This window comes from Halalkalicoccus jeotgali B3 (assembly GCF_000196895.1).
Taxonomy (GTDB): domain Archaea; phylum Halobacteriota; class Halobacteria; order Halobacteriales; family Halalkalicoccaceae; genus Halalkalicoccus; species Halalkalicoccus jeotgali.
On record NC_014297.1, the window covers coordinates 1,859,206 to 2,077,520 of the forward strand.

Consider the following 218,315-nt stretch of genomic DNA (forward strand, 5'->3'; position numbering starts at 1 on the left):
TTCGCGGCTGTTGACGATCTCGACGCTGTCGTCGGCGGCGTCGTAGTACAGCATGAACCCGCCGCCGCCGATCCCCGAGGAATGGGGCTGAGTGACGTTGAGCGCGAACTGGACCGCGACCGCGGCGTCGACGGCGTTCCCGCCCTCCCTGAGGACCTGTGCGCCGACCTCGCTTGCGGCCGGGCTGACCGAGACGACCATCCCGTCGCTTCCGGTGGCTACCGCTCCACAGTCGACGCCCGCCGACCCGCAGACCTCCTCCTGTGCGCTCGCAGCGCCGGAGACGAGCGGGAGGGCCGTACTCGCCGCGATACCCCCGAGGAACCCCCGGCGGCTCAGATTCCGTGCTCTGTTCTGATTGGTATTATCTGCCATTCGTCTTCGACTCTCGCGGCATCGTCCTATCTCTAACGTTTCGATTCCTAGAATAGTATTCCGATAAAATGTCGGTAGCCAGCAGATTGAAGCCGTCGGCAGCCGTCTCGCATCCATGAGCAGCGATCCGTCCTTCGAGATCCCAGTCCACCCCGAGTCCGAATACTCGCGGGACGGGATCACCCGGACCGGCGGGACGGTCTTCTCGCTGTTTCCCGCGGACGGCGTCGTCGAGGACCGTCTCGGTCGGGTGCTCGCACGCGAGCGCTATACGGCCGGCGACTGGTTCGACCTGCCCTCGCCGGTCTACCTGGTCCACGACCGCGAACTCGGGACCGTCTTCCGGGTCGTCGGCTACGACGACCGGGTCGAGTTACACGTCACGACCACCACCGAGTCGAACGGATTGCGCGCCTTCTACGAGGCGCTCGACGAGGCGAGTCCGGTTGCCTGGACCGTCGAGTGCGAGGCCGTCGAGAACTGAGTCGCCGACCTACGGCTCTTCGAGATCGCGTTCGATCGGCCTGATCCCGGTCAGCGAGAGGACGGCGACGATCGACAGGACACAGAGCACGAGGAGGGCACCCACGCCGACGGGCGCCGACAGGATCGAGGCGGTTCGCTCGTCCAAGAGGAGTCGGGCCGAACCCCGGATCACGAACGTGAGAACGACGAGGCCGAACGCGATCAGTCCCCATCTCACGAACGTCGACTGCTTCACGGCGGGGATGGGTGCGCCCGGCGTCTGAGTCTTTCGGTCGGTTTATCCCTCGGTCGGGGGTATACCGACCCATGCAGCCGACGACCAGCGGGACCTACCGGGTGCTCGACGACCCCCGCGGGGAGTGGTTGCTCGTCGACCGCGAGACGACCGAGACGATCGCCGCGACCGGCGGGGACCTCGCGGCGGGCAACCTGATCGATGCGACCGTCGAGTGGGACGACGGTGACGCCCGCCTCCACGACTTCGAGGTCATCGCGGGGACCCGACTGCACTTCCGTCGGGAGGTGACGGACCTCTTCGAGGTCGCACGCGAACTCTGTCGGAGCGCCCGGGCCCAGGACGAGGGCGTGATCGGGGAGACGACCTACGACACCGACAACCGACCGAACGGGGCGGTCTACGTCTTCGCTGAGCAGTCGGGCGCGCGCGACGTTTGGGACGAACTACGGACCGGGGCGATCCCGCTGGAACCGCTGATCGACCGGCTGGGCGACTTCTCGCCCGAGCCCTACGAGATATTCGTCCTCGACCCCGTCGACGAGCCGTTCGTCGTCGTCTACCTCGTTCCCGATCCCGAGTCGGTGCTCGCCGAGACCGTTCGGGAGACCTACCTGTGAGGAACCGACCGCAAGCGGTTTTCCCCGCCCGGGAGTAAGGCAAGTATGCTCGAACCCGGTACCGATGCGCCCGACTTTACACTCGACAACCAGCACGGCGAACCCGTGACCCTCTCCGATATCGACGGTCCGACCGTCGTTTACTTCTACCCGCGGGCGGACACGCCCGGCTGTACCACCGAAGCCTGCGGGTTTCGCGATTCGTGGGACGACTTCGAGGAGCGCGGGGTCGCGGTGGTGGGGATCAGCGACGACCCCGTCTCGGACCTCGCGGACTTCGCCGCGGAGTACGACCTGCCCTTCGACTTGCTTTCCGATCCCGACGGCGAGGTCGCGGCGGCCTACGACTCGTACGGCGAGAAGAACATGTTCGGTAAGACCTTCGACGGCACCTTCAGGAACACCTACGTCGTCGAAGACGGCGAGATCGTCGCGGCCTACGAGGGCGTCTCGCCCGACGATCACGCCGAGGAGCTGCTTTCGGATCTAGAATGACTACCAGAGCGGGTCGGGGAAGTCGGTGATCAGCCCGTCGACGCCCGCCGCGGCCAGCTGGTTTGCCGGGTACCACGACTGGATCGTGTAAACGTTGATCTCCTTGCCCCGATCGTGGCTCCACTCGATCAAGTCCACGTCGGACTCGTACGGTCCGGGAGCGGTGTAGTCGTCGCCGTAAAAGGGCGTTCCCTTGACGAGGTTCCACGGCGGGTGAAGCGCCTCGCAGTCGTAGGTCTCGGTGATCTCGAGACCCGGTTCGATGGCGTCCCAGAACAGGAACGCGACCGACACGTCCGGGTCGATCTCGCGGGTGACCGCGAGGGCCGCCTCCGCGAACGAGGAGACGAGGATCTCGTTGTCGACGGCCGTCGCGAGGTCGAGGGCCCGCTCGGCCATCGGCCGCCAGAGGTCCTTCTGGACCGCAAGGTCCGACGCACAGAGTTTCTCGCCCGTCCGGATCTCGGTCGTCCCGGGGTTCTTGAACTCGATATTGACGCCGATTTCGGGAGGGATCGCCTCCAGAACCGCCTCGAGCGACGGGACCGTCTCGCCGCTTTCGAGGACCTCCGCCTCGCGAACGACCTCCCACGGCCGCTCCCAGACGTAGCCCTCGGCGTCGGTAAGCCCCTTCGCACCGCCGTCGCGCCCGTCGAGCCGATCGTCGTGAAAGACCACGACCGTCCCGTCTGCGGTGGGCACGATGTCGATCTCGATCATGTCCGCAGTGTCGGTCGCGGCCTCGACCGCCCCGAGGGTGTTCTCGGGAGCCATCCCCGCGTAGGCCCGGTGGGCGATCGTCGCCGGCGTCCCGGAATCGGAGTCGTCCGTTCCGTCGGTCGTCTCGTCCGAGGCACTGACGCCGGTGCTGGCGATCGCGGAGATCCCCAGTGCCGCCCCCGCCCCTTTGATGACCGTCCGTCGATCCACGCCGCTCGATGTCGTATCCTTCATCGCACGTGAATCGATCGACCGTCGGACAATACAATTAACTAATAGAACATATTGAAATAATATCTCTATAGTCGAGTATATTCGGCGGTCCGAGGCTGCCCGACGGGATCTCCGATACCGCGGTCCGAAAGCGAGACATCCATCTAGGTCGGTCAGCTCCGGGGCTCTTCGAGCGTCTCGAGGACCTGCCCTGAGAACTCGACCTCTGAGAGGTCGCCCGATTCGAGTTCGTAGAGCCACTCCTCGTTCATGTGCCACGTTCCCCTGAGGGTACCGTCCTCGGAATCGTGGACCCGCGCCTCGATCGTGGTCGGCTCCCAGCCCTCCTCGATGGCGTCGCGAAAGACGGTGATCACGCGCCCGATCTGGCGGTGCGGGACGCCCTCACCGGGTGCGACCGTCTCGTAGTCGATCTCGATACGGTCCGTGGAGTGTTCGACCGACTCGAAGTACACGCCCTGACCCATCAGTCGGTAGCCGACCTGTTCGAGGACTGCGTCGTCCGTTTCGAAGGACATGGCCTTCGTAGGGGTCGCGGTGCATAATCAGTGGCGCTTCCAGAACCGTTCGAGACCGAACCCGAGCATGTCCGAACTCACCGGCTGGAACTCCTCGCGCTCGCTGTCGGGGAAGTGCTTTCGCACACCGTCCCACGATTCACGGGCATAGCGGGCGTCGAGCAACACGCGCACGCCGACCTCCTCCGGCCCGCGGATCACCCGCCCGATCGCCTGGCGGGCCTTGCGCACCGCCGGGACCGTCAGTGCGTATTCGAAGCCGTCGCCGAACGCGCGGTTGTAGGCTGTTCTGACGGCTTTGGTGCGCGGGCTCGCGGTGTTGATGATCGGGACGCCACAGATCACGGCCGCCGAGAGGCGATCCCCGCTGTAATCGACCCCCTCGGTAAGGGTACCCCGAAGGCTCGTCACGAGCACTTTGTCCTCGCCGGCGAAAAAGGCGTGCTTGAGCTCCTCGGTTTCGCCGTCGCCCGAACTCTCGTCGAGCAAGACGGGCTTTTCGACCCGTGATTCGAGTTCTCCGGCGGCCCACGTCGCCTCCGCGTAGTTGGGCATCCCGACGAGCACGTTGCCCGGACTCGCCGCGACCTCCACGAGGAGGTCGCCGTAGAGCCGACGCGTCGAGCCCCCCTCCGTGGGACTCCCGCGGTTCCCATAGGTGAACTTCGGGGCGTCCACCGCGAAACTCGCGCGGTTCTCCGTGGGGAACTCCAACGGAAACGTGCGCTCGACGACCGGGCGGCCCTCCTCGGCGAGCGTGTCTAATCCGGTGACCTCGCGGAAAACGTCGAGGGGTTCGAGGGTCGCGCTCATCAACACCCCGCCGCCGAACTCCGCGAGGCGCTCGCCGATGGCGTCGCTGGGCACACAGTTGAAGAGCGACAGTCTAGCGGAGTAGGCCCGTTTCCAGGAGTCCTCGGGTTCGAGTTCGTTCCACGTCCGCTCCAGTTCGATCTCACGGAAGTACCGCTCGTGGTCGGCCCGGTACCAGCTCCCGAGCAGTCTGCCGACCGCCGGGGCCGCTCGCGTTCGCTCCTCGTCCTCCGCAGTGTCGAGGATCCGCTCGACGATCGCGCCAACTGACTGGGCGCGCACCCACGTCCCGCCGTCGTAGCCCGCCTCCTCGGCCCACTCGGTGATCGCGTCGGGACCCGGTGTCTCGGGGTCACGAAGCGGGAGTTCGTCGTCCGAGAGAGCGGTGAGGGCGGCCTTCCATCCCGGCTGTTCGCGATCGAGGTGCGCCTCGACCCGTCGGTCGAGCTCCTCGCGAAGGTCGGCGAGAAACGCCCGTAGTTCCTTGCACTCGGCGAGCGTAACGTCGCTGTCTTCGAGCTCCTCGCGGACGAGCCGGGTGTCGGCCGTCGCATCGCCGTCCGCTGGGGCTCGCTCTCCCATTTCCGCGGCCTGAATCACGCGCGTGAGCTCGTTCTCGGCGTCCCGAAGGGTCGTGTCGGCCACCCCATCGCTGACCAGATCCCGAACGCGCGGTTCGAGCATATGGGCCTCGTCGCAGATCAAAAAGGTAGCGTCGTCGAGCAACGCCCCGGTGAACGATCCCGTGGTGAGTGGGTCGAACGCGTGGTAGTAGTTGCCCACGACGACGTCGACCTCGGGGATGAGCGCACCCATGATCGAGTGCGGACAGGTGCCGGAGGAAGCCGCCAGCCCCACCAGCTCCTCGGGTGTCAGGTGTCCCTGTTCGGTGAGGTCGAAGGGAACCGCCTCGATCGCGTCGCCGTCGTCAGGGAGGTCGTCGAGGTACTGCGCGTAGAAGGGACAGAACTCGGTCTCACCACCGTCTTCGTACTCGGGAAGCGACGAGGGATACGGCGTCGGCTCGCCCGCGGTTTCGAGGAACTCCCCGCCCCCGGGCTCGCTTGTGCTGTCGGCGAGTCCGATCTGCTGGCTTCGCGCTTGGGCGGTGAGCGCGCTCGCGCTCGTGGCTCCGCCGTCGCCGACGAGCGTGCGGGTTTTCTCGCGTAGGGTTTCACACCGGTCGTAGACGTTCTCGCGATCGATGCCGCCCGCGTTCTCGCGGCTATAGGGACAGACGTCGGCCTTCCCGACCAAGGTGAGCCCCGAGATCGGATTCCAGTCGGCGGGCAGGTTCGCGTTGATCGTCTCCAGATCCGTCTCGAACTGACGCAGTTGCTGTTTGACGCTCGTGAGAACGACGACCCGCTCGTAGTCGCTGTCGGGATCGCGAACCCGGTCGATCCCGGCGGTGAGCGCGAGCATCGTCTTGCCCGTTCCGCAGGCCCCTTCGAGAACGGTAAACCCCTGCTGTTCGGCGGTTTCGACCGCGGTTTCGATACCCTCCGCTTGGCTCTCGTAGGGCTCGTCGTGACCGAAGATCTCCTGCCAAGCGGGCATGTGAGATACTCCCCGTGGGCGTTGCATAGACCTGTCGAACGATGGGCCCGCGATCGTATTTGAACGTTCGCGGGTGAGACGTAAGCACCCACAGCGCGTGGAGGTGGTATGGACCGACTCGTCCGAACGGCCCTGACCGGCCCCCCGCCCATCGATATCGACCGGAAGATCGACGCCCCCGCCGAGGACGTCTGGGAACTGCTCGTCGACACGCGTCGCTGGCCCGACTGGGGCCCCTCGATCACGGACGTCGAGTGTCGCGAGCGCAGGGTCCGAACCGGTTCGAGGGGGCGTGTGCGGCTGATCGGTGACACCTGGATCCCCTTCGAGATCACCTACTGTGAGGCGTACCGCTGGACCTGGGAGGTCGCGGGGATCCCGGCGACAGGGCATCGCGTCGAACCGCACAACGGGTGCTGTCGGGCGGTCTTCGAGGTCCCTCTACTGGCGGCGGGCTATGCGCCGGTCTGTTGGCTCGCGCTCTCGCGGATCGCCGCGGCCGTCGAGTAGCTACCAGCGAAACCCGTCGTGTTCCGCGGGCGGCGAGAGCGGGCTCGTCGGGAGCCCGTCGGGGATTTCGGGATCGTTGTACGCGCCGGGCGCGACGTCGTTCGCCGAATCGGGATAGAACAGCGAGGCGATCGCCTGGATCTGGCCCCGACCCACGTCGAGTTCGAACTGGCCACCGCCGTACATCGTGATGTCGTGCTCGTCACAGAACTCGATCGTCTCGAACAGCGACTCGATCGAGCCGAATCGTGAGGGCTTGATGTTGAGCCAGTTGGGCTCCCAGGGAAGCGATTCGACGTCCGTGAGCCCGTGAATCGTCGCATCCCACGAGACGCGCTCCTCGTGACCCTCCAGTACGGGACGGGTGTCACTGGTGAGGGCAGGGTCTTCGATCACGGCCTCGGAAAGCCCCTCGATAACTCGCTCGTAGAGGTCGGGATCGGGCGCCTGGTCGACCTCCGTTCCCTCGTACTGGCCCTTCAGATCGACCACCCGAACCGCCCCTGTCTCCGCGAGGCGCTCGATCAACGCCTCGTCCCACTCGCTCGTGGGATCGAGTTTGAACGCCAGATCGGGGTCGTTTTCGAGGAAGCGCTCGATACGGTCGAACGTCGGCGGCTCACCCAAGCGCGTGCTGGCGATGAAACGGACGGGCTCGTACTCCCGGTCGAGTTCGCTCGCGAGATCAGTGTCGGCCTGCCGGAGCGCGATGTCGAGTGCGGCGCTCTCGAACCCCCACCGACGGTACTGGACGAAATCCGGTCGGCTCGGGCCCTCCGGGAAGAGCTCCAGATCGTCGAGGCGTTCGGAGAACTCCGCGATGGTGTACTCGCCCGCGAGGTCGGGCGGGCCAGCCTCCAGCAACGCGTCGTGATCCGCGGCCTCGTAGGTCACGTCCTCGCCCCGCCCTTCCTCGCTCGCACCCGACAGCGAGATCACGGTGCTCACGCGGGTGAAGCCACTCGACGTGTCGCGTTCGCGCCGGGCGAGCGAGACGTCCTCGATTTCGAGCGAGAGGTCCGAGACGGCGTCGTACAGAGCCATGCCATGTCTTCGTGCGTTGGGCGCATAGTACTGCCTCTCCCGAGGGGAGTCGCTTGCGCAGACAACGTTTTACTATTGTCTTGCTAACGGTTCACTATGACCGACGCAGTGATCGTTCTGGACATGCTCAACGATTTCGTCACCGGCGAGATCGCCGCCGAGCGCGCCGAACGAATCATTCCCGTTCTGCGCGACGACCTGCTTCCTGCGGCCCGCGAAAACGGCGTGCGCGTGATCTACGCGAACGACGCCCACCGGTCCGAGGACACCGAACTCGAGATCTGGGGCGAGCACGCGATGCGGGGGACCGAGGGCGCGGCGGTGATCGCCGACCTCACACCTGAAGAGGGCGACGACGTCTTCGGGAAGCGCTTCTACGACGCCTTTCACGGAACGGGGCTCGACGAGCACCTCCGGAGCCTCGGGGTCGATCGCGTGGTCGTGACCGGCCTGCATACGAACATGTGTGCGCGCCACACCTCCGCGAGCGCCTTCTTTAGAGGGTACGACATCGCGGCCCCCGCCGATTGCCTCGACGCCTTCAGCGCCGAGGCTCACGAGAATGGTATGGAATACCTCGAGGAAGTCTACGGGGCAGAGGTCACCGACGCGGAAACGCTCGTCGGGGAGTGGGAAGAAGGAAACGCCGGCGGGTGAGGACGGATCAGGGCGGGCGTTCCATCGTGAAGCGATCGCGCGTGCTCGCATAGTAGCTGCCCGAGAGCCGGCCGACGGCGTCGAGTTTCGTCACGTCGACCTTGCCGTCGGTGGTCGCGTCCTCGGCGACGTGCGCGTAGACGACCTCGCCGAGCACCATCGACGAGCGCCCGATCTCGACGAAATCATAGAGTTCACACTCGAAGGCGACCTTCGCCTCCGCCACGCGAGGCGCGTCGACCCGAACCCCTTCGGCGCGCTCCAATCCGGCGTGCTCGAACTCGCTTTCCTCGACCGTGGCGCTCGTGGCGTTCATCGCCTCGGCCAGTTCCATCGTCACGACGTTGACGACGAACTCCTCGGTGTCGAGGATGTTCCGGGGCGTGTCCTTCAGGTCCTCGCCGGTCCCGACGGGCGCGAACATCACCACGGGAGGCGCCACCGAGACGACGTTGAAGAAACTGTAGGGCGCGAGGTTCTCGCCCTCGTTGCCGTCTGTGCTCACCCAGGCGATCGGCCGGGGAATCACGGAACCGGCGAGCAGACGATAGGCCGAGTCGAGTTCCTCGATATCGATCTCCATCTCAGCCGCCCTCTGCGGGCCCGAGTCCGTCGTGTCCCTGTCCGTGTCCGACCGTCGAGGACGGAATCATCGGTCGTAGCCCGCGCCGGTCGGGGCCTCGGGCAGGTCGTAGGGATCGACGTCGAGACCCAGTTCCTCCAGTGCAGCTTCCATGTGCTCGTCGTCGACGTAGTCGGCGCCCGCCTCCACCCGAACCCGCTGGGCGGTCGCGAGCACCTCCGCGCGCCGATCGTCCGGGATGTGGAACTTGTCGGTCGCGAACTCGAGGACCAATCCGTTGTGATCGCGGGTGTAGATCGAGTGAAACGCCCCCCGATCGAACTCGTTGTAGTGGTGGTCCGCCTCGTCGAACGCCGCCTTGGTTTCGACGAAGCGCTCGGGCTCGACGCTAAATGCGAGGTGGTGAACCGCGCCCAGTCCCGTTCGCTGCGGGCGCGGGTCCGACTCGCGGTCGTCGCTCACGAAGAAGGTGAGTATCCGCCCGTCGCCGGTGTCGAAAAAGAGGTGCGTGACCTCGGGCTGGTCGAGGTTGGGCTGGCGAAGGACGAGCGCCATTCCGAGCAGATCGCGGTAGAAGGCGACCGTGTCGGCCTCGTTGCTGCCGATGAGCGTGATGTGGTCGGTCCCGGAGAGTCGGATCGGGCTGTCGGGCAGGTCGGCGCTGACGGGGGTGGGTTCGTCGGGCATGTGGTTTCCTCGTGTTACCAAGTACGTATCCGAACTCATATATCGGTTTCCGGACGGTACTGTAACCAGGTAACACCGATGTCATCGGGGACACGCTACGGGGACTCCGCCTGTACGGTGATCGACTCGCTCGAACGGATCGGCTCGCAGTGGCGACTGATCGTGCTGCACGACCTCCAGGGGGGCGAAAAGCGGTTCAACGAGCTCAAGCGCTCGACGGGCGCGTCCTCCCGGACCCTCTCGCGGGTGCTCGACGATCTCGGGGAGTTGGGGTTCGTCCACCGCCGGGTCGAAGAGGACGCACCGATCGCGACCTACTACAGCCTCACCGAGAAGGGCGAATCCCTCGAACCGGTGTTCGATGAGATCGAACGCTGGGCCGAGGAGTGGCTCTGAATCGGGTGATCAAAACGACGGCACATAGGGCCACGGGACCCCGCTCAACGCGAGCAGGACGAGCGCCGCCCCGAGCATGGTGGCGTTCTTCGTAAAGTGGATCACCTCCCGATCCCGTCGGACGTTCGGGACCGCCCAGAAGTCGTGCATGACCGGCGTCGCCACGAGCAGGAACGTCGCGAGCGCACCGACCGAGAACGTCCGGAACAGACCCAGAACGGTCCCGACACCGCCGACCACCAACATCCCGCCGGTGAGGACGACCGCACCCATCGGCTTTGGAACCCCCTTCGACTCGGCGTACTCGGTCATCGCCTCGACGTCGAGGAAGTGGTTCAACCCGTTGAACGCGAGCACGCTACCGAAGAGGACCCGGCCGAGGAAAAACAGTTCGGCGGCCAGCGGCGCGTCGAACGGGGTGTTCTGAAGGACGAGCGCAGAGACGACACTCGCGGGGACGACCGGATCTGAGACCATGTGGTGGCGGTCCTATGGAGAGGGCCGTTATATTCTTCCCGAACGCGCCCGACCGGGCCAACTCCCAGCGACTACTCGAACTCGCCTTTCTCGATGTCGGGTTCGGGCTGGCGGGTCATTCGGATCGCGTTCTTCGGGACGAGCCGCGCCAGATCGGTCGTCGTGACGATTCCGATCGCTTCGCCGTTTCGCGCGACGGGGAGTTTCTTGACGTTGTTTCGACCCATTCGTTCGCCGGCGACCCGGACCGACGCCGTCGGGTCGATCGTGACCACCGGGTCGCTCATCAGTGCCGAGACGGGCGTCTCCGCGAGGGCGACCCCCTCCGCGACCCCGGCGACGACGTCCGATTCGGTGACGATCCCCTCGATCCGTTCCTCGCCCACGACAAGCGATCCGATCCCGTGGTCGGTGAGCACCCTCGCGGCCTCCGTGACCGGCGTCTCGGGGCTGGTCGTCCGAACCGGCGACGTCATCAGGTCGGTGACTGGCGAATCCATCATGATTAATCGGCCTATAGCCGACAGGACGTGGGGCATCATAAACGATGCGACCGTCCCCAAAAATCGCCGGTCGGGTCAGTCCTCCTGGTCGGGGTACGCCCGGGCGAGCAGGTCGGGTTCGGCCTCGAATCGCTCGCGGATCGGCGCGATGATCTCCGCGATCGCCTCGCCGGTGGCGCCCTTCAGGTCCTGTGGATGGAGTTCGCCTTCGAGGAAATCGGCCTCCAGATCGCCGTAGTTCTCGTAGACGACGTCCCCGCCGTACTGCTCGGGGCGTTCGATCACGAACGGTTCGCCGTCCTCCTCGAGGATCGGGAAGACGAGGTGGTCGAGGTACTCGAGGACGCCGTTTTCCTCGCGTTCGCCCTGTGGGCAGTAGGCCCCGTCGATCTTCTCACCTACTGTTTCGGGGTCGTCGGTGAGGTTGACCTTCGAGCCGGCCTCGCTCGCGCTCATCTTCCCGCCCGATAAGCCCGACAGGAGGGGGGCAAACAGACACAGCGGCTTCTCGTGCCCGTGTTCGGGCAGGATCTCGCGGGCGAGCATATAGATGCCCCGCTGGTCGATCCCACCGTAGGCGATGTCGGCGTCCAGCGCTGCGACGTCGAGACTCTGCATCAGCGTGTAGACCAAGCCACCGAGCTTCGGGTTCTCTGACTGACGGACGACTTCGCTGCCAGCGCGCTGCGCTCGGCGAAGGGTCGTGTCCGCGAGCAGGCGGTAGAGTTCGAGCGTGTACGGTTCCTCGAGTTCGAACTCGGTGCCGCGGACGAACTCGATGTCTCCGGGATCGGCCCCGCTGGCCTCGACCATCGCCTCGATGGCGGCCTCGTAGTACGCCGAGCGCGCTTCGAGCAACTCGAAGGGGCTCTTCTCGTCGTCGAGATGGGCGTGGAGGTCCGCGATCAGGACGGTCACGTCGATGCCCGCTTCGAGGAAGTCAGCGAGCTTCCGGATGGTGGTGAAGTGGCCGATATGCATCTCGCCGGTGGGGGCGTAGCCGATGTAGATACTGGGGTCGGGCTCCTCGAGGAGGGTCTCGAGTTCCTCCTCGGTGATCACCTCCTCGGTGTGGCGGGTGACGAGGCGTTTTCGCTCCGCGGTGTTCATACCGGGGAGAGCCAACCGATGGGGGTAAATGGTTCGATTCCGCGAGTTGCTCCAAACAACGGGGCTAAATAGCTCCGCGGGCGGATTGTACCTACGGAATGGCTCTGGATTCGAACGACCGATCGATCGCCGGCTTCACGATGGCGGGCCACTCGCTGGTCCACTGGTTCGAGACCTCGATCCCGATCTTTCTGGTGGTCTGGCTCTCGGAGTTCGACGTGTCGGTGGCACTGTTGGGGTTCATCGTCGCGCTCGGGTACGCCCCCTTCGGGATCGGGGCGCTTCCCGGCGGGATCCTCGCCGACAAATACGGCCCCAAGCGCCTGGTCTTGCTGTGTCTCACCGGCATGAGCCTTTCGTTTCTGCTTCTCGCGCTCGCAAACGGGATTTACCTCGTCGCCGCCGGCCTCGTCTGCTGGGGGGCCGCCGCGAGCGTCTATCATCCCGCGGGCCTCTCGCTGATCAGCACGGGCGTCGAGGAACGTGGAACGGTCTTCGCCTGGCACGGTATCGCCGGCAACGTCGGGATCGCACTCGGCCCGTTCGTCGCCGCCACCCTGCTGATCTTCTTCCCGTGGCAACTGGTCGCCGCCCTGCTCGCGATCCCCGGCCTGCTCGCGGTCGCCTACGGACTCTCCGCGGAGTTCGACCCGACGGGCGCAATCGAGGAGATGGACGCCGACCAGGCCAACAACAGAGCCCTCTCGGTCTCGGATCTCCTCACGAACTCCCGAACGCTCTTTGCGAGCGCCTTCGCGGTCGTCTTCGTGATCGTCACCTTCGAGGGGCTCTTCTACCGGGGGATGTTGACCTACCTGCCCGAGATCCTCCAAGGGCTGCCCGCACTCGAGGGCTTCGTCGTGGGTCCCGACCTGGAGGGGATCGAGCCCTCGCGCTACATCTACGTCGGCTTTCTCGTCGTCGGGATCGTCGGCCAGTACGCCGGCGGGAAACTGACCGACCGGATGGCCCCTGGTCGTGGTCTGCTCGGAATGTTCGGTGTCCTCGCGGTGCTCGCGCTGGCATTTATCCCCGTGACTGGATCGGGACTGGTCCCGCTGGTCGTCCTCTGTGGACTGCTCGGCTTTTTCCTGTTTGCCATCCAGCCGTTTTATCAGGACGCCGTGGCGGTCCACACGCCGGCGAACACCCGCGGGCTCTCGTATGGGTACACCTACCTCGGCGAGTTCGGCCTCGGGTCGGCCTCGATCGCCATCGGCGGGTTCCTGCTCGATTCGTTTTCACTTGCGACCTTCTTCGGGACTCTCGCGGCGTTCGCGCTGATCGGTGCGGCCCTCTCGGCGGGGCTGCTCGTCGTCATCGACCGGTTCGACTCGCCGCGGACCGCCGACGCCGGTACTGACGCCGACGACTGAACCACCCCAGAAAACCGACCACGGACGGGGATCGACCGCATCCGTCGGGCTTATATCTATGGGAACTAATACCGCAATTACGAAATGTCGACAGACGTAACGAAGGATGCGCCGGTGGTGCTCGTCGTCGACGACGAGCCCCAGCTCGCGGAGCTGTTCGCGACGTGGCTCGACGAAGAGTGGACGGTCCGGACCGCCAACGACGGTGAGGAGGCGTTGGCGCTGCTGGACGAGGGGGTGGCAGTTGCGTTGCTCGACCGACGGATGCCCGGGATGTCCGGCGACGAGGTCCTCGACGAGATCCACGGCACCGGATACGATTGTCGGACGATCATGGTCACGGCGGTCGATCCGGACTTCGATATCATCGAGATGGGATTCGACGACTACCTCGTCAAACCAGTCTCCAAGGAGGAACTCACCGACACCGTCGAGCACGTCCATCGTCGCAGCCAGTACGACGAGATCATGCGCGAGTACTACAGCCTCGCCTCGAAACGGGCGGTCCTCGAAACCGAGAAATCCGCCGAGGAACTCGACGGCAACGAGGAGTTCCGGGAACTCGAACGCCGACTGACGGAACTCAGAGACGCCGTCGACGAGACGGTCGAAGAACTCCGGACCCACGAGGACTTCGCCGCCGCGTTTCGCGATCTCGACAGTTAGGACTGGCGGTAGATCAGGTTGCGCTGAACCTCGTTTGCGCCCTCGTAGATGACCGGGATCCGGACGTCACGGTAGACACGGGCGATCCGGCGGTCGGTGAGGATCGACCGACCACCGTGGAACTGCATCCCCTGTTCTGCACACATCGTCGCCGTTTCGGTTGATTTGGTCTTTGCCATCGCCGCCCACAGTCCGGCGTTCTCTCCGTCTCTGACTTTCTTCGCCGCCCGGTAGTTGAGTGCGCGTGCCGCCTCGAATTCGAGGCGCATGTCCGCGAGGCCGTGTTGGACGGCCTGGAACTCGTTTACGCCCCGGCCGAACGCCTCCCGGTCGTGGACGAACTCCCAAGCCTCCTCGATGGCCGCGGCGGCCATTCCCAGTCCGTGCCCGCCGACGACGATCCGCCCGTGGTTGAAGAACTCCGCGAGCATGAGAAAGCCGCCGTTCTCGAACCCCACGAGGTTCTCCTCGGGGACCCGCACGTCCTCGAAGGTGATGTGGGCCTGCTTCGAGGCACGCATTCCCATCTTCTCGGGGATATGCTCGGCCTCGTAGCCCGCCGCGTCCGTGGGTACGATGATCATCGAATGGTTCGAGTAGCGGTCGTTCTCCTCGCTAGTCCGAACGAAGACGGTGACCCAATCGGCCTCGACGCCGTTGCCGATCCAGTACTTCTCGCCGTTGATAACGTACTCGTCGCCGTCCTTCTCGGCCGTCGTGGTCATCCCCGCCAGGTCGCTGCCGGTATCGGGTTCGGAAACCGCGAGTCCGGTGATCTGCTCGCCCGCCGCGACGGGTTCGATGTACTCTTCCTTCTGAGCCTCGTTACCGTACTCGTAGATCATCTCCGCACCGAAACTCGCCAGTTGGAGGGTCAGGGCGATGCCCGCGTCGGCCTTGTAGAACTCCTCGGCGATCGCGAGCATCTCGACGACGTCGAACCCGCGTCCGCCCAGTTCCTCGGGGATGTCCTGGGCGACCAGTCCCGCCTCCTGTCCGGCTTCGAGGATCTCCCACGGGTACTCTCCCTTGCGGAAGCACTCCTCTGCGTTCGGCGCGATGTGTTCGTCGGCGAACTCGCGGGCTTCCTCCTTCACCTCGCGGGCGTACTCGGGGACGACGTCCTCGGAAAGCAGTTCCATACTTCCCTATCGGTTCGGGGGATCAAATATCTCGTGGAACTGTGATAAACCGATCGAAAGTTGTGAATTTACACCCCTTGGAGTCACTTCCGGTCGTCGTCCGCGAAGTGACTGACCGCGATCCCTTCGCCCAGCGGGAGCACCATCGTCTCGAAGGCCGGATCGGAGCGAACGGTATCGAGGTAGTCAGCGATCCCGCGTGTCCCCTCGTTGGTCTCGGCCGATCGGCCCTCGAGGTGGGCCAGCAGGTCGTCGAACACCACCGCCCCGTCGGCGCTCATCGCGTTGTCCGCGATCACGACCGCACCGGGGGCCAGTTTCTCGCGGACGGCCTCCAGCGCGTCGGAATAGCGGTGTTTCTGGTGGTCGATCAGGACCACGTCGAACGGGCCATCGTAGCGTTCGATAGTGTCCATGGCGTCGCCGTGCTCGTAGCTCGCGAGGTCGTCGTACCCGCCGCGAGCGAGGTACTCGCGGGCCATCTCCAACTCCCCTTCGTCGACCTCGGTGAGGACGACCTCGCCGTCCTCCGGGAGGGCCTTTGCGAACCAGTACGCCGAGTAGCCGTAGCCCGAGCCGAACTCGAAGACCGACCGCGCGCCCGCGAGCCGGGCGGTCAGTCGGAGGAATCCCCCGACCTCCGGGCCGACGTGGGGAAAGCCCTCGTCCTCGGCGTAGGCGTCCATCTCCTCCAGAACGTCGTCTGGCTGTGGTCCGGCTGCGCGAACGAACCGGAGCACGTCGTCTGCGAGGTGTGCCATACGACCCCCTACAGGAACCGGGACCAAGAAATCAGCCCTCCAGCGTCGTCCCCGCGAGTCGCGCCATCGCGCCCGTGAGCACCTGCGTCGCGGTCGCACAGTCGGCCCAGTCGGTCCACTCGCGGGGGTTGTGCGAGATGCCGCCCCGCGAGGGCGCGAACAGCATCCCCGCGTCGGTGACTCGCGCGACCTGCATCGTGTCGTGGGCCGCCCCCGAGTGCATCGCCATCGTTTTGATCCCGGCGGCCTCGCCGGCCTCGCGGACAGCGCTTCGACAGCGCCCGGACATCGGGACGGGCTCGACGTCGAACGCCCTCGTTAGTTCGGTCTCGACTCCGCGCTCACTCTCGAGACGCGCGAGGCTCGAGCGGGCCCGCGAGACGATCTCGTTCATCGAGTCGTACTCGACATCGCGGATGTCGACGCCACAGTCGACCCGGCCGGGCACGACGTTCGTCGCGTTCGGCTCCACGGAGTGGCTGCCGACGGTCCCCACGGCACTCTCGCTCTCGCTTGCGACGACCTCATTTGCCGCGCGCTCGACGTCGAGGACGAACTCGCTCGCCGCCGCGAGCGCGTCGGTCCGGTCGTTCATGGGGGTAGCCCCCGCGTGGTTCGCCTCGCCGGTGATGGTTACGTCACAATGGGTGATCCCGGTGATGTCGGTGACGACTCCCACCGGGACGCCGACGGTCTCTAAGCGCTCGGACTGCTCGATGTGGAGTTCGAGCCACGCGTCCCAGCCCGCCGCGTTGACCCGCCCCTCGCCACGGAACCCGATCCCGTCGAGTGCCTCGGCGAGGCTCGTCCCCTCCTCGTCCTCCAGCGCGAGCGCCTCCTCGACGCTTCGCCCGCCCGCGGCGACCGAGGAGCCGAGCATCCCCGAGCCGAACCGGCCGCCCTCCTCCTCGGTGAACGAGACAACGGTGATCGGGCGTTCCGGGCGCGTGTCGGCCTCGCGCATCGTGCGGACGGCTTCGAGGGCCGCGTAGGTTCCGAGCGGGCCGTCGAAGATACCGCCCTCAGGCACCGAATCGAGGTGGCTGCCCGCCGCCACGGGCGGCAGGTCGGGGTCGGCGCTCGCGGGGACCCACCGACCGACGACGTTGCCCACGGCATCGACCCTGACGTCCAGCCCGGCGTCTTCCAGCCTCCCGACGAAGTACTCGCGGGCCTCGCCGTTTTCCTCGCTCGCGGCTCGAACCGTCCGGCCCCGTCCCTGTTCGCTTTCGATGCGTCCGAACTCGGCAGTACGCTCGATGTCCTCGCGGAGTCGCTCCCGGTCGACCTGCATACCGGGTCGAGCGCTCGGCCCACAATGGCGCTTGCGATCCGTTCTCAGTCGAGTTTCCGGGGCGGCAAAACGCCTCCCCGAGGTAGGGTTCGTGTTTCGCGCCGAAACCGATCCGGACGTCGTGTTCGACGAGGGCCTCCCGGGGACGTGCCGCTCGACACCGTCCGCGCCGTCGCGGACGATAAACGCGGTTGTTCGCCGCCGGTTATTAACCTCCTCCCCTCAGGGGACGATGACCGCCCGGCCCTCGATTTCGCCCTCTTCGAGCGCCGCCGCGACATCGTTGATCTCCTCGATGGGGTACTGTGTGGTCTCGAGGTGCATCTCCCCCTGCTCGACCAGCGAGACGAGCTCCTGGAGCTCGGTGTACTTCCCGACGATGTTCCCGACGAAGGAGAACTCCCCGTTGACCAGTGCCTGGGCGGGTTCATGGATGTGTCCGCCGTAGCCGATGATGTGGTGATCGCCCCCCGGTGCGACGATCTCAGGGGCCAGCGCCGTGGTCTGATCCGCGCCGACGAAGTCGAGCACCTGCTCTGCGCCCGCGCCGTCGGTGATCCCCGCAATCGCCTCGGCGACGTCCTCGTCGGCGGAGTTGATCGTGTGGTCCGCCCCGAGCCGATCCGCAAGCGAGAGGGCCTCGTCTTTGACGTCGACGGCGATGGTCGTGCTCGCACTCATCGCCTCCACCGCTTGGAGACCGATGTGGCCCAGCCCGCCGATCCCGATCACGACCGTGTAGCTCCCCGGAAACAGGTTCGGGGTCGCCTTCTTGACCGCGTGATACGCGGTGATCCCGGCGTCGGCGTGGGGCGCGATCTCGACGGGATCGACCGAATCGAGTTTGATCGCCGCGCGTTCGGAGGTCAGCAGGTACTCCGCGAACCCGCCGTCGACGTTCAGGCCGGGAAACGAGGCGTTCTCGCAGTGCATGTCCTCGCCGAGCCGACAGGCCCGACACTCCCCGCAGGTCACGTGGGGATGACAGATCACCTTATCGCCGACCTCCACGGTCGTCACCTCCTCGCCGATCTCCACTACTTCCCCGGCGTTCTCGTGGCCGAGCGTCATCGGCAGGTCCTGTTCGACGTAGTCGGTCCACATCCCCTCGATAATGTGGTTGTCCGTCTGGCACCACCCGGCCCCCTCGACCTCGATCACGACGTGATCCGAGCGGGTCGGCTCGGGCCGCTCTACCTCGTCGATCGAGAGCGCCTCGCCCATCTCCTCGGTGTAGTCGTGGAGTCTCGCGGCGTCCATAATACGGCTCGATACTCGACTGATACCGACAAAAAGATTGTGTACAAGGCAGTCCGGGCGGACCGCCGGTGTGCGAAATTATAATGATAGTGCGTCCGTAGTTGCTACTGGTATGTACACATATGACGGTGAAGACGTGTTCGTGCTCGACGGGCACGTCCACTGGTGGGACGCGAGCAAGGAGAACATCAAACACGAAGGTGGCGAGCAGTTCATCCGCTGTTTCTACGACTATCACACCGGTTTCACCCCCGAGGAGCGCCAGTGGAGTCTAGAGGAGTATCGCAAGTACGATAAAGACCGGATGGTCCGGGACATGTTCGGCGACGGCCACGCCGACATGGGGCTCCTTCAACCCACGTATCTCAACGAGTTCTATACGGAGGGCTTTAACACGATCGACCGGTGTGCGCAACTCGCCGAGGACCACCCCTCGCGGTTCATCGTCAACGGGCGATTCGATCCCCGCGAGGGCGAGGCGGGCCTGAAGGAACTCGAACGCCAGGCCGAGGAGTTCGACGTTCGGGGCGCGAAGGTCTACACCGCCGAGTGGCGCGGCGACTCGAAGGGGTGGCGACTCGATTCGGAGGAGAGCTTCGAGTACCTCGAGAAGTGTGCCGAACTCGGGATCAAGAACATCCACGCCCACAAGGGGCCGACCATCAGGCCGCTGAACCGCGACGCCTTCGACGTGGCCGACATCGACGACGCGGCGACCTCCTTTCCCGAACTCAACTTCGTCGTCGAACACATCGGGCTGCCCCGGCTGGACGACTTCTGCTGGATCGCCGCCCAGGAGCCAAACGTCTACGGTGGGCTGGCGGTCGCCGCCCCGCTCGCAGAGAGCCGCCCGCGGAAGTTCGGCGAGATCATGGGCGAGTTGCTCTTCTGGCTCGGGGAAGACCGCATCCTCTTCGGCAGCGACTACGCGATCTGGGAACCGGAGTGGCTGATCGAGGCGGTGATGGAAGCCGAGATGACGCCCGAACAGCGCGAGGAGTTCGGCGTCGAACTCGACCTCGAGGTCAAAAAGAAGATCATGGGCGAGAACGCCGCCCGGCTGTATGACATCGACATCGAGCGCCAGAAGGAGATCCTGCGCGGGGACGGCGTCAGCGAGGAGTTCGGACTCGAAGAGCAGTACGCCCGGACCGCGAGCGCGGACGACTGACCATGAGCGAGAGCCAGCGGATCAGCCCCGAAACGATCGAGGAGCGTCTCGAAGCGGTGACCGATCCCGAACTCGACCGCTCGATCGTCGAGCTGGACTATATAGTGGACATCGAGATCGAGGGCGGGTCGGTCGAGGTCGGGTTCGTCCTGCCGACCGCGTGGTGCTCGCCGGCGTTCGCGTGGATGATGATGGCCGACGCCCGCGAGGCCCTCGCCGACCATCCCGCGATTTCGGACGCGACCGTCCGCCTGGACGAGCACATGCACGCAGCGGAGATCAACGAGGGGGTAAACGGAGGGCTCGCCTTCGGGGAAGCCTTCGAGGACGCCGACGGCGAGGTCGAGGCCGTCCGCCGCGAACTCGACGGGAAGGCCCGCGTTGCACGCCAGTACCGAGCGACGGAGACCCTTCTGGAGGGCGGGCTGAAACCCGATCAGATCGCACGGCTTCGCCGCGAGGACCTCTCGATCGACGCCGAGGCGGGGCGGGCGACGGTGCGGGTGAACGCGACGCTGTCGGTCTGTGTCGACTCCCAGCCGCTCGAAGACTACCTCGAGAAAGCACTCACGACGGACGTCGCCGACGCACCGGAAAAACGGCTGTTCGCCACGCCGGAGGGCGAGGCCATCGCCCCCGAGGAGTTCGAGACGGTCCATCGGCGGGGCCGGCTGGCGACGACGAACATGAGCGGGCAGGGCCACGTCTGTGAGAGCCTCGGGGCGTCGCGGATCGGCTCGCAAAGCGACTGACCGGCTCAGGCCTTGCCGAGCCCGTAGCGACCCTCACTGACCCATGCGGATTTCTCCCAGCCACACTCGGGACAGGTGTCCTCGGTCCACTCGAATTCGGCACCACAGCGCTGACAGAGTGCGGTGTCGGGTTCGGTCCCGTGGGCCAGTCGTGGCTCGTCTTCGCCGGAAGTACTCTCGTCGCTCATGTAGTGGTGTTGGCAGGGGTCGGTAGTAAATGATGGGGTCCTCGTGGGGCCTAGAGATAGCCGAACAGCGCCATCCCGAGCCCCACCGCCCAGCCGGTGAGCCCGAGCGCGAGGAGTGCACGTCCCCGGGTGTCGCTGCGGGCCGCCCCTGCCGCGATCAGCCCGAGGGCGACGGTCAACCCGATCCGGTGGAGGAACAGCTCGATGGGAACCGCGGCGACTCCGAGCCCGGCGAAGTCCATCACGAACGCCGCCCCGAGACCGACGAGAGTGAAACCGAAGGCGGGCAGGGGTTCGAGCGACCGCCCGAGCAGGCCGACGATCCGCTGGAGGCCCACCAATCGGCCCGCGGCCTCGAACGGCCGGGCGAGGACGACCGCCACGATCGGCAGCCCGACGACCAGAACGGGATAGAGTACGGCGACGAACGTCTTCGGGGAAAGCAGGGGCACGGTCGCCTCCAGGAAGAGGCCGGCGCTTCGCACCCCGAGGTACAGCCCGCCGAGCGCCGCCGCAAGGACGAACCCCCGCGTGTTCGCGAGCGTCCACCCGAGCAGACGACGGGTCTCGCCGTACACCGCCCGGCGGGTCTCCCGGGTGAGGATGCCGATCAGTCCGAGAATCGCCACGCCGGTGCCCGAGGGAGCGCTCTCGAGTTCGATTACCGACAGCCAGCCGTCGCTGCCGCCCTCGTCGATCCCGTGGTGCTCACGGCGGACCTCCTCGACGTAGGGCTGGCCGATGAACTCCGATTCGAGGTCGTTTCGCGAGCTCTGCGTGCCGGTCACGGTGTGACGGAGGCGAAACCAGTCCCAGTACTCCTGATGGGTCTGGATCGCGGTCCAGTCGTCGCTCCGGGTCGTGTACGCGCGGATGTGGTGGCGGCTGCCGAGGTAGGTCCCCGCGTGGAGCTGATAGCCCTCGTCGATCCAGACGCCCCCGCCGCCGTGGGGCCCCGTGTCGACGTAGGTGTAGCGGGTCGAGCCGTGGGCGTCGTCCCAGTCGACCCCGCCGTCCTCGACGCTCACCTCGTAGGTTTCGGCTTCGACCGCCTCCTCGTCGGGGTCGGTCTCCTCCCATTCGAGTTCGGTTCGGTCGTCGAGCGCCTGCCGGACCCGGTCGTCCGAGCCGTGGACGATCATGTTGATCGCCAGCGTCCGCCCGTCGGCGCCCCGCTCGCGGCTGGTATACGGCCAGAGGTAACTGCCCCCTTCGGCGGGCTGGACGAGCCGCTCGCGCTCGAGCTTCTCCCGGTCGGTCGGCCCGCCCGTCAGGACCCCGAGCCCGCCGGCCACGAGGTAGCTGGCGACGAGCACGACCAGCCCGAGCAAAAGGAGCCGACGCCGGTTCATTGACGCTCCGTCGAATACCAGAGACGATGGATAAGCGTTGTGGTTCGTTTCGGTCGATCGCCGGACGGCTATCGGTCGCCGTGCTGAGGCAATCGCTGGGCGTCGGTGGCGTCGGTAGAAGGGTTGACCAGGAGGCTGGAGGGCCGAGGAACGGCCAGAGACCGGTCCCCATCGCCTGCCAGCTGCCGGCACTCGTGTCTCCGTCCGTGATAGTGGTGGTCCTTCCGGTAGATGATTCCGGTCAAAGAGACATGCGAGAAAAAGAGCGCTCGCCTCCGTTTCGCTCTGCCGTCCCGCCGGAGGGTGGTATCGCTGCCGCCCACTCTATCTATGGAACGATACGTTCTCCCGGGAGCGAATCGATCGGCGAGACGCCGCGGGTCGCGACCGGGAGTCAGTGATCGCTCTCGTGGGGGTTCGGTTCGACGCCGTAGTTCGCGGCGTGTTCGGTGTACTCGATAAACCGGGGCGCGTCGGGGTCGAACGGGCGTTCGAGCGACTCGAACGCCTGCTTCTTGTCCCAGCCCTGCAGTTTTCCGACTGCCGAGCGGTCCTCCAGGTCGTGATACTCGAGGTCCGGTTCCGTGAGTTCCCAGGCGTCCATCCCACGCTCGGTGCGGACGATCACGCTCGAGTACTCGTCGCTCGATCCCACAGAGCCGACGGTCAGATCCGCACAGTAGCCCGTGAAGTCCGCACACTCGTTGCAGCCCTTGAGGGTGGCGTCGTGGAACTCCGTGACGTCCTCGCGCAGGAGCAACTCGCCCTCGTGATCGTAGACGATCATGTCGCCGTGGAGTACGTCCATCTTCCCGATCTCGTCGGGGGAGATCCCACGCTTTTCTTCCAACTGCTCGCCGATGAGTCGGTGGTAGTTGAAGTTCTTCGTACACATCAGCGCGATCGTGTAGTCGATCGCGCGGACCCCTTCGTCCTGACCGCCGTACTCCCATTCGAACTCCTGTAGGGCGCGGATTCCCTCGATCTCACAGGGCGTGCCCACCATCGCGAGCGAGATGTCCTCCGGGTCCTTCTCGGGGAGTTTGTGCTCCCACTGGTCGAGGTCGAGGTTCCCGAGCGCCATCGTCTGGTTGTAGAAACTCCCCGCGTTGGCAATGACGTCCTCGGGAGTGGTCGCGAGGAAGCTTTCTGCCTTCCAGGGCTCCTCGTCTGACTCGGTCGCGATCAGCGCGCCGTCGATCTCACCCTTTTCCAGAAGCGTCGAGAGCACGCCCGTGACGACGCCGCCGTCCTGGGCGCCGTCGGTCCAGTCATCCTCGATGCGCGCGGAGAACTCCGTGATGGGGTCGCCCGCGCCCTTCACGTTGTCCTCGCCGCCCGTAACCACCCACTGGCGCTCGTAGCGCAGTCCCCCGCGGGGACAGAAGTCCCAGCACAGCGAACAGCCCGTACACATCTTGACGAGTTCGGGCAGGTCGTCGTCGCCGATCCCGATCGAATCGGAGGGACAGGCCGCAACGCAGGTCCCACACTGGATGCACCGCCCGTCGTCGATAACGGCCGTATCGAGCTCCATGAACCAGGTCTTCTCGTCGGGCGTCTCGATGTCGTTCATCTCCGAGCGGATCGAATCGGACGGGGTGTCGAGGTCGACACCCGCCGGGACGTTCACGCGCTCGGCCGGGTCGTCCTCTAGAGTCTGGCTCGTCCCCTCGCTCGGCGTCGTGAACTGCAGGTCCCCGAGGCGTCCATCAGGGCCGACGTTGACCGCGCCGCCACTACCGTCGGCGGCCACTTTCGAACCACCGCCACAGCTGCCATCCCCGCAGCCACAGTCGTCGACAGCGCGCTCCGTGGTCGTTTCGACCCCGCTCTCGTCGGCTCGCCGATAGCGGATCGGCTTCGCGTCGGGGTCGGTTCCCGTCGGGTTGCGTGGCCCGCTCGTCGGCGGGACGCTCGTTCCCGGGGTATCGGAATCGGGCACGCGGGGGAGCGGGCGCTCAGTCATCGGCGGCCACCCCCTTCGAGACGGGCGCATCCGCACCCTGCATCACCGCCCGCAGGCGGTCGTTCTCGACCTGCCGCGTCCACTCGTAGAAGCGCTCCCCGTCCTCGCGTTCCTCGGCGTACGCCGAAAAGAGCGTTTCGAGCGCGGGAATGACGGCATCGGCAGGAACGGCCGTCTCCACCCAATCGAGAAACGCGTTGTCGGTGCCGAGACTCCCCCCGAGGCCGAAGTCCATGCCCTCGACGATGTCGTCGGCATCTCCGTCGCCATCCGTGTCCAGTTGCACGGTCTCGCCGCGGAAGCCGATGTCCGCGATCTGGGGCTGGGCACACGAGGCCGAACAGCCGCTCATGTGCATTCGCACCACCTCGAGGTCCTCGGGCGTCTCGATGCGCTCGTCGAGTTCGCGTGCCCACCGCCTGACGCGGTTTTTCGTCTCGATGATGCCGTAGTTACAGAACTCGCTGCCGGTGCAGCCGACCGCCCCCCGCGAGAACGGGCCGGGATCGGGCTGGTAGTCGGCGGCGAAGGGTTCGTTGAGTAGGTCCTCGACGTTCTCCGCGGGGATATGGGTGATGAGGAAGTTCTGATCCGTAGCCAGCCGGACCGAACTCTCCTCGGTGCCGTACTCGCGGGCGGCGCGGGCGGCTGCGGCGAACTCCTCGCCGCCCATTCGTCCGGCGATCACGTTGAACCCGACGTAGTTCAATCCGGGCTCTCGCTGGTCGTGGACGCCGACGTGATCGCCCCGGTAGCCCTCGGTGAGGCCCTCGCCCCGTTCGCGCAAGTCGACCGAACACCGATCGCGGACGGCCGCCTCGAAGTTCTCGGGGCCGAGTTGCTGGACGAGATAGCGCATCCGACAGACCCCGCGGTTGTGCCGGTCGCCGAGCTCCTTGAACGTCTGGGCGACGGCACGACAGAACTCGACTGTGTCCTCCGGGCGCACGAAGACGTCGAGTTCCGAGGCCATGCGCGGGCCATCGGAGAGGCCGCCGCCGACGCGGGCGTGAAAGCCGTAGTGGGGTTCGCCGTCGATCCGTTTTCGGGCCGGCACCAGCCCGGCGTCGTTGATCTGCGATTGGGCACAGTCGTGTTTGCAGCCGGTGATCGTCATCTTGAACTTCCGGGGCAGGTTCGCGTATTCGCGATTGCCCGTGAAAAAGTCCGAGACTGCGTCGATAACGGGCTGGGCGTCGAAACACTCGTGATCGTCGAGACCGGCGGCCGGACAGCCGAGCACGTTTCGCGCGCCGTCGCCACAGCCCTGGATCGTCGTCAGCCCCACCTCGTCGTAGCGCTCCCAGATCTCGGGGATGTCCTCGATCTCGATCCAATGCGTTTGAACGTCCTGTCGGGTCGTGACGTCGAGGAAGGCGTCGCCCCACAGGTCGTTTTGCTCGCTGCCGCCGTATTCTTCGGGTGCGGTCGCGAACTCCGTGGCGACCTCGCCGATCACCTCGGCTTGCTCGGGGGTTAGTCGACCACCGGGGACCTTCGTGCGCATCATCAGATACCCCCGCTGGCGACCGTGGGTGTACATTCCGGTCCACTTCATGCGCTCCCAGACGCCCTCGCCCGCCCGCTCCTCGATCTCGTCGAACGACAGCCCCGCCGCGGCGTACTCGTGGACGTCCTCGACTGCGTCGAGGGGATGTTTCTCCCGTTTCCATTCCTCTACCGTGTTCACGTGAGGTCACCTCTGTGAGCGAACATGAGCCCGTCGGAGCAAACCCCGACGCTGATCATGCGAGCCACCTCCACCGAAGACGGGCAAGGGACGGCGTCGCCGCGACAGTGTTCATGTGCGCTCGCCCCGCCGCGAGCGCGGCGTCGATACTCGTCGGCGCGACCGTCGTCCCGACCCATCGAAGGATTGTGTCATGATCACAGCTCTCATGGATCTAGCAACCGTTACCGACGACATAGGTGTCCGCGTTGGGGCGAACCCTGTCACCGGTCGGCACTACCAGCGAAATTCACGGCTATCCGTGACAAGTGGCCTCATGGACCGAAGTAAGAGGATATATTTGCCTATTTCCGGGCGATCGTTCGCCGACGGCGAGCGGACCGGCTACCCGAGGAACCGCTTGAGGCGTGCGAACAGGCCCTTCGAGGGATCGCCGCCGAGCTGTTCTTGGCCTCTGGCGGGCTGTCGGTCGTCGGCCGCACTCTCCTCTGTGGTCTCGGTCTCGGTCTCGGTGCTTTCGGTGTCGGCTTCGATGGCGGCGGTCGACCCGCTCTCGGCCAGTTCGATGGCCTGCTCGATCAGCCCCTCGGCGTCGTTGACGCCGTCCTTGACCGTCCCGTTTACGAGGGGTTTGTCCTCGAACCGGTCGCGGTTGACCGACGTGTCGGCGGCGATGATCACCGCATCGGCGGCCGCGATCTCCTCGGTGGTGAGTTCGTCCTGAGTTCCCATGGCACCCTGCACCTCGACGGAGACGTCGTGGCCCAGGTCCTCCGCGGTGGTGCGGAGGTTCTCCGCAGCCATCTGGCTGTGGGCGATGCCTGTCGGACACGAGGTGATTGCGACGATCTTCATGGGTCGGTAAGTAGGTTCGTGACGTCCGCTCTTGTAGTTGTGGCCAGCGCGCGCTCGGCGAGGTCGTTCGCACGATCCGTCTCGACGGCCCCGACGTTCGCCTTGACCGCGGGGATCGTGACCGCGCTCATACTGAGTTCGTCGAGCCCCAGCCCGATCAGCAGCTCGGTCAGGTCGGGGTCGCCGGCCATCTCGCCGCACATACCGATCCACGCGTCGTTGTCGTGTGCGGCCTCGATACTCCGACGGATCGCTCGCAACACGGGCGGGTGAAGCGGATCGTGCAGATCCGCCACGCGCTCGTTTTCGCGCGCGGCGGCCATGACGTACTGTGCGAGGTCGTTCGTCCCGATGCTGAGGAAATCGACGCGGGAAGCGAGTTCCTCGGCCACGAAGACCGCCCCCGGCGTCTCGATCATGACCCCAAGTTCCGGTATCGCGTACTCCAGTCCCTCCGATGCCAGCGAGTCGGCGACGGCCTCGACCCTGTCGAGGGCACGGTCGAGCTCCTCGACGGTCGAGACCAGCGGGAACATGACGGCCAGATCGCCGCCCGCGACGGCTCCGGCCCGGAGCAGCGCCCGGAGCTGGGTCTCGAAGAGCTCTCTATCCGATCCCAGCGACCGGCGGATCCCCCGCTCGCCGAGGAAGGGGTTCTCCTCCGCGGGCAGGTCGAGGTACGGGATCTGCTTGTCGCCGCCGATGTCGAGGGTGCGGACGACGACCCGTCCCTCCGGGAAGGCTTCGAGCGCCTCGACGTAGCGCTCGTACTGTTCGTCCTCTGCGGGGGGCTCCTCGCGGTCGAGAAAGAGGAACTCCGTCCGGTAGAGGCCGATCCCGTCGGCGCCCTGCGAGACGGCCCCCTCCAGATCGGCGGCCCGGCCGACGTTCGCGGCGACCTCGATCTTCCGACCGTCGCTCGTCGCGACCCGCTCGCGGATGGCCGCCTCCTCCGGGCCGGCGCGAGCGTCCGCGACCCGCTCGTCGGTCGGATCGGCGGCGACGATACCCTCCTCACCGTCGACGACGATCCGCTCGCCCTCCTCGATCGACTCGAGGTCGGAGCCGACCCCGAGGACCGCCGGGATGGCGAGCGAGCGCGCGAAGATGGCCGCGTGTGAGGTCCGCCCGCCGGTGGCGGTCGCAAAGCCGGCCACGCGCTCGGGATCGAGCTGGGCGGTGTCGCTCGGGGTGAGCCGTTCGGCCAGCAGGATCGACCCTTCGGGGAGCTCCGCGAGATCGACCCGCTCGCCGCCGGTGAGCAGGCGGACGAGCCGGTCGCGCACGTCCCGCAGGTCGTCGGCGCGCTCGGCCGTCTGCCCGTCCATCCCCTCGAACTGGGCGATGGGGCCCTCGAAGGCCTCCCGGACGGCGCCCGCCGCGGGTGTCCCCCCCTCGATGGCCTCGGTGACCCCCGTCTCGATCTGGGGGTCGTCGAGGAACTGGCGGTGGGCGTCGAAGACTGCCGCCTCCTCCTCACCGACCCGTTCTGCAGTGCGCTCGCGCTCGGCGTCGAGCTCCTCGTGGGCACGCTCGCGGGCGGTTTCGAAGCGGTCTCGCTCGGCCTCGCGCTCGGCCTCCGGAACCGGTTCGCCGGATTCGTCGCCGGTCTCGGCCGGCCGGTACCAGACGACGCTCCCGACGCCGGTTCGGGGGGTCGCGCCGATTCCCTCGATGACGCGCTCGCTCATGACTCGCCTTCGGGCGTTGAGAGCACCCTCTCGAGGGCGTCGAGCGCCTCCTCGGCGTCCTCCCCTTCGGCGACGATCCGGAGGTGCTCGCCCTGTTTGACCCCGAGGCTCGTCACCGCGATCATGCTGCCGGCGTCGATGAGGTCCTCGTCCCCGTCCTCGGCGCTCCCGATCTTCACCGTCGCGTCGTGGTCGTTGGCTGTCTCGACGAACGTCGCGGCGGGGCGGGCGTGCAGTCCTGCTTCGGGGACGATCTCGACGGTCCGCTCGTGGGTTTCGCTCATGCGACTACCCCCAGAGTATAGCTCTGGTATAGTCGCATTCGCTCACTTCGTTCACTCATGCGACCACCTCCGGATCTTCGATCCGGCGTAGTCGCATTCGTTCGCTTACGCTCACTCATGCGACCGCCTCCTGAAGGACCGACTGGACGTCCGCGGGCGTCTCGGCGGCGTAGAGCCCATCCCGTACCTCCTCGTGCATCAGCGCCCGCGAGAGCGCGCTCAGGATCTCGAGGTGGTCCTCGCCACCGGACGCGGGGACGAGGATCAGGAACAGTAGCTTCGCGGGTTCGTCGTCCATCGACCCGAAGTCGACGCCGGACGACGAACGTGCGAAGGCAAGTGACGGGCGCTTGACGGCGTCGGTCTGGGCGTGGGGAATCCCGATTCCCATTCCGACGCCGGTCGTCGTCTGCTCTTCGCGTTCCAACAGCGCATCGAGCGCCCGCTCGCGATCGGAGACGCGCCCCGACTCGACGACCAGATCGAGCAGGTGCTCGATGCAGGCGTCCTTCTCTGCGGGCGGTTCCGAAAGCGAGATCTGTTCTTCGGGCAGCAGGTCGTCGATGTCCTCGTTGGTGATTGTCGAACTCATAGATGTGTATTAGTCGCTGGTTCGGGTTACGGTTTGTGTCTCCGTCTCGGTCGATCCGACGGTCTTCTCGAAGTCGTCTTTCAACAGCGTGGCGACCGTGGCGGTGATGACGGTTCCGAGTACGATACAGCCCAGGAACAACAGCACGCTGCTCGAGAGGAAGACGACGAAGATCCCGCCGTGGGGTGCGGGCATCGTCACGCCGAGCGAGAGCGCGGCCGCCCCGGCGACGGCGCTGCCCGCGACCGCGCTCGGGATCACGCGAAGCGGGTCGGCCGCGGCGTAGGGGATCGCCCCCTCGGTGATGAAGGCCAACCCGAGCGGAACGGCCGCCTTCGCGTTCTCGTACATCTCGGCGGTGTACTTCTGGGGGGCGATGAAGTTCGACAGCGCCAGCCCCAGCGGCGGGGTCATGCCGGCGATCATCACCGCCGCCATCGGCCCGTAGATCTGATCGGCGACCAGCACGGTCCCGAAGACGTATGCCACCTTGTTGATCGGCCCGCCCATGTCGGCGGCCATCATCGCCCCGAGGATCGCCCCGAGTAACAGCGCGTTCGTTCCTTCCAGTCCCGAAAGGAAGGACGTCAACGCGCTGTCAAGGAGCGCGATCGGAACGCCGAGGCCGACGATGACGACCGGCGCGAGCACGAGCGTCGTCACGACTGGGATGATCAATACCGGCATCATCGGCTCGATGAATCCCGGGACGCCGAGTCCCTTCAGCCACCGCGCGACGAAGCCCGCGAGCAATCCGGCGACGATCGCGCCCAAGAAGCCGGCGACTGCACCCTGTGCGTCGAACCCGACGAGCTGGCCCGCCGCGTCGATGATCGCCTCCTGTTGGATGACGTACGAGAGGACGAACCCCGGTGCGAGACCGGGCCGATCCGCCATCGCGTAGGCGATGTACCCGCCCAGAACGGGAATCATCAGCGTCAACCCGAACGAGCCGATCTGTGCGAAGAACCAGCCGACCGTTCCGGTCTGCTCGAACACCTGTTCGGTGTCCCCGAGCGCGAACCCCAACGCGAGGAAGATCCCGCCGATCGTTACGAACGGGATCATGAACGAGACCCCCGTCATGAGGTGTTCTTTCACGGCGGTGAGATACTGCCGTGCGCCCGCCTCCAGCGCCGCGTTATCCGGTGCCATATTCATCACCATCGTTCATCCTAATGTTCAAAAACGTTTTCGAATACGATTGTTTCTGATTGGATATTTGCGATCCAACGCAGGATGCGCAGTCCCAGTGGGAGGGGGAAACGATCAGACGACGTCGACGCCCGACCGATCGACGTCGGAGCGAACGCCCTCGAAGGGCGGGACGCCGGTTCCCGGGACGGAGACGACCCGGCTGGCGACCGCGACGCCAGTACGGAGGGCCGCCTCGTCCGACCGGCCGCGGTGGCGCTCGGAGAGCACCCCGGCCAGGAGCGCGTCGCCGGCGCCGACCGTATCAGCCACGTCGGCGTCGAGCGCCGGGACGTGAACGGCCCGATCCGGCGAGACCATGACCGCACCGTCCGATCCGAGGGAGGCGACGACGCGGTCGAACCCCCGATTTCGGAGGGAGCGAGCGGCCGCCACACACTCCTCGACGGTCGTCGTCGGCTCGCCCGTCGCCGCCGCGAGCTCCTCTCGGTTGGGTTTACAGAGCGCGTACGCCGCCTCGAGGCTCGATAGGAGCGGCCCGTCGACGTCGACGACGGTCTTCCACGGACCCGCCCGGGCGACGGCGTCGATCGCCCCGGCATCGAGCCCCGGCGGGAGGCTCCCCGCGACGAGGACCGTCTCCGGCTCGTAACGGCGGATCGTCTCGACGACGGCCTCGATCGCACCCGCCTCGACCGTCGGCCCGTCCTGATTGATCTTGTACTCCGCACCGGGCGTGAGGATCGTCGTGTTCAGTCGCGTTCCGTCGTCGATCTCGACGAAGTCGTTCGGGATCCCCCGCTCGTCCAGCGCCGTCGTCAGGAACCGGCCGAGGAAGCCGCCGACGTACCCGGACGCGAGGGTTTCTGCCTCCAGTTCAACGAGGTACTTCGAGACGTTGATCCCCTTCCCCCCGGGGTCGAACGTCGCGGCGTCGGTCCGGGCGACCGCGGCGGGTTCGAGCGCCTCGCCGAGTTCGAGCGTGTGATCGACGGCCGGGTTGAGCGTGACTGTGAGGATCATGGGTTGTCTCGTCCGGACACGAGGCGACGGGCGGGTTCGGCGAACGCCGCCGACCGCCATCGCCCCGCGACAGCATCGGTCGTATCTGTGCATCAGCGGCGACTAAACAGTTCCTGATATGATTTTTTCTGAATATATAGTTCAAAATTATCTGCGAACGGTTATCACTCGTGCCGAGAAAGGTCGAACTACCATGTTGCCCGCCGCCCGTCAGCGCCGTATCGTCGAGGTCGTCTCCGACCGCGGGGAATGTTCGGTCGCGGAACTCGCCGCCGAGATGGACTGCTCGAAGGCGACCATCCGTCGGGACCTACGCACGCTCGCGGACAAGCAGCTGATCGAACGCTCCCACGGTGGGGCCGTCCCCGCGAGCGCGATCGGGCGCGAGGAGACCTACGGCCAGAAGGAGGTCCAGCACCTCGAGGCCAAGGAGGCCATCGCGACGGCCGCCGTCGAGGAGATCCAGCCCGATCAGGTGGTCTTTTTCGATTCGGGCTCGACGACGATGGAGGTGATCACGCGCGCCCCGACCGACGAACCGTTCGTCGCGGTCACCAACTCCCCGCTGTTGGCCATCGAGGTCGGGACGGAGGACGTGCCGGTGAAGCTCACCGGCGGCTCGCTGCGTCGCCCGACCCGCGCGCTCGTCGGTCCCAGCGCCGAGCGGTTCATGGACCGGATGACGTTCGACCTCCTGTTTCTCGGGACGAACGCGATCGACCCCGAGGCGGGGCTGATGACGCCCAACGAGGAGGAGGCGCGGCTCAAGGAGCTGATGATCGAGAACTCCCGGCGCACCGTGCTGGTCGCGGACGGGTCGAAACTGGACGAGCGCAGTTTCATCCGCTTTGCCGACCTCGGGGATATCGACGCGTTCTACACCGACCGGCGGCTCTCGGCCGAGGCCCGCGAGGCGTTCGATACCGCCGACGTCGAGTTGATCGACGGCATCGACGAGTGAGGACGCCGTGGGTAAGCGCTCCATTACGGCCTTTCCAGGGTCGACCGCCCGGGCGCTCGCGTCGTGGCTCAGCATAACAATGTCCCGTCTGCCCGACCATAGGGTCGCTGGACGGTCGAACCAGCCCCACCACTCATGTACGAATGTGATCGCTGCGGCAAACGGTTCCTCACCGCCCGAGCGGAGCACGGCCACCGATCGATGTGTCCTGAGAACCCCGAACGGACCGTCAGCGAGCGGTGGGCCGGCCCCGTCCACGGGCGATGGGGGAGCGACGAACAGTGAGATCGATCGACGAACCCACACGGAGAGATGGTCGAGGCCGTCCTCGTTCCGACCGACGGTAGCGAGAGCGCCCGCCGATCCGAGGGGTACGCGGCCGACGTAGCACGCGCGTACGGCGCGAGCGTCCACGTCGTCCACGTCGTCGACCTCGTCGCGCTCGGATCGGTCGCGGAGATCGACCCGGCCAAGCGCGAGGGCCACGAACTCGTCGAGGCGGCCGCCGAGCGCGTCGCCGCACGCGGGGTTCGAGTCGTCCGGGCCGTCAGAACCGGCGTTCCTGCCCCCGTCATCCGGGAGTACGTCGCGGAGGCCTCGATCGACCTGATCGTCATGGGAACGCGGGGCCAAAGCGGACTCGAACGCCGCCTGCTCGGTGGCGTCACGAAGGGGGTCGTTCGCTCCGCCTCGGTCCCGGTGATGACGGTCGGTCCCGGGGCCGACCGCCCGGCCCACTACCCGTATCGACGGCTGTTGGTCGCGACCGACGGGAGCGACGCGGCGCTCGGCGCCGCCGAGGTCGGAATCGACTTCGCGCGGACGTACGAGGCGGGCCTCGACGTCCTCTCGGTCGTTCACGGCCGCCGGTCGAGCGGGGCCATCGAACGGATCGCGGCGGCGCGCGACGCGGTCACCGAGGTCGAGCGACTGGCCGCCGAGGCCGGCATCGAGGACGTCTCCCCGGTGATCGAGTACGGCATCCCCCATAGAACGATCACCGCCTCCGCCGACCGAAACGGGATCGATCTCGTCGTACTCGGTGCCTACGGTCGGACCGGCATCCGGCGCCACGTCCTCGGTAGCGTCGCCGAACGTGTCGTTCGTACCGCCCCGGTCCCGGTGCTCACCGTTCGTCCTCGTCAAGATAGCTAAAAATTTGTAGTGTTTTTGCCTCAAAATAAACCACCGGGAGATTTACAATAGTTTCACGCCTCGGGTGAGGTACCGGCAGCCGGTGTCGACCGGGCGATACCCGTTCGACGCAGTCAGCGGAGTCTATGGCCTCTCTGTGGACTCTCTGGACCCCCTGACCGTCGGCCTTTTGCGTCGATATCCGTCGAGTGGCGACGCCGACCGCCGCGTCGCTCGCCGTCGCCGTCGTTAATCACAACGTAAACCCGCCGACAGCGATCCGACTACCGGGAGTCGTCACATCGGATCGTCGAAGCGATCGAGCGAGAACAGATCGATCGGGTAGTCGGTGCGACCCTCGCTCGCCAGGTCGGCAAGCACCTCGCCGATCACGCTGGCGAACTTATAGCCGTGCCCGGTAAAGCCCGCCGCGAGGACGACCTGCGGGCACTCGGGGTGGCGGTCGATGACGAAGTGGCCGTCGGGGGTGTTCGTGAACAGACAGGTCGCGAGTCCCATCGTCGGGCCGGTCCCCGCCGGGAAGTACCGTTCTGCGAACTCCCGGAGCAGGCGTTCGTCCTCGGGTTCGGGCTCACGGTTCATCGAGTCGGGATTGACGTCCTCCTCGCGGTGCATGTAGCGGCCGAACTTGAACCCCGGGACCTTCACGATCGGCAGGCCGTAGAAGCGCCCCTCCTCGACCTGCAGGTTCCAGACCGGGAAGTTCTCGGGGGCGAACTGCGCGGGTTCGTCGGGTTGGAGCCACGCGAGGACCTGTCGTTGGGGGATCGCGATCCCGTCGAGGGCATCGACATGACGGGCGGCCCACGCGCCCGCGGTGATGACGAGGTTGTCGGCGGTGTACTCGCCCCGGTCGGTCCGTACGCGGACCCCGTCGCCCTCGGGTTCCCAGTCGGTGACGCGCTCGCGGGCCTGAATGCGCGCGCCCTCGCGTTGGGCCTCCATCGTGTGGGCGACGATCGCTCTCTCGGAGAGGACGTACCCCCCGTTTGGCTGGTAGACCGCCATGTGGTCGTCGGGGATGTCGTAGCCGGGATAGCGCTCGTTGACCGCTGCTCCAGTGAGGACCTCGTGGTCGATGTCGTACTCCTCACAGGAGCGACGCGAGCCCTCGAAGAGGGGGTCGTCGGCGGGCGCGGCGTCGATCGAGCCCGTCTCGAAGAGCAACTGCTCGCCGTGGCGGGTCCCGATCTCCTCCCAGAGTTCGTAAGCACGCCGGATCAGGGGGACGTACGCGGGGTCCTCGTAGTACGCGAGCCGGATGATCCGCGAGACGCCGTGTGAGGACCCCATCGCGTGGGGGACGTCGAAGCGTTCGAGTCCGAGGACGTCCCGGCCGCGCTCTGCGAGCCGGTAGCTCGTCGCACTGCCCATACCGCCGACGCCGATAACGATGTCGTCGTAGTGGTCCGTCATTCTGATCTCCGTGTCCGTCCTGATACAGCGCGAGGCCGACGATAAACGTTGGTGGGTCTCGACAGGTCCCCCGAGCGGGCCAGGACGTTATGACTGTCTGACCTGTCCCGTTCGAAACGACGTGACCGGGACCGTCGCTCCCCGGACGACCCGTTCGGTCGTCGTCCCCAGTATCCCGCCGAACCGGCCCCGATAGCCCGATACCATCACGATCAGGTCCAACGCTTCCCTGTCGGCGTAGTTGATGATCCCCTCGGGGATCGAGCCCTGTCTGATCGCGGTGACACACTCGACATCGGCCGCCGCCGCCATCTCACAGACCCCCTCGGTGACGTCCTCCCCGTATTTCCTGTACTCCGCTTTCATCTCGTCTTCGTCCCCGTAGATGTACGGCGTCCGGGGGGTCCCGGGCAGGTCCATGACGTACAGTGCGTGAACCGTCGCGTCGAGTGCAGCCGCGAGCTCGATCGCGTGCTCGGCCGCTCGCTTGGATTTCCGCCCACCGTCGGTTGGAACCAAAATATCGTTATACATCGGTACTGTTCCTGTTACACGATATCGTTCCGTGATCGGTAATAAGCGTTTCCCACCGGTGTGTCTCCCGGACGGCACCGACATCCCCGTCGACGACCAGTACATCCGTGACCGATTCGGGAGGATCGGTCCGCCGTTCTCACGGTTCGCACTGGGTAAGCTTTATAATTGTTAACCGAAACTACCACACATAGCGTGAGTGAGATATATGATAACACGCATAGATCCTACGCGAGTGTATTCATGGGGAACGAGTGGAAGATGAACGCCTCGATACGCGAGTCCACAGGGGGGACGACGGAACCGGGCGGAAGACGACGGCCAAGACCGATGGACGGACGGGCACAGACGGGCAAGACGTGTAACGAGGGGCGTGAGTGATCATGGCTGACAGCGATCCGAACTCGCTTCAACAGGACGTATTCTACGCCGATACCGATCACGAACCGGGCGATGACAACGTCCAAAAGTGGGGGTTCGACGTTCACCCGGTCGTGTTCGGCGTCTCAGCCGGGTTGATCCTGCTGTTCGTCGTACTGACCCTACTGTTCTAGGAACAGGCGGCGGCGGCGTTCGCACAGACCCAGGCCGGCATCGCCGAGTACATGGGCTGGTTCTACATCCTCTGTGCGAACGTGTTCATCGGGGTCGTGTTGTACTTCGGTCTCGGGAAGTACGGAAACATCCGGATCGGCGGCCCGACCCAGGAACCGGAGTTCAGCGATTTCTCCTGGCTGGCCATGCTCTTCAGCGCGGGCATGGGGATCGGACTCATGTTCTGGAGCGTCGGTGAGCCGATCTGGCACTACAGCGCACCGCCCTTCGGCGAGGCCGAAACGGCCGCGGCAGCCGAGACGTCAATGGTCGCGACGTATTATCACTGGGGAATTCACCCGTGGGCGATCTACGGGCTGGTGGCGCTCGGACTGGCGTTTTATGCCTACAATCGGGGGTTGCCCCTGACGTTTCGCTCGCTCTTTTGGCCCCTGCTCGGCGAGCGGATCTACGATTGGCCGGGCCACCTCGTCGACACCCTCGCCGTCTTCGCGACGGTGTTCGGCCTCGCGACGTCGCTTGGGTTGGGTGCCGGTCAGATCAACGCCGGCCTCAACATCGTCTCCGGGCAGTACCTCGGCACCGCCGTCCCCGTCGGGACGACCGTTCAAGTGGTTCTCATCGCGGTCATCACGTCCTTCGCGGTCGTGTCGGTCTGGGCCGGGTTGGACAAGGGGGTCCGCCGACTGAGCCAGCTGAACGTCTACCTCATGTTTACCTTGCTCGGGGTGATCGTGATCATCGGTCCGACGCTCTTTATCTTCGATACGTTCGTCCAGACGCTTGGCTCGTACCTCAATCGGCTCCCTGAACTGGCGTTCTGGACCGCGAGCTACGAGGGCGGGAGCGGCGGGTGGCAGGCCAGTTGGACCATCTTCTACTGGGGCTGGTGGATCGCGTGGTCGCCGTTCGTCGGGATGTTCATCGCCCGGATTTCGAAGGGACGGACCGTCCGCGAGTTCGTCCTCGCCGTCCTGTTGTTGCCGGCGCTGTTTTCGTTTATCTGGATGTCGGCGTTCGGCGGCACGGCCTTGCACTTCGAGCTGTTTACCCAGTCGTCGATCATCGAGGCTGTTCAGGCCGACGAGGCGGTCGCGATGTTCGAACTGTTCGCGCTGTTACCGCTGACGCTCGTGCTTTCTGCGGTCGCCATGGTCCTCGTCGTCTCCTTTTTCGTCACCTCCTCTGATTCGGGCTCGCTGGTGTTGGGCAGTATCACCGCCGGCGGACAGGACGACGCCACCCGGAACCTGCGGGTCTCGTGGGCCGTCTTCGAGGGGATTTTGGCCGCCGTGTTGCTCATCGGTGGCGGGTTGGGAGCGCTCCAGACCGCCTCGATCGCGACCGGACTTCCCTTTGCCTTCGTGTTGCTGTTCATCTGTTATACCCTCTGGGTCGGGCTCGCAAGCGAGTATCGCCTCCTGCAGTCTCGCGAGGTCGAACGGCGGATCCGCAGTATGGACGACGACGTGCTACCGGAATCGATGTCGGGGCCCTCACCGACCGACGATGACTGAGGCCGACTGCCGATCGGCCTTTAGCGAGCGTTGACGACCTCGACGGTGTATCCGTGGTCCTCGATCGTTTCCGTGATCGCTCGCGAGTGACTCGCCCCGCTTGTTTCGATCCGGAAGACGAGGTAGGCCTCGCCGACGTCCAGATCCTCGACCGCGCGCTCGTGGCGCACCGTTCGGATGTTGGCGTCGTGTTCGGAAAGCAGCGTCGAGATATCGGCCATCCGGCCCGGAACGTCGTCGATGCGCACCCGCAGGTGCACCAGCTGCCGGCGGTCGGTCAGCGCGTGGACGAGGACGGTCCGGAGCATCGTCATGTCGAGGTTCCCGCCACACAGAAGCGGCATGACGGTTTCGCCACGCACGTCGAGGTCCCCCGAGAGCATCGCCGCGACCCCGGCCGCACCCGCCCCTTCGACGAGCTGCTTGGCGCGTTCGAGCAACAACAGGACCGCGCGCGCGATCTGGCCGTCCGAGACCGTAACGATCTCGTCGACGTGTGTTTCGATGAGCCCCAGTGTGAGATCGGAGACCCCGCCGGTGGCGATCCCGTCGGCGATGGTGTCGACCGCCTCCAGCGTCTGAGGAGCCCCCTTATCGAGGCTCTCGGGGACGGTCGCGGCCTTCTGTGCTTGGACGCCGACGATCCGGACCTCGGGCGCGAGTTCCGAGAACGCAAGCGAGATCCCCGAAATCAGCCCGCCCCCGCCGATGGGGACGATCACGGTGTCGACGGCGGGGCAGTCCTCGACCATCTCCACTCCCAGCGTACCTTGCCCGGCGACGATGTCGGGGTCGTCATAGGCGTGGACGAACGTCGAATCGCCGCCGGCGGCGAGCTCCTGCGCGTGGGCCATCGCTGCCTGGAAGTCCTTTCCGTGGAGCTCGACCGTCGCGCCGTAGCCGCGGGTCGCGTCGATCTTCGTCTGGGGGGCGGTCTTCGGCATAACGATCGTCGAGTCTACTCCGAGAGTGCTCGCCGCCAGCGCGACCCCCTGGGCGTGATTGCCCGCGCTGGCGGCGACCGCGTGTTCGACCTCGTCCGCGGCGACCGCCTGCGAGAGCTTGTTGTACGCCCCGCGCGTCTTGAACGAGCCCGTCCATTGGAGGTGTTCCATCTTCAGGTGGACATCGGCGTCGACCATCCCCCCGAGGGAGGTGCTTCGTTCGACGGGCGTTCGCTTGACCACGCTCTCGTCGTCGAGGCGGTCCCCGGCGGCCTCGATGTCCGCGAAGCTGACACCCACCATCAGCGGATGATCTTCTCCCGGTCGGAATCGAACAGCGGCTCCTCGGCGACCGTCACGGGGTAGCGCTTGCCCTCGAACTCGGTTTCGAGGGCGACGCCAGCCTCCGCGTACTCGGGTGGGAGGTAGCCGTAGGCGATACCGGCGTCGATGCTGTAGCCGTAGTCTGCGGCCTTCACGTGGCCGAGGACCTCCTCGCCGTCGAGGATCGGCGTGCCGCCGTCGACGATCTCACCGTCCCTATCGAACGTCATCGGGACGATCTCGCGGTCGAGATCCGTCTCTCTCGCCTCGACGAGCGCATCCCGCCCGATGAAGTCGGTATCAGTATCGACCGCGAAGCCGATCCCCGCCTCGTCGGGGTCGTGTTCGGGCGTGAGGTCGGTCCCCCACAGCCGGTAGCCCTTCTCCAATCGAAGGGACCCGAGGAAGGCGCCGTTGCCGAGCGCGACCATGTCGTGTTCTCTTCCCTGTTCCCAGATGAGGTCCCAGAGCCGCCCGCCGTACTCGGTGGGCGCGTACAGCTCCCAGCCCAGTTCGCCGACATACGAGACCCGCAGTGCGAGGACGGGGATGGAATCGATGTAGAACTCCTTGGCGCGGAAGTAGCCGAAGGCGTCGTTCGAGAGATCCTCCTCGGTCAGCGGCTGGAGCACCTCCCGCGCGTTGGGTCCCCAGACGCCCAGTCCACACTGATCGGAGACGTGGGCGTCGATCCGCACGTCGTCGGGCGCGTGCTCGCGGATCCAGCGGGTGTGCTCGGTCGCCGACGCGCCGCCACCGGTCGTTGCCACGAAGCGGTTCTCGCCCAGCCGGGTGACCGCCATGTCCGCCAGCACCCCGCCGTCGTGATCGAGCATCGGGCTGTAGCGCACCTGGCCGACCGAGCTGTCGAGGTCGTTCGCGAACAGGTGCTGGACGCAATCGAGCGCCCCCTCGCCGGTGATCTCGATTCCCGTGTACCGCGAGAGGTCGTAGATCCCGACGCCGTCTCGAACGGCCTGGTGTTCGGCCCCCTGAATGGGCGACCAGCCCTGCGAGAGCCAACCCGACCGGTCGGGCACGTCGTACTCCTCGAGTAGGGACTCATTATCGCCGTACCACTGGGGGACCTCCCAGCCACCCGCCTCGAAGAACTCGGCCCCGAGTGCCTTCTGGCGTTCGTAGAAGGGGCTGCGGCGCAGGCCGCGCTGCTCGACGGGCTGTTCGTTCGGGTGGAGCAGCTGGTAGACCTCCTGGTACTGCTGGCCGCCGCGGGCGTACGAAAAGGCCCGGCTACCCGAATGGGGCTGGAACCGCTCGATGTGCGCCCCGCTGATGTCGACCTTCGTGCCATCCAATCGGGGAACGCCCTCGTCCATCAACGAGGCGACGACGCTGCCGACACCGCCCGATTGGGTCACCCAGACCGCAAGCGCCCACCACAGCCCGTCGATATCCTCCGTCTCGCCGAGGATCGGCATTCCGTCCGGCGTAAAGGAGAACATCCCGTTGAACGCGCGCTCGAACCCGACCTCGTCGAAGGCGGGGACGAGTTCGCGGGCGGCGTCGTAGGCGGATTTGTCGATGTCCGGGTGGGTCGGCTCGTAGAAGTGTTCCTCGGTGAACTCCCGGATCGAGGGCATCTCCTCGGCCTCCTCGGGCGCGCGGATGTCCTCGGGGTCCACCAGGAGAGGCTCGTGATCGTACGAGCCGATCCCGTACGAGTCGCCGTGCTGGCGGAAATAGAGGGAATAATCTTGGTGGCGCAGGATCGGCTGTTCGAGCTCCTCGCTCGCGCCCGCGAGTTTCTCCATGGGTTCGCTCACGAGGTACTGGTGGGCACAGGGGACCAGGGGAACGTCGACGCCGACCATCTCGCCGAACAGCGGCCCCCAGATGTTCGTCGCCACGAGCACCTCCTCCGCTTCGATGCGCCCGTTGTCGGTGACGACCGCTTCGACTCCGTCACTACCGGTCTCGACGTCGGTGACGGTGGTGTGGCCGTAGAACTCCGCGGCACCCCTATCCTCGGCCGCGTGGGCCATCGCCGCCGAGGCATCGACCGCGTGAGCCTTGCCGTCACTCGGAACGTAGTAGCCGCCGTGGATAACCGAGGAATCGATCTGCGGGATCTCCGCGGCGACCTCGTCGGGTGAGAGCAGCTCGCCACCCTCGACCCCCCACGAGCGGCCGTATTCGCGCTTTCGCTGCAGGTAGTCCCACCGTTCCTCGGTGTAGGCGACCTCGATACCGCCACAGTCGGCGAAGCTATCGAGGTCGCCGTAGAGGTCGACGGTGTACTGTGCGAGCCGGCTCATCAGTTCGTTCTCGGTCGTCTGAAAGACCAGTCCCGGGGCGTGGGAGGTCGATCCGCCCGTCTCGAAGAGGGGCCCCTGGTCGACGACGACGATTTCCTCGCGGCCCTGCTCGGCGAGGTGGTAGGCGGTGCTACAGCCGACGCAGCCGGCTCCGATGATGACGGTTTCGGCACTCCGTGGGAGCGTCTCGGCGCTCATATGCACTGTGGTCGTCCCACCAGCACATTAAGTGTCACGGTCACACGGCTCACGACCGTGGCTCGGTTCCGTTCCCGGCGAGTTCGCGTTCGAGGTCGCGGGCGGTCTCGACGACGAGTTCGGCGGCCGCCGTCTCGAGGCCCTCGCTCTCGCGCCGATAGGTCGGAACGGACATACCCAGTGCTCCCAGGGGCGACCCGTCGGGGTTCGCAACGACGACCCCGACCGCACACAAGCCGTCGACGTACTCCTCGTCCGCGACCGCGTACCCGCGCTCGCGCGTGCGGTCGAGATCGGCGGCGAGCGCCTCCCGGTCGGTGATCGTATTCGCCGTGCGCGCGGGCAGTCCCCAGCGATCGAGGACGGCTTCGATGCGCTCGTCGGGCAACGCCGCGAGCAGCGCCTTCCCGGCTGCCGTACAGTGCATGTGGTAGTACGTCCCCGAGTGCGAGAGGTCGCTGCTCGACGTGACGAGGTCCTCCCGATAGCTGTTCTGGGGATGGTACGACTCGTAGACCGTGATCGTCCGCCCGTCGTTTTCGACGACGAAATCGGCCTCCTCGTCGGTTCGCTCCGCGAGCTCCCGGACCGCGCGGCCGGCCAGCCGATAGCCCCGCTTTCGCAGGCGGGCGTACTCGCCGTGGTGATGGAACTTCAGCCCAATATGATATCGTTCGCCCTCCTTTTCGAGATAACCGTGCGAGGCGAGGGTTCTCAGGTGCTTGTAGACGGTGCTCTTCGCGAGGCCGAACTCCGCGACGAGTTCCGCAAGCGTCGCCCCATCCCGGCGTTGGATCGCCTCCACGATGGCGAACGACCGCTCGGTCGTCCGCACCCCGTCAGGCACGTGGTCCGTTGACATACGACTCGATGCACGCCCAGAGTATAAAATGGTTCGGGCGTGTCGAACCGGTTCCTCCGGACCGGCGTTCGGACCCCGAATCCGGACGCGTCGGTTGTCCCGCGTTTCGTTCGCCGGTTCGATATAGCCGAACGACTCGGGCGTTCCCGCCCCGACCGCCCCCGTCCCGCGTCCGTGACGGGCAGAAGATTACACCAGTACTGGTGTAATTATCCCTGTCGGCACCGGACGAGCGTCGACGAAGCGCCGCGAGACGGCGCGATTCGGTTCGGCTCAACGAAACCACGGTCGTTTCACGGAATCGTGAGGGTCGGTATCGTGCCACCAACTTTTTTATGCACCGCCGGTGTACTGAGGAGCACATGACGCGGTGGAACGACGGGACCGACGCGACCGCGTCGGTCAGCCCCGACATAACCGAGGAGACGAACGCACTACCGGCCAGATACTTCACCGACCCGGCGGTCCACGAGATGGAGAAGGAGAAAAATCTTCTCCAGATACTGGATGTACGCGGGCCACGCGACCACCATCGAGGAGCCCGGCGATTACTTCACCCGTACGATCGGTGGCAAGCAGATCGTCATCGTTCGCGATAAGGACCGCGAGATACGGGCCTTTTACAACGTCTGTGCTCACCGCGGGTCGAAGATGGTCGAGGACACGCCGATGACCGACCCGGGCAACACGAACGGGATCCGGTGTCCGTACCACCTCTGGACGTACGATCTCGACGGGCGGCTCCGGAGCACACCCCAGAGCTTCGAGACGGCAGGGATGAACCGCGACCTCGAGGACGAGGACGTCCCCGAACTCGACCCGAAGCGAAACGGGTTGATGGAGGTACACCTCGATTCGATCGGCCCGCTCGTGTTCGTCAACTTCGCGGACGATCCGGCCCCCCTCGCCGAACAGGCCGGCACGCTGAAAGAAGAACTCGAGTCGTTCCCGCTCGAGGAGTACGAACTGGCCCGCCGCTACGTCTCGGAGGTCGAGTGCAACTGGAAGACGTTCAGTGGAAATTATTCGGAGTGCGATCACTGTCAGGCCAACCATCAGGACTGGATCAAAGGGATCTCGCTCGCTGAATCCGAACTCGTCGTCGACGACCACTACTGGGTGTTGCATTACACTCACGACGAGGGCGTCGAGGCCGACGAGGCGCTGGTCGAGGGCGAGGCCCGGTTTTACTACTTCTGGCCGAACTTCACGCTTAACATGTACGGCAACGCCGACGGCTACGGCACTTACATCATCGATCCCATCGACGAGGGGCGCTTCCAGTTGATCGCGGACTACTACTTCAGGGACGAGGAGTTGAGCGACGAGGAAGCGGAGTTCGTCCAGTTGAGCCGCAAGCTCCAGGAGGAGGACTTCGAGCTCGTCGAACGGCAGTACGAGGGGCTGAAATCGGGTGCGCTCGCACAGGGGCAACTGGGGCCGAACGAACACACCGTCCACCGCCTCCACCGCCTCGCACAGGAGGCCTACGAGGCCTGAGGATGAGCGACCGGGACCGGGATCGGCAGTCGTTCGTCGTCTGCGAGGCGTGTGACGTCACGAAGGCGGTCGAGGACCCCAACGACGCGGTGTCCTTCTACCGGCGTCATCACTCGATCACCGCCCACGATGTCGAGTGGGGGTGGGCCGACTTCAAGGGGCTCGACGCCGGTAGATCGGACGAGGACCTCGTCTCGGTGATCGCCGGGCTCGAAGAGCGCTTCGCAGAGGGCGTGCCGCTGGGCCTCCTCAGCGCGGCGATGGCGGACCGGGGCCGAACCGTCGGCGAGACGCTGGCGGCGGTCCGGTCGCTCCGCCTGGAGGGCGAACTGTACGAACCGCGCGACGACCACGTCCGACTCACTCGATCGCCGACCCGAGCGTGACCGGTTCGAGGGGTATCTGTCGTTTAGATCGTAATACGCGTTGTCGAACTTCTACACGATCCTTTCCATGATCGGATAGGAAAATTGCCGGAAGGTTCGGGCGACCGTGCACGCGGGCGCTTGCGGCGGCGAAGGCAACGATCACGGGACGGGTAATTCAAAATCGGATCGAGGACGAACCGATTTCGGGCACCTGATACAGGGTCGGTGCGGGGGTATCAGTGACCGGAGCGATCGTCGAACCTATCGTTCGAATACACTATTCAAACTCTCGAACTGAGAGCGGATCGGTCCAAAATCAGAAACGCCTCGCGTTCGAACCGACTAAACCTGTTGATTGAGTAACTATTTGTCGGTGCGGGTCGGTATGGACGGTGGGAGGATCCATCGATGTACCAGACGATACTCGTTCCGATCGACGGCAGCGAACCGGCAAACCGGGCGGTCGAGCACGCCCTCGACCTCGCGGAGAACTACGGGGCGGCGATCCATACGCTGCACGTCGTCGATACGGCCCGCTACGGCGAACCGACGCTGAGCAGCGCCGAGATCGTCCTCAACGAACTCGAAGAGCGCGGCTACGGCCTCCTCGAGGAGGTCGCGGATCTGGCGGACGACCGGGCGGTGGTGGCCGGGACCCGGCTCTGTCGGGGGCGGCCACAACAGGAGATCCTCGAGTATGCCGACGAGATCGACGCCGACCTCATCGTCCTCGGGAGTCGGGGACAGTCCCACCAGCTCGGCGGTCACATAGGTAGCGTGGCCGAGCGTGTCGTTCGGAGCGCGGACCGTCCCGTCCTGACCACGTAGGTCGCCAGATAAGTTTCAATTCGCCGTCGCGACCGGGGGATTTTCTACGGGGGAGGACCTACGTGAACCATGGGTTCCCTGCGTTGGGTACGGATGGAAGGGGAGGAACTGGACGCGTTTCTCGGCCGGGGCGGGACGGGCGTGCTCTCGTTTTCGACCGAGGGCGAGCAGTCGCCGTTCTCGATCCCGGTATCCTACGGCTACACCGCCGACTCCGGGACGTTCTACTTCCGGCTGGCGTTCCCGCCGGGAAGCACCAAGGCGACAGTCATCGACAGGCCCGTCACGTTCGTCGTCCACGAGCACACCGACGAGGGGTGGCAGAGCGTGGTCGCGTCGGGACGGGTCGAGGGGATCGACGGCCAGCCCTACGAATCGACGGTCGTTCAGGAGCTATGGGCGGTCCGGATCCCGTCGGTCGACGTCTTCGACCGACCTCCCGAGGACGTCGCCTTCCGTCACTTCCGACTGGTCCCCGAGACGCTGCAGGGCCGAACTGAGTTTACCGACTGATCTGTGTACAGACGTACTCGGCGTTGCGGCGCTCGACGAGGCCGTTGCGCGCGAGCGTCCGGAGCAGCGGGTACAGGGTGACCTTCCGCATCCGGAGGCCCGTCTGGAGTTCGTCTATCGTCGCGCCGTTCTCGACGATCAGATAGAGGTAGACCAGTTTCGCGCCGGTCGATCCGACCTCGTCGGGAAGCGTCGCGACCGGTCCGAGACGGTCTGGCTGGGGGTCCATCGATGGACTAGTTGACCCGCTGTCACGTAAACGTACCGCCAGTGCCGCCAGCGTGAAAACGGCGTGCGATCGCGGGCGTCAGTCGTCCGCGTTCGATCCCGCGGGGTCACGCTCCGAGGCCTCGAACAGGCCGCCGACGGTCATCACGGCGCCGAGCAACACCCAATCTTTGATGATGTAGACGCCCTCGAACGACGGCCCGTACGGGAAGTACGAGAACGTCTGTTCCGGGAACACCGCCAGCGGCAGCATGACGACCGCCGCGTGGGACGCCAGCAGGACCGCCGCGAGCCGGAGGGTCCGCCGGGAGAGCAACGCGAGGCCGACCGCGACCTCCCAGCCACCAAGGGCCACCCGAAAGACCTCGATCGGCACGAACGGGAACATCTCGGCGACGAGTCCCGCGGTCGGGCTCGTTCCCGTCATCGTCAGCAGGCCGAACCAGACGTAGACGGCCACTAGCGCGTACCGCAGCATCGTGAGGCTGTGGTCCTCAACGAACGCGAGGAACGTCCGTTCGATCTCCGCGCCGAACTCGGCCATGCTCTGTCGTGTGGTTCGGTTCAGGGTGTCGTCGGATTTCAGGCTCATTGGTCGTCCTCCAGATCGACTTTGGCTAACACGACGAGACCGCTACTCAACAGCACCCAGTTCTTGATGATGTACGCCCCGATCGCCGTCGGAATGAACGGGAACTGCGAGAACGTCATCCCGGGTGCACTGAACAGCGGGATCATCGTCCCGAGCATCTGGAACACCATCAGGTACACCGCGAAGCGAAGGGTGCGGTTGAACAGCAGGCCGACGCCGACGAGGGCCTCCCACCACCCGAGAACGGGGAAGAAGATATCGAACGGGAGGAAGAAGATCCCGGTTTCGACGACTGGGTTGGCCGGACTCACGCCGAAGGGCTTGACGATCCCGAACCAGAAAAACACCATCGCGAGTGCGTATCTGAGAAACGAAACGCCGTGGGCGGCGAACCACGTCTCCAGTAAGCGATCCGCCCCACGGAGCTTTCTCTGTATCGACCCGACGAACGACAGTCCGGCGTCCGTCGGTTGGTCGCTGTTCACGTCTGCGCTCATGGTCGAGTAGGAATCGGTCGGTCGACGGATATAAACCCTCGCGCTGGATTTTTCGGCTCCATACCACCTAGTATAGGAAACCCGTTCTGTCGTAATCGCCCGACTGCATGGGGATCTTTGCGGAAGTATAATTGCATGTCCAGAACGGTATGTGACGGTTCGGGTAGAAGAACGCGTTTCAAAAGTCATCATTGAGACTGAATTGTTGGATCGTGTTCAGGTACGGCTCTCCACTGTGGTGACGAACATGCGTCGTGGCGCCGTTGCGGACCGAACCCCGTCCGAACGCCCGAAACCGTCGCTTGGAGGCCCGTAAGCCGATTCGACCGGCCACCGTGTGGATCGGTGGCTCGCCTCATCAGGAGGACGGCCCCGGTCCGACTGTCGTAGATGATACTCGATTGAACAGTCCGGCGTGGGCCTGCCGGGGAGCCGTCAGTTCCGGGTCGGGCTCCTCGAAACGACGCCGGACACACCGTGAGGCGGTCGGGCGGTATCGAGCGGCCTGGCGAGAGGGGGCGGCCGGTAGGCACGACCTGACGGTCGTCCGCCGAGGACCGGCGGCGCACGGACGCCAGTAAGTGGACGCTACGGACGGCTCGCGGGTCCGTTCTCGATAGGAGACCAATTACAATCGGGCTATCACGAGTGGAGGTGAGTGCTGGAAGCGGTCCAGTATCGGAGGATACAATGTCAGACAACTCAGACAGACTTACGGACAACGGATCCGAACCACAACCCGAATCACGAACCACCGACTCCTCGCGCCGGCGTGTACTACAGGCGCTAGGCGGGACGGCTGCAGCACTCACCTTCGCGGGCGGCGCCAGCGCTCAGGAGATGGACGACGGCGACGTCGAGTACAACCCGACCGAGAACCAGCGCCCCGAAGGCCCACTCGGCGACGGGGACGGACTTTCGTACAGTCGCTTCAGCGATCAGGTCACCGACGGGACGTACGTCATCGTCGACGAAGGTAACATCACCACCGAAGAGGGCGGGTTCATGTCGGTCCACATCGCCCGCCCGGAAGAGGACATCGCGGACGTCGGGTTCATCAACCCCGAGGACGGTAGCCCGCAGAACGCCGCGGCGACGATTATCGGCTACTCGGAGTACCTCGAACCCGGCGTTCACCAGAACATCAAAGTCCCGATCCTGCAGGACGAGGAGCTGCAGGCAGTCTCGGGCGAACTCGACCGGCTCCCGGAACCGGCCGTGTTGGTCTCGTTGCCACACGTCGACAGCAACGAGAACGAGGAGTGGGACTTCTTCGACGAGGGCGACCCGGACAGCGCCTACGGCTTCGAGGGGATCGGCGCGCCGACCGACGGCTCGTTCGGCCCGCCCGGCCCCGACCGCCCGACCGACATCGCGGCCGTCGTCCCGCTCGAAGAGAACGTCGAGGAGTTCCACATCGCCCGACCCGACGACGGGCTCCACAACGGTGAACTCGAGGACGACGACAACAAACACGACGACGACGACTGATTCCCGACCGACACCGCCCGCCATCGTTTTTCGACACTCGCGTGGTCGCGTCCGGCCACGCGGTCGCGATTTATCGCCGATTGATCCCGGAGTCGTGACGCCACTTCTCGCGCTGGTGTCAAGCGATCCGTAACAATGCGGCGTGGCCCGCTCTCGAAGACCGTGTCACACAGTTCACCGATCAGTCGTCGACGGATCCTCCGGTACGGCGCCACCGGGGGCGTACTGGCGCTCGCGGGCTGTCTCGCGGACGGCAGCCGGGAACCGGACGACCCGGACGACCACCGCGACGAGAATCGCCGGGACGACGGGTCGGACGGCGGGAGCGACGACGGGGCGAGCGGCGACGAGGACTCGACGCCCCCGGAGCCGCCGGACGGCGGGGCGGTGGTGTTCGTCTACGACGACGGCCCGATGGAGGATTACACCCAAGCGTTGCCGGCCCACCGGCGTTTCGACGCCCCGGCGACGGCCGGGATCGTCAGCGACTGGGTCGGGCGGGACGATTACCAGGACAACGGCTGTATGGACGTCGAGCATCTCGAAGAACTGGTCGATGCCGGCTGGGAGATCGCCTCCCACACGACCGAACACATCGCCGTCGGCACCTTTCCCCTCGTCGAGGACGCTCACCCCGACGACACGCGCATCTACCCCGAGGAGATCCGCCACGGCTATCACCGGGACAGGACCCTCGAACTTACCGACGGCGAACGGACGATCCACCGGACGGTCGCGGATTACGGAACCGACGACACCGGGCGGTATATCGATCTCGACCGGTCGCTCGGGGATACGTGTGCCGCCGGCGAGACCGTCATCAGATACCCCCAAGAGCAGGTCGACGCCGCCCTCCGCGAGTCGAAGCACACGCTTGAGGGACTTGGGTTCGATATCGGGACGTTGCTTGCGCCCTACGACAACTTCGACGAGTACTCGCGGGAGCTCGCCAGCGAGTACTATTCGGGGATTGCAAACGCCCGCCACGGCAAGCGGGTGAACGCCCGCGAAGGGTTCGACCCGTACCGGACGCGTCGGGATTACTTCATCGAGTACACGGACCGCGAGTCGGTCAAACGCGACTTGGACGAGATCGCCGAGACGGGGGCGCTCGGTGTAATGGGTGCGCACACGTACAAGGAGGAGGTGAGCGAGGAGCGCATCCGGGAGACGCTCTCGTGGGTCCACGAGCGCGAGATCACCGTCCTCACCCTGCGCGAGGCCATCGAACGCTACGCTTAATCGGCGCTGCGCGCGCGGTCGGGTGCGAGGTGGGCCCGGAGCTTCGCGTAGCCCTCACGGAGGACCGGCGCGCCGTCGAACAGCCAGAGGCAGACGGCGAGGGCGGCGATCCCGAGCTGGAAGACGGTGTACGCCGAGAACTCCATCGAGAGGAGTTCCCGACCGAGGTCCTGTGAATAGGGGCCGAACAGCTCGAGAACGCGGTCGAGAAACCCCTGACTGTGGTCCGTCGTCGAGCGCTCGCCAAGCGGCCAGATAACGGGGTACAGCGAGATCTCGCCCTCCTCGACGTAGATCGGGAGCAGGTCCCCGAGGAGATGCGAGAGGTAGCCGATCCCGAAGGCGAGGCCGATGTCGGGGCGATTTGAGGTCCACGCTAACAGGCCGACCAGCGCGACCAGCGGGACGGCGAAAAAGACCGAGTGGGCGATGGCGTACCCGCTCGAGAAGATCCCGAACTGCCACGCCAGCGGTTTGTCGATCAGGTCGGGGCCGCTGGAGGCGACGACCAGCACTAAGACGGGGAGCGCGGCGGGCGTTCGCCCCAACCAGAGTCGGCTGGCGATCGAGTACAGCAAGTAAGCGAAGAGTGCGTGTTCCCATGGCCACATACCGGAGCCCTCGCCGGGCACGGGGTTAGTTATCGAGCGCTTACTCCCCGGTCGGCTCGGTTCCGGGCTCGTAGACGTCGACCCAGAGGTGCAGTTCACGGTAGGGTTCTCCGATGGGCGAATCGCTGGTGTACAGGAGGTACGCCAGTCTGAGATCCTCCGCGACGATGTCGGGGGTCACCCCCTGTTCGATGTAGGCCGACTCGCCGGGCGCGACCGAGACGGTTCGCTCGGTACGGTCGCCGCGTTCGAGGAGTTGGGCCGAGTCGCCCTCCGTATCGACGCGCTGGAGTTCCGCGACGACGGTGTAGGTCGTGCGGGCGTGTTCGTAGTTCTCGATGCCGACGATCTGGGACTGGGGTTCCCCCGCCGTGAGGACCGTCCGGTAGTCGCCGGCGACGTACTCGCCGCTTTCGGTCCGCGAGAGCAGTTGGAACTCGGTGAAACGCTCGCCGTCGCCGGGGTCACTGATCGCGTACGCGAGGCTTCCGACGGCCGCCACGATTGCACCCCCCAACGCGAGATCGGCGAGAAAACCGCGCCGGTCGGTCCGTCGGTCGGCCACCTCGGGCACGACCGTTTCCCGCGGGGGCAGGTCGAAGCGACGCGGGGCCGACAGCTCGCGCCGCCGGAGGTATCCGAGAGCCATCGTGACGACGACGAAACCGTCGAGCACGCCGAGTAACATCAGCGTCGAGGGCGGGTTTAGCCGGCTGAACAGGTATCCGAGCAGGTACAGTACGGGCACCAGTGCGACGCTCACCCCGAACGAGAGGACGGCCCGCTCAAGCCGGTCGATCCCGCCGACCGTCGAGTGCTCCGCGTCGGGTCGGCCCGGGAACAGGACGGTCAAAAGGGCGTATCCCGGGGCGAACAACAGGAGCACCAACCCGGGGACGACCCGAAGGGATTGCCACGGTGCGAGAGCGATGATCCCGTTTGCGACGAGTAAGAACGCCGCGACGAGCGGTACGTCGGCCGGAACGCGCCGGTCGGGAGGTCGCCGCCTCGACCGTGTCATGGTCGGATCGGCCCGCGTCGCGCTCGGAGGTGTCGATCCATGCCGGGACCAGGCGACCGACGTGGTTCGTTATTGATCCCCTACCGGCGATATGCCCGTCGTACCTCCTGGGTCGTTCGATACGAACCGCCGGCGGCGAACCGCCGACCACCTCCTTGCTAGGGATGGGCAAACAGTAACGAGGAGGGCCACCGTATCAGGAGTGAGGAATCATGAGTTCGAACAGACCACACACGTCGAGTCTCGCGGAGGTACTCGATCGCATCCTCGATAAGGGCGTCGTCATCGACATCTGGATCCGCGTCTCGCTCGTCGGGATCGAGATCCTCACGATCGAGGCCCGCGTCGTGATCGCTTCGGTGGACACGTTCCTCCACTACGCGAGGGAGATCTCGAAGCTCGAACGAGCGGAGGAAGAGGGGACCCTCGAAGCCCTCGAAAGGGTCGAGATCACGCCCCGCGAGGAGCAGGTATAGCCGGATCCGACCGGCCGAGTCGGCCGGGTTCGCTCGGGATCAGACGTAACCGAGGGCCTCGAGGCGGTCTTCCATCACGTCTTCGCCGACGGTTCGACCCTCCGAGACGGGGTCCTCGGCGACGATCTCCTTTCGGCGCCCGGTCTCGTGGACGAGCCACGGCACTTTGATCAGGTTCTCGACGTGAATCCCTTTCGGGTGTCCCCAGACCCGCATGGGGATCGGAAAGGCGCGCTCGTCGAAGAGGTTACCGTGGTCGGAGGTGACGACCGTCCGGCCCTCGAAGGCGTCCATGAGGGATTCGGCGTACGGGAGGACCAGTTCGAGGTTGTCCGCGTAGGCGTCCCAGACGGTCTCGCGGGGAACGTCGAGTCGTCCGTCCGTGAGTCGGAGCCAGAAGACGTCTTGGCCCTGTTCGGGGTCCTGGACGTGGCCCTTATCGAACGTCGTCTCGGAGCCGACGAACGGGTAGTGGGGCTGGAGGTAGTGGACGAACAGTCGCTTGTTGGGGTAGCGCTCGGCAGCCTCCAGTGCGTACCGCGTCGTCGTCTCGGGCAGGACGGTCCCGTACTCCTCGTCCCAGCCGTCCTCCATCCAGACGTGGATCACGTCGTGGAACGTGGCGTCGAGTTCCTCGCGGTACCGATACAGCTGTGGGTTCGCCGTCACGTAGACGGTATCCAGGAGGTCGCGCCCGGCGACGTTGCCCCGGAGGAACTCGGCGGTGCCCGACCCGCGGGACTCGCGGGCTTCGAGATCGCCGGGCAGCCTCGAGTGGCGTTCGAAGAGGTCGTAGCGACACGCGTCCAGAAGGATCAGCGAGTCCCAGTCCTCGGCGAAGACGTCCACGCCCGAGGTGTTGTACGCCCGCCGATAGCCCCGCCGGTAGAACAGGCGGTTGCACTCGAGGCTGATCCGGACCGGGTTCGCGAGCGCCCGGCGGATCTCGAAGGCGGAGTACATCACCAGACCACCCCTATCAGGGCGATGGCTCCTCCGGCGGCAATCCGCTGAGTGGAGACGTATCGCAGGACGCATCCGCGTTCTCGGCCGGTCCGGTCGGTGCTGGCAGCCAGTACGATCACTCCGATCCCCATCGCGAGGAGGAGCTTCACTACTCGGTGATCCATCTCCCTGTCCGGGCGTACAACAGTTGGGATAATAACAGTTCCTAGGAGGAGTACGGAGAGAACTGAGCACTATAGAGTGCACTCGGATCGGAACCGACGGACGTCATCCGGTCAGCAGCGCCTCGAGGTCGCCGAGCGTAATGACGTCGATCTCGCCGGCGGCTTCCCGGTCGTGGATGTGGCGCATGATCGCGTCGAACTCCTCGATGGGCGTCTCGTCCGGGATCGCGTGCCAGAACAGCCCGCCGAACCCGCCCCACTCGACGAGGTGATCGAGGTACGCGCTTGCGCTCGCGAGGGTTCGCTCGGAGGATCGCCCGACGTGCGTGGCGTTGACCGGCAGGCCGTACCCGGGCTCGCCCCCGACCATCGCGACGGCGTGGTGGTCGGTTACCAGATCGTAGCTCGACTGGTCGTAATCGCCGTACGGGTACGCGAAGTACTCCGCCCCTTGTTCGAAGCCGTTGTCGAGCAGCCACTGCTTCGCGCCGGTGATCTGGCGTTCCTGCTCGGCGGGCTCGGTCTCGTCGAGGTAGACGTGGTCCATCAGGTGGCTCCCGAACTCCCAGCCCACCTCGCGCAGCTCGTGCATCTGCTCGACGTCGAGTCGGCCCTCGGCCCCGATGCTGTTGGTGTTGACGAACGAGGTCGCGGGGATCCCGTAGCGTGACTGGATCTCGAAGGCCTCGGTGTACTGGGACTCGTGGCCGTCGTCCCACTGGATCATCAGTTTGGGCGTCTCGGGGAGCGGGAGGGCCTCCAGTCGATCCAACCAGATCGTCGCCTCCGGTGCATTCTGGAACTGTGCCTGGATCCGGATACGCTCGATCGCACCGAGATCGGGGGCCTCCTCGGTGAGCAGGTCGTACGTCCCGGCGTGGAGCCTGATGAACTCGGCGTCGGCGCTCGTCTCGAAGACCCGCGTCCGAAATCGGAGGGCGTTCTCGGCCCCGTCCAGCACGATCAGGTCGACCGACTGGGAGGGGAGGTCCCCGGCGTGCACCCGGAAGGTGATCGCCGGCCGGTGGCTCGAGAGGTCGAGGTCGAGCGGACGCTCGATCCGGGCCCACTCCTCGGTGGGACCGGCGTCGATCCGCGCCGACTGTGAGCCGCTTTCGCTCCCGGCGTCGGCCGAGAGGTCGCCCGCCTGGCTCTCCCACGCGTCGAGGTCCTCGAACGAAAGCAGGGGCGTGACCCCCGCAGGTCGGTCCTCGGCGTCGGCTCCGGAGGATCCGTCGTCGGGGGCTGATTCCCCCGCGCTCTCGCTTCCGGTCTCGTTCTCGCCGTCGTCGCGCGTCCCGGCGAATTGGCCCGTACAGCCCGCGAATCCGGCGATCCCCGACGCGAGGAGGAACCGGCGGCGGTGCAGACTCATGGGTGTTGGTCCCCCTCGGGGGCCCCACGTCGGCGCGCCCCGGCGCGCTCGTCCCGGTCAGCCGATCGCGTTGTCCTCCGTCCGTCTCCTCGCCGTAGTGGTCGGAACACGGTCGGGCTTTCGACCCCATCAGTATCGGTATCCGTGCCTTGAGCGGTGAAATCGTCGCATTACTCGGCCGACCCCTCGGGTCCCGCCGTCTCGATCTCGAAGCGCATGTCCTTGCCGCTGAGGGCGATTTGGAGGGCGGATTCGTCGAGCAGGAGTTCGTCGAACGGGGTGACCGACCCGTCCGATTGAAGGCGCGCTTCGAGCCCGTTCTCGCCGAGATGAAGCGTGATCCGGTTGCACGCCGTCCGAAACCGACGCTGGCGCTTTTGGTCCTCGGTGAACGTAATGGACTCCTCGAGCAGGTCGAGCTCGACGAGCTCGTTGACCCGACGGTAGATGGTCGTTCGGGAGACCTCACAGACCTCGAGGAGGTCCTCGATAGTGACCGGTTCCCGGGCGCCCGCTCGGAGTATCGCCCGCGCGGAGGCGTCCCCGAGGGCGTCGAGGAGGTCCGAGCAGCCGGTCGTGACCGTGGTGTCCGTCGTCGATGCAGCCGGTTCGTGGATGAGGTCGTTCTGGATCATGGTGGTGTCGGTGGTGGCGTCGCTACTGTGTGTTCGTCTGTCCCCGCAACCGGCCCGCTGGCGGCGGGTCCTTGGACTCACGGACTGCTGAGGCCGACCGTGTCGGCCGGCCGTCCACATCCTTCCATGACTGGTTAGTTAATTAACTCTTTCCCCGACAGGGTCGAACACCGACGTTTACGGCGCGGCCGGACCGCCGACGGCGATTCCCTGTACACCGGCCATAACAATGCCCGCACGCCCCCCAGCGTCCGGGGAGTTGATTACAACGCATGAAGACGCTCGTCATCGGACTGGACGCCGCCTGCGAGCGGGTCCTCGACCCGCTGCTCGAGTCGGGGGTGCTGTCGAACCTCGCCTCGCTCGTCGAGGAGGGCGCAAGCGGCCCGCTCGAATCGCAGATCCCCCCCTGGACGCCGAGCGCGTGGCCCTCGCTGTACACCGGCGTCAACCCCGGCAAGCACGGCGTCTTCGACTTTCTGGCCTTCGAGGGCTACGACTGGGACGTGATCAACGCCACGCACGTCCGGTTTCCCGCCATCTGGGAGGTACTTTCCGAGCGTGGCCTGCGAAGCGTCGTCGTCAACGTACCAGTGACCCACCCGCCCGGCGGGATCGATGGGGCGGTAATCCCGGGTTACACCGCCCCCGAAGAGCCCGCCTGTCATCCCGAGGGGATACTGGAGGAGGTCCGCGAGGCCATTGGCGAGTACCGGGTCTACCCGCCTCACGGGAGCGACGTCGGGAGCGAAGAGGCGATCGCGAACTACCGCGACCTGATCGCCTCGCGGGGGGCCGCGTTCCGATATCTCTGCCGGGAGTTCGACCCCGAGTTCGGCTTCGTCGAGTTCCAGTCGACCGACACCGTCTTTCACGAACTCGCGGGCGATTCCCGCGGCGTGGAGGCGGTCTATCGCGCCGTCGACCGGGAGGTCGGCTCGATCCTGGGGGCCTGTGAGCCCGCGAGCGTCTTCATCGTCAGCGATCACGGGATGGGGCCCTACGAGGACTACGAGTTCCGGGTCAACGAGTTCCTTCGCCGGGAGGGCTACCTCGAGGCGGTCGCCGGACGCGAGGGCGGGATGCCCTCGTGGGGGACGATCCACGAGCGGGCCCAAAGGGACTCCTCGGGGGCCGGTGCGGCGCTCAAACGCGCCCTCTCGCGGGCCGCGCTGGCGGGCGCACGGGTCGGACTGACCAGCCAGCGCGCCCACGGGCTGCTCGACAGGGTCGGCCTCGCCGAGCCCGTCGCGCGGGTCGTCCCCACCGACCTCATCCGGGCGGCGACCGAGCAGGTCGACTTCGCCGCCTCACGGGCGTACATGCGCTCGCGGACGGAACTGGGCGTTCGGATCAACCTCGCGGGGCGCGAACCCGACGGCGTCGTCGCCTCCGAGGACTACGAGTCGGTTCGGGCGGACCTGATCGAGGCGCTCTCCGCGGTGTCCACCCCCGACGGCGACCCGGTCTTCGAGACGGTCGCCCCCCGCGAGGAGGTGTTCTCGGGACCCCATTTGGAAGACGCCGTCGACGTCGTGACGGTCCCGCACGACTACGAGCAGTTCCTCTCGGCGCGCCTGCTGGGCGAGCCCTTCGGCGAGCCCGAGGAACCCTGGAACCACAAGCGCGAGGGGATCATCGCCGCCGTGGGCAAGGGGGTCGACTCTAGCGCGGACCTCTCGGGTGCGCACCTGTTCGACGTCGCGCCGACGGTACTCGCCTCGCTTGGCGTTCCCCACGACGAGCGAAGCGACGGGCGGGTCCTCCCCGTGATCGAGGGCGTCGGCACCGAGCGCTACGACGGCGTCGAGGGCCATCGCCGTCGGACCGACTCACAGGCCGTCGAAGACCGCCTCTCGCAGCTCGGCTATCTGGAGTGATTCAGGGGCGACGCCCCTCGATTCCGGTGACGAAAACGGCCCCGTCGAGGATTGTCACCGTCCCGTCGACGGTCCGGGTCAGAAACGCCGCCAGCGCGCGGCGGAACGCCGGCGAGTTGCGCTCGGGGGCCGGTGCCGTCGCCGCGCGGTCCCGACTGTTGAGGTACGTGTACGCGAACGCCCGCCGGAGGCTGTCGGGACACTCGGACAGATACGCCGGCAGCGTCGTCAGCGTGTTTGGGTCCCCGACCGGCACGCCGAGGGTGGCGAGCACCCGCCCGAGCGCCGTCGCCGCCTCGCGGGGCTCCACACGATGGGGGGCTCCGCCACAGACCGGCTCGTACCCACAGCCGATACGCTCGAAAGCCCGGTCGAGGCGCTCGTAGTCGGTCCCGTGGCCCACCTCGAAGAAGGGGGTGTAGTCGGCCTCGACTCCGCCCGCCGAAAGGGCCCACGCGACCAGCTTGTTCAGTCCCGCGAACGCCGGCGAGTCGTACGAAACGTCGAGCCAGCCCCGGCGCGCGGCTCGCTGGATCTCCGCGACCATCGTCGCCGGGCTACAGCCGTCGGCCGTGGCGTCCGCGGGTAGCGCGACCATCGACGCGATCGCGTCGGGCTCGACCTCGGGGTGGGCCACGGCGAGTTCGATACCCCGCCGGTAGCCCTCGCTGTCGAGCCATGCGGCCGGACCCGTGTGGCTCGCGACGTCGAAGGCCGTCACGGCTCGTGGTGACACTCCACTCTCCCGAAGCATATCAGTCGGCAAGGCGACGTTGGACGAAGTAATTTCGGTCCATTCTCACGCGGCCGGACGGGTACGGCGAGCCTATTCGTTCTGGCGAACGGCCGGACGTATAATCACGCGATACCAATGCCTCCCGGACCGGAACCACCGACGTATCGACGATGAGATCCGCTACTACCCCACACGCGGCCGTCCCCTTCGGTTTCCGAACCGACCCTCGATCGAGCGGATCCCCGGGAGGTGAGTGCTGATGTGTGGCATCATCGCCCGGATCGGCACCGACGACGCCGTCCCGAGCCTCCTGTCCGGTCTCTCGAACCTCGAATACCGGGGCTACGACTCGGCCGGGATCGCGCTGTTGAACGGCCACGGACTCGAGGTATTGAAACGCGAGGGCGAGATCGACCGCCTCCTCGAGCGCGTTTCCCGCCGCGCACCGAGCGCCGAGACCGGTATCGGCCATACCCGCTGGAGCACCCACGGCCCGCCGACGGACGTCAACGCCCATCCGCACACGGACTGTACGGGGACCTTGGCGGTCGTCCACAACGGCATCATCGAGAACCACGACGCGCTGCGCGCGCGCCTGGAGGCGGCGGGCCACGGGTTCGAAAGCGACACCGACACCGAGGTCATCCCACACCTGATCGAGGAGCACCTCTCGGCGGGGCGTTCGACGGAGGAGGCCTTTCACGCCGCGATCGACGAGCTATCGGGCAGTTACGCCATCGCGATGGTCCACGAGGACGAGCAGGCGATCTACGCCGCCCGAAACGGCTCCCCGATGGTGCTCGGGATCGCCGAGGACGCGCTGTTCGTCGCCAGCGACGTGCCCGCGTTCCTCGAGTTCACCGACCGGGTCGTCTATCTGGAGGACGGCCACGCCGTGCGGGCCACCTCGGAGGAGTATACGATCACCGACGGCGACGGGGTGGTCCATCGTCCGGTCAGGACCGTCGACTGGACCGCCGAGGCCGCCGAGAAGGGCGGCTACGACCACTACATGAGAAAGGAGATCCACGAACAGCCAACCGCGCTCCGCCAGATCCTCGAGTGTCACTCTTCCGGCGAGGGACTTCCGGATCTCGATTCGGCGTTCCTCGATGGAATCCGGGAGGTCCAGTTCGTCGCGTGTGGGACCTCCTACCACGCCGCGCTCTACGGCGAGTACGTGGCCACCGAACGGGGGATCCCCGCCTCGACGCACCTCGCAAGCGAGTACGCCACCCACGCCCGGCCGGTGAGCGAGGGGACGCTGGTCGTCGCGGTCACCCAGAGCGGCGAGACCGCGGACACCCTCGGGGCCATCGAGACCGCACAGCGGGCGGACGCGCGCACCCTCGCGGTGACGAACGTCGTGGGCTCTTCGGCCGCGCGGGTCTGTGACGGGGCGCTGTACATCCGTGCGGGCCCCGAGATCGGCGTCGCCGCCACCAAGACCTTCTCCTCGCAGGTCGTCGCGCTCTCGCTGTTTGCGGACCAGCTCGCGGGCGAGGACTCGCCCAGCGGGCCGGTCGACTTCGGTTCGCTTCCCGGGGGCGTCGAGCGGGTCCTCGAGACCTCCCGGAGCCGCGATATCGCAGAGCGCTATCGGGGCCGGGACGCCTTCTTCTTCATCGGGCGCGGCGTGGGCTACCCCGTCGCGCTCGAAGGGGCCCTGAAGTTCAAGGAGATCTCCTACGAGCACGCCGAGGGCTTTGCGGCGGGCGAGCTCAAACACGGCCCGCTGGCGCTGGTCACTCCGGCGAGCGTCGTCTTCGCGATTTTTACCGGCCAGGACGACGAGAAACTGTTGGGCAACGTCCGGGAAGCCCAGACCCGCGGCGCGACGGTCGTCGCGGTCACGGACGGGACGAACGAGGAAGTCCTCCGGCAGGCCGACGACATCCTTTCGATCCCCGAGGCTCCGCCGACCGTCGCAGGGTTGCTTGCGAACGTCCAGCTCCAGCTCGTCTCCTATCACGCGGCGGCGCTACTGGGTCGCCCGATCGACAAGCCCCGTAACCTCGCAAAGAGCGTCACCGTCGAGTAGGCGGCTCCTTTTCGTCGCCTGCGGGCGGTAGGTGCCGGATAACAATACCCGGATCGGCGAACACTCGGACGATGAGGGCAGACCCACCCCCGCGCATCGACCGGAGCATTACCCGCCGTGAGTACCCCCTCCCGCGCCCGCCATGACCACGAGATCGGTCGGCGCGGTGTGTCTCGCTCTCGCGCTCGTCGCGACGGTCGTCCTCGCGGGCTCGGTCCCCGCGAGCCGGCCCGCCGCGGCCCAGCAGGGTTCGTACGTCGTCGAGCAGGGCACCCAGTGTGAGGTCATTACACCCCTCTCGGGCGAGGGAACTGCCGCGGAGCTATACGACTACCGGAGCCACGTCAGCCACGAAACCGACTACGCCTACGGCTCTCACGGCACGACCGACCTCCAGCGCAACGATGTGAGTTCGCTCTTCCTCTACGAGGGGGCCGACGGCCTGAGCCTCGTGATCGTCCACGACCGCCTTGACGGCGGGACGCCCGGCGGCGCGGCCGAGTTCGAGGTCGTCGGCCTGCCGGCGAGTGGAGAGTGGACCGTCCAGGACGACGACTACAGCGAACACGCAGACGACGTCTGGACCCACGGCGACGTCTGGAGCGAGGTCGCCTGGCTCTGGGGGGACGACCGGACCGACGGCGGGGCTTACACCGGCCTCGGCGGGGACTTCGAGGTGACGATCGATCCCGCGTTCAACGACCAGCAGTCGACCTTCTCGCCGGACGGCAACGTCAGCCGGATCGACGTCCTCTCGGGGGATCGCAGCCAGCCCGACCGGATCGCGTTGGGGAGCATCGACGCGCCGCTCGTGATCCGCTCTGGCACCTGCGGGGACCCGACGGTCAGCTACGACCGGATCGACGACGGGATCCTCGCGACCGTCGAGGACACCGGGGGCGAGACGGCCCGCCTGCGCCCGCCCGCCGAGGGCGGAAACGGCGTCCGGTACGACCGCCTCTCGCTTTCCGCCAGCGGGCAGAGCACGTTCAGCGGGACCGCCGACGTGGAGGTCGCGATGAATGCCGCCGAGGGCGGCCCCGAGGTCCCCGACGAGGACGGCGACGGGAGCGCAACGGCGCTCTCGACGCTGACGGTCGATGATAGCGCTTCGGAGGGAAGCGTGAGCGACCCGACCCTCTCCTTTAGCGTCGAGAAAGCGACCCTCGCGGGTCAGGACGCCACCGCCAGCAACGTCGCGGTCTACGAGCGCGCCAGCGGGAGCTGGGAGCGGACCGCGACCGAACCGGCCGGGGAGACCGATCGGTTCTACTCCTTCGAGAGCAGTCCCGGCGGTTCCGGGGAGTTCGCGGTCGTCCTGGCCGAGTCGCCGATCGAGGCGACCGAACTCTCGCTGGACCGCGAGCGGATCGACGCCGGCGAGACGGTCGAGGTGACCGCGACCGTCGAGAACACCGCCTCGGTCACCGAAACCCAGCCCGTCGAGTTGCTGGTCTTCGGCGCGGTGACCGGCACCGAGGAAGTGACACTCGAGCCCGGCGAGACTACGACCGTTAGTTTCTCCCAGCGCGTCGACGCGCCGGGCACACACACCGTCGAGGTCGCCGGCCAGACCCAGCAACTGACCGTCAAGGGCGAGGCGCCCGCCTCCGGCGATTCGGAATCGGCGGCGAGCTCCTCGAACGGTTTCCTCGCCATTGGAATCGGGCTGGTCGTGCTCGTCGCACTGGCGCTCTGGTGGCGCCGCTCACCGGAGTAACGAGTAGGCCGTTTTCGCGATCGTCATCGCGGGACCGTTCGATTCGATCACGTAGTAGGGCACGAGGTCCGCCGAGAACTTCGCCTTGTACCGACAGAGCCGCTCGGTGTTCGCGCCCATCAGGTCGTACTTATACACGTTTTCGAGTTCGGGGTCGGTCGCGAGGTCCTCGAGGATGCGCCAGTGGAGTGCGCTGTTGACGCTCGTCCCCTCGTAGGTCGCGCGGGCACCCCCCTGCCAGAAGTAGGCCATGTCGTTCGAGTACAGCACGGTAATTCCGCTCAGGAACCGGCCGTCGGGATCGCGGGCGACGTAGACCCGTGCGCGATCCCCGAGCGCTTCGAGGAGGTCCCGGACGTAGGGCCACTCGAGCGCGAACGGCTCGTCCTGCTCGGCGTAGCGCGCCCGGGTGTCCTCGAAGACCGCACGCGCCCCGTCGAGACCCTCCGTCTCGATCCCGACCGAAAGCTCCTCTGCGTCGCGGATCTCCCGGCGGAGGCTCTTGCTGAACGACGAGAGCAGCGCGTCGGTGTCCCCGTCGACCGCCAGCACGTAGGTGAAGGCGCTCTCCACGTCGAAGTCCGTCCACCGGTACGGTCGGGGATCGTCGTAGGCGGCGGGACACTCCATCCGGAACAGGGTTCGCGAGCCCTCCCCCACCAGATGCTTGACGACCGCCGCGGTGAACTCCCGGTTGAGCTTCTCGCGTTTCCGTCGTTTGGGGCTGGTCGGCATGAGAAGCGGGCCCAGTCGGGGGACGCCCATCCCGGGCGGCGGCGAGAACACCGCCGTTCCGACGGCACTTTGCCGGACGAAGGCAGGAACGAGCGCCAGCGGCTGCTCGCCCTTTTTCGCCCCCAGCAGGTGGAGTTCCCCCGCTGCGTGCTCGGCGAGGACGGAAAGCGCCTCGGGCGTATGAAAGACCTCACAACCGTCGGGTACCATCCGCTCCCACTCGGCGAGATCGATGCGTTCGACGTTCATCTTACCTGTACCACCGAGGAACGCGGGTTTGTTATCCGGGCCTTACCTTCGGACAGCGTGCTCGTTCCTGAAATCGACGGCCACGCATCCAGCACGGGATGGGTGTAGCCATGCCCGAGAAAACGGGTAGTTCAGTGAGTCAGTATATGCTTATGCTGTTTGCTGTCTTACTACATAGAGAGTTATGGAGCAGCGAGAAGCGATCGAACCCGAATACGTCTCGTTCATGAGCGAAGGAACGCGGTGTGCAGCCTCACTCTACCGCCCGTACGAGTCGTCGTCTACGAGCGCCATCGATCCGCCGATAGTGGTAATGGCAAACGGGTTCGGGTTACCACGCAACGCCGGGCTTCCGGCGTTTGCCGAGCACTTCGCCGGGCGCGGGATCGCTGTGTTGTTGTTCGACTACCGATCGTTGGGCGAAAGCGATGGCGAACCCAGGAACGTCGCAGTCCCCTTCGGCCAGATCGCCGACTGGCAGGCTGCCGTCCGATATGCCCGCATCATCGACGGCGTCGACGGGGGGCGACTCGGCGTCTATGGGTTCTCCTTGGGAGGTGGTGGCGCGTTGATCACCGCTGCTCGTGAGGACGTCGACGCCTACGTCGGACGAACCCCGATCCTCGACGGGGCCCGAACGATCGCGTATTTCGTTCGCCAGCTGGGGCCGGCCTACGGACTTCGAACGACGGTTGCAGGGCTACGGGACCTCGGGCGGAAGTACACCGGGCGGGAGCCGTACTACATTCCCATCTGGGGGGTGTATCCCGACGAACTCCCGGCGCTTGCCCCTCCGGGATCCAAAGAGGGCCACGAAGCCCTCGTCGGTACGGCCGCGAGCGACGAGGAGGTGAACCGGTGTGCCGCACGTGCGTTCCTCACGTTCGGTCTGTATCGTCCCATTACGAGTGCTCATCGGGTTAATTGCCCGGCACTCGTCATCGAGGGGGCAACCGACACGATCGCCCCCAAGAGCGCCATCGCTGCGACAGTCGCTCGCCTTCCAGATATGAGACATATAACGATCGAAGCTGATCACTTCGGAGCGTTCGACGAGTCGTTCGAAGAAGTCGTCGAGCGGGAGGGGACCTTTCTCGAACGGCACCTCCTTGGGGACACCCAGTAGTCGCTCGCCGTCCGGTCTCCTGTCCGGTGATCGCCGGACGCGATCGATTCCCGTTTGACGAATACCTATTTGTGAGTTCCCGTGGGACATTCCATAATGAAAGAGGACGTGCACCGGTACGTAGGCGAGGACGGAACCGTAACCTACGACGTGAACCGATGTATTCACGTCAAAGCGTGCGTCGAGTGGCTTTCGCAGGTGTTCGATCCCGACGAACGTCCCTGGATCCGGCCAGATAACGCCGACGCCGAGGAGGTCGCCGCCGTAATCCGGGACTGTCCGACGGGCGCGTTGCATTTCGAATCGAACGAGGGCATGGACGAGCCGATCCCGGAGGGAAACCGCATTACCGTCGTCCCTGACGGTCCACTCTACCTCCACGGCGACCTCGGGATCGAGACCCCCGAGGGCGAGGAGCTGCTTTCGGACACGCGGATCGCGCTGTGTCGCTGTGGAGCCTCCGAGAACAAGCCGCTCTGTGACAACAGCCACGCGGCCGTGGGGTTCGAGGATGGCGGGAGCCTCGACGGCGGGGAAGCGGTGACCGAAGAGGAACCGCCGGACGAGGCGCTTCGACTGACGCCGATCCCGGCCGGCCCGTGTATGGCCAGCGGGACGTTCGAGATCGAGGGAGCCGACGGGGAACAGTACAGGGGCACGGAAACCGCGCTGTGTCGGTGTGGGGCCTCGGGGACCAAGCCGTTCTGTGACGGCACACACCGGGAGGTCGAGTTCACTGGAGAGGACTCCGGCGAGGTGGGCCGAACCGGCGAGGAGCGACTGTAACGCTCAGTTCCTTCGGAGCGATTCGCCATCCCGGGCTGTGGCCCCGAGTCCGTGGTCGTGAGTGTCTCTCCCGTGACCGTCGCCATGAGAGCCGGTCAGAACTTCGACGAGGACCAGTAGCGCGCCGATCCACGCCCACCAGACGGGGACGAACAGCGCGCAGCGCGCCGGACCGGATCACCCCGCCCGACGAAACGTTGGCACCGAGCGTGTGTGCGAGTTCGGCGACGGCGACGACGAAGACGAGGTCGAAAAAGAGCTCCAACCACGTCGCGTGTCGGCCCTGTGACCCCTCGATTCGAAGCTCCGGCGGCCGAACGTTCGGCAGCTTCACGACGGACTGCAGGACAGCCGTCCCTAACCACTCATCGGGGGCTTGCTATACGAGAGATCGCCCGCTTACCGTACTGAAGCCATCTCGCCGAGGCGACCGGGGAGACGCGTCCCGAGCACCGCGACACAGAGGGCGAGCAGAACGATCCCGAAGACGCTGTACCCTTTCCCGAGCCCTACCTGCGTTACGACCGGTTGTGTCAGGAACGGCGAGAGGAACTGCCCGAGGAACACCGCGCTCGTGAGCCCGCCGAGAACGCGCCCGCGGGAGGCCTCCGGGGCGTGATCCGCGAGCCAACTGTTGAGGTTCGGAAAGAGCAGTCCCAGCCCGACACCGGTGATAGCGAGGCCAACAACCACCCGATAGTACCCGCTGCCCGTCCCGATGACGACGTAGCCGATCCCCATCAGCCCGAAGACGAGCGCCGCGATGGTGCGCGCCCCGAGGTGAGCCCTGAGGGCGTGAAACTGCGTCGAGACCACGCCGCTCGTGAGCGTCATGCCCGCGATCGCGAGGCCGACCGCCGAGGCGCTCACCGGCGCGAGCGTTTCGAGGTAGAAGGGGATCTGAACGGGGACCATGTAGAACGCCACCATCGTCACCAGCGCCGCCAGGTAGGCGATCGCGATCGCTCGAACGGGTACCCGGTCGGAGACTGACGTCCCCGGGCCGTCATCGGGATGGCTCACCGGGACCCCGGTGGCCGGATCGCAGGTGGTGGGGTCGGGTCGTGGGTCCGTCCCGTCGAGAGTCGGCTCGTAGACAGAGAGGACCATGAGCGGCACCAGCGCCGCGGCGGAGACGTAGATCAGGAAGGGGACACGCCATCCGATATCGGCGAGAAAGCCGCCGAGCGGGAGGAAAACGACACCCCCGAGCGACATGAACGCAGCCTGGAGTCCGAGCATCCCGTCCCGCCGATCCCCAGTGTAGTAATCGGCGATGAGTGTCGTCGCGCTGGTCATGACGCCCGCGACGGCGATCCCGAGAAGCGCCCGTCCGGCGAGGATCCCCGGAAGGGTGGCCAGTACGTAGCCCGACCCGCCGGCCACGACGTAGAGCACGGTCGAGCCGACCAACATCGGCTTGCGGCCCACCCGGTCGACCACGAGCCCGGCGAGTGGTGCGCCGAGGGCGATGAAGAGGGCGGGGATCGTCAGTACGAGGCGGACCAGGAGGTCGGCGTTCTCCACGCCGCTGAAGTGGGCGTGTATGGCCGGCAGCGCCGGCGCGATCGTCGCCCCGGACATGACCGTCAAGGAGCTCGCGAGCAGCAAGGTCGCGATCAGGAGTGAGGACTCCGAATCGGTATTTCCCGCCCGGATTCGCGTGCGTACTGGGGACCCCCGCACGATCAGGGGGCCTTGATGTAGCCAAAGCCGTCGTCCTGTAACCGGGCGAGCTCACCGGAGCCCGAGGGGACCCCCGAGACCCCGGGCAGCAGGTCGTCATCGGTGGCACCCATCCCGTAGAGCGCGTTCCGGCACGCTCTGAGCGCCACGCCTCGGTCAGCGAGCCGCTCGATCATCTCGGGATGGGCTGCCGTTGTGTCGACGAACATGCGAACCCCGGCCCCGTTTGCGAGGACGACGACATCGTCACCCTCCGAATAGACGGCCTCGTCGCCGATCAGGTTCAGCGTGTTCACCGCCGCGTGGTTCTGGTCGTCGGGGTGTGGACTCGAGACGTGAAGAACGGTTTTCATCACCGAGGGAACGACAGCAGCCGGTATAACCGTGCCGCCCGTAGTCATTTCGGGCATCCAGTCGTCTACTCGAAGGCCCCGCGAAGCGCCTCGCCCGCGCGCTGTCGGACGTCGGCTGCCGCCTCGACGTTCGGGAACGGGTCGGCGAGTCGCCGCATGTTCGCGAAGTCGTGGATCATGCCGTCGTAGTTCGTGTGCTCGACCGGGACGCCCGCATCCTCGAGCGCCTCGGCGTAGGCGAACTGCTCGTCGCGAAGCGGATCGTACCCACAGGAGAACAGCGTCACCGGCGGGAGTTCCGCGAGGAGCCGTTCGGGGGCGCGAAGCGGCGAGGCCCGGAGGTTCGCCCCGTCGATATCATCGCGGAGGTAGTGGTTCCAGAACCACACCATCGCCCGTCCGGTCAGGAAGAAGCCGTCGGCGTTTTCGGCGTACGAGTGCGTATCGAAGGCGTGGTCGGTCACCGGGTAGAACAGCACCTGGTGATCGATCTCCGGCGCACCGAGTTCCTTTTCGGCGGCCATCTGCGTGACGACGGTCGCGAGGGTCCCGCCCGCGCTCTCGCCGGCGACGGCCAGTCCCGCTCCGGCCCCGATCCCCGCGGCGTTGTCGGCCGTCCACCTCGTCGCGAGGTAGGCGTCCTCGACGGCGCCGGGAAACGGGTGTTCGGGGGCCTTCCGATAGTCGACGGAGACGACGACGCACTCGCCCTCTATTGCCAGCGAACGGGCGACGCCGTCGTGGGTGTCGAGGTTGCCGACGACCCAGCCCCCGCCGTGGAAGTAGACGACCGCGGGGAGCGTCTCGTCGGGGTCGGGGTCGTAGATCCGCACGCGGACGTCGCGGGCGTCCGCCCGGAGCTTTCGTTCCTCCACCGCGGCGATCGGTTCAGGATCGACGTCCGGGGTGAACAGGTCGCCCAGCAGCGTTCGCGCCTGTTCGGGCGAGAGCTGTTGCAGATCGGGTGGTCCGGCGTCGGCCAACGCGTGCAAAAGGGCGCTCGCGTCCGGGTCAAGCGTCGCTGCACGTCGCTCGGCATGGGTGGCGTGATTCATCGCAAACCGGTTACAACCGCCGACTCGATAAACGCGTACGCCCGTTTCCAATTACTGCATTTTCGCGTCGATGGACAGCCGATCGTAGCACTCGCCGGGCGGGCCGACCCACGCACCCATCTCCACGGCGCGCTCTACGAGACGCTCGTAGATCGCCCGGTAGCCCGGGAACTCCCGGTCGTTGAGATAGCGTGGGTGCCAGAGGACCGTCATCACGGCGTCGTTCTCGCGGGCTTCTTCGAGGAGGCGTTCGCACTCCTCCCACGCCCTCGTGGTGTCCGTGGGCAGGCCGACTTCCATGATCGTCAGCGGGAAGACCAGAAATCCGTCGTCGAAGGGCCGAATCGGGCGATATCCGTTGGAAAACCCACACTCGGTGCTCGAACCCAGACTCGTATCGTAGGACAGCCCCATCGCGGCGTGGATTCGCCACGTCTCCGGCGGATCGAGCCGGAGGTGGTGCTGGCGTACTCCCCGAACCTCGTGACCGAGTACGCCCTCCAAGACGCTCATCTCGTATCGCAACCGGCGCCCGTCGCGCGCCGAATCGTACGACCCGTGGAGGCCGACCTCCCAGCCGCCCCGATCGAGCCGATCGATTACCTCCCGCATTTCGGGGGCGGCGACGTCGTAGCGCCCGAGGTGCTCGATCCACCGGGCGGGGTCGGCCCACCGCCGGATCGACTTCCCGAACAGGGAGGGCTCGTTCAGGAAGTAAAACGCCGAGCGGACGCCGAGGCGTTCCTCGATGGCCATCAGCTCCTCGAAGCGCCAGTAGGGGTTCTCGCCCGAGAGCGCTCGTTGCAGGTGGCGCGGGTCGCGCTCGGCGAGCGCCTCGTAGAGCCACTGGTAGGTCTTATACGGGCGGTCGACGTCGTGAGTCAGACAGACGGCGAACTCAGGAGCCATCGTCGAGGGCGCCGACAATGCGTTCTGCGGCCCGGCCATCGCCGAAGGGATCGGGCCGTGGCGGGCGGTTTCCGTTCTCCCCGAGCGCCTCGCGGATCAGGTCGGGATCCGCGCCGACGAGGCGGTTCCAGCCACATTCGACGGTCTCGTCCCATTCGGTCTCCTCGCGGAGCGTCACGCAGGGGGTTTCGAGCATGAACGCCTCCTTCTGGGCGCCTCCCGAGTCCGTCGCGACCCGCTCGGCACCGTCGAGCAGGCGGACGAAATCGAGGTAACCGACGGGGTCGATGAGGTGAAAGTCCGCGCCGAGTTCGGCGTCGAGGTCCAGTTCCGCGATCCGGTTTCGCACTCGCGGGTGGGCCGGGAAGACGACGGGAAGCGGGTGCTCGTCCAGCACCGAGAGGATCGCCTGCAGGCGCTGTCCGTCGTCGGTGTTTCTGGGCCGGTGGACGGTCGCGAGGACGAACTCGCCGGGCTCGATCGGGAGGTCGTCGAGAACGCCCCGGTCCTCGCTCGTGGCGACGTACTCGCGGGCCCACAGGATCGCGTCGTACATCACGTCCCCCGTCAGCACGACGCCGTCGGTGAGGCCCTCGTGTGCGAGATTCTCGACGGCCCGTTCGGTCGGAGCGTACAGCACGTCCGAAACGTGGTCGGTCATCACCCGATTGAGCTCCTCGGGCATCGAGCGGTTGTAACTTCGCGTGCCGGACTCGACGTGCGTGAGTCGGGGCGGGAGCTTCGCGGTGGCGATTGCGGCCGCGAGCGTCGAGTTCGTATCGCCGTAAACGATCACCGCGTCAGGGTCCTCCTCCTCGACGATGTCCTCGATCTCCGCGAGCATCCGGCCCGTCTGCTCGCCGTGCGATCCCGAGCGCACGTCGAGGTCGTAATCGACGCTCGGGATGTCGAGTTCTTCGAGGAACACCTGCGAGAGGGTCTCGTCGTAGTGCTGGCCGGTGTCGACGATGACGTTCTCGTAGCCGTTTCCCGCCAGTTCCCGACAGACGGGAAAGAGTTTGATATACTGTGGCCGCGTGCCGATGACGTTGAGTACTTTCATTCGAATCGTAGGGAGTCGCGTCTCATTCGTGGATCTGTTCCTCTAAGTGTTCGTTTTCCCGCATGTCCGCGGTCATCGCGGCGACCAACAGCGCCGCGCTCCCGACGAGCAACATCGCCGAGGCGAGCAGCCGGTCGAAGGCGTTGTCCGCTCGACGAACACGCCGGGCCGAGCCCGCGAGCGCTGCGAACCCGAGGGCGCCCGAGAGCGCCCCGAGCGCGTACAGGAAGACGAAGGGGTGAAAGTCGAAGACGAGGTACTTGACCGTCAGTCGCCGGAGGAATCGCCCGAGGAGGAGTTTCGAGAGCCGAGGGACGAACCGCGAGTAGACGATGGTGCTCGTCTCCTCGCCGTAGCGCGCCGGCATCGCCACGTCCGCGACGCGCATATCGCGGACGTTGAGCGCGATCAGCATGTCGTTACAGAAGCCGTAGTCCTCGTAGAGGCGTTCGTACTCGATAGTTTCGAGCGCCGCCGCGGAGATGGCGGTATAGCCGTTCTGGGGATCCATCGTCTTCCAGTAGCCGCTCGCGACCTTCGTCAACAGCGTGAGAAGCGAGTTGCCGAAGAATCGCCACCGCGACATCCCCTCGCGAAACTCCCGGAAGAGCAGGCGATTGCCCTTCGCGAAGTCGGTTCGCCCCTCGACGACCGGGTCGACGATCCGGTCGAGGATCGCCGGGTCCATCTGACCGTCGCCGTTCATCACCGCGATCACGTCGATGTCGTCCCGGAGCGCCCGCGAGTAGCCGTGTTTGATGCTCCCGCCGACGCCGCGGTTTCGGTCGTTTCGCAACGGGACGACCGGCCGCTCGAAGACGGCTGTTCCGCCGCTCGTGAGCGTCCGCGCGTGGGCGTCGTTCTCCTGACGGGCGGCCTCGCGGATCTCCCGCCAGGTGTTGTCGGTCGACCCGTCGTCGACGACGTACACCCGGTCGACGAACGACGGCACCGTCTCGATCACCCCGCCGACGAACCCCTCCTCCTCGTAGGCCGGGACGACGACCCCGATCTTCTTTCCCTTGTACATTGTCACCTCGGACGAGGGGGCGCGGCCGGGCGCCCTCGTGGCCCCCGAACCGGCGATGCCCCCATCGCATGCGCTCCGTTGCCATCGCCCGACCGTTGTTATCCTCCCCTTGTCCGCGCGCCGGCGGCGTCGCTCGATACCGGCAGTGCTAGACCGTCGCTACCGCGCGCATATCGCCGGCATAACAAGGGATGAATCGGCTGTCGGGTACGCCGAGATGATCGGGAAACCGCTTTTTTCGGCCGGAGAGTCGGACGAACGGGCCGAGGGGGAGGGAAGCGTCACGGTACCGACGCCGCTGGCCCGGTTTCTGACCCCGTCGAAGCGCCTGAGCGACGAGGAGGCCTTCGAGATCCTCTACAACCCCCGGCGTCGCCACACGATGGCGTTCCTCCACCGACGGGGCCGGCCCTGTTCGATGGAGGAACTCGTCGAGCACATCTCGGCGACCGAAAACGGCGTCCCGATCGGGGAGTTGAGCAACCAGCAGCGCCGGCGGGTGTACGTCTCGCTGTACCAGACACACCTCCCACTGCTCGACGAGACGGGCGCGATCGAGTACGACCAGGAACGCCAGCGGATCGCGCCCGGGCCCGCCGCGCCGGAGCTGATACCGTACCTCGAAACGCCCACCGAACGACCGGTGCCGTGGCGGGCGTACTATCGGTGGCTGTTGCTGGCGTACGCCGTCGTCGGCGGGGCTGCCGTTGCGGGACTGGTCCCCGTCCCGTCGGTGTGGGCGCTGGCGCTCGGGGGGGTGCTCCTGTTTCTCGGACTCGCCGCGCTCCACGGGCTCGACCGCCGTCGGTAATCGCGATCGCGATCAGTCGTTGGCCGGATGTCGGGCCGCCTCCGGGACCGGGCTCGCCCGCGAGACCTGCCCCACTCGCTCGGGATCCCCGTCGTTTTCGGCTACCTCGACGATCACGTCGGTGAGGTTGACCTTCGTTTCGAGGAACGCGCGGCGGCGCTCGGCCAGTCGCTCGCGGGCGGCCGGGTCCGAGAGCAGTTCCTCGGCCCGTTCGAGGACCGCCCCGAACTCGGCGACGTTCTCGATCAGGCCGGCGCGTTCGAGTTCGACGAAGTTGCCCATATCGTTCTCGCCGACGAAGGAGTTCGACCGAATCGCGGGCGTCCCGAGCAGCCCGGCCTCCGTGACGATAGTCTGGGAGTCCGCGACGAGCAAGCGTGCCTCCGCGAGCGCGTCGTGGAGCAACGCGGGGTGGGCGTCGAAGGGTTCGCCCTCGGTTCGTTCCAGATCGAGGCGACCGCCCTCGTCGGAGACAAATACCCGCGCGTGTCTCGCGAGGCGGTCGATCAGACGGTAGCGCTCCCGCGGGGTAAACCCCGAGTGGCTCACATCGTGGTGCGAGCCGAAGGCGTTGAACCGCAGGATAGCGTAGGGCTCGTCTCCCCCCACGCCGAGTTCCTCCCGCACGGTCGGATCCGGTCTGAACACGTCGGGGTGGAGGTACGCACACTCCTTGTAGCCCGCGAAGCGATAGTGGTTCTCGCCCAGGTCCTTCCGGAAGGCGTCGGGGGTGAGGATCGCCTGCGCGAACGGCCGGGAGATGAGGTGATCGAGCGAGGTGGGTTCCGAATCGAGCAGGAGAACCGTCGGCGTTCGCGATATCGCCCCGCTGTGGGCCGCGTACGCACCCATCCCGAAGATCAGATCGGGATCGAACCGCCGGACGAACGGGACGATCCGCGCGTAGTGACCCGGCAAACGTCGCACGAGCGAGTACTTCGTCGTCCCGCAGGAGCCGTACACCCGATAGGGAAGTCCGTAGTACTCGAGCAGGTCGACCGTACAGCCGTAATCGCGCGCCAGCACGCGGACGCGGTGGCCCGCTTGGGCGAGGCGCTCGACGGCGTGTTTGTACAGGTGGACGTGGGCCGGCGTGTTGGTGAAGAAGACGTACTTCATACCGCTCGGAGGTTGGCGTCGAACCACCGTAATTAGCGTCCCCTTTCCCCGGTAGGACGGGCCCCACGGGCGGTAAGGACGGCATAACAAGCCCGTTCGTTCCCGATGTCCCGGCTATGCTACAGGACGGGACGCTGGAGCGCTCGCGCGCTCATGCCGACGGCGTCGGCCGACAGTTGCTCGAGGAGACGCTTCGCTACTCACGGGTTCGGGATTACCGGGGATGGGACTACTGCGACGGGATGAGCAGCCTCCTGTTGCGTGGACTGCCCGTCGAGAACAAGTGGCTCAACCTCGCGGTCCAAGAGAGCGCGAAACGCGCACCGATCAACATCCGACCGTACCTGCTGATCGAACAGCGGCGCAACTACAAGGGGACGGCGCTGTTCGCGATGGCCAACCGCAACGCCGCCCGCCTGTTCGGCGAGGAGCGCTACGAGGACGAGGCGATCGACCTGTACGAGTGGCTACTCGACGAGCAGATCGAGGGCTACAGCGGATTCTGTGGCGGCCATCGCCACTACATCCAGCACCTGGATCGGGTCGGCAGCCCCGAGGACCCCGACGTCGTCTCGACGAGCTACGCGGTCCAGGCGCTGCTCTCGGGGGCGGATCTCGACGAGCGATACCCCGAGGCCGTCCGGACGACCCCCGAGTGGGTCCGCAACGAACTCGCGTACACGCCCCGCGAGGACGGCACCGCCCGCATGAAGTACGTCCCGACCCACGGCGACGAGTACTACACGCTCAACGCGGTGGCGCTCGGCGCGCGGATGCTCACCGACATCGGCGATCACTTCGGGGACGAGGACCTCATCGAGATGGCGCGGCGACTCTTCGACTACGTCGCGGGCTGTCAGACGGAACTCGGCGGCTGGATGTACCGCGATCCCCCGGAGAGTTCGCACCTCTCGATGGACGGCCACCACAACGGGTTCATCGTCGAGTGCCTGCTCCGATACGGGGCGGCGACCGGCTCGGACCGGTACGCCGACTCCCTCGACCGGGCGAGCGAGTTCTACCGCGAGGTCCTGTTCAACCCCGACGGCTCGCCCAACTGGGACGAAACCCGGCGATACCCACAGGACATTCACGCCGTCTCGCAGGGGATCCTCGTGTTTACCGCGCTCGGGGACCTGGAGTTCGCCGGCCGGATCGTCGATTGGGCGCTCGGGAACCTCTACGCCGGGGGCGGGCGCTTTTACTACCGGAAACAGCGGTTTTACACCAGGCGGATCACCCTGATGCGGTGGTGTCAGGCGTGGATGGCCTACGCGATCTCCTCGTACCTTCTGAAACGCGCGGACCCCGACAGCTCGCCCGTTTGCGGGCTATGACCCGCGTCGAACTCGAAGGGATCACCGAGGGCCGCATCGACGCCACCGCGAACCGGACGCTCTTGCGCGAGAACGGGGAGGAGAATGGAAGGTTCGAACGGGTCGGTCGGCTCCCGAACCCGGCGGCCCGAACGGAACGACTCTGGCACGAACTGCTCAGTACGGAGCCGTGGAAGCCGCTGCTCGAACGGGTCGTCGGAGGTTTTTCGGCCGGCAACGTCTGGCGGGTCTCCGAGCGCGCGCTGATCGCAACGACAGGGCGGTGGCTACTCGCCTCCCGCGACGGCGGACGGACCTGGTCGGTCCGCCGGACCCTTCCCGAGTCCTCGGGGCCGAAGGGCGTCCTCCCGACGGGGGTGTGTCACCACGCGGGCGCGGTCTACCTCGGGGAGTACCCGCTGGATCACGCGACGGTCCCGAAGCTGTTGCGCTCGCGCGATGAGGGCTGGACGTGGGAGGTAGTGCGGGACTTTCCCGGCGTGCGCCACCTTCATTCCGTTCAGTCCGATCCCTACACCGACGAGCTGTGGATCACCACGGGGGATCGCGACGAGGGGTGTTGGATCGGTCGCCTTCGCGAGGGGGCCTTCGAGGTCGTCGGCGGCGGCAGCCAGCGCTGGCGCGCGGTCGAACTGGCCTTTAGCCCCGATGCCGTCCTCTGGGGGATGGACAGCGTCTACTCGCCGGAAAACCACGTCCTGAAGCTCGACAGGACCGAACTCGACCGACCGGAGCCGATCCCGGAGACGGTCCACGTCCTCGACGGGTCGGTGTTCTACGCCGCGTCACTCGACGTCGGCGGGGAACGCTGGGTCGTCCTCTCGACGAGCGTCGAACCCGGAACGGATTCGACGGCCCCGCCCGGCAGTCCGGAACACGACGCCACCGGGCGGGCGCGGGTCGTCGCCGCCTCCTCCGGGTCGGAGTTTACGGTGTGGCACGAACTCGCCGCCTACCGTCGCCGCCGAAACCTCGGCGAGTTCTGGAACCCCAAGGGACTCTTGCCCCGCTCCAGCGCGTACGTCCACCTCGCGGCCGATCCCGAGCGCGGGGTGGTGCTGAACCCGTACAACACGGCACGGCAGGACGGCTCGCTGATCGTGATCCCGCCCTCACGGTTCGCCGCGCTGTCGGACTCGGCGCTCGAATCCGTCCTCGGGGAGTGAGAAACCGGGAGTCGACGCCCCATGCGGGGTAAGTCGCCCATAACAATGCGCGAAACCGGTGATGGTGCGAGCGACCATGGCCGTCGACACTGCGGTGATCGGTGCGGGCGAAGTTTCGGACAGTCACCTCTCGGCGCTCGCGGGCAACCCCCGGACGAACCTCGTCGGGATCTGTGACATCGACGAATCGCGGGCGACCGCCGCCGCGAAGAAGTACGACACGGATCCGTACTTCGACCTCGATGACCTCCTCGAATCGGTCGATCTCGACTGGATCCACGTCTGTACGTCGGTCCAGACTCACCTCCCGCTGGCCGAGAAGGCGATCCGGGCCGGCGTGCCGGTATTGATCGAGAAACCGACCACCGAGACCGTCGCCGAGCTCGACGAACTCGCGGCGCTCTCGGAGGAACACGACGTGCCAGTCTCACCCGTCCACCAGCACCTCTTCGACCCCGCGATGCGCACCGCGCGAAAGCGGATCCGTTCCGGCGAGATCGGCCCCGTCCGGGGCGTCGACCTCGTCTATACGGGCCACACCCGACCGGACGAGGCCAACCGGGGCACGTGGGTGTTCGACCTGCCGGGCGGCGAGTTCGAGGAGGGCCTGCCCCATCCCCTGTACCTCACGCTCGGGGCCGGGGGCTACCCGCGCGGCGAGGACGACATCAGCGCACAGACGAGCCTCTACGGCGACTACGAGGGGCGGTTCGACTACGATTCGGCCCAGATCCAGTACGCCACCGAGGAGGGCGCACTCTGTAGTGCGACGATGCTCGCCGGGGGCGCACAGAACCGCACGATACAGATCCACGGCGAGGACGCCACGCTGATCGTCGACATGATCCTCCAGACGGTTCACCGGATCGAGGGCGACTACAAGGGCTCGACCGTCGGGAAGGTCAAACAGAGCCTGAAGTACGCCGGTGGCCACCTCGCGGGGCTGGCGAAGAACGCCAAACTCGTCGCTCACGCCAGCTACAGCGACGAGTGGGCACCCAAGACGAAGATCGATCCCCACAAGTACCAGATCGACCGCACGGCCTACGCCCTCCAGCACGACCTCTCGATGCCCGTCCCCCTCTCGGAGGCCCGGTGGACCATCCGACTGATGGAGGAACTGCGCGAGGCCGCCGAACGGCCCGCCGCGATCGCGATGACCGACTGAACGCGCCTGCCCGATCACCCGTCCGAACGGCTCCTCGTCCGACAGTCCGACAGAATGTCAATTCCAGAGAAGATAATCGGCGGCCTGAAAGCACAGCTCGTCTCCGAAGGGGTTCGCGTCGTCGCAAACGGACTCGTGATCGTCCTGCTGGCCCGGGAGTTCCTCGATCCCGATGAGTACGGTCTGCTCTTTCTGGCCATCTCGATCTTCGGGGTCGCCCTGCTGTTCAGCCAGTTCGGAATCGCCAAATCCGCCGCCCGCTACGTCGCCGAGTACCGGACGACCGACCCCGGACAGGTACCCCACATCGTCCGCATCTCGCTGTTCTACCTCGTCGTCTCGATCCTGCTGGTCGGCGGGACGATCACGGTGTTCAACGAGGAGATCGCCGGCCTGGTCGGCGAGCCCGCGCTCGCGTCGCTGCTCGTCTTCGGGTTGGTGTACGTCGCAAGCGAGACGCTTCGGTCCTACCTCTCGCACGTCCTGCAGGGCTTTAACCGCATCTCGCTGAGCGCGGCCGTCGGGATCGTCGGCAACGTCGGGCTGATCACGTTTATCCTGCTGTTTCTCGCGCTGGGGGGCGGGGCCGTCGGCGCGCTGCTCGGCTACGTCGTCGGCTACGGGCTGGCCTGCATCGCGGGGCTCGTAGTCGTCTTCCGACTCGTGGGCGGCTACGAGCGCGCGAGCGAGGTCGGCCACGACCTCCCGCGGCGCATCCTCGAGTACAGCGTCCCCCTCACAGCGACCGGCGGGGCGAACGTGCTCTATAAGCAAGCCGACACCATCCTGATCGGGGTCTTTCTCAGTCCCGTCGCCGTGGGCTACTACACGCTCGCGAAACAGATCGCGGACTTCGTCATCGCACCCGCGAGTTCGTTGGGGTTTACCGTCGCGCCGACCTACGGCGAGCACAAGGCGAGCGGCGACCTCTCGGCAGCGGCGCGCGTCTACGAGACCACCTTCGAGTACACCGTCCTCCTGTACGTGCCGGCGGCCGCGGGCCTCGTTATCGTCGCCGAGCCCACGATCCGCTTCATATTCGGGGCGGACTACCTCGGCGCCGTGCCCGTGATCCAGGTCCTGAGCGGGTTCGTCGTCCTGCAGGCGATCGATAAGATCACCAACGACGGGCTGGACTTCCTCGGCCGGGCGCGGGCGCGGGCGGTCTCGAAGGGCTCGACGGCCCTGCTGAACTTCCTGCTCAACTTGCTGTTGATCCCCGCCGTGGGCGTCGTCGGGGCGGCGATCTCGACGGTGATCGGGTTTACCATCATGGTGGCGGTCAACGTCTACATCGTCCACCGCGAACTCACGCTCTCGTTCGAGCGCCTCGCACGGAGCGTCGGGCTGGTCTGTCTGGTCACCGCCGGAATGTGTGGCGTCGTCCTGTTTTTCGCCCCCTACATCACCAACGTCTTCGTGTTGTTCGCCATCGTCGGCCTCGGGGGACTTGTCTGGCTGTCGCTGTCGGCGCTGTGCGGTCTTCTCGACGTCGGGGATGCGGTCTCGGCGCTTCGCTAGCGCGGTGTCGGGCCCGGTTCGGGGGCGACGCGCTCGCTTATCGCCCCCATGGTCTCGACCGTGAGCGACGAGTCCTCGCGGCGCGCGGCGAGATGCGAGAGAACGGCCCGCAGGCGTTCGACGTCGCGTTCGGCCAGCAGGTTGTTGGGATGCAACCAGAGGTGACAGACACCCTCGCCGTCGACCGCGCGGTCGATACCCGCTTTCGCCTGCCGGAGGACCGGGTCTCCGACGGCCGGTTCCAGGAGCGTGCGTGCGGCCCCCTCGAACCCGAACAGATCGAGCGAGGCGGGCAGGTTCACGAGGCCGTACTCGTCGACGGTTGGAGTGACCAGCGGCGGGTCGCTGCGAACGAGCGCCGCGTCGAGGAGTTTCCCTGCACGCCGGGCGGGCCACGCGTCGAACCACCGGTCGGGCCCGAGGCCGCGATAGCTCCGAAACCCATAGGCCGCAAGCACGTCCCGGTGTCCGACGTTGTTCCGCGGGAAGACGAACGACCGAAGCGCGAGTCCCATCCTGTCGGCCGCCTCGATGCTCGCCTCGATCTCGGCGATCGCCGTCCGACGAGTCGTCGCCGGATCCCCGAACTCGACGTGGGAAAAGCCGTGGCTGGCGATCTCGTGGTCCACCGCCGAGTCGTGGACCGCCCGGACGAGGTCGGGGCCGAACCACGCCTCGTGCTCGTCAGCGCTCCCGCCGGGGTCGCGGGCGAACCACTCGGGCGAACGGGGATGGTCGGCGTGGATGCCGTCACACTCCTCGAGGAGGAGGTGGCCGACGACCGCCCACGTCGCCGGGATCGAGAACTCATCGAGGGCCGCAAGCAGGCATGACCATGCGGGTCGGGCGGCCGCGATCCGGTCGCGTGGCGGGTCCGCGAGGTCGTGAAACCCCCAGGCGAGTTCGGCGTCAATAGAGAGCACGACTGTTCCCATGCTGGCCCCACATGAACGATGCGGGCTTTGTAATCCCGTCCTTACCCGTCTTCGATATTCGACGGTTGGACCTACAGTCGTCGTCGCCCGTCCTCGACGGGCTGCAAGGACCGACTACTGGCTAGGAAACGGATAACTACGCCTCGACAGTGTGTGTCGATCTCATGGCCAAAACAACTACGAGGGAACCGCAAGCGGACGAAHACVCCHHHCVACHCHHCGAACCCTCCGACGAGGAGGCGTTCGTCTCGCTGTACGACGCGACGTTCGGCGGGGGCAGCGCGGAGTGGTTCGAATGGAAGTACGTCGAGAACCCGGTGGCGAACTACGTTCCGATCGTCGTCGCTACCCGCGACGGCGAACTGGTCGGGGCGCGTCCGTGTGTCCCGTTTCGGATGCGCGTCGGCGACCGCACCGTCGAGGCGGTCCGGTTCGGGGATACGATGGTCCATCCCGACCACCGTCGCCGGGGGCTGTTCACCCGGATGACCCAGCGGACGGTCGAGTACTACGCCGCGCTCGATCCGGCCTTCGGGTTCAATCATCCCAACGAGAACTCGTTGCCGGGCTATCGCACGCTCGGCGGGCGCGTAGTCGGGCGGATGCCGGTCGCCTACCGGGTCCAGAACCCCGCCGCCCTCGCCGACGGGCGCCTCGACGGCCCGGCCGCGCTGGGCGCCTCGGCGGCGACGCCGCTGGCGCGGGCGTACCTCGACGGACTGACTCGCCTCACGCGTCCCGCGACTCCGGGGTTCACGATCACCCGCCACGACTCGACGCCCGCCGAGACGCTTGCGGACCTCTACGAGGCCGGGCCGCCCGAGGGGATCCACGCCGATCGAACCCCCGAGTTCTACGCGTGGCGCTTTCGCAATCCCCAGTGGGAGTATCGGACCTACGTCGCTCACGACGGGAAACCGGTCGCCGGGATCGTCACCGGCACCCAGCGGACCGACGGCGTGACGGTCACGACGCTCGCGGAGGCCGTCCCGGTGGCCGGAACCGACGACCGGCGGGACGCGTTCGTGGCGCTGGTGGGTCGGGTCGTCGAGGACGCCGGCGACGCCGACCTGCTTGCCTACAGCGGTCGGTCGATCCCCGAAGGCGTCCTCGCGGCCGCCGGCTTCCACTGGGACGACCGGCCGCCGTTGTCGTGGCTGGCGCGCCCGAACCTGCTGGTCACCACCGAACTCGGCGGAGAAGTGTACTCCGAATGGAAGGTCAACGGGGTGAACTTGCTCGAACTCTCGAACTGGTCGCTGTCGTTCTGCGAGCAGGACGCCCGCTAGTCGTCCCCGCTCTCGGCGACGACTCGCCGATAGATGCTACAGTAGCCCGCGTGATCGAAGCGATCGCGGTCGTTACAGACGTCGGCGCGCATCGGCGAGACGAACTCCTGGGAGGCCCCGCAGTACGCCCGCGGGTGGTCGAACTCGTGGGTCTCGTCGTGGGTTCGGTACTCGAGGTACGGACAGACCATGACCACCTCATCGGGTGCGGGACCGTTTGTTATAGCGAGGATACAGTCAGCCCATCCCGAGGATCTCCCGGGCCTCCGCGGGCGTGGCGATCTCGCGGCCGAGGCGCTCGATGATCTCGACGGAGCGCTCGACGAGCTGGGCGTTGCTCTCGGCGGGCCGCCCGCGGGCGAAATACAGGTTGTCTTCCATCCCGACCCGGACGTGGCCACCGAGGAGGACCGCCATCGTCGTCAGCGGGAGCTGGTGGCGTCCGGTCGCGAGCACGTTGAACTCCGAGTTCTCGGGGAGGTTATCGACGAGGTTCAGCAGGTTTCGCGGGCTGGGCATCGAGAAGGTCCCCCCGCCGAGGATCAGGTTGATGTAGTAGGGTTCTGTGAGCAGGCCCAGTTCGATCAGCCGGTGGGACTCGTTCAAGTGACCGTTGTTGAACGCCTCGAGTTCGGGTTTGATCCCTTTTTCGCGCATCTCGCGGGCCAGGGACTCGATGTTGTGTCGCGTGTGCTCGGTGATGATGTGCTGGCCGCGGTTGAACGGGCCCATATCTAGTGAGGCCATCTCCGGGGGCGGGTCGGTTCTGATCCCCAGAACGCGCGAGTCGTAGGCGCTCTGGCCGCCGGTCGTGTTCTGGATGACGATGTCCTCACACGCCTCGCGGATCGCGTCGTCGACGGCCTGGAGGTGCGCCGGGGAGTTCTCGCCGTACTCGTCGCGCCCGTGGACGTGGGCGACCGACGCGCCGAGTTTCTCGCACTCGCGGACGTCGCGGGCGATCTCCTCGGGCTGTTCGGGGAGGTTCGGATTGGCGTCCTTTCCGTGGACGCCGCCGGTCGTTGCGACCGTCAGGATGACTTTCTTGCCGGCGAGGTAGTCGTCATAGCTCATGATCGGATCCCGGAGGGCGGATCGTCAGCGGGTACGGTCCCATCGCATGGGGTCGCTATCGTTATCCGGGTCCTACGTCGAGCCCGGCGCTCGGGGCGGTGAGCGTCGCCCGTGGGGGCGGGTCGTCGGAGTCGCTATGGGGGTAATCGGAGCATAACTATCGCCCGCGGTCGCCGTGGCTACGACGACCCGATGATCCGTTCGTACATCCGACAGGGCCGAACTCGACTGGGAATCGAACGCCGCAGGCTGGCGTTCCGAACCGGCAGCGAGTCCCGCCCGGTCGATCCGGCGCGGATCCGGCGGGCGCTCGATCCCGACAGCCACCTGCTGTTTTGTTGTACGGGTAACATCTGCCGGAGCCCGCTGGCTGAACGATACCTCCGTGAACGAGCCGACAGCGGAGGACTGACAGCCGACTCGGCGGGCCTCCTCGACCGGGCGGGACGCCCCAGCCCCGACCTCGCGGTGGCCGCCGCCGCCGAGTACGGGGTCGACCTCTCGGAGCACCGCTCGCGGCCCGTCTCGCGCGAGCGCATCGACAGCAGCGACCTCGTGTTCGTCATGGACGCGCGCAACTACCACGCCTTCGCCGGGCGCTTCGAGGACGCGCTCTCGAAGACCTACCTCCTCAAGCCCGTCCTCGAACGCGACGACGAGCACGGCGACGTCGAGATCGAGGACCCCCACCGCACCGACGCCGAGACGTTCCGGCGGGTGTTCGGCGAGGTTGTCGACGCGGTCGAGGAACTGCTCCGGGTGGCCGGGTCGTGAGCGTCGTCGTCCCGGGCATCGACACCCCGAGCAGCACGGCGGTCGTACGCTCGCTGGGCCGTCGAGGGATCGGGGTCATCGTCGCCGAACACGGCGAGTCCCCGGCGGGCGCCTCGAAGTACTGCGACCTCCGGATCACCGTCCCGTCGCCCCACGAGGACTACGAGGGCTACGCCGAGGCGCTGCTCGCGCTCGCGAGGTGCCCCGAGACGGAGACGGTCGTCCCGCTCCGCGAGACCGACGTCTACGCGCTCTCGACCCGGCGCGGGGAGTTCTCCCCGCACGTCGCGACGCCGTGGCCCGACCGCACGACGGTCAAAATGGCCCAAGACCGCCTCCGGCTGTTCGAGGTCGCGCGGGCGGCCGGCCTCCGCGTCCCCCAAACCGACCGCATCGAGGAGTACGACGGGTGGGACGTCCCGACCGTGATCAAGCCTCGCTACTCGGTCCTCGAAACCGAGGGACGACTGGTCGAGCCGTCGGTGCGCCTCCTCTCCCGTGGCTCCGAACCCGACCGCGAGGCGCTGTGTACGGCGATGGGTCACGCCCCGCTCGTCCAGGCGTACGTCCCCGGCACCGAGGAGCTGGGTTTTTTCGCCCTGTTCGATCACGGACGGCCGCTCGCGACCTTCCAACACCGCCGCCGGCGCAGCTACCACTACACCGGCGGCGCGAGCGTCTACCGGGAGGCCATCGATGACCCCGCGGTCGAATCGGCAGGGTTGGCGCTGCTCCGTGCGCTCGGGTGGCACGGGCCCGCGATGGTCGAGTTCAAGCGCGACGCGCGCGACGGCGAGCTGGTTCTCATGGAGGTCAACCCCCGCTTTTGGGGCTCGCTCGCGCTTTCGATCCACGCCGGCGTCGATTTCCCGTACCACTACTACCGGCTCGCGACGGACGACCCGATCGAGCGCGCGCCAAGCTACGAGACCGGCGTCGCCTCCCACGTCCTGCACGGCGAGTTGGTCTACCTCATGAGCCTGCTCGGGCAGGTGGACTCGCCCGGCGAGCGCCCGCCATTGGGTTCCGAACTCGTGGCGGTGGCCCGATCGCTCGCGAGCCAACCGAACTTCGATTACTGCTCGCTCGACGACCCGCGACCGTTCCTCGTCGATCTGAACCACACGGCACGGACGATGCTCGAACGAGTACGACGATCCTAACGGGCGGGCCCGCGGATCGGGCGGACCGTCGCGCTTACCGCCGTCGATACGGTGTCAATAACAACCCTCTCATGGTGCGTGTGGACAACTGCCGTGGACGGTACGACGTCCCCACGGCAGAGCCCTGATCGTGACCGGGCCCCGTTTCCCGCACCCGCACGTGTGCGGGTGCTTGACCTTCCCGACGCATCGCTCTCGAACCCACATGGCCCGACGGACGACCCGGGCAGCCGCCCGGGATCGGCCGGCGTTTTTTTATCCAAAAGCCCGTCAGCGGGCGGCGGGTCGCTTGGCGACGAGTTTGTAGCCGCTCCGGTCGATCCCGAGGAGGTCCTCGATGCGCTCGACGCCGAGGCTGCCGTCGAACGGGCGGGCGGTGATCGACTCGCTGATCACGTCACAGGGCTCGAAGCCGGCGGCCTCGAGGGCCGTGACGAACTCGCGGTATTCGGCGTCGCTCAGCAGGTGGGGATGGAGTTCGACGAACAACACGAGCGGCCCGCTCGCGGCCAGCACCGACTCCATCCCCCGAAGGATCTCGGTCTCGTAGCCCTCGACGTCCATCCGGACGACGGCGATCGAGTCGGGGTCGATCCCGTTCTCGTCGAGGTAGTCGTCGACCGACCAGACGTCGACAGTGCGGGTCTCGCCGGTCAGCGAGAGCGCTTTCGCGTAGTTCCGGCCCCCGTCGGACGCCAGTCGGTTGCGATTCGAGTGCGAGGAGCGTTCGAGGACGGCTCGTCCGGTCGTCGGACCGATCGCGGCCGGATCAATGCGGATGCGATCGGAGTAGCCGTTGCGCGCGAGGTTCTCGCGGAGCAGCGGCAGGTTCCGCGAGTCGGGTTCGAAGGCGTGGATCTCCGCGCGTGGACCCAGCGCGCGGGCTTCTATCAGCGCGAAGTAGCCGATGTTGGCCCCGATCTCGAGGACACGAATCGGGCCGTCGATCTCGCCCCGAAGCGCCCGGAGTTCGCGCTCGAAACGCTCGACCGTGGTCTGTTCGCGGGTACCATAGAGGAACAGCTCCCGGGAGAGCCCGTCGTCGGTCAAATCGAGCGCCATCTCCAGGCCGTCGATCGAACACACCGACGTCCGGCCCGTCCGGGCCAAACGGCGCAGGTAGCGGTCGTAGGGGCTCCAGCCGGTCACACCGGCGACGGCGTAGCTCGCGAGCGCACCGAGACGCCGCCGGCGCGCGAGCAGCGCCGTCTCGCTGATCTTCGTCTTGGCGAAGCGCCCGATCAGCGAGGGGTTGCGAACCGCCCGCCGTAGCCGGTCGAGCAGGATCATAGTTCCTCGATCAGGGCCGCGGTGAGTCGCGCGACCTCGTCGCGCACGGCGACCGAGCGTTCGCGATCCGGCCGCGCGTCCCGGTCGTCGAGCGAGTCCATGTACTCGAGGATCGCGTCGGGCTCGCGCGAGTGATAGAGTCGCCCTTCCTCGCGGAGCTGACGATCGACGGAGAGCAACGGTCCCGGGAAAAAGGAGACCGCGGGCTTGTCCATGCAGGCGGCCTCTCGAGCCATCGTCCCCGAGCCCGTGAGCACGCAGCGGGCGTTCCACGCCAGTTCGCGCCCGTCGAGGGGCGCGTCGGGCACGTACACCCGGTCGTCGGGGTAGCCCCGCGCGAGGCGCTCGTCGCCCCGGCCCCGCGGGAGGTAGACCACGTCGTACCCGCGCGCGAGTGCCCCGTCGAGCAGGTCCAACACGAGCGTGCCCTCGCGTTCGTCGACGTAGGCCGCCGTCAGGGCCTCGGGCCTGATCAGGAGATACTCCGAGACGGGCAGACGCTCGGGGAACCGGGGATCGGGCTCGAAGCCCGCGACCGAGAGGTCCTCCTTGTAGCCGTCGTAGGTGTGGATCCGATCGGTGGTGATTCCCCAGCGGGTCAGCTCCTCGGTCCGGAAGGCGCTGGGGACGACGCTGTGGGTCGCGCTGGCTTCGATCCGGTTGTAGAGGCGTTCTGCGACCAGCCCGTCGGCGTAGGCCGTGATGTCGTTGTCGGTGAAATGGATCGAGGGCACCCCCCGACAGCGCGAGGCCAGTACGCACATCGCGTTGCGCGCCGACAACGAGACGTCACACGCGGGCGTCCCGAGCGCGAGCTGGGCCGTCCGAACGACGATCCCGGCCTTCCGGAGCCGCGGCGTCCCGGCGTCCCGGCCGATCACCCGGCCGTCGAAGCCGGCCGTCCGACCCAGCGCGACGGTCTCGGTCTTCTCCCGAAACGTCGGCTCGACCGAGAGTTCGGGGAGCCCCGAGAGTAGTCCCTCGAAGAAGAAGGGATGCGAGGGGCTCGCGAGGTCGACCCACGCGACGCGCTCGCCGTCGAGCGCTGCGGGGCGCGATTCCTTCGCTTTGGTGGTGGATGAAGTAATCACGCTTTCCACGTCGTCTGAGCCGGGCATTGTTATCCGCGCCTTACCGCCGCTCGACGGCCGGCTGCCACGATTTCGCCGTTCTCCGGAGGTACGACGCCAGCGCGAGACACATCCAGCCCTGGCTCCAGCGGATGTAGGGCGTCCGATCCGTCAGGAATCGACCCCGCTGTCGGTAGAAGTACCCCTCCGAGTCATACAGGTTCGACAGCGTCCACGCGAGGACGCGCTCGGCGATGGCCGTGCTCTCGGCGCGCGGGCGGGCGAACGTGATGACGGCCTGTGCGGCGGCGTGGACGTCCTGCGGGTAGGGTCGGTCGTGTTCGTATCGGGGCGCACCGTCGGGCTCGAACAGCGCCTCGCGGTAGAAATCCAGCCCCCGCTCGTAGGCCCGCTCGACACCCTCGGCCGGTTGGCGGGCCGCCATGTACCGGTCGAGCGATTCGACGACGAAGCCGGTGTGGAAGTTGTCGTGTGAGATGTGCGAGCGTTCGGGCGGGCTGGCGTAGTACCACGCTCCGTCCTCGACCTGCTGGTCGCAGACGAACTCGGCCAGTCGGTCCGCCCGGTGACCCAGCCCGCCGTCGTCGGTGTGGGCCGCCACCTCGGCGAAAAAGCCCGCCGCCAGCGCGTTGACGTTGACCACCACGAACGAGTCGTAGGGCGTGTAGGCGTAGACGCGATAGCCGTCGACGCGCTCCTGGCCGATCTCACACCGGACGAACCGACAGACGCCACTCGCCACCTCGAGGGCGCGGTCGTCGCCGGTGACCTCGTAGTACCTGAGAAACGCCCGCCCGCAGAAGACGCTCACGACGATCGAAGGGTGATACGCCGGCAGGAAGAACTCCCGACCGTTCTGCCAGTCGAAGTTGTACCCCCAACTGGGTTCGGTCGAAGCCGGCGAGGTGTTGCGAAGCAGCCAGTCGAGGAGCTCGGTCGCGGACGAGAGGTGCGTCTCCTCGCCGGTCACCTCGTAGAGGTCGAGATACGCAAGCGCGAACAGGGCGATCCCCTTCGGGTTCCGTTCCGTTGCGATCCCGGCGATCGGGCGGACGTTGAACGGTGCGATCCGCACGGCGTGAAGCGTACAGAGGCGAAACAGCCAGTTGCCGTCCGGCAGGACCGACGAACTGAGCCCGTCGTAGGGGTCCCAGCCCGCGTAATCGTTCTCCCGGGCCCACTCGAGGGCCGTCTCACACCGGTCGGTGATCGTCACCAGATCGATCTCCGGGTCGCTCATCCGTCCACCTCCGGCGTCGGGTCGCGGGCACCGAGGTCGGCGTCAGGACCGAAAGCGCTGAGGACGCGGGCGGACACGTGGAGGGGAGATCGGCGTTCGGGGCGGGTGTGAAACATGGTATCGGTGGTCAGCGGGGCGGTCCCGCGGAATACCGGTCCGATGGGTGTCCCCACCCCTTGTTATCCCTCGCTTACGGCACCAGCGCGGGAAAAACGCCGGACGGCGAGCGTCAGACGTTATTTTTGATTATAGAAATATTAGATATATAGTGAATAGTGTTCCCTAGTAGATACGAATGATTACAGACATACTATTGTTCTTGACACGGCCGTCATCGGGTGAAAGCCGACGGGAACGGGCGGTTCACCGTTCTCGCCTCCCTCCGACTCGCCGCCTATTGTTTATTCATCGACATCACTGTCGAGGCGAAATCGCCACGAAAGGTCGTATTTTCAACCAGTTCCGAGGAGTACGTCGAGGATACGTCGCCAGTCCTCGCGGGCGTTGGCGAGCGAGAACTCGGTGCGGACCGCCGTTGCACGCTCGCCGAGGCGGTCGGTTCGACGAGGATCCGCGCGCAGGTCCCGCAGCGTCGCGGCGACGGTCTCGGGGTCGCGTTCGGCGAGCAACACCGCGTTGTGGTCGTCCTCGACGACGTCGGGGATCGAGCCGACCGGCGGGGCGACGCAGGCGAGCCCCGTCGACATCGCCTCGATCAGCGTCAACGGCAGCGCGTCCCGGCGCGACGTCGAGACGAACACCCGCGAGCGATGGTAGTACTCCACCGGGGAGTCGACCCAGCCGGGCAGGTCGATCGACTCGGTGAGGCCGTCGGCCTCGATGCACTCGCGCAGTTCGTCTTCGAGGCGTCCGGACCCCAGCATGGCCGCACGGAACTCCTCGCCGGCCCGATCCAGCGCCGCGAGCGCCTCGACGAACAACAGCGGGTCCTTCTCGGGGCTGAATCGTCCGACCCAGATGTAGTCGTAGACCGACTCGTCGTCGGCCGGCGCGTACGTCTCGACGTCGACGGCGTTGGTCAACACGAAGACGCGCTCGCGGGCGTGCCCGAGCCCGAGGAGCTTTCCGACGTGGGTCGGCCCCGGTACCGAAAGCGTATCGAAGCGGTGAAACAGCCACCGGGGGAGCACCCCATACCACGCGTCGGCGTGGTGGTCGAGGTCGATCCCGATGATCCCGAGGTGGGCGGGATACCCATAGAGGGCCTTCAGCGCCAGCGCGAGACATCCGTACGGGAACAGCGAGACGGAGACGACGGCGTCGTACTCGCCGCGATGGCCCTCGTAGAGCGCCCGCAACGACAGCGCGAACAGGCCAAGCAGGTGGTGGCCGACCGTCGGGACGACGACGGTCCTCGCGTTTTCGACGTCGGCGTCGGCGTTCAGACACACGAGCGTCGTCTCGCCGGCGACGTCGGCTAACGGTCCGTAGTGGCGCTCGAACCGGCCTGCGTCCGAGTGGTTGGCGAGGACGAGCACCGAGTTATCAGCGGTCATGGCAATCGAGTCGGCGGGCGGAGAGAGCCGATCACGACCGTTGCTGGCGACGGGATCGCCATTGTTATGCCCGGATTATCGGAGTAGGGACACGGTACCACGAAACACGGATGTCGCCGGGTCGCCGGGACCGACGACCGACCGGCGAACGGATAGGTCATCCCTCGCCCTCGCCGCCTGCGATCGCCGGGGCCGACGGAGGAAGGGTGCACCATCGGTCGAACTGCGATCGGAGCGAAACCGCCGTCTGTGGCCGATAGACGGACTTTCGTCCGGATGCGCGGATCGAACCGATCGCGCAGGTCACTAGTTATCACCGTTTTCGTTCCGTGAAAAACACCGGTCGGATCCACAACGGATGGATATGACAGTCATAGTTTATTGACCCTCACGGAGAGTATACTTGACGAGGGAAGGTCACGACGACACCATCTCAAATGAGCTACGAAACCTCTACTGATAGGGACGACGAACAGACCCAGAACGGCCAGCCGGATCCGCCGGCAATGGTCGAAGGGATCAAACAGCTACCCGGATACGAATCGCTTCAGGCGCATCTCCGCCCGCCGCGGTCGGACCAGCGACCCACGAAGGACGACGTCTTCGACATCCTCCGGAACCGCCGCCGGCGGTACGTCCTCCAGTATCTGGACGACCACGACGGCGTCGTCGAACTGAGCGACCTCGCCGAGGCGCTTGCGAACTGGGAGTGCGACGACGACGACGCCTACATCACACACCGGGATCGAAAGCGCGCGTACGTCTCGTTGTACCAGACGCACCTCCCGAAACTCGACCGCTCGGGGATCGTCGAGTACAACCAACCCCGGGGAACGGTCACGCTCGGCCCGGACTACCGGTACATCAAGGAGTACCTCCATCACTCCCACGGCGGGGCGCTGTTGTGGCATCGACTGTATCTCTTCGGTGGGGTAAGTGGCGTGGGCGTTCTCGGGCTGAACCGACTGTCGGTGTTTCCCTTCGCGGCGGTCCCCGACGTCGTGTGGTTCCTGCTGGTGTTGGCCGTCTTCGGGACGATACTGGCGGCCCACTCGCTGGTTGCGCGCTCGAACGGGACCCCGGATTCGGGCCTTCTCGACTGATCGGGTCGGGGGTTCGGGGTGTCCTCCACGAGCCGGGTCGCCCGTCGGTCGATCGTCTCTCAGACGTCGAGTCGCCCGGACGCCTCATCGATCCGCTCGGATTCCCACTCGCGGCGGGCCTCGATCTCGCGCCACCCGCGTTTCGTAATCGCATAGAAGTTCGCCCGTCGGTCCTGTTCGCCCTTCTCGATGAGTCCCTTATCCGCGAGGGTGTCGAGGTTGGGATACAGCCGGCTGTGGTGAATCTCCTGTTCGTAGTACTCCTCGAGGTCCCGTTTGATCCCGAGCCCGTTGGGACTATCGTAACCGGCGACGACGTACAGCAGGTCCCGCTGGAATCCCGTCAGATCGTGCATGTGAGCGCTTTCACACGCCACTCACAGTAGTATGTGGACGTTAGTGCGGACTCGCGTCCCTACCCCGATGCCGGGGGCGTTACCGGGACCGTAAGCCGACGCTACGGGGTCAGTAGTAGTACAGCTCGAACTCGTTGCCACAGCCCCGACAGTCGACGTCGGTCCCCCGCAGTCGATTCGTCCGCTCGGTCGCCGTGTGTGACGTCTCACAGTCGACGACGGCCTGTGTCGTACAGTACGGACAGTAGATGGGGAGTTCGGTCGATCGCATATCCCACAGCTAAGGGCGGTATAGCGGATAGTTATTTGCGAGCTGTACCGACAGCTCTCGCCTTCCGGTCGCGTCGGTCCGGGTCGCACTACCCGACCAACGAGCGGTATTCTGCAAGCACCTTGTCGTGGAGGATCGAGTACGCGATCACGAGCAAGAGCAGTCCCACGAGCCCCATCCAGCCGCCCAGGAGGCTCTCGCCCGCGGTGGCGTTCAGGTAGCCGTTGTACTCGGCGAGCGTGCTTGCGGCGGTGAGGACGATCGTCAGACAGCCGTATCCGACGAGGAGGGCGCCGTGAACGATCGGTTCGAGCAGTTCCTCGTGCATGCTCGCAGCAGAATCCCTCCACCGATAGCCGTTTCGTTTCGTCGTTGCTGGCACCCGCCGGGACCGACAGGTCCCGGGTGAGATGCGACGCAGAAAGTGAGACGGGTGCTCAAGTCCGTCCCGAAGTTCATCCACGTAGGAGGATGCTGGTACACCAGCGTCAGAGGCACCTCCTACGTTCCCCACTGTAACGGCGACACATATAGTCTTTGTGACTGCTTGCACGACACGAAGACAGTGATACATCACGATCCGACCGTCCGGATCGTTCGGCCTCGGTGTCCGACCGATCAGGCGGCGAGTTCGGCCGGGAGGTACTGCGATTCCCACTCGCGACGCGCGTCGATCTCGCGTCGTCCGCGGTCGGTGAGCGCGTAGACGTTCGTTCGCTTGTCCGCGTGCCCCTTCTCGACGAGGCCCTTCTCGACGAGCGTATCCAGGTTGGGGTACAGCCGGCCGTGGTGGACCTCCGTGTCGTAGTACTTCTCCAGTTCGGACTTGAGCGCGAGCCCGTGTGGATCGTCGAGCCCTGCGATGATGTAGAGGAGGTCGCGCTGGAAGCCGGTCAGGTCGTACATGGCATTACCTCTACGGCCGCAACCGTTATCAATCTCTCTTCTTACGAATACATCAGGTTCGAAATCCCGTGACTGCAGACGGTCGACTATGGGGACTCGGCCGCGAAACCGTCGACGGGGCCACGTTGCCCCAGTGTGGGACTGATGCCCGGATCGACGTGGCCCGGACCAGCCCGCCCAATTACGTTGCCCGAGGATTCATGCTGGTCCATGATAGCATACAACTTGGAAGGTCATCAACGTATCGGTTTCGGCGACTCCGTTCGAGACGATCACTCTCCATCCGTGTCGAGATGGCGCGATTCCCACTCGCGGCGGGCCTCGATTTCGTCGCGGCCGCGATCGGTGAGCGTGTAGTGGTCCGTTCCGTCCCGTCGCATCGACTCAACGAGGTCCGTCTCGACGAGCGTATCCAGGTTGGAGGTCAGTCGATCGTGGCGGATCTCCGCGCCGTAGTACTCCGCTATCGCCCGGTCGAGGTCGGGTCGGGGCGTTCGCTCGCGTCCGGCGATCAGATACAGGAGGTCCCGCTGGAGTCCCGTCGAGACGTTCATACCGTCCTCGTCGGGGCGATCGCACCTTACTACGCGGGCGATAAGTCCTCTTGGGAACTGCCTATCGTCCGCGATGTGTCCTCTCTTCCCGCGTTCGGGAGTCGAGTCGGGCTTCTCGATATCGAGACGCGCTTCAGGCGGCTCCGTTCGCACTCGACTGGTTTTGGACCATGTAGAGGTCGAACTCCCCGTTGGACTGGACGTTGTGGACCCCCTCCTGGGCCTCGATGGCGACCAAGTCCTCCTCGGCGTACCGGAGCTCGCGGTACGCCTCGACCTCGCGCTGCTCGTCGATTTCGGTGACGATGACGTACCGATCGCCCTCGAAGTACGACGGCAGGCCGTCGTGCATGCGCTCGGCGGGAACCTGCTCGCTGTGTTCGCTGGTTCGACCGCCGCCTTCGATGGCGTCGACGTAGCGGTAGGGTCCCTGCCGGACCCCCGCAAAACGAGTGTCTCCCTCCTGATTCTCGAACGCCAGCGCGTGACCGTGCATCTGCTGGTGGGTGACGTGGGGCGATTGCTGGTAGACGTACGGGGAGGGAAACGCGGCCGCGAGTGCGAGGACGAGCAGGAGGACGAACACGCCGACCACGACCGGGTTTACCGAGCGCTCGGAGAAACGCTCGGCGAGCCCGCGCGTCAGAAGCGTGATCGCGACCGCCCCGAGGACCGTCACGAACAGCATCATCAGTCCGAACACCCGGAAGTACATCTCCGAGAGCGTCCCGATATAGTAGAAAACGAACACCGGAAAGAGCGCCCCGAGACCCGCCGAGAGGTATTGGATCTGCGTCGATGTGAACCCGGTGCGCCGACCCCACGAACTGAACGTCGCGAGGAAGACGCCCAGACTGAGAAAACAGAAGACCAGACTCACGAAAAAGAGTTTGAAGAAGACGAGGCCGATGCTCCCGCCGATGGCGAGCAGCGAGGACCCCTGGGAGGCGATCGACGCGCCGGCCTGTTGGGTTCCCTCCCCGAGCACGAACGCGATCGCCGAGGTGATCGCCTGCGTGGCGATCCCGGAAAAGAGGTCGTGGTTGGCCGACCAGAGGACGAACACGCCGAGCAAGAACACCGTGTGGCTGTAGACCGTCGGGTAGGTGTGCAGCGGCCGGTCGGAGGTGACGACCCGATAGAGAAACTGGAAGCTACAGATCCCAACGAGCGCGACCAGCAGGTGGATTGCCAGTTGCGGGTGAAACACGACGGTCACCGCCGCGACAAGCGCCAGCAGGATCGACAGCGGGCGAAGCGCCGGGCTGTCCCGCGGCGTCGCGAGAAACCGCACGAGCAAGAAGACTAGCAGTGTCGAAAAGAGGATCGCCTGTGACATGGTGTGTGCGTTCATATGGGTGCTCATCTGGGTGATCGGCAACAACAACAGCGCCGAGAACGCACCCACCGCGAGCGCCGGGCGTCCCGGAACGATCGCGCGCACGCACAGCGGAACGAACACGAAAAACACCGCGAGCATACAGACGACCATCAGCAACATCGCCGTCGACGTCTCGAACCCCGTGACCGTGGCGATGAACAGCGAGACGAGGTGGATCCCAGGATACATCAGCCCGGTCGGTTCGAGCGCGCCACTCGCGATGTCGTTGGCCCATCCGAGATGTGTTAGCGAGTCGTACAGTCCGTAGAAGAGATACCCCCGAATCACCGGCAGCGAAACGAAGACGACACCACTCAGTAAAGCGAGGGCGATCGCGAGCGAGCGAAGCCACGCCGCGCGAGCGAACAGCGCCACCGCCAGCGCGAGCATCAACGCGAGGCCCAGCCCGACCCAGACGCCGGTCGGGGTCGCCGCGTAGATCGACACCTCGTGGCCGGTCGCCGGGTTCCGACGCGCGAGGACGACCGCGACGGCCAGCGCGGCGTACCCGACCGCGAGCGTTATCTCGGTCTTTCGCTCCCGATCGCTCCGGGGGTCGGTCAGCGCCACGCGTCCCTCCGCTCTCTCCGAGGCCATCGTCGGGAAGTCGCCGAGAACCGGCCTTGTTATCCGTCGCTTATCGCGACTCGGGCCCGATACGGCGGATCGAATCCGGATCAGTCGAGCCCGTGAAGACACGCAAGCACCAGAAACAGCGCGGTCGCCGAGAGCGCCAGCGTCGCAAGCGGGAGCGAACTCGACGCGCCCACGAGGACGATCGCGCCAAAAACGGCGTAGCCCAGCAGCAGCCGTCGGTAGTACGTCCGCCAGGCACTTCGCGTCGCGTCGGCGACGTCGAGGTACGGCAGGAGTTCGGCCAGACACGCTCCCGGCGTGATCTCCGTTCGCTCCCGGTCGTACTCGATCGCGCCGACCTCGTCGAGCAACGGGAGGTGCGTCTGGTACAGCGAGACGTGAACGCGCCGGCGCTGTTGGCGCTCCAGTTTATCGACCGGGACGTCGTTTTCCGCCGCGGCGATCCGGTCGACGAGGTCCTCCATCGTGAGGGGACGACTGCGCTGAGCCACCAGTCGCAGCGTGGCGCGCCGACGCGGGTTGTAGAGGAGATCGAAGACCTCCTCTTTTTCCAGCCGGCGTTCGGAGCGGACGAACGCCGACAACCGTTCTCCGGCCCGGACGGGGAGTTCGTGTGTCTCGATCGATCGGTCCCGTGTGAGTGATTCGACTGACATCTCGTCGGACACGACAGCTCGTCTACCGCTTGTTATGTTGGCTGTACGACCAGTAGTGGAGAACTACCAGTCGGATAGGGTCGTGCTACCGGAACTGCTTGTAGATCCCGGCCATCATCCGCATCGGGCGACTCCCGCGTTCGGTGCTGTAGTAGGTACAGAGCCGCGGATTGAACTTCGCCTTGTACCCGTTCAGACGCGCCGTGTCGGCCCCGACGAGGTCGTACTCCCGGCGGCCGTCGGCGATCGCGTCGCGCATGATCCGCCAGTCGATCAGGTCGTTGACCGGCAGGTCGCCGGTCGATTTCGCGCCGCCCTGCCAGCGGTACACCCGCCGATCGTCCGCGAGTGCGATCATCCCGCCGACGAACTCGCCGCCGACCCGACAGACGTAGGGTTTGACGTGGTCGGTCCCGAGGCGCTCGTGGAGGTCGGTCACGACCGACGCTTCGAGGAGGTAGGACTCGTCTTGCTCGTCGTAGCGCCGATCGAGCTGGTCGACGATCCGCTCGATTTCCGTGCGCCCGCCGACCTCGATGTCGTAGGCGGCCTCGTCTGCGTTGCGGACGTTGCTCCGCGCGTCGCTGCTAAAGCGCATCAGCAGTTCCTCCTCGTCGTCGCCCAGTTCGACCGCGTAGGTGTGTTGGGGGGTGACGTCGAACCCGTTCCAGGCGAGTGGGCGTACGTCCGCGTAGTCACAGGCGGTCCGGACGTGGGTGTATCGAGGGGCGTAGCGGTCTTCGATCCACGAGAGACAGCCCTCGACGAAGCGATGGTGGCGTTTCTCGGCCTTGCGCTGTTTCAGGTTTCCGTTCGAGAGGAGCACCGGGCCGAGATACGGCACGAGGTAGCCCGGCGGCGGCGAGAACGCCGTCGTGATGCGGGCCTTCGACAGTACCGTCACCGGGAAGATCCCGACGGGTTCGTGGCCCTTGTAGCCGGCGAGCAGGTGCGCCCGGCCGCCGGCGTGATCGGCCAGCACCGAGAGACACTCCGCGCGGTGAAAGACCGTCCCCTGTGGCGAGCGCTCGACGTAGCCGTTCCACTCCGCCGGGTCAGCGACCTCCCGGATTTCGATGCTCATCCGATCACCCCCGAAACGGGGTTCTGCGGGTCGTTCCCGTCGCTGTCCGACCAATATTCCGACGTATCGTCCCCGCGCGGCCAGAGGTGCCGCCTGCGAGGCGTGGTGCATCCGACACTGAGTGTACTCATACGCTGTAATCAGAGCTCTGAACGGGTTCGGCACGGATCGACCATTGTTATAGGCGGGATTCCCGAACCGACGTCCACGACCGCAAAGGCGAACCGAGTAAACGGGCGGTTTATCGGGAGCCGGTCGCGCCCGATCCGGCCAGCCGGATGTTCACTCGAGTTGCCACGTCGAGTGCGTGAAACCGTCGGTTAGGCCGGTCAAACGGATCGGGTACGACCCTAGTTACCTCATTACTTCCCGGCAGGCCGATCATAGTCGTGTGTCGACGTGACATACCATCAACGGGACGGGGCGTCCGGACGCCCCGCCGACAGGGTAACGACCATGATCCGAAACGACGCCACAGACGACCCGGACGAATCGACGACGTACGCCGTGATCTCGACGGACTGCTCAGCGCTGCTCGATACGCTCGGCAACCCATCTGCACGCACGATCCTCACCGAAGCCAGCGACGAGCCGGTGGCCATCGAGGACCTCCTCGAGGTCTGTGAGGTCTCCCGAACGACGATCTACCGCCGGGTCAACGACCTCGTCGACCTCGGATTGCTCGAGGAGTCGGTGACGCTCGCGGAGGGAAACCAACAGCGACGGCGGTTCCGAACGACGGGCGGCGACATCGCGCTTCAGATCGGTCCCAACGGGTTCGAGGCCCGGATCCGCTCGGAGGATTCGGGGACGACCACCGACGACCTGCTGCTCGATGACGCCTCGCTCGAACGGTTCCGTATCGCACTCAGCGGCAAGGACCTACGATTCCGCATCGAAACCAACGGCGAGGAGACGACGGACGGGATCGACCCCGTACCGTGAGCGCTACCGGCCCGCAGCGGCGGTGACGTCGTACTCCGACCGTCAGTTCGTTTGTCGTTCCAACGGGGAGACACGATCGTAGCGAACGGCCGGAAGGTATCGGTCGACCCACTGGAAGTAGGTGGCGGTTATCACGCACCGAGGGACGGTACGGCTCGCTTACAGTCGTTTCCCTGTATGGAGACGTCCCACTATCCTCAAAAAAAGTGTTGATCTATAATACAGCGTACGCCGTCTAGAAACGGTTCCGTAGGCGATCTCGATATAGATATCGGATTAGTTATTATATGCTATTTTTTGTATTTGCGTGGTAGTCCTCGCCTTCGGAAAACCGTTTATCGGTCGAACGACATTTATATCTTATCATATGTGTTGTGTGTCTACCAGTACCGGACCCGTCACTACCGTGTCGTGTCGAACAGGAGTTACGACAGATCGACAGACCAAGGAGACGAGCACCGTGGGCGGGATTCCGACGAGTGCCAGCACAAGTCTACAGCTCCGAGGTCCACGGCAATCCGAACACGCCGATATTGGAGGCGTACACGGACGACCCGGTGACGCTGCGTGTGAGCCAGCCCGCCGACCGGGCCAACGGGATCGGCGACTACGTCTCCCAGGAGCGAAAGACCAACTACTACCTCGAAGGCGGCCTCTGGGGTATCATGCGCGTTCGGGACGCACTAGAGGGATTCGACGGGCGGGTCCGCCCGCTCCCCGACCGCAGGGACGAGGACGAGTTCGAAGGGGAACGGGACGAAACGGCAAAAAACGACGGGAGAAACGAGCGATTCGACCGACTCGAATCGCTCGAACGATAACCCGCGGGCCCTCGGACGGTCGACGACCCGCAGCACGCTTCGACGACCACACCGGTCACGGCCTCGGTGTTCGCCGTCCGGGACTGCGATACGTGAGACGATCTCGCGTGGGTGCCGACCACGGTATAGGTATAACTGGATCGACCGCGACAGTACAACGGCTATGATCCGGACGTTCGAATCGCCGGCGGCATATGTACAGGGGCGTAACGCGACCGACCAGCTCGGCGAACGGGTAGCGGCGCTCGCGGAGTCCGCACTAGTGATCGGCGATAGCGACGTCCTCGAGATCGTCGGGGACGACGCCGAAGCGAGCCTCGAAGGAAACGGCGTCGAGACGGCGATAGAGGAGTTCGGCCGGGAGAGCTCCGAGGTCGAGATCGACCGCATCACGGAGATGGCCGAGGATCTCGGTGCGGAGGCGATCATCGGCGCTGGCGGCGGGAAGGCCCTCGACACCGCAAAAGCCGTCCGGGAGAACGCGGGCGGGGCGATGATCTCGATGCCGACGATCGCCTCGACCGACGCGCCGACGTCGAGCCTGTCGGTGATCTACAGCGAAGACGGGGAGTTCGAACGCTACTGGTTCTACGACGATCACCCGGATCTCGTGCTCGCCGATACGTCGGTGATCGTCGGTGCCCCCGCCCGGTTCTTCCGGTCCGGGATCTCCGACGCGATGGCGACGTGGTTCGAAGCCGACGCCGTCCACAGAGCCAACGGGGAGAACTTCTTCGGTGACGGACCGACACACGCCGCCCATCGGCTCTCGAAGCTCTGTTATGAGCTACTGCGCGATCACGGCGCGTCGGCGGTCGAGGCGGTCGAGGCGGGGATCGTCACCGAAAGCGTCGAGGCCGTCACCGAGGCGAACACCCTTCTCAGTGGACTGGGCTTCGAAAACGGCGGGATCGCGGCGGCCCACTCCGTTCACAACGGTCTCACGCAACTGGAGGCGACCCATCACGCGACCCACGGTGAGAAGGTGAACTTCGGGATCATCACCCAGCTGGTGCTCGAAGGGCGTGACGATGCCTTCATCGACGACGTGATCGATTTCTCGGTCGAACTCGACCTTCCCGTCACCCTCGAAGAACTCGGCGTCGAGGAGCAATCGACGGGCGATCTCGACCGGGTTGCAGAGGCGGCGCTCGCCGACGAGGAGACGATTCACAACGCGTTCGACGTTACCGCGGATGACGTCCGCGACGCGATGGTCGCTGCGGACGACCTCGGTGGAAAACGGGTGTGATTACAGCCGGTCGATCACCGCGCTCGTGACGTCCTCGGTGCTCGCTTCGCCACCGAGGTCCGCTGTTCGCGGTCCGTCTTCGAGGACGCTCGTCACGGCCTCGTCGACTCGCGCGCTCTCTTCGGTGTACCCGAGATGGTCGAGCAACATCGCCGCCGAGAGGATCGCCGCCGTCGGGTTGGCGACCCCTTCGCCCGCGATGTCGGGAGCGGTCCCGTGGACCGGCTCGAACAGCGCGTTTTCCGTCCCGATGTTCGCGCTCGGCAGCAAGCCGAGCCCGCCGACAAGTCCGGCAGCGAGATCCGAAAGCACGTCGCCAGCGAGGTTCGGACAGACGACGACGTCGAACTTCTCGGGGTCGAGACAGACGTGGGTCGCAAAGGCGTCCATCAACACCTCGTCGGCCTCGACGCCGCGCTCGTCGGCGACCCCCAGTACGGTCTCGCGAAACCGGCCGTCGGTCTCGCGCATGACGTTGGCCTTGTGGGCGACGGTGAACTCGTCGTACTCGTCACCCTCGACGAACTCGCAGGCGAACTCCGCGAGCCGTTCGGACGCGGAACTCGTCACCACGCGGGTGAGCGTCGAGAGGTCGTCGCTCAATCTGCTCTCGTGGCCCGCGTAGACGCCCTCGGTGTTCTCCCGAAGGAAGACGATATCCGTCTCGGGGCGAAGCGCGTCGACACCGGGGTACGCGCGGGCGGGCCGGACGTTGACGAACGACCCGACCGCCTCGCGAAGCGGGATGATCACGTCCGCGGCGGTCTCGCCCGCCGCGCCGAAGAGGGTGGCGTCGGCCGAAGCCGCGAGCTCGTAGGTTGCCTCGGGCAGGGCCTCGCCGGTTTCGTCCTTCACGGCATCGCCCGCCTCGGCCTGGACGAACTCGAACTCGCCGACGGCTTCGAGCACCTCGACTGCGGCCGGCGTCACTTCCGTTCCGATGCCGTCGCCGGGAATGACGGCGATCTCCTCAGTCATCGCTTTGCATGTACGGCAGGGAGTCGGCCGTTTCGCGCACCGCGTTCGCGTTCGCCTTCATCAGCGCCGTGGTGTCCCAGACGCCCTCGACAAGCGCTTTGTGCTGGGCGGCGGCGACGTCGCCGTTGATGGCTGTCTCCTCGTCGCCGCTCCCGTACGTGACGAGTTCGCGATCGACGTCGACGCTGATCTCGGTATCGGGGTTCTCCTCGACGTACGCCTGCAACGCGCCGATCTCCTCGGTGCTCGCGGTAACGGTCGGAATGCCGAGCGCGAGGCAGTTGCCCGCGAAGATCTCCGCGAAGGACTCGCCGACGATGGCGTCGATCCCCCAGCGCTGGAGCGCCTGTGGGGCGTGCTCGCGCGAGGAGCCACAGCCGAAGTTCGAGTTCACGACGAGGACGTTTGCCCCCTGATACTGCCCTTCGTTGAAGGGGTGCTCCTTTTCGTTGTCCTCGCTATCGAAGCGCTGATCGAAGAAGGCGAACTCGCCCAGCCCGTCGAAGGTGACGACCTTCATGAAGCGCGCCGGGATGATCTGGTCGGTGTCGATGTCGTTGCCGCGAACGGGAATACCCGTCCCCGAGACGCTGTCGACGATCTCGGCGGGGCCGTCGTCGGCGCGGCTCACGGCGTCGCCGCTCGCGTCTTCCGAGGACTCCCTTCGGTCGTCCTCGCGGCTCATACGCGAGCCACCTCCTCCAGTTCCCGCACGTCCGTTACCTCGCCGGTGACGGCCGCCGCGGCGACCATCCGGGGGTTCATCAACACCGTGCGGCCGTCCTTGCTCCCTTGGCGGCCGACGAAGTTGCGGTTCGACGAGGACGCACACGCCTGATCGCCCTCCAACTGGTCCTCGTTCATGCCCAGACACATCGAACAGCCGGCGTTTCGCCACTCGAAGCCGGCGGCCTCGAAGACGTCCTTCAACCCCTCCTCCTCGGCGGTACGCTGGACGCGCTGGCTGCCGGGGACGACGAGCGCGCGGACGTCCGCGGGGACCTCGCGGCCCTCGACGAGTTCGGCCGCGCGGCGCAGGTCGGGCAGTCGGGCGTTCGTACACGAGCCCAAAAAGGCGACGTCGATGGGATATCCCTCCATCGTGTCGCCGGGCTCGACGCGCATGTGTTCCTGTGCCCGTCGTGCGGTGTCCTGCTTGTCTTCGGGAAGGTCGTCGGGGTGCGGGATTGGCTGGGTAATGCCAACGCCCTGTCCCGGCGTCGTTCCCCACGTGACGACCGGCTCCAACGAGGAGCCGTCGATGGTGACGACGTCGTCGTATTCGGCGTCCGGGTCCGACCGAACGGATTCCCAGTACGGTTTGAGCCGCTCGAACTTCTCGGGGTCGTTCTCGAAGGCGTCGGTCTCGGCGAGCCACTCGTAGGTGGTCTCGTCGGGGTTGACGTAGCCCGCACGCGCCCCGCCCTCGATCGACATGTTACAGATCGACATGCGACCCTCCATCCCCAGCGACTCGATGGCCTCGCCGGCGTACTCGTAGACGTAGCCGACGCCGCCCTCGGTCCCTAGTCTCCTGATTATCTCTAAGATTATGTCCTTGGCCTCGACGCCGTCGCCGAGTTCGCCGGTGACCTCGATCTTGCGCACCTTCTGTTTCTCCATTGCGACGGTGCCGGTCGCGAGCACGTCCCGGATCTGGGAGGTCCCGATGCCGAAGGCGAGCGCGCCGAAGGCTCCGTGCGTCGAGGTGTGTGAATCGCCACAGACGATCGTCATCCCCGGTTGGGTGATCCCCTGCTCGGGGCCGATGACGTGGACGATCCCCTGGTCGCCGGTATCGGGGTGGTCGAACTCGATGCCCGCCTCGCGGACGTTCTCCTCGAGTTCGCGCATCATCTCTTCTGCGGCGTCATCGCCGTAGGGCCGCGACTGGTCGGCGGTGGGAACGATGTGATCCACGGTCGCGTGCGTGCGCTCGGGGTACGCGACTTCGAGGTCGCGCTCGCGCAACATCCCGAAGGCCTGCGGGCTGGTTACCTCGTGGATGAGGTGCAGGCCCACGAACAGCTGGGTCTGGCCCGTGGGCAGTTCCGTGACAGCGTGGTTGTCCCAGACCTTGTCGTAGAGGGTTCCCTGACTCATTCTTCCTCTACTACGTCCCCGTCGTACTCCTCGCCGCGTTCGAAGACGCGTTTCGCGCCCTCGTCGTCGTGCGGCGGGGTGTGATCGACGTCCTTCATCCGGTCTTTACCCTCGGCATCCCTCCTCCCCCCGTCAGCCACCACGACCGGCCCGCGAGCGAACAGCGCGCCCGCGCTCGTGTCGTCGTAGGGGTGGGTGTGGTCGATGTCTTTCATCCACTGTGCGTTGGTGTCGGTGTCGTCAGTCATCCGCGGTCACTTTCTCCTGTTCGTCCTCGGTTTCCTCGTCGGCCCACGCGAACAGCGCTCGCAATTCCGCGCCGACCGCCTCGATCTCGTGGTTCTTCTCGGCCTGGCGAAGCTGGGTGTAGCTCGGCCGGCCGGCCTGGTTCTCCGCGATCCACTCGCGGGCGAACGTGCCGTCCTGAACGGCTTCGAGTACCTCCTCCATGTTCTCGCGGGCGTGCTCGTCGATGACCACGTCACCCTGCGTCAGGCCGCCGTACTCCGCCGTATCGGAGACGGAGTCCCACATCCCGCCGAGCCCGTCCTCGTACATCAGGTCGACGATCAGCTTCATCTCGTTGAGACACTCGAAGTAGGCCATCTGCGGGCTGTAGCCCGCGTCCACCAGCGTCTCGTAGCCCTGCTTGATCAGGCTCGCGATCCCGCCACAGAGTACCGCCTGCTCGCCGAAGAGGTCCGTCTCGGTTTCCTCCCTGAAGGTGGTCTCGACGACGCCCGCGCGGGTACAGCCGATCGCCTGGCCGTACGCGAGGGCCTCCTCTTTTGCCTCGCCGGTCGCGTCCTGGTAGATCGCGAGCAGGGCGGGCGTGCCCTGGTCGTTCTCGTAGTTCCTCCTGAGGAGATGCCCGGGCGTCTTGGGCGCGATCATCGTCACGTCGACGTCTTCTGGAGGATTAATCTGGTTGTAGTGGATGTTGAATCCGTGGGCGAACTGCAGGGTGTTGCCGGGTTCGAGTTCCTCCTCGATCTGCTCGTAGACCGTCGGCTGGATCGTATCGGGCACCAGCACGCTCACGATGTCGGCCCCGGCGGCGACTTCTTTGGGGGTTCCGACCTCCAGTCCGTCCTCGCGGGCGGCCTCCCGGGAGGCCGACCCCTCCTTCAGCCCGACCCGGACGTCGATCCCGCTGTCGGCGAGGTTCTGTGCGTGAGCGTGGCCCTGGCTGCCGTAGCCGAGTACCGCGACGGTCTTGTCCTCGATCTGGCTGCGCTGTGCGTCCTCGTCGTAGTAGATTGTGGCTTCCTCAGTCATTGTTTGTCGTTGTCTGCCAGCTTTCGTGCATTCGTTCGTACCGTTCCTCCTCGACGTCCGTCGTCCAGACGTCGCCCCGGGCGATCGCGGTCTGGCCCGTCCGGGCCAGCTCGCGGATCCCGAACTGCTGGAAGGCGTCGATTGCGTCGTCGATCTTGTTCTCGTCGCCGGTGATCTCGATCGAGATCGTTTTGGGTCCGGCGTCGAGCACGGTCCCGTCGTACATCTCCGTCACCGCCTGGACTTTATCGGGCTCGTCGCCGTGGACCTTCACGATCACCAGCTCGCGCTGGATCGCGTTCTCGCCGAGCTCCTGGACCGAGATCACGGGCAACAGCTTTTCGAGCTGTTTTTCGACCTGCCGGATCCCCGGTTCGGGCTCCTCGATAACGAGCGTGATCCGGGAGGTTTCGGGGTTGGTCGTCGTTCCCACCGTGAGACTCTCGATGTTGAACTGCCGGCGCGAAACCAGCCCCGAGGCTTTTGCGAGCACGCCGGGTTCGTTCTCGACCAGCGCCGAGATGACCGTTCGTCTCGGAACGGGTTCGGCCTCGACCTCCGGGTCGATCCGGATCCCCTGGCTGTTGCGCCGTCCCGACGGCCGGGGTCGGTCCTCGGGAGCGGGCCCCTGCAACCGGTTGACCTGTTGTGGCCCTTGCTCGCTCATAGCTGATCCTCCGAGAGGGCGAACTGCCCGTTGTCCCCGCCGCTCGGAACCATCGGGTAGACGTTCGCGCCGGGGTCAATGTGGAAGTCGATCACTGACGGGCCGTCGTACGCCAGCGCGGCCTCGACGGTGTCTGCGACCTCGTCGTACTCGTGGACCGCAAAGCCCTGCGCGCCGAAGGCCTCGGCGAGCTTATCGAACGCGGGCACCCACGGGTACTGCGAGGCCGAGTGGCGCCCCTCGAAGAAGGCGTCCTGCCACTGACGGACCATCCCGACCGCGGCGTTGTTCAACACCGCGACGGTGATGTCGAGGTTCTCCCGCACCGCGACGGCGAGTTCCTGACACGTCATCAAAAAGGAGCCGTCGCCCTCGAAACAGACGACCTGCTTGTCGGGTTCGGCCACCTTCGCGCCGATCGCGGCGGGCAGTCCGTAGCCCATCGTCCCCAGACCGTGCGAAGAGACCCACGTCCGCGGGTGGCGATAGGTCCAGTACTGACACGCCCACATCTGGTGTTGGCCCACGCCGGTCGTCACGATCGCGTCCTCGGGCGTGGCCTCGTCGAGCGCCTCGACGACGAACTCCGGTCGGATCGGCCGGTCCTCGGGTGCGGCGTAGTCCATCGGGTACTCGGCCTTCCACGTTTGACACTGCTCTTGCCACTCGGGGATGTCGGGTGTGCGATCCATCTCGCTGTCGAGCTGTTCGAGCACGGTCCCGGCGTCCCCGATCAGCGCGACGTCGGCCTCGATGTTCTTCGAGACCTCCGCGGGGTCGATGTCGGCGTGGAGGATCTCGGCGTCGGGTGCGAACGTCTCGACGCCACCCGTGAGGCGGTCGTCGAACCGACAGCCGACCGCGAGCATCACGTCACAGTGTGTGATCGCCATGTTCGCATAGCCGGTGCCGTGCATTCCGGCCATCTCCATCGCCAGTTCGTGGTCCTCGGGGAACGCACCCAGCGCGGGCATCGTCGTCACGACCGGGATGCCGTACTCGGTGGCAAAATCCCTGAGAGCGTCGCTCGCGTCGCCCTTGATCACGCCGCCACCCGCCAGGATGACGGGCTTTTCGGCGCGTTCGAGGGTTCGAGCTGCCCGCTCGACGGCCGCCTCGTCGGCTTCCGTCTGCGGGTCGTACGTGCTCGGCGTCCGGGGTGCGCCCGGTTGCCGCTCCGTCTGGCCGTTGGTCACGTCCTTCGGCAGGTCGACGACCGTGGGACCGGGTCGGCCGGTACCGGAGACCGCAAACGCCTCGCCGACGGTGTCGCCGACGCTGTCCGAATCGGTCGCGAAGTAGTTCGTCTTCGTGATGGGGGCGGTCAGACCAGTCGTGTCCGTCTCCTGGAAGGCGTCGTTGCCGACGAACGCGGTCGGGACCTGTCCCGTAAGCGCGATCACCGGGTCCGAGTCCATCGAGGCGTCGGCGAGTCCGGTCACGAGGTTGGTCGCGCCCGGGCCCGAGGTCGCGAGACACACGCCCGGATCGCCCGAAACGATCCCGTAGGCGTCGGCGGCGTGGGCCGCACCCTGTTCGTGGGCCATCGTGACGTGGCGGATCGATGAATCATAGAGCGCGTCGTAGACGGGCATGATCGCCCCGCCTTGGACCCCGAAACAGGTCTCGACGCCTGCGCCTTCGAGTGCGCGGATCACCGACGTCGCGCCGGTGGTCACTGGCGTCGATCCGGCCGTTTCGGCCCCGTCGGTCGCCTCTCGATCGAACGTGGCGGGTGGTTGTTCACTCATCGGCTCGATTGGCGCGATACGCGTGGGTGGTTCGTGGGCGATACGGCGGTCGACAGCGGCGGGTTGTTGAGTGCATTGGGTGGCGCGAGTGCTGGCTGGTTGTGTGGTGCGGTCGGGTCAAGGAAAGGGGTAGTGTAGGGGCTAGACCCCTACAATAATGAGCTCGCGCGCCACGACCGCGTCGCTGTCGGAAACTGCGGGTCCGAGAGCGGTGGTCGTCTGCATCTACCTGCCGAGTCGGCAGGCGGAGATAATAACCCTTGCGGGTCAGGCGAGCGTTGCCTCGGCGTTGCTCGCCGGCGGGCGAACTCCGTCCCATCTACGCCCTGACCTCCTCGTAGCGCGAGACGTCGATCTCGCGGGCGAAGCGCTCGACGTCCGAGCGTGTAACGCGGTTCTTCTCCGCGCCGTAGTCCTTCACCCGTCGGGTGATCTCGCGGACCTCGCTTTCGGTCGGGTCGAAGCCGGCCTCGGTCAGGAACTCCCGTACCGAGTGGGTCCCGGTGTGTTTGCCCAACACGAGTTCGCGCTTCGCGCCGACCATCTCGGGGGTCATGATCCCCGGCTCGAACGTATCGCTGTTCTCGATGACGCCAGCGGCGTGGATGCCGCTCTCGTGGCTGAAGGCGTTGGCTCCGACGATCGGCTTGTTTGCCGGGACCGGGACGTCGCTTTTGTCCTCGATCAGGCGCGACAGCTCGGTGATACGGGTCGTGTCGATGCCGGTGTCGACACCGTAGATGGATTCCGCGGCCATCACGACCTCCTCGTAGGCGGCGTTGCCCGCGCGCTCGCCGATCCCGTTGACGCTCACCTGGGCCTGCTCGGCACCGGCCTCGAAGCCGGCGATGGCGTTTGCACTCGCCATCCCGAAGTCGTCGTGGGCGTGAACGTCGACCCGCGCGTCGGTGTGCTCGCGGACCAGCTTCACCAGCGCACCCATCCGACTGGGGGTGGCGACCCCGCAGGTGTCGGGGATGTTGATCCAGTCGACGCCGACCTCGTCGACGGCCTCGAGGATCTCGGTCAGGAACTCGCTGTCCGTGCGCGTGGCGTCCATCGGCGAGAACATCACCTCGACGCCCGCGTCGTTCACTCGCTGGATGGACTCGACCGCCCGCTCCTTGACGTCCTCGCGGGTGGCGTGCATCGAGTCCTCGATCTGGACGTCGCTCGTCGAGACGAAGACGTGGATCATGCCCACGCCCGAGTCGATCGCACTCTCGACGTCCTTCTCGACGACCCGGGCCAGCCCACAGACCGTCGAGGTCGTCGAGGCGGCGATGTCGCTGACCGCCTCGAATTCGGCGTCGCTGTTGACCGGGAACCCCGCCTCGATGACGTGGGTCCCCATCTCGTCCAGCACCGCCGCTATTTCACGCTTGTCGTCGTAACTGAAGGACGTTCGCGGTGTCTGCTCGCCGTCACGCAGTGTAGTGTCGAAGATCCGAACCGTCTCGATCTCGTCACTGGAAGCTAACGTGCCCTGGAAGAACTCGACCCCCCCGACTGGTGTCGGAGGCGCCCATGGTGTTGTCGGACATGGTACTCGGGTCCAGGGTGCCACCAGTATATAAACCCACCGCTGGAGCGACGAGCCGCCGTCCTCGACACGGGTCGTTCGGTCGTCACGTTCGCCAAAATCGCAGGACGACAACGCCGTATAATGACCTTAATCCCATTAGTCATCTCGATACCGTATCGAGATCCGAACTCCGAGGACGGTCGACGACAGTCATATTTCCACGACTGTTCTGTGGAAACGTACTATCGCGGTCGTGGCGCGCGCCGAGAACTGGACGAGTGTGAGGACGGTCGGGCGGGCGCGGACACCGTACACACTGAAGGGACTGGCACTCGAAAGGCGAGCGTATGACGAGCGATCAGGTCATCGACCTCCTGCGGGAGGCGTACAACGACGAACTCGAAACGGTGATGAACTACCTGACGAACTCGATCGTCCTCGATGGCGTCCACGCCGAGGGGATCAAGGAGAGCCTCGATCTGGACGTCGACGAGGAGCTGAACCACGCCCGAATGCTCGGTCAGCGTCTCAAACAGCTCGACGCGCGCCCGCCGGCTTCCTTCGACTTCGAGGCGGCCCAAGAGGGCCTTCAGCCCCCGGAGAACAGCACGGACATCCTCAGCGTGATCGACGGCGTGATCGCGGCCGAGGACGACGCCATCTCGACGTATCGCTCGCTGATCAACGCCGCCGAGGAGGCAGACGACCCCGTGACCGAGGATCTGGCGGTCGAACTGCTCAGCGACGAGGAGGCCCACCGCGCGGAGTTCCGTGGGTTCCGCCGGGAGTACAAGGACTGAGACGGCCGACGACGCTAGGTTTTTTGCGGGCGGGGACGACTCCCGCGTATGGCCGATTTCAACCTCGACCTCCGCTCGGTCGAGGAGCACATCGACGAGGAGGACGGGGAGAACGACACGCGGATCACGCTCGGCGTCCTCGACGGGTCCACACCCCCCGAGGAGTGGATCGCCGCCACCGAACGCGGCGAAGTGCTCGTGCTCGCGGTCGAGGGCGAGTTGAACGAGCTCGCGAGTGGATTCGCTCGCGAGATCAGCGAGTCGGGTGGCGATCTCGTTCACTTCCGGGAGTTCCTCCTCGTCACCCCCGACGGGGTGAGCGTCGATACGGATCGCCTCTGAATCACGTTTTATCGCTCGGAAAACGTGTCTCCGAAGAACTCGTCAGGTCTGCAGCTATCGGTGAAGGGCCTCGGCGGTCGAATACGGGAACCCGAACGAACCGGGCACCTCTCTACCGGACGGTCAGATAGTGGCCATCGGGGTCGAGAATACGGACGCCGTTGGCGAGCGATTCGACCGCACAGACTCGGTCTCGGACGGGATCGACGGCCCTCTCGGGGTCCGCGGCGTCGAACCCCAGGTCGACGTGGGCGCCGCCGTGGGCATCCGCGAGACCGAGTTGGGGCTCCCAGAGTTCGAGATCCATCGGGCCCACCAGCCGGACTCGGCGGCGGTCGCTTCCCCGGTCGGTGAGTTCGAAGCCGAGGTCGGTGTAGAACGCCTCGGCGCGGTCGAGGTCCGCGACTTCGAGGACGACCTCGAAGATCCCCGTGAGACCCGTTCCCGAGTCATCGACCTCCCCGATCTCGACGCAGTGGTCGTCGGGGTCGTCGATGTACAGCGAGCGCGAGCTACCGAACGTGTGCTCGTCGGGATCGAGCTCTTCGAGTCGCGCCAACCAGTCGTCGTACTCCTCGGGTGATGTCGAAAACGCGTAGTGGGTGTGGAGTCCACCCCGTGGGACGCTCGTGGGCCGGCGCAGTATCAGATCGGTTCCGCCGACCCGGAAGACGAGTTCCCGCTCGTCCTCACGTTCGACTGGGAGGTCGAGATACGTCGTGTAGAAGTCGCAGGCGCGGTCGAGGTACTTGACTTCGAGCGCGAGGTGGGACAGAGAATCGAGCATGGACGGGAATACTCGCGGACCATCATAAGTCGTGAGGCGGCAAGCCCGAGGGGCGGCCGGGTACTCTTGAGGCTCGCGGCCCGCCTTCCTACCATGCCCGAACTACCGCGACTGGGCGGCGACGGGTGGGAATCGCTCTATCTGGACGGCGAGTGGAAAACGACGGCGGAGCGTTTCACAATCGAGGACCCCTACGAACGCGAGGGGATCGCGTCGGTGTCGAAGGCGACCGAGGACACCGTCGACGAGGCCTACGAAGTCGCAGCGAACGCCCAAAGAGAGTGGGAGCAGATTCAGCCACAGCGCCGCGCGGAGGTGATTCAGGAGGCGATCGGCGTCATCGAGGAGCGCCACGAGGAACTGGTCGAGCTGCTGGCCCGCGAGGCCGGCGGCACGCGCCTGAAAGCCGAGATCGAACTCGACATCGCCACGGGGATGATGGAGGTCGCAGCCGGCTTTCCCTTCGATTCGGCGGGCCAGCACGACCGCTCGACGATCCCCGGCAAGGAGAACGTCGTCAAGCGCGAACCGGTCGGCGTCGTCGGCGTGATCTCGCCCTGGAACTTCCCGTTCCACCTCTCGATGCGCGCGGTCGCGCCGGCGCTGGCGCTCGGTAACGCGGTCGTGCTCAAACCCGCTTCGGACACCCCGGTCACGGGCGGGCTGGCGCTCGCGCGGATCTTCGAGGAGGCCGGTCTTCCCGAGGGGCTACTCAACGTCGTTCCCGGCCGAGGGTCGGAGATCGGGGATCGCGTCGCGGGCCACGAGATCCCGCGGGTGATCGCCTTTACCGGTTCGACGCCGGTCGGGCGGGGCGTCGCGAGCCAGGCCGCAGAAGCCCTCTCGATGCCTGCGATGGAGCTCGGTGGTAACAACGCCCATATCGTCCTCGAGGACGCGGATCTCGATCAAGCCGTGAACGCCGGTGCCTTCGGCAGCTTCGTCCATCAGGGGCAGGTCTGCATCTCGATCAACCGCCATCTCGTCCACGAGTCGCTGTACGACGACTACGTCGCGGCGCTCGCGGACAAGGCACAGTCGCTTCCCGTCGGCGATCCCAAAGACGGGGACACCGTCGTCGGGCCGATCATCAACGAGAGTCAGCGCGACCAGATGATCGAGTACATCGAGGAGACAGTGAACGAGGGCGCGACCCTCGAAGCCGGCGGCGAGTTCGACGGACTGGTAGTGGAGCCGACGGTGCTCTCGGGGGTCGAAAACGACATGGCCGCCGCCTGCAACGAGCACTTCGGCCCCGTCGCGCCGGTGATCCCCTTCGCGGACGACGAGGAGGCGATTTCACTCGCGAACGCCACCGAGTACGGCCTGTCCGGATCGGTGCACTCGACGGATCGCGAGCGCGCAGAGCGGGTCGCAGATCGCGTGGACACGGGGATGATCCACATCAACGACCAGCCGATCAACGACGAGCCCCACATCCCCTTCGGCGGCGTGGGGGCGTCGGGGATCGGCCGGTACAACGGCGAGGCGATCAAGGAGGAACTGACGACGACCAAGTGGATCTCGATCCAGCGCGAGGAACGCGAGTACCCATTCTAGGCGTTTTATCGGGCTGGGGGCCCTACCCACGTCCATGCCGATGAAACAGGGCGGCGAGGCGAGGGACGCACGTCGAGTGGCCGAGTTCGACGGGGGCTTTAGCTGGATCGCCTACCCCGAAGAGGACATGCAGCGTGCGAGCCACGCGCTCGTTTCGGATGGGGCGGTCTGGCTGGTCGATCCGGTCGACGCGCCCGAGCTAGACGACTGGATAGGGGAGGCGGGCGAACTCGCAGGCGTCGTCGTGCTGCTGGATCGTCATACCCGCGACGCCGCCGCGATCGCGAACCGTCACGGGAGTTCGGTCTACCTTCCCGAGGCGTTCGCAAGCGCCCGCCACAAGATCGACGCGCCGGTCGAGACGTTCGACGGGACGCTCGCCGACAGCGGCTATCGCGCCTTCTCGATCCTCGATACGCCCGTTTGGACCGAGGTCGGCCTGTACGACGACGACGCCCGAACGCTGGTGGTCCCCGAGAGCGTCGGGACTGCCGAGTACTTCCGCGCGCCGGGCGAGCGCCTCGGGGTCCACCCCGCCCGGCGACTGTTCCCGCCGACGGCCCTGCGGGGATTCCTTCCCGAGCGGATCCTCGTCGGCCACGGCAACCCCCTCACCGAGGACGCGCCGGCGGCGCTGCGGGCGGCCCTGTCGGGTTCCCGACAGAACTCCCCGGGCCTCTACGCGAAGACGCTTCGGACCTTCCTTCCGCTATAATTGGCAGAATAGTTATGTTTGTGGGGCGAGTACGATGCGGTGTGGCGTACATCACCCGCGGATTGACGACGGCGCTGCTCGAGTTCGCCGAGGAGGCCGAACCCGAGTCGTTCAGCGCCGGCCTCGGGACCACCCCCGCACGCGAATTCGAGTCGCCCCTCAGGTGTCCGCCGGCAACACCGATTTTCACGCACTTCTATCATCCGGACGCAGGACGGTCGGTGAACGCGGTCTTCGGGATGGATTTCTCGACGCCGGCCGGCCGGACGGAGGGGCGGTTCGTCTCCCACCCGCAGGGCGAGTTGCGGGTCGAACTCACTGACGACCTGCACGCGACGATGTTCGTCGCGGTCCCCCCCTGGGAGCTCGACCAGCTTGCGGTCTTCGGGCGCCGCGGCGATCGCCAGCCACTCGAGATCATCGCGGCCGAGCCGCCCGTCGAGACGCTCTGATCACTTCAAGTAGCCCAGATCCCGCAACTGGTCGGTGATCTCCTCGAACTCCGCCTCGGTGAGTTCGCCCCGTTTCTGGTGTTGGATGACGATGCTCCGGAGGAGGAATCGCACGAGGTCGCTCGTGGACTGGAAACTCGTGCCTTCGATGGTCTCCTCGACGCGTTCGGCCAGTTCCTTCGGGATCGAGACGGTGGTGTACTCGGTCACGTTCCCCGGATCGGGACCGCGATTCAAAGCCGTTATCACTCCCGGTCGAACCGGCGCATCTGCTCGCGATGCAGCGTCACGATCAGGTCCGACAGGAGGCCGAACATCACGAGTTGCATTCCGAAGAGAAACGAGGAGGCCGCAAACAGGGCGAGCACCTCGTGGGGGACCGACCGGACGAACCACTCGTAAGCGACCCAACAGGCGACCGTCACGCCGACGAGCATCGACGCGATCCCGACGCTGCCGAAGTAGAACATCGGGTTGTGCATACGCGCAAGACGATACAACGTCAACAGGATGACCGCACCGTCGCGAACGGGCCGGAGGTTGGTTTCAGCGTCGGCCGCCCGTGGTTCGTAGCGGATCGGCACCACGGCCGTCGAGACGCCCCGGCGCATGCACTCGACCGCGAGTTCGGTCTCGATCCCGAAGCCGTCCTGGGCGAGCGCCATCCGTTCTGCGGACTCGCGGGTGAAGGCGCGATAGCCACTCAGTATGTCGCCGAGATCGCGGCCGTGGACGTACGCGAAGGTGTGGTTGATCAGCCCGTTTCCGGCGCGGTTCAGCCGACCCATCGCGCCCTCGGCCATGTTCGCAAAGCGATCCCCGATGACGTGTTCGGCCGCCCCCGAGCACAACGGTTCGAGCATCGCGTCGGCGTCCTCGGGTCGGTAGGTACCGTCGCCGTCGGCCATCAAGACGTAGGGTGCCTCGATATACGAGAGTGCTTCACGGACGGCCTGTCCTTTGCCCCGGCCCGTCTGGGTGATGACGCGCGCACCGGCCTCGGCGGCGGCCTCCCTGGTCCCGTCCGTCGAGGCGCCGTCGACCACGAGGACGTTCGAAAGCCCCTGCTCGCGAAAGCCCCGAACGACGTCGCCGATGGTTTCGGCTTCTTCCAGGGTCGGCAACAGCACACAGACGTCACCGTCGTCCATCGTCGAAAGTCACGGCGACCCCGAGTAAAAGCCTTTTTTTTACGGCCCGAGGCCTGACTCACGAACGACCCCCTCGATGGTTACCCGGAGCTTTCGGCTTCCTGCCAGGAGGACGGCCCCGTAGACGAGTGCTCCGGCGGCGACGACGGCAAGCAGGTGATACCATCGCTGAATCGGGACGACCTCCCGAAGGAGCAGTACGACGAGGACCATCACCGCCGCGGCACCGACCTGTTCGAGGAGGGTCCTCGGCAGGAGGGTGACCTCCGGGAGGATCCGACGGACGTACGCCGCGGAGACACCGTACCGGATCGACTCGGCGATCACGGTCGCGACGACGACCCCGATCCCGCCGAATTCGAGCGTGAGGACGATCCCGAGGACGACGTTCACTCCGAGCGCCAGCATCGAAAGGACGGTGTTGACGTCGGGTCGGTCGACGGCGTCGATCGTCCGCGAGAGCGGTCCCCGCTGGGTCGTGAGCAGTTGGTAGACGGCGAGTCCGACCACGAACGCGGCTGCGGGTGCGTACTCGGGCCCGTACAGCGTGACGACCAGCGGTTCGGACAGCACGAAAGCGCCGAAGACCATTGGAACAGCAAGCACACTCGAAAACGAGAGCGTGTTCGAGACGTCCTCGGCAAAGGGCTCGTTTCGACTGTGTTTGTTGCTCACACGGGCCATCAGCCCGCTTGCGGCGCTCATCATGACGAACGCCGCGGGGAGGGTGAGTTTGAACGCGACCTCGTAATAGCCGGCGACGGCAGGCGCCAGAAGAAAACCCAACAACAGGACGTCGAAGCGGTCGTAGGCCTGCCCGAGAAACGAGTTCGGAATGCTGTATCTGGCGTACGACCACAGACTCTGGAGGGTATCCCGAGAGGGAACTCTCGGTCGACAGTCGATGAATCGCCAGAGGACCGGGACCGCGAGCAACGTCGCGATCGCCAGCCCGTAGGCCATTCCGGCCGCCCCGAACCCCAGAAGGACGAACGCCAACTGAAGTGGGAAGGTGAGTGCCGACCGGAAGGCGTCGATCCAAGTCGCTGCACCGATGAGCCCGCGGGCCTGAACCACCTGCTCGGTCGGTTCGTACAGCGTGACTGCGACCAACAACACCGCGAACATGACCGGCGCCTCCGGCAGGCCCGTGTAACCGACCAGCCAGTTCGATCCGATCAGGAGGCCGATCCCCGAGAGGCCGACCCAGACGACGGTGAACGCGAGTTGGCCCCCGAGGATCTCGTCGCCGTCGGTCGTGGCCTCGGAATAGCGTTTTTTCGTCGCCGACCCCCATCCGGAGACGGCCCGGTCAACGAGTTTGACGAGCGAGAACAGGAGGTAGTACCCCCCAAAGCCTGTCGGGCCCAGAACGCGGGCGAAGACGATCGTTCCGACGAATCCGATGGCCGCCATCGTGAACTTCGCGAGCGTCGCCTTCACCGTTTCACCGCCGAGGCTGACGCTCGAGGCGTCGGTCCCGGTCATTCGAGATAGCCCAGCTCCCGCAGTCGCTCCGTCGGCATGTCGATACCCTCGCGCTCGATCCGCGCGTCGGTAGCCCGCGCCTCGATCCACTCGCGGACGTCGTAGACCGATTCGGGGTGATCGCCGGCCGTCGTGCTCGCGTAGGCTCGCCAGGAGTGACCCGCGGGGTCTTCGTCCTCGTCGCCCGGGTAGAAAGCCGTGCGCATCCCGTGATCGCTCAGGACCAGCAGGTCGTCGTCCGCGCCGAGAGCCGTTTCGATCCCCTTGACGAACTCCCCGACGCGCTCGTAGACACGCCGGAGGGCCGCCTCGTCGTCGGCGTAGGCGTGGCCCGCAGCGTCGAGCGTGTGGACGTGGACGCCAGCTAGCGAGACCGGGTGGTTGAGCATCTCGCGAGCCCAGGCGAACTGCCCGGCACAGAGTCCGAACAGGTCGCGCTCGAACTCGTGGCGGGCCATCCCCTCCGAGGCCGCGTTCATCAGGTCCCAGGCGCGCTGGAGGTCGGTTCCGTCGTGCACGCCCGGCCAGTTGTGGACGACGGCGCCCTCGCGGTCGAACACCGAGTCGGCGTCGGTCTCCCCGATCCGTTCGCGCTCGCCCGTATGCCGGCGAATGAGCCCACCGAGTGTCCCGCGAGTGGATTCACTGAACCGCCCGCTGACCCGCGAGAGCATCGACAAGACGGGGTTCTCCCACTCGCTGGTTCCCGGTCCGGTGACACCGTGGTCCTCGGGCGGGAGGCCGGTCGCGACGGTCGCCCAGACCTCGGGGGTGTAGGGGGTGTCCTGCGTGTGTGCGAACGTCTCCATCTGGCCCTCGGAGCCCAACCGGACGGCATCGACGTCGAAGTACTCGACCAGCCCGTAATCGAGCGCGTCGAGCGCGAGGACGACGAGCGTCATGCGTATCCTAGGTCCTCCAGGTCTTCCAAGAGCGCGTCCTCCTTGACGACGTACCCGGGATCGAACCGGTCGAGGGCGCGTTCCAACTCAGGATCGTTCGTCGATTCGCCATCGGTCAGTCGACACGTCTCGTCGGACGTGGCGATGCGTTCGACGTTCATCGCGGCCTTCCGGTCGCCGTAGGCCGCGAAAGCGACCTCCCGGTCGAGCGTTCCCAGCCCGTGGTCCTCACCACGGAGGACCGTTGGGACGTCGATCAACGAGACGACCTCACCGAGTTCGGGCGCGTTTCGCGTCCCGAACGGAACCCGGAGGAGTTCGGGGCGCATCTCGCCGGGATGCCCCCACAGGCCACCTTCGCCGAGCAGTTCCCCGTGGTCCGCACAGAAGACGACCCGGGTATCGTCGGGAATCGCCTCCCAGAGTGTCTCAAGGGTGTGGTCGAGTTCCCGGACCTCCCGCTCGTAGAGTTCGCAGACGAGCTCCTCGTCAGCCTTCGAACCGCGCCCCGCGAGAACGCGCCGAGTCATCCGCTGGGCTGCCTCCCGGCTCACGGGCGCGTCGTCGGGGTCGTACGGGTGGTGTGGTTCCATGAAGTGGAGCCAGCCGAACCACTCCTCGTGGGGCGCGGTTTCGGTCAGGAACTCCTCGATTACGTCCTCGGCCGGCCGGAACGATTTCTCGACCTCGCCGACGAGGCCCTTGAGTTGCTGGTAGCGATCCCATCCCCATCTCGCGATCTCGTAGGGGAGCGTCCCTCTCGTAAGGTGGATCGCACCCTTGTCCTTGAGCGTCTCGCCGTCGCCTTTGGGTGATGTGAACGAGTCGAACCCCGCGTCGTAGCCATAGGACGCCGAGAGCAGGTGGTTGGTCGTGATCCCGACGCTATAGTTCTCAAATGTATTGGCGACCGACTCGCCCTCGAGGCCTGTGCCCGTGGCGTACTCCCCACCGACGATGGCGGGAAAGCTCCCCATCGTCGCGGTGCAGGTCGCAAACGCCCGGTCGTGGGTTCGGTCGAGAAACGCCCGCGTCGCGGGCATCCGCTCGAAGTAGTCGTTCCGGAGGGAGTCGACGGTGAGCAACAGGGTGTTCATGGGTGGTCCCCCTCGGAAACGGTCGTTCGAAACTCGGTTTGGATGAGTGCGTTCATAGGTATCCCAAGTCATCTAGGCGGTTTCGAACGTCGATATCCGCCGTTCGGTCGGCCTTGATCGTCGGTTCGTACTCCCCCGTGTCGTGGGCTTCAGCATGGACCCACGGCACGCGTTTGAGAAGCGGAACGAGGGTGTCCCGTGGATGCGCATAGAGGCCGTACTCTCCGAAGAGTTCGCCATGGTCGGCCGTGATAACGACGGTCTCTGCATCGAGGTTCTCCAAAAGTACGTTTTCGATGTTCTCAAGTACGATTTCGAGATTCTCACGATACCACCGGCGGACCTCGGATTCCTCGATCTCCCCGCGCTTGAGCTTATCGAACGACGTATCGCCCGGGTTGCCCACGTCGTGAGGGTCGATCCCGTCACCAGTCACCGGATTTCCGAGGTAGGGCTGGTGGGGCTGCATATAGTGGACGACCATCCGGTCCGGTTTCGTCTCGCGCATGACCCGTATCGCTCGGTCGGTAAGGATCTCCGGACGCATCGTCCCGACCTCATCGTCCCACTCGTACTTCCACACCTCGTCAAGCAGGAGGAAGTCCTTCTCGTCGAGTTTCTCCTCGGAGAAGGCGTTGCCCGTAACGTAGGCGGTCCGGGTCATCTCCTCGCCGTATTGCTCGGGATCGAAGTTCTTCTCCAGCCACTCGGGCGAGGCGCTTCCTACTGAATAGGTCGATCCACCGCGTACGAGCGACGGGTAGTCGTCCAGTACCGTCTCCATGACGTCGGCCCGGCAGGCGTCAAGGACGACGAGAACGTCCCAGTCTTCCTCGTATATCGGCGTCCCGTAGTTCCAGATCCGGCCGAGTCGCCTGTGGAACCCGACGTAGAGTTCGCGGATCGATTCCCGTACACCAGCGATCCCTCGCTCGTCGACTCGTTGAATCGTCTCCTCTCTCCAGTCAGCGAATGTCATTGTTCAGCACCATCCTGTGTCGATTCGACGACGTCTCGGAGTGCCGTCTCGAAGTTCTCGTAGCTGTACTTCGCTCCCGCGCGTTGGATCTCGCGGGAATCGAAGTCCCTGGAATCGAACGCCCGAACCGTCTCCCGGAGAGATCCGACCGTCGACTCGAACCGCTCGCCAGTCACTCCGGGCTCGACCTGATACGCCGTAAACCCCTCGTTCACGCCCAGCAGGGGTTTACCCGCCATCATGGCTTCGGCCCCCACGAGCCCGAAGTCCTCCTGCTTGGGCGCGTAGACGACCGCCGTACAGCGCGCGACCAGCGACTCGATGTCCTCGACGTAGCCCCTCACCTCGATGTTGTCGTGACCCTCGGCGATGCGCTCGATCGCCTCGCGCTGCTGGCCGTCGCCCGCGATCACGAGCCGTTCGTCGAGTCCCGTGAAGGCCTCGGCGATCAGGTCGATCCGCTTTTCGGGGGCCAGACGCGACCACGTGAGGAAGTAGCCCTCATCGCCCTCGTTGCGCCAGTCGCCGGTCACCGGCGGATACACCACTGTGGCGTCCTCGTCGTAGTACCGCCGGATGCGATCCCGGACCAGTTCGCTGTTGGCGACGAACCGGTCGACGTAGTCGTTGGCCTCCTTATCGAGCGCGCGCCACAGTTTGGCATACCCTTTCACGAGCGCCTCGACGCCGGGGCGGCGAAACGACGCCAACCGGTCCCGGTAGAGGTCATACAACCATCGTGGCGGGCTGTGGGGGTAGTGGACGATCCGCTGGTCGACGTCCGGAACGTAGTACTTCGAGAGCGGGGCACTCTCGAGGATCACGTCGTACTCGCCCAGTTCCGGATGGGCGTCGGTCATGTCCAGCGCGACGTTGAGCGTTTCCAGGGGGTTCATGCCCTCGTTTTTCCATTCCAGGAACGGTCGCCACGGCAGGGTGGTGTACTTCGACTGGCGAAACGGGATCACGGTGACGTCCTCGGGGATCGCCGTCCCCGCTGCGACGTAGGTCGTATATATCGGGGCATCGAGGACGCGGGCGGCCTCGATCGCGAAGGCCTCTCCACCGCCGATCCCCGGAAACCGGTCGTGGAGGATCGCTACCCGGGGCGAACCGGGGGTCCTGTGCGTGCCCTCGTCTCGCTCAGTCATCGTAGACCTCCCTGAGTTCGAGGTCGACCTCCCACGTCCCGTCGCCCTCACCACCGAGGAGCCGGAGGCCCGCCCGGAACAGCGACACCTGCGTGTCGAAGACCGCGTAGAGCGGTTGGAGCGGGCCGAGCGCGTCCCGCGAGCCAAGCAGCACCGTCAGGAGGCCGCCGGCGAGGACGACAAGTCCCGGCAGGAGGCCGGCCAGCAGGCCGCCGACGAGGAGCAGACCACAGAGCGAAACGACGAGCCACGGCGAGACGACCATGAACCACCAGTTGAACGGCAAGACCGCCCGGCCGTAGGCGCCGTAGCCCCCGAGCATGTCCCGCTGGCGCCACAGCAGGCGCACCAACCCCATCGCGCGGCGGTCCTTCTGCTTGCGGCGCTTGGCGAATCCCGAGTGGGCGGCCTCCTTGTACTCGATTGCGGGGTCGAACACGGCCCGCTTGCCGCCCTTTCTGATCTTGAGTGCGAGTTCGGAGTCGTCGGCGATCGAGTCCTCGTCGATCGGGACGATGGCCTCGCGCTCGAACGCACAAAATGGCCCGTGGAAGATCAGCGTCGAGTCGAGGTGCGATTCGAGCGTCTGGACGAGCGCCTGGACGTCCCGGTAGCCCCGCTCGACGCCGCTGCCGCCAAGTACCTCGGCGTTGCGGCCGGTGACGGCCCCGACCGCCGGATCCGCGAGGTTCGCCGCCGCTTCGCGCAGCGCGTTCCCGTCGATCCGGGAGTCACAGTCGGTCTTGACGACCATCTCGCCGCTCGCCGCGGCGTACGCCTCGTTCAGCGCGGGCGCAAGCCCCCGGCGCTCGTCCTCGCAGATCAGCGTGAGCGTCGGCGCCTGCAGGTCGCGAAAGAACGCCTCGACGAGTTCGGGGGTGCGGTCGTCGCTCGAATCGACGACGACGACCTCGACCTTTTCGAGGGGGTACTCGAGGGCAACGATCTCTTCGAGCTTGCTCTCGACGATCCGCTGTTCGTTGTAGGTGGGAAGAACGACGCTGACGGTGGGCTCTGCGGGGCGCTTCGTGGCCGGCGAGCCGTGTGGGCGTTTCAGCGCGTAGGCCCCGAGGTAGGCGAGATACGGCAGCCCGGTCAGCGAGAGCAGTCCCACGGCGCCGGCGAGATACCCCCGTCGTCTCATGGCCCCTTCATCGCACTCACCTATCGAGCGCGGCGATAAGTCAGTTATGTTCGGACTCCGACAGTGGGAACACAAGGTTTATGCGCGCGTTGGGCGCTCCGTAGCACGATGGGAGAGCGCACGGAGCGGGTCCACGAGAACTCCGACGCGAGCGTGGCGATCGACGGACTGCGACGGTGGTATCACGTCCCCGTGCTGTGCGCTCTCGTGGCGTTCATGCTGTGGGTTCGGGTACGGGCCTACGGGACGTTTACGGGTCGCGGGATCGCCTTCAGCGCGGTCGACCCGTGGTATCACTGGCGGACGGTCGTCTACTCGGTCGAGAACTGGCCCTCGGCGCTGTCGTACGACGTCTGGACGGGCTACCCCTCTGGTGCGTCCGTCGGCCAGTTCGGCACGCTGTTCGACCAGCTCATCGCCACCGCCGCGCTGGTCGTCGGCCTGGGCGATCCATCGCAGGCGACGATCTACCGGGTGGCGTTGCTCTCGGTGCCGGTGATGGCCGCGCTGGTCGCGCTCCCGACCTACGCGATGGGCGCGCGGGTGGGCGGGCGTCTCGGCGGGCTTCTCGGGGTGGCGTTGCTCGCGCTGTTCCCGGGGACGTTCCTGCGGCGCAGCACCGTCGGCACGCTCGATCACCACGTCGCGGAGGCGTTGTTCATGGCGATCGCCGTTTTCGCGATGATGGCCGCGCTCCGGGTTGCCGAACGCGAGCGCCCGGTCTACGAACAGTTCGTCGATCGCGATCTCGCGGGGCTCAAGCGGCCGCTGGCCTACGGCGTGCTCGCGGGCGTCGCGCTCGCGCTATACGTCTGGACGTGGCCCCCCGGCGTCATCCTCATCGGGATCTTCGGCGTCTTCTTTGCGATCTCGCTGAGCGTCGATTACTGGCGGGGCGTGAGTCCGGACCACGCCGCGTTCGTCGGTGCCCTCGCGCTCGCGGTCGCGGGGGTCCTCACGGCGGCGGTCATCGATCAGTGGTCGGCAAGCGCGACGACGTTCGGCTACCTCCAGCCGGTGTTGGCCTTCGGGGTCGCCGCGGGCTGTCTGTTCATGGCGTGGCTCGCACGGTTCTGGGACGCCCGGGGCTTTCCGCGGGCGGGCTATCCGCTCGCGGTCCTCGGGCTGATCGCGCTTCTCACGGCGATTACGGCCCTCGTCCTCCCCGACCTGTTCGGGACGATCGCAAGCAACGTCCGCCAGCGCCTCCTGTTCGGCCAGACGAACACGACCCTGACCATCGTGGAGGCCCAGCCCCCCGAGAACCCCCTCGGGAAGGCCTTCTCGGAGTACCGGTTCGCCTTCTACACCGGCGCGGTGGGGCTGGTATCGTTGCTCGCCCGACCGCTGTTCGGCCGGCGCTATCGTTCGGAGTACCTGCTGGTTGCGGTCTGGGCGCTGTTCGTGACGAGCATGGCCTTCACGCAGATCCGTTTCAACTACTACCTCGCGGTCGCGGTGGCCGTCTGTAACGCGGCGCTGATCGGGACGCTCGTCGACTGGGGCACCACCGAGGCCGACCGCAGAGCCGGTGGTCTCCAGACCTACCAGACCCTAATCGTCGCGGCGGTGGCGCTGCTGGTGTTCGTTCCCCTCGTGGTCCCCGCAGTGGGCGCGACGGCCGTCGGCGTCGGTGCGAGCGCGGCTCCGAGCGACGATGCGCTCACGTGGGCGGGATCGAACCAGTGGCTCGCGAACAACACCCCCGAGGAGGGGCGCTACGGCGGCGCCGAGGGCTCGCTCGACTACTACGGTGCCTACGAGCGCCCTGCCGAGGGCGACTTCGCGTATCCCGAGGGCAGCTACGGGGTGCTGTCGTGGTGGGACTACGGCCACCTGATCACCGTCCAAGGCGAGCGGATCCCGCATGCCAATCCGTTCCAGCAGAACGCCCGCAGCGCGGCGGCGTTCCTGCTTGCGGACTCCGAAGAACGCGCCGAGGCGGTCGCGGGGGCGATCCCCGCCGCCCCCGACGGGCGACTCGACGACCGCTCGACGGCGGAGCTCGAAACGATCGCCGACGGATCCGACGGCGACGGTGCGGGGATCCGCTACGTGATGATCGACGACGAGATGGCCGGCGGGAAGTTCTCGGCGATCGCGACGTGGGCCGGACCGGGCTACGGCTCGTATCTCGAACCGGTGACGATCCAAGCCGAGAACGAAACGGCGACCGTCCAGCGCCTCGGTGGGAGTTACGACGAGACGGTCCTCTCGCGACTGTACTACGCCGATGCGGCCGAGATGGAACACTACCGGTTGGTCCACGAAAGCCCCGAGACCACCCAGTTCGTGAGCGCGGCCTACCGGGTCGATGACGGCCGATGGCAACCGCTCGTCGTGAACCAGGAGTACACCCCCTCCCTGCAGTTCCGGATGGCTCGCCTCCAGCAAAACCCCGCCGTCGACGTGCAGCTCTACGACCAGCGTGAAAGTCACGCTGTCAAGACCTACGAGCGCGTCGAGGGCGCGACGCTCACGGGCGAGGCCCAGCCGGGCGAGACCGTCACCGCCGAGGTCGAACTCACCGCCCAGTCCTCGGATCGAACGTTCACTTACACACAGGAGACGACCGCTTCCGAGGACGGCACCTTCTCGATGACGGTGCCGTACGCGACCACCGACGGTCCCGGACCCGAGGCGGGCTACACCGACAGTAGCGTGGTCGCCGAGGGCGAGTACGAGGTCACCGCCGGCGGGAACGCGACGAGCGTTCCGGTGCCCGAGGAGGCGATCTACGGTGGCGAGACGGTCGCGGTCGGTGCCGGCGAGGAGTGATCGGTGCGGTTTTGGCCCCCGACGGGGAACGGACGACAATGCGCGAGTGGCTCTCGATCTATCTGAAAGGCATCTGTATGGGCGCGGCTGACATCGTTCCCGGCGTGTCGGGAGGAACGATCGCGCTCATCGCGGGGATCTACGACCGGTTGATCGCCGCCATCGCCGCGCTCGATCCCCGAGTCCTCGCGACGATACCCGGGCTCACCAGCGCCGAGGGGCGCACCCGGTTTCGCGAGCGCCTCGTCGAGATGGACGTCCCCTTCCTGCTCGTTCTCGGGGCGGGGATCGGAACCGCCGTCGTCCTCATGGCACAGGTCATCGAGGCCGCCTTCGAGGCTTATCCGGCCGTCCTCAACGGGTTTTTCTTCGGGCTGATCGCCGCCTCCGCAGTCGTGATCTATCGGGTGACGGACGTGGATACGCCCGGACGGATCGGCGCGCTCACAGCGGGTGCGGTCATCGCCTTCGTGGTGACCGGTGTCGCCGAGACCGACGGTCAAACGAGTCTCGTCTTGCTGTTCGTCGCGGGTTCGATAGCCATCTCGGCGATGGTCCTCCCCGGCATCTCGGGGTCGGCGTTTCTCTACATTTTCGGGCTGTATCAGTACCTATTGGGGGTTTTAGGCGACTTCACCGATGCACTGCTCGGGCTTGCAGGAGGCGGTTCTGTCGATGCGGTCGTCGAGCCCGGCATTCCGGTCGTGGTCTTTCTCGCCGGAGCGACTGTCGGCCTGTTGACGATGGCCCGTCTCGTCAAGCGCGCGCTCGAACGCAACCGGATGGCGACGCTCGGCTTTCTCGTCGGGTTGATGATCGGGGCGCTTCGGATGCCCGTCGAGCAAGCCGCCGCCGCAACCGAGGTCTGGACGCCCGGCCTGATCGCCGCGGTCGTCGCCGCAACGCTCGTCGGGATCGTGGTCGTCCTCGGGTTCGATTACTACACCGACTCGCTCGACTACACCGAGGAAGCCCCGGCGTAATCACAGGAAACTACAGGAGCCTTCGGTCCGGTACCTGGTGTATGAGCGACGCCGAACCCACGGACCGGCAGAAACCGACGACGTGGCTCGACACCGCGGACTCGGTGATCGACCGGAACCTCGCGCGTGACGAGACGATCGAGTTAACCGCCGAGAATCTCGAAGTCGACGTTCCGACGGAGTTCGGCGAGAAACCGCCGGCGAGAGTCCGGTTCAACGGGACCGTCAGGATCAGCTCCGAGGGGCTTTCGGGCCCCCTGTTTGCGTGGCTCGACTGGTGGGACGATCGCGACTAACTGACGAGAGCGTCCTCGATCACCTGCAGCGGGTGACGGACCTCGTAGCCCGTCCCGTGTTCCATCTGCATCGCACAGGTCGGACATTCCGTCATCCCCGCGTCGGGTTCGGCCTCTTCCATGTGGTGGAACATCTCCGCGCCGATCTTCATCGAGGTGTCGTACTTCTCCTCCTTCCAGCCGTAGGTCCCCGAGATCCCCGAACACGAATCGCCGACGTCCTCGGCCTCGGCGCCCTCGACGCCGTCAAGCAGTTCGATCGCCTGGCCTGCGAGCCCTTGGTTGCGCGCGTGACACGGCGCGTGGTAGGCGTAGCGCTCGGGTTCGATCTCGCTCTCATCGAGCGCGCCCGAGAGGTCCTCGTGGATACGGAGGTACTCCAAGGCCTCGTAGGTGTGGGCCGAAACGTCTTCGATTCTCTCCAGGTCGAATAGCTCGGGGTACTCCTGGCGAAGCGAGAGCGAACAGGAGGTACACGAGGCGATGACGTCGGCCCCGTCCTCGATAGCTGCCGAAAGCTCCGCGACGTTGGTTTCTGCGGCGCGCCGCGCATCAGACAGCATCCCGTTCGCGAACATCGGGGTGCCGGAGCACTTCTGGGGGGGAACCATGACCTCGTAGCCGAAGGACTCGAAGACACGGACCATCGCCTTACCGACCTCAGGCGTGTTGTAGTTCGAGTAACAGCCATGGAAGTACGCGACGCGCTTCTCGTCGCTCTCGATCTCGGCCCCGCCCCGTTCCGACCACCACTCTCTGAACGTCTGCTGGGCGAACTCGGGGAACTCGCGCTCTGCGGTGATCCCCATGAACTTCTCGTTTACCGTCTGCACGACTGAACTACTCATCACGGCGTTGGCCAGCCGAGGGACCTTCGAGCCGAACCACGCGAGGGTGCCGTAGTTCGAGAGGATCCGGTTGCGGATGTACTCCCGGGAGAGTTTGTCCATCCCGTTCTCGACGAAACTGCCCCGTGCGGTGTTGTGCATCTGGCTCAGGGGAACCCCCGAGGGGCAGGCGGAATCACAGCGCATGCAGTTCGAACAGCTCATCACCGAATCGTCGATCTCGGTGTCCTCTTTCCGTTTGAGTCGCCACTGTTCGGGCCCTTGGAACTTCGGACCGGGGAAGTCGTCATCGACCGCGGCGACCGGACACTCGCTGTCACAGGTCGAGCATTTATAACAGTCGTCGGCCCCGCCACGGAGGTCCATCGACTCGGAGTCGGGGAACACTTCTACTGGTTTGAACTCGTCGGAAGTTTCTGCGTCACTCATTGTAGATCCTCGTTCGCACGCTGGCCGGCGACCAGCCCGGTCGAAAGCGAAACACCGCTTGCCGATTTCTCGCGCGCCATGTCGTACCCGCCCAGTACCGCGCCCGCCGCCCGCAGGTTCGAGAACTCCGGCTCTCCGCTCGAATCGAGCGGTCGGAGGCCGTCGTCGACGCTCACCCCGAATCGGGCGTACGGTTGGTCGTCGAAAACTCGGTCATGGAACCACTCGTAGCGCTCCTCTGGCTGGGGGACGTGACAGTCGAAAACGGGCTCGCTGACACCCTCGCGCGAGGAGTCGATCCCCTTGCCGACGAGGCCGCCCGTCGCCAACACGAACTGCTCGGCGTGGTACGGGACCTCCCGTCGGCCCCGATCGACCGAAACGGCCGTGATCCGCCCGTCATCCGCGGTGTAGCCGACAACCGGGTTGCCCGACTCGACGCGCACGCCCTCGGCGTCGAGCTCCTCGTACAGGCGGTCCTCGAGACGCATTCCGGGCAGGCTCGGCGGCCCCATCGGCACTTCGAAGACGGGCACGCCGAGTTCGGTTTCGAGGGCCTCGCGCACCGCCTGGTGCTCGTCGTCGCCGAGGAGGGCGGGAAACCCGACGCGTTCTGCGTCCCCGAGGTACTCCGCGACCCGCGCGGCAAGCGCCTCGCGGGTGCCGAGTCGTTGTTCGCGGTCGCGGAGTTCGTCGGCGTCGAGGGCCGTCGCCAGCCGGGTGATCCGGGCGTCGGCCCGGAACTCGCCGGGGAACCGGATCGTGACCCCCCGAACGTCGAACGGCACCGACGAATCGAGCCGTTCGGCCGCGAGCGGTGCGTCGAAGCTCGTGACGATCTCGAAGCCGACCAGAAGGGTGTCCTCGGTCCGGCTCGCGAGCCCCGCCGCCGCACTCTTCGGGTACCGACCGGTCGGTTTCACCCGCCCGCCGTAGGTCGGCGAGAGGGCGTTCGTCTCCGTGTGACCCCCCTCGTAGAGATCTCCCGCGATCTCGTCGAACAGCGCCAGTGACTCGCGGACCGCCTCGACACCCACTTTCCGATAGGGGTGTTCGTCGGGGAGATCGGCTATCGCCTCGAAGGGCTCGACGAGGGGCTCGTCGCCCCCGTTGTAACCGAGGACGTCGATCAGCCCGCTCGCGTTCCGCAGCGTGTTCTCCTTGTGGGCCACCAACCGAACGCTTGCCCCGCCGCGGGCGGCCTCGATGGCGGCGGTCGCGCCCGCGAGTCCGCCCCCGATCACGAGGACGTCCGACTCAATCGCCATCCCGACCTCTCTCAGTTCGCCCACCGTCGGATCGAGGACCCGACGAGGATCGTGAACCGGTGGTTCGCTCACCGCCGTCGGTTGCGGTCTCGACGCCCGAGTCGAACGCCCCGAAGTCCGCGATCTCGGGCGTTCGGTCGAGGCTCATCGTCGTGGCGTGCAGCTGGTAGTTGAGCGCCGCCTGCGAGAGCCCTTCCCCCCACAGTGCGTGGCGCTCGCCCTTCCAGCGCTCCTGTACCAACTCGTCCCAGGCTTCGCTGACGGTCGGCTCGTCGTATCTCGGGTGGAGTTCGTTCGCCATTCGGTGACAGCAAAAGCCACCCTGACAGTTGCCCATCGACGCACGCGTCCGGATCCGGACGGCGTTGAGATCCGAGCCCGAGCCGTCGATCGCGTCCTGAATTTCGGCGCGCGTGACCGCCTCGCAGTCACAGACCGTTGGGTTCGGGTCGGTCGTTTCGAGCACGTCGTCGGCCCGCGAGCCCAGTCGTTGGACCGAGCGCCGCCCGATCGGGGAGCGAAGCCCGAACTCGTCCATGTAATCGCGAAGCACCGAGAAGTCCTCGCTGCCGGGCAGGGGCTCCTCGGCGGTCCGGCACTCGGCCGAGACGCCGAGTTTCGCACAGACGTGATCGGAGATCTTCTCGGCCATCATCCGGTAGGTGGTGAACTTCCCGCCGACGATGCTGGTCATTCCCGGGAGCGAATCCCGGTCCTCGTGATCCAGCAGGAAAAAATCGCGCGTGATGTCGGTCGGGTCCGTCGTGCCGGTCCCCGGCGGCTCGTACAGCGGACGCACACCCCAAAAGGAGCGAATCGTTCGTGCGTCATCGAGGATCGGGACGAGCTCCGAGAGCGTCTCGATCATCATATCGACCTCCCAGCGTTCCTCGGGGTAGTCCTCGGGGTCCTCGACTTCGACATCGGTCGTTCCCAAAATCGCCGTCGTCTCGTGGGGGACGATGATGTCGGCGTCGCCCTTCTTCCGACAGCGATTCACGACGGTGTCGACCTGTCGGACGTTCATGATCACCATCACGCCCTTCGACGGGCGGACTTCGACGTCGACGCCTGCCATCTTGCCTACGCGTCCGGCCCACGCGCCGGTCGCGTTGATCACGTGGTCCGCGCGGATCTCCTCGGTCGTGCCCGGAAGCGAGTGGTTCCGTTTCCCGGGCCCCGACTCGTGTTCGACCTCCACGCCGGCGACCTCGCCGTCCTCGACAAGCACGTCCGTCACTTTCGCGTGCGTTTCGATGCGTGCACCGTGTTCGGCCGCGTCCGCGGCGTTCGCGACACAGAGCCGGAAGGGATCGACCGCGCCGTCTGGCACCGCGATCGCGCGTTTGACGTCGCCGGTGAGATACGGTTCGCGCTCGCGGGCTTCCTCCGCCGTCAGGACCTCCGCCGGGATGTCACACTCCCGACAGCCCGCCAGTTTCTCCTCGAAGTACTCGTCGGGGTCGTCCTCCAACTGGACGAACAGCCCGCCGGTCATCTCCACGCAATGGCTCGCGATCTCGCGTAACACCCGGTTTTCCTCGATACACTCGCGGGCGCTCGCCTGATCGGAGACGGCATACCGCCCGCCGCTGTGAAGCAGGCCGTGCATCCGGCCCGTCGTGCCGTGCGTGAGGTTGCCCTGCTCGACGAGCGCGACCGAGAGCCCGCGCATCGCCAGATCGCGAGCGATGCCACAGCCCGTCGAGCCGCCGCCGACGACGAGGGCGTCGACCCTGTCTGTCATCGTCTTCCCCTTGGCTCGCGCCCACTTTACTTTACCCCTCACCGCCGACCATGAGTAAACTATTTCTCACATGACTGATTGTTAGGTTTATAATGGACGTCACGGACCGGCTTTCGTGCGGGTCGAACAGTACGCACCTCGGTTCCCGAGGACGGGTCGAATCCACGGGTTTTATCGCCCGCGTTCGCAACCTGCGGTCGAACCTCCCCGCGACGACGACACGCGACCCGGTGTGGACGAACGCCTGACCGGATCGCTCTCAGAGATACAATGAACATCGAAGAACGCGTTGCGAGGCGCCGACGATCCGACGACGGCCCCCGACTGATCAGGAGCTACGACGCGCTGAGCCCGGCCGCCCACGTCCGGGACCCGGATGGCCGTGGCGCCGTCTTAGAGCAGTTGCTCGATTACCTCGAACCGGCGTTCGACGGCGAACTCCCGTCGAACGCCTACGTCTGGGGGCCGAAAGGGGCGGGAAAATCCGCCCTCGTCACGGCGCTGTTTTCCGAACTCGGACGGGTGAGCCGCGACGTCGAATCGAGCATCCACACCACCACGCGCGTCGACGACGCCTGGACGACGGGCTTTGCGTACGTCGATGCCCGGGGGACACGAAGCGAGTTCGGCCTGCGCCACGCGATCCTCGATTCGCTCCTCGAAGAGCGCGTCCCGAAACAGGGCGTCGGCGGCGATCATCTCCTCGAACTGTTGGACCAGCGGTTCGCGAGGACGGGCAGAACGGCGGTCGTCGCAGTCGATCACCTCGGCGAACCCGAGACGTTTCCGGTCGACGTCGTCGAGACGTTCCTCGATCGGGTGCCCGACTCGGTCGCGTGGCTTGCGATCGGGCGCGAATCGCCCGACGAGAGTGGGGTGTCTACTGGATTGACGATCCACCTGCCGGCCTACCGGGAGTACGTCCTTGTGGACGTCCTGACGGGTCGGGCCTCGCGGGGACTCGCCCACCAGGCGGTCTCCCACGAGGCGCTCCGTCGGGTCGCTACGTGGGCCGAGGGGGACGCCCACGACGCCCTGGCCGCGCTGTTCGGCGGGGCGGTACTGGCGAGCGAGGCCGGCGAACGGCGGATCGAATCCGAGCGTCTCGCGGCGGGGATGGAGGCGGTCCCCCGTCCGAGCGCGGCGATCGGGCGCGTGCTCGCGCTCCCGGAGAACAGACAGCGAGTGCTCAGACGGCTGCTCGAACTCGATACCGCCGATCAATCGATCGGGACGAGCGCCGAGTCGATCGCCGGCGAGGACTCGCTCGACCTCTCGACGGCGACGGTCAAACGCTTCCTCTACGAGCTCTCGGAGACGGGCGTGCTCCGCCGGACGCGGGCCGAACGCACCGATGGACTGGGACGACCTCCGAGTCGTGTCGAGCCGCGATTTCCCACCCTCGTCTTCCGCCGGGCGTTCGACGCCGCGTACGATCGGTAGGAAGGTTTATCATGAACGTCTGTATTGGTTATCGGTAGTACGGTACTGTTCGATAAAGAATGCGGTGCCGTCTGACCGGAGTTCCGGGAACGACACTAACCATGACAACCGAACACTTCGTCGGCGCGATCGATCAGGGAACGACAGGAACGCGATTCATGATGTTCGATCACGGCGGGCAGGTGATCGCGAACGCCTACGAGACCCACGAGCAGATCTATCCCGAACCGGGCTGGGTCGAACACGACCCCAACGAGATCTGGCGCAACACCCAGTCGGTGATGACCGACGCGCTCTCGAACGCGGGGCTTGAGGCCGAGCAACTGGCCGCCATCGGCGTCACCAACCAGCGCGAGACGACGCTGTTGTGGGATGCCGATACGGGCCAGCCGATCCACAACGCGCTGGTCTGGCAGGACCGCCGGACGACCGATAGGGTCGAGGAGCTTCAGGAGGCGGGGATGGCAGAAACCATCCGCGAGAAGACCGGACTGGAGGTCGACGCCTACTTCTCGGCGACGAAAGCCGAGTGGATCCTCGACAACGCCGATCCGATCAAGACCCAGCGCGCCCGGCCCGCGGACTTACGCGAGCGCGCCGCCGACGGGGAGATCAAGTTCGGCACGATCGACACCTGGCTCATCGAGAAACTGACGGGCAACCACATCACCGACGTCACGAACGCCTCGCGGACGATGCTCTATGACATCCACGAGGGCGACTGGGACGAGGAGTTGCTGGACGAGTTCGGCATCGCCCGGGAGATGCTCCCGGAAGTACGGCCCTCCAGCGACGAGAACCACTACGGGACGACCGATCCCGACGACTTCCTCGGCGCGGAGGTCCCCGTTGCGGGCGCACTCGGCGACCAGCAGGCCGCGCTGTTCGGCCAGACGTGTTTCGACCCCGGCGACGCGAAAAACACCTACGGAACGGGGTCGTTCTTCCTGATGAACACCGGCGAGGAGGCCGTCGAGAGCGAACACGGCCTCCTGACGACCGTCGGCTTCCAGCGCTCGGGCGAGCCGATCCAGTATGCGCTCGAAGGGTCGATCTTCATCACCGGCGCGGCCATCGAGTGGCTCGTCGACGTGGAGTTGATCGAGGACCCCGCCGAGACCGAGTCGCTGGCCCGTAGCGTCGACTCGACGGACGGCGTCTACCTCGTGCCCGCCTTCACCGGGTTGGGAGCGCCCCACTGGGACGGCCGGGCGCGCGGGACCATCGTCGGGATGACCCGCGGCACCACGAAAGAACACATCGTCCGTGCGACCCTCGAATCGATCGCCTACCAGACGCGGGACGTCGCCGAGGCGATGGAGGCCGACTCGGGCATCGAAATGAGCAGTCTGCGCGTTGACGGCGGCGCGGTCAAGAACAACTTCCTCTGTCAACTGCAGGCCGATAGCATCGGCTCGGAGATCGTCCGGCCCGTGGTCGACGAGACGACGGCACTCGGCTCGGCGTACGCCGCCGGACTCGCGGTGGGCTACTGGGAGACCGCCGACGAACTGCGGGACAACTGGCAGGTCGACCGGGAGTTCGCCCCGGAGATGGCGAGTACGGAGGCCGACCGCAAGTACGGACGCTGGCAGGAGGCCGTCGAACGATCGCTGAACTGGGCACAGGAGGAGTAAGATGTACGATCTCGTCCTTCAGGTGCCGATCCTCGGGCTCGAGTACGAGCGCTTCGGGGCGCTGCTCATCGCCGCGCTCGCGGGCGGGGCGTTCGGCGCGGCGCTCGGGGCGCTGCCGTCGTTCATCTTTACGGGTTTCGTCGTCCTCCTCGGAGAGGGCGTCGGGGCCTTGCAGGCCCAACTCGTCGAGGCGGGCGCGAGCGGGCTGGTCCTCGACATCAGCGGTACGATCGGCTTCGGGCCGGTCGTCGGTCCCCACATCGCCTTCGCGGGCGGGGTCGCAGCGACCGCCTACGCCGGGAAGCGATACCCGGAGATGGAGCCGGCGGGCTGGGACTATCACTTCGGCAAGGACATCCCCTACGCGTTCGGGACCAAACCGGACGTCCTGCTGGTAGGGGCGCTCTTCGGCGTCCTCGGGATGTTGCTGAATCAACTCGGCGCGGGGATTGGCCTGCCACTCGACACGATCGCGCTGTCGGTCTTCCTGACGGCGATCGTCGCACGCGTCGCCTTCGGATACCCGCTGATCGGGACGCCAGCGGGAAGTGGCCTGCTGGACATGACCCCCTTCGAGCGCGAGGAGACGCGCCCGGGGAGCGACCGACTGGCGACCGAACCCTGGCTTCCCCACCAGTACACGTGGGCCGGCGTCGGGACGATCGGTCTCGTCGGGGGCGTGCTGGGCGGGTGGACCTGGCTGTTGACCGGAAGCATGTTCATGGCCTACGGGATCTCCGCGGCGAGCCTGCTGTTTTTGAACCTCGGCGTCGAGAAGATCCCCGTCACCCACCACATGACGCTACTGGGATCGGCAGGCGCGATGATCGCGGCCGCCGCCGTGGGCAGCGAGCCGCTGATCCTGATCGTCGCTGCGCTCTTTGGCTGTCTCAGCGGGCTGTTCGGCGAGCTCACCCAGCGGGTGTTTTACGCCCACTCGGGGACCCACGTCGACCCGCCCGCGATGGCGATCACGATCATGACGCTGCTGATCGGTGTCCTCTACCTGCTCGGACTCCTGCCCAACGCGGCGTACCTCGGGCTCTGACCGCCCAGTTCACCATTTCGAGATCGCGCTGCAGGGCGTAGGTTGATGGGCGATGGAAGCCATACGATAGCTATGAGCACGCGAGACGACGACCTCCTTGTCGGCGATTCCGACGGGATCGGCGTCCGGAGTACCGAAAGCGAGGACGAACCGTTCGATTACTACCTCGTGGGGCCCGACCGCGGCGAGTTCGGGTTCGACGCCGCCGAGGTCCAGGAGATTCGTGAGTTGCTCGACAACACCCTCGGAAACGGCTGAGTCACTCCTCTAGGAGGTCCTTGCGTCTGATCTTTCCGGTCGTGGTCTGAGGGAGTTCCTCGCGGAACTCGATCTCGCGGGGATACTCGTACTTGGCGAGGCGATCGCGCACGAGGTCCCGAAGCTCCTCGCGCAGTTGGTCCGATCCGTCACCGACCGGCTGGACGACCGCCTTGACGATCTCGCCGCGGGTTTCGTCGGGGACGCCGATCACGCCGACTTGCGCGACCGCCTCGTGATCCAACAGCACCTCCTCGACCTCGCGGGGGCCCACGCGATACCCGCTGGTGATAATCAGGTCGTCGTCCCGCGATTTGAACCACAGATAGCCCTCCTCGTCGGCGTAGCCCAGATCACCCGTGCGATGCCACGGGCCGACGCAGGCCTCGTCGGTCCGTTTGGGCCGGTTCCAGTACTCGTGGAAGACGACTGGATCGCCCCCGCGGCGCACGGATATCTCGCCGACCTCTCCTGTAGGACGTTCCTCGCCCGTCCCCGGATCGATCACCCGCACGTCGTGGCCCGGCACCGGTTTGCCCATGCTGCCGGCCCGCGCGGGGAACCACTCCCGGCAGTTGGTCACCAGCAGGTTGGCCTCGGTCTGGCCGTAGAGTTCGTTGACCGGGACGCCGCCCAACTCCTCGTCGGCCCACTCCAGGATTTCGGGGGTCAGCGGTTCGCCGCCCGAGCAGATCGCCTCGATCGAGAGGTCATATCTGTTCGAGTCCACCTCCATCATCATGCGGATCGCGGTCGGCGGGAGGAACGCCCCGGTGACGTCGAACTCCTCCATGAGCGAAAACGCCTCCTCGGGGCTGAACTTCCCTAATGGGGAGCCCACGACCGGTTGGCCGTAGTGCCACGCCGGAAAGAGGAGATCTCCTAGCGCGCCGATCCACGCCCAGTCGGCGGGCGTCCAGTACGTTCCATCGACATCGAGTTCGAAGTACATCGAGAACGCGGGACAGTGGCCCACCCACACGCCATGAGAGTGGAGCACGCCCTTGGGCGGGCCCGTCGACCCACTCGTGTACATGATTATCGCGGGCGTTTCGGCGTCCGTGTCGGTGATGGCGTACTCGGCGGAGCGGTTCTCGATCATCGACTCGAACGAGTCGTCCCCGGAACCGTCGACGAAGACGGTGTGTTCGAGCGCCGAGTCGTCCTCGACCTCTTCGAGGGCCTCCCGGACCGAGGCGTCGGCGACGACCACCCGGGCGCCGCTGTCTGTCAGTCGGTGCGAGAGCGCATCGGGGCCGAACAGGGGCGAGAGCGGCAGGGAGATCGCGCCGATCTTCCAGCATGCCAGATGGGTCAGGGCGTTTTCGGGTTTCTGTGGGACGACCACGCCCACCCGGTCGCCGCGTCCGATCCCGCGGGCTTCGAGCGCGTTCGCGACGCGGTTCGAGAGCCGATCGAGGTCACCGAAGGTGTAGGTCTCACGGCGACCGTCAGGGGAGGCCTGATAGAGCGCCGGCCGGTCGGGATCGGCGTGTTTCCGGAGCAGGTCGTACGCGAGGTTGTAGTCCTCGGGTAAGCTCCACTCGAACTCCCGTCGAGCCTGCTCGTAACTGTCGGACGCGAGCGTGCAGTACCACGGATCGGTGTCGGTTCGTGTCATGATCTGTCGAAGAGGGAGGGGTCGGTGATTTCGATACTGGCGTCGATACGGGGGTCTTCGTCGAGCGATTCGAGGAGCGGTTCCTGAGGATCGCCGGCTTTCGTGTTGTACAACGCCAGTTCCCCGCCGTCCCATGCGAGTGTCAGGCGGGCGCGCCGAAAGCGCGTTCCCCGGACGAGGCTGATCGATTCGAGATCCGAGAGGGGTATCTCGACGTTGCGTTCGTTGTGAGCGAGGAGGTCCTCGGGGGCGAGATCGGCGAGTTCCTCGCGGGCGCGTTCGCCCATGTCAGCGCGCAACAGCGCCGAGGAGAAGGACTCGCCGGCGAAACAGCAGACGAGGCGCTCGGTCGTGAGAAAGGCCTCCCAGAACTCGATCGAGTTGGGGCGTTTCCGGGCCCACTCGGTGAGGTGTGCGAGGCGCGTCTCGCTCATCGCTCGATGAGCGCCCGGAGGTCGGCCGGGACGTAGCTACGCTCCTGGGTGGCGAGCGAGACGCCGACGAACAGGGCGATCGCGACGAGCATCGCGACCGTACCCACGGGGAACGCCTCGGGGAACGGGTAGGCCGCGTTGATGACGTCGGCCAGCTCCACGAGGCCGGCGACATCGGCGGCCATCGGGATCGCACTGTAGACGACGTTGATGACGAGGCCCGCGATCGTCGCGACGATCGCCCCCTCCGCGGTCGCACCCTTCCAGTTCATCCCCAGGACGACCATCGGGACGAACGCGGCGGCGAAAAAGCCCCAGCCGATCGTGCCCAGAATGCCCACCAGTGCGTCCGAGAAGTAGACCACGCCCGTCGAGAGAACCGTGAGACCGGCAAGCGCAGCCTGCGTGACCCGGAGTTCGGTTCGGTCGTCCTCGATGGGCCGCCCCAGTGCGCGGGGGATATCCCGGGAGACCGCCGCCGCGCCGATATTCAGGAAGGAATCGCTCGTGGACATGATCGCCGCCAGTAGTGCCGCGAGGATCAACCCGGCGACGACGCTCGGGGTGTACTGGAGGACGAAGACGGGCGCGACCTCGCTGGCGCTGAAGGTCTGTTCGATCGCGCCGGCCTCGACCTGCGCGCGCATCGAGAGGCCCGCCGAGAACGCGATCATACTGGAGATCGCATACGAGATCGCGGCGATCGGCGCGCCCCATTTGAGGATCTTCAGGCTCTTGCTCATGTAGAACTTCGTGACTAGATGAGGTTGGCCGGCCGCGCCGACCGAAAAGAGCACCCACCACGCGAGCGCGGCGAAGACCGCCGCCGTCTCCCCGCCGAGCGTGCCGAAGGGCGAGATCAGGTCGGGATCCGCGCTCGCGAGGTTCCGCGAGATCCCCTCCATGCCGCCGCCGAAGGACAGCGCATAGGCGAGGACGAACCCCGCGCCGATGATCATCGTAATGGCCTGGAGGAAGTCCGTCCAGACGCCCGCGATCATCCCGCCGAGCATGCTGTAGCCCAGCAGGATCGCCGCCCCGCCGAGCAACCCCCAGATGACGGGGATCCCGAAGATCGCCCGCATCACGTACTGGAGCGCGGCGAGGTTGGTCGCGAGATACGCGATCACGCCGACGGCCACCGCGAAACCGGCCAGCCCGCGGACGGCGTTGCTCTCGTAGCGGACGTACATCCCATCAGCGAGGGTGAGGACGTTCCGGATATCAGCAAGCAGGCGCATCCGTTTCGCGAGTAGCACCCACGTAATGAGAAAGCCGAGCGGCGCGCTGAAGAAGATCCACATGCCGGTCATGCCGAACTCGTAGACGAGTTCGGGCCCGCCGACGAAGCCAAAGCCCGACTGAATCACCGAGAAGGCGGTCATCGCGAGCACCCACGTCCCCACGCTTTTGCCGGTGATGAGGAAGTCGCCCGTCGTTTTGGTTCGTAGGTAGCCCCAGACGCCGATCAGGACGACCACCAGCAGGTAGACCGCCCCGAACGCGAGGATCACGGGGTCGTCCGCGACCGGGATCCCCTCCTGGAGCGGGAGGACGTCAGTCATCGGTGGGTTCACCCCGTTCACGTCGATCGGGCGGGGTCTCTACCCGCCGAGGAACCAGCGGAAACGACCCCTCCGATTGGGCCTCGCGGGCGTCGGCCATGATCGCCTCGACGACCGCCTCGCCGCCGACCCGATCGAACACCACCGAGTAGTAGATCGCCCCCAGAAGCGGTAGCGCCCAGAGGAACAGGACGTAGAAGAACGTCGACGTCGGGAGGCCGAATACGTAGGTGAACGTAGTCGTCCCTGGCGACCACGTCAGCCAGATGCCCGTAAGCCCACTCAGAAAGAGGACGCCGAGGCCGGCGACCAGCCCGGTGTATGGTGCGATATCGAACTCCCCGTCGGCCCGCTCGATAGCGGCCGAGGCGACGGTCGCGAGGACGAACAGCGCGGCGAGGTACGAAAAGACCCTGAAGGTCCCGACCGCCGCCGCCACCAGCAACGCCACCGACAGCCCGCCGACGAGTGCCATGATCGTGTTTCGTGCCATCCCTCCCCTCAACCGACGGGAGAACCATAACCGTTGATGTTGATATAGGAACCGCGGACGATCGCCGCCAGTTTATCCCTCGGCGCGCGAAGGGTGGGTATGACCCCGCCGATCGTCGTCGATATCGACGGCACGATTACCCGAGGGGATGGATCGAGCGCGGTCGACCACCGCGCGTTCGAGGAGCTCCGGGCGTGGCCCGCCCCGGTCGTGATCGCCACCGGCAAGGCGTTTCCCTACCCGGTCGCCCTGTGTCAGTTCGTCGGCATCGAACCACTGGTGATCGCCGAGAACGGCGGGATCGTACTGGCGGGCGGGGAGGTACGGGTGACCGGCGACGCGAGCGGGCCCCGCGAGGCCGCCCGCGAGTACCGCGAGGCGGGCTACGAACTGGGCTGGGGCGAGACCGACCTGGTCAACCGGTGGCGCGAGACCGAGGTCGCGCTCAGTCGCGAGTCGCCGCTCGCCCCCCTCGAAGAGATCGCCGCCGAGTACGGACTGGAGGTCGTCGATACCGGCTACGCGTACCACCTCAAAGACCCCGCGATCTCGAAGGGCGCCGGTCTGGAAGCGGTCTGTGACGCCCTCGGTCGCACCCCCGAGGAGTTCGTCGCGATCGGGGACTCGGAAAACGACGTCTCGACCTTCGAGGTCGCCGGCCGGTCCTTTGCGGTGGCCAACGCGGACGGGGCGGCGCGCGCGGCCGCAGACGAGGTCCTCGAAGGCAGGTATTCCGCGGGGACCGTCTCGGTGCTGTCCTCGCTCAGGTAATCGGACGGGGGATCACTCGTAGGGTCGGAACGTGCCGTCGATGTCCCACTCGTGGATGCAGTGGCGGTTGCCGACCCACCGCGTTCCGTCCTCGCTGGCGATCCGCCAACAGCCGTCGTTCGTATCCCATACCTCCTCTCGATTGCAACACTCACATTCGCGTCGTTGTGGTGTTCGTAGCTCGGTACGTGCCAACATATCCGTGTCAATGGAGCGCACACTGATAACCGTAGCGAAAACCGACAGGCCGAAACCGGCGGCGCGTGAGGGTTCGTGTATGATCAAGATGGTACAGCTCCTCCTGCGCGACGACGAGATCACCCACGAGGAGTTCAAAACGCGCTGGACGGGCGAGCACGCCGAGATTGCGGGCCAACTGCCGAACCTGCAGAAGTACGTCACTTCGGCGCCCCGCGATCCCGAGAAAGCCGGCTACGACGGGATCGTCGAACTCTACTTCGAGTCGACCGAGGACCTCGCGGCGGCCTTCGAGTCCCCCGAGGGCGAGCGCGTGCAGGCCGACGCTGCGGAGTTCGTCGATCTGGAGGCCTCCCCTTCGTTGGTCGTCGAGGAGACCGTCCAGTTCGATCACTCCTCGTAGACGATCCCGTCGTCGGCGACGTTTGGCGCACCGACCACCAGCACTCTCGAGTCCTCGCAGGCGGTCAGTTGGCGCCACGATTCGGGCGGAACGACGATCACATCGCCCGCGGCCAGGTCGACCGTCTCGCCCTCGATCTCCATCTCGAACCTGCCCGAGAGCACGAGGTACAGCTCCTCCTGTTGGCCCTGTCGGTGACGGTTGTTCGACTCGCCCTCGCGGTATTCCCAGACGCTCGGGCGGGTCTCCTCGGGCCGGAGTTCGTACCCGATCGCCCGCAGGCGCGGCTCGATTCCCTCGATCTCGCGTGGCTCGACCTCCTCGATGGTGCGGTGCGTGTACACGGTTCGTACTCGCCGGACGGGGTGAAAAAACCGCGTCGTCCTGTCGGACAGTCGAGCAGTCCGAACTATAAGGTACTCCCCGATCGTATCGTGGGTACCCATGAGCAGCGACGACCCAGCCGAGGAGACTCAGACGTGGCCCGAACTCGCGATCGGCCTGTACGACCGTCTGACCGGACGGGGCGCGGAGATCACCTACGAGTTCGAGGACATGGAGGTCGACGTACCGAGCAAAACCGGCGAGGACGCCGACTACGCCCACTGGCGGGTCGATGGCACCCTGCGGATCAGGACCCGGGATCGAGAGTGATGGGACCGGCGCTCGCCGTCGAGGCGGATCTCGAACTCGTCGTCGAGGGCCACCCGATCTCGGTGACGGGATCGGGCTCCCATCTGACGGTCGCCTCCCCGACCGTCCGCGGAGCCGTCGCCGTTCTCAGAGGTCTCGGGACGGCCGGGGACCTGTTCGGATCGGTCGGCTCGCGGTTCGTCGCCGCCGACCTCTCGGCGGACGTCGATGTCGACGGGAGTACGGTCGCACGGATCGGCCCGCACGTCGAACCGAACGCCCTCTCGGAGCTACTGGGGCTCGCCCCGGCGCGGGTGTGGCCCGGCGCGCTCGTGCGTGCGCTCCTCCGGGACCTCAGAGCGTGAGCACGTAGACGATCTCCTCGTGAGGTTCGTCCCCGATGGCGGTCTCGCCCTCGCGTACGGGCTCGAATCCGAACCCGTGGTAGAAAGCGTTTCCCGGCTCGTTTTCCGCGAGGACCATCGCCTCGACGGCCGTGCAACCCGCAGCCGCGAGCCGGTCACACGCCGTCTCCAGTAGGCGGGTTCCGACGCCAGCGTCCCGCCGGTCGGGATCGACGTAGAGTCGCAACAGCGTGCCGGTCCCCGACGCGCCGACGGCGTGGGCGAAGCCGATCACGCCCTCGTCACCGGCCCCGCTCGCGACGAGCACATGAGCGTCGTCACTCGCGATGTCGAAGGCGAGTCGGTCGGAGGCGTACCACTCCTCGACGCCCTCGGCGATCGTCTCCCGGCTCAGGATCTCCGGATAGTCCGTTTCCCACGATCGCCGGGCCACACCGCGGATCCCCGCGACGTCGTCCCCGTCGGCCTCCCGTACGTTCATGGTACTATATGGCATGCACGGCAAGTAGCCGTTTCGGCGGTCGGTGGGTCGCCGGCCTCGAATACCGGAAGCTAAGTCCTCGCGGGACCCCCTATCGGCATGGGCTTTCACACCTACCCGGTCGAGCGCGCCGCGGAGCTCGAGGACGCCTCGCGCTATCGGTTCTGCTCGCGCGAGGAACTGCTGGGGCTGCTCGCGCTCGACGGCACCGAGACCGTCGTCGACCTAGGGAGCGGCACCGGCTTTTACACCGACGACGTCGCCCCCTTCGCCGAGCGTGTCCACGCCGTCGACCTCCAAGAGGAGATGCACGACCTGTATCGCGAGAAGGGACTTCCGGGGAACGTCACGCCCGTGACCGCCGACGTGGCCGACCTGCCCCTTGGAGACGGGGAGTGTGACGCCGCGGTGACGACGATGACCTACCACGAGTTCTACGGGGAGGCGGCGCTGTCGGAGCTTCGCCGGGTGCTTCGCTCGGGCGGACGACTGGTAGTCGTCGACTGGTCTCGGGCCGGCACCGGTGACGAAGGTCCCCCACGCGAGGAGCGCTACGACTTGGAGAGCGCCACAGCCCAGCTCGAAGAAGCCGGATTTTCGATCGAGTATTCGACCGAACGTCCGGAAACGTTCGCGCTCCGTGCTAGTACTGACTAGATAGTCTTAGATTATGTGGATGAATATCAGGACAACCGTTACGTACGAGCGGGTGATATTGACACCCATGCACGACCGAGATCCGTACACGCCAACCGGGTCGTACTACGAATGTCTCGACTGTCAGTACCGCACGAGGGGGGCCGATCACCTCGCGAACTGTCCCGAGTGTGGGGGAACGGTTCGCAACCTCGCGGTCGCCCGCGAATAGCTAGAAATCGGGGAGGTCGTCGGGCGCTTCGTACTCGGCCTCCCAGTCGACGTACTCCGCTTTGAGCACGTCGCTTACGATCTGACCGAGTTCCGTCAGCGAGGCGTTGATCGAGGAGACGATGCTCCAGGAGTCGAGTTCGGGATGGATATCGCGCTCGCGCCAGTCCTCGGGCAGGCCGGGGGCGTGATAGCCAACCCGATCCGCAAAGTCGTCCCAGAAGAAGTCGAACTCGCCGAGGAGGTCCAGATCCGCCGCGATCGCGTACTCCTCCTCGGTGAGGTCGGTGTGGGCGGCCCACTCCTCGAAGGCGTCGGCCCACGCCCCGTCTTCGAGGAACGCTTCGAGTTCCTCGCGGCGGTAGTCGGCGACGCCGACGCCGTCGACGTCGTCGTACTCCGCGGGGTTCTGAGCACCGAGTTCGGGCGGGTCGGGGATCTCGACGGCGAGGCTCATGGCTCCACAGAGAGCGGGTGTGCCGATAAGCGTGGCCCCTCGGTGGTCGAGTCAGCAGGCTCATTTCGCCGCGCCCGAAAGTCTGGCCATGGATCTGCTCGAAACGTACATCGAGAACCGCGAAATGGTCCAGCCCAACCACGCGAACAGTCTCCAGACCGCCCACGGGGGCAACGTGCTGAAATGGATGGACGAGATCGGCGCGATGAGCGCGATGCGCTTTGCCGGCGAGTCCTGCGTGACCGCCCACATCAACGGGGTGGACTTCGAGCGCCCGATTCAGGTCGGCGACATCGCGCTGATCGAGGCGTACGTCTACGCGGCCGGCGAGACGAGCGTTCGGGTCCGACTGCAGACGTCACGCGAGGACATCCGTACCGGGGAAGCCGAACGGACCACCGAGTCGTATTTCGTCTACGTCGCCATCGACGGGGATCGGACGCCGACGCCGGTTCCGGAACTCACCGTCGAAGACGAGCGCGGCGAGCGCCTCCGCGAGGCGGCGCTTGCGGGCGAGAACGGGCGGCGCTGAGCTACTGGGTCTTCCAGGCGGGGACGTCCATCGCGGAGGTGAGACGCTGGAACAGCGACTGGCCGCGAGGGGCACCCTCGCCGACGTCGTACTCGCTGTCGAGGGTGCCGTCGGGTCGGGCCGACAGCAGCGTCACCTCGGTGGCCTCGGCCCGCCGGGCGACCTCCTCGGAGACGGCCCCGGTCGTGGTGATGATGATCGGGTGGGCGCCGACATCGCTCGCGAGGTCGCGAAACGCCGCGACGTGCTTCTCGGTCGGGCGCTCGGCGATCGCGACGACGCGCCGATCGCCCATCAGCGGGTCCTCGGCGAAGACGTGGACCGGGTAGGTGGTCCCGTCGCCCTCGACGGTGGTGTCGACGCTCACCTCGAAGCGCCGTTCCTCTAAGCTGTCGGCAGCGGCCTCGCGAGCCAGCCGGTGGCGGTCGGTCCACTCGCGCCCGTCGTCGGTGATCTGGTAGCGATAGAGCGCCCGCTCGATGGTCTCTGCGGGCGGGAACATATATAGGCAGTCACGACACCATAGGCGGTCTTCGGGCGTCTCGAAGACCTCCCCACACTCCTTGCAGACGTACTGTTGTCGCCGCGAGAGGCCCTCCTCGCGGACCGTCGTCTCACAGTCGGGACACGCGAGGTCGCCCTCGTCCTCGAAGTACGATTCGGGTGCAGCGTACCCACAGGCCTGGTGTTCGAGGACGGTCGTCTCGACGGCGTGTGCGGATTCACAGGCCGGACACGCGGTCGTATACTGCATTCCCTGTGTATCACATTCCGGACAGCTATAGACTTTCGAGACGAACTCCCCTTCGAGTACCCCCCGAGCTCCGTACCGTTCGAGGACGTCGACGACGTCAGGATCCCGGTCGTCGAGCAGCCGTTCGGCGGTCGGGTACTCGACCGCACCGCCCGGCCCGGTCTCGGGTGTGAACTCGTTCGTCCCCTCGGAGAGTTCGGTCAGCAGTCGCAGCTCGCCTGGCGAAACCATGGTCGTACTGGAACGCTTCGTGCCGATACGTATAGAACCCCACGTATCCGTCCGGCCGAGTGGGACGGTCGATCCTTCGACACGGCTAAAAGTACCGCCCGACAACTGACGGTGATGACCGACCGGCAGGTGCCACAGGAGACGACGGCGGGCTCGGTTCGCCTCGTCGGCACCGCCCACATCTCCGCGGACAGCGTCACCGAAGTCGAGGAGACCATCGAGCGCGAGCGTCCCGACGTCGTTGCCGTCGAACTCGACGAGGGACGATACCGCCAGCTCAAAGGCGAGCTTCCCGACGATCTCGACGCCGGGGACCTGCTCCGTGGCAACACCGTCTTCCAGTTCCTGGCTTACTGGATGCTCTCGTACGTCCAGACCCGCTTGGGCGAGCGCTTCGACATCGAACCCGGGGCGGACATGCGCGCCGCCGTCGAGACCGCCGAGTCCCTGGGGCTGGGCGTCGCCCTGGTCGACCGGGAGATCCAGACGACGATCCAGCGCTTCTGGGCGCGCATGACGCTTCTCGAGAAGCTCAAACTCGTCGGCAGCCTGTTTCTGGGGATGTTCGGTTTCGGCGCCGGCGAGGAGGAGGAACTCGACATGGCGGAGCTGACCGACGCCGACGTGGTGACCGCGATGATGGCCGAGTTTCGCCGGTTCTCGCCGGGCGGCGCCGAGGCGCTGATCGACGAGCGCGACGCCTACATCGCCCACAAGCTGCTCGCGCTTCGCGAGGGGGGCCACGACGTGATCGCCGTCGTCGGGGCGGGCCACCGCGAGGGGATCGAACGCTATCTCGCGGATCCCGCGAGCCTGCCGCCGATGGCGTCGCTGGTGGGCAAACAGACGGGACGGCGCTTTTCGATCTACAAGGCCGTCGGCTACCTGATCGCGATCGCCTTTCTCGCCTTCTTCTTCCTGCTCGTGATGGCCGGCGCACAGAGCGACTTCCTCCTCAGAGTGTTCGCCGCGTGGTTCCTCTTCAACGGCGTCTTCGCCTTTTCGCTCGCGAAGCTCGCGGGCGCTCACTGGCCCAGCGCGACCGTCGGGGGCGCCATCGCGTGGATGACCAGCATCAACCCGCTGTTGGCACCGGGCTGGTTCGCGGGCTACGTCGAACTGCGCTACCAGCGGGTCAACGTCGCCGACATCGGAACGTTGAACGAGATCCTCGCCGATGAGGAGAGTCCCATCACCGACCTGTTCGGACGGCTACTGGATGTGCCGCTGTTCCGGCTGATCGCTGTCGTCGCCGCGACGAACATCGGAAGCATCATCGCCACGTTGCTCTTCCCGCTGGTGGTGTTGCCGTGGCTCGCCGCGGACGTCGGCGGTGTGGGTGCGATCGCGGACCTGATGGTCGAGGGCGCGAGAAACAGCGCCGAACTGGTCTGGAGGGCCGTCTCGTGAGCGCGATCGCCGGGATCCGCTTCGGGAGCCGGGAGATCAGGGACCTCCTGCTCGCGTGGGTCGCGCTCGGGGTCGCCTTCGCGCTGTTTTTCGCCGGCGGCGCGGCGGGCGTCCAGCGCGGGGGCTTTCTCCCCCTGCTCGTGATCAGCATGCTCACCGCCGGGGTGGGCTTTCTGCTTCACGAACTCGCCCACAAGGTCGTCGCGGTGCGGTTCGGCCAGCAGGCGGCCTTCCGGGCCGACTACAGCATGCTGGGACTCGCCGTCGTGAGCGCGATGGCCGGGTTCATCTTCGCGGCCCCCGGTGCGGTGTATCACCGCGGGCGGATCACGAAGCGCGAAAACGGCCTGATCGCGGTGGCCGGTCCCGTGACGAACCTCGTGCTGGCCCTGCTGTTCGCCCCTCTCCTGCTTGCCCCCGTCGAGTTCGTCGCCCGACTGGGCCTCTACGGGGTCGGGATCAACCTCCTGCTGGCGGCGTTCAACATGCTTCCCTTCGGCCCGCTCGACGGTCGGACGGTCCTCTCATGGAGCCTGCCCGCGTTCTTGCTGGCGTTTATCGTGAGCGCGGGCCTCGCGGTCGGGGCAGCCGTCGTCTTCTTCCTGTAGTACCGCTCACTCGATCGAGACACACTGTCCCGTGTGTCGAGCACGCTCGGCCAGCCGTTCGACTCGTTCGTCGGTCGCCGGATGCGTCGAAAACACCCGCTCTAAAGGGCTCTCCTCGCGGACGACCGGGAGCCGGAACGGGCCGACGCGAGGCTGGGAGGCGCGGTCGATCCGCCGCAGGGCCCGCGCCAGCGCCAGCGGATCGCCGGTCACGTCGGCGGCGCGGTCGTCGGCGGCGATCTCGCGGCGACGCGAGCGGGCCCGCGCCAGCGCCGTGAGCACGAGAGCGACCAGACCGACGCCCGCACCCAATGCCGCCCGGAGCCTGAGGACGGGGTTGTCCCGGCGACCGGTCAGCAGGGCCAGTCCGTAGCCGATTCCCGTGAGCGCGAGCGCAAACGGGGCCGCGAGGACGAGGGCCACCCCCAGAAGCGTTTGGACCGACGCGAAGACCAGCGACCGGACCAGTCCGTCGTCGTTCTCGAGGTGGGCGAGTTCGTGGGCGACGATCCCGGTCAGTTCGTCCGCCGAGAGCAGCCCCAACAGCCCGACATCGAGGACGATCGCGCCCCGTCGGGAACTGCCCACCGCGAGGGCGTTGGGCGCGCCCAGCGACGCGACGAACACCGACGGCGGGTCGAGGTCCATCGCCTTCGAGAGGGCGTCGATCTGCCGGTGGAGCCGGGGGGCGCGCTCGCGACCCAGAGGACGCGCGTCGAGGCTGCGAAGCAGTCCCCGCGTGCCGAAGCGATAGCTCAGATAGCCCGAAAGGAGGGTCCCAACCAGCAACCCCCCGAGGAGGGTCGGCGGATCGAGCGCACCGAGGACGGCGACCAGCCCCCGGTAGAGCAGGTAGGCGGCCCCGAGGTAGCCCCCCAGTACCGCGACGGCGAGCAGACCGGCGAGCGTGCGGCGTCCCATATCGGAGGGAGGCGGCGCGGGCCCAAACGCGTGTCGGGCCGGGGGACCGAAACGGTGGGCTTTTGCCTGCACCGGACGCCCAGTCGGCCATGAACGAGGAGACGGAGGAACTCACCTACTCGGGATCGGGTGTCGATATCGCCGACAGCGAGGCCGCGACGGCGGCGCTGGTCTCGGCGGTCGGCGGGGGCGACTCGGATACGGATAGCGATTATGCGGGGTTGCTCGACATCGGCGAGCGGTATCTGGCGCTCGCGACCGACGGGGTCGGCACCAAGTTGCTCGTCGCCGAAGCGCTCGAAGACTACTCCACCATCGGTATCGACTGTATCGCGATGAACGCCAACGACCTGGTCGCGGCGGGCGTCGAGCCGGTCGCCTTCGTCGATTACCTCGCGGTCGAACGGCCCGACGAGGACGTCGCCGAACAGGTCGGCGAGGGCCTCGCGGCGGGCGCCGAGAAAGCCGACCTCACGCTGGTCGGCGGGGAGACCGCGGTGATGCCCGACGTGATCCGCGGGCTCGACCTTGCGGGGACCTGTGCGGGCCTGGCTCCCAAAGAGGCGGTCTTCGAGGGCCGGGCGAAACCGGGCGACGCACTCGTCGGGTGGGCGTCCTCGGGAATCCACTCGAACGGCCTGACGCTCGCCCGCGAGGCCGCGACCCGCGAGGGCGGATACGACGACGCGTTTCCCGACGAGGGCTACGACACCGTCGGCGAGGCGCTTTTGGAACCCACTCGGATCTACACCGAGCTGCTGGAGCCGATGCGTGCCCACGGGGTCCGGGGCGCGGCCCACATCACCGGCGGCGGGTGGAGTAACCTCGAGCGCCTCGGCGATCGGAACTACGTCATCGAGGACCCCCATCCGGCCCAGCCGGTCTTCGGGTTCGTCCAGTCGGCGGGCGTCACCGACGAGGAGATGCACCGCACCTTCAACATGGGAACGGGCTTCGTCGCGGCGGTGTCCGACACCGGGGCGGCCGAAGCGCTCGCCGGGGAGACCGACGGACGGGTGATCGGCGTCGTCGAGGAGGGGTCGGGGGTCGATATCCGCGGGTTGACGCTCTAGAAGACCGAGCGGTCGTCGACGGAGTCGACCTCCTCGTTGAGGATCGCGACGAGGTTCGCGTACGGGACGAACGCGATCAGTTCCTCCTCGTCGGTGTAGAGTTCGACACCGTTTTCGGTCTGTTCGTAGCTCGCACAGTCGAAATCGCCCTCGGGAAGGATCGCGCGGAACATGGTATGAGTAAGGCTCGGCAGGCACTTTAACGTATCACCGGACCCGAGAACCGAGCATCCATCGCGGTGGCGGGCCGGCGCGACGGGATCGCGCCGGCTTTTTCGAGGAGGTTTTTCGAGGAGCGGCTTCCACGGCGCGGCCTATGGCCGCGCGAAGAAACCCGACGAAAAAAGGCCCATTAGCACCGCCGCTCGCAGATCCGGTCGACGATCCGCCCCGTCGAGAGGAGTTCGCCGTCGTAGGCGGGGTCCCGTGGGGATGCGCGTCGTACGCCACAATCGATCCCCCGATCGCCGAGCGCGCGTTCGATCGCCGCCTCGTCGTGGTGCTGGTCGTGGCCCAGCACGATCACGTCGGGGTCGATCTCCTCGATGGGGACGAAGATATCCGACTCGTGGCCCAATAGCGCGTGATCGACGACCTCCAGGGCCCCGATCATGTCCCGGCGCTGGCGGCCGTCGAGGACCGGGGCTCGCTTGTGGGTGACGTTCGCGCTCCGGGCGACGATGACGTACAGTTCGTCACCCATCCGGGCGGCCTCCTCAAGGTAGTGGATGTGGCCCGGATGCAACAGATCGAAGGTCCCCTGTGCGAGCGCCCTCACCATCGGCGGCGCCCCTCCTCTTTCAGTTCGCGGTCGATGTCCTGCTGGTCGAAGTCGAAGAATCGCTCCTCGGGCAACGAGACGTCGAGCACGTCGAGGTCGCGGGGCTCGCCGCGCGAGTCGAACGCTCGCCAGGAGTCGTGACGGTAGGGTGCGCCGAGGATGATGTGGACCGATCCGCGGCCAAACGTCCCCAGATCGGCGTCGCTGGGTTCGAGCACGCCGTTGGGGTGTGAGTGGATCGAGCCGATCCCCGAGAGATCGTTGGGGATCATGTTCGTCTTGACGGTCGCGCTCACGGGGTTCGATTCGGTGCCGGGGATCACGAGGACGTCGGTGATGACGGTGCCGTCGCGATCCAGTCCGAGCGAGCGGGCGTCCTCGCCGCGGAGCATCCCCATATACTCGTCGGGATGGGTTTCGGCCGACGCCGAGAGGGCAAAATCGAGCGTGTCGGCCGCGATGCCGAGGATCTCGCTCGATCGAAACAGCGACCGGAACAGTCCCATACACCACCTCGCCGGCGGCGCGTACTAACGGTTGCGAAACCCCCGAGCGTGCTTGACAACCGTTAAACCGAGCGCTCACAAAGGGAGGTCTAATGACAGTAGAACCCGAGTTCGAGGACGTCGTCGTCTCCGAACTCGACCCGGCGTGTACGGCCGAGGACCTCGATTCGGAGGGTGCGTATCTCGCAACCGTCAACGGCGTCGTCGAGTACGGCGTCTTCGTCGACCTCTCGGAGGAGGTCTCCGGGCTCGTCCACGAGTCCACCCTCGACGAGGAGTACGCCGTCGGCGACCGACTCGTCGTCAGACTCGATCAGATCCGCGAGAACGGCGACATCGCCTTCGAACCCGCGGGGATCGACCCCGAGTCGGCGACCGTCGAGACGGTGGCACACAGCTACGAGATCACCCCCACCGCGAAACTAACGGAACGCGAATCGGCCCACCTCGAGGGCGAGGTCGTCCAGATCAAACAGACCGGCGGGCCGACGGTCTTTCAGGTCCGCGACGGGAGCGGGATCGTCCCCTGTACCGCCTTCGAGGGGGCCGGCGTCCGGGCATACACCGACGTCGAGGTCGGCGATCTCGTCCACGTCTCGGGGGAGGTCGAGCGTCGAAACGGCGGCCGGCAGGTCGAAGTCGAGACACTCGACGTCCTCGAAGGCGAGCAGGCGACGGAGTCGAAAGCGCGCCTCGCCGACGCCACGGAAGAGCGCGCCCGGCCCCACGAGATCGAACCGCTGATCGAGTGGCCCGCCCTCTCGCCCATGCTCTCGGGACTGGAGGAGGTCGCCGAGTTGATCCGGCGGACGGTCCTCGAAGGTCGCCCGGTCCGGATGCGCCACCACGCCGACGGCGACGGGATGTGCGCCGCCGTTCCGGTCGCGCTCGCCATCGAGCGCTTCATCGAGGAGGTCCACGAGGACGACGACGCCGCCCAGCACCTGCTCAAGCGTCTGCCGAGCAAGGCCCCGTTCTACGAGATGGAAGACGCCACGCGCGATCTCAACTACTCGCTTGGCGACCGGGCGCGCCACGGCCAGAAGCTCCCCCTCCTTTTGATGCTCGACAACGGCAGCACCGAGGAGGACGTCCCGGCCTACGAGACGCTCGCCCACTACGACATCCCGATCGCCGCCGTCGATCACCACCACCCCGACCCCGAGGCGGTCGAGGACCTGCTCGCGGCCCACGTCAATCCCTACCTGCACGGCGAGGACTACCGGATCACGACGGGGATGCTCTGTGTCGAACTCGCACGGATGATCGACCCGACGATCACCGACGAGTTGCGCCACGTTCCCGCGGTCGCGGGCATCGCGGACCGTTCGAAGGCCGACGCGATGGAGCGCTATCTCGAGTTGGCTCACGAGGAGGGCTACGACGAGAGCGATCTCGAAGACATCAGCGAGGCGCTCGATTACGCCGCCCACTGGCTGCGCTACAGCGCCGGCCGCTCACTCATCGCGGACGTGCTCGATCTGAGCGACGGCGAGTATCACGCGGACCTCGTCGACTTTCTCGCCGAGCGCGCCCAGCGCGACATCGACGAGCAACTCGATGCGGCGATGCCACACCTCGAACGCGAACGGCTCGATAACGGCGCGCACCTCTGTCGGATCGACGTCGAGAACCACGCCCATCGCTTTACGTTCCCTGCACCCGGCACCACGACCGGCGAGATCCACGACCGGATCGTCGAGGAGACGGGCGATCCCGTCATCACGATCGGCTACGGCCCCGACTTCGCTGTCCTCCGGAGCGACGGCGTTCGCCTCGACATCCCGCGGATGGTGAGCGAACTCACCGAGGAGATCGACGGCGGCGGGGTCTCGGGCGGCGGTCATCTGGTGGTCGGCTCGATCAAGTTCGTCAAGGGGATGCGCGAGGAGGTACTGGACGCGCTGGTCGAGAAGATGGACGAAGCCGAGATCGACGAGGCCCTTTCGAGTGCGGAGACGGTCACCGATCGCTAGTCGAAGCGGAGCACCCGCGAGCCGACCAGCACCGCACCGCCGGTCGCGGCGGCAACCCCGAGTCCGAGCCCGACCGGAAGCGACGGACGCCCGCCGCCGCCGTCCTCCCAGTCGGTCTCGAAGACCGTCGCGAAGTGGCCCGCGATCGCCTCGCTCTCGACGATCAGCGCCACCTCGCGGTTGTTCTCGACCGAGTTCGCGTTCCAGTTGAGGCTGCCGACCATCGCGGTGTGGTCGTCGACGACGACGCCCTTGGCGTGGAGCTTCTCGAAGCGTTCGGAGTCGACCAGCCGCGCCTCGATCGGCAATCCACCCGCCTCGGCCTGATCCTCGAGCCACCGAACGAGTTCGCGGTTTTCCTCCTCGACGTACCACGACGAATCGAGCAGGATTCGCACCTCGACGCCCCGCTTTGCGGCGTCGACCGCCGCCTCGAGGAAGGCGTGGTCGCGGGCGATCGTCGGCTGTTGGATCCGGATCGACTCCTCGGCTTCCGAAAGCAGCGACAGCGTCTCCACCTCTGCGTTGTCCGGCGCGGTGACGACCCGGACCGACTCGACCTCGGCCGTCGTCGGTTCGAACCGATCGGCAAACTCTCCGTCGGGCGGATCGGCCTCGACCAGTGTCCCCGCGAGCGAGCGGTCCCACGGGGCGGTGTCCTCCCAGCCCGCGTCGGCCTCGAAGACCGCCGCGAGCTCCGTGGCGACCGCCTCGCCCTCGACGACGACGCCCCAGCCGCGACTCGACTCCCCGCCGGTCCCCGCGGGCTTCCAGTTCTCGGTCATGACCAGCGCCCGGTCGTCGACGACGGCGTACTTGGGGTGATGATACCGATAGCGCCTCGCCGACCCCTCGAAGACCCGCACCTCGACGCCCGCCGCCGAGAGTCGATCGAGCGCCGCCGCCTCCGCTTTCGACTGGCCGCCGACGGGCGTTCCATCGACCAGCACGCGCACCTCGACACCGCGCTCGTGGGCGGCGATCAGCGATTCGAGCGCGCGCTCGGAGTGAAAGGAGTAGCCCGCCAGATAGAGGCGCTCGTCGGCGTCCCGGAGGGTTTCGATCGGCGTCTCGGGGGAATCGGGCAGGCTGAAGGCCGTCGCGCGCTCGGCGGGGAGATCGCGCGCGTCGAACTCCGTCGCCCCCCGAGGTCGCCACTCCCATCCGTCGTCCGCGAGGATCCAGCGCTCGCCGTCCGGGGCGCGCTCGTAGGTCGCCTCGTCGACGGGTTCGGAGTTCCGACGGAGGCGGATCGTCTCGCCCGATTGGGCCATCTCGAAGCGCTCGGGGAGTTCGTAGACGGGGTATTCGACCATCTCGCGGGTCGTCTCGGGCGTGCGCGAAAAGGCGACGGTCCCCGATACTGTTTCGGTACCCAACGGCGTGCTCGTCTCCCCGTCGGCCAGCGAGAACGCCGCCAGATCGCTCTCGGCGGGAAACGCCACGACGACGTACTCGCCGGCGTTATCCGGATGGTGGGTGTTGGGATAGATCTCGACGATGCTCGCCCCGGTCGGCGCGCCGGCGGCGCTGCCGGTACCGAGACACGCGATCAGGAGTACACAGCCGAAGAGTGCGACGTACGACCGGGACACACCGCGGGTGGTCCCCTCCTAGAACAAGAAGGTTCGGCGCTCAGGCGACCTTTCGCGCCTCGGACTGGACGAGAAAGGCCCGGTCGTCGGCGTACGGTTCGACCGCCTCGAGGGCGTCTTCGGTTCCGATCTGGTTGAGCGCCCACGCGGCGCTCGCCCGAACGGAATCGGCGTCGTCGTCCTCGAGAACGTCCGACAGCGGCGAGATAGCCCGCGTATCGCCGATCAGCCCAAGCGAGCGGGCCGCGGCGCTTCGAACCTCGGGGTTCTCGGAGGTCAGTCGGTCCGCGACGGCCTGGGTGGCCTCCTCGCTGCCGATCTCGCCGAGCGCCTTCAGCGTCACGAGCTGGAGCTTCGGGTCGCCGTCGGACGCAGCGTACTCGGTGAGCATCTCGACGGAGTCGTCGCTCCCGATCTTGCCGAGCGCCGTGATCGCGGGCTTGTCGCGCTTGTTCGCACGCTGGGTCATCACGTCGAGGGCCTCGACGGCGCCCATTCGCGTGAGCGACTCGATACAGTGGCGCTCCATGAACTCGGAGCCGAGTTGGTCGAGCGCAAGGAGAATGGGTTCGGCCTCGCCGCGCTTCTCGTAGACCTTGATGGCATGCCACTCGGGCGGGTAGTCCTTGCGGTGGTCCAAAACGTCATAGAAGCCGTGAGCGGCGAGTTTCTCGCGAGTCGTGAGATCGTCCCACTCCTCGGCGTCCTCGATCCCGGCCTGAAGCTCCTCGACGGCGTCGAGCAACGCGGCGATCTCCTCCTCATCCTCGTCGGGGTCGAGCGAGGCGTCCCCGACCGCCGCGGCGGCGGATTCGAGCGTCGTCACGAGACTGGCGGGCTCCTCGCCGTCGAGGCCGAGGTCGGTCCCGAGGATCTCGTTTTCGCGCTCGATGAACGCTTCGACGGGGGCGACGAGTTCCGCCTCGCCCGTCTCGGTCCAGCGCGTCTCATCGATGGTGGTGCCGGCCTCCTCAATCCCCTCGATGACGTCCTCGCTGTACGGTCCGCGCTGGGATTCGAGGTCGTCCTGCAGGTCCGAGAGGCGCGATTCGAGGCGTTCGCGGGGGTCTTCGGCCTCCTCCTCGTCTTCGTCCTCGTCCGCTTCGGGTTCGGGCAGATCGGCTTCCTCTAAGTCGTCGCCGATCGAGACGAGCGTCGCCGAAACGTCGTCGAGGTCCGACTCGGTTTCGGCCTCCTCGAGGGCGGCCTCGGCGCCGTCGAGTCGCTCGTCGAGCGACTCCTCGGTGAGCGGTTCGGTCAGCGCGGTCGACTCCTCGCCTCCCTCTTCCGGCTCGTCAGCGTCGCCGCCGGCTTCGTCGTTGCTTTCGCGTTCCTCGGTCTCGGTGCTCTCGTCTTCGGTGTCGCCGTCGGCCGGCGTCTCGGGGGTCTCGTCGGCGTCCTCGCCCTGTGTCTCATCGGGAGCCTCCTCTTCCTCGGGAGGGGCCTCGCTCTCGTCGGGGGCGTCCTCGCTCATACAGGGAGGTCCGGCCGAGCGACCTATGAGCGTTTCCCTTCCCCAGCGCGCTCGGCCTCGCCCCAGTAGAGCCACGGTCCCAACAGGAGGTAGGCGAGCGACAGCGTCACCAGCGCGACGGGGAACATCCCGCCCTGAAAGCCGGGGATCAGAACGGCCAGCACGTGGACGACGCCCATCAGTACGGCGTCTCGTGCGAGCAGGTCGGGGTACTCGATCGAGGAGACCATCAGATAACAGAACGCCACGGTAATCGCGAGCACCGCTGCCGGCGCCTCGATCCCAGCCAGAACCGCCGCCCCGAGGGCCGTCGCCGCGAGCGTGCTCGGCGCGCCCAGCGTCGTCGTGTGGGCCGCGTCGTAAGCGGTATACAGCCCCAGTCTGACGACGGCCATCGCGACGAACAACGCCGGGATCCCGAAGACGATCACCGCGGAGGCTTCGGTCACCCCATCCACGGCGAGCGTGACCGCCAGCATGGCCGGCGCGACCCCGAAGGAGGCGACGTCGGCAAGCGAATCGAGGTACGGACCGGCGGGCGTACCACCGTAGCGCCGGGCGAGCACGCCGTCGAGACCGTCGAGCACCGCCGCCAGCAGGACCAACCGCGCCGCGGCCGCGACGTCGGTCGTCGCGAGCGCCGCCGCCAGAAAGCCAAGCGCGGCGTTGCCAACCGTCACCGCGTCCGCGACCCCGAGTCGGCCGACAAAGCGGGGCGCGAGATCCATATCCCCCGCTCACACACCGCCCTTTTATCGGTTGTGGATCGATCACCGCTCGGGCGCCCAACCGACAGTCTATAGACCGTCGACCCCCGAGGCCGACGCATGCAACGGCGCGCGTTTCTCGCTGCCATCGGCGGTGGCTCACTCGCCGCCCTCGCAGGCTGTACCGCCGTCGCGAGCCTGACCGAGAGCCACGACGTCGGCATGAGCGCCCACGAGTTCCTGCCCGACACCTACACCGTCGAGGTCGGCGACACCGTGATTTGGGAGAACACCGGCTCGCGGGCCCACACCATCACCGCCTACGACGGGGGCCAGCCCGATGGTGCGGCGTTCTTTTCAACGGGAGCCTTCGAGGGCGAGAACGCGGCCCGGAAGGCGTGGTACGACGACCGCGAGGGGTCGATCTACACCGGCGACCGGTTCGAACACACCTTCGAGGTGTCCGGCGAGCACAACTACTACTGCATCCCCCACGAACGCGGCGGGATGGTCGGGCGGATCGTCGTCGAAAAGTAGCGAACGCGACCGAGCGCCGGTTACGCCTCGACGTCCGATTCGTCGACGTCGACGGCCGTCTCCTCTTCCTCTGCGACCTCTTCCGGTCGCGCTTCGAGGGTGAGCTTCTGGATCTCCACTCTTCGGAGGGGGTAGATCGTCTTGGCCTCGCCGTAGATCGCACTCGAGAGTCGGCCCTCGATGACGCTGTCGACGAGCCCCTCGAAGGTGCGCTCGGCGCCTGCTTCGCGGACCATCTCGATCATTCGGTTCCGGATGGCGTGTTCCTGGCTGTGGTCTGCCTTCTTGGTCGTGAAGGCGACGGGCTGGACCTGCACGCGGTAGTCGTCGGTCGTCAGGACCGTGACGTAGGCGTCGATCTTCGAGGCGCCCCGTCGTACGAGGCTGCGCAGGTAATCGCGCGTCAGTTCGTGTTTCGTAAACTCGGTGTACGCCGAGTCGCTCCCCACGTCGTTGATCTTGAACGTGAGCTTGATGTTGTTCTCGCTTGCGTTGTTCGTCAGCTCGCCGAGCGTCGTCTCGAGGTTACGGCCGAGGAGCTGATCGGGTTCGTTCGCGGGTGATTGGCCGAGTTCGGCCCGGTCGAACTGTTCGGGCGCGAGCACGGTGTACCACCGTTTCTGTTGCTGCTGTCGGGAAACTGATCGTTCACTCATGATTGGTTGCTGTGATTTTGTCTGAAAGCTGTGCTACCTCGTCGGCGACCGCGAGGTTCACGACGTAGTCGTCGGTCGTGGTCCGCAGGCCGCCGGTCGAATCGCGCGTGATCGTCGTGACCACCCGTCCGTCCTCGATGTGCGTCTCCATCTCCGGGGTGTTGTCCGGCGTGATCGAGCGCGCGACGAGGGCAGGGTCGTCGTGGGTCGTCCGGATCTCGATGCGTTTCATGCTATCGCCTCCCGGAAGGACTCGAGAAAGGCCTCGGGGGGACAATCGAAGCGGGCGACACCTCGTGTGGAGGTGCCCCCGCCGGTCCCGTCGACCGCGCCGGCGGCGTCGGCCATCGCCTCGCCGGTCCCTGCGGTGGCACTCGAAAGGCCCGCCGCGCCCGCCGTCGTATCGGAAACGACGAGGACGACGGGTTCGGGCGAGCGAAAGTCCCGGAGGAGACGGGCGATCGTCTCGACTGGTCCCCCGGCGATCCGGGCGACGAAGAGGCCGTCGTACCGGCCCGTGTCGGCCTCGCGGATCGCCTCGTGGGCCGCCTTCGAGTGGGCACGCCACGCGTCGAGGGCGGGCGTGCGCACGTCGTGGCCCGTCGCGAGCGCGAGGGCAAGGCCCGGCGCGTCGCCGGCGAGACAGTCGAGCACGTCAGCGAACCCCTCCGCGGTTTCGAAGGGGCCCTCGGGGGTGACGTGTGGGCGAAGCGCCCGCTCGATGGCGGTTGCGGCGCGCTCGCTCGCGGCGTCTGCGCCAACGGTTTCGAGCGCGGTCAGCGAGGCCACCGCCCGGTCGTCGTCGACGAGGTCTGCGAGTTCGGCCCCTGCGGCCGTCTCGTCGCCCGAGAACGCCGCGTGAAACAGCGTCGAGTGGGCAAGCCCGTCGGGGAGATCGGCCGTGGGGATCCCCACGCCGTCTCGCCGTTCGAGGTCGGTCTCGGGATCGTCGCCCCCGAGCAGGCGTCCGGCGAGTTCGAGTCCGGGATCGGGGTCGCAGTCGAGGTCGCGTGCGAGATCGGCCGCGGCGGCGGTCGCCGGGCGCTCGTCCGCGAATCCGTCGGGAAAACCGATCGGGACGGTCGCCTCGTCGGGCGGGTCCTCGACGAGCGGGACCACGCGGGCCTGATACGGGATCGATCGGGACGAGAGCGCTCGCAGGAGCACTCCGGCGGCGGCGATAGCCTCGCCGTCCGCACGCGGGGCTACCCGGACGAACGCCGAGTCCGTGAGGCGGGCGGCGAGATCGCGCTCCGATCGACCCGTGGCGGCCATTATTCGAGGAGTTCCTGGGCGTTTCGGTAGGTGTAGCGGAAGTCCATGGGCAGCTCGTCGCCGCGGTAGTAGTTGACGAGCCGGCGGACTTTCGCCTCCGTGTTCTGGAGTGCGCGCTTGTTCTGGGCGTCCTGCTGGTTGTCCTGCATGTGCTCGCGCAGGCGGATCGCCCGCTCCATCAGGTTCCGGAGGTCCTCGGGGACCTCGGGCGAGGCGTCGTTCTCCTCTAAGATCTCGCCGACCTTCTTGTCGGTGGCGAGTTTGACGTTCGGGATCGGGGTCCCTTTGACGCCCTCGTCGCGCAGTTTCATGCCGATCTGGCTGGGGTCGTGGCCCTGTTCTGCGAGTTCGACGACGCGCGATTCGATCTCGCTTGCGTCGACGTCGCTCCATTCCGGTGGTTCGTCTGCCGCCGGCCGGTCCGAACCGGACGAGCCGCGACGGCGTGTATGCATTCGTGCCATAGTCGAGGATAGGAACCGCACAGACCGCAGACGGCACGTTACGTGCACTACCGCAATCCCAGAGCCACGGAGCCATCGTACACATCTCGAAACGAACGAGCGGGCGTAGCCCGCGAGTCGCGGAGACATCGACGGCTCGTGGCGAGTCGGATTTGCGGCCGTGCTGTTCCCACCGTGATTCGTCCGTCTGCGGTCTAAAGGATTGCGACTCGCCACGACGGGCGTTCGAAGCGTTTATCACTCCACCGCGGGTACCGGGGAATGCGAGGGCTCGTAGATCAGTGGTAGATCACTCCCTTGGCATGGGAGAGGCCCCGGGTTCAAATCCCGGCGAGTCCACTACCGGTTTTCCGTTCGACTCCTTGCGACTGTCCTCAGTCCCGAATTCCCACGGAACACGTAGTCTTATCCGAGAGGGTTCTCGGCTCGGTTAGGATGGCGATTCGGTCTCCGCTCGCCCGGGACCCGACCCGCGGCGGAGCTTCAACAGGAAGCGATACGGGGTAAACAGTGCCGACTGCACTCGGCCCCGCAGGCCGGTTTCGCTGGCGTAGACCAACACAGGAACGTCGCGGTTGGCCGTCCGCCGGACGACCTTGTCGGCGTTGCTCCCGAAGACGAACCGTCGGAACACCCGATTGCGCGAGGCCCCGACCACGAGGGGGCCGCCGACGTCGGTCGCCACCTCGATCAGCGCGTCGGCGACGTCGTCGGCCTGCATCGCGTGGACCTCGACACTGTCGCGGTCGTCGAACCGCTCGAGGGTCCGATCGAGGTCCTCGGGCGTGCCGCTGGTTCCGGTCGGTTCGACGTTGACGACGTGGACGGTCGTCCCCCGGCGAGCGAGCAGGCTCGCGACGTCGAGGAGGTGGTCGTGGTGCGGGCCGCCGCCGACGCCGATAGTGATCGTCGAGAGATCGAGGGGGCCGTCGACGCGACTCGCAAAGACCACGTCACAGGGGGCCCTGTACTCGACCGATTCGGTGATGTCGGGTCGGTCCTCCGGGTAGCCCATGACGATCCGGTCGACCGATTCCTCGCGGGCGGTCGCGACGATGTCGAACGCGACGTCGCGACTGATGTGGCCTTCGAGGAGGACCGTCGCATCGAGGTCGTCGCGAACGGTTTCGAGTCGGGCCTCGATGCGGTCTGCACGCTCGACGGCGATGTCGACGACGGTGTCACTGCCGGTCTGATCGGGGACCTCGGTGACGTTGAGCAGGCGAACGACCGGATCATCGCCGTAGAGCCGGCCGATATCGGCCGCCAGACGCGCGTAGTGGATCGCGCGGTCGGGGCGTTCGATCGGGACGAGGACCTCGTAGCGCTCCTCGGAAACCGACTCGGCGTCAGTGACGAGGGGCTCGCCTTCGGTCGAGGGCTCGTCCCGATCGGCCGCCGGTACGCTTGCCGACTCGACCTTCGGACCGCCGTTTGCGGTGACCTGCCGAGCGGCGACGGTTTCGTTAATCAGTTCGTCCCGGTCGGGCGCCCCGCCCCAGAGAAGGTACACACAGACCAGCACCGCCTCGACGAGGACGGCGACGGCGATGCCGACCGGCGGGAGGTTCGTGATCAGCGCGAGGTTCGCGAGGACGCCCACGATCGGAAGCCACGGCGAAGCGGGCACCGAGAAAGGACGCTCGATGTCAGGGAAGCGGCGCCGGTTGACGATCAGCGCGACGTTGACGACCGCCAGCGGCGCGAGTAGGTTCATGTTCGCAAAGCCGGTCAGCCCCTCGAGGCCGAGCGCGAACGGGACCGCACCCGAGAGCCCGCCCTCGGCGGGGAACAGCCCGACGAACACCGCGATCAGCGCCACGATCATCCCGGTGACGGCGACGATGCTCCAGAAGGGCGTGTTGTATTCCTGATGAATCCGCGAGAACGATCGGGGCCCTTGTCCCTGCCGCCCCATCAGATCCCCGATGCTCGATGCGGCGAGGATCGAGGCGTTCGAGGCCGACACCATCGAGAAGATCGCGCCCGCGACGATGAGCGCCTGACCCGCCGGACCCATGAAGGAGGCGGCGACGGTCCCCATCGCGGTCTCGCCGGCGCGCAACACGGAGTCATCGACGGGCGCGTTGACCATCGCGACGATGACGAACGTATAGAGAACCGTGACGGTGACGATGGAGGCGGCGATGGCCTTCGGAACCGTCTTGCGGGGTTCGATGATCTCGCCGGCGCTGGCGGCGATCGCCGAGAACCCGAAGAAGGTGATAAACGCCAGCGCGGCGATCGAGACGATGCCGGCGGGGTCGCCGAACTCGAAGCCGGTCGCGAACGTCGCCGTCGCCTGTGCGGGGCCGGCGTAGGCGACCGCGCCGCCAATGAAGGCAAAGAGGACGGCGACCTTCGCACCCGTAACCATCAACTGGAAGGTCCCGCTTTCTTCAGTTCCCTGCGCGTTTAGTCCGCCGAGCAAGAGCGCAGTCAGGATCCCCCAGACCCCGCCCGGGAGGTGGATCTCGCCGAGTCCGACCAGTTCGAGTGCCGGCCCGAAGACGAACTGCTCGACCCAGTGGTCCATCGTTCCCAGATAGAAGGCCGTCGTCGCACAGTAGCCCATGAACAGGGAGGCCCCGATCCCGAACAGGAGGTACTCGTTGTCGAAGGTCCGCGAGGAAAAGAGGTACCCGCCGCCGTTCTCGGAGTAGATCGAGGCGAACTCGGAGTAGCTCGCGGCGGTGATACTGGCGATGAGTGCCGCGATGACGAACGCGATCACGGCACTGGACCCGATCTCGTAGACCGCCCGCCCGGACAGCGAGAAGATACCGGCGGCGATCATAGTCCCCAGCCCCAGCGCGAACGCGATCTTGAAATCGAGCGTGCGTGTTTTCTCTACCATATCCCTACACCCCGATCGGGATTCAAAAATCTATTGCAGTCTATATGCGCTATCGAAACTATACAGACAGTATAATTCGCATTCAAAAACAGCCACTCAGTCAGCGCGTACTCGAGAGTCCCGTGAACGCCTCGAGGAGGTCGTCCTGAACGCCCTCGCGGGAGAGGACCGTCACGACGTCGCCGACTCGGAGGGCGGTCCCCCCACGGGGCGTGATGACGTCGTCCTCGCGCTCGACGGCGATCACCAGCACGTCCTCGCTGAGGATCCCCTCGCCGACGGCCTCCTCGACGGTGCGCTCGGCGAGGGGTGCGTCCTCCATGACGGGGATCTCGATCACCTCCGCGCCCCCCGAGAGGCTCATCACGTCGGTCAGCGGGCTCCGGTCGTGGGTTTCGGCTGGCCCGTACTGGTCGTAGGGCCGGTAGTATTCGCCGTTGACCAGTCCCTCGTCCTCAATGTCCAGACCCAGCTCCGCGAGTTCGCGTTTGATCCGCGTCAGCTCGCCCGTGTCGTCGCCGATCGCCTGGACGTGGAGGTTCTCGCGGCCGGTCATCGTCGAGCGGACGTGGACCACGCCGGGGACCTGCAACACACGAGCAACGACATCATCGAGGCTCGTGGGGGCGTTACAGAGGAAGATGTTCATCAGCTTGCCCTCGGCGGTCTCGTAGTCGATGTCGGCGTGATACCCCTGAATGACGCCCCGTTCCTCGAGTTGCCCGATCCGGTTGCGAATCGTCGCCGCCGAGACGTCGACCTCCTCGGCGATCATCGGGGCGGTCGTGTTCCGGGCGTCGACCCGGAGGTAATAGAGGATGCGCTTGTCGATATCGTCGAGTCGGGTCCGCATAGCGGGTCGTTGATCGGGGTCGACAATCAGTCCTTCCGTCCGGTTTCGACTCGGGGGTTCAGATCGCCTCGCTGACCTCGGGGGCCACCTCGGCGTCGACGAACGCGATGACCCGGTCGCCGGTCTCGATGACGCGGTTCCCACGGGGGAGTTCGAGCTGGCCGTCGCGGATGATCGCCCCGACGACGACGCCCCCGGGCAGCGTCTCGGCGGACTCGCCGAGCGTGCGCCCCGCGAGGACGCTCTCGGTATCGACGACGACCTCGAGGATCTCGGCGTCGTCGTGGTCGAGCGTGCCGACGGTCTCCGGACCGGACCCGTAGATCACCCGCAGCACGTCGCCGATGAGGAGGTCCTCGGGGTGGACGACCACGTCCAGACCGCTCTCCTCGACGAGATCGACGAGTGTGGGGTCCTCGACGACGACGGCGGTCGCCCCGACACCCAGCTCGCGGGCGAGTTGTCCCAACAGGTAGTTGGTCTCGTCGTCGGCCGCGCCGACGACCAGGTCGGCCGCCTCGAACAGCCCCGGATCGATCCCCTCGATCGTCGGCTCCGCGTCGTCGCCCTCGCCCCCGGCAGGGACGGTCGAGGCCTCGAGAGCGGGTTCGACGAGACGCGGCTCCCAACCCCGACTCTCGAAGCGGCGGGCGATCCGCGAGCCGAGGCCATCCGAGCCGACGACCACGACGTTAGCCGTCGAATCCAGCGCACCCCGCTGGTCGAGGCTCGCTGCGAACCGGCCGATACCCGAGAGGCTGCCGATGACGACCAGCGAGTCGCCCGCCCGGATGACCGTCTCGCCGTCCGGGATGACGATCCCTCCGTCCCTGAGGAGGGCCGCGAACGTGACCGAGGCGTAGCGGTCGGCCGCCGCGACCGTCTGGCCGGCGATCGACGCCCCCTCCTCGATGTCGAACTCCGCGACCTCGACGACGCCCTCCGCGAACGTATCGACGGCCTTGGCCCCCGGCAGCGCGCACGTCCGGACGAGCGCGTCGGCGGCGAGGTCGTCGAGACAGCGCATCGCATCAACCCCGAGTCCCCCATCGAGCGACTGCCAACTCCGGTACAGGTCGCCGTCTTTGACCCGGGCGATCGTGTCGGCATCGCCCCAGCGTTTGGCGGCGTTACAGACCATGACGTTCGTCGCGTCCCTGTCGGTGCTTGCCACGACGATCTCGGCGCGGTCTATCGAGGCCTCCCCGAGTACCGCCGCCGAACGACCGTCGCCGACGACGCCCGTCACGTCAAGGCGGGCGGTCAGGGCGTCGACCCGCTCGGGATCCGAGTCGACGACCGTTACGTCGTGGTTCGGTGCCAGGTCCGCGGCGATGTTCGAGCCGACGTTTCCCGCTCCGACGATCAGTATCATCCCACCCTCGATAAGGGGCCGACTACCGTAAGCGTTTATCTATCCCGACAATTTTATCGATTCGATATCTTAACTTATATACTCTTTTTCGAAGTCGAACCCCGCCCCGTTGTCGGGTAGTGGCTTCGCCCCGAAAACCGGCGGCCGTGGTCGGTCCGTCCTCCGGCGAGCGCGCCCGGTCGACCGAGTGCCGGGCTCGCGGAGCGGTTCGGGGCGGTTTCGATGCGTTCTTGAGCGGAGCCGGGCGTATCGGAGTACGCATGGATCGGGGCCGATACGCGTGAGCTTACATATCGACTGGCGGGCGAGCGTCGGGCTCGTCGGAACGGTCGTGAAGTACCTCTCGTTGACGATGCTCGTCCCGCTGTTCGTCGCGATCATCTACCGCGAGGACGTCTGGGTGTTCGTCGTTTCGATCCTGATCACGATCAGCATCGGGCTGGCGCTCGAACGCATCGAGCCCGATCCGGACCTCGGCCCCGAGGAGGCGCTGTTGTTGGTCACGCTCGCGTGGCTCGCGGCCGCGCTGATCGGTACGATACCCTACTTGCTTGCGGGCTACGGGACGGCCTCGACGCTTTCACACCCGATAAACGCCCTCTTCGAGTCGATGAGCGGCTTCACCACGACCGGTGCCACGGTGATGGGCGAGATCGGCGTCGAGCGCCACTCGCACGCCCTGATGATGTGGCGCCAGCTCACCCAGTGGCTCGGCGGGATGGGGATCATCGTGCTGATGATCGCGATCCTCCCCGAGTTGGCCGTCAACGGGGCCCAGTTGATGGGCTCTGAGGCCCCCGGCCCGACCCTCCAGAAGCTGACCCCGAAGATCGCCCAGACCGCACGCGCGCTCTGGATGGTCTACTTCGGGTTCACCATCGCGTTGATCTGTCTGCTCTATGCGCTGCACGTCCTCGGACTGGCGCCGAACATGGACCTGTACAACGCGATCGCCCACGGCTTTTCGACGCTCCCGACCGGGGGCTTTTCCACGCGGGCCGACAGCATCGCCGCGTTCTCGGCGGCGGTGCAGTGGGCGCTCGTCCCGTTTATGGTGATCGCGGGGGTGAACTTCGCGCTGTTCTGGCAGGTGCTTCGCGGCGAGTGGCGCGCGCTCTTCGAGGACACCGAGTTTCGGGTGTACACGGGGGCGATCGCGGTGCTGGTCGCGGTGCTTGCGGTGGTGTTGTTCCGCGGGGGCGCGCCGGTCCTCGAACTCGGCGGCGCGACCGAAGGCGTGAGCGAGAACGCGCTGCGACAGGCCGCCTTCCAGATCGGCTCGTTACTGAACTCGACCGGGTACGCCACGAGCGATTTCGCCCAGTGGGACGCCCACGCGCGGATGGTGCTGCTCTTTGCGATGTTCATCGGCGGGTCGGCGGGGTCGACGGGTGGCGGGATCAAGGTGATCCGGTGGCTCGTGATCCTCAAGACCCTCAGACGGGAGCTGTTCGTGGCGGCCCACCCGCGGGCGGTCCGGCCCGTGCGCCTGGCCGGACGGGTCGTCGACGAGGACGTGATCCGGGGGCTCGTGGCCTTTACGTTCCTCTACTTGCTCCTGTTCGGTCTCAGCGCCGTGTTCCTCTCGCTCGACGCCGCACGGATCGGCTACGAGCTGACGCCAATGGAGGCGATCACCGCGTCGCTTGCGACCATCGGGAACATCGGCCCCGGGTTCGGGTCGCTCGGGCCCTTCGGGAGCTATCTAGCGTTCTCGAACGTGTCGAAGCTCCTGATGACGTTTCTGATGTGGGTCGGCCGCCTCGAAATCGTACCGGTCCTCGCGCTGTTCGTCCTCTCGATCGAGGAGTGAATCACGCATACCGGCCGAGGATCCGCAAGAACGCCCACATCGTCCAGACGACGACGAGGAGTGCCACGACGACGAGTTCCTGTTCGACGAGAAAGGCCCCGGTGATCTGCAAGACCACGTACTCGATCCCGACGTAGATCAACACTACCGCGAGGATGTCCCAGATCGACCGTGGGTTCCTGATACTGGGGGGTCTCATGGGGTCGTCGGATGCGGGTTCGGTCCGACGGTATATCGGTCTATCCCCGCCGCCAGTGGAGTGCGATCAGGTCCGTTCGGGGGGCAAGACGAGCACCGGGCGGGTCGTCTCCGTGATCAGCTTTCGGGCGGTGTCCCCCGAGAGGAGGTCGACGAGGCGGTTGCTGGGCCGGGGCTGGAAGACGATGTAGGTGACGTCAAGGTCCTCGGCGGCCTCGAAGACGGTCTCGACGAGGTCCGTCCCGTACCGGACCTCCTGATGGAGGTCGTAGGACGTCCCCTCGAGGTGCTCCCGGAGCGTCGAGAACGTCTCTTGGGCCTCGGCTTCGAGTTGCGAGGGGGATGCGGGGTCGATCCCGCCCTCGGTGTGTTCGATCACGTGGAGCGCGTGGACGGTCGTCCCCGACGGGAGGTACCGTCGAAGCGCCGTCGCGGTCTGTCGAGCGTCGTCCTCGTTGGCCAGCGGGAGCAATACCGACTCGACGGTCCGATCGGTCATACCGTCCCATGGGAACGAGGCCACGGTAAGGCTGTCGCCCCTCCGAGGGTCGGGTTCGCCGACCGCAGGCCGCAGGCTTTTGGTTACGAACCACGGCAGTACCCTCGATGGAAGTCGCCATCCTCACCGTCGGTGACGAGGTGCTCGCGGGGGACACCCCGAACACGAACGCGACGTGGCTCGCAAGCGAACTCACGGATCGCGGCGCGACCGTCGCCCGGATCCTGACCGTCCCCGACGAGCACGACCTCATCGTCGAGACCCTCCGGCGGTGGGGCGAGCGCTTCGACGCCGTGATCGTCACCGGCGGGCTGGGCGGGACCCACGACGACGTGACCGCGGACGCGTTGGCGGCGGCGTTCGGTCGGGAACTCGTCGTCGACGACGCCGTCCGCGAGGACGTCCTCGAGACGGTCGCGGCCTACCGGGAGGAAAACCCCGAGACGGTGGCCGCCCACGACGTCGAGATCGACGTCGACGCATGGGCGGCCCTCCCCGAGGGGAGTCGCGTCCTGTTGAACCCCGAGGGGCTCTGTCCAGGCTGTGTTCTAGAGAACGTCTACGCGTTTCCGGGCGTCCCCGACGAGATGAAGGCGCTGTTTTCGGGGGTCGTCGCGGAGTTCGGTGGCGAGACGGTCACGAGAACGCTCTATACGCCCCAGCCCGAGGGGTCGATGCTCGACGCGCTTGCGGGCGTCCGGGAACGCTTCGACGTGGCGGTGGGGAGCTACCCGGCGACCGAGGGGCAGAACCGCCTCAAGCTGTCGGGAACCGACCCCGAGGCGGTCGCCGGGGCGGTCGAGTGGCTCCGCGGACGGGTCGAGATCGCCGAGGAGTGAGTCACTCGAAGGCTGCGGCTGACTCCCCGTCCTCGAGGATCCGGTAGTCGGCCTCCTCACAGCACCCGTCCTCGGACCCGATTGGATGGATCGTGCCGTCGGGCCAGACGCGCACGGGTGCCAGCTCGCCACAGCCGTCACACACCGCGACCGCCTTCGTTTTCTCCACGTCTGCCATACCTGTAAGAGGGATACTGCACGAGAACCCATCAGCGTATCCATCCGCGTTCCGCCGTGTGGGTGTGCGAGCCACCCTGAAACCGGTCGCGACTGCCGCGTAAGGAAGGGCTTTTGTACCGAATCGGCTAGTTCGGGCGAGTTCTGTGAGCCGCGTTCCGAACCCCGTTGCACTACTCATCCGTTGGGTCGGGCTGGCGCTCTCGCGGGCCGGTCTGATCGATCGCCACCGCGCCCGCCGGATCACCGACCTGGCGTGGCCCCGAGTAGTGACGGGCATCGCCCGAATGTCGAAAAACGCCGTCGACGTCGCGATGGTCGGGATCGCCGCCGGCTCGGGTGCGATCGCCGGCGTCGGGTTCGCGGGCTCGTACTGGGGGCTCGCCTTCGCGATCGGGGGCGGGGTCGCCGGCGGGACGATCGCGCTGGTCTCCCAGTCGTTCGGGGCCGACGCCGACCGGGAGCTCGGGCGGGCGGTCCGCTCGAGCGTCCTGTTGGTCGTCGTCCTCACCCTCCCGATCACCGCCGGCCTGTGGGCGTTCTCGACCGAACTGCTCGATCTGATCAGCAACGACCCCGAGGCGATCGAACTCGGGAGCCGGTACCTGCGGGTCGTCTCGGTGGGAGTGCCCTTCGCGGCGCTGAACCTGATCGGCAGTCGCGTGCTCGTGGGGGCCGACGACGCCTACACCGCGATGCTCGCGCGGGCGGGCGGGGCGGTCGTCAACGTCGGGCTCAACGCCGTGTTGATCTTCGGGCTCGACATGGGCGTCGTCGGTGCGGCCGTCGGGACCGTGCTCTCGAACGTGGTCGTCGCGGGGGCGTTCGCGACGGGACTGGTCGCCGGCCGAGCCCCCGGGCTGGGTCGGTTCCCCGTCACCGTCTCGCCGACCGGCCCGTACCTCGATATCGGGATGGTCCGCCAGCTCGTCTCGATCGGCCTGCCGGTGATGGGCCGGAACCTCGCCTGGCGGCTGGCGGACTTCCCGCTGCTGGCGATCGTCGACGTCTTCGGCCAGGACACCGCCGCCGCGTACGTCATCGCGCGGCGGATCTGGGGGATCATGAACACGCCCGGCTGGGGCTTCGGGCTTGCGTCCTCTAGTCTCGTCGGCCAGGAACTAGGGGAGGACGACGAGCGCACCGCCGAGGCCTACGGCCGGGAGATCGTCCGTTTCGCGGTCGCAGTCTATGCGGTCTCGGCGCTGTTGGTCTTCGCGTTCGCCGAGCCGATCGTGCTGGCGTTCGTCGACGATCCCGCCACCCCGACGGTGCCGATCGCCGTGTCGCTGGTCTATGCGGCCTGCGTCGCCACGATCCTTCAGGGCGTCTCGAAGGGCGCGGCCGGGCCGCTCGACGCCAGCGGCGACACGCGCTGGCCCTTCTATAGCCAGGCGATCGGAATGTTCGCCTTCTCGATCCCGCTCGCGTATCTCGGCGCGACGACGTCGCTTGGCCTCTGGGGGCTGTATCTCGCGTTCGTCGCCGAGACCGCCGTGCCGGCCGCGATCAACTATCACCGCTTTGCGACCGGCAAATGGAAGGTCATCAGCCGCTCGTACGGGCCGCGAAGCGCCACGAGCAGCGATTAGAGGAGCAACATCAGGAGAACGATCAGCAGGACGACCAGCGCGACCAGCCCGTAGCGCACCCGTCGGTCATCGAGGAGGCCGCCGTCGTCGCCGTGATAGGGACTCAGCACCGTGTTACCGCACGACCGGCATTTGCTCGGGTTTCGCCGGTGGACGGTTCCACAGGAGTCGCACTTCCACTTTGCCATCGACGGCCGTAGACGCCGAACATACATAAGGGAATTTGCCGATAGTATCGAAACAAATATATTTTTTTAAATATATTATCCTCTATGAACGTGTCGCGGCGCCGAGAGTGGCGATCGGGCGAACGCGGGCAGTCCGAGGTGATCGGCGTCGTGTTGGTGCTCTCGTTGACGGTGATCGGTGCGACCGCGCTCGCGGCGACGGGCGCCGCGGTGCTTTCCGACTCCCAGTCGAACGCCCAGCTCTCGCAGGCCGAGAACGCGATGTCCCAGATGAGTTCGAAGGCTAGTCTGGTCGCGCTCGGCGACTCCGGAAGCCAGTCGTTCGATCTGGGACGGCTCGACGGCGGGACGGTCGATGTCCGCGAGGACGCCGGTTGTGTGACGGTGTACACGGAGAACGCGACCGGATCGAACGTGCTGTACTCCGAACCCTACGGCGCGGTCGTCGCGACCGTCGATGGGACGGACGTGGCCTATCAGGGCGGGGGCGTCTGGCGGACGGACGGCGACGGGAGCGTGATGGTCTCGCCGCCGGAGTTTCACTATCGGTCGGACACGCTGACGTTCCCGATCGTTCGCGTGACCGGCGAGGGACGGGCGAGCGGGGCCGTGGACGGGCGGTTCACGAACGTCAACAAGAGCAGTCAGATCTATCCCGCCGGGAACCGCCACAACCCCCTCGAAGAGGGGACGGTGATCGTCGAGATCGAGAGCGAGTACTACGAGGCGTGGGGACGGTTTTTCGACGAGCGGACCGCCGGCGAGGTCGAGATCGACCACGGGAACCGGACGGTGCGGGTCGAACTCACCGTTCCGACCGAGGAGCGCATCGAGAACGCCGTCGCCGTCGCCGAACCGAACGGCATCACGGTAAACGGCCCCGAGAAACCGGAACCCTACCGCGAGGGAGTTCAGTACCCTTCGGCGGATTCGGCGATCGACGGACGGGTCGAGGCGTGTACCGACCCCGACGGCGAATGCGTGGAGTTGACGGGCGAGACGACGATCACCGGCGAGGACGGGGAGACGACCCGGTACTACGCGAGCGACGGGACGCCCCCCGACGACCTGACGGTCGAAACGAACGGCGGGGACGTCGAACTCGTCGTTGACGGCGTCTTCGAGCCGGACGGCCTCTCGGTCGAGGGCGACGGGACCGTCTCCGTATACGTCACCGAAGGGTTCTCGCTCGCCGGCAACTCCGGGGCGAACGTCGGCGGGGATGCCGCCCAGTTGCGGATCTACCTCCATTCCGAGACCACCATGTCGTCCCAGAGGGGGACCCCGTCGTTCACCGGTGTGCTCTACGCGCCGAGCACGGACGTCGACCTGAGCGGGAACACCGATTTCGAGGGCGCGCTGATCGCCAAAACCCTCCATATCAACGGCAAGGCGGGCAACTTCGAGTACGACGAAGCCCTCGCGGAGATCGCGATCGAGATCACCCCCTCGCAGGACCCGATCAGATACCTCCACGTGACCGACAACGAGGTCGGTGTCGAACTCCGGTAGCTACCGGAGTCGCAACCGGACCCACGTGACCGAGACGGACGTGTACTCGCAGTCGACGGTGGACTCGCAGTCGATGGTGAACTCGACCGTGTCCCCGGTTCGATTGGGCTCCAGTTCCGACCGGTCCAGGTAGCGCTCCCAGACGTCCGCACGCGGCGACTCGATCACGACGGTGACGGGCTCCTCGCTCCTCACGACGTGGAGTTGCGTCCGCTGGTGGGAACTCGTCACCAACACCGTCCGCTGGCCAGCGATCGACGCCCGGTCGCCGGGCGTCGTCGTCACCAGCAAGGGCAGGGTCGAGCGCTCGCCGACGATCAGCGGCGGCCCACCCAGCATCACGCCGTGATCGCCGTCGGTGCGAACGATACCGCCGAGTTCGTAGGCGATCTCCGTATCGCCGTTCCGATAGACCAGCGGGTACGTTTCGAACGTAGAACTGTTCTCACTGTTCTCACCCCACTCGACCGTGACTCGTACCGGCTCGCCGTGGGCGAGCGTCCCGCCCGAGAGACGCATCTCGGTCGACCGGCTCGGCGCACCATCCAGGTGGACTTCCTCGACATTCGTCCCGAGTACTTCGAAGGCCCGCTCGACGTTGGTGACCCGTTCGGTGTGCTGTGCGTCCTGTAGCCCGCCGAACCCGGCGGTGAAGACGAGCGCGATCGTCATCGTGATCAGCGAGAACGTGAGGACGAAGCCGAGGACCTCGCTGACCGCCCGGTCGTCGCTCATGCGGAGGTGACCTCCAGTCGCTCGCTCCCGGAGGCGTACTCGATACGGAGGTCTCCGCCACGGAGTCGCGACGGCACAGTCACGTCGTGGGCCGTCGCGACCCGGGTCGTGGATTCGACCGCCGGATCGCTCGTTGTGAGGGTGAGTTCGACGTGCTCGCTCTCGGGATCGGGGGCGATCTCGATCGCGTATCCGGCCCCCGCGACTCGACGCGGCAGCGCGACCGTGAGCCGGACGCTGGCGGCCTCGCCCTCCGCGCTCTGGGCTAGTCGATCCGCGCTCGCGAGGTCGGCGGCGAGTCGCTCCCCGAGGACGTCGAGTTGGTTCTGGATCGCGCGTTCGGACTGGGACTGCATCAGCGACCCCGCGGCGACGAACAGCCCGCTCAACAGCAACGCCGTGATGGCAAGCGTCAGCACGTAGTTAACGGTGACCGACACCCCGCGGTCGCTCACGCCGACTCACCCGCCTGCACGGTCGTTTCGGTGGTGTATTCGAGTTCCGCGGTCCGATAGTGGATCGCGAGGTCCACACTTTCGACGGTGGTCGGCCCCGTCGCCCGGAAGTCGTACGAGCCCGTCACCCGGTCGGCGTTCTCGTATCGGATCTCGTTCGGTTCGGTGGGGAGATCGAACGCGGCCTCTCGCCCGTCGATCGTCCCGTTTCCGAGATCCACCTTGACCGGGGTCGCGTTGGAGGGGCGCGCGAAGGTCCACGAGCTCCCGTTGGCCTCGATCGCGATCCGGGCGTCCTCCGTATCCGGCGTCGTCTCGACGGCGATCGTCAGCACCCAGTCGCCCACGACCAGTCGGAACGGGTCCTCCGAACCGGTCGCGGGTTCGACCGACTCGATCGTCAGGACGAACCGCTCCATGTCGGTTACGTTCCTCGCCACGGTCGCGTTGGATCCGCTCTCGGCGAACGCCCGGGATTCGATCTCCCAGTCGATCGGTGACCCCTCGTGGATCTCGGAGGTCGTCTCGGCGACCGCACCGCGGGCGAGGTGGCGCTCCGAGAGCGTCCTGTTGATGGTCTCGGTACCGTTCTCGACGCCCGCGACCGGCAGGTTCCCCTCGTAATAGCGTTCGTTTTCCGCGGCGATCAACTCGCTCACCGACCCGACGACGGCCGCCCGGTACTCGAGCGCGTCGGCGCCGCCCGCGTCGACGCCACGGGTCGCCAGGTTCTCCGTATAGATGACCGTGTTCAACAGGACGACCAGCGCGACCAGCACCACGGCGATCGTCAACCCGGTCACGAGGATCAACTGGCCCCGCTCGGCCGTCGGGCGGCTCAGAGCCGCCATACGACGATCCTCACCTCCACGACGGTGTACACCTGGCTGTCCGGGTCGATGTCGGCCGCGTAGAACTCGTCCTCGGCTTCAGCCAGCGTTTTCGACGCCGTTTCGTTGCCACCGAGTTCCGTCGAGTCGTAGAGAACGACCGTCCGCGTCGCCGAGACGGCGTTGTCGCTTGGCGAGCCCATCACGACCATCGGCTGTGTGTTCCACCCTGTCGATCCGGAGTCGCTCCGGTATCTCACGTCGACGTTGTACGCCAGCTGGCGGTCGGCGAGGAACGTCGAGAGAGTCTGCGAGAGCGGGTTCTCGGCAGGAGGTGTGGTGGTGTAGTAGGCCCGCTCCTCGGAGGAGGCGACGAATCCCGTGGTTTCGTTCCAGTGGACGACCGCCTCGCGAAGCGAGCCGTTCTCGGCGGTCACCGCGAGCAGGTCGTTCGCGACGGCTCGGTGTTGGTTCTCGAGGTGCTGGTTCGACGTACTCGCAGACAGGGGCGTCACGGCGGTCGCCTGACTCGCGAAGACGAGCCCGGCGACGAGGATCAGGGCGGCGACGAACGCTTCGAGGGTGTGGGCCTGTGCGCGCACGCTACCACACCTCCACCGTGAGGCGGTGGTTCTCCCCGCCGATCGAGACGAGACGCTGGGAGATCGACACCGACGCGCCCGGTGGCGGCTCTTCGCCACAGGTCAATGCCGTTCCGTTCACTACCGCTGGATCGTCGCCCGATCCGATCGCGATCCGCGCGTTTCGTCCGTCGATCCCGAGTTCCGATTCGATCGGACAGGTCTCGAAGAACGCCTCCGTTTCAGTCGTCTCAAGCAGGTTCGGCGTCGTCGGATGCGAAACGAGGGTATCCTCCGCTAGCTGTGCGGCGCTGCGGTCGGCGACGAGATCGTCGTCCACGCCGTGGCCGGTAAAGGGGTCGAACATCGTCGGGACGAACGCGAAGACGAACCCGACCGCGATCAGGAAGACGGTCATCCCGACCAAGAAATCCATCCCCGTCTGTGCGCGCTCGCTCATCCGACCACCGCCCAGACCGCAAGCGCGATCGTCAGTAACACGACGACGTACTTCACTCCACTCAGGATGGCCGCATCGCGGATGTAGCCGCTGATCAGCCCCGAGAGGATCGCCTGCATCGTCACCGCGTGAAAGAACAGCACCGACAGGAGCCCGGTATCGATTCCGCCGCCGAAACTGGGGCCGCCGCCGACGCTCGTGGCCTCCGCCCCGCCGGTGTCGAGACCGGCCATCACGTCGAGGAACTGGGTCTTGAGGATCGCCATCACTGCGAGCAACGTGAGGTAGGTCATGAGGATGATCACGACCTGCATGCGGGTCCGAGAGCGGCGCTCGCGCTCGATCTCGTCTCGATTCTCGCTCGCCTGTGCTGCGGTCGTGAGGACGGCCGTGATCTGACTCGAGGCCTCCTGGGCCTTGCTGATGAGTTTGACCGTCCGGGCCAGCCGGGGGATGTGGTACTCGTTGTTGAACTCCGTCAGCGAGTCCTTGAGACTCGTCCCGTAGGCGACCTTCGCGTGAATCACCTCGAACTCGCGGGCGAGCGGTCCCGAGGAGGTCTCGGCGACGACGCGGATGGATTCGAGCAGCGTCATGCCGGTCTCGTTGGCGCTCGAGAGTTTCCGGAGGGTATCCGAGAGCGACCCGGTGATCGCCGTCCGCGAGTGGACGTTCCACTCGCGAAAGACCGCGAGCGGAACACAGACCACGTAGACGGGAACGTACACCCACAGGACGGTCGCGCCGACGGGCGCGGCGACAAAGCCCGACCACGACAGCGGTGCGGCCCCCGAGACGACAGCGGTGATCAGTAGCGCCAGCGCGGCGGGTATCGTCAGCGCAAGCGTGTAGGTCGGGTGATCCCGGAAGAAGCGATGGGGATATCGGAGCAACCGTCCGGTCTCGTAGCTCCCCTCACGGCGCTCGATACGATCGAACATACCGAACCGTCCGGCGTACCGGTGGATCAGCCCGAGATCGAAGAGGGGGTTTCGTCCCGTCGAATCGGCCGTCTCGTCATCGGCCCCGAGATAGCCGTCGCCGGGTTCGTCCTGCTTGACCGTCGAGACGAGCACGAGAAAGCCCGCACCCACCAGCGGAATCAGCGCGTAGACCGTCGCATACAGCATGAACTCCGAGGCCTCCCCGAGCATGCTCATGATCACGAGCAGGATGATGAGAAGCAGGGGAAACAGCGAGAGGGTCATATACATCTCGCCGAACAGTTCGAGGGTCTCGAGGGTGAGTTCCTCCTGCTGTTTTGCGGTGCGCATGTGTTTGTCCTTCTTGTCCTCGAAAAAGCGCGTCATGTCGCCGCCGGAGTCGACGATCGAGAGCATGTCCGTCAGAAACTGGCTCAGTTCCTCGGAGGGGGTCTCGCGGGCCTGGGTCCTGATCGCACTGCGGTAGTCCGTATCGAAGTACTCGGTCTCGTGGACGATCGACTGGAACTCCCGGGAGACCTCCCCGTACGTGTCGTCGGCATTCGCTATCGCCTCGAGGATCTCGAGTTGGTTGAGTCCGCCGACCGACAGCGCGTACATGAACGCGATCGAGTCCGCAAGCAGCATATCGATCTCCCGTTTGCGCGCCGAGACCCGCGAGTAGGGGATCGCCACGAGCGCACCGAACGCGAGTGCGAACCCGGCCGACCCGAAGGTCACGCCGGTGATCAGGACCAGCGAGGGGATCCGCGCCGCGATCACGAGTTCGAGCAACCGGTCGTTGGGGATCGACACGCCGATGATCGGCGGGGAAACCAGCCCGGTTGCGAACAGTCCGTATCCCGCGGCGATACCGACGATCCACAGCAACCCCCCCGAAAGCACGCCGTAGGCGAGCGCCCGCGAGAGGTAGTGTTCGACGGTATCGCCCATCCGGGCCCGCTTGAGCGTGGTCTGGAACTCGGCGGCGAACTGGCTGTCCTCACCGAACAGGCGACGATAGAGCGGGTAGAAGGCGTCGCCGAGTCGGTCGGTCCCGCCTTCCCCGAGCGCGAGGCTCACGGGGAGTCGGCCCCGCGTCCGTCGGTCGCGAGCTCGACACCGGTCGTCTCCGGCGAGTCACGGTACCCCTCGAAGAGGCGCTCGTCGGCGTGTTCGAGGATGGATCTTGCGAGTTCGGCTGTCCGCTCGTCAGGATCGGGCCGGGGGACGAGCGCTTCCGTCTGAGAATCGACGTCGATCAGAACGCTCTCCATCGAGCGCAGGTCGGCCAAATTCTCGGTGAGTCGGTCGTTCGCGATCAGTTCGACGATCGTCTCGGGGTCGTTGATGAACGCCTGCAGGGTCGCGGCGACCTGCCGGTACTCGTTGAGACCGTTGTCGATGAGGTAGGCAAGTACCGCCTGCCGAACGAGCAACTGCTCTTGTAGCTCTTCGCGGCTCCACCCGCGGTCGAAGCGGATCTCCTCGAGTGTGTTCGAATCGCCGACCTCGAGGAACTCGTCCGACTCGGCCTGCCACTCGTAGACGTCCCGGACGTTGATCTCGTCGTGTTCGGCGTCGTAGTGGTTGATCTCGGTCAGGGACTTGTTGCGCCGGACCTTCCGACCCCGTACCCGGGTGGAGGTCTGGACCGAGACGAGATCCAGCGCCGTGAACATCGTCTTCGAGACGTTGATCGGGTCGGTCGTAAAGCGTTTCAGCACCTCACCCACGCTGTCGGCGTGGAAGGTGGTGTAGGTGGTGTGGCCCGTCGACATCACCTGAAACAGCGTGCGCCCTTCCTCACCCCTGATCTCGCCCATCACGATGTAGTCGGGCCGTTGGCGAAGCGCGGCTTCGAGTAGGTCGAACTCGTCGACGTCGCCGCCATCGCCCTCCGAAAAGGAGGGCCGCGTTACGGAGGCGATCCAGTTTCGCTGGGGGAGTTCGACCTCGCGGGTGTCCTCGATCGAGACGATCTTCGCGTTCGAGGGGATGAACAGCGAGACGGCGTTCAGGCTCGTGGTCTTCCCGCTCGCGGTGCCGCCCGCGAAGATCAGTGATTTGTGGTTCTCGATACAGAGCCAGAGGTAGGCCATCTGTTCGAGCGAGAAGGTATGCCAGTTGATCAGGTCGATCGGGGTGAAGGGAACGTCCTTGAACTGTCGGATGGTGTAGTTGGTGCCGTGATCCGAGACCTCCCGACCCAGTGTGAGTTGGGCCCGCGAGCCATCGGGGAGGGTCGCATCGACCTGTGGGCGACGCTTGCTGATCCCCTTGCCCGAGCGCTGGGCGAGTTTGACCACGAAGTCGTCGAGGCGCTCGCGTCCGTGGGCCACGTTGGTGATGATCTGCTCGTAGTCGGTGTGGTAGACGAAGACGGGCGAGTCGTAGCCGTCACAGGAGATGTCCTCGACGTTGATGTCGTGTTTGATCGGGTCGATCCGCTCGTAGCCGACGAAGTCGCGCGTGAGATAGTACAGCAGCTTCGTGACCTGCGCTTCGGTCACCGTCTCGGGGTCCTCCGCGAGGATCGCCGGCTCCGGACGGACGGGATCGACCGCCGAGTGCGTCACCGCCTCCTCCCGTCCGAAAAGCGATCGGATCCGGTCGAACACTCCGCGGTCGGACCGTTCGAGCAGGTCATAGCGGTCGAGCAGCCGTCTGGTTTCTCGCTCGATGACCGACGTTCGCTCCTCGACGCTTCCCTCGACGCTCACCTCGTCGTCGGAGTACTTGATCGCGGTGCGCAGTTTGCCCGTGAGGAACTCGGCGAGGTCGGTTTCGATCGGGTTGAGATACGGCTCGATCGCGTAGTACTTGATCTCGTTTTCCTTTCGGGAGTGAAAAACGATCACGAACGAGTAGGGTTCGTTGACCCAGTAGCGCTCGACCTCCTCGAAGTGGCGCTTTTTCGCCATCGGAACGGCCCTCTCTAGGTCGTACCGGGTCGTGATCGTCGGCTCCCCGTGCGAGGTAAAGAAGGCGTCTTCGTCGACGGCGGGGTTGACGTCGACGGTCCGTTCCTCGATGAGCGTCGAGAGTGCGCTCGCGGCCGCCACGCCCGAGCGAAGGACTGCCGCCGTCCGATCGGGAGCGAATCCCAGCAGTTCCACGGGCTCGAACGGGATCGGGTCGCCCGCCGAATCACGGGGCACCGACCCGTCCTCCTCGTAGTAGTACTTCCTCTTGACGTGTGCCCACCCATATAGGTCCTTGCGGACCAACCGGTCGGGATCGAGATAGGCATTCAGTCGTTTCGCGGTCGTGACAGCGACGGCGACGCTTCCCGGGACGCCGGCGGGACGATCCCCGACGCTCGGGTCGTCTCCCGTCGAGGGCGACGTCGATTTCCCTCGAACCCCCGTGGTGTCGTCCATCGGCATTAGATGTAATGATAACACATATAGAAAAAAGACTTTCTGTCAGATGAAAAATTCTCTCGGGCTCAGACGGATCGGTTCGCAGGAGGTGGCAGTCGGACCCGGCCGCGTCGGAAAGACGGTGTTCCTTGATGATTGTTTTCTCTGAAAATTGTTAAGTTATTGAGGCTCTTACTACAGAACGAGTGAAAATGAGTCGGACACGACATATGGAGAACGCGGGCGCAGCGATGGACGGGTACAGCGGCAAGACGACGGCGGATCATCCGCGCCGATTCCGGGAGTTTCTGAGTCAGCTCGCCGGGAACTGATCGAGACCCATCCGGCGGATGCAACGGTGTTCGACGACCGGATTTTCTGCTATGCAAACCGTGAGCGCAGCGAACGACGGTCAGAAACACCGCGAACGAGTGCAGCGAGTGAACGGGCGTGACGGGATTCGAACCCGCGGTCTGAAGGTTAGGAACCTTCCGCCCTATCCGCTAGGCCACACGCCCTGTCGGTACGTGGCGTGGGGACGAAAAAACGGTTATCGGTTCTCCTCGGTTTCGAGGTCGGCGTCCGTTTCCGACCTCGTCTCCGTGGCGGATGTCTCGGTGTTGGCGGTCGAATCGTCGGTTCCGATCTCGGGTTCGGGCTCGTCGGTGGTGTCGGAGGGACTGCGGGTCGCACCGTCGCGCATCTCTTGGAGCTCCTGATCGATCTCTTCGCGCCCCTTCTGGAATTCGCCCATCGCCTGTCCGGTCGAGCGGGCGAGTTTGGGGATCTTGTTCGCACCGAAGAGCAGGATCGCGATGAGCACGATCACCGCCAGTTCGATCCCGCCCGGGATCGGCCCGAACAGCGGGACAAATTGTACTGTCATCCTAGTCGTTTCTACCCACGTCTAAGTTATAGGCTTTTTGCTCGCTGCGCTCCGGATAAATGCTTATTTACGCCACGCTGGCTCAGGATAGGTATGAGCGTTACCGTAACCCTCCCCGACGGCTCGGAACTGGCCGTTGAGGCCGGTTCGACGGTCGAGGACGTCGCCTACGAGATCGGGCCCGGTCTCGGTCGCGACACCGTCGCCGGCGTCGTCGACGGCGAGTTCGTCGCCAAGGAACACCCCATCGAGAAAGACGTCGAAATCGAGATCGTCACCGAAAGCAGCGACGAGTACCTCGACGCGCTGAGACATTCGGCGGCCCACGTCTTCGCACAGGCGCTGCAGCGACTCCACTCCGAGGCGACGCTTACCATCGGCCCGTGGACCGACGACGGCTTTTACTACGACGTTACCGGCGTCGAACTCGACGAGGCCGATCTGGAGGAGATCAGCGCCGAGGCAGAGGAGATCATCGAGGCGGACCTTCCCATCGAGCGCGTCGAGATGAGTCGTGAAGAGGCCTTCGAGTACTACGAGGACAACCCGTTCAAACGGGAGATCCTGGAGGAGGAAGCGGCCGGCGAGGACCCCGTCAGTTTCTACGAGCAGGCGGAGTTCCGCGACCTCTGTCGGGGCCCACACGTCGCCTCGACCGGCGAGATCGGTGGCTTTGCCTTACTGGAGATCTCGGGGGCCTACTGGCGCGGGACCGAGGACAACGAGATGCTCACTCGCGTGTACGGAACGGCGTTCCCCAGCGAGTCGGAGTTAGAGGAGTTCCTCGACCGGCGCGAACAGGCAAAAGAGCGCGACCACCGCAAGATCGGCCGCGAGATGGACCTGTTTTCGGTGCCCGATCACTCGCCGGGCTGTCCCCATTACCATCCCAACGGGATGACGATCCGCCGGGAGCTCGAGGAGTACATCCGCACACAGAACGACGCGCTTGGCTACGAGGAGGTCAGAACACCCGAACTCAACAAAAAGGAGCTATGGGAGGAGTCCGGCCACCTCGATTTCTTCGGTTCGGAGGGGGAGTTCTTCCTCTGGGAGGAAAACGAGACCGAGTACGGCCTGAAACCGATGAACTGCGCGAACCACGCGTACATCTACGACCAACAGGTCCGTTCGTATCGGGACCTTCCCGTGCGGTTCTCGGAGTTCGGCAATGTCTATCGCAACGAACAATCGGGTGAACTGTCGGGGCTTCTCAGGGTCCGGGGCATGACCCAGGATGACGGCCACGCCTTCATTCGTCGCGACCAGATCCAAACGGAGATCACGGAGACGCTACGGGTCATCGAGGAGATCTACGAACAGTTCGACTTCGAGGTGCTGTACAAACTCGAGACGAAGGGCGATCACGCGGTCGGTAGCGACGAGGTCTGGGCTGAGGCGACCGAGGCGCTCCGCAACGCTCTCGAAGCCGAGGGACTAGAGTACGACGTCGAAGAGGGCGAGGCGTCGTTCTACGGCCCGAAGATCGGGCTCGATGCCCGCGATACGCTAGGCCGGGAGTGGACCATCGGCACGGTCCAACTCGACTTCAACATCCCCGAGCGCCTCGACCTCTCGTATACGGGCGAGGACAACGAGGAACATCGGCCCGTAATGGTTCACCGCGCTCTGTTGGGGAGCTTCGAGCGGTTCATGGGCGTGATGATCGAGCACTTCAACGGCAAGTTCCCGACGTGGCTCGCGCCCGAACAGGTCCGCATCCTTCCGATCAGCGACGACAACGTCGCCTACGCGGAGGAGATCAGAGAGGTGCTCTCTGACTTTCGCGTCGGAATCGAGGACCGCTCGTGGACCATCGGCAAGAAGATCCAAACGGCCCACGACGACCGCGTACCCTACATGCTGATCGTCGGGGGCAACGAGGAAGCGGCCGGAACGATCTCGGTTCGGGACCGCTTCGAGCGCGAGCGCGGGGACGTCTCGCCCGAAGAGTTCCGCACGGCGCTCGAAACCGAAGTCGAGGAGAAGCGGACCGAGCCGGGCTTCCTCGGGTAGTCCTACCGACGGCACGCTCCCGACTGAACCCGAACCGGACCCCGATCGCTTCCGGCCCCCGTCCTCGCCGGGAACCATCATAGTTATTAGCGGCTGATGTGGCCATAGGGATATGGCTCGAAACCGGACCAGTCGCGTGGATCGACGAACGTTCTTGGGCACGGCCGGCGCGGCCGCGCTCGTCGGACTCGCCGGCTGTGGGGGCGGTGGCGGCGGCGGGGGCGGCGGGGGCGACGGATCGCAGTTCGTGACCATCGGCACCGGCGGGACCGGCGGGGTCTACTACCCGCTCGGTGGCGGGATGGCCGACATCCTCAATCAGAACCTCGACGTCGAGGCTTCGGCCGAATCCACGGGCGCGAGCGTCGAGAACTGTCGGCTCGTCGCAAACGAGGACATGACGATGGCGCTCGCACTCGGCAACTCCGTGTTGCTGGCGGTCAACGGCGAGGGCGACTTCGACGAGGCCCTGCCGCTATCGGCGGCGTTCGGTGCCTACCAGAACGCGACCCAGGTCGTCGTCCCGGCCGACTCGCCCGTCGAGACGCTCGCGGACATGGAAGGCTTGACCGTCAGCGTCGGCGCGCCCGGCAGCGGCACGGAGGTCATCGCCGAGGAGCTGTTGGGCGTTTACGGACTCACCTACGACGACATCGACGTACAGCGCCTCTCGTTTTCCGAGACCGCAAGTGCACTCCAGGACGGCCAGATTGACGCCGGCTTCTGGAGCGTTGCCTTCCCCGCCTCCTCGATCCAGGACCTCGCGAGCCAGCGAGCGATTCGGCTGATAGACTTCCCCGACGAGGAGATGAGCCAGATCACGAGCGAGTTCGACTACTACAACGCCGCGACCGTTCCGGGAGGCACCTACGAGGGCGTCGAGGAGGACGTGCAGGTTCCCGGCGTGACCAACACGATGATCGTTCGCGAGGACATGAACGAGGATTCGGTCTACGACATCGTCGAGGCGATCTACACCAACCTCGACCAGCTCGCGGAAGTCCACCCCGCCGCAGAACAGTTCGAGGAGAACGCCCGCGAGGCCCCGATCGACCTGCATCCGGGCGCAGCACAGTACTTCGACGACGCCGGGCTGTGAGATGCGGCGACGTCGAGTGCTCTCCGCGATCGCAGGTGGTCTGGTCCTGTCTCCGCTGGCCGCGACGGACGTGACCGCGTTGCGACTGGCGGATCCACAAAGCGGCGAGACACTCGGCGTCGAACGCGTTTCGACGGGCGATCGATTCGCCATCCACTACGTCCACTCGTTCGATAAGACCCCCATCCACGAGGTCTACGAAGTGAGGGACGAGGGGATCGTCCAGATCCGCGAGGAGTTCGAGTACCACGCCATCGGCCTCGAGTACACCGAGGGCAACCAGACCCGCGAAGACGGCTTTACCGTCCTGCATATGGAGCGCGAACTCGGCTCCTTTACGATCCGGGTGGCAAAGTACACCGACCAGTCGCTCGTGATCGACGGGGAAAGTCGCCCGCTTTCGGCGTACACCGAAGAGTGGGAACCGGTCCGGTTTTCCGTCGAGCGGGTGAGCTATCTGCGCTATCTCGAATGGAGGCTACAGACGCTATGAGCACGACGACCAAATCGACGACCGACGGACTGACCGACGCCGAGGAGAAATCGGGTCGAACCCTCCGCGGGAACACGCGGATCCTCGCGCTTTCGGTGGCGGTACTCGCGGGACTGTATCACATCGCCATCGCGGGTTTTGGCACACCGGGAGCCTTCATCAACCGCTCGATCCACCTGACCGCAGTGGTGGTCCTCGCCCTGCTGTACTTCCCCGCGCGGGCCGCCGACACCGATCGCGTCCCGTGGTATGACTGGCTGTTGCTTGCGGTCGGCGTCCCGAGTACACTGTATATCGCCTACGCGGTCCGCTTCGGGACGCTCGCCCAGCGCTCGGGGTCGCCCCTGCCGCGCGATCTCGTCTTCGGCGCGATCGCGATCCTCCTCGTTCTCGAAATTACCCGCCGGGCGACCGGGCGGGCGCTGCCGATCATCGGGCTGGCCTTCCTCGCGTACGCCTACTACGGGCGGCTGATGCCCGGCCCGCTCATCCACCGGGGCTACGACATCGACCGCATCATCGCCCACTCGTATCTCACCACCGAGGGGATCTTCGGCATCCCGCTAGGGGTAAGCGCGACGTTCGTCGTCGTGTTCATCATCCTCGGGGCCTTTCTGGAGGTGACCGGCGTCGGCGACTGGTTCATCGACCTAGCGTACGGGGCGACCGGCCGCTCGACCGGCGGCCCCGCGAAGACCTCGGTGCTCGCGAGCGGCTTCATGGCCAGCCTCAACGGCAGCGCGGTCGCGAACGCGGCGACGACCGGCGCCTTCACCATCCCGCTGATGAAACGCAGCGGCTTCCAGAGCCGCTACGCCGCGGCCGTCGAGTCGGCGGCCTCCTCGGGGGGACAGATCATGCCCCCCGTGATGGGCGCCGGCGCCTTCATCATGTCCGCCTGGACGGGCATCAGCTACGTCACCATCATCGCGGCGGCGGCCATTCCAGCCCTCCTGTACTTCTTGGGCGTCGGCGCGGCGGTTCACTTCCGTGCGAAACACGAAGGGTTGGAGGGCGTTGCGGCGAGCGAACTGCCGAACCCGTGGGAGCTGCTCAAGACCGGCGCGCACTTTACGATCCCGCTGATCGCGCTCGTCTGGATGCTGGTGGCGGGCTACTCGGCGATGCTCGCGGCGTTCGTCGCCATCCTGCTGACGACCGTCGTCGCGATCCCGCTGTCGGCGGCCCGCGAGTTCGCGCGCGCCGTCCCGCGGGGCGACGCCGAGACCCTCTCGCGACTCGCCGGCGCCGCAGGGGTCACGATCGTCAACGCGCTGGATCGCGGGATGCGCATGACCATCGTCGTCGCGGCGGCGTGTGCGACCGCCGGCCTCGTCGTCGGGGTCGTCACGCTCACGGGGCTGGGGCTGAAGTTCAGTTCGCTGATCACGACCGCCTCGGGCGGCGTTCTCATCATCGCGCTGATCCTGACGATGATCACCTCGATCATCCTCGGAATGGGACTACCGACGACCGCCGCCTACGTCGTGCTGGCGGCACTTGGCGCGCCCGCACTCACCGCGCTGGGCGTCGAGTTGCTCGCCGCACACCTCTTTATTTTCTACTTCGGGATCATCAGTGCCATCACCCCGCCGATCATGCTCGCGGTGTTCACCACGAGCAGCATCGCCGAATCGGACCCGTGGAAGACCGGCTTCACGGCGGTCAACCTCGCGGCGGCCGGCTTTCTCGTTCCCTACCTGTTCGTGCTCGGGCCCGAGCTCCTGTTGATCGGCGAGACGACCGCCATCGTTGCCAGTGTTGTCACCGCCGTCATCGGCGTGATCGCCCTCTCGGCGGGCACGCAGGGGTACTTCTACGCGCCGGCCCATCTCGTCGAGCGGGTGGCGCTGGTCGCCGGCGCGGTGGCGCTGATCTATCCGGGAACCACAGCGGATCTGGTCGGACTCGCAGTCATCGCCGCCGTGTTCCTCCGTCAGTACGTCACGGTGCGCCGGAGCGGGCCGGCGGCCACGCCAGCGAACTGACTGTTCTCGATTCGACCCCGCTTTCGGACCCCGTCCACGACTCGGGGCCGCCAGTCCGGAACCGCTAAACGACTGCCTTTCGACCACTCACACAACGAATGCGACTGCCACCGATACAGGCGGCGGTTCTCGAGGCCGCGAGCGCCACCGAGGACCGCACGATAGAACGGCTCGCCGAGGAGCTCGGCGAAAAACCCGAGGCCGTCACCGGGGCGGTCTTCGCCCTCGAAGAGGAGGGACTGCTCGACGTTACCGAAGAGACCGTCGAGGCCGTCTCGCTCACCGACGAAGGGACAGAGTACGTGGAGATGGGCCTGCCCGAACGCCGCCTCTACGAGGCCGCCCTCGAACTCGACGCCGACGAGGAGTCAGTTTCGATGGGCGAGGCCATCGGCCGGTCGGGCTTGGAGGGTCCGGAAGTCGACATCGCGCTGTCGAACTACGCCCGGAAGGGCTACGGGGAGATCGACTCCGGCGAACTCTCGGCGACCGCGGGTCGAGAGGAGGACGCCGAAGCCGACGCACTGGCGTTGATCGCGGCCGAGGAGCCGATCACCGACGCGGTCCTCGACGATCTCGCCCGGCGCGACCTCGTCTCCCGGCGGGAGTCGACGGTCCGCTCGGTGACGCTGACCGACGCGGGCGTCACCGCGCTGATGGAGGGAATCGAGGAGAGCGAGACGGTCGGCCAGCTCACCCCAGAACTGCTCACCACCGGCGAGTGGGATGACGTGGAGTTCGCCGAGTACAACGTCGAGGCCGACGCCGCCGAGGTGGTGGGCGGAAAGAAACACGTCCTGCGCCAGACCGCCGACCGCGTGAAGGACGTTCTCGTGGGAATGGGTTTCGAGGAGATGGACGGCCCACACGTCGACTCGGAGTTCTGGATCAACGACGCGCTGTTCATGCCCCAGGACCACCCAGCACGAACCCACTGGGACCAGTTCGCGCTCGAAGAGCCAAGCGAAACGGCCGACCTCCCCGAGGAACTCGTCGAGCGCGTGTGCTCGGCCCACCTGGAGGGCGTCGGCCCCGACGGCGACGGCTATCACTCGCCGTGGACCGAGGAGGTCGCCCGCGGGATGGACCTCCGCGGGCACACCACCTCGCTGTCGATGCGCTATCTCTCCGGGGAGGCGGTGGGAAAACTCGAACCGCCCCAGCGGTACTTCTCGGTCGAGAAAGTCTACAGGAACGACACCCTCGACCCGACGCACCTACTGGAGTTCTTCCAGATCGAGGGCTGGGTGATGGCCGAGGACCTCTCCGTGCGCGACCTCAAGGGCACTTTCACGGAGTTCTACGAGCGCTTCGGCATCACCGACCTGCAGTTCAAGCCCCACTACAATCCCTACACCGAACCGAGCTTCGAGCTGTTCGGTCACCACCCCGAGACGGGCGAACTGATCGAGATAGGAAATTCAGGGATGTTCCGGCCCGAGGTGCTCGAACCGCTGGGTGTGGAGTGTGACGTGATGGCGTGGGGACTGGCCCTCGAACGTCTCGCGATGCTCATTACGGGTGCGGAGGACATCCGCGACCTCCATGGAACCCTCGCAGACATCGAGTTCCTCCGGAACGCGGAGGTGATCTACTGATGCCCGTCGTCGACATCGACACCGACGAACTGCGACAGCTCACGGGTACCGACAAGGACGACGACCGGCTCAAGGACGACCTGTTCGGACTCGGATTGGAGTACGAGGGCGAGACGGAGGACGGCGACCTCCAGTTCGAGTTCGCGCCCGACCGGCTGGACCGCCTCTCGGTCGAGGGGGTCGCACGCTCGCTTCGGTACCAGTACGGCGAGGAGCGGGGCACGTACGTCCCGCCGACGAACAGCCCCGACTGGACGATCGAGGTCGAGGACGTCCCCGAGGAGCGACCGTACGTCACCGGCGCGGTGATTCGGGGGGTCGACCTCGACGAGAAGGGACTGGACTCGCTGATCCAGCTCCAGGAGAAACTCCACGCGACGATGGGCCGAAAGCGCGCGAAGGGCGCGATCGGGATCCACGACCTCACCATGCTGAAGGGCAAATCGCTCTCGGAGGAGGGCGGCCCGTCGATCAAGTATCGGGGCGTCGAGCCCGACGAGCCGCGGTTCGTTCCGCTGGATTCGAACGAGGAGCTCACACCCGCCGCGGTGCTCGAAGCACACCCCACGGGCCGGGAGTACGCGGCTCTCGTCGAGGGATATGACCGATATCCGGCGATCTACGACGAACTCGGCCTCTTTTCGTTCCCGCCGGTGATCAACGGCCGGCGAACCGAGGTCACGACCGATTCCCGCGAGCTGTTCGTCGAACTCACGGGTACGGACCAGTGGACGATCGATAAGATGTGTGCGATCGTCTGCTATGCGCTGTCGGCCCGGGGCGCGACCATCGAGGAGGTCGAGGTCGAGTACCCCGACGCGACCCTCCTGCGTCCGGATTTCGAGGTTCGGAAGAAACGCGTCTCACACGATCGTATCGAGGGCATGCTCGGCATGGCGTTCGAACCCGAGACGGTCATCGACTGCTTTGAGCGTGCCGGGCTCTCGGCGACGCAAGTACTCGGTGAGGAGTCCGCCTACGATGTCGAGATCCCGCCCTATCGCGTCGACGTGCTCCATCCCGTTGACCTGATCGACGACGTGGGCCGGGCCTACGGCTTCGATGCCCTGATCCCAACCTACCCCGACGTGGGCACCGTCGGCGGGCGCCACGAACGCACCAGACTGGAAGACGCGACCCGAAACGTCCTCTGTGGGCTGGGCTTTGAGGACACGCTGAACTTCCACCTCATCAACGAGGCCGAGAACTACGACCGCCTCCGGGTCGAACCCGGCAATGAGGTCCTCGGCGCGGGCGAGGCGGCGACCATCCGCGAACCCTACAGCGAGGACTACACCATGGTCCGGACGTGGGCGCTGCCCTCGCTGCTGATCCTGCTGGAGAACAACACGCATCGTTCGTACCCGCAAGACCTCGCGGAGGTCGGCTTCGCCGCCGAGCTCGACGCCTCGACGGAGACCGGCGTCGCCGAACGCCGGACCGTCGCTGGCGTGCTCGCGCGCACGGATGCCTCCTACGAGGACGCGAAGGGGCGACTGCAGGCGATCGCCCGCGCGTTCGACGTCGATCTCGAGACGCCCCCGACGACGCATCCGACGTTCATCGACGGGCGGACCGCCACGGTGGAGATCGACGGCCACTCGGTGGGGGTCGTCGGCGAGATCCATCCCGAAGTGCTTGTCGAACACGACCTCGAACTCCCGGTCGCGGCCTTCGAGTTCCGGTTGGACGCACTGGAGTAGCGTTTCGAGCCGGCGTTTCGGCGGCCATCACTTATCACAGTGGCGTGCGAACGCCCGCCATGGACCTGATCGGTCGGACGCTCGCGCCCTCGCTCGCCTGCCACGATTGTGACACCGAGATCGATCCCGAGGGTGGGATCTACGTCGGGGCGGACGCCGACGAGGTGTGGCCGGTCTGTCCCGAGCACGCCACGGACGCGACGGGCGTCGAGGTCGAACGGCGCTCGCGGCCCGAAAACGAGAAACGGTGGGACGAGTGGTACGTCATCACCTCGGTCCCCGACGGCGGCTGAGTCGTTTTATATCTCCACCCCGTAGAGTTCGCGTGAATCAACTGGTCGACGGCGAGTGGCGCACAGACGTCTATGAGACGACGAACGACGAGGGGGCTTTCGAGCGCCAGGAGACGACCTTTCGCGACCGGATCGGCGAGGAGTTTCCCGCCGAATCGGGTCGGTATCACCTCTACGTCTCCTATGCCTGCCCGTGGGCCCACCGCACCCTGCTCGCACGGTCGTTGAAAGGGCTCGAAGAGGCGATCTCTGTCTCGGTCGTTGATCCGTTCCGGGACGCCGAGGGCTGGCAGTTCAGCCCCGAGAAGGAGGGCTGCACCGAGGACCCGGTGATGAACGCGGACTACCTCCGGGAGCTCTACGTCCGGGCGGACCCTGACGTGACCTGTCGTGTAACCGTGCCGGTGCTCTGGGACAAAGAAGAAGAGACCATCGTCAACAACGAATCCCGCGAGGTATTGCGGATGCTCGACACCGAATTCGAGGCGTACGCGACCCACGAGGTCGACCTCTTCCCGGAGGGCTACCGCGAGGAAGTCGACGAGATCATCGACGCGATCTACGAACCGATCAACAACGGCGTCTATCGGGCCGGCTTTGCGAGCTCACAGGAGGCCTACGACGAGGCCATCGACGACCTCTTTTCGGCCCTAGAGCACTGGGACTCGGTCCTTGCCGACCGGCGCTACCTCGCAGGCGATCGCCTCACCGAGGCCGACATCTGTCTGTTCACCACGCTGATCCGGTTCGATCAGGTCTATCACACGCACTTCATGTGTAACGTCATGCAGATCCAGGATTACGACCACCTCTGGCCGTACCTGCGCGATCTGTATCAGACCGCCGGCGTCGCCGAGACGGTGGAGATGGACCACATCAAGGAACACTACTACACGACCCATCCGGACGTGACCCCGTCGCGGATCGTCGCGCGCGGCCCGGATCTGGACTTCACCGCCCCTCACGACCGGGATGCATTGGCCGGAGAGTCGTCCGAGGCGCTAGTCCGGTAGCGGCGCGTTGATCTTCTCTGGATACGTTACCGTACCGCATGGATAGCGAGAGCGAGACGGAGGTGGTCATCGTCGGCGCCGGGCCGGGAGGCTGCCTGCTGGCCTATCTGCTCGCCCGGAGCGGTATCGAGACGGTCCTGATCGAGCGCCACGCCACGCTGGACCGGGAGTTTCGCGGCTACCTGTTCCAGCCGCGCGCGCTCGAAGTCTTCGAGCAACTGGGGCTTCTAGAGAGCGTCCTCGGACTGGCCCACGAACGGGTCTCGCGCCCGGAGGTGGTGGTCTACGGCCGGCCCTACCGAACCATCGATTTCGCGGCACTCGACGGTGCGTACGACTACGCGCTGTTGATGGAACAGCCGCCGCTCTTGGAGATGCTCATCGAGCGCGCCAGCGCGTTCCCGAACTTCGAGTACCACGACCGGCTGCCGGCCCGAGACCTGTTGTACGAGGGCGAGCGCGTCGTAGGCCTGCTCGCGACCAACCGCCGGACCGGCGAGGCGGTACGGATCCGCTCGCGGCTCGTCGTCGGCGCGGACGGGCGCTACTCCACGGTTCGGAGCGCAGCCGCGATCGACTCCGGCAGGCTGGACTCGAAGCTCGATCTGCTGTGGTTCAAGCTCCCGGCCGACGCCGTCGGCGAGATCGCACAGGGTCGGTACGGCGAGGCCGGCCTCCTACTCTACTTCGGGCTCGGCGGTGGTGTCGCCCAGGCCGGCTGGTTCATCCCGCGGGGGAGCTACAGCGATCTCCGCGAGGCGGGAATCGAGGCGCTTCGCGAGCGGATTGCGAGTGTCGATCCCGGCCTCGACGGGGTGTTGCCCGACGCACTCGAGGGGTTCGAGGACTGCACTCTACTGCGGATCGAACCCGGGATCAGCGAGCGGTGGGTCGAGGACGGACTCCTCCTGCTGGGCGATGCGGCCCACATCGCCTCGCCGGTCGGCGGGCAGGGCAATGCCCTGGCGCTCGCGGACGCCGTCGTCGCCCACGAAGTGATCGCCCGCACGCTCTCGCTCGATCCCGGCGACGGCCCGCTTCCCGCTTGCGCGCTCGGGCGCTACGAGACGCGCCGCCGTCCCGCCGTCGAAGAGATAGTACGAACGCAACGCCGGGTCGAACGGGCGTTGACGGCGCTGGTGCTGTACGGCGGGCGGGTCCCGAAACCGCTCCGACGGCCCCTCCTGCGAGCGCTGTTCTCGCTCGCGCCGCACACGCCCGGTTCGGGGCGAACGGCCGAACTGTTCGCCTTTGGGGCCGAGCCGGTCCGCGTGGACGACTCGTGGTTCGTCCGGCCGGAATCCGAACGCTCTTCCGGGAGACGTCTCTAGTCGGCCCATGGCAGAGGTAGGCGACCCCGCGCCGGATATCACCGCACCGCTCGCGAACGGCGACGTCGAACCGTTCGTGCTCTCCGATCAGTTGGGAGACGGCCCCGTCGTACTGGCGTTCTTCCCCGGTGCGTTCACGAGCGTCTGTACCACCGAAATGAGCACGCTACAGGGCGACCTCGACCGGCTCCAAGAGAGCGGCGCGACGCTCTATGGTGTGAGCGTCGATACGCCGTTCGCACTCAACGAGTTCCGCGAGCAGGAGGACTTGGAGTTCGGCCTGATCAGCGATACGAACAAGGCGGTTATCGAGGACTACGGCGTGGAGATGGACTTTGCGGACCTGGGCTATCACGGCGTCGCAAAGCGTGCGGTGTTCGTCCTCGACGAGGACGGCGAGATCACCTACGCGTGGGTCAGCGACGACCCCGGCGCGGAACCGGACTACGACGAACTGGTCGAAGCCGCGAGCGACGCCGCGTAAACGGGGGTTTTTCTACCTCGCGGACGGATCGAGGGTATGGCTGAGACGACCGGTAACAGACGCTACGATCCCGACGCCGAGCACGCCTTTCCCGACGGTCGGGTCAACGCGGTGCTCTCGTCTATCGAAGACGACGAGGAGATCCAGGCGTACCTCGAAGCCCAGAACGTCAATCCGGTCACCCGAATGCGCTACAACGACCACGGCGAGAAGCACATCGAGATCGTGCTGAACCGCGCGCTGTGTCTCTACGATCTGCTCAAGCGCGGCGGTGTCGAGTTCAACGGAGCCCGCGAGCAGGGCCTCGAAGAGGACGACGAAGCGGTGATCCTCGCCCTGGCCGCGAAGCTCCACGACATCGGCCACGTCGTCCACCGCTCGGACCACGCCTACTACTCGATCCCGCTCGCGGCGGATATCCTCGACCGGATCCTGCCGGAGTTCTACGATGTCGGCGGGCAGGTCCGGGTGAAAGGCGAGGTGCTGCACGCGATCCTCTGTCATCACACCGAGGAGACCCCCCTCACGCGGGAGGCGGGCGTCATCCGGATCTGTGACGGGCTGGACATGGAACGCGGGCGCTCGCGAAACCCCTACGAACGGGGCGGTCGGGGGATCAACACCGTCTCCAGTCAGGCGATCCAGCGCGTCTCCCTCCAGAAGGGCGAGGACGTCCCGGTCCACGTCGAGATCGAGATGACCGACGCGGCGGGCGTCTATCAGGTCGACAGCCTGCTGAAGGCCAAACTCGACGACTCGGGACTCGAGGACTTCGTTCGGATCGTCGCGCTCAACACCCGCAGTGAGAACGAACTCGTCAAGCGGATCGAGCTGTAAACGGGCGATGAGACGGCCCACCCGCTCGCAGTCGGTGGGGCGGCCATGAGCGACTGGCTCCTGCTGGTCGGCGTGCTCGTCGCGGCGTTCGTCGGCTACAACGTCGGCGGGGCGACGACCGGTCCGGCCTTCGGCCCAGCGGTCGGGGCGGGGGCGATCTCGAAGGTCGGGGCGGCGGCGCTGATGACGGTGTTTTTCTTCGGCGGCGGCTGGACCCTCGGCCGGGAGGTCGTCGACACGCTCGGTGGCGAGATCGTCCCGAGCGCGCTGTTTACCCTCGAAGTCTCCATCGCCGTCCTCTTTTTCGTCGGCGGGGCGCTGTTCGTCGGGAACGTCTTCGGCGTGCCCGCCTCGACCTCGATGAGCGCCGTCGGCTCGATCGCGGGCCTGGGCATCGCGACCGGCCGAATCGACTGGGCGACGATGGGCGTGATCGTCACGTGGTGGCTCGTCGCGCCCGTGATCGCGTTCTGGATCAGCGGGGTCATCGGTCGGTATTTCTACCCGTCGCTCGACCGATGGGTCGCGATCCCCCGAAACGACCGCTCGACGTTCGTTCTCGACCGAACCGGTCGGGTGCCCCGTCCCAGGGCGGGCGAGGCCGTGGCCCGCCGGGAGGTCTTCGGTACGCTCGGATTGATCGCGATCGGCTGTTACATGGCGTTCAGTTCGGGTGCGAGCAACGTCGCAAACGCGGTCGCCCCGCTGGTGGGAAGCGGCGAGCTGGCGATGAGCCCCGCGATCGCGCTGGCGGCCGGGGCGACCGGGCTGGGGGCGTTTACGATCGCCAGACGCACCCTCGAAACGCTCGGCAACGACATCACCGACCTCCCGCTGACCGCCGCGATCGTCGTCGCGGTCGTCAGCGCGACCATCATCACCCTCCTGTCGGCGGCCGGGATCCCCGCGAGTTTCGTCGTGGTCGCGACGATGAGCATCATCGGCCTCGGATGGGGTCGGGCGACCCGGACGGTGCCGGCCGAGGACCCCCTCCTCGAGGACGACGCGCTCGCGGGGGCCGACGGGAGCGATTCGGAGGCAATCCCTCGAGCCACGGACCTGTTCGACCCGCAGACGACCGCGCGGGTCATCCTCCTCCAGAACGTCGTCCCCACCCTCGCGACCCTCGGGGCGTACCTCACCTTCCGGTTCGTGCCGCTTTTCGGCCTCTAAATCAGTCCCGCCAGCGCCTGACCCGGTCGCTGTCGTCGACCCGGACGTGGGTCTTATCGGTTTTCCTGATCCACGCGAGAAACGACTGGAGGCGCTCGGCCCCGCGCAGTGCCTCGACCGTGTCGTACTCCTGTTTCAGTTCGTGGTGGGTGAACGTCGCGTGGACCTGTTTGTGACAGGGCTGACACAGCCGTGCCGTCGGGCTCTCCGTACGGTTTTTCGGGATCAGGTGATGGGTCGTGGTCTCGACGGCCCGACCACAGAGTTCACAGCCCATACTGGATCGAGGGACCGGGGAACCGAAAGCGTGTCCACTTTTCACCCGGGGAGTTCTGCTTGGAGTATGCAGATCCTCGTCCCGATCGACGGCTCGGGTAGCAGTTTCGACGCGCTCCGCTTTGGCGTCGAGTTCGCTCGCGGGTTCGACGCCGACCTCGCCGTGGTCCACTTCGCCGCCGAGCGAACCGAGGCGACTGACGACCTCTTCGAGCGCGCTCGTGGGGAGATCCGGGACGGTGGTCTCGAGGCCGACCCCGAACTGATCGAGACCGACGTCGTCACCGAGTCGGGCGCAGCCCGGAAGGTCGGAGAACGGATCGTCTCGCTCGCCCGAGAGCGGGGCTACGACCACGTCGTGATGGGGCGGGCCACCAGCGGCCGACTCGAACGGTTCGTCGTCGGCAGCGCCTCGGAGGCGGTCGTCGAGGAGAGCGACCTGCCGGTGACGCTCATCCCGTAGGTTGCGCACTCCGGGCGTACGTTTTTGCAAGTGAGCGCCGAACCGCGCCCATGACCGACATCGGCGGACATCGACGGGCACTCCTGTTGTGGGGCGGGGTCTTCGGGTTCGGGCTGGGCGCGGTGCTGGACGTAGTGATCTTCCACCAGATCCTCCAGACCCACCACCTGCTCTCGAGCGTCTACGACCCGTTGAGCTACGACGGGCTGCGAACGAACGTCATGTTCGACGGGCTGTTCTCGCTGTCGATGCTCCTGATCGCGGGCCTGGGGGCGACGATGCTCTGGCGGACGGTCAATCGCGCCAGAGAGCCCCTGTCCGGGCTCGTCGTCGTGGGGGCGGGCCTCGTCGGAGCCGGCGTGTTCAACGTCTTCGACGGCGTCGTCGACCACTACCTGCTGGGGATCCACGACGTGGTCCACGGAACCGAAGCGTGGAACCCACCGTGGGTGCTCGTCAGCCTGTTGATGCTCGGTGCCGGCCTGCTCGCGCTGCGAGTCGCCGACCGGCGCGACGGTCCCCGGGACGCTACCGAGGAAGTCGCAGACTGAACTCGCCCCGGTCGAAAAACGCCGTCTCGTAGCCCTCGTGGCGCGCCAGTTGCGGTGGCGTCTCGATCGCTATCGTCACTCGCTCACCCTCGGCGAGTTCGACGGGCGCACCGTAGTGGTGACCGATTCCGGGGGCGAACGACTCCGAGAGGGCGACGGAGTCGCCCGTGTTCTCGCCCTCGGTCCGCGCCGACAGCGACGCCGCTGCCAGCGGAAACCCGTTGTGCGGCGTCCGCGGCGAAGCGATCAGGTACTCCCCGTCGAGCGCCACGGCGACCCGACAGTCGCCGGCGCGTCCGGTTCCAAGCGGGGTGGGAAGCGCCTCGATCGGCGGTGCGGTCGGAGCCGCCGAGCCCTCGCCGCCCATCGGTTCGACGGCCCCGGGATCGCCCCGGCGCGTTTCGTCGATGACCGTCCTCTCGAGGGCCTCGATGGCTGCCGGATCGTACTCGAACTCGACGTCGTGGACCGCGGGTTCGAACCGGGTTGAGGGGTCGCGGTGGCGAACCCCGGCGGGGAGGACCCGGACGCTCGCTGCGTAAGTTCCCGGACCGGGCAGGGTGACGTTGTCGCCGTGGTGTGGTCCCATCCGCTGGGAGAGCATCGGCCAGAGCGTTCGATCGAGCCGGTCGCCCTCGCGGGGGATCGAGACCCGGACCTCCGCGGGCAGGTACCGCCCCGAGCCCGACTCGCGGACCGTCGCCATCAGGTGAACGGAGTCGGACTCGCGCATCGCGACCTGATTCGTCTCGGTGCCGGTGACCGTCCAAAAGCCGTGGGGACGACTCGCGGAAAGCGAGAGGTCGTACCCGCCGGCGCTCGCACCCGCGAGCGGGACCATCCCGTGGACCTCCGGGGGGACGTAGACCGCCTCGGGTCGGTCGACGACGAGGTCGCGCCAGGCCGACTGGGAGCCGAGCGTATCGAGACAGCCCGCAAGCGAGGCTCCGCCGAGGAACGCCAACCCGGAGCGGAGCGCGGCGCGACGCTGCATGGGTACGATCTAGCCGAGGTTGAGCGAGTCGAGATCGAAGCGGTCCTTCGCGCGGTCCAACAGCGCGTCGATCCGGTCCTGGAACTCCTCGACCGAGCGCTCGACGTAGTAGACCTTTTCTTTGGGAATCCGCCGGACGACGTCGTTGCCCGCCCCGTCCTCGCCGGCTTTGACCTGCCAGTGGTCCTGGAAGTAGACGACGTACTCGTTTTCGACCGTGAGGTGATCGACCTCGCCGTTGGGCGTCTCGAAGACGATCGTCGCGGTACCCAGTTCCGGATCGGGAACGTCCAGTTCGTCCATACCGATAGGAGACACGGCGGCGGGAAAACGATGGGGCATGATGCTCCCGGCGACGGGCGAGAGCGGTAGACGCGTGGCTGTCCGCTCGAGCGCGTTTTCGGAAAGAGGGGATCAGTTGATGTGGCCTTCGCGCCGGAGCTGATCGGCGTCCTGGCTGTCGTAGCGCCACTCGATGTCTGCCTTCTCGTCCTGCCAGTCCCACGGCTCGATCAGCACGACGTCCCCCTCGTTGATCCAGGTGCGAAAGCGCATCCGACCGGGGATCCGGCCCATGCGCTCTTTGCCGTCGTTGCACTGGAGTCTGACGCGCCCGCCACCGAGCATGTCGGTGACGACGGCGAACATCTCGTCGTCGTTGGGCATCCGAAGGTTCCGGCGCCCGCTTTCGTCGCTCACAGGCGTCGTACGAGCGGGGGACGGTTAAATCGTGTGTTCCGGGCCGTCGGGTCCGCCCGGGACTCGCTCCTCGCGAGGAATTCGTATCACTCGATAGGACTCTCGATCACACCCGAGATGTACCAAGATTCAATACCCGAGGTTGTCTGGGAGAACTATGGTTGGAATCTGGGGAGCGATAGGTATGCAAGCGGGAGGGGGCGAGCGAATCGAGGCGCTGACGGCCGATCTGTGCTGGAACGACCGGGAAGCGACCGAGGAGGTCACGAAGGAGGATCTGACGGTCGCGATCGCGGCCCACCCCTCCGAGCCGCCGCCGGTCCGGACCGGGACCGACGTGACGGTCTGGCTGTGGGGATCGGTCTGGGGGTTCGACGGCCCGGCGGGCTACTCGGTTCTCGACGGCCCGGCGGCGGTCGAATGTGCAAGACTCTACGAGGAACACGGTCCCGAGTTCGTCGGCGGCCTCAACGGGAGTTTCGTCGGCGTCGTCCACGATCGCTCCGAGGGGACCGTCTCGCTGTTCACCGACCGACTGGGAAGCCGGGCGGTTCACTACTACCGAACCGACGAGGGGGTCGTCTTCTCGACGAACGTCCAGTCGCTGGCGTTGCATCCGGCCGTCGAGACGGGGTTCGACGTCGAGTACCTCGCGGAGTACTTCTCGCTCCAGCGGACGTTCGGCGTGAAGACGCCGCTCGAAGGCGTCGAACGCCTCCCACCGGGCTCGATCACGACCGTCTCGACCGACGGGACGACGATGGAGACCGAACGCTACTGGAGCCCCGACTACGACCCGGGAGACGTCTCCCGGGAGTCCGTCTCTCGCCGGCTCGCGGAGACGCTCGTGCGGGCGGTCGAGGAGCGAACCGATCCCGACACGGAGTACGGATTGCTTCTCAGCGGGGGCAGCGACTCACGGTTGACGCTTGCGGCGTTGCGGGCCGCGGACAGGGACGTGCAGTGTTACCACCTCGCGGACTGGGTCAATCCGGAGGCAAGAACCGCAAAGCGGGTCGCCGAGGCCGCGGACGCCCCGATCACGCTGTTGCGACGCGACCGGGACTACCAGGCCCGAGCCTCGAAAAGGACGCCCCGCGCCGGGAACTTCGTCGGCTACTTCAACCAGATCCACGCCGCCGGGTTCGAAGGGCGCCTGCGCGAGGACGTCGAGTTCCTCTTTACAGGTCACTACGGCGATATGCTGTTCAAGGGTAACCACGTCCCGACGCCGCGGATCGACGTCGGCGGTTTCGGCTCGTTTCCCGTCCCGCTCGAGGAGCGAGCCGAAAGCGTCGAGGAGTACGTTTCCGGGCGCGTCTCGGAGGCCCCGGCGTACGTCCGGGGAGCGCTCTCTCGGGGGATCGAGGAAGTCTATGCCGCGAACGTCTCCCGGGAGGAAGAGGGGATCGTCGATCACGGAGTCACCTACGGTTCGCTTCGCGAGGCGACCGTCTGTAGCCGGTTCCCGCTAACCAACGGGACTTCGCAGTTCTTCTACCACGGCACCCTCCAGACGATGCCCTCGGGGACGCTCTTTCTGGACAACCGCCTGATCGACCTGTTCCTCTCGACGCCCGTCTCCGACCTCCTCCGGGGCAACCTCATCGGGCGAGCCATCGAGCACCTCGATCCCGACCTCGCGAAAATTCCCCACGGAAGCACGAACGTCCCGGTGTCCGCCCCGTTCGCGCTTCAGCACGCCGGCCGGGTCCTCACGGCGTTCCGGCGCCGTCACTTCTCCGGACCGTTCGAGGAGCCCCATTGGACGGCCGGCCCGTGGACGGACCACGCCGAACTCATCCGCACTCACGGGTTCGTCCGGGAGACGATCGACGAACACGAGGACCTCATTCGGTCGCTGCCGTTTTTGAGCTGGGAGGGCGTCAACGAGTGTTATCGGGCTCACCTCGACGGCGAGGACAACCTCGCGGCGCTGTATACGCTCGTGACGTTCCTGAGAATGCCACTCACTCGACGACTCACGGGAGAGGAGCGACCCGCCACACCGACGGCGTAGAGCCCGCCAATCGGCGCTTCCGGTGGTGTAAGGAACGAAAAATGCGCCGGCCGGGATTTGAACCCGGGCCATGAGCTTGGAAGGCTCAGGTCCTGCCACTAGACCACCGGCGCGAACTCGCTTCGCTCGTTCGCGCCGAGAATCGCAGTTCCTTCGGAACTGCTCACCACCGGCGCGTCGTCCGCACCGTATTCGGCGCGAACTGACGAACGCAGCGTATCTCCCACTACCTGCGCCCCGGTTAAGGGCCTTACTGTTCTCGTTTCACCGTCGCATAGCAGTTCCCGCTGGAGACCTCGAACGACTCCACTGCGAGCGCGCTGTCTTCGACCTCCGCGCGGAACTCCTCGGGCGCGTAGATGTGATAGAACCGGGGCACCGTCTCGCCGCCCGGCAGCGTCCAGTCGACGGTGGTATCGAACCCCGCCTCGGCGTCGAACTTCCCGTGGGCGGTGCTCCAGGCGCTGACCAGCGCCCGGCCGCCCGGCGCGAGTACGCGTGCGAGTTCGTCGAGACTCCCGACCCGCGTCTCGCGGTCGGGCAGGTGGTGGATCGTCGCGACGTACACGGCTAGGTCCACCCGCTCCGAGCGGACCGGCAGGGCCGCTGCGTCGCCCTGCAGCAGGTCGACCCCGAACCCCCGATCTCGGGCGCGCGTTCGAGCCTCGAAGAGGAGCCCGCGGCTCGCGTCCACCCCGAGGACCCGATCCGTGCGGGCGGCGAGCAACTGGGCGTGGCGGCCGTTCGCACAGCCCACGTCGAGCCCCAGCGTCCCCTGTCGACCTTCGAGAAACGCCTCGACCTCGGGCCACGGGTGCTCGCGGGTGTCCGCGAAGTGGGAGGCGATCCGGTCGTAGGTCTCGCGGACCCGCCGCGATTCGTCCATGGTCGGGGCTCGGCGACGAGCGGGTAAACCCCTGCGGTCGCGGGGCGGATCGCACACTCGATAGGGGAGTTGGGAACTGCCATCCGTCGGTGAGGTGGGCGTTACGTTCATGGCCTCGCAGTTCGTACCGTTCGGTGAACTGATGAGGCGCGATTACTTCACGCTCGATGTTCGCGGGATCGACTGGGTCGAGGAGGGGGGCGCGCCGACCACACCGACGGTCGTCATCGATTTCGAGGGCCCAGCCGACGAACTCGAAGCGCGCCTGAGTGCGTCCGACGACGAACTCCTCTCGGCCGCCCAGACCGACGTCGCACTCAGACTCCAGGGGGCGGTCGACGACGCGGGAACGACGGGCGTGGTGAGCGTTACGAACCGGCTCACGGGCGATTTCGTCCTCGAACTCAACGAGGAGGCCGGCGACGTCCTGCGGTTCATCCGCGCCGCACGGGCCTACGGCAAGGAGGCCGACTCCGAGGAACGCTACCGGGTCATCATCCGGATCGACGGCGAGGAACTCGTCACCTACGAGAAGTCGACGTTTCTGGTCTACGACCGGGAGGGACACTTACTTCGCCAACACAGCCTGATCCCCAGCGGCGTCGAGCTCTAACGTCTCGACCCATCCTCTCTCTGCCCGTCCGATTCGAGAGCCGACAGTATATATGATCGGGGGCGAAACCGCCAGTATATGATCCGTTTCGGAACCGCGGGCATCCGGGGACCGACTCGCGAGGAGGTGACGCCGGCGACCTGTCTGACCGTCGGGCAGGCCGTCGGCGAGGGGGGCATGACGGTCGTCCTCGGGCGCGACGGGCGCGAGACCGGCCCCGCGCTGGCCGACGCGATGGCTGCCGGCCTCCAGAGCGCCGGCGCGGACGTGATCCGGCTCGGGGTCGTCCCCACCCCGACGGTGGCGTTCGCCTCGCAGGGCCGCCACGGCGTGATGCTCACCGCCTCGCACAACCCGCCCGCGGACAACGGGATCAAGCTCTTCGCCGACGGGGTCGAGTACGACCGCGGGGCCGAACGCCGGATCGAGGACACCACGGACGACGGAACCCGCCCGGCGAACTGGGACGCGTGGGGCGAGTCGATCGCTCGGGACGTCCGCGAGCGCTACCGGACGGCGGTCGTCGAGTACACACGCGAGTTCGCGGGGGACGCTGACGGACTGCGGGTCGCCGTCGACTGTGGCAACGGGATGGCGGGTCTCGCGACCCCGCAGGTCCTCTCGACGCTTGGGGCGCAGGTCACGACGCTCAACGCCAACGTCGACGGCCACTTCCCCGGCCGCGGCAGCAAGCCGACCCCGGAGACGCTGGCGGACCTGCGGGCGTTCGTCGAGGAGGGATCCCACGATCTGGGGATCGGCCACGACGGGGACGCCGACCGGATCGTGATCGTCGACTCCGCGGGGACGGTGGTCCACGAGGACACGATACTGGCGATCCTCGCCGAGCGCTACACGCGCACGGGCGACGTCGCCGACCCGGTCGTCGTGACGACGCCGAACGCCTCCGCGCGGATCGACGAGCGCGTCGAGGCCGCGGGCGGACGGGTCGAACGCGTCCGACTGGGCGCGCTCCACGAGGGGATCGCCCGCGTCCGGGAGGCGGGCGGCGACGTCGTCTTCGCCGCCGAGCCGTGGAAACACATCCACCCCGAGTTCGGCGGGTGGATCGACGGGGTAACGAGCGCGGCGGTCCTCGCCGGACTGGTCGCCGAGGCCGGCGGGATTGACTCGTTGCGCGAACCGGTCACCGAACGACCCTACCGGAAGGTCGCCGTCGAGTGCCCCGACCGGCGAAAGGAGCCGGCGATGGACCGCCTCGAAACGGCGCTTCCCGAGGCGTTCCCGGAGGCCGCCGTCGATACGGCCTACGGCGTGCGCCTCGAGTGGCCCGACGGCTCGTGGCTCCTCGTCCGGCCCAGCGGGACCGAACCCTACGTCAGGCTGTACGCCGAAAGCGAGGACGTCGAGGCGCTGGTCGCCGACGCGAGCGCGGTCATTGAGTCGGCGACGCGTAGTCCTTTATAACTCGGCCGTTCGTACTTCGACCATGAAGACGGAGGACCTCGTTCAGGCGGCCAGAGAGGCACACGCCCACGCCCACGTCCCCTACTCGGAGTATCGGGTGGGGGCGGCCATCGAGACCGTCGACGGCACCGTTTTTACCGGTTGTAACATCGAGAACGCGAACTACTCCAACAGCCTCCACGCCGAGGAGGTCGCCGTCTCGCAGGCGATCGCCACGGGCCACCGGGAGTTCTCGCGACTGGCCGTGAGTTCCGATCGCCGGGACGGGGTCACACCCTGCGGGATGTGCAGACAGACCCTCGCGGAGTTCTGCGAGGAGGCCTTTCCCATCGTCTGCGATCGCGGCGACGACTGGACGGAGTACACTCTTGGGGAACTCCTGCCGGATACGATCACCCAGCACCACCTCGAGTGAGCGCCGAACGAACCAGATGCGAGCGAGGAACGGACCCGAGGTGGGACTGCTGCGGTCGAATGACGCGGTTATTTGCGCCGCGGGCGTCAAGCCGTGGCCCATGCCAGCCGACGACAGCGAGGACCCCAACGCGGACGTACAGTACCACATCGAGGTCGGCCCCGAGGACGTCGCCCCCTCGGTACTGCTCCCGGGCAACCCCGAGCGCGTCGAAAGGATAACCGGGTTCTGGGACGATGCCGAGGAGAAGGGGAGCCACCGGGAGTACCGCACCGTCACGGGGCGTTACGACGAGACCCCCATCTCGGTGACCTCGACGGGGATCGGCGGGCCCTCGGCGGCCATCGCCGTCGAGGAACTCGCACGTGTCGGTGCGGACACCTTCATCCGAGTCGGGTCCTGTGGTGCGATCCAGGAGGGGATGGCCGTCGGCGATCTGGTGATCACCACGGGCGCAGTGCGTCAGGAAGGCACCAGCGACGAGTACGTCCGCGAGGACTACCCCGCGAGCGCGGATTACGAGGTCGTCTGTGCGCTGGTCGCGGCCGCAGAACGCCTCGGCTACGACTACCACACCGGGATCACGATGAGCGCCGATTCCTTCTATGCGGGGCAAGGACGGCCCGGGTTCGAGGGCTTCGAGGCGGCGGGAAGTACGGCGTTGGTCGAGGAGCTCCGGGACGCGAACGTCAAGAACATCGAGATGGAAGCCAGCGCCATCCTCACGATCGCGAACGTCTACGGGCTGCGCGCGGGTGCGATCTGTTCGGTCTACGCCAACCGAGTCACCGGCGAGTTCCGTACGGAAGGCGAGGGGCGGGCGAGCGAAACGGCCTCGCTCGCGGTGAAGCTACTCGCGCGCATGGACGGGGTGAAAGCGGAGGCCGGCGCGGAGCGGTGGCACGCGGGACTCAGTCTAGAATGAGGGGCGAGTGGAGTCCACGGCGCATCCGCCGAGATAGCGGTGCGTGTCTCAGAGGAACTTCCAGGCGCGCTGTGCACGCTTGACCGAGGAGACGTCCTTGATCCAGCGGGCGGCGACGGCCTTTTTGAGGGTTTCGGCGCCGATCCAGCCGAAGGTGTTGATCGGCATCGCCTGGACGTTGTGTGCGACCGCGCGGTCGCCGATCGAGATGAGCGTCCCCTTGTCCTCGTAGGTCCAAGTCTTCAGCGGGCGGCCCTCGCTCGCGCGGGCGATGTTCTCGCCGACGAGTTCGGCGGCCTGCCAGGCGGCCTGTGCGGTCGGCGGTGCGGGGCTCTCGCCCTGGTCGACGATCGCGGAATCGCCGATGGCGAAGACCCGCTCGTCGTCGGTCTGGAAGGTCGATTCGGCGACGATGCGGTTGTGTTCCTTCTCGACGTTGGCGTTTTCGAGCGCCGTGCGGCCGGTGATACCGCCGGTCCAGACGAAGACGTTGTAATTGAGGGGCTCGCCCTCGTCGAACTGGATCGCCTCCTCGTCGGCCTCGGTGATCGGGTCGTCGGTGAGGATCTCGATATCCGCATCGAGTAGCCGTTTCTTGACCGCGCCCTGGAGTTCGGGGTCCTGACCGGGCATGATCTCGGGTAGCGCCTCGATCAGCGAGATCTCGATGGGCGCGTTGTGCTTATCGCGGAACTCCGCGACCTCGCCAGCGGCCTGGATTCCCGAGAGGCCTGCGCCGCCGATGGCGATCCGTGCGGGTTCCTCGCGGGTGGCCTCCCGGGCGGCGGTTTTCACGTCGTCGTGGATCGCCAATGCGTCGTCGAGGTTCTTCAGCGTCAGGGAGTGCTCCTCGAGCCCGGGAATACCGTAGTAGGCGGTGTCGGAACCGAGCGCGACGAGCACGTAGTCGTAGTCGATCTCGGTACCGTCCGCGAGCGAGACGACCCGCTCGTCGGTGTCGAGGTCGGTGACGGCACCCTCGATAAAGCGCGTGGCGGGCGATTTGATCTCCTCGACCGGGATCGAGATGTGATCACGAACGGAGGGATCGCGGATCACGCGGTGGGACTCGTGGAGTACGAGGTGATAATCGGTATCGGAGATCCACGTGATCTGCGCGTCGCTCAGCTCGTTTTCGAGTTCGGGGATGGCTCCCGCACCGGCGTAACCGGCCCCGAGTACGACGACCTGCTCTGTCATATCTGCTCGTGCGTGAGCGACTGATACAAAGCTGTTGAAAGCCGAACCGGGGTGGGAGACTGTGACAGGCTAGTGACCCGAGTCGTCCGCGGGCGCGCGCATGTCGTCGATGCGGAGGATGAGGATGTTGTTCGTGTCGTCCTTCCCGTCGACGGTCCCCTCGATGAGCAGGCGCGACAGCGGCGTCGGACCGACCGTGACCGAATCGCCCTCGTGATACTCACGTACCGATCCCTGGATGTGGATCTCCGCGCGACAGAGTTCGGGGTGGTGAACGCTCGAGAGGTCGATCTCCTCGATGTTGACACCCTCGACGCGTTCCCCGTTGTGTGCCAGTGGGACGGCCGCGGGCTCGTCCATCTGTTGGACGCCGAGCGCCTCGTAGGCGGTCGCGGTCGGTTTGTACCCTCCCTTCGGACCGGGAACGCCCTCGACCAGCTGCAGGGCCTTCAGGCTCTGCATCTGGTTGCGGATAGTACCGGGGTTTCGATCCACTTCCTCGGCGATGTCCTCGCCCTTGACCGCGTCTTCGGCCTCGCGGTGGAGGTTGATCAACGCGGTGAGGATGGTTTTCTGACTCGGCGTGAGTTCGATCGATGACATAGCTGGTCTTCGGTATAGATTCGCTTAAATGCGACGAATACCGTATCGTACCCGTTCGGATCGGTACCCGCGGGTAGTATCCTTCGATGATCGCTCCGATAGGGTGAGAAAAAATCCGCAGGTTTAATCCCGATATTCCCGATTGGGCGACCATGAACGAACGGGTCAGAGTCATCGGTGCGCCCCTCGATTACGGTGCCGACCGCCGGGGCGTGGATATGGGACCGTCGGCCATAAGATACGCGGGACTCGCCGGGGAGCTCGCCGCGAGCGGCCGGACCGCCGTCGACCGGGGCGATCTGAGCGTCCCCCGGGCCGAGGAACGCGATCCGGACGCCGAGACGCCCGTACGCGGGTCGGCGAAGTTCCTCCGCGAGGTCCGGGACGTCTGCGAGCGGCTCTCGGAAGCCGTCGAGGACACCCTCGCGGCGGGGGAGTTCCCGCTCGTGTTGGGGGGCGATCACTCGATCGCGATCGGCTCCATACAGGGGTCGAGCCGGAACGCAGACGTCGGTGTGATCTGGTTCGACGCCCACGGCGATTTCAACACGCCCGAGACGTCCCCCAGCGGCAACGTTCACGGGATGCCGATGGCCGCCGCGCTCGGCCACGGTTCCTTTGCCGGCACTGACTGGGCCAACGCCCCCGGGGTCGATCCCGAGAACGTCGTGCTCGTCGGGCTTCGAAGTCTCGACGAGAAAGAACGCCTCGCGATCCGCGAGAGCCCCGTGACCGCCTACACGATGTCCGACATCGACGAGCGCGGCATCACGGCCGTCACCGAGGAGGCACTCGAGGTCGCGGGCAGCGCCGCCGACGGGATCCACGTCAGCCTCGATATGGACTGGCTCGATCCCAAGGAAGCGCCCGGCGTCGGCACGCCCGTCCGCGGTGGCGTGACCTACCGGGAGGCCCACGCCGCCCTCGAGATCGTCGCCAACCGCAAAGTGCTTCGCTCGCTCGAGGTCGTCGAGGTCAACCCGATCCTCGATTCGGGCAACGAAACGGCAAGTCTGGCGGTCGAACTCGCCGCGAGCGCACTGGGAAAACGCATTCTGTAGGGCGGAAACACCATCACAGCCCCGCCATGAGGAGGCACTCACCAGCCGACCGAGAGACGGAGCGCCGCCAGTCCGAACCGGCACATATCCGTCGTTTTTCACGACTTCGCTTATAGTTGCCGGGCGACCGCGGAATCGAGTTTCGAAACGAAATACTTAGGCTCCCGACCGGAGCATGCGATGGCATGACCGACTGGATCGGAGAGACGTTCACTAGTACGGCGGGATGGGACCACCTCGAGGCTATCGTCGACCTCGAAGACCGGATGGCGGGCACCGAGGGCGAACGCCGCGGCGCGGAACTGACATGTGAGACGCTCGCCGAGGCCGGCGCGCGAAACGTCCGCCTAGAGGAGTTCCCGATCCAGGGCTGGGTCCGTGGTGCGAGCGAGATCCGCGCCGGAGAGACAGTCCAGGACTGCATCGCCCTCCCACGAAGCCCGAGCGAGGCGGCGACGGGCGAACTGGTCGATCTGGGCTACGGGCTACCGGAGGATTTCGAGGCGGCGGACATCGAGGGAAAGGTGGTGATGGTCCGCAGTGACGTGCCCGAGTACTTCGATCGCTACATCCACCGCCGCGAGAAGTACTACTACGCGGTCGCGAACGGGGCGAGCGCGTTCGTCTACCGTAACCACGTCGAGGGCTGTTTGCCCCCCACCGGAAGCGTCGGCACCCCGGAAGAACCCATCGGCGACATCCCCGCGGTCGGCGCGAGCAGCGAGGTCGGCGCGCGCCTCGCTCGACGCTTCGACGGTCGGGAAGTAACGGTCGACGTCGAGGCCGAGATCGGCGACGCGACCAGCCAAAACGTCCACGCAGAGATGGGACCTGACACAGAGGATGCCGTCTTGGTGACGGGCCACATCGACGCACACGACATCGCCGAGGGCGCAAGCGACAACGGCGCGGGCACGGCGATGGTGATCGAGATCGCAAACGCCCTGGCCGAGCGCGAGGACGAACTCGACACGCGGGTGGCGTTCGTCGTCTACGGCGCCGAAGAGGTGGGGCTAGTCGGTTCCGAACACCACGCCGCGAATGCCGATCGCGAGTCGATCAGAGCGATCGTCAACAGCGACGGGGTCGTCCGCGGGCGAACCCTCGAGTTCTACACTCACGGATTTCCCGAACTCGACGTGGCCGCAGAACGCGTCGCCGACCGGTTCGACCACCCCGTGAAGACGGTTCCGCGAATGGGACCTCACAGCGACCACTGGCCGTTCGTCCAGTGGGGCGTGCCCGGCTATCACGTCATGAGCGACACGGGCGAGCTGGGTCGCGGATGGGGCCACACGTTCGCCGACACGCTCGATAAGGTCGACGTTCGGAACCTGCGCGAACAGGCGGTCGTGCTGACGGAACTCGTCGTCGATCTCGCGCGCGAGGGGACGACCGTCGAGCATCGGACGCCCGGGGACATCGCCGCGGCGCTCGAAGACGAGGACCAGGCGGCGGGCATGAAAGTCATCGGCGACTGGCCATACGACGAGTAACCCCGCAGGCTTTTGGCCCCCCGAGCGTAGCCGGTAGTATGTGCGAGCGATCCCGGGTGAGTCGGCGGTGACGGTTCTCGTCGTCGGTGCGTCCTCGACAGCGATCGAGGCGATCGAGGCCGCGGGTCACACCGTCCGAACGGGAGTGCCGGCGGATCTCGATGCCGAATCCGGGGACGGCGATCCCGATCCCGATTTCGAGGCCGTCGTCGCCATCGGCGAGAGCGCGTTGCTCGCGGTCGCCCGCCGCCGCCCGAGTATTCCCGTCCTTCCGGTCGACGTCCCGATCGGTCCCGACGGCGCCGACCGCCGGGCGATCGGTGCTGCGCTTGCGGGAGAGGCGCCCGAACACGCGAGTCCGGTGCTGTCGGTTTCCGTCGACGGGGAGACCATCGAGCGCGCGGTCATGGACGTAACCCTCGTCACGACCGAACCGGCCCGTATTTCCGAGTACGCCGTCCACCGCACCAATGGACGTGTCGCGGCGTTCCGGGCCGACGGCGTGGTGGTCGCGACGCCCGCAGGAAGTCACGGCTACGCCGCCGCCGCGGGCGGACCGACGTTCGTCCCGGGAACCGAGGCGTTCAGTATCGTGCCGATCGCGCCGTTCCACACCCAATCGAGCCAGTGGGTCGTCGATACGGGCCCGCTTTCGCTGTCGGTGCTGCGCGACGAGGGCGAGGTGTCGTTGCTCGTCGATGACACCGACCGCGGTGTCGTCGACCCCAACCAGCGGGTCCGACTGGAAGTCGACGACTACGTGCGGACGCTCCGTCCGTAGAGGCGAGAATTGGAAACACTCTAATGGACGAACGACAGTTATCCGGATATGCAACCCCTGCAGTTCGGCGCGATCCACGGGACGCTCGAAGTGGTGATCCCGTTCGTCGTCTTCGCGCTCGCGCTCGTCAACCTCGTCACCAGACACCTCGCGCACCGCTCGCACGTCTCACAGGCCGACGAACACGGCGCTGACGGGATCGAGCGCACCTCGTTTCACACCCTCTCGACGCTCGCGCTCGTGTTGGCGACGTTCGCCTACGTCATGGTGGACCTCCACTACGGCGTCGCGCTCGCGGCGTTCGCGCTGACGGCGTTCGTCGCCGACTTCTTCGAGTTCGAGGCCCGGCTGGTCGAAGCCCGAACCGACCGACCGCTCGAAGCGCCCAAGGCGGCCATCGGCGCGTCGCTGTTCATCGTCGCCTACGCCGGCTACATCGTTCTCGTCGAACTGTTCGGGGCGTTCTGGAGCCCCATCATCTGAGAATACCCTTCCGGGCGTTCTTGCGGACGGGTTTCGCTGACGAGTCCGAGTCTCGCGTGGGGCCGACGGCCCGGTCGGTGTCAGCCCGAGTCGTTCACCGCCGAGGTCCGTGGTCACTACGGAGCAGGGAAGACACTAAAAAAAGCGGCGGATTACTCGGCGTTTCTCTGTCGGCGGTTCTCGTAGGCGCGTCGTCCCTCCCGGACCGCGGGAATGACGAACCAGAACGTCAGCGCGCCGAGGATGGCGAACCAGAAGGCGACGTCCTTCATCACGATCAGGATATTGGCGTATAGTCCCACATCGGTCGGGTTCGGGGCGATCAGTTGCGTGCCGCCGAAGCTCTCGGTGTTGAACCACGCCGAGACGATGAACCAGAACAGGCCCGCAGTCGTTAGGATGCCGAACCCCTTGATGAACTCGTCACTCATGGTTCGATCCTTCGTCCTCGCCGTCTTTAGCGTTTCTCATTCCCGCGGCCTGGAACCGGGTCGAAAAGGCGTACGTCGCCGCCGAGGCGACGATCAGCGCCACGCCCGCCAGCGCCACGAGCGGCTGGACCTCCGCGAGGTCGGCTTGCGCGCGGTCGGTCGCGATGTCGAGCAGGACGAACCCGCCGACGACGCCGACGACCGCAAACAGCGTCGAGAAGACGGTAACGGTCTTATAAACGCGCATCGGGACGACGACTGCGTCGTCGGTGCGCTCGGACGAGGAATCCGACATGAAACAACGTAGGTCGGCCGGGGGTATTACCTCGGCGGTCGGAGCCGGTAGTATCGTTTGTTAAGCGAGTACATATACCCCTCTCGCATGGCTTTCAACACCGCGTACGTGATGAAAAAGCCGATCAGCGGCAGGAAGAACGTCAGGTTGAACACGAGTTCGCCCGGGATGAACGTGATCATGTCCTCGAGGGGCAACGCGGCGATGGTGATCGCGAAGATGACTCCGGCGACGCCAAGCGCCGCCCAGAAGGGCTCCTCGACGGGCCGTCGTGCGCTGCCCTTGTTGAGAAACGGGACGATGGCGATGATGCTGACGACGACGACGTTCGCCATCACGCCGTAGACGCGGTCGGTAACCAGTTTCTGGCCCCCGAGGATCGCGAGTTCGGGGTTGACCGGCGAGAGGTGCAACAGCCCGTACGACCAGTAGAGATACCAGTCGGGCAGGATCACCGGCGGCGTCGAACTCGGGTCGGCCGGCGCCGGCATGTGGGGCGGTGCGGCCGCAGCGATGAGGAACATCATCCCGGTGAAAAACGAGGCCAGCGCGAGGTTCCGAATGGTCTCGTGGGGCCACGTCGGGAAGGCGAGCACGTCTCGCTCGACGTAGGTCGACTCCTGGCGCAGGTCCTGGTCCTCGCGCCGGGAGCGCTCGAAGTACTCGTAGGTCAATCGCGAGAGTCCCTGCGTGCGTTCCTTTCGTTCGCGCCACGTGGGCGTCTCGTCGTCCGGCGGGACGGCGGGCACGCCGCCACCGCCGTCCGTGCGCGGTTCTTCGCCGCCGTCGGTTTGAGGGTCGGTTTCGTCACTCATTGGTCGATCAGTGTGGTTCCGCGATTCCCTGCATCCAGACGATGCCGATGTGCAGCGCGATCAGTGCCGTCACCACGAACGGCAGGATGAACACGTGCAGGACGTACATCCGCTGGAGCGTCGGTGCGCCGAGGCTGAATCCGCCGAAGACCAGCTGGGCGACCCACTCGCCTATGAAGGGGACCGACAGCGCCATCTCGACGCCGATCTGGCCCGCCCAGTACGACAGCTGTGTCCAGGGCAGTAGGTAGCCGGTATAGCCAAAGGCCATCGTCAGGCTGATCAGGACGATCCCGATCAGCCAGTTGACCTCTCTTGGCTCCTTGTACGCGCCGGTGAAATATACCCGGAGCATGTGGAGGAACACCGCCGCCGTCATGATCTGGGCGGACCACCGGTGGAGACTACGCAGGAAAAAGCCGAAGTTCATCTCCATCATGATCATCACGACCTGATCGTAGGCTACGGTCGCCTCCTGTGCGGCGGCCGTCGAGGGCGCGTAGTAGAACCCAAGCAACGCGCCGGTTACGGCGGCGACGATGTAGGCGATGGTCGAGAACGCACCGAGCGAGTACAGCGGATACCAGTACCAGAACTTGTTGTCGAGGTTGTACTGCTCGGTGTGGCTCTTTGGCATCTGGAGGTTGACCCGGTAGTACATCGTCTCCAGCAACTCGAGGTAATCGACGATGCGAAAGCGCTTATCGAGCCACATCAGGGTCATCAGGTAACCCTGCTCGATCGGCGAGAGGTCGCGCTCTTTCATCCAGCCCCGGTGGTCGTGCTCCTCTTTCCGTTCGAGGCTCATTGGCCGCCTCCGCTCTCGTTGCCACCAGCGCTTTCGTTGCCACCGCTGCCACCGCCGGTTTCGTTGCCGCCGGTACTTTCGTTACCGCCACTCTCGTTGCCACCGCTGCCACTCTCGTTACCATTGCCACCGCCACCGCTACTGCTCTCGCCGCTCTCACTGCTGCCTCCACCTCCACCGCCGCCGGCACCCTCGGGCAGTTGAACGTCGTCGGGCTGGGGGAACGAGAGGAACGACTGTTCGAGGATCGTGAACGGATCGTAGACCGACCCGTGGCACTGACAGTAGACGGTGTTGCCGTCAGAGACCCGCTCTGCGGTCTCGTTGACCTTGTACCCCGGCACGCAACAGAAGTGCGTACAGACGTTGAGATACGCGAACACGCCGTCCTGTGTCGCCGCCTGGAGGAACTCGTCGTCCTGTGCGGCCTCCTCGATGAGGGGACTGCGGATGACCGTCACCCCGAGGGTGCTGGCGCTGTCGAGCCCGTTCGAGCGCCAGGTCGCGGCGGCGGGCTTGCCGACCCCTTCGCTACCGATCTCGTTGCCCCACTCCTCGTAATCCTCGAAATCGGAGATGTTGAGCGGTGCGCCTTCCTCGAGTTCCGATTGCCACTCGTACTGGGCCTGACCCGAGGCGAGAAAGCGGTTGTCCTGGTCGGCGTCGGGCAACAACGCCGGCGAGGTCTGTTTCCCGCAGTACTGAAACCACTGTGAGGAGTAGGTGATTCCGCCGAGTTCCTCCTGGGCGAGGACGACCGTCTGTCCTTGGACCTCCTCCTCGACGACCTCGGGCCACCGGCCGCTAATGGTGCCGTCGTCGCCGATCTGGACGGGGATGATCGGCATCCCGCGGGGTGCGGGACCGCCGGTGTTCTCGATCCCCATGAAGGGGGTGATCCCGCCGCCCGATCCCGTCGGGGCGGTCGCGGTGTTGACCGCCGCCGCCCCCGTCGAACCGAGGGCGGCGATCGCTCCAGCACCGACGACGCCCTTGACGAACCGCCTCCTGTCCGATTCGACCGGATACTTGTCTTCGTTTGATGACATTGTTAGTTCTTCTTGTAGTATGGGTAGACCGCGCGTTTGAAGTGCTCGAGCGCGCCGTCCGCGAACTCCGTCCCGTCGGCGTCCTCCTCGCGGACGTAGAGGTCCTCCCACTTGCGACGGCGCTTCTTGACGATCATCACGTCAGGGAGGAACTCCCGCCGATAGAGGACGAGGATGAACGACAGGTCGATAAAGACCAGCGCGAGCAACAGTCCGAGGTAGATGTTGCCGGTCTGGGTCGTCCCCCAGGCCTCCATGAGCCCGTAGGTGAACAGCCCGACGAGGACGACCTCGAGGAGAGTCAACAGCACGATCGCGATCACGCCGACGGTGCTCTCTCGCGCCGGTTCGTAGCGATGGATGTCGCCGTAGGAACTGCCCGACGAGGACATCTCAGTTCCCCCCCTTCGCGTGCGGTGATTCGCCGTACTTCAGGACGAAGAACGTAAACACCAGCGAAACCGAGATCATCAGTACCGCGCCGATCCCGACGTAGTGTTCCTGGACCTTGATACCCAGTTCCTCGGGGTCGGTTATGACGCCCGACTGGACCTCCTGGGTTTCGACGCCGCCGACGGCGACCCCGCCATGCATCCCCTGTGAGGCGTGGGGATCACACTGGTAGGTGACGATCTGTCCGTCCCCCTCGAAGGTGTGCTCGAAGGTGAACCCGGCCTCGCTGACGACTTCGCTCGTGAAGTCAGCACCGTCCTGTGCGGAGACGTTGTGGCTCCCGCCCTCGCCGGTCCACTCCCAGATCACGGTGGTTCCCGGATCGATCCAGAGCGCCGGCGGCGCGAACTGCAGACCGTCACCGGCTCCGACCTGGACGGTGACTTCCCCCTGTCCGCGGGCGTCCTGGGTCTCGCCGCTCGAGTAGTTCGAGGCTTCCTGAACGAACTCGGGCCATACGGGCTCCTCTTCGGCTTCCTGGGCGGCCGCGGTACCGACGGCTCCGGTTACGCCCGCCGCCGTCGCGGCGCTCCCGGCACCCGCCGCCGTGATAAACTCCCGCCTCTTCATACAGGCGGGAGTCAGGACCGTGTTCGCTTAAACCCACCGATGACCGTGAGGTTCAGTTCCCGTTCGAACCGCCCGACGACGGCGGTTTTTCGTGGCCGTCGTCCTCGGGAAGCGCCTCGATTTCGTCGTCCTCAATCGGGACGAACGCGGGGCGCTCGCCTGTGGAGGCGCCCGCGGCCCGGAGGCGGTTTCTGTACTCGACCGCGCGAAACCGGTCCGAGAGCCGGGCGTTTGCGACCACCAGAAACAGGAAGACGCTCGCAGCGATGAAGATCACCGCGATGACGATGACGATCACTGCCGACCCGCCCATGTCGCCGACGATCAGCCCGGCGATCGCCGCCAGTCCGGCCAGCAACAGTCCGAAAGCGATCACCTGCAGCATCTTGTTGCCCAGATCGCCGCTCCCCTCGGGCACCGACTCGGGGTCCGGAAGCGACCAGTCGGCGGGTGGGTCCGGCACCTCGTAGTCGTCCATCGAACAGAGCGCGACCGTCGGGTTCACGTCCCGAACGACCGTTCCCTCCCCCTCGACGCTCCCGTCGGGATAGACGATGGCGTAGCCCTCGTCGGAATAGGCGAGCAATCGGGGTGGCCCCTCGAAGCGCTCCAAGACGGCGAAGACGTCCCGGTTGGCGATCCGGGACTTGAGGTCGGCCTCGACGCGGTCGATCAGCGCTTCGCCGGTGATCCACGACTCCGGGTCGAACGCCGCGTCCCAGTCGTCGGCGTCCATGCGAGCCATGTCCTCGGGGCCGAACTCCTCGAAGTCGAACTCCTCGTGGACCGGGTCCGCCTCCGGGTTCCGTCGGGAGCCCTCGCGCTCTGAGGAACGACCGTCAGCCATTGTCCGTCGGTTGGATCGGCGCGGGCATACGTGTTCCGGGACGAACCGATCCGGGTCGCTTAACGCGGGGCCGGCCCAACGAAGAACGATGGCCGACGCTGTCCTCTGGGCGACGATCACTGCCCTGCTGGTCACGGTAAGTTTCCCGTTTTACCTCTATGGGGCGTGGATCATCATCGAGAACGATCCCGTCACGTGGGACGTGTTGACACGACATCTCACGTACATTCTCGCCGGCCTCGTGCTCACCACCGGTCCGGTCGTCGGCTGGATGGCCCCCCGCCTGTTCGAGCGCCTCTCGGGGCTCCGGGCGGTACACGCCATCTTCGGGGTGCAGGCGTACGCCTTCTTGCTGTTCGCGCTGACGGGGATCGTCAGGATATTCCAAGCGAAACACAGCCGCGACCTCTACGGCGACCCCGCTCAGGACGTCGATATCGACGACCTCCACGAGAACATGGGCGCGTGGCGCTTTCGCCTGCGGATCGGCGTCATCGGGTACGTGCTGTGTTGGCTGATCGCGTACCTACTGGGCATCACCCAATACGCTCTGGCGTACTTCTAGGGCCCTCTAGCGGTTGTTGTACGGACGCTCGTCGCGGTGGGCGTCGGGGTTGGCCGTCTCCTCGGCGGCGGCCTCGCGTTGTTCGTCCTCGGCGTCGAGTTTCTCCTCGGCTTCCTCCTCGCGTTGTTCCTGCAGTTCCTCTTCGGCTTTCCCGTCGAGTTCCTCCTCGGGTTCGCCCTTCTCGTCCTTCTCCTTTGCCAGTTCGACGTCCCGGCCGTGGTCGTCGGATTCGGTCATGACACCCGCCCCTTCTCGGCCGAGAACAAAAACCGTTGGCCCCGCGCCCGCAGGCCTACCAGGCCTCGCCGCTCGCCAGATCGACCTCGCTATCGATTTTCGAGGACGGACAGACATCCTCGAGGACACAGTCGCTACAGTCTGGGTTCCGGGCCGTACAGGTCGCCCGGCCATGGCTGATACAGAGGTGAGTGAACGCCTGCCAGCGCTCCCGGGGGAGCAGGGCCATCAGTTCGCGTTCGATCTTCTGGGGCGAGCGCTCCTCGGTGATTCCCAGCCGGCGTGTGAGACGCTGTACGTGCGTATCGACGACGACGCCCTCGACCAGTTCGTGGCCGTGCTGGAGGACGACGTTTGCGGTCTTGCGCCCGACACCGGGCAGGTCGGTGAGTTCGTCCATCGTATCCGGAACCCCCCCGTCGTGCTCCTCGATGATGATCGCGCAGGCCTCGCGGATGTAGCCCGCCTTGTTGTTGTAGTAGGTGATCGAGGAGATGTCCTCGGCCAGTTGCTCCTGGGCGGCGTTCGCGTAGTCCTCGAGGCCATCGTACTTCGAAAAGAGGTCCGCGGTCACCCCGTTGACCCGCTCGTCGGTACACTGAGCCGAGAGGATCACCGCGATGAGCAGTTCGAGGCGGTTCGAGAAGTCGAGCGAGATGGTGGTATCGGGATACTCCGCCGAGAGGCGATCGACCACCTCGGAGGTCTGTTCGTCGGGCGACTCTAGTGGCGTTCCCATATCCCGACTCGCCGTCCGGGGGTGTTGAGCGGTTCGGTTCGATCCGGATCAGAGTACGCCGTGGCGCTTGTAGAACCGCCGCGTTCGGTCCTCGCGAAGCAAGGGCTCGTGGACCTGGATCAGCGCGGAGGTGTTGTTGTTTGCCTCGATGATCGAGAACTCCCCCGCATCGGTGACGACCAGATCCCACCCGATGTAGGGAATGTACGAGAGGTGATCCGCGATGGCGAGAAGGTCCGCTTTGATCGCCTCCCAGCCCGGGACCTCGCGGCCGACGATTCGCTCGCCCGTATCGGGATGGCGTTCGAATTCCTCGGGAAGGTCCGGCGGGAGGTATTGGATACCGGCCCCGAGCCGCCCCGTCTCACGGTCGACGCCGACCGACAGGCCGCCCTGCGAGAAGTTGTCGAGCGCGCCCGAGCGGGCGGTGCCAAAGCGGTGGGTCGCGGCCGGGACGAACGCCTCGCCGGACTCCTCGTCGTACATCGTCACCACGCGCATCGTGTTGACCGACGGCGAGTAGACGTCCGCGGCGTAGGGCGCCTGTGTGACGTACTCGGTCACGAGGTAGTCGTCCAGTTTCCCGAGTCGCTCGCGCAACTCGCCCTCAGAACGGGGGTCGCCGTTTACCGTATACTCGCCGTCCTTCGAGGCGAGGATCAACACCTGCTTTCCGGAACCGCCCTTGAATCGCTTGCAGACCAGCCGGTCGCGTTCGAGACGGTCGAGCACCCAGTCGGTTCCGTCGACGGCCGATGGAACCGAGTTCTCCGGACGAGCGACGACCCCTGCGAGCGGACCGCCGTCCGAGCGGGGGAGGGCCGAGTTGTCGATTGGGTGGAGCCGACCCCCCTTGAGCAGCCCGTAAACCGACGGGCGGTGCTCGTCGAACCCCGAGAGAAGCAGGTGACAGAGCAGTTTGTTGTCGATCGCGTCGCGCCACGGTCCGTTGAGGTAGTACGCACCGACGTAGCGTGCGGCATCCGAGAGGTACTCCTCGGGCCCGTAGGTCTCGAAGTCATAGAGGTGAGCAGCACGAGCGCGAAAGCCGTGCCGATAGAGCCAGCGCCGTTTGGCGGGTGAGACGGGCGGCGACGGCTCGGTCAGTTCGTCGCGCGCGAGCACCGCCCAGCGTTCGTGTGGGGACGGGAGAAGGTATTCTGCGACGGTCGCCGCGGGTGCAACGACGCTCGGGCGTGGGTCGAAACCCCGAAGCAGCCCCGGTAGTTCTGTCATCGACACGAGTCCTCTAAACGCGGAGACGGGTTACGAAAGCAATACCTTACTGGTCAGTGCCAGCGGGTGGGATTGACCTCGCTCGCCGTATCGAAACGTGGCGTTCGTCCCGACAGCGTAGCGTTTATGCGGGCGTCACCCGCCGGTCGGAGTATGAGGAAAATCACGGCCGTCGCCCATCCCATCCAGGGGCTCGCGAAGTACCACGGGATGCGCGACCCGGAGCTCAGACTACCCTACCACGACTCCATCAGCGTCTGTACCGCGCCGAGTCACACGAAAACGACCGCCCGGTTCGAGGACCGTACCGAGGACGTCTACGTCGTCGACGGTGAGGAACTCTCAGGGCGGGGAAAAGAGCGCGTCGCGGCGGTCGTCGATCGGGTGCGCGAACTCGCCGGTATCGACGACCGGGTGCGCCTCGAAAGCGAGAACTCCTTTCGGTCGAACGTCGGCTTTGGCTCGTCCTCCTCGGGCTTTGCGGCGGCGGCGATGGCGCTGTGTAATGCGGCCGAACTCGATCTCTCTCGGCCCGATATCTCGACGGTCGCCCGGCGGGGGTCGTCCTCGGCCGCGCGCGCGGTCACGGGCGCGTTCAGTCACTTGCGTACTGGGCTGAACGACGCCGACTGTCGCTCCGAGCGCATCGAAACCGAGCTCGAAGACGAACTGCGGATCGTCGCCGGGCTGGTCCCCTCGTATAAGGAGACCGAGCAGGCCCACGAAGAAGCCGCCGACAGCCACATGTTCGGGGCGCGGATGGCCCACATGCACGGCCAGATCGCCGAGCTCCGGGACGCACTCCGCGAAGGGGATTTCGACCGGACCTTCGAACTGGCCGAGCACGACTCGCTGTCGCTTGCGGCGACGACCATGACCGGGCCCGCGGGGTGGGTCTACTGGCAGCCCGAGACTATCGAGATATTCAATCGGGTTCGGGAGCTTCGTGACGAGGGCGTGCCGGTCTACTACTCGACGGACACGGGCGCGAGCGTCTACGTCAACACCACCGAGGAACACGTCCAGCGGGTCGAAGCGGAAGTGGCAGAGGCGGGCGTCGAGACCCACGTCTGGGAGGTCGGCGGTCCGGCCCGTACGGTCGACGACCACCTCTTTTAAGCTCCCGATCCTAGCGCGAGTATGCGAATCGTCGTCTGCGGGGCGGGCTACGCAGGGGTGACGCTGGCAAAGCGACTGGAGCGGGCGCTTTCGGACGCCGAGATCGTGCTGGTCGATCGGGACCCCTATCACCTGATCCAGCACGAACTCCACCGGGTGATCCGCCGACCCGACCTGGCCGAGGTGATCCGTCTCCCGCTCGACTCGCTGTTCGAGCGCGTCACGGTACGCGAGGACGTCGTCGAGGCCGTCGACCGAGCGGAGCGCGTGATTCGCTGTGCGGACGGCGAGATCGCCTACGACTACGCGGCGGTCTGTCTCGGCGCGGAGACGAACTACTACGACCTGCCGGGCGTCGAGGAACACTCGATCCCCCTCAAACGCCTCGAAGACGCCCATCGGATCCGCGAGCGTGTCGTGGACGGCTCGCGGGTCGTCGTCGGCGGGGCGGGGCTTTCGGGTGTGCAAGTCGCGGGCGAACTGGCTGCACTCGATTCGGGCCCCTTGATTACGCTCCTCGAACGGTTCGAGGCCGTCGCACCGAACTTCCCGGCGAACTTCCAGGCGGCGGTCCGGGAGGAACTCGAAACGAGAGGCGTCGAGGTCAGGACGGGAGCGACCGTCAAGCGCGCGAGCGAACGCGCGGTCGAAACCGACGACGGAGAGATCCCCTACGATACGTTCGTCTGGACCGGCGGGATCCGCGGACCGAGCGCCCTCGGCGGAGAACGCCCCGCCGTCCGCAGCGACCTCCGGCTCGACTCGCGGACGTTCGCGGTCGGCGACGCCGCTCGCGTCGTGGACGACGACGGCGAGGCGGTGCCCGCGAGCGCACAGGCGGCCATCCGCGAGGCTCGCGTCGTCGCGAAACACCTCGCGGCGCTCGCGGGCGGAAACGCCGACGGGTTCGCCCCCCGCCCCGAACGCTTCGCGTTCGACTCGCCGGGCTGGCTCGTCAGCGTCGGCGACGGCGCGGTCGCACAGGTCGGGCCGACCGTGTTGCAGGGGCGGTCGGCGCTGGCGCTCAAAGCCAGCGTCGGCGCCGGCTACCTCTCGTCGATCGGGGCGGTGAGAAACGCGGTCGACCTCCTCAACGAGGAACTCGGCGCGTCCGATTAGGCGCCCGGAACGCCGAACGCACCGACGCTGAAGCCGAGGATCGGGCCGAGGACGGCGTTGAGGACGAACAGCAACACGAGCGCGCCGAGCCACGCGACGATACCGATGATCGCGGCGTCGACCCACCCGCCGGGATACCGCCAGTTGATGACGCCGACCCAGACGATCAGCGCGATGATCGGCCCGAACAGGGGGATCCACGCGGTCAACCCCCATGCGATCGCCCCGAGAAGGGCCGTGACGACGGCGTGACTGTAGTCCTGAACGTCAATGACGACGTTGGCGCCGAAGTAGATCGCCAACCCGCCAACGAGCAGTGCAACGACGAACGCAACGATCGATCCGACTACCATGTCCTCTCATACACCGGACACCCTATTATACCTCGTGCCGGATATTCCAAGGTACGGAACACGACCGTTCGGGTACCAATCGAGCGGTCGTCAGGTACCTGATGGTCGGATGAGACGATCCGGCGCGTCTGACAAAGGGTTAAATCCACCGGGGAAAAACCGACGTCGATGACCGATGGCTCGGTCGGTGGCGATGCGAGCCCCGACGAACGGGCGTGGCGAGAGCTGATCGAGCGACGGATCTCGATCGAACACGACTGCCCGCAGCGAGCGGGAGAGCTCGCGGCGAGCAGACGGGCCTTCGAAGCCACGGGCGACCCGTCGAAGTCGAATCGCCTTCGAACCGTAGTGCGTGGGCTCGTCGTGCTCGCAATCCCGCTGATCGTCTACAGCGAACTCACGGCACCGACCGGCGCGATCAATTACGGCGGGCTCGGGATCGGGATCGCCCTGATGGTGGCCGGCGGGCTGGCGTGTCTGTAGGGAAATCGCGGGACTTAAGAACGGCTACCTCGAACCGAGGATGTCGGGCGCTTAGCTCAGTCTGGACAGAGTGCTTGGCTTCGGACCAAGTTGCCGCGGGTTCAAATCCTGCAGCGCCCATGCGTTTTCCCGTTGCTTCGGATCCAAGCGACGGCATCACGACCTGGCGTTCGTGTCTCGATTATCGGCACCGGACTTCGGCGAGCAGCGGCCACTCGCCACGTTCGAGTCGGTTGAGAAGCGCAGGCCGGTCGTAGTACCGAAAGTCGTACCGTCGGCCCCGCCCCGCAGGGAGTGTTGGAGGGTCGTCCGTCCATGGTTCGGCCCGCCAGACGTCCAGTCCGGCGCCCTCACCCACGTACTGGATCTCGGTGTGGGAGACGTCCACGCCGTCGTAGCCGTCCCGGACGGCCCGTATCACCGTTCGACGGAGCGTTCTCGCGTAGGAGCGACGGATGTGAGCGCCGACGTCGGTTCGGGCGTCAGCGTTCGGCGGGGTGGTCGTGAGATCCGGCGTCAGTCCGCCGAGTGACCGTCGGTCGGGGTCTGGGAGTTCGTCGGTCATGGTTCGATGCGCTGTGAGTGCGGTCGATCATCCCGGTGGTACGCCTCGCGGACGACCGACCCTGTCGTCTACAGGTATCGGCCGGCCGCATGAATACTGTTTCGGACGGGTCGCCGGAGGGGCGAGGCTTAACACCGGGGGTCCCCAATCGGGGACGATGGGAGAATCAGTCGCGACCGTCGCCGGTGGCTGTTTTTGGTGTATCGAGGCGGTGTTCGAGGAACTCGACGGCGTCGTCGACGTGACCTCGGGATACTGTGGCGGCCACGTCGAGGAACCGACCTACGAGGCCGTCTGTAGCGGCGAGACCGGCCACGCGGAGGCCGTTCGTCTCACATACGACGACGACCGACTCAGCTATCCGAAGCTACTGGAGGTGTTTTTCACCGTTCACGACCCGACCACCTTGAACCGACAGGGCCCCGACGTGGGAAGCCAGTATCGCTCGGCGATCTTCTACCACGACGAGCGCCAGCGCGAGATCGCCGAATCGTTCGTCGCCGACCTCGAACAGTCGGGTGCCTACGAGGACCCGATCGTGACCGAGATCGAACCACTCGAGACGTTCTACGAGGCCGAACCGGGCCATCAGGACTACTACGAGAACAACCCCGAGAACCGCTACTGTACGGTGACCATCGAGCCGAAACTCGCAAAACTACGGGAACGGTTCGAAGCCGAGTTGCGGGCGCCCTGAGCTACTTCTCGGTGACGACCGGTTCGGACTGGTCGTGTTGGTGACAGGATATCGAGGGCAACGAGACGGTTATCAGACAGCGGGTCCCGTTCGCGCAGCGACGACCGCAGACGTACTCGCCGGCGTCGTTCGTCGGCGGATCGCCCGTCCCGGGTGCTGGCTGTGAACGCAGTTCGCCTTTCGAGTTCGATTGTCGTGAGTGGCCCATTATGCTAGATGAATTCGAGATCGAACCCGAGAGCGGCCCTCGGGTGGGACCTGCAAGCGGTCCCAGTCGATCGGTTCGATCGTGTCCGAACGGAACCGTCGGGAATATCTAACGATTCGGCTTGCAACTGCAGGTATCGTGGGCAGCGAAACCGATATGTGTGTGATCCACAAACGAACTGTGTGGCCGAGTACTACGTCCTGACGGGCGAGACGGTCGTCGAAGGGCCCTTCGAGAGCCACGGCGAGGCCAGCAGGCGGAAGGCGGACCTCTCGACGAGCGACGTCGGCGTCACCTACCGCGTCGCGAGGCGCTAACCCGTCGAGGTCGAGAGGCGAACGAGCACGTCGTCCTCCTCGCGGGGGAACCGGCCGTACGCCCGCCCGTCGCGGTTCGACGTGAGCGCGTACGTGCCGTCCGGCCCGCTCGCGACGTGGCGAATCCGCCCGATCTCGCCCTGCAGGGCGGCCGTGGCGGTCGCCCCGTAGGCGTCGTCGAGCCACTCGTCGTCGTAGGTGGTTCCCTCTGGGGGCTGCTGGCCGGGGTCGGACAGCGAGAGGACGACTACCTGCTGGGAGCGAAGCCCGCCGATCAGCAAGCGGCCTTCCCAGTCCTCGACCCCGTCGCCGTCGTGGTAGCTCATCCCCGAGGGGGCCCACGTCACGTCCGGACCCGTGTTGACCAGCGGGCGTGCGAAGTCGGTGCCGGGATACTCCTCGCCGTCGCGTGCGGCGGGCCAGCCGTAGTTCTCGCCTCCGACGAGTCTGTTGACCTCGTCGCGGGCGCTCGGGCCGTGTTCGGCGATCAGGGGCGTGCCGTCGGGGAGCCACGCGATCCCCTGGGGGTTGCGGTGGCCGTAGGTGTAGACCCGCGGGTCGGGCAGGTCGGTGCCGGCGGCGGGCTCGCCCTCGGGGGTGAGTCTGAGGACCGACCCGGCGAGCGATTCGGGGTCCTGGGCGCTGTTTGGGTCGTCGGCGTCGCCGGCCAGCACCCACAGGTCGCCCTCGGGGCCGAAATCGATCCGCCCGCCGTTGTGGATCTCCGCCGCCGGGATCCCCTCGATGACCGGTTCGGGATCCCCCGGCGCGTTGAGGGCGTACCGGACGACGCGGTTCTCCGACTCGCGCGTGTAGTAGGCGTAGAGGAACTCCCCGTCGGGATCGATCGCGATTCCGAGCATCCCGCCCTCGCCGTCCTCGGTCGCATCGGGTTCGACCACGGTCGCTCGCTCCCCGTCGACGACCCGGCTGATCCGGCCCGGTCGCTCCGAGAGGTAGATCGTTCGGTCGTCGAACGCGAGGTCCCACGGCGTATCGAGGCCGGCGAGGACCACCTCGGTCTCGACGGTGGTGGCGTCGGGTTCGGTCTCGCGGTCGCCGGAGAGACAGCCCGCGAGGCCCGCCGCACCGAGGCCCACGAGGACGCGCCGACGTGTCGGGAACATACCCCACCGAGGGACGTCGGGGGCAAAAACCCGCCGGCGGAGACGGGCCCTTTATTTCCTCCCCTCGTCGAACCCGTGTATGGCAGGGAGGACGGCCCGTGGACTGCTCGAACTCACCCGACCGGTCAACGCCCTCGTCGCGGGCGTATTGACCCTGATCGGGGCGTTCGTCGCGGGCGGGCTGTTCGAGGCCCTGGTCCCGGCAGGGGCGGCCGCGGGCGCGACCGTCTTCGCCACCGGGGCCGGAAACGCGATCAACGACTACTTCGACCGCGAGATCGACCGCATAAATCAGCCCGACCGCCCCATCCCGCGGGGGGCGGTCTCCCCGCGTGGCACGCTCCTCTTCAGCCTCGCGCTCTTCGCGGGAGCGATCGTGCTCGCACTCGCCCTCCCGGTGCTCGCGATCGCCATCGCCCTGATCAACCTGCTTTTGCTCGTCGCCTACACCCAACTGTTCAAGGGGCTTCCCGGTGTAGGCAACGCCGTCGTCGCCGCGCTCGGAGGCAGCACCTTTCTCTTCGGCGGTGCCGCCGTCGGGAACGT

Annotated in this window: 236 protein-coding genes, 4 tRNA genes and 3 pseudogenes (2 of these 243 only partly in view); 99 read left to right on the top strand and 144 right to left on the bottom strand. The window is 66.3% G+C overall.

From position 1 onward, the window contains the following. Positions 1-375, bottom strand: partial view of a gamma-glutamyltransferase gene (gene ggt, locus HACJB3_RS09700; RefSeq protein WP_013199487.1) — the start only. Its footprint begins 1,398 nt before the window's first position; the window shows 375 of its 1,773 coding nt (coding positions 1-375); the start codon lies at positions 373-375; the stop codon falls past the left edge of the window. 115 nt (positions 376-490) lie between these two features. Between ggt and HACJB3_RS09705 the strand changes: the two genes are divergently transcribed. Next, positions 491-859 carry a hypothetical protein gene (locus HACJB3_RS09705; protein WP_008417120.1) on the top strand — a complete coding sequence of 123 codons (369 nt, stop codon included), beginning with the start codon at positions 491-493 and terminating at the stop codon, positions 857-859. A 9-nt stretch (positions 860-868) separates the two neighbouring features. On the opposite strand, the gene HACJB3_RS09710 is transcribed toward HACJB3_RS09705, so the two are convergent. Next, a complete protein-coding gene (locus tag HACJB3_RS09710; protein WP_008417119.1) occupies positions 869-1,096 on the bottom strand; it encodes a hypothetical protein in 228 nt (75 codons plus the stop codon). 71 nt (positions 1,097-1,167) lie between these two features. Here HACJB3_RS09710 and HACJB3_RS09715 point away from each other — a divergent pair, with 71 nt between their 5' ends. Together HACJB3_RS09715 and HACJB3_RS09720 are read left to right on the top strand one after the other, a co-directional pair. Further along, positions 1,168-1,716: a DUF6663 family protein gene (locus HACJB3_RS09715; RefSeq protein ID WP_008417118.1), complete on the top strand. Its 549-nt coding sequence runs from the start codon at positions 1,168-1,170 to the stop codon at positions 1,714-1,716. A 45-nt stretch (positions 1,717-1,761) separates the two neighbouring features. Then, a complete protein-coding gene (locus HACJB3_RS09720) occupies positions 1,762-2,211 on the top strand; it encodes a peroxiredoxin (protein WP_008417117.1) in 450 nt (149 codons plus the stop codon). Here HACJB3_RS09720 and HACJB3_RS09725 read toward each other — a convergent pair whose 3' ends face one another. The 3 genes from HACJB3_RS09725 to HACJB3_RS09735 all read right to left on the bottom strand — a co-directional run bounded on the left by HACJB3_RS09725 (position 2,212) and on the right by HACJB3_RS09735 (position 6,056). After that, the gene (locus HACJB3_RS09725; protein ID WP_008417115.1) at positions 2,212-3,165 is read right to left on the bottom strand and encodes a glycerophosphodiester phosphodiesterase; all 954 of its coding nucleotides are present in this window, start codon (positions 3,163-3,165) and stop codon (positions 2,212-2,214) included. Positions 3,166-3,317: 152 nt separating this feature from the next. Next, positions 3,318-3,683, bottom strand: coding sequence for a hypothetical protein (locus HACJB3_RS09730; RefSeq protein WP_008417113.1), 366 nt, complete (start codon positions 3,681-3,683; stop codon positions 3,318-3,320). Between the two features lie 27 nt (positions 3,684-3,710). Continuing rightward, the gene (locus tag HACJB3_RS09735) at positions 3,711-6,056 is read right to left on the bottom strand and encodes an ATP-dependent DNA helicase (protein WP_008417112.1); all 2,346 of its coding nucleotides are present in this window, start codon (positions 6,054-6,056) and stop codon (positions 3,711-3,713) included. 108 nt (positions 6,057-6,164) lie between these two features. Between HACJB3_RS09735 and HACJB3_RS09740 the strand changes: the two genes are divergently transcribed. After that, positions 6,165-6,566 (top strand): SRPBCC family protein, encoded by a 402-nt coding sequence (locus HACJB3_RS09740; RefSeq protein WP_008417111.1) that lies wholly within the window; start codon positions 6,165-6,167, stop codon positions 6,564-6,566. On the opposite strand, the gene HACJB3_RS09745 is transcribed toward HACJB3_RS09740, so the two are convergent. Continuing rightward, the gene (locus tag HACJB3_RS09745) at positions 6,567-7,610 is read right to left on the bottom strand and encodes a hypothetical protein (RefSeq protein WP_008417110.1); all 1,044 of its coding nucleotides are present in this window, start codon (positions 7,608-7,610) and stop codon (positions 6,567-6,569) included. 96 nt (positions 7,611-7,706) lie between these two features. Between HACJB3_RS09745 and HACJB3_RS09750 the strand changes: the two genes are divergently transcribed. After that, entirely contained in the window at positions 7,707-8,267 is a 561-nt protein-coding gene (locus tag HACJB3_RS09750) for a cysteine hydrolase family protein (protein ID WP_008417109.1), read from the top strand. A gap of 7 nt (positions 8,268-8,274) precedes the next feature. Here the strand turns inward: HACJB3_RS09750 and HACJB3_RS09755 are convergent, their stop codons facing one another. Both HACJB3_RS09755 and HACJB3_RS09760 read right to left on the bottom strand, forming a co-directional pair. Next, a complete protein-coding gene (locus HACJB3_RS09755; protein WP_008417108.1) occupies positions 8,275-8,850 on the bottom strand; it encodes a flavin reductase family protein in 576 nt (191 codons plus the stop codon). Between the two features lie 66 nt (positions 8,851-8,916). Then, positions 8,917-9,537, bottom strand: coding sequence for a VOC family protein (locus HACJB3_RS09760; protein WP_008417107.1), 621 nt, complete (start codon positions 9,535-9,537; stop codon positions 8,917-8,919). Between the two features lie 78 nt (positions 9,538-9,615). Here HACJB3_RS09760 and HACJB3_RS09765 point away from each other — a divergent pair, with 78 nt between their 5' ends. After that, positions 9,616-9,933, top strand: a complete 318-nt coding sequence (locus HACJB3_RS09765) for a winged helix-turn-helix transcriptional regulator (protein ID WP_008417106.1) — start codon at positions 9,616-9,618, stop codon at positions 9,931-9,933. Between the two features lie 9 nt (positions 9,934-9,942). On the opposite strand, the gene HACJB3_RS09770 is transcribed toward HACJB3_RS09765, so the two are convergent. The 3 genes from HACJB3_RS09770 to HACJB3_RS09780 form a co-directional block, all read right to left on the bottom strand. Then, entirely contained in the window at positions 9,943-10,410 is a 468-nt protein-coding gene (locus HACJB3_RS09770) for a DoxX family membrane protein (protein WP_008417105.1), read from the bottom strand. Positions 10,411-10,481: 71 nt separating this feature from the next. After that, positions 10,482-10,910, bottom strand: a complete 429-nt coding sequence (locus HACJB3_RS09775; protein WP_238532750.1) for a CBS domain-containing protein — start codon at positions 10,908-10,910, stop codon at positions 10,482-10,484. 78 nt (positions 10,911-10,988) lie between these two features. Next, the gene (locus HACJB3_RS09780; RefSeq protein ID WP_008417101.1) at positions 10,989-12,023 is read right to left on the bottom strand and encodes a tyrosine--tRNA ligase; all 1,035 of its coding nucleotides are present in this window, start codon (positions 12,021-12,023) and stop codon (positions 10,989-10,991) included. A gap of 98 nt (positions 12,024-12,121) precedes the next feature. Here HACJB3_RS09780 and HACJB3_RS09785 point away from each other — a divergent pair, with 98 nt between their 5' ends. Together HACJB3_RS09785 and HACJB3_RS09790 are read left to right on the top strand one after the other, a co-directional pair. After that, entirely contained in the window at positions 12,122-13,399 is a 1,278-nt protein-coding gene (locus HACJB3_RS09785; RefSeq protein ID WP_008417099.1) for an MFS transporter, read from the top strand. A gap of 84 nt (positions 13,400-13,483) precedes the next feature. After that, a complete protein-coding gene (locus tag HACJB3_RS09790) occupies positions 13,484-14,065 on the top strand; it encodes a HalX domain-containing protein (protein ID WP_049934397.1) in 582 nt (193 codons plus the stop codon). Here HACJB3_RS09790 and HACJB3_RS09795 read toward each other — a convergent pair. From HACJB3_RS09795 to HACJB3_RS09810, 4 genes are all read right to left on the bottom strand, one after another. Continuing rightward, positions 14,062-15,207 (bottom strand): acyl-CoA dehydrogenase family protein, encoded by a 1,146-nt coding sequence (locus HACJB3_RS09795; protein ID WP_008417096.1) that lies wholly within the window; start codon positions 15,205-15,207, stop codon positions 14,062-14,064. The genes HACJB3_RS09790 and HACJB3_RS09795 overlap by 4 nt on opposite strands. An 83-nt stretch (positions 15,208-15,290) precedes the next feature. Further along, complete coding sequence (locus HACJB3_RS09800) at positions 15,291-15,968, bottom strand: O-methyltransferase (RefSeq protein WP_008417095.1); 678 nt, start codon at positions 15,966-15,968, stop codon at positions 15,291-15,293. A gap of 31 nt (positions 15,969-15,999) precedes the next feature. Further along, positions 16,000-17,262, bottom strand: coding sequence for a Zn-dependent hydrolase (locus HACJB3_RS09805; protein ID WP_008417094.1), 1,263 nt, complete (start codon positions 17,260-17,262; stop codon positions 16,000-16,002). 222 nt (positions 17,263-17,484) lie between these two features. Then, a complete protein-coding gene (locus HACJB3_RS09810; protein ID WP_008417093.1) occupies positions 17,485-18,522 on the bottom strand; it encodes an NAD(P)-dependent alcohol dehydrogenase in 1,038 nt (345 codons plus the stop codon). A 112-nt stretch (positions 18,523-18,634) separates the two neighbouring features. On the opposite strand from HACJB3_RS09810, the gene HACJB3_RS09815 reads away from it, so the two are divergent. Together HACJB3_RS09815 and HACJB3_RS09820 are read left to right on the top strand one after the other, a co-directional pair. Next, a complete protein-coding gene (locus tag HACJB3_RS09815; RefSeq protein WP_008417092.1) occupies positions 18,635-19,693 on the top strand; it encodes an amidohydrolase family protein in 1,059 nt (352 codons plus the stop codon). A 2-nt stretch (positions 19,694-19,695) separates the two neighbouring features. After that, positions 19,696-20,445 carry an iron-sulfur cluster assembly protein gene (locus tag HACJB3_RS09820; RefSeq protein ID WP_008417091.1) on the top strand — a complete coding sequence of 250 codons (750 nt, stop codon included), beginning with the start codon at positions 19,696-19,698 and terminating at the stop codon, positions 20,443-20,445. 5 nt (positions 20,446-20,450) lie between these two features. Here HACJB3_RS09820 and HACJB3_RS09825 read toward each other — a convergent pair whose 3' ends face one another. The 10 genes from HACJB3_RS09825 to pfkB all read right to left on the bottom strand — a co-directional run bounded on the left by HACJB3_RS09825 (position 20,451) and on the right by pfkB (position 31,244). Beyond that, positions 20,451-20,633: a hypothetical protein gene (locus HACJB3_RS09825; RefSeq protein WP_008417090.1), complete on the bottom strand. Its 183-nt coding sequence runs from the start codon at positions 20,631-20,633 to the stop codon at positions 20,451-20,453. Positions 20,634-20,683: 50 nt separating this feature from the next. After that, positions 20,684-21,985 (bottom strand): hypothetical protein, encoded by a 1,302-nt coding sequence (locus HACJB3_RS09830; RefSeq protein ID WP_008417088.1) that lies wholly within the window; start codon positions 21,983-21,985, stop codon positions 20,684-20,686. Positions 21,986-22,379: 394 nt separating this feature from the next. Next, positions 22,380-23,954: a Coenzyme F420 hydrogenase/dehydrogenase, beta subunit C-terminal domain gene (locus HACJB3_RS09835; protein WP_008417087.1), complete on the bottom strand. Its 1,575-nt coding sequence runs from the start codon at positions 23,952-23,954 to the stop codon at positions 22,380-22,382. Beyond that, positions 23,947-25,644, bottom strand: a complete 1,698-nt coding sequence (locus HACJB3_RS09840; RefSeq protein WP_008417086.1) for a nitrite/sulfite reductase — start codon at positions 25,642-25,644, stop codon at positions 23,947-23,949. Before HACJB3_RS09840 ends, HACJB3_RS09835 begins: the two co-directional genes overlap by 8 nt. A gap of 384 nt (positions 25,645-26,028) precedes the next feature. Continuing rightward, entirely contained in the window at positions 26,029-26,499 is a 471-nt protein-coding gene (locus HACJB3_RS09845) for a PTS fructose transporter subunit IIB (protein WP_008417085.1), read from the bottom strand. Continuing rightward, on the bottom strand, positions 26,496-28,190 hold the full coding sequence (ptsP, locus tag HACJB3_RS09850) for a phosphoenolpyruvate--protein phosphotransferase (protein WP_008417084.1): 1,695 nt from the start codon (positions 28,188-28,190) through the stop codon (positions 26,496-26,498). Before ptsP ends, HACJB3_RS09845 begins: the two co-directional genes overlap by 4 nt. Next, positions 28,187-28,474, bottom strand: a complete 288-nt coding sequence (locus HACJB3_RS09855) for an HPr family phosphocarrier protein (RefSeq protein WP_008417083.1) — start codon at positions 28,472-28,474, stop codon at positions 28,187-28,189. The genes ptsP and HACJB3_RS09855 overlap by 4 nt, the downstream gene beginning before the upstream one ends. Positions 28,475-28,589: 115 nt before the next feature. Continuing rightward, complete coding sequence (locus tag HACJB3_RS09860) at positions 28,590-29,066, bottom strand: PTS sugar transporter subunit IIA (protein ID WP_008417082.1); 477 nt, start codon at positions 29,064-29,066, stop codon at positions 28,590-28,592. A 9-nt stretch (positions 29,067-29,075) separates the two neighbouring features. Next, positions 29,076-30,221, bottom strand: coding sequence for a PTS fructose transporter subunit IIC (locus tag HACJB3_RS09865; protein WP_008417081.1), 1,146 nt, complete (start codon positions 30,219-30,221; stop codon positions 29,076-29,078). Between the two features lie 114 nt (positions 30,222-30,335). Further along, positions 30,336-31,244 (bottom strand): 1-phosphofructokinase, encoded by a 909-nt coding sequence (gene pfkB / locus HACJB3_RS09870; RefSeq protein ID WP_008417080.1) that lies wholly within the window; start codon positions 31,242-31,244, stop codon positions 30,336-30,338. Between the two features lie 193 nt (positions 31,245-31,437). Here pfkB and glpR point away from each other — a divergent pair, with 193 nt between their 5' ends. The 3 genes from glpR to HACJB3_RS09880 all read left to right on the top strand — a co-directional run bounded on the left by glpR (position 31,438) and on the right by HACJB3_RS09880 (position 33,360). Next, complete coding sequence (gene glpR / locus HACJB3_RS09875; protein WP_008417078.1) at positions 31,438-32,205, top strand: HTH-type transcriptional regulator GlpR; 768 nt, start codon at positions 31,438-31,440, stop codon at positions 32,203-32,205. 135 nt (positions 32,206-32,340) lie between these two features. After that, positions 32,341-32,490: a hypothetical protein gene (locus HACJB3_RS20185; RefSeq protein ID WP_008417075.1), complete on the top strand. Its 150-nt coding sequence runs from the start codon at positions 32,341-32,343 to the stop codon at positions 32,488-32,490. Positions 32,491-32,517: 27 nt separating this feature from the next. Next, positions 32,518-33,360 carry a universal stress protein gene (locus tag HACJB3_RS09880; protein WP_008417074.1) on the top strand — a complete coding sequence of 281 codons (843 nt, stop codon included), beginning with the start codon at positions 32,518-32,520 and terminating at the stop codon, positions 33,358-33,360. Between the two features lie 276 nt (positions 33,361-33,636). Here the strand turns inward: HACJB3_RS09880 and solA are convergent, their stop codons facing one another. Continuing rightward, positions 33,637-34,776, bottom strand: coding sequence for an N-methyl-L-tryptophan oxidase (solA, locus tag HACJB3_RS09885; RefSeq protein ID WP_008417073.1), 1,140 nt, complete (start codon positions 34,774-34,776; stop codon positions 33,637-33,639). An 87-nt stretch (positions 34,777-34,863) separates the two neighbouring features. After that, positions 34,864-35,310, bottom strand: a complete 447-nt coding sequence (locus tag HACJB3_RS09890; RefSeq protein ID WP_008417071.1) for a universal stress protein — start codon at positions 35,308-35,310, stop codon at positions 34,864-34,866. 383 nt (positions 35,311-35,693) lie between these two features. Between HACJB3_RS09890 and HACJB3_RS09895 the strand changes: the two are divergent. Further along, positions 35,694-37,382: pseudogene (locus tag HACJB3_RS09895) on the top strand (BCCT family transporter). 20 nt (positions 37,383-37,402) lie between these two features. On the opposite strand, the gene ilvA reads toward HACJB3_RS09895, so the two are convergent. Genes ilvA through HACJB3_RS09910 form a run of 3 tightly spaced genes read right to left on the bottom strand, consistent with a single transcriptional unit; the run spans position 37,403 to position 41,986 of the window. Next, the gene (gene ilvA / locus HACJB3_RS09900) at positions 37,403-38,629 is read right to left on the bottom strand and encodes a threonine ammonia-lyase (protein ID WP_008417068.1); all 1,227 of its coding nucleotides are present in this window, start codon (positions 38,627-38,629) and stop codon (positions 37,403-37,405) included. Beyond that, positions 38,629-41,124: a GcvT family protein gene (locus tag HACJB3_RS09905; RefSeq protein WP_008417067.1), complete on the bottom strand. Its 2,496-nt coding sequence runs from the start codon at positions 41,122-41,124 to the stop codon at positions 38,629-38,631. The genes ilvA and HACJB3_RS09905 overlap by 1 nt, the downstream gene beginning before the upstream one ends. Positions 41,125-41,173: 49 nt before the next feature. Next, positions 41,174-41,986: an IclR family transcriptional regulator gene (locus tag HACJB3_RS09910; protein ID WP_008417066.1), complete on the bottom strand. Its 813-nt coding sequence runs from the start codon at positions 41,984-41,986 to the stop codon at positions 41,174-41,176. 362 nt (positions 41,987-42,348) lie between these two features. Here HACJB3_RS09910 and HACJB3_RS09915 point away from each other — a divergent pair. From HACJB3_RS09915 to HACJB3_RS09930, 4 genes and pseudogenes are all read left to right on the top strand, one after another. Continuing rightward, a pseudogene (locus HACJB3_RS09915) lies at positions 42,349-43,486 on the top strand (aromatic ring-hydroxylating oxygenase subunit alpha). Between the two features lie 2 nt (positions 43,487-43,488). Next, the gene (locus HACJB3_RS09920) at positions 43,489-43,872 is read left to right on the top strand and encodes a hypothetical protein (RefSeq protein WP_013199489.1); all 384 of its coding nucleotides are present in this window, start codon (positions 43,489-43,491) and stop codon (positions 43,870-43,872) included. A 390-nt stretch (positions 43,873-44,262) separates the two neighbouring features. After that, positions 44,263-44,682, top strand: a complete 420-nt coding sequence (locus tag HACJB3_RS09925) for a universal stress protein (RefSeq protein WP_008417055.1) — start codon at positions 44,263-44,265, stop codon at positions 44,680-44,682. Between the two features lie 69 nt (positions 44,683-44,751). Continuing rightward, complete coding sequence (locus HACJB3_RS09930) at positions 44,752-45,195, top strand: pyridoxamine 5'-phosphate oxidase family protein (protein WP_049934400.1); 444 nt, start codon at positions 44,752-44,754, stop codon at positions 45,193-45,195. On the opposite strand, the gene HACJB3_RS09935 is transcribed toward HACJB3_RS09930, so the two are convergent. The 3 genes from HACJB3_RS09935 to HACJB3_RS09945 form a co-directional block, all read right to left on the bottom strand. Then, positions 45,185-45,424 (bottom strand): hypothetical protein, encoded by a 240-nt coding sequence (locus tag HACJB3_RS09935; RefSeq protein ID WP_008417053.1) that lies wholly within the window; start codon positions 45,422-45,424, stop codon positions 45,185-45,187. The genes HACJB3_RS09930 and HACJB3_RS09935 overlap by 11 nt on opposite strands. A gap of 78 nt (positions 45,425-45,502) precedes the next feature. Then, entirely contained in the window at positions 45,503-46,015 is a 513-nt protein-coding gene (locus HACJB3_RS09940; protein WP_008417052.1) for a hypothetical protein, read from the bottom strand. Continuing rightward, positions 46,012-46,512 (bottom strand): hypothetical protein, encoded by a 501-nt coding sequence (locus tag HACJB3_RS09945; RefSeq protein ID WP_008417050.1) that lies wholly within the window; start codon positions 46,510-46,512, stop codon positions 46,012-46,014. The genes HACJB3_RS09940 and HACJB3_RS09945 overlap by 4 nt, the downstream gene beginning before the upstream one ends. A 690-nt stretch (positions 46,513-47,202) precedes the next feature. On the opposite strand from HACJB3_RS09945, the gene HACJB3_RS09950 reads away from it, so the two are divergent. Both HACJB3_RS09950 and HACJB3_RS09955 read left to right on the top strand, forming a co-directional pair. Continuing rightward, the gene (locus HACJB3_RS09950; RefSeq protein ID WP_238532751.1) at positions 47,203-48,003 is read left to right on the top strand and encodes a twin-arginine translocation signal domain-containing protein; all 801 of its coding nucleotides are present in this window, start codon (positions 47,203-47,205) and stop codon (positions 48,001-48,003) included. 135 nt (positions 48,004-48,138) lie between these two features. Then, the gene (locus tag HACJB3_RS09955; RefSeq protein ID WP_013199490.1) at positions 48,139-49,245 is read left to right on the top strand and encodes a polysaccharide deacetylase family protein; all 1,107 of its coding nucleotides are present in this window, start codon (positions 48,139-48,141) and stop codon (positions 49,243-49,245) included. Here HACJB3_RS09955 and HACJB3_RS09960 read toward each other — a convergent pair. Continuing rightward, complete coding sequence (locus HACJB3_RS09960; RefSeq protein ID WP_049934402.1) at positions 49,242-49,856, bottom strand: metal-dependent hydrolase; 615 nt, start codon at positions 49,854-49,856, stop codon at positions 49,242-49,244. The genes HACJB3_RS09955 and HACJB3_RS09960 overlap by 4 nt on opposite strands. A 40-nt stretch (positions 49,857-49,896) precedes the next feature. Beyond that, positions 49,897-50,877, bottom strand: coding sequence for a DUF1616 domain-containing protein (locus HACJB3_RS09965; protein ID WP_008417044.1), 981 nt, complete (start codon positions 50,875-50,877; stop codon positions 49,897-49,899). Between the two features lie 212 nt (positions 50,878-51,089). Between HACJB3_RS09965 and gvpA the strand changes: the two genes are divergently transcribed. After that, positions 51,090-51,353, top strand: coding sequence for a gas vesicle protein GvpA (gene gvpA, locus HACJB3_RS09970; RefSeq protein ID WP_008417043.1), 264 nt, complete (start codon positions 51,090-51,092; stop codon positions 51,351-51,353). Positions 51,354-51,392: 39 nt separating this feature from the next. Here gvpA and HACJB3_RS09975 read toward each other — a convergent pair whose 3' ends face one another. The 4 genes from HACJB3_RS09975 to HACJB3_RS09985 form a co-directional block, all read right to left on the bottom strand. Beyond that, positions 51,393-52,316, bottom strand: a complete 924-nt coding sequence (locus HACJB3_RS09975) for a hypothetical protein (RefSeq protein WP_008417042.1) — start codon at positions 52,314-52,316, stop codon at positions 51,393-51,395. Further along, positions 52,316-52,483 (bottom strand): hypothetical protein, encoded by a 168-nt coding sequence (locus tag HACJB3_RS20190; RefSeq protein WP_008417041.1) that lies wholly within the window; start codon positions 52,481-52,483, stop codon positions 52,316-52,318. The genes HACJB3_RS09975 and HACJB3_RS20190 overlap by 1 nt, the downstream gene beginning before the upstream one ends. Before the next feature lie 103 nt (positions 52,484-52,586). Next, complete coding sequence (locus HACJB3_RS09980) at positions 52,587-53,858, bottom strand: polysaccharide deacetylase family protein (protein ID WP_008417040.1); 1,272 nt, start codon at positions 53,856-53,858, stop codon at positions 52,587-52,589. A 170-nt stretch (positions 53,859-54,028) separates the two neighbouring features. Beyond that, positions 54,029-54,574 (bottom strand): helix-turn-helix domain-containing protein, encoded by a 546-nt coding sequence (locus HACJB3_RS09985; protein ID WP_238532753.1) that lies wholly within the window; start codon positions 54,572-54,574, stop codon positions 54,029-54,031. A gap of 191 nt (positions 54,575-54,765) precedes the next feature. Here HACJB3_RS09985 and HACJB3_RS09990 point away from each other — a divergent pair, with 191 nt between their 5' ends. After that, complete coding sequence (locus tag HACJB3_RS09990; protein ID WP_008417038.1) at positions 54,766-56,373, top strand: alkaline phosphatase family protein; 1,608 nt, start codon at positions 54,766-54,768, stop codon at positions 56,371-56,373. A gap of 1 nt (position 56,374) precedes the next feature. On the opposite strand, the gene HACJB3_RS09995 is transcribed toward HACJB3_RS09990, so the two are convergent. Further along, on the bottom strand, positions 56,375-57,109 hold the full coding sequence (locus HACJB3_RS09995; RefSeq protein WP_238532754.1) for a hypothetical protein: 735 nt from the start codon (positions 57,107-57,109) through the stop codon (positions 56,375-56,377). 259 nt (positions 57,110-57,368) lie between these two features. Here HACJB3_RS09995 and glmS point away from each other — a divergent pair, with 259 nt between their 5' ends. Both glmS and HACJB3_RS10005 read left to right on the top strand, forming a co-directional pair. Further along, the gene (gene glmS, locus HACJB3_RS10000; protein WP_049934404.1) at positions 57,369-59,150 is read left to right on the top strand and encodes a glutamine--fructose-6-phosphate transaminase (isomerizing); all 1,782 of its coding nucleotides are present in this window, start codon (positions 57,369-57,371) and stop codon (positions 59,148-59,150) included. 142 nt (positions 59,151-59,292) lie between these two features. Beyond that, on the top strand, positions 59,293-60,870 hold the full coding sequence (locus tag HACJB3_RS10005) for a hypothetical protein (RefSeq protein WP_008417035.1): 1,578 nt from the start codon (positions 59,293-59,295) through the stop codon (positions 60,868-60,870). Here HACJB3_RS10005 and HACJB3_RS10010 read toward each other — a convergent pair. After that, entirely contained in the window at positions 60,859-61,854 is a 996-nt protein-coding gene (locus HACJB3_RS10010; protein ID WP_008417034.1) for a lipid II:glycine glycyltransferase FemX, read from the bottom strand. The two genes, HACJB3_RS10005 and HACJB3_RS10010, sit on opposite strands and share 12 nt — an antisense overlap. A 184-nt stretch (positions 61,855-62,038) precedes the next feature. Here HACJB3_RS10010 and HACJB3_RS10015 point away from each other — a divergent pair, with 184 nt between their 5' ends. Beyond that, entirely contained in the window at positions 62,039-62,980 is a 942-nt protein-coding gene (locus HACJB3_RS10015; RefSeq protein WP_008417033.1) for an alpha/beta hydrolase, read from the top strand. A gap of 96 nt (positions 62,981-63,076) precedes the next feature. After that, positions 63,077-63,766: a CDGSH iron-sulfur domain-containing protein gene (locus tag HACJB3_RS10020; RefSeq protein WP_008417031.1), complete on the top strand. Its 690-nt coding sequence runs from the start codon at positions 63,077-63,079 to the stop codon at positions 63,764-63,766. On the opposite strand, the gene HACJB3_RS21245 is transcribed toward HACJB3_RS10020, so the two are convergent. From HACJB3_RS21245 to HACJB3_RS10050, 7 genes are all read right to left on the bottom strand, one after another. Beyond that, a complete protein-coding gene (locus HACJB3_RS21245) occupies positions 63,714-64,100 on the bottom strand; it encodes a low temperature requirement protein A (RefSeq protein ID WP_241430848.1) in 387 nt (128 codons plus the stop codon). The genes HACJB3_RS10020 and HACJB3_RS21245 overlap by 53 nt on opposite strands. 65 nt (positions 64,101-64,165) lie before the next feature. After that, positions 64,166-65,350, bottom strand: coding sequence for an MFS transporter (locus tag HACJB3_RS10025; protein ID WP_008417030.1), 1,185 nt, complete (start codon positions 65,348-65,350; stop codon positions 64,166-64,168). A 104-nt stretch (positions 65,351-65,454) separates the two neighbouring features. Then, positions 65,455-65,805: a DsrE family protein gene (locus HACJB3_RS10030; protein ID WP_008417029.1), complete on the bottom strand. Its 351-nt coding sequence runs from the start codon at positions 65,803-65,805 to the stop codon at positions 65,455-65,457. A 65-nt stretch (positions 65,806-65,870) separates the two neighbouring features. After that, the gene (locus tag HACJB3_RS10035; protein WP_008417028.1) at positions 65,871-66,860 is read right to left on the bottom strand and encodes an alpha/beta hydrolase; all 990 of its coding nucleotides are present in this window, start codon (positions 66,858-66,860) and stop codon (positions 65,871-65,873) included. A 51-nt stretch (positions 66,861-66,911) separates the two neighbouring features. Next, positions 66,912-67,769 (bottom strand): polysaccharide deacetylase family protein, encoded by an 858-nt coding sequence (locus tag HACJB3_RS10040; RefSeq protein WP_008417027.1) that lies wholly within the window; start codon positions 67,767-67,769, stop codon positions 66,912-66,914. After that, complete coding sequence (gene wecB / locus HACJB3_RS10045) at positions 67,759-68,832, bottom strand: non-hydrolyzing UDP-N-acetylglucosamine 2-epimerase (RefSeq protein WP_008417026.1); 1,074 nt, start codon at positions 68,830-68,832, stop codon at positions 67,759-67,761. The genes HACJB3_RS10040 and wecB overlap by 11 nt, the downstream gene beginning before the upstream one ends. Before the next feature lie 22 nt (positions 68,833-68,854). Next, on the bottom strand, positions 68,855-69,862 hold the full coding sequence (locus HACJB3_RS10050; RefSeq protein ID WP_008417025.1) for a glycosyltransferase family 2 protein: 1,008 nt from the start codon (positions 69,860-69,862) through the stop codon (positions 68,855-68,857). Between the two features lie 217 nt (positions 69,863-70,079). Between HACJB3_RS10050 and HACJB3_RS10055 the strand changes: the two genes are divergently transcribed. Beyond that, entirely contained in the window at positions 70,080-70,673 is a 594-nt protein-coding gene (locus HACJB3_RS10055; RefSeq protein ID WP_008417024.1) for a DUF7344 domain-containing protein, read from the top strand. 12 nt (positions 70,674-70,685) lie between these two features. Here HACJB3_RS10055 and HACJB3_RS10060 read toward each other — a convergent pair whose 3' ends face one another. After that, entirely contained in the window at positions 70,686-71,792 is a 1,107-nt protein-coding gene (locus tag HACJB3_RS10060) for a hypothetical protein (protein WP_008417023.1), read from the bottom strand. Between the two features lie 116 nt (positions 71,793-71,908). On the opposite strand from HACJB3_RS10060, the gene HACJB3_RS10065 reads away from it, so the two are divergent. The 4 genes from HACJB3_RS10065 (at position 71,909) to HACJB3_RS10080 (ending at position 76,984) form a co-directional block, all read left to right on the top strand. Continuing rightward, on the top strand, positions 71,909-73,129 hold the full coding sequence (locus HACJB3_RS10065; protein ID WP_008417021.1) for a hypothetical protein: 1,221 nt from the start codon (positions 71,909-71,911) through the stop codon (positions 73,127-73,129). Next, complete coding sequence (locus tag HACJB3_RS10070) at positions 73,126-74,295, top strand: hypothetical protein (protein ID WP_008417020.1); 1,170 nt, start codon at positions 73,126-73,128, stop codon at positions 74,293-74,295. Before HACJB3_RS10065 ends, HACJB3_RS10070 begins: the two co-directional genes overlap by 4 nt. A gap of 76 nt (positions 74,296-74,371) precedes the next feature. Continuing rightward, positions 74,372-75,463 carry a Gfo/Idh/MocA family protein gene (locus tag HACJB3_RS10075; protein ID WP_008417019.1) on the top strand — a complete coding sequence of 364 codons (1,092 nt, stop codon included), beginning with the start codon at positions 74,372-74,374 and terminating at the stop codon, positions 75,461-75,463. A 54-nt stretch (positions 75,464-75,517) separates the two neighbouring features. After that, the gene (locus HACJB3_RS10080) at positions 75,518-76,984 is read left to right on the top strand and encodes a flippase (RefSeq protein ID WP_008417017.1); all 1,467 of its coding nucleotides are present in this window, start codon (positions 75,518-75,520) and stop codon (positions 76,982-76,984) included. On the opposite strand, the gene HACJB3_RS10085 is transcribed toward HACJB3_RS10080, so the two are convergent. After that, on the bottom strand, positions 76,981-77,919 hold the full coding sequence (locus HACJB3_RS10085; RefSeq protein ID WP_008417015.1) for a polysaccharide deacetylase family protein: 939 nt from the start codon (positions 77,917-77,919) through the stop codon (positions 76,981-76,983). The two genes, HACJB3_RS10080 and HACJB3_RS10085, sit on opposite strands and share 4 nt — an antisense overlap. Positions 77,920-78,083: 164 nt before the next feature. On the opposite strand from HACJB3_RS10085, the pseudogene HACJB3_RS10090 reads away from it, so the two are divergent. Continuing rightward, positions 78,084-79,208, top strand: a pseudogene (locus HACJB3_RS10090) (GNAT family N-acetyltransferase). On the opposite strand, the gene HACJB3_RS10095 reads toward HACJB3_RS10090, so the two are convergent. After that, on the bottom strand, positions 79,205-79,399 hold the full coding sequence (locus HACJB3_RS10095; RefSeq protein ID WP_008417013.1) for a hypothetical protein: 195 nt from the start codon (positions 79,397-79,399) through the stop codon (positions 79,205-79,207). The pseudogene HACJB3_RS10090 and the gene HACJB3_RS10095 sit on opposite strands and share 4 nt — an antisense overlap. A gap of 46 nt (positions 79,400-79,445) precedes the next feature. Continuing rightward, positions 79,446-80,282 (bottom strand): BKACE family enzyme, encoded by an 837-nt coding sequence (locus HACJB3_RS10100; RefSeq protein WP_008417012.1) that lies wholly within the window; start codon positions 80,280-80,282, stop codon positions 79,446-79,448. Between the two features lie 192 nt (positions 80,283-80,474). Here HACJB3_RS10100 and HACJB3_RS10105 point away from each other — a divergent pair, with 192 nt between their 5' ends. Then, entirely contained in the window at positions 80,475-81,056 is a 582-nt protein-coding gene (locus HACJB3_RS10105) for an arsenate reductase/protein-tyrosine-phosphatase family protein (protein ID WP_008417011.1), read from the top strand. Then, positions 81,053-82,219 (top strand): carboxylate--amine ligase, encoded by a 1,167-nt coding sequence (locus HACJB3_RS10110; RefSeq protein WP_008417010.1) that lies wholly within the window; start codon positions 81,053-81,055, stop codon positions 82,217-82,219. The genes HACJB3_RS10105 and HACJB3_RS10110 overlap by 4 nt, the downstream gene beginning before the upstream one ends. 270 nt (positions 82,220-82,489) lie before the next feature. Here the strand turns inward: HACJB3_RS10110 and HACJB3_RS10115 are convergent, their stop codons facing one another. The 4 genes from HACJB3_RS10115 to HACJB3_RS10130 form a co-directional block, all read right to left on the bottom strand. Next, positions 82,490-83,509: an FkbM family methyltransferase gene (locus HACJB3_RS10115; RefSeq protein WP_008417008.1), complete on the bottom strand. Its 1,020-nt coding sequence runs from the start codon at positions 83,507-83,509 to the stop codon at positions 82,490-82,492. Further along, complete coding sequence (locus HACJB3_RS10120; RefSeq protein WP_008417006.1) at positions 83,506-84,627, bottom strand: DUF354 domain-containing protein; 1,122 nt, start codon at positions 84,625-84,627, stop codon at positions 83,506-83,508. The genes HACJB3_RS10115 and HACJB3_RS10120 overlap by 4 nt, the downstream gene beginning before the upstream one ends. A gap of 13 nt (positions 84,628-84,640) precedes the next feature. Beyond that, positions 84,641-85,840: a hypothetical protein gene (locus HACJB3_RS10125; RefSeq protein ID WP_008417004.1), complete on the bottom strand. Its 1,200-nt coding sequence runs from the start codon at positions 85,838-85,840 to the stop codon at positions 84,641-84,643. 452 nt (positions 85,841-86,292) lie between these two features. Further along, the gene (locus tag HACJB3_RS10130) at positions 86,293-87,357 is read right to left on the bottom strand and encodes a glycosyltransferase family 4 protein (protein WP_008417003.1); all 1,065 of its coding nucleotides are present in this window, start codon (positions 87,355-87,357) and stop codon (positions 86,293-86,295) included. 437 nt (positions 87,358-87,794) lie between these two features. Between HACJB3_RS10130 and HACJB3_RS10135 the strand changes: the two genes are divergently transcribed. Further along, positions 87,795-88,460, top strand: coding sequence for a DUF7344 domain-containing protein (locus HACJB3_RS10135; protein ID WP_008417002.1), 666 nt, complete (start codon positions 87,795-87,797; stop codon positions 88,458-88,460). Positions 88,461-88,519: 59 nt separating this feature from the next. Here HACJB3_RS10135 and HACJB3_RS10140 read toward each other — a convergent pair whose 3' ends face one another. From HACJB3_RS10140 to HACJB3_RS10170, 8 genes are all read right to left on the bottom strand, one after another. Then, complete coding sequence (locus tag HACJB3_RS10140) at positions 88,520-88,816, bottom strand: PadR family transcriptional regulator (RefSeq protein ID WP_008417001.1); 297 nt, start codon at positions 88,814-88,816, stop codon at positions 88,520-88,522. A gap of 109 nt (positions 88,817-88,925) precedes the next feature. Further along, on the bottom strand, positions 88,926-89,087 hold the full coding sequence (locus tag HACJB3_RS20195; RefSeq protein WP_008417000.1) for a hypothetical protein: 162 nt from the start codon (positions 89,085-89,087) through the stop codon (positions 88,926-88,928). A gap of 88 nt (positions 89,088-89,175) precedes the next feature. Next, complete coding sequence (locus HACJB3_RS10145) at positions 89,176-89,415, bottom strand: hypothetical protein (protein ID WP_008416999.1); 240 nt, start codon at positions 89,413-89,415, stop codon at positions 89,176-89,178. 290 nt (positions 89,416-89,705) lie between these two features. Then, a complete protein-coding gene (locus HACJB3_RS10150; RefSeq protein WP_008416998.1) occupies positions 89,706-89,993 on the bottom strand; it encodes a PadR family transcriptional regulator in 288 nt (95 codons plus the stop codon). Between the two features lie 272 nt (positions 89,994-90,265). Continuing rightward, positions 90,266-90,547: a transcriptional regulator gene (locus HACJB3_RS10155; RefSeq protein ID WP_008416997.1), complete on the bottom strand. Its 282-nt coding sequence runs from the start codon at positions 90,545-90,547 to the stop codon at positions 90,266-90,268. A 133-nt stretch (positions 90,548-90,680) separates the two neighbouring features. Then, complete coding sequence (locus HACJB3_RS10160) at positions 90,681-92,525, bottom strand: hypothetical protein (protein WP_008416995.1); 1,845 nt, start codon at positions 92,523-92,525, stop codon at positions 90,681-90,683. Between the two features lie 80 nt (positions 92,526-92,605). Next, positions 92,606-93,181, bottom strand: coding sequence for a DUF7344 domain-containing protein (locus tag HACJB3_RS10165; protein ID WP_238532755.1), 576 nt, complete (start codon positions 93,179-93,181; stop codon positions 92,606-92,608). A gap of 85 nt (positions 93,182-93,266) precedes the next feature. Continuing rightward, entirely contained in the window at positions 93,267-94,265 is a 999-nt protein-coding gene (locus HACJB3_RS10170; protein WP_008416993.1) for a lipid II:glycine glycyltransferase FemX, read from the bottom strand. Positions 94,266-94,721: 456 nt separating this feature from the next. Between HACJB3_RS10170 and HACJB3_RS10175 the strand changes: the two genes are divergently transcribed. From HACJB3_RS10175 to HACJB3_RS10185, 3 genes are all read left to right on the top strand, one after another. Next, on the top strand, positions 94,722-95,210 hold the full coding sequence (locus tag HACJB3_RS10175; protein ID WP_008416992.1) for a winged helix-turn-helix domain-containing protein: 489 nt from the start codon (positions 94,722-94,724) through the stop codon (positions 95,208-95,210). Positions 95,211-95,689: 479 nt separating this feature from the next. Beyond that, positions 95,690-96,031 carry a hypothetical protein gene (locus HACJB3_RS10180; RefSeq protein WP_238532756.1) on the top strand — a complete coding sequence of 114 codons (342 nt, stop codon included), beginning with the start codon at positions 95,690-95,692 and terminating at the stop codon, positions 96,029-96,031. Positions 96,032-96,194: 163 nt separating this feature from the next. After that, the gene (locus HACJB3_RS10185; protein WP_008416990.1) at positions 96,195-97,283 is read left to right on the top strand and encodes a glycerol dehydrogenase; all 1,089 of its coding nucleotides are present in this window, start codon (positions 96,195-96,197) and stop codon (positions 97,281-97,283) included. On the opposite strand, the gene HACJB3_RS10190 is transcribed toward HACJB3_RS10185, so the two are convergent. The 8 genes from HACJB3_RS10190 to HACJB3_RS10225 form a co-directional block, all read right to left on the bottom strand. After that, positions 97,284-98,261, bottom strand: a complete 978-nt coding sequence (locus tag HACJB3_RS10190; protein ID WP_008416989.1) for an isocitrate/isopropylmalate dehydrogenase family protein — start codon at positions 98,259-98,261, stop codon at positions 97,284-97,286. It lies immediately after the preceding gene. Then, positions 98,254-98,946, bottom strand: coding sequence for a 3-isopropylmalate dehydratase small subunit (gene leuD, locus HACJB3_RS10195; protein WP_008416988.1), 693 nt, complete (start codon positions 98,944-98,946; stop codon positions 98,254-98,256). Before leuD ends, HACJB3_RS10190 begins: the two co-directional genes overlap by 8 nt. Then, the gene (gene leuC, locus HACJB3_RS10200) at positions 98,943-100,364 is read right to left on the bottom strand and encodes a 3-isopropylmalate dehydratase large subunit (RefSeq protein WP_008416987.1); all 1,422 of its coding nucleotides are present in this window, start codon (positions 100,362-100,364) and stop codon (positions 98,943-98,945) included. The genes leuD and leuC overlap by 4 nt, the downstream gene beginning before the upstream one ends. Then, positions 100,361-100,612, bottom strand: coding sequence for a hypothetical protein (locus HACJB3_RS10205; RefSeq protein WP_008416986.1), 252 nt, complete (start codon positions 100,610-100,612; stop codon positions 100,361-100,363). The genes leuC and HACJB3_RS10205 overlap by 4 nt, the downstream gene beginning before the upstream one ends. After that, positions 100,605-101,642: a ketol-acid reductoisomerase gene (gene ilvC, locus HACJB3_RS10210; RefSeq protein ID WP_008416985.1), complete on the bottom strand. Its 1,038-nt coding sequence runs from the start codon at positions 101,640-101,642 to the stop codon at positions 100,605-100,607. The genes HACJB3_RS10205 and ilvC overlap by 8 nt, the downstream gene beginning before the upstream one ends. After that, entirely contained in the window at positions 101,635-102,309 is a 675-nt protein-coding gene (gene ilvN, locus HACJB3_RS10215) for an acetolactate synthase small subunit (protein WP_008416984.1), read from the bottom strand. Before ilvN ends, ilvC begins: the two co-directional genes overlap by 8 nt. Beyond that, positions 102,306-104,060, bottom strand: coding sequence for a biosynthetic-type acetolactate synthase large subunit (gene ilvB / locus HACJB3_RS10220; protein ID WP_008416982.1), 1,755 nt, complete (start codon positions 104,058-104,060; stop codon positions 102,306-102,308). Before ilvB ends, ilvN begins: the two co-directional genes overlap by 4 nt. Before the next feature lie 319 nt (positions 104,061-104,379). Beyond that, positions 104,380-105,630 carry a LeuA family protein gene (locus HACJB3_RS10225; protein ID WP_174264861.1) on the bottom strand — a complete coding sequence of 417 codons (1,251 nt, stop codon included), beginning with the start codon at positions 105,628-105,630 and terminating at the stop codon, positions 104,380-104,382. A gap of 302 nt (positions 105,631-105,932) precedes the next feature. Here HACJB3_RS10225 and HACJB3_RS10230 point away from each other — a divergent pair, with 302 nt between their 5' ends. Both HACJB3_RS10230 and HACJB3_RS10235 read left to right on the top strand, forming a co-directional pair. After that, positions 105,933-106,385, top strand: coding sequence for a ferritin-like domain-containing protein (locus HACJB3_RS10230; RefSeq protein WP_008416979.1), 453 nt, complete (start codon positions 105,933-105,935; stop codon positions 106,383-106,385). Between the two features lie 48 nt (positions 106,386-106,433). Beyond that, the gene (locus HACJB3_RS10235) at positions 106,434-106,727 is read left to right on the top strand and encodes a DUF5779 family protein (protein WP_008416978.1); all 294 of its coding nucleotides are present in this window, start codon (positions 106,434-106,436) and stop codon (positions 106,725-106,727) included. A gap of 112 nt (positions 106,728-106,839) precedes the next feature. On the opposite strand, the gene HACJB3_RS10240 is transcribed toward HACJB3_RS10235, so the two are convergent. Then, a complete protein-coding gene (locus HACJB3_RS10240; protein ID WP_008416977.1) occupies positions 106,840-107,514 on the bottom strand; it encodes a VOC family protein in 675 nt (224 codons plus the stop codon). Positions 107,515-107,607: 93 nt separating this feature from the next. Here HACJB3_RS10240 and HACJB3_RS10245 point away from each other — a divergent pair, with 93 nt between their 5' ends. From HACJB3_RS10245 to HACJB3_RS10255, 3 genes are read left to right on the top strand one after another with little or no spacing between them, the layout of a single operon-like run. Next, on the top strand, positions 107,608-109,074 hold the full coding sequence (locus HACJB3_RS10245) for an aldehyde dehydrogenase family protein (RefSeq protein ID WP_008416976.1): 1,467 nt from the start codon (positions 107,608-107,610) through the stop codon (positions 109,072-109,074). A 34-nt stretch (positions 109,075-109,108) separates the two neighbouring features. After that, positions 109,109-109,789 (top strand): hypothetical protein, encoded by a 681-nt coding sequence (locus HACJB3_RS10250; protein ID WP_008416975.1) that lies wholly within the window; start codon positions 109,109-109,111, stop codon positions 109,787-109,789. Positions 109,790-109,830: 41 nt separating this feature from the next. Beyond that, positions 109,831-110,241 (top strand): hypothetical protein, encoded by a 411-nt coding sequence (locus HACJB3_RS10255; protein ID WP_008416974.1) that lies wholly within the window; start codon positions 109,831-109,833, stop codon positions 110,239-110,241. On the opposite strand, the gene HACJB3_RS10260 is transcribed toward HACJB3_RS10255, so the two are convergent. Genes HACJB3_RS10260 through HACJB3_RS10295 form a run of 8 tightly spaced genes read right to left on the bottom strand, consistent with a single transcriptional unit; the run spans position 110,242 to position 118,153 of the window. Continuing rightward, entirely contained in the window at positions 110,242-110,451 is a 210-nt protein-coding gene (locus tag HACJB3_RS10260) for a ribbon-helix-helix domain-containing protein (protein WP_008416973.1), read from the bottom strand. It abuts the gene before it with no gap. 35 nt (positions 110,452-110,486) lie between these two features. Further along, positions 110,487-111,392, bottom strand: coding sequence for an S-layer glycoprotein N-glycosyltransferase AglJ (gene aglJ / locus HACJB3_RS10265; protein ID WP_008416972.1), 906 nt, complete (start codon positions 111,390-111,392; stop codon positions 110,487-110,489). 39 nt (positions 111,393-111,431) lie between these two features. Further along, positions 111,432-112,880 (bottom strand): lipopolysaccharide biosynthesis protein, encoded by a 1,449-nt coding sequence (locus tag HACJB3_RS10270; RefSeq protein ID WP_008416970.1) that lies wholly within the window; start codon positions 112,878-112,880, stop codon positions 111,432-111,434. Next, entirely contained in the window at positions 112,877-113,782 is a 906-nt protein-coding gene (locus tag HACJB3_RS10275; RefSeq protein ID WP_008416968.1) for an alkaline phosphatase family protein, read from the bottom strand. The genes HACJB3_RS10270 and HACJB3_RS10275 overlap by 4 nt, the downstream gene beginning before the upstream one ends. Continuing rightward, positions 113,779-114,879: a sulfatase-like hydrolase/transferase gene (locus tag HACJB3_RS10280; protein WP_008416967.1), complete on the bottom strand. Its 1,101-nt coding sequence runs from the start codon at positions 114,877-114,879 to the stop codon at positions 113,779-113,781. Before HACJB3_RS10280 ends, HACJB3_RS10275 begins: the two co-directional genes overlap by 4 nt. A gap of 52 nt (positions 114,880-114,931) precedes the next feature. Next, on the bottom strand, positions 114,932-115,858 hold the full coding sequence (locus tag HACJB3_RS10285; RefSeq protein WP_008416966.1) for a sulfatase-like hydrolase/transferase: 927 nt from the start codon (positions 115,856-115,858) through the stop codon (positions 114,932-114,934). Then, entirely contained in the window at positions 115,855-117,009 is a 1,155-nt protein-coding gene (locus HACJB3_RS10290; RefSeq protein WP_008416965.1) for a glycosyltransferase, read from the bottom strand. Before HACJB3_RS10290 ends, HACJB3_RS10285 begins: the two co-directional genes overlap by 4 nt. Next, positions 117,002-118,153 carry a glycosyltransferase gene (locus HACJB3_RS10295; RefSeq protein ID WP_008416964.1) on the bottom strand — a complete coding sequence of 384 codons (1,152 nt, stop codon included), beginning with the start codon at positions 118,151-118,153 and terminating at the stop codon, positions 117,002-117,004. The genes HACJB3_RS10290 and HACJB3_RS10295 overlap by 8 nt, the downstream gene beginning before the upstream one ends. A gap of 108 nt (positions 118,154-118,261) precedes the next feature. On the opposite strand from HACJB3_RS10295, the gene HACJB3_RS10300 reads away from it, so the two are divergent. Genes HACJB3_RS10300 through HACJB3_RS10310 form a run of 3 tightly spaced genes read left to right on the top strand, consistent with a single transcriptional unit; the run spans position 118,262 to position 122,210 of the window. Further along, the gene (locus tag HACJB3_RS10300; protein ID WP_008416963.1) at positions 118,262-120,931 is read left to right on the top strand and encodes an oligosaccharyl transferase, archaeosortase A system-associated; all 2,670 of its coding nucleotides are present in this window, start codon (positions 118,262-118,264) and stop codon (positions 120,929-120,931) included. A gap of 38 nt (positions 120,932-120,969) precedes the next feature. Next, positions 120,970-121,914, top strand: a complete 945-nt coding sequence (locus HACJB3_RS10305) for a DUF368 domain-containing protein (RefSeq protein WP_008416962.1) — start codon at positions 120,970-120,972, stop codon at positions 121,912-121,914. Between the two features lie 41 nt (positions 121,915-121,955). Beyond that, positions 121,956-122,210, top strand: coding sequence for a hypothetical protein (locus HACJB3_RS10310; RefSeq protein ID WP_008416961.1), 255 nt, complete (start codon positions 121,956-121,958; stop codon positions 122,208-122,210). On the opposite strand, the gene HACJB3_RS10315 is transcribed toward HACJB3_RS10310, so the two are convergent. Genes HACJB3_RS10315 through glpA form a run of 3 tightly spaced genes read right to left on the bottom strand, consistent with a single transcriptional unit; the run spans position 122,207 to position 126,502 of the window. Beyond that, positions 122,207-123,487 (bottom strand): anaerobic glycerol-3-phosphate dehydrogenase subunit C, encoded by a 1,281-nt coding sequence (locus HACJB3_RS10315; RefSeq protein WP_008416960.1) that lies wholly within the window; start codon positions 123,485-123,487, stop codon positions 122,207-122,209. The two genes, HACJB3_RS10310 and HACJB3_RS10315, sit on opposite strands and share 4 nt — an antisense overlap. Then, positions 123,484-124,755 carry a glycerol-3-phosphate dehydrogenase subunit GlpB gene (gene glpB / locus HACJB3_RS10320; RefSeq protein WP_049934570.1) on the bottom strand — a complete coding sequence of 424 codons (1,272 nt, stop codon included), beginning with the start codon at positions 124,753-124,755 and terminating at the stop codon, positions 123,484-123,486. Before glpB ends, HACJB3_RS10315 begins: the two co-directional genes overlap by 4 nt. Continuing rightward, positions 124,745-126,502, bottom strand: a complete 1,758-nt coding sequence (gene glpA / locus HACJB3_RS10325) for an anaerobic glycerol-3-phosphate dehydrogenase subunit GlpA (RefSeq protein ID WP_008416958.1) — start codon at positions 126,500-126,502, stop codon at positions 124,745-124,747. Before glpA ends, glpB begins: the two co-directional genes overlap by 11 nt. 92 nt (positions 126,503-126,594) lie before the next feature. On the opposite strand from glpA, the gene HACJB3_RS20200 reads away from it, so the two are divergent. The 5 genes from HACJB3_RS20200 to HACJB3_RS10345 all read left to right on the top strand — a co-directional run bounded on the left by HACJB3_RS20200 (position 126,595) and on the right by HACJB3_RS10345 (position 130,888). Next, positions 126,595-126,750 carry a hypothetical protein gene (locus HACJB3_RS20200; RefSeq protein ID WP_008416957.1) on the top strand — a complete coding sequence of 52 codons (156 nt, stop codon included), beginning with the start codon at positions 126,595-126,597 and terminating at the stop codon, positions 126,748-126,750. A 22-nt stretch (positions 126,751-126,772) separates the two neighbouring features. Next, positions 126,773-127,945 (top strand): Cdc6/Cdc18 family protein, encoded by a 1,173-nt coding sequence (locus HACJB3_RS10330; protein WP_008416956.1) that lies wholly within the window; start codon positions 126,773-126,775, stop codon positions 127,943-127,945. Positions 127,946-128,046: 101 nt separating this feature from the next. Continuing rightward, positions 128,047-129,582, top strand: a complete 1,536-nt coding sequence (glpK, locus tag HACJB3_RS10335) for a glycerol kinase GlpK (protein ID WP_008416955.1) — start codon at positions 128,047-128,049, stop codon at positions 129,580-129,582. 1 nt (position 129,583) lies between these two features. After that, positions 129,584-130,630 (top strand): hypothetical protein, encoded by a 1,047-nt coding sequence (locus tag HACJB3_RS10340; protein WP_008416954.1) that lies wholly within the window; start codon positions 129,584-129,586, stop codon positions 130,628-130,630. A gap of 72 nt (positions 130,631-130,702) precedes the next feature. Then, a complete protein-coding gene (locus HACJB3_RS10345; protein WP_008416953.1) occupies positions 130,703-130,888 on the top strand; it encodes a hypothetical protein in 186 nt (61 codons plus the stop codon). 1 nt (position 130,889) lies between these two features. On the opposite strand, the gene HACJB3_RS10350 is transcribed toward HACJB3_RS10345, so the two are convergent. From HACJB3_RS10350 to HACJB3_RS10365, 4 genes are read right to left on the bottom strand one after another with little or no spacing between them, the layout of a single operon-like run. After that, positions 130,890-132,509 (bottom strand): AMP-binding protein, encoded by a 1,620-nt coding sequence (locus HACJB3_RS10350; RefSeq protein ID WP_008416951.1) that lies wholly within the window; start codon positions 132,507-132,509, stop codon positions 130,890-130,892. Then, a complete protein-coding gene (locus HACJB3_RS10355; protein ID WP_008416950.1) occupies positions 132,506-132,943 on the bottom strand; it encodes a hypothetical protein in 438 nt (145 codons plus the stop codon). The genes HACJB3_RS10350 and HACJB3_RS10355 overlap by 4 nt, the downstream gene beginning before the upstream one ends. Further along, on the bottom strand, positions 132,940-134,508 hold the full coding sequence (locus HACJB3_RS10360) for a sodium/proline symporter (protein ID WP_008416949.1): 1,569 nt from the start codon (positions 134,506-134,508) through the stop codon (positions 132,940-132,942). Before HACJB3_RS10360 ends, HACJB3_RS10355 begins: the two co-directional genes overlap by 4 nt. Beyond that, positions 134,501-135,001 (bottom strand): hypothetical protein, encoded by a 501-nt coding sequence (locus HACJB3_RS10365; protein WP_008416948.1) that lies wholly within the window; start codon positions 134,999-135,001, stop codon positions 134,501-134,503. The genes HACJB3_RS10360 and HACJB3_RS10365 overlap by 8 nt, the downstream gene beginning before the upstream one ends. Before the next feature lie 99 nt (positions 135,002-135,100). Between HACJB3_RS10365 and HACJB3_RS10370 the strand changes: the two genes are divergently transcribed. Then, on the top strand, positions 135,101-135,772 hold the full coding sequence (locus HACJB3_RS10370) for a phosphoglycolate phosphatase (protein ID WP_008416947.1): 672 nt from the start codon (positions 135,101-135,103) through the stop codon (positions 135,770-135,772). Positions 135,773-135,784: 12 nt separating this feature from the next. Here HACJB3_RS10370 and HACJB3_RS10375 read toward each other — a convergent pair whose 3' ends face one another. Beyond that, positions 135,785-135,970 (bottom strand): HEWD family protein, encoded by a 186-nt coding sequence (locus HACJB3_RS10375; protein ID WP_008416946.1) that lies wholly within the window; start codon positions 135,968-135,970, stop codon positions 135,785-135,787. Positions 135,971-136,049: 79 nt separating this feature from the next. Here HACJB3_RS10375 and HACJB3_RS10380 point away from each other — a divergent pair, with 79 nt between their 5' ends. Then, a complete protein-coding gene (locus tag HACJB3_RS10380; RefSeq protein WP_049934408.1) occupies positions 136,050-136,373 on the top strand; it encodes an EthD domain-containing protein in 324 nt (107 codons plus the stop codon). Here the strand turns inward: HACJB3_RS10380 and HACJB3_RS10385 are convergent. Next, positions 136,361-136,717, bottom strand: a complete 357-nt coding sequence (locus HACJB3_RS10385; protein WP_238532757.1) for a cupin domain-containing protein — start codon at positions 136,715-136,717, stop codon at positions 136,361-136,363. The two genes, HACJB3_RS10380 and HACJB3_RS10385, sit on opposite strands and share 13 nt — an antisense overlap. A 100-nt stretch (positions 136,718-136,817) precedes the next feature. Between HACJB3_RS10385 and HACJB3_RS10390 the strand changes: the two genes are divergently transcribed. Both HACJB3_RS10390 and HACJB3_RS10395 read left to right on the top strand, forming a co-directional pair. Beyond that, a complete protein-coding gene (locus HACJB3_RS10390; RefSeq protein WP_008416943.1) occupies positions 136,818-137,027 on the top strand; it encodes a hypothetical protein in 210 nt (69 codons plus the stop codon). Further along, positions 137,027-137,371, top strand: a complete 345-nt coding sequence (locus HACJB3_RS10395; RefSeq protein ID WP_008416942.1) for a hypothetical protein — start codon at positions 137,027-137,029, stop codon at positions 137,369-137,371. Before HACJB3_RS10390 ends, HACJB3_RS10395 begins: the two co-directional genes overlap by 1 nt. On the opposite strand, the gene HACJB3_RS10400 is transcribed toward HACJB3_RS10395, so the two are convergent. Continuing rightward, positions 137,361-137,852, bottom strand: coding sequence for a GNAT family N-acetyltransferase (locus HACJB3_RS10400; RefSeq protein ID WP_008416941.1), 492 nt, complete (start codon positions 137,850-137,852; stop codon positions 137,361-137,363). The two genes, HACJB3_RS10395 and HACJB3_RS10400, sit on opposite strands and share 11 nt — an antisense overlap. A gap of 99 nt (positions 137,853-137,951) precedes the next feature. Here HACJB3_RS10400 and HACJB3_RS10405 point away from each other — a divergent pair, with 99 nt between their 5' ends. Further along, entirely contained in the window at positions 137,952-138,509 is a 558-nt protein-coding gene (locus HACJB3_RS10405) for a class I SAM-dependent methyltransferase (protein WP_008416940.1), read from the top strand. A 67-nt stretch (positions 138,510-138,576) separates the two neighbouring features. After that, the gene (locus HACJB3_RS19630; protein ID WP_008416939.1) at positions 138,577-138,720 is read left to right on the top strand and encodes a rubrerythrin-like domain-containing protein; all 144 of its coding nucleotides are present in this window, start codon (positions 138,577-138,579) and stop codon (positions 138,718-138,720) included. Here the strand turns inward: HACJB3_RS19630 and HACJB3_RS10410 are convergent, their stop codons facing one another. Beyond that, a complete protein-coding gene (locus tag HACJB3_RS10410; protein ID WP_008416938.1) occupies positions 138,721-139,176 on the bottom strand; it encodes a hypothetical protein in 456 nt (151 codons plus the stop codon). An 88-nt stretch (positions 139,177-139,264) separates the two neighbouring features. Between HACJB3_RS10410 and HACJB3_RS10415 the strand changes: the two genes are divergently transcribed. Further along, the gene (locus HACJB3_RS10415) at positions 139,265-139,708 is read left to right on the top strand and encodes an acyl-CoA thioesterase (protein ID WP_008416937.1); all 444 of its coding nucleotides are present in this window, start codon (positions 139,265-139,267) and stop codon (positions 139,706-139,708) included. Position 139,709: 1 nt separating this feature from the next. Here the strand turns inward: HACJB3_RS10415 and HACJB3_RS10420 are convergent, their stop codons facing one another. Beyond that, the gene (locus tag HACJB3_RS10420; protein ID WP_008416936.1) at positions 139,710-140,693 is read right to left on the bottom strand and encodes a TackOD1 domain-containing metal-binding protein; all 984 of its coding nucleotides are present in this window, start codon (positions 140,691-140,693) and stop codon (positions 139,710-139,712) included. A gap of 114 nt (positions 140,694-140,807) precedes the next feature. Between HACJB3_RS10420 and HACJB3_RS10425 the strand changes: the two genes are divergently transcribed. Both HACJB3_RS10425 and HACJB3_RS10430 read left to right on the top strand, forming a co-directional pair. Further along, positions 140,808-142,103, top strand: a complete 1,296-nt coding sequence (locus HACJB3_RS10425) for a TraB/GumN family protein (RefSeq protein ID WP_008416935.1) — start codon at positions 140,808-140,810, stop codon at positions 142,101-142,103. Then, on the top strand, positions 142,100-142,711 hold the full coding sequence (locus tag HACJB3_RS10430; RefSeq protein ID WP_008416933.1) for a Zn-dependent protease: 612 nt from the start codon (positions 142,100-142,102) through the stop codon (positions 142,709-142,711). Before HACJB3_RS10425 ends, HACJB3_RS10430 begins: the two co-directional genes overlap by 4 nt. 6 nt (positions 142,712-142,717) lie before the next feature. Here HACJB3_RS10430 and HACJB3_RS10435 read toward each other — a convergent pair whose 3' ends face one another. Then, positions 142,718-143,632 (bottom strand): M48 family metallopeptidase, encoded by a 915-nt coding sequence (locus HACJB3_RS10435; RefSeq protein WP_008416931.1) that lies wholly within the window; start codon positions 143,630-143,632, stop codon positions 142,718-142,720. Positions 143,633-143,721: 89 nt separating this feature from the next. Here HACJB3_RS10435 and purM point away from each other — a divergent pair, with 89 nt between their 5' ends. Next, positions 143,722-144,705 (top strand): phosphoribosylformylglycinamidine cyclo-ligase, encoded by a 984-nt coding sequence (gene purM / locus HACJB3_RS10440; protein WP_008416930.1) that lies wholly within the window; start codon positions 143,722-143,724, stop codon positions 144,703-144,705. On the opposite strand, the gene HACJB3_RS20205 is transcribed toward purM, so the two are convergent. From HACJB3_RS20205 to HACJB3_RS10450, 3 genes are all read right to left on the bottom strand, one after another. Continuing rightward, positions 144,702-144,878, bottom strand: a complete 177-nt coding sequence (locus HACJB3_RS20205) for a hypothetical protein (RefSeq protein WP_008416929.1) — start codon at positions 144,876-144,878, stop codon at positions 144,702-144,704. The genes purM and HACJB3_RS20205 overlap by 4 nt on opposite strands. A gap of 179 nt (positions 144,879-145,057) precedes the next feature. Next, positions 145,058-145,486 (bottom strand): adenylyltransferase/cytidyltransferase family protein, encoded by a 429-nt coding sequence (locus tag HACJB3_RS10445; RefSeq protein ID WP_008416928.1) that lies wholly within the window; start codon positions 145,484-145,486, stop codon positions 145,058-145,060. Further along, positions 145,480-145,992, bottom strand: a complete 513-nt coding sequence (locus HACJB3_RS10450; protein WP_008416927.1) for a Mov34/MPN/PAD-1 family protein — start codon at positions 145,990-145,992, stop codon at positions 145,480-145,482. The genes HACJB3_RS10445 and HACJB3_RS10450 overlap by 7 nt, the downstream gene beginning before the upstream one ends. A gap of 92 nt (positions 145,993-146,084) precedes the next feature. On the opposite strand from HACJB3_RS10450, the gene HACJB3_RS10455 reads away from it, so the two are divergent. Then, positions 146,085-147,968 (top strand): DHH family phosphoesterase, encoded by a 1,884-nt coding sequence (locus tag HACJB3_RS10455; protein WP_008416926.1) that lies wholly within the window; start codon positions 146,085-146,087, stop codon positions 147,966-147,968. Here the strand turns inward: HACJB3_RS10455 and HACJB3_RS10460 are convergent. The 3 genes from HACJB3_RS10460 to HACJB3_RS10470 are packed head-to-tail and all read right to left on the bottom strand — an operon-like array spanning position 147,965 to position 151,765. Further along, a complete protein-coding gene (locus HACJB3_RS10460; RefSeq protein ID WP_008416925.1) occupies positions 147,965-149,563 on the bottom strand; it encodes a phospholipase D-like domain-containing protein in 1,599 nt (532 codons plus the stop codon). The genes HACJB3_RS10455 and HACJB3_RS10460 overlap by 4 nt on opposite strands. A gap of 40 nt (positions 149,564-149,603) precedes the next feature. Then, a complete protein-coding gene (locus HACJB3_RS10465; protein ID WP_008416924.1) occupies positions 149,604-151,037 on the bottom strand; it encodes a HEAT repeat domain-containing protein in 1,434 nt (477 codons plus the stop codon). A gap of 23 nt (positions 151,038-151,060) precedes the next feature. Next, positions 151,061-151,765, bottom strand: a complete 705-nt coding sequence (locus tag HACJB3_RS10470; protein WP_008416923.1) for a protein sorting system archaetidylserine synthase — start codon at positions 151,763-151,765, stop codon at positions 151,061-151,063. 99 nt (positions 151,766-151,864) lie between these two features. Between HACJB3_RS10470 and HACJB3_RS10475 the strand changes: the two genes are divergently transcribed. Beyond that, a complete protein-coding gene (locus tag HACJB3_RS10475; protein ID WP_008416922.1) occupies positions 151,865-152,281 on the top strand; it encodes a cupredoxin domain-containing protein in 417 nt (138 codons plus the stop codon). A 20-nt stretch (positions 152,282-152,301) separates the two neighbouring features. Here the strand turns inward: HACJB3_RS10475 and HACJB3_RS10480 are convergent, their stop codons facing one another. From HACJB3_RS10480 to HACJB3_RS10495, 4 genes are read right to left on the bottom strand one after another with little or no spacing between them, the layout of a single operon-like run. Further along, positions 152,302-152,937, bottom strand: coding sequence for a 30S ribosomal protein S3ae (locus HACJB3_RS10480; RefSeq protein ID WP_049934411.1), 636 nt, complete (start codon positions 152,935-152,937; stop codon positions 152,302-152,304). Beyond that, positions 152,930-153,169 (bottom strand): KEOPS complex subunit Pcc1, encoded by a 240-nt coding sequence (locus HACJB3_RS10485; RefSeq protein WP_008416919.1) that lies wholly within the window; start codon positions 153,167-153,169, stop codon positions 152,930-152,932. Before HACJB3_RS10485 ends, HACJB3_RS10480 begins: the two co-directional genes overlap by 8 nt. Further along, the gene (locus HACJB3_RS10490) at positions 153,166-154,212 is read right to left on the bottom strand and encodes a hypothetical protein (RefSeq protein ID WP_008416917.1); all 1,047 of its coding nucleotides are present in this window, start codon (positions 154,210-154,212) and stop codon (positions 153,166-153,168) included. Before HACJB3_RS10490 ends, HACJB3_RS10485 begins: the two co-directional genes overlap by 4 nt. Then, positions 154,212-154,676, bottom strand: a complete 465-nt coding sequence (locus HACJB3_RS10495; protein ID WP_008416915.1) for a 30S ribosomal protein S15 — start codon at positions 154,674-154,676, stop codon at positions 154,212-154,214. The genes HACJB3_RS10490 and HACJB3_RS10495 overlap by 1 nt, the downstream gene beginning before the upstream one ends. A 267-nt stretch (positions 154,677-154,943) precedes the next feature. Between HACJB3_RS10495 and HACJB3_RS10500 the strand changes: the two genes are divergently transcribed. Continuing rightward, positions 154,944-155,015, top strand: a tRNA-Ala gene (locus HACJB3_RS10500). A gap of 91 nt (positions 155,016-155,106) precedes the next feature. Here HACJB3_RS10500 and HACJB3_RS10505 read toward each other — a convergent pair. The 3 genes from HACJB3_RS10505 to trkA all read right to left on the bottom strand — a co-directional run bounded on the left by HACJB3_RS10505 (position 155,107) and on the right by trkA (position 159,761). After that, positions 155,107-157,533 carry an amino acid permease gene (locus HACJB3_RS10505; protein ID WP_008416912.1) on the bottom strand — a complete coding sequence of 809 codons (2,427 nt, stop codon included), beginning with the start codon at positions 157,531-157,533 and terminating at the stop codon, positions 155,107-155,109. A gap of 100 nt (positions 157,534-157,633) precedes the next feature. Next, on the bottom strand, positions 157,634-158,386 hold the full coding sequence (locus HACJB3_RS10510) for an Lrp/AsnC family transcriptional regulator (protein ID WP_008416911.1): 753 nt from the start codon (positions 158,384-158,386) through the stop codon (positions 157,634-157,636). Positions 158,387-158,444: 58 nt separating this feature from the next. Next, on the bottom strand, positions 158,445-159,761 hold the full coding sequence (trkA, locus tag HACJB3_RS10515) for a Trk system potassium transporter TrkA (protein WP_008416910.1): 1,317 nt from the start codon (positions 159,759-159,761) through the stop codon (positions 158,445-158,447). 280 nt (positions 159,762-160,041) lie between these two features. Here trkA and HACJB3_RS10520 point away from each other — a divergent pair, with 280 nt between their 5' ends. After that, positions 160,042-161,574: a TrkH family potassium uptake protein gene (locus HACJB3_RS10520; protein ID WP_008416909.1), complete on the top strand. Its 1,533-nt coding sequence runs from the start codon at positions 160,042-160,044 to the stop codon at positions 161,572-161,574. Position 161,575: 1 nt separating this feature from the next. On the opposite strand, the gene HACJB3_RS10525 is transcribed toward HACJB3_RS10520, so the two are convergent. Continuing rightward, positions 161,576-161,773, bottom strand: coding sequence for a hypothetical protein (locus tag HACJB3_RS10525; protein ID WP_049934414.1), 198 nt, complete (start codon positions 161,771-161,773; stop codon positions 161,576-161,578). Between the two features lie 66 nt (positions 161,774-161,839). Beyond that, positions 161,840-162,271, bottom strand: a complete 432-nt coding sequence (locus tag HACJB3_RS10530) for a universal stress protein (protein ID WP_008416907.1) — start codon at positions 162,269-162,271, stop codon at positions 161,840-161,842. A gap of 107 nt (positions 162,272-162,378) precedes the next feature. Here HACJB3_RS10530 and HACJB3_RS10535 point away from each other — a divergent pair, with 107 nt between their 5' ends. Beyond that, the gene (locus HACJB3_RS10535; RefSeq protein ID WP_008416906.1) at positions 162,379-163,110 is read left to right on the top strand and encodes a competence/damage-inducible protein A; all 732 of its coding nucleotides are present in this window, start codon (positions 162,379-162,381) and stop codon (positions 163,108-163,110) included. Between the two features lies 1 nt (position 163,111). Here the strand turns inward: HACJB3_RS10535 and HACJB3_RS20210 are convergent, their stop codons facing one another. Further along, positions 163,112-163,288, bottom strand: a complete 177-nt coding sequence (locus tag HACJB3_RS20210) for a hypothetical protein (protein WP_008416905.1) — start codon at positions 163,286-163,288, stop codon at positions 163,112-163,114. Positions 163,289-163,433: 145 nt separating this feature from the next. On the opposite strand from HACJB3_RS20210, the gene HACJB3_RS10540 reads away from it, so the two are divergent. Next, the gene (locus tag HACJB3_RS10540; protein ID WP_008416903.1) at positions 163,434-164,879 is read left to right on the top strand and encodes an MATE family efflux transporter; all 1,446 of its coding nucleotides are present in this window, start codon (positions 163,434-163,436) and stop codon (positions 164,877-164,879) included. Here HACJB3_RS10540 and HACJB3_RS19635 read toward each other — a convergent pair. Continuing rightward, positions 164,876-165,067: a hypothetical protein gene (locus HACJB3_RS19635; RefSeq protein ID WP_148258247.1), complete on the bottom strand. Its 192-nt coding sequence runs from the start codon at positions 165,065-165,067 to the stop codon at positions 164,876-164,878. The two genes, HACJB3_RS10540 and HACJB3_RS19635, sit on opposite strands and share 4 nt — an antisense overlap. Positions 165,068-165,151: 84 nt before the next feature. Here HACJB3_RS19635 and HACJB3_RS10545 point away from each other — a divergent pair, with 84 nt between their 5' ends. After that, the gene (locus tag HACJB3_RS10545; protein ID WP_008416901.1) at positions 165,152-166,579 is read left to right on the top strand and encodes a DUF7289 family protein; all 1,428 of its coding nucleotides are present in this window, start codon (positions 165,152-165,154) and stop codon (positions 166,577-166,579) included. On the opposite strand, the gene HACJB3_RS10550 is transcribed toward HACJB3_RS10545, so the two are convergent. The 9 genes from HACJB3_RS10550 to HACJB3_RS10590 form a co-directional block, all read right to left on the bottom strand. After that, positions 166,580-167,314 (bottom strand): DUF7289 family protein, encoded by a 735-nt coding sequence (locus tag HACJB3_RS10550; protein ID WP_008416899.1) that lies wholly within the window; start codon positions 167,312-167,314, stop codon positions 166,580-166,582. Further along, entirely contained in the window at positions 167,311-167,769 is a 459-nt protein-coding gene (locus HACJB3_RS10555; RefSeq protein WP_008416898.1) for a DUF7266 family protein, read from the bottom strand. The genes HACJB3_RS10550 and HACJB3_RS10555 overlap by 4 nt, the downstream gene beginning before the upstream one ends. Beyond that, complete coding sequence (locus tag HACJB3_RS10560; RefSeq protein ID WP_008416897.1) at positions 167,766-168,620, bottom strand: DUF7261 family protein; 855 nt, start codon at positions 168,618-168,620, stop codon at positions 167,766-167,768. The genes HACJB3_RS10555 and HACJB3_RS10560 overlap by 4 nt, the downstream gene beginning before the upstream one ends. After that, positions 168,608-169,201 carry a DUF7288 family protein gene (locus tag HACJB3_RS10565; protein ID WP_008416896.1) on the bottom strand — a complete coding sequence of 198 codons (594 nt, stop codon included), beginning with the start codon at positions 169,199-169,201 and terminating at the stop codon, positions 168,608-168,610. Before HACJB3_RS10565 ends, HACJB3_RS10560 begins: the two co-directional genes overlap by 13 nt. A 1-nt stretch (position 169,202) precedes the next feature. Continuing rightward, positions 169,203-169,640 (bottom strand): DUF7287 family protein, encoded by a 438-nt coding sequence (locus HACJB3_RS10570; protein WP_008416895.1) that lies wholly within the window; start codon positions 169,638-169,640, stop codon positions 169,203-169,205. Continuing rightward, a complete protein-coding gene (locus HACJB3_RS10575; RefSeq protein ID WP_008416894.1) occupies positions 169,637-171,646 on the bottom strand; it encodes a type II secretion system F family protein in 2,010 nt (669 codons plus the stop codon). The genes HACJB3_RS10570 and HACJB3_RS10575 overlap by 4 nt, the downstream gene beginning before the upstream one ends. After that, on the bottom strand, positions 171,643-173,952 hold the full coding sequence (locus tag HACJB3_RS10580; RefSeq protein ID WP_008416893.1) for a type II/IV secretion system ATPase subunit: 2,310 nt from the start codon (positions 173,950-173,952) through the stop codon (positions 171,643-171,645). Before HACJB3_RS10580 ends, HACJB3_RS10575 begins: the two co-directional genes overlap by 4 nt. 421 nt (positions 173,953-174,373) lie before the next feature. Further along, a tRNA-Arg gene (locus HACJB3_RS10585) sits at positions 174,374-174,446 on the bottom strand. A gap of 32 nt (positions 174,447-174,478) precedes the next feature. Then, complete coding sequence (locus tag HACJB3_RS10590) at positions 174,479-174,814, bottom strand: Sec-independent protein translocase subunit TatA/TatB (RefSeq protein WP_008416890.1); 336 nt, start codon at positions 174,812-174,814, stop codon at positions 174,479-174,481. Between the two features lie 93 nt (positions 174,815-174,907). Here HACJB3_RS10590 and thrS point away from each other — a divergent pair, with 93 nt between their 5' ends. From thrS to HACJB3_RS10650, 12 genes are all read left to right on the top strand, one after another. Next, the gene (gene thrS / locus HACJB3_RS10595) at positions 174,908-176,830 is read left to right on the top strand and encodes a threonine--tRNA ligase (RefSeq protein ID WP_008416889.1); all 1,923 of its coding nucleotides are present in this window, start codon (positions 174,908-174,910) and stop codon (positions 176,828-176,830) included. Between the two features lie 112 nt (positions 176,831-176,942). Next, on the top strand, positions 176,943-177,929 hold the full coding sequence (locus HACJB3_RS10600) for a TAXI family TRAP transporter solute-binding subunit (RefSeq protein WP_238532758.1): 987 nt from the start codon (positions 176,943-176,945) through the stop codon (positions 177,927-177,929). Position 177,930: 1 nt separating this feature from the next. After that, positions 177,931-178,422, top strand: coding sequence for a DUF1850 domain-containing protein (locus tag HACJB3_RS10605; protein WP_008416885.1), 492 nt, complete (start codon positions 177,931-177,933; stop codon positions 178,420-178,422). Continuing rightward, the gene (locus HACJB3_RS10610; protein WP_008416883.1) at positions 178,419-180,410 is read left to right on the top strand and encodes a TRAP transporter permease; all 1,992 of its coding nucleotides are present in this window, start codon (positions 178,419-178,421) and stop codon (positions 180,408-180,410) included. The genes HACJB3_RS10605 and HACJB3_RS10610 overlap by 4 nt, the downstream gene beginning before the upstream one ends. Positions 180,411-180,508: 98 nt before the next feature. After that, complete coding sequence (gene pheS / locus HACJB3_RS10615) at positions 180,509-182,008, top strand: phenylalanine--tRNA ligase subunit alpha (RefSeq protein ID WP_008416882.1); 1,500 nt, start codon at positions 180,509-180,511, stop codon at positions 182,006-182,008. After that, on the top strand, positions 182,008-183,711 hold the full coding sequence (gene pheT, locus HACJB3_RS10620; RefSeq protein ID WP_013199496.1) for a phenylalanine--tRNA ligase subunit beta: 1,704 nt from the start codon (positions 182,008-182,010) through the stop codon (positions 183,709-183,711). The genes pheS and pheT overlap by 1 nt, the downstream gene beginning before the upstream one ends. 44 nt (positions 183,712-183,755) lie before the next feature. Further along, on the top strand, positions 183,756-184,004 hold the full coding sequence (locus HACJB3_RS10625; RefSeq protein ID WP_238532759.1) for a hypothetical protein: 249 nt from the start codon (positions 183,756-183,758) through the stop codon (positions 184,002-184,004). Positions 184,005-184,036: 32 nt separating this feature from the next. Continuing rightward, positions 184,037-185,017, top strand: coding sequence for a glutathione S-transferase family protein (locus HACJB3_RS10630; protein ID WP_008416875.1), 981 nt, complete (start codon positions 184,037-184,039; stop codon positions 185,015-185,017). 38 nt (positions 185,018-185,055) lie between these two features. After that, entirely contained in the window at positions 185,056-186,348 is a 1,293-nt protein-coding gene (locus HACJB3_RS10635; protein ID WP_008416873.1) for an FAD-dependent monooxygenase, read from the top strand. A gap of 7 nt (positions 186,349-186,355) precedes the next feature. Then, entirely contained in the window at positions 186,356-186,832 is a 477-nt protein-coding gene (locus tag HACJB3_RS10640; RefSeq protein WP_008416872.1) for a redoxin domain-containing protein, read from the top strand. Positions 186,833-186,868: 36 nt separating this feature from the next. Further along, positions 186,869-187,669 carry an HD domain-containing protein gene (locus HACJB3_RS10645; RefSeq protein ID WP_008416871.1) on the top strand — a complete coding sequence of 267 codons (801 nt, stop codon included), beginning with the start codon at positions 186,869-186,871 and terminating at the stop codon, positions 187,667-187,669. A 45-nt stretch (positions 187,670-187,714) separates the two neighbouring features. Further along, the gene (locus tag HACJB3_RS10650; protein WP_008416870.1) at positions 187,715-188,842 is read left to right on the top strand and encodes an inorganic phosphate transporter; all 1,128 of its coding nucleotides are present in this window, start codon (positions 187,715-187,717) and stop codon (positions 188,840-188,842) included. A gap of 1 nt (position 188,843) precedes the next feature. Here HACJB3_RS10650 and HACJB3_RS10655 read toward each other — a convergent pair whose 3' ends face one another. Then, the gene (locus HACJB3_RS10655; RefSeq protein WP_008416868.1) at positions 188,844-189,119 is read right to left on the bottom strand and encodes a hypothetical protein; all 276 of its coding nucleotides are present in this window, start codon (positions 189,117-189,119) and stop codon (positions 188,844-188,846) included. Between the two features lie 66 nt (positions 189,120-189,185). Between HACJB3_RS10655 and HACJB3_RS10660 the strand changes: the two genes are divergently transcribed. After that, positions 189,186-189,581, top strand: a complete 396-nt coding sequence (locus HACJB3_RS10660) for a universal stress protein (RefSeq protein WP_008416866.1) — start codon at positions 189,186-189,188, stop codon at positions 189,579-189,581. Positions 189,582-189,631: 50 nt separating this feature from the next. Further along, a complete protein-coding gene (locus tag HACJB3_RS10665; RefSeq protein WP_008416862.1) occupies positions 189,632-190,132 on the top strand; it encodes a DUF2243 domain-containing protein in 501 nt (166 codons plus the stop codon). Here the strand turns inward: HACJB3_RS10665 and HACJB3_RS10670 are convergent. The 3 genes from HACJB3_RS10670 to eif1A form a co-directional block, all read right to left on the bottom strand. After that, positions 190,110-191,126, bottom strand: coding sequence for an iron transporter (locus tag HACJB3_RS10670; RefSeq protein ID WP_008416860.1), 1,017 nt, complete (start codon positions 191,124-191,126; stop codon positions 190,110-190,112). The genes HACJB3_RS10665 and HACJB3_RS10670 overlap by 23 nt on opposite strands. A 9-nt stretch (positions 191,127-191,135) precedes the next feature. Then, entirely contained in the window at positions 191,136-191,429 is a 294-nt protein-coding gene (locus HACJB3_RS10675) for a hypothetical protein (RefSeq protein ID WP_008416859.1), read from the bottom strand. Positions 191,430-191,540: 111 nt separating this feature from the next. Continuing rightward, a complete protein-coding gene (gene eif1A / locus HACJB3_RS10680; protein ID WP_008416858.1) occupies positions 191,541-191,825 on the bottom strand; it encodes a translation initiation factor eIF-1A in 285 nt (94 codons plus the stop codon). A 184-nt stretch (positions 191,826-192,009) separates the two neighbouring features. Between eif1A and HACJB3_RS10685 the strand changes: the two genes are divergently transcribed. Next, a complete protein-coding gene (locus HACJB3_RS10685) occupies positions 192,010-193,845 on the top strand; it encodes an asparagine synthase-related protein (protein ID WP_008416857.1) in 1,836 nt (611 codons plus the stop codon). Positions 193,846-193,887: 42 nt separating this feature from the next. On the opposite strand, the gene HACJB3_RS10690 is transcribed toward HACJB3_RS10685, so the two are convergent. The 3 genes from HACJB3_RS10690 to HACJB3_RS10695 form a co-directional block, all read right to left on the bottom strand. Further along, positions 193,888-193,958 (bottom strand) — tRNA-Gly (locus tag HACJB3_RS10690). Then, positions 193,944-194,072: a hypothetical protein gene (locus HACJB3_RS21065; protein WP_274378060.1), complete on the bottom strand. Its 129-nt coding sequence runs from the start codon at positions 194,070-194,072 to the stop codon at positions 193,944-193,946. Before HACJB3_RS21065 ends, HACJB3_RS10690 begins: the two co-directional genes overlap by 15 nt. 23 nt (positions 194,073-194,095) lie before the next feature. Then, on the bottom strand, positions 194,096-194,731 hold the full coding sequence (locus tag HACJB3_RS10695) for a class I SAM-dependent methyltransferase (RefSeq protein WP_008416856.1): 636 nt from the start codon (positions 194,729-194,731) through the stop codon (positions 194,096-194,098). A 142-nt stretch (positions 194,732-194,873) separates the two neighbouring features. Here HACJB3_RS10695 and HACJB3_RS10700 point away from each other — a divergent pair, with 142 nt between their 5' ends. The 4 genes from HACJB3_RS10700 (at position 194,874) to HACJB3_RS10715 (ending at position 198,112) form a co-directional block, all read left to right on the top strand. Further along, positions 194,874-195,344, top strand: coding sequence for a DUF5793 family protein (locus HACJB3_RS10700; RefSeq protein WP_049934577.1), 471 nt, complete (start codon positions 194,874-194,876; stop codon positions 195,342-195,344). 78 nt (positions 195,345-195,422) lie between these two features. Next, positions 195,423-196,772 (top strand): phosphopentomutase/phosphoglucosamine mutase, encoded by a 1,350-nt coding sequence (locus tag HACJB3_RS10705; protein WP_008416854.1) that lies wholly within the window; start codon positions 195,423-195,425, stop codon positions 196,770-196,772. A gap of 22 nt (positions 196,773-196,794) precedes the next feature. Beyond that, a complete protein-coding gene (gene cdd / locus HACJB3_RS10710; RefSeq protein ID WP_008416853.1) occupies positions 196,795-197,187 on the top strand; it encodes a cytidine deaminase in 393 nt (130 codons plus the stop codon). Between the two features lie 100 nt (positions 197,188-197,287). Next, complete coding sequence (locus HACJB3_RS10715) at positions 197,288-198,112, top strand: nucleoside phosphorylase (protein ID WP_008416852.1); 825 nt, start codon at positions 197,288-197,290, stop codon at positions 198,110-198,112. Between the two features lie 48 nt (positions 198,113-198,160). Here the strand turns inward: HACJB3_RS10715 and HACJB3_RS10720 are convergent, their stop codons facing one another. Then, entirely contained in the window at positions 198,161-199,312 is a 1,152-nt protein-coding gene (locus tag HACJB3_RS10720; RefSeq protein WP_008416851.1) for an NAD(P)/FAD-dependent oxidoreductase, read from the bottom strand. Positions 199,313-199,381: 69 nt separating this feature from the next. Further along, positions 199,382-199,915 carry an Rrf2 family transcriptional regulator gene (locus HACJB3_RS10725; RefSeq protein WP_008416850.1) on the bottom strand — a complete coding sequence of 178 codons (534 nt, stop codon included), beginning with the start codon at positions 199,913-199,915 and terminating at the stop codon, positions 199,382-199,384. Between the two features lie 152 nt (positions 199,916-200,067). Between HACJB3_RS10725 and rocF the strand changes: the two genes are divergently transcribed. The 4 genes from rocF (at position 200,068) to HACJB3_RS10745 (ending at position 203,736) form a co-directional block, all read left to right on the top strand. Further along, the gene (rocF, locus tag HACJB3_RS10730; protein ID WP_008416849.1) at positions 200,068-200,976 is read left to right on the top strand and encodes an arginase; all 909 of its coding nucleotides are present in this window, start codon (positions 200,068-200,070) and stop codon (positions 200,974-200,976) included. Positions 200,977-201,161: 185 nt separating this feature from the next. Next, entirely contained in the window at positions 201,162-202,472 is a 1,311-nt protein-coding gene (locus HACJB3_RS10735) for a M28 family peptidase (RefSeq protein WP_008416848.1), read from the top strand. 40 nt (positions 202,473-202,512) lie between these two features. Further along, positions 202,513-203,253, top strand: coding sequence for an NAD(+)/NADH kinase (locus HACJB3_RS10740; protein WP_008416847.1), 741 nt, complete (start codon positions 202,513-202,515; stop codon positions 203,251-203,253). A 48-nt stretch (positions 203,254-203,301) separates the two neighbouring features. Then, complete coding sequence (locus HACJB3_RS10745) at positions 203,302-203,736, top strand: DUF7313 family protein (RefSeq protein ID WP_008416846.1); 435 nt, start codon at positions 203,302-203,304, stop codon at positions 203,734-203,736. A 152-nt stretch (positions 203,737-203,888) separates the two neighbouring features. On the opposite strand, the gene HACJB3_RS10750 is transcribed toward HACJB3_RS10745, so the two are convergent. The 8 genes from HACJB3_RS10750 to HACJB3_RS10785 are packed head-to-tail and all read right to left on the bottom strand — an operon-like array spanning position 203,889 to position 209,004. Continuing rightward, entirely contained in the window at positions 203,889-204,167 is a 279-nt protein-coding gene (locus HACJB3_RS10750) for a DUF7314 family protein (protein WP_008416845.1), read from the bottom strand. Next, the gene (locus tag HACJB3_RS10755) at positions 204,160-204,462 is read right to left on the bottom strand and encodes a DUF7315 family membrane protein (protein WP_008416844.1); all 303 of its coding nucleotides are present in this window, start codon (positions 204,460-204,462) and stop codon (positions 204,160-204,162) included. Before HACJB3_RS10755 ends, HACJB3_RS10750 begins: the two co-directional genes overlap by 8 nt. Positions 204,463-204,488: 26 nt before the next feature. After that, the gene (locus tag HACJB3_RS10760) at positions 204,489-205,277 is read right to left on the bottom strand and encodes a cytochrome b (protein WP_008416843.1); all 789 of its coding nucleotides are present in this window, start codon (positions 205,275-205,277) and stop codon (positions 204,489-204,491) included. Positions 205,278-205,284: 7 nt separating this feature from the next. Further along, positions 205,285-206,085: a cytochrome b gene (locus HACJB3_RS10765; protein WP_008416841.1), complete on the bottom strand. Its 801-nt coding sequence runs from the start codon at positions 206,083-206,085 to the stop codon at positions 205,285-205,287. Beyond that, positions 206,082-207,134 (bottom strand): Rieske 2Fe-2S domain-containing protein, encoded by a 1,053-nt coding sequence (locus HACJB3_RS10770; RefSeq protein WP_008416840.1) that lies wholly within the window; start codon positions 207,132-207,134, stop codon positions 206,082-206,084. The genes HACJB3_RS10765 and HACJB3_RS10770 overlap by 4 nt, the downstream gene beginning before the upstream one ends. Before the next feature lie 2 nt (positions 207,135-207,136). After that, the gene (locus HACJB3_RS10775) at positions 207,137-207,526 is read right to left on the bottom strand and encodes a DUF7318 family protein (protein ID WP_008416838.1); all 390 of its coding nucleotides are present in this window, start codon (positions 207,524-207,526) and stop codon (positions 207,137-207,139) included. A 1-nt stretch (position 207,527) separates the two neighbouring features. Further along, complete coding sequence (locus tag HACJB3_RS10780; protein WP_008416836.1) at positions 207,528-208,157, bottom strand: halocyanin domain-containing protein; 630 nt, start codon at positions 208,155-208,157, stop codon at positions 207,528-207,530. Positions 208,158-208,209: 52 nt separating this feature from the next. After that, a complete protein-coding gene (locus HACJB3_RS10785; protein WP_008416834.1) occupies positions 208,210-209,004 on the bottom strand; it encodes a DUF7319 domain-containing protein in 795 nt (264 codons plus the stop codon). A gap of 88 nt (positions 209,005-209,092) precedes the next feature. Here HACJB3_RS10785 and HACJB3_RS10790 point away from each other — a divergent pair, with 88 nt between their 5' ends. After that, on the top strand, positions 209,093-209,569 hold the full coding sequence (locus HACJB3_RS10790) for a DUF7321 family protein (RefSeq protein WP_008416833.1): 477 nt from the start codon (positions 209,093-209,095) through the stop codon (positions 209,567-209,569). Between the two features lie 6 nt (positions 209,570-209,575). Here HACJB3_RS10790 and HACJB3_RS10795 read toward each other — a convergent pair whose 3' ends face one another. From HACJB3_RS10795 to HACJB3_RS10805, 3 genes are read right to left on the bottom strand one after another with little or no spacing between them, the layout of a single operon-like run. Continuing rightward, positions 209,576-209,806, bottom strand: coding sequence for a hypothetical protein (locus tag HACJB3_RS10795; RefSeq protein WP_008416832.1), 231 nt, complete (start codon positions 209,804-209,806; stop codon positions 209,576-209,578). A 55-nt stretch (positions 209,807-209,861) separates the two neighbouring features. After that, positions 209,862-210,545 carry an endonuclease III gene (gene nth / locus HACJB3_RS10800; protein WP_008416831.1) on the bottom strand — a complete coding sequence of 228 codons (684 nt, stop codon included), beginning with the start codon at positions 210,543-210,545 and terminating at the stop codon, positions 209,862-209,864. Between the two features lie 48 nt (positions 210,546-210,593). Then, positions 210,594-211,781 (bottom strand): sugar-transfer associated ATP-grasp domain-containing protein, encoded by a 1,188-nt coding sequence (locus tag HACJB3_RS10805; RefSeq protein ID WP_008416830.1) that lies wholly within the window; start codon positions 211,779-211,781, stop codon positions 210,594-210,596. 153 nt (positions 211,782-211,934) lie between these two features. On the opposite strand from HACJB3_RS10805, the gene mvaD reads away from it, so the two are divergent. Beyond that, positions 211,935-212,900, top strand: coding sequence for a phosphomevalonate decarboxylase MvaD (gene mvaD, locus HACJB3_RS10810; RefSeq protein ID WP_008416829.1), 966 nt, complete (start codon positions 211,935-211,937; stop codon positions 212,898-212,900). A gap of 21 nt (positions 212,901-212,921) precedes the next feature. Further along, on the top strand, positions 212,922-214,019 hold the full coding sequence (locus HACJB3_RS10815; RefSeq protein WP_008416828.1) for an NAD(P)/FAD-dependent oxidoreductase: 1,098 nt from the start codon (positions 212,922-212,924) through the stop codon (positions 214,017-214,019). On the opposite strand, the gene HACJB3_RS10820 is transcribed toward HACJB3_RS10815, so the two are convergent. Then, the gene (locus tag HACJB3_RS10820; RefSeq protein WP_008416825.1) at positions 214,016-214,372 is read right to left on the bottom strand and encodes a hypothetical protein; all 357 of its coding nucleotides are present in this window, start codon (positions 214,370-214,372) and stop codon (positions 214,016-214,018) included. The genes HACJB3_RS10815 and HACJB3_RS10820 overlap by 4 nt on opposite strands. Before the next feature lie 168 nt (positions 214,373-214,540). Here HACJB3_RS10820 and HACJB3_RS10825 point away from each other — a divergent pair, with 168 nt between their 5' ends. Next, on the top strand, positions 214,541-214,855 hold the full coding sequence (locus HACJB3_RS10825; RefSeq protein ID WP_008416824.1) for a hypothetical protein: 315 nt from the start codon (positions 214,541-214,543) through the stop codon (positions 214,853-214,855). A gap of 45 nt (positions 214,856-214,900) precedes the next feature. Continuing rightward, a tRNA-Arg gene (locus HACJB3_RS10830) sits at positions 214,901-214,975 on the top strand. Between the two features lie 61 nt (positions 214,976-215,036). On the opposite strand, the gene HACJB3_RS10835 is transcribed toward HACJB3_RS10830, so the two are convergent. Then, positions 215,037-215,420, bottom strand: a complete 384-nt coding sequence (locus HACJB3_RS10835; protein ID WP_008416823.1) for a hypothetical protein — start codon at positions 215,418-215,420, stop codon at positions 215,037-215,039. A 157-nt stretch (positions 215,421-215,577) separates the two neighbouring features. Between HACJB3_RS10835 and msrA the strand changes: the two genes are divergently transcribed. Then, complete coding sequence (msrA, locus tag HACJB3_RS10840) at positions 215,578-216,117, top strand: peptide-methionine (S)-S-oxide reductase MsrA (RefSeq protein ID WP_008416821.1); 540 nt, start codon at positions 215,578-215,580, stop codon at positions 216,115-216,117. Position 216,118: 1 nt separating this feature from the next. On the opposite strand, the gene HACJB3_RS10845 is transcribed toward msrA, so the two are convergent. After that, positions 216,119-216,325 carry a hypothetical protein gene (locus HACJB3_RS10845; RefSeq protein ID WP_008416820.1) on the bottom strand — a complete coding sequence of 69 codons (207 nt, stop codon included), beginning with the start codon at positions 216,323-216,325 and terminating at the stop codon, positions 216,119-216,121. 182 nt (positions 216,326-216,507) lie between these two features. Here HACJB3_RS10845 and HACJB3_RS21070 point away from each other — a divergent pair, with 182 nt between their 5' ends. Next, positions 216,508-216,642 carry a hypothetical protein gene (locus tag HACJB3_RS21070; RefSeq protein WP_008416819.1) on the top strand — a complete coding sequence of 45 codons (135 nt, stop codon included), beginning with the start codon at positions 216,508-216,510 and terminating at the stop codon, positions 216,640-216,642. Here HACJB3_RS21070 and HACJB3_RS10850 read toward each other — a convergent pair. Next, the gene (locus HACJB3_RS10850; protein ID WP_008416818.1) at positions 216,639-217,769 is read right to left on the bottom strand and encodes a PQQ-dependent sugar dehydrogenase; all 1,131 of its coding nucleotides are present in this window, start codon (positions 217,767-217,769) and stop codon (positions 216,639-216,641) included. The genes HACJB3_RS21070 and HACJB3_RS10850 overlap by 4 nt on opposite strands. Positions 217,770-217,848: 79 nt before the next feature. On the opposite strand from HACJB3_RS10850, the gene HACJB3_RS10855 reads away from it, so the two are divergent. Continuing rightward, on the top strand, positions 217,849-218,315 hold the 5' portion of the coding sequence (locus tag HACJB3_RS10855; RefSeq protein WP_008416817.1) for a geranylgeranylglycerol-phosphate geranylgeranyltransferase. Its footprint extends 367 nt past the window's final position; the window shows 467 of its 834 coding nt (coding positions 1-467); it begins with the start codon at positions 217,849-217,851; its stop codon lies beyond the right edge, outside the window.

Excerpts from the sequence above, each read along its gene's own strand:
- glpA (WP_008416958.1), bottom strand. The coding sequence starts at position 126,502 with ATGACAGACAGGGTCGACGCCCTCGTCGTCGGCGGCGGCTCGACGGGC.
- HACJB3_RS10160 (WP_008416995.1), bottom strand. The coding sequence starts at position 92,525 with ATGGCCTCGGAGAGAGCGGAGGGACGCGTGGCGCTGACCGACCCCCGG.
- HACJB3_RS10700 (WP_049934577.1), top strand. The coding sequence starts at position 194,874 with ATGAGGCGCGATTACTTCACGCTCGATGTTCGCGGGATCGACTGGGTC.
- HACJB3_RS09765 (WP_008417106.1), top strand. The coding sequence starts at position 9,616 with ATGTCATCGGGGACACGCTACGGGGACTCCGCCTGTACGGTGATCGAC.
- HACJB3_RS10270 (WP_008416970.1), bottom strand. The coding sequence starts at position 112,880 with ATGACCGGGACCGACGCCTCGAGCGTCAGCCTCGGCGGTGAAACGGTG.
- HACJB3_RS09760 (WP_008417107.1), bottom strand. The coding sequence starts at position 9,537 with ATGCCCGACGAACCCACCCCCGTCAGCGCCGACCTGCCCGACAGCCCG.
- HACJB3_RS10725 (WP_008416850.1), bottom strand. The coding sequence starts at position 199,915 with ATGTCATCGATCGAACTCACGCCGAGTCAGAAAACCATCCTCACCGCG.
- leuD (WP_008416988.1), bottom strand. The coding sequence starts at position 98,946 with ATGAGCCGCGAGGACGACCGAAGGGAGTCCTCGGAAGACGCGAGCGGC.
- HACJB3_RS10065 (WP_008417021.1), top strand. The coding sequence starts at position 71,909 with ATGCTACAGGACGGGACGCTGGAGCGCTCGCGCGCTCATGCCGACGGC.
- HACJB3_RS09990 (WP_008417038.1), top strand. The coding sequence starts at position 54,766 with ATGAAGACGCTCGTCATCGGACTGGACGCCGCCTGCGAGCGGGTCCTC.
- HACJB3_RS10245 (WP_008416976.1), top strand. The coding sequence starts at position 107,608 with ATGCCCGAACTACCGCGACTGGGCGGCGACGGGTGGGAATCGCTCTAT.
- HACJB3_RS10505 (WP_008416912.1), bottom strand. The coding sequence starts at position 157,533 with ATGGTAGAGAAAACACGCACGCTCGATTTCAAGATCGCGTTCGCGCTG.
- HACJB3_RS10655 (WP_008416868.1), bottom strand. The coding sequence starts at position 189,119 with ATGGGCTGTGAACTCTGTGGTCGGGCCGTCGAGACCACGACCCATCAC.
- HACJB3_RS10035 (WP_008417028.1), bottom strand. The coding sequence starts at position 66,860 with ATGAATCACGCCACCCATGCCGAGCGACGTGCAGCGACGCTTGACCCG.
- pfkB (WP_008417080.1), bottom strand. The coding sequence starts at position 31,244 with ATGATCCTCACAGTCACGCTCAACCCGGCCGTCGATCACACGCTCGAA.
- HACJB3_RS09815 (WP_008417092.1), top strand. The coding sequence starts at position 18,635 with ATGTACACATATGACGGTGAAGACGTGTTCGTGCTCGACGGGCACGTC.
- HACJB3_RS09730 (WP_008417113.1), bottom strand. The coding sequence starts at position 3,683 with ATGTCCTTCGAAACGGACGACGCAGTCCTCGAACAGGTCGGCTACCGA.
- pheT (WP_013199496.1), top strand. The coding sequence starts at position 182,008 with ATGCCCGTCGTCGACATCGACACCGACGAACTGCGACAGCTCACGGGT.
- HACJB3_RS10080 (WP_008417017.1), top strand. The coding sequence starts at position 75,518 with ATGTCAATTCCAGAGAAGATAATCGGCGGCCTGAAAGCACAGCTCGTC.
- HACJB3_RS10395 (WP_008416942.1), top strand. The coding sequence starts at position 137,027 with ATGGGACCGGCGCTCGCCGTCGAGGCGGATCTCGAACTCGTCGTCGAG.
- HACJB3_RS09790 (WP_049934397.1), top strand. The coding sequence starts at position 13,484 with ATGTCGACAGACGTAACGAAGGATGCGCCGGTGGTGCTCGTCGTCGAC.
- HACJB3_RS10150 (WP_008416998.1), bottom strand. The coding sequence starts at position 89,993 with ATGTACGACCTGACCGGCTTCCAGCGCGACCTCCTCTACATCATCGCA.
- HACJB3_RS10390 (WP_008416943.1), top strand. The coding sequence starts at position 136,818 with ATGAGCAGCGACGACCCAGCCGAGGAGACTCAGACGTGGCCCGAACTC.
- cdd (WP_008416853.1), top strand. The coding sequence starts at position 196,795 with ATGAAGACGGAGGACCTCGTTCAGGCGGCCAGAGAGGCACACGCCCAC.
- HACJB3_RS10820 (WP_008416825.1), bottom strand. The coding sequence starts at position 214,372 with ATGGTAGTCGGATCGATCGTTGCGTTCGTCGTTGCACTGCTCGTTGGC.
- HACJB3_RS10370 (WP_008416947.1), top strand. The coding sequence starts at position 135,101 with ATGACCCCGCCGATCGTCGTCGATATCGACGGCACGATTACCCGAGGG.
- HACJB3_RS10570 (WP_008416895.1), bottom strand. The coding sequence starts at position 169,640 with ATGAGCGAGCGCGCACAGACGGGGATGGATTTCTTGGTCGGGATGACC.
- HACJB3_RS10465 (WP_008416924.1), bottom strand. The coding sequence starts at position 151,037 with ATGAGCGAGGACGCCCCCGACGAGAGCGAGGCCCCTCCCGAGGAAGAG.
- HACJB3_RS10100 (WP_008417012.1), bottom strand. The coding sequence starts at position 80,282 with ATGAGCTATGACGACTACCTCGCCGGCAAGAAAGTCATCCTGACGGTC.
- HACJB3_RS10550 (WP_008416899.1), bottom strand. The coding sequence starts at position 167,314 with ATGAGCGACGACCGGGCGGTCAGCGAGGTCCTCGGCTTCGTCCTCACG.
- HACJB3_RS10095 (WP_008417013.1), bottom strand. The coding sequence starts at position 79,399 with ATGGTCTGTCCGTACCTCGAGTACCGAACCCACGACGAGACCCACGAG.
- HACJB3_RS09715 (WP_008417118.1), top strand. The coding sequence starts at position 1,168 with ATGCAGCCGACGACCAGCGGGACCTACCGGGTGCTCGACGACCCCCGC.
- HACJB3_RS10835 (WP_008416823.1), bottom strand. The coding sequence starts at position 215,420 with ATGACCGACGAACTCCCAGACCCCGACCGACGGTCACTCGGCGGACTG.
- HACJB3_RS09920 (WP_013199489.1), top strand. The coding sequence starts at position 43,489 with ATGAGCGACCGGGACCGGGATCGGCAGTCGTTCGTCGTCTGCGAGGCG.
- HACJB3_RS10005 (WP_008417035.1), top strand. The coding sequence starts at position 59,293 with ATGACCACGAGATCGGTCGGCGCGGTGTGTCTCGCTCTCGCGCTCGTC.
- HACJB3_RS10530 (WP_008416907.1), bottom strand. The coding sequence starts at position 162,271 with ATGACCGATCGGACCGTCGAGTCGGTATTGCTCCCGCTGGCCAACGAG.
- HACJB3_RS09740 (WP_008417111.1), top strand. The coding sequence starts at position 6,165 with ATGGACCGACTCGTCCGAACGGCCCTGACCGGCCCCCCGCCCATCGAT.
- HACJB3_RS10760 (WP_008416843.1), bottom strand. The coding sequence starts at position 205,277 with ATGAGTGACGAAACCGACCCTCAAACCGACGGCGGCGAAGAACCGCGC.
- HACJB3_RS10420 (WP_008416936.1), bottom strand. The coding sequence starts at position 140,693 with ATGGTTTCGCCAGGCGAGCTGCGACTGCTGACCGAACTCTCCGAGGGG.
- HACJB3_RS10300 (WP_008416963.1), top strand. The coding sequence starts at position 118,262 with ATGGGAGAGCGCACGGAGCGGGTCCACGAGAACTCCGACGCGAGCGTG.
- HACJB3_RS10490 (WP_008416917.1), bottom strand. The coding sequence starts at position 154,212 with ATGGCCGCCACGGGTCGATCGGAGCGCGATCTCGCCGCCCGCCTCACG.
- HACJB3_RS09945 (WP_008417050.1), bottom strand. The coding sequence starts at position 46,512 with ATGAGCGCAGACGTGAACAGCGACCAACCGACGGACGCCGGACTGTCG.
- HACJB3_RS09860 (WP_008417082.1), bottom strand. The coding sequence starts at position 29,066 with ATGAGTTCGACAATCACCAACGAGGACATCGACGACCTGCTGCCCGAA.
- HACJB3_RS20195 (WP_008417000.1), bottom strand. The coding sequence starts at position 89,087 with ATGCGATCGACCGAACTCCCCATCTACTGTCCGTACTGTACGACACAG.
- HACJB3_RS10415 (WP_008416937.1), top strand. The coding sequence starts at position 139,265 with ATGGATCTGCTCGAAACGTACATCGAGAACCGCGAAATGGTCCAGCCC.
- HACJB3_RS09890 (WP_008417071.1), bottom strand. The coding sequence starts at position 35,310 with ATGTATAACGATATTTTGGTTCCAACCGACGGTGGGCGGAAATCCAAG.
- leuC (WP_008416987.1), bottom strand. The coding sequence starts at position 100,364 with ATGAGTCAGGGAACCCTCTACGACAAGGTCTGGGACAACCACGCTGTC.
- HACJB3_RS10345 (WP_008416953.1), top strand. The coding sequence starts at position 130,703 with ATGAGCACGCGAGACGACGACCTCCTTGTCGGCGATTCCGACGGGATC.
- HACJB3_RS10250 (WP_008416975.1), top strand. The coding sequence starts at position 109,109 with ATGCCGATGAAACAGGGCGGCGAGGCGAGGGACGCACGTCGAGTGGCC.
- HACJB3_RS09775 (WP_238532750.1), bottom strand. The coding sequence starts at position 10,910 with ATGGATTCGCCAGTCACCGACCTGATGACGTCGCCGGTTCGGACGACC.
- HACJB3_RS10295 (WP_008416964.1), bottom strand. The coding sequence starts at position 118,153 with ATGAGACGACGGGGGTATCTCGCCGGCGCCGTGGGACTGCTCTCGCTG.
- HACJB3_RS10170 (WP_008416993.1), bottom strand. The coding sequence starts at position 94,265 with ATGAGCATCGAAATCCGGGAGGTCGCTGACCCGGCGGAGTGGAACGGC.
- wecB (WP_008417026.1), bottom strand. The coding sequence starts at position 68,832 with ATGAAAGTACTCAACGTCATCGGCACGCGGCCACAGTATATCAAACTC.
- HACJB3_RS10340 (WP_008416954.1), top strand. The coding sequence starts at position 129,584 with ATGTACGATCTCGTCCTTCAGGTGCCGATCCTCGGGCTCGAGTACGAG.
- mvaD (WP_008416829.1), top strand. The coding sequence starts at position 211,935 with ATGAGGAAAATCACGGCCGTCGCCCATCCCATCCAGGGGCTCGCGAAG.
- HACJB3_RS10315 (WP_008416960.1), bottom strand. The coding sequence starts at position 123,487 with ATGAGTGACGCAGAAACTTCCGACGAGTTCAAACCAGTAGAAGTGTTC.
- HACJB3_RS10825 (WP_008416824.1), top strand. The coding sequence starts at position 214,541 with ATGACCGATGGCTCGGTCGGTGGCGATGCGAGCCCCGACGAACGGGCG.
- HACJB3_RS09780 (WP_008417101.1), bottom strand. The coding sequence starts at position 12,023 with ATGAACACCGCGGAGCGAAAACGCCTCGTCACCCGCCACACCGAGGAG.
- HACJB3_RS10745 (WP_008416846.1), top strand. The coding sequence starts at position 203,302 with ATGCAACCCCTGCAGTTCGGCGCGATCCACGGGACGCTCGAAGTGGTG.
- HACJB3_RS10755 (WP_008416844.1), bottom strand. The coding sequence starts at position 204,462 with ATGTCGGATTCCTCGTCCGAGCGCACCGACGACGCAGTCGTCGTCCCG.
- HACJB3_RS09925 (WP_008417055.1), top strand. The coding sequence starts at position 44,263 with ATGTACCAGACGATACTCGTTCCGATCGACGGCAGCGAACCGGCAAAC.
- HACJB3_RS09795 (WP_008417096.1), bottom strand. The coding sequence starts at position 15,207 with ATGGAACTGCTTTCCGAGGACGTCGTCCCCGAGTACGCCCGCGAGGTG.
- ptsP (WP_008417084.1), bottom strand. The coding sequence starts at position 28,190 with ATGAGCGAGCGCGTCATCGAGGGAATCGGCGCGACCCCCCGAACCGGC.
- HACJB3_RS10355 (WP_008416950.1), bottom strand. The coding sequence starts at position 132,943 with ATGAGCGAGACGCGCCTCGCACACCTCACCGAGTGGGCCCGGAAACGC.
- HACJB3_RS09720 (WP_008417117.1), top strand. The coding sequence starts at position 1,762 with ATGCTCGAACCCGGTACCGATGCGCCCGACTTTACACTCGACAACCAG.
- HACJB3_RS10715 (WP_008416852.1), top strand. The coding sequence starts at position 197,288 with ATGCCAGCCGACGACAGCGAGGACCCCAACGCGGACGTACAGTACCAC.
- aglJ (WP_008416972.1), bottom strand. The coding sequence starts at position 111,392 with ATGGACGACGGTGACGTCTGTGTGCTGTTGCCGACCCTGGAAGAAGCC.
- HACJB3_RS10600 (WP_238532758.1), top strand. The coding sequence starts at position 176,943 with ATGGCTCGAAACCGGACCAGTCGCGTGGATCGACGAACGTTCTTGGGC.
- HACJB3_RS10365 (WP_008416948.1), bottom strand. The coding sequence starts at position 135,001 with ATGGCACGAAACACGATCATGGCACTCGTCGGCGGGCTGTCGGTGGCG.
- HACJB3_RS10310 (WP_008416961.1), top strand. The coding sequence starts at position 121,956 with ATGAGCGACGCCGAACCCACGGACCGGCAGAAACCGACGACGTGGCTC.
- HACJB3_RS20200 (WP_008416957.1), top strand. The coding sequence starts at position 126,595 with ATGGACGTCACGGACCGGCTTTCGTGCGGGTCGAACAGTACGCACCTC.
- trkA (WP_008416910.1), bottom strand. The coding sequence starts at position 159,761 with ATGATACTGATCGTCGGAGCGGGAAACGTCGGCTCGAACATCGCCGCG.
- HACJB3_RS10580 (WP_008416893.1), bottom strand. The coding sequence starts at position 173,952 with ATGCCGATGGACGACACCACGGGGGTTCGAGGGAAATCGACGTCGCCC.
- thrS (WP_008416889.1), top strand. The coding sequence starts at position 174,908 with ATGAGCGTTACCGTAACCCTCCCCGACGGCTCGGAACTGGCCGTTGAG.
- HACJB3_RS10380 (WP_049934408.1), top strand. The coding sequence starts at position 136,050 with ATGATCAAGATGGTACAGCTCCTCCTGCGCGACGACGAGATCACCCAC.
- HACJB3_RS10775 (WP_008416838.1), bottom strand. The coding sequence starts at position 207,526 with ATGTCCTCGTCGGGCAGTTCCTACGGCGACATCCATCGCTACGAACCG.
- HACJB3_RS10235 (WP_008416978.1), top strand. The coding sequence starts at position 106,434 with ATGGCCGATTTCAACCTCGACCTCCGCTCGGTCGAGGAGCACATCGAC.
- HACJB3_RS10610 (WP_008416883.1), top strand. The coding sequence starts at position 178,419 with ATGAGCACGACGACCAAATCGACGACCGACGGACTGACCGACGCCGAG.
- HACJB3_RS10305 (WP_008416962.1), top strand. The coding sequence starts at position 120,970 with ATGCGCGAGTGGCTCTCGATCTATCTGAAAGGCATCTGTATGGGCGCG.
- HACJB3_RS09810 (WP_008417093.1), bottom strand. The coding sequence starts at position 18,522 with ATGGACGCCGCGAGACTCCACGACTACACCGAGGAGATGGGCGAGGCG.
- HACJB3_RS10015 (WP_008417033.1), top strand. The coding sequence starts at position 62,039 with ATGGAGCAGCGAGAAGCGATCGAACCCGAATACGTCTCGTTCATGAGC.
- HACJB3_RS20205 (WP_008416929.1), bottom strand. The coding sequence starts at position 144,878 with ATGTTCCGCGCGATCCTTCCCGAGGGCGATTTCGACTGTGCGAGCTAC.
- nth (WP_008416831.1), bottom strand. The coding sequence starts at position 210,545 with ATGGGAACGCCACTAGAGTCGCCCGACGAACAGACCTCCGAGGTGGTC.
- HACJB3_RS09975 (WP_008417042.1), bottom strand. The coding sequence starts at position 52,316 with ATGTACTCCGCCTTCGAGATCCGCCGGGCGCTCGCGAACCCGGTCCGG.
- HACJB3_RS09800 (WP_008417095.1), bottom strand. The coding sequence starts at position 15,968 with ATGGCACACCTCGCAGACGACGTGCTCCGGTTCGTTCGCGCAGCCGGA.
- HACJB3_RS09940 (WP_008417052.1), bottom strand. The coding sequence starts at position 46,015 with ATGAGCCTGAAATCCGACGACACCCTGAACCGAACCACACGACAGAGC.
- HACJB3_RS10790 (WP_008416833.1), top strand. The coding sequence starts at position 209,093 with ATGGCCGACGCTGTCCTCTGGGCGACGATCACTGCCCTGCTGGTCACG.
- HACJB3_RS10545 (WP_008416901.1), top strand. The coding sequence starts at position 165,152 with ATGAACGTGTCGCGGCGCCGAGAGTGGCGATCGGGCGAACGCGGGCAG.
- HACJB3_RS10795 (WP_008416832.1), bottom strand. The coding sequence starts at position 209,806 with ATGACCGAATCCGACGACCACGGCCGGGACGTCGAACTGGCAAAGGAG.
- HACJB3_RS10285 (WP_008416966.1), bottom strand. The coding sequence starts at position 115,858 with ATGACATTCGCTGACTGGAGAGAGGAGACGATTCAACGAGTCGACGAG.
- HACJB3_RS10845 (WP_008416820.1), bottom strand. The coding sequence starts at position 216,325 with ATGGGCCACTCACGACAATCGAACTCGAAAGGCGAACTGCGTTCACAG.
- HACJB3_RS09965 (WP_008417044.1), bottom strand. The coding sequence starts at position 50,877 with ATGACACGGTCGAGGCGGCGACCTCCCGACCGGCGCGTTCCGGCCGAC.
- HACJB3_RS10140 (WP_008417001.1), bottom strand. The coding sequence starts at position 88,816 with ATGCACGATCTGACGGGATTCCAGCGGGACCTGCTGTACGTCGTCGCC.
- HACJB3_RS10405 (WP_008416940.1), top strand. The coding sequence starts at position 137,952 with ATGGGCTTTCACACCTACCCGGTCGAGCGCGCCGCGGAGCTCGAGGAC.
- HACJB3_RS09865 (WP_008417081.1), bottom strand. The coding sequence starts at position 30,221 with ATGGCACCGGATAACGCGGCGCTGGAGGCGGGCGCACGGCAGTATCTC.
- HACJB3_RS10470 (WP_008416923.1), bottom strand. The coding sequence starts at position 151,765 with ATGGATCTCGCGCCCCGCTTTGTCGGCCGACTCGGGGTCGCGGACGCG.
- HACJB3_RS09750 (WP_008417109.1), top strand. The coding sequence starts at position 7,707 with ATGACCGACGCAGTGATCGTTCTGGACATGCTCAACGATTTCGTCACC.
- HACJB3_RS10635 (WP_008416873.1), top strand. The coding sequence starts at position 185,056 with ATGGATAGCGAGAGCGAGACGGAGGTGGTCATCGTCGGCGCCGGGCCG.
- HACJB3_RS10175 (WP_008416992.1), top strand. The coding sequence starts at position 94,722 with ATGATCCGAAACGACGCCACAGACGACCCGGACGAATCGACGACGTAC.
- HACJB3_RS10115 (WP_008417008.1), bottom strand. The coding sequence starts at position 83,509 with ATGATCCTGCTCGACCGGCTACGGCGGGCGGTTCGCAACCCCTCGCTG.
- HACJB3_RS10675 (WP_008416859.1), bottom strand. The coding sequence starts at position 191,429 with ATGGACGAACTGGACGTTCCCGATCCGGAACTGGGTACCGCGACGATC.
- HACJB3_RS10290 (WP_008416965.1), bottom strand. The coding sequence starts at position 117,009 with ATGACTGAGCGAGACGAGGGCACGCACAGGACCCCCGGTTCGCCCCGG.
- HACJB3_RS10780 (WP_008416836.1), bottom strand. The coding sequence starts at position 208,157 with ATGAAGAGGCGGGAGTTTATCACGGCGGCGGGTGCCGGGAGCGCCGCG.
- pheS (WP_008416882.1), top strand. The coding sequence starts at position 180,509 with ATGCGACTGCCACCGATACAGGCGGCGGTTCTCGAGGCCGCGAGCGCC.
- HACJB3_RS10060 (WP_008417023.1), bottom strand. The coding sequence starts at position 71,792 with ATGAAGTACGTCTTCTTCACCAACACGCCGGCCCACGTCCACCTGTAC.
- HACJB3_RS09745 (WP_008417110.1), bottom strand. The coding sequence starts at position 7,610 with ATGGCTCTGTACGACGCCGTCTCGGACCTCTCGCTCGAAATCGAGGAC.
- HACJB3_RS10480 (WP_049934411.1), bottom strand. The coding sequence starts at position 152,937 with ATGAGTGAACGATCAGTTTCCCGACAGCAGCAACAGAAACGGTGGTAC.
- HACJB3_RS09785 (WP_008417099.1), top strand. The coding sequence starts at position 12,122 with ATGGCTCTGGATTCGAACGACCGATCGATCGCCGGCTTCACGATGGCG.
- HACJB3_RS09935 (WP_008417053.1), bottom strand. The coding sequence starts at position 45,424 with ATGGACCCCCAGCCAGACCGTCTCGGACCGGTCGCGACGCTTCCCGAC.
- HACJB3_RS10105 (WP_008417011.1), top strand. The coding sequence starts at position 80,475 with ATGATCCGTTCGTACATCCGACAGGGCCGAACTCGACTGGGAATCGAA.
- HACJB3_RS10425 (WP_008416935.1), top strand. The coding sequence starts at position 140,808 with ATGACCGACCGGCAGGTGCCACAGGAGACGACGGCGGGCTCGGTTCGC.
- ilvA (WP_008417068.1), bottom strand. The coding sequence starts at position 38,629 with ATGGTGGGTGTCAGCTTCGCGGACATCGAGGCCGCCGGGGACCGCCTC.
- HACJB3_RS10815 (WP_008416828.1), top strand. The coding sequence starts at position 212,922 with ATGCGAATCGTCGTCTGCGGGGCGGGCTACGCAGGGGTGACGCTGGCA.
- HACJB3_RS10485 (WP_008416919.1), bottom strand. The coding sequence starts at position 153,169 with ATGAAACGCATCGAGATCCGGACGACCCACGACGACCCTGCCCTCGTC.
- HACJB3_RS10025 (WP_008417030.1), bottom strand. The coding sequence starts at position 65,350 with ATGTCCGGGGCGACGATCGCGCCGGCGCTGCCGGCCATACACGCCCAC.
- HACJB3_RS10560 (WP_008416897.1), bottom strand. The coding sequence starts at position 168,620 with ATGGCGGCTCTGAGCCGCCCGACGGCCGAGCGGGGCCAGTTGATCCTC.
- HACJB3_RS09905 (WP_008417067.1), bottom strand. The coding sequence starts at position 41,124 with ATGAGCGCCGAGACGCTCCCACGGAGTGCCGAAACCGTCATCATCGGA.
- HACJB3_RS09725 (WP_008417115.1), bottom strand. The coding sequence starts at position 3,165 with ATGAAGGATACGACATCGAGCGGCGTGGATCGACGGACGGTCATCAAA.
- HACJB3_RS10590 (WP_008416890.1), bottom strand. The coding sequence starts at position 174,814 with ATGACAGTACAATTTGTCCCGCTGTTCGGGCCGATCCCGGGCGGGATC.
- HACJB3_RS10375 (WP_008416946.1), bottom strand. The coding sequence starts at position 135,970 with ATGTTGGCACGTACCGAGCTACGAACACCACAACGACGCGAATGTGAG.
- HACJB3_RS10280 (WP_008416967.1), bottom strand. The coding sequence starts at position 114,879 with ATGAACACCCTGTTGCTCACCGTCGACTCCCTCCGGAACGACTACTTC.
- HACJB3_RS09755 (WP_008417108.1), bottom strand. The coding sequence starts at position 8,850 with ATGGAGATCGATATCGAGGAACTCGACTCGGCCTATCGTCTGCTCGCC.
- HACJB3_RS09770 (WP_008417105.1), bottom strand. The coding sequence starts at position 10,410 with ATGGTCTCAGATCCGGTCGTCCCCGCGAGTGTCGTCTCTGCGCTCGTC.
- HACJB3_RS10650 (WP_008416870.1), top strand. The coding sequence starts at position 187,715 with ATGAGCGACTGGCTCCTGCTGGTCGGCGTGCTCGTCGCGGCGTTCGTC.
- HACJB3_RS10185 (WP_008416990.1), top strand. The coding sequence starts at position 96,195 with ATGATCCGGACGTTCGAATCGCCGGCGGCATATGTACAGGGGCGTAAC.
- HACJB3_RS10605 (WP_008416885.1), top strand. The coding sequence starts at position 177,931 with ATGCGGCGACGTCGAGTGCTCTCCGCGATCGCAGGTGGTCTGGTCCTG.
- HACJB3_RS10670 (WP_008416860.1), bottom strand. The coding sequence starts at position 191,126 with ATGCAGCGTCGCGCCGCGCTCCGCTCCGGGTTGGCGTTCCTCGGCGGA.
- HACJB3_RS10660 (WP_008416866.1), top strand. The coding sequence starts at position 189,186 with ATGCAGATCCTCGTCCCGATCGACGGCTCGGGTAGCAGTTTCGACGCG.
- HACJB3_RS10155 (WP_008416997.1), bottom strand. The coding sequence starts at position 90,547 with ATGAACGTCTCGACGGGACTCCAGCGGGACCTCCTGTATCTGATCGCC.
- HACJB3_RS10720 (WP_008416851.1), bottom strand. The coding sequence starts at position 199,312 with ATGACAGAGCAGGTCGTCGTACTCGGGGCCGGTTACGCCGGTGCGGGA.
- HACJB3_RS10240 (WP_008416977.1), bottom strand. The coding sequence starts at position 107,514 with ATGCTCGATTCTCTGTCCCACCTCGCGCTCGAAGTCAAGTACCTCGAC.
- HACJB3_RS10125 (WP_008417004.1), bottom strand. The coding sequence starts at position 85,840 with ATGAGCGACCCGGAGATCGATCTGGTGACGATCACCGACCGGTGTGAG.
- HACJB3_RS10330 (WP_008416956.1), top strand. The coding sequence starts at position 126,773 with ATGAACATCGAAGAACGCGTTGCGAGGCGCCGACGATCCGACGACGGC.
- HACJB3_RS10145 (WP_008416999.1), bottom strand. The coding sequence starts at position 89,415 with ATGCACGAGGAACTGCTCGAACCGATCGTTCACGGCGCCCTCCTCGTC.
- HACJB3_RS09705 (WP_008417120.1), top strand. The coding sequence starts at position 491 with ATGAGCAGCGATCCGTCCTTCGAGATCCCAGTCCACCCCGAGTCCGAA.
- HACJB3_RS10275 (WP_008416968.1), bottom strand. The coding sequence starts at position 113,782 with ATGACGCTCGTCGTCCTCGCGCTCGACGCGCTCGATTACGGGCTGGTC.
- HACJB3_RS10535 (WP_008416906.1), top strand. The coding sequence starts at position 162,379 with ATGGAAGTCGCCATCCTCACCGTCGGTGACGAGGTGCTCGCGGGGGAC.
- HACJB3_RS10495 (WP_008416915.1), bottom strand. The coding sequence starts at position 154,676 with ATGGCACGAATGCATACACGCCGTCGCGGCTCGTCCGGTTCGGACCGG.
- HACJB3_RS09830 (WP_008417088.1), bottom strand. The coding sequence starts at position 21,985 with ATGAACCGGCGTCGGCTCCTTTTGCTCGGGCTGGTCGTGCTCGTCGCC.
- gvpA (WP_008417043.1), top strand. The coding sequence starts at position 51,090 with ATGAGTTCGAACAGACCACACACGTCGAGTCTCGCGGAGGTACTCGAT.
- HACJB3_RS09880 (WP_008417074.1), top strand. The coding sequence starts at position 32,518 with ATGGTCGAGGCCGTCCTCGTTCCGACCGACGGTAGCGAGAGCGCCCGC.
- HACJB3_RS10735 (WP_008416848.1), top strand. The coding sequence starts at position 201,162 with ATGACCGACTGGATCGGAGAGACGTTCACTAGTACGGCGGGATGGGAC.
- HACJB3_RS10475 (WP_008416922.1), top strand. The coding sequence starts at position 151,865 with ATGCAACGGCGCGCGTTTCTCGCTGCCATCGGCGGTGGCTCACTCGCC.
- solA (WP_008417073.1), bottom strand. The coding sequence starts at position 34,776 with ATGACGGACCACTACGACGACATCGTTATCGGCGTCGGCGGTATGGGC.
- HACJB3_RS10850 (WP_008416818.1), bottom strand. The coding sequence starts at position 217,769 with ATGTTCCCGACACGTCGGCGCGTCCTCGTGGGCCTCGGTGCGGCGGGC.
- HACJB3_RS09820 (WP_008417091.1), top strand. The coding sequence starts at position 19,696 with ATGAGCGAGAGCCAGCGGATCAGCCCCGAAACGATCGAGGAGCGTCTC.
- HACJB3_RS10410 (WP_008416938.1), bottom strand. The coding sequence starts at position 139,176 with ATGAGCCTCGCCGTCGAGATCCCCGACCCGCCCGAACTCGGTGCTCAG.
- HACJB3_RS10450 (WP_008416927.1), bottom strand. The coding sequence starts at position 145,992 with ATGGGACTGTTCCGGTCGCTGTTTCGATCGAGCGAGATCCTCGGCATC.
- ilvB (WP_008416982.1), bottom strand. The coding sequence starts at position 104,060 with ATGAGTGAACAACCACCCGCCACGTTCGATCGAGAGGCGACCGACGGG.
- HACJB3_RS10085 (WP_008417015.1), bottom strand. The coding sequence starts at position 77,919 with ATGGGAACAGTCGTGCTCTCTATTGACGCCGAACTCGCCTGGGGGTTT.
- HACJB3_RS09735 (WP_008417112.1), bottom strand. The coding sequence starts at position 6,056 with ATGCCCGCTTGGCAGGAGATCTTCGGTCACGACGAGCCCTACGAGAGC.
- HACJB3_RS20210 (WP_008416905.1), bottom strand. The coding sequence starts at position 163,288 with ATGGCAGACGTGGAGAAAACGAAGGCGGTCGCGGTGTGTGACGGCTGT.
- HACJB3_RS09950 (WP_238532751.1), top strand. The coding sequence starts at position 47,203 with ATGTCAGACAACTCAGACAGACTTACGGACAACGGATCCGAACCACAA.
- HACJB3_RS10645 (WP_008416871.1), top strand. The coding sequence starts at position 186,869 with ATGGCTGAGACGACCGGTAACAGACGCTACGATCCCGACGCCGAGCAC.
- HACJB3_RS10165 (WP_238532755.1), bottom strand. The coding sequence starts at position 93,181 with ATGTCAGTCGAATCACTCACACGGGACCGATCGATCGAGACACACGAA.
- HACJB3_RS10120 (WP_008417006.1), bottom strand. The coding sequence starts at position 84,627 with ATGCCCGGCTCAGACGACGTGGAAAGCGTGATTACTTCATCCACCACC.
- HACJB3_RS10030 (WP_008417029.1), bottom strand. The coding sequence starts at position 65,805 with ATGAAAACCGTTCTTCACGTCTCGAGTCCACACCCCGACGACCAGAAC.
- glpB (WP_049934570.1), bottom strand. The coding sequence starts at position 124,755 with ATGGCGATTGAGTCGGACGTCCTCGTGATCGGGGGCGGACTCGCGGGC.
- HACJB3_RS10010 (WP_008417034.1), bottom strand. The coding sequence starts at position 61,854 with ATGAACGTCGAACGCATCGATCTCGCCGAGTGGGAGCGGATGGTACCC.
- HACJB3_RS09960 (WP_049934402.1), bottom strand. The coding sequence starts at position 49,856 with ATGTGGCCATGGGAACACGCACTCTTCGCTTACTTGCTGTACTCGATC.
- HACJB3_RS10070 (WP_008417020.1), top strand. The coding sequence starts at position 73,126 with ATGACCCGCGTCGAACTCGAAGGGATCACCGAGGGCCGCATCGACGCC.
- ilvC (WP_008416985.1), bottom strand. The coding sequence starts at position 101,642 with ATGACTGAGGAAGCCACAATCTACTACGACGAGGACGCACAGCGCAGC.
- HACJB3_RS10075 (WP_008417019.1), top strand. The coding sequence starts at position 74,372 with ATGGCCGTCGACACTGCGGTGATCGGTGCGGGCGAAGTTTCGGACAGT.
- HACJB3_RS10040 (WP_008417027.1), bottom strand. The coding sequence starts at position 67,769 with ATGGCTCCTGAGTTCGCCGTCTGTCTGACTCACGACGTCGACCGCCCG.
- HACJB3_RS10765 (WP_008416841.1), bottom strand. The coding sequence starts at position 206,085 with ATGAGCCTCGAACGGAAAGAGGAGCACGACCACCGGGGCTGGATGAAA.
- HACJB3_RS10695 (WP_008416856.1), bottom strand. The coding sequence starts at position 194,731 with ATGGACGAATCGCGGCGGGTCCGCGAGACCTACGACCGGATCGCCTCC.
- HACJB3_RS10805 (WP_008416830.1), bottom strand. The coding sequence starts at position 211,781 with ATGACAGAACTACCGGGGCTGCTTCGGGGTTTCGACCCACGCCCGAGC.
- HACJB3_RS10750 (WP_008416845.1), bottom strand. The coding sequence starts at position 204,167 with ATGAGTGACGAGTTCATCAAGGGGTTCGGCATCCTAACGACTGCGGGC.
- HACJB3_RS10785 (WP_008416834.1), bottom strand. The coding sequence starts at position 209,004 with ATGGCTGACGGTCGTTCCTCAGAGCGCGAGGGCTCCCGACGGAACCCG.
- HACJB3_RS10230 (WP_008416979.1), top strand. The coding sequence starts at position 105,933 with ATGACGAGCGATCAGGTCATCGACCTCCTGCGGGAGGCGTACAACGAC.
- HACJB3_RS09930 (WP_049934400.1), top strand. The coding sequence starts at position 44,752 with ATGGGTTCCCTGCGTTGGGTACGGATGGAAGGGGAGGAACTGGACGCG.
- HACJB3_RS10130 (WP_008417003.1), bottom strand. The coding sequence starts at position 87,357 with ATGACCGCTGATAACTCGGTGCTCGTCCTCGCCAACCACTCGGACGCA.
- HACJB3_RS10360 (WP_008416949.1), bottom strand. The coding sequence starts at position 134,508 with ATGACTGACGTCCTCCCGCTCCAGGAGGGGATCCCGGTCGCGGACGAC.
- HACJB3_RS19630 (WP_008416939.1), top strand. The coding sequence starts at position 138,577 with ATGCACGACCGAGATCCGTACACGCCAACCGGGTCGTACTACGAATGT.
- HACJB3_RS10050 (WP_008417025.1), bottom strand. The coding sequence starts at position 69,862 with ATGTACAAGGGAAAGAAGATCGGGGTCGTCGTCCCGGCCTACGAGGAG.
- HACJB3_RS10510 (WP_008416911.1), bottom strand. The coding sequence starts at position 158,386 with ATGCGGACCCGACTCGACGATATCGACAAGCGCATCCTCTATTACCTC.
- HACJB3_RS10400 (WP_008416941.1), bottom strand. The coding sequence starts at position 137,852 with ATGAACGTACGGGAGGCCGACGGGGACGACGTCGCGGGGATCCGCGGT.
- msrA (WP_008416821.1), top strand. The coding sequence starts at position 215,578 with ATGGGAGAATCAGTCGCGACCGTCGCCGGTGGCTGTTTTTGGTGTATC.
- HACJB3_RS09855 (WP_008417083.1), bottom strand. The coding sequence starts at position 28,474 with ATGAGCGAAACCCACGAGCGGACCGTCGAGATCGTCCCCGAAGCAGGA.
- HACJB3_RS10770 (WP_008416840.1), bottom strand. The coding sequence starts at position 207,134 with ATGTCATCAAACGAAGACAAGTATCCGGTCGAATCGGACAGGAGGCGG.
- HACJB3_RS10020 (WP_008417031.1), top strand. The coding sequence starts at position 63,077 with ATGAAAGAGGACGTGCACCGGTACGTAGGCGAGGACGGAACCGTAACC.
- HACJB3_RS09955 (WP_013199490.1), top strand. The coding sequence starts at position 48,139 with ATGCGGCGTGGCCCGCTCTCGAAGACCGTGTCACACAGTTCACCGATC.
- HACJB3_RS10190 (WP_008416989.1), bottom strand. The coding sequence starts at position 98,261 with ATGACTGAGGAGATCGCCGTCATTCCCGGCGACGGCATCGGAACGGAA.
- HACJB3_RS09825 (WP_008417090.1), bottom strand. The coding sequence starts at position 20,633 with ATGAGCGACGAGAGTACTTCCGGCGAAGACGAGCCACGACTGGCCCAC.
- HACJB3_RS09805 (WP_008417094.1), bottom strand. The coding sequence starts at position 17,262 with ATGCAGGTCGACCGGGAGCGACTCCGCGAGGACATCGAGCGTACTGCC.
- HACJB3_RS09845 (WP_008417085.1), bottom strand. The coding sequence starts at position 26,499 with ATGAAGATCGTCGCAATCACCTCGTGTCCGACAGGCATCGCCCACAGC.
- glpR (WP_008417078.1), top strand. The coding sequence starts at position 31,438 with ATGTTGCCCGCCGCCCGTCAGCGCCGTATCGTCGAGGTCGTCTCCGAC.
- HACJB3_RS10135 (WP_008417002.1), top strand. The coding sequence starts at position 87,795 with ATGAGCTACGAAACCTCTACTGATAGGGACGACGAACAGACCCAGAAC.
- HACJB3_RS09980 (WP_008417040.1), bottom strand. The coding sequence starts at position 53,858 with ATGAGTCTGCACCGCCGCCGGTTCCTCCTCGCGTCGGGGATCGCCGGA.
- HACJB3_RS10665 (WP_008416862.1), top strand. The coding sequence starts at position 189,632 with ATGACCGACATCGGCGGACATCGACGGGCACTCCTGTTGTGGGGCGGG.
- HACJB3_RS09835 (WP_008417087.1), bottom strand. The coding sequence starts at position 23,954 with ATGACTGAGCGCCCGCTCCCCCGCGTGCCCGATTCCGATACCCCGGGA.
- HACJB3_RS20185 (WP_008417075.1), top strand. The coding sequence starts at position 32,341 with ATGTACGAATGTGATCGCTGCGGCAAACGGTTCCTCACCGCCCGAGCG.
- HACJB3_RS10055 (WP_008417024.1), top strand. The coding sequence starts at position 70,080 with ATGATCGGGAAACCGCTTTTTTCGGCCGGAGAGTCGGACGAACGGGCC.
- HACJB3_RS09910 (WP_008417066.1), bottom strand. The coding sequence starts at position 41,986 with ATGTCAACGGACCACGTGCCTGACGGGGTGCGGACGACCGAGCGGTCG.
- HACJB3_RS10445 (WP_008416928.1), bottom strand. The coding sequence starts at position 145,486 with ATGGTGAGGGCGCTCGCACAGGGGACCTTCGATCTGTTGCATCCGGGC.
- glpK (WP_008416955.1), top strand. The coding sequence starts at position 128,047 with ATGACAACCGAACACTTCGTCGGCGCGATCGATCAGGGAACGACAGGA.
- purM (WP_008416930.1), top strand. The coding sequence starts at position 143,722 with ATGAACGAGGAGACGGAGGAACTCACCTACTCGGGATCGGGTGTCGAT.
- HACJB3_RS19635 (WP_148258247.1), bottom strand. The coding sequence starts at position 165,067 with ATGGCAAAGTGGAAGTGCGACTCCTGTGGAACCGTCCACCGGCGAAAC.
- glmS (WP_049934404.1), top strand. The coding sequence starts at position 57,369 with ATGTGTGGCATCATCGCCCGGATCGGCACCGACGACGCCGTCCCGAGC.
- HACJB3_RS10350 (WP_008416951.1), bottom strand. The coding sequence starts at position 132,509 with ATGACACGAACCGACACCGATCCGTGGTACTGCACGCTCGCGTCCGAC.
- HACJB3_RS10685 (WP_008416857.1), top strand. The coding sequence starts at position 192,010 with ATGCAAGCGGGAGGGGGCGAGCGAATCGAGGCGCTGACGGCCGATCTG.
- HACJB3_RS10435 (WP_008416931.1), bottom strand. The coding sequence starts at position 143,632 with ATGGGACGCCGCACGCTCGCCGGTCTGCTCGCCGTCGCGGTACTGGGG.
- HACJB3_RS10205 (WP_008416986.1), bottom strand. The coding sequence starts at position 100,612 with ATGACTGACGACACCGACACCAACGCACAGTGGATGAAAGACATCGAC.
- HACJB3_RS10705 (WP_008416854.1), top strand. The coding sequence starts at position 195,423 with ATGATCCGTTTCGGAACCGCGGGCATCCGGGGACCGACTCGCGAGGAG.
- HACJB3_RS10455 (WP_008416926.1), top strand. The coding sequence starts at position 146,085 with ATGACAGTAGAACCCGAGTTCGAGGACGTCGTCGTCTCCGAACTCGAC.
- HACJB3_RS10640 (WP_008416872.1), top strand. The coding sequence starts at position 186,356 with ATGGCAGAGGTAGGCGACCCCGCGCCGGATATCACCGCACCGCTCGCG.
- HACJB3_RS10525 (WP_049934414.1), bottom strand. The coding sequence starts at position 161,773 with ATGAGACCCCCCAGTATCAGGAACCCACGGTCGATCTGGGACATCCTC.
- HACJB3_RS20190 (WP_008417041.1), bottom strand. The coding sequence starts at position 52,483 with ATGGATCACCGAGTAGTGAAGCTCCTCCTCGCGATGGGGATCGGAGTG.
- ilvN (WP_008416984.1), bottom strand. The coding sequence starts at position 102,309 with ATGAGCGAGCAAGGGCCACAACAGGTCAACCGGTTGCAGGGGCCCGCT.
- rocF (WP_008416849.1), top strand. The coding sequence starts at position 200,068 with ATGAACGAACGGGTCAGAGTCATCGGTGCGCCCCTCGATTACGGTGCC.